Annotated in this window: 203 protein-coding genes, 6 tRNA genes, 4 pseudogenes, 3 riboswitches and 2 other annotated features (2 of these 218 cut by a window edge); of the genes and pseudogenes, 59 read left to right on the plus strand and 154 right to left on the minus strand. The window is 51.2% G+C overall.

The features are described 5' to 3' along the window. The 5 genes from AC2TF6_RS24945 to AC2TF6_RS24965 form a co-directional block, all read left to right on the plus strand. Positions 1–380 carry the 3' portion of a DUF2179 domain-containing protein gene (locus AC2TF6_RS24945; RefSeq protein WP_009675179.1) on the plus strand. 142 nt of this gene lie to the left of the window's left edge, so only the last 380 of its 522 coding nucleotides appear in the window; its start codon lies off the left edge, out of view; its stop codon occupies positions 378–380. A 97-nt stretch (positions 381–477) separates the two neighbouring features. After that, positions 478–1,701, plus strand: coding sequence for an ABC transporter ATP-binding protein (locus AC2TF6_RS24950; protein ID WP_491308959.1), 1,224 nt, complete (start codon positions 478–480; stop codon positions 1,699–1,701). Then, positions 1,702–2,370: an ABC transporter permease gene (locus AC2TF6_RS24955; RefSeq protein ID WP_009675169.1), complete on the plus strand. Its 669-nt coding sequence runs from the start codon at positions 1,702–1,704 to the stop codon at positions 2,368–2,370. 92 nt (positions 2,371–2,462) lie between these two features. Then, on the plus strand, positions 2,463–3,362 hold the full coding sequence (locus AC2TF6_RS24960) for a glycine betaine ABC transporter substrate-binding protein (RefSeq protein ID WP_491308960.1): 900 nt from the start codon (positions 2,463–2,465) through the stop codon (positions 3,360–3,362). A gap of 32 nt (positions 3,363–3,394) precedes the next feature. Beyond that, positions 3,395–4,024: an ABC transporter permease gene (locus tag AC2TF6_RS24965; RefSeq protein ID WP_009675182.1), complete on the plus strand. Its 630-nt coding sequence runs from the start codon at positions 3,395–3,397 to the stop codon at positions 4,022–4,024. Between the two features lie 301 nt (positions 4,025–4,325). Here AC2TF6_RS24965 and AC2TF6_RS24970 read toward each other — a convergent pair whose 3' ends face one another. The 8 genes from AC2TF6_RS24970 to AC2TF6_RS25005 form a co-directional block, all read right to left on the minus strand. Then, complete coding sequence (locus AC2TF6_RS24970; RefSeq protein WP_491308961.1) at positions 4,326–4,745, minus strand: pyridoxamine 5'-phosphate oxidase family protein; 420 nt, start codon at positions 4,743–4,745, stop codon at positions 4,326–4,328. 104 nt (positions 4,746–4,849) lie between these two features. Beyond that, on the minus strand, positions 4,850–6,463 hold the full coding sequence (locus tag AC2TF6_RS24975) for an alpha/beta hydrolase (protein ID WP_491308962.1): 1,614 nt from the start codon (positions 6,461–6,463) through the stop codon (positions 4,850–4,852). 430 nt (positions 6,464–6,893) lie between these two features. Next, positions 6,894–6,975 (minus strand) — tRNA-Leu (locus tag AC2TF6_RS24980). 17 nt (positions 6,976–6,992) lie between these two features. Beyond that, a tRNA-Lys gene (locus AC2TF6_RS24985) sits at positions 6,993–7,065 on the minus strand. Positions 7,066–7,068: 3 nt separating this feature from the next. Further along, positions 7,069–7,143 (minus strand) — tRNA-Glu (locus AC2TF6_RS24990). A gap of 196 nt (positions 7,144–7,339) precedes the next feature. Continuing rightward, positions 7,340–7,430, minus strand: a tRNA-Ser gene (locus AC2TF6_RS24995). A gap of 5 nt (positions 7,431–7,435) precedes the next feature. Continuing rightward, positions 7,436–7,511 (minus strand) — tRNA-Asn (locus AC2TF6_RS25000). Positions 7,512–7,529: 18 nt separating this feature from the next. After that, positions 7,530–8,003, minus strand: a complete 474-nt coding sequence (locus tag AC2TF6_RS25005; RefSeq protein ID WP_491308963.1) for a SprT family protein — start codon at positions 8,001–8,003, stop codon at positions 7,530–7,532. A 142-nt stretch (positions 8,004–8,145) separates the two neighbouring features. Here AC2TF6_RS25005 and AC2TF6_RS25010 point away from each other — a divergent pair, with 142 nt between their 5' ends. Together AC2TF6_RS25010 and cmpA are read left to right on the plus strand one after the other, a co-directional pair. Then, complete coding sequence (locus AC2TF6_RS25010) at positions 8,146–8,511, plus strand: hydrolase/acyltransferase (protein ID WP_491308964.1); 366 nt, start codon at positions 8,146–8,148, stop codon at positions 8,509–8,511. Between the two features lie 96 nt (positions 8,512–8,607). Beyond that, positions 8,608–8,754: a cortex morphogenetic protein CmpA gene (gene cmpA / locus AC2TF6_RS25015; RefSeq protein ID WP_491308965.1), complete on the plus strand. Its 147-nt coding sequence runs from the start codon at positions 8,608–8,610 to the stop codon at positions 8,752–8,754. A 48-nt stretch (positions 8,755–8,802) separates the two neighbouring features. Here the strand turns inward: cmpA and nagZ are convergent, their stop codons facing one another. The 7 genes from nagZ to AC2TF6_RS25050 form a co-directional block, all read right to left on the minus strand. Continuing rightward, entirely contained in the window at positions 8,803–10,056 is a 1,254-nt protein-coding gene (nagZ, locus tag AC2TF6_RS25020; protein ID WP_491308966.1) for a beta-N-acetylhexosaminidase, read from the minus strand. Between the two features lie 194 nt (positions 10,057–10,250). Then, positions 10,251–12,482, minus strand: coding sequence for a Tex family protein (locus tag AC2TF6_RS25025; protein WP_491308967.1), 2,232 nt, complete (start codon positions 12,480–12,482; stop codon positions 10,251–10,253). A gap of 181 nt (positions 12,483–12,663) precedes the next feature. After that, positions 12,664–13,014, minus strand: a complete 351-nt coding sequence (locus AC2TF6_RS25030; RefSeq protein ID WP_009675190.1) for a type II toxin-antitoxin system PemK/MazF family toxin — start codon at positions 13,012–13,014, stop codon at positions 12,664–12,666. 4 nt (positions 13,015–13,018) lie between these two features. After that, entirely contained in the window at positions 13,019–13,300 is a 282-nt protein-coding gene (locus AC2TF6_RS25035; RefSeq protein WP_036740450.1) for a CopG family ribbon-helix-helix protein, read from the minus strand. A gap of 215 nt (positions 13,301–13,515) precedes the next feature. Continuing rightward, the gene (alr, locus tag AC2TF6_RS25040; RefSeq protein ID WP_491308968.1) at positions 13,516–14,715 is read right to left on the minus strand and encodes an alanine racemase; all 1,200 of its coding nucleotides are present in this window, start codon (positions 14,713–14,715) and stop codon (positions 13,516–13,518) included. A gap of 182 nt (positions 14,716–14,897) precedes the next feature. Beyond that, positions 14,898–16,304 carry a DUF4367 domain-containing protein gene (locus AC2TF6_RS25045; RefSeq protein ID WP_491308969.1) on the minus strand — a complete coding sequence of 469 codons (1,407 nt, stop codon included), beginning with the start codon at positions 16,302–16,304 and terminating at the stop codon, positions 14,898–14,900. Between the two features lie 280 nt (positions 16,305–16,584). Beyond that, positions 16,585–16,755, minus strand: coding sequence for a hypothetical protein (locus AC2TF6_RS25050; protein ID WP_491311740.1), 171 nt, complete (start codon positions 16,753–16,755; stop codon positions 16,585–16,587). 21 nt (positions 16,756–16,776) lie between these two features. On the opposite strand from AC2TF6_RS25050, the pseudogene AC2TF6_RS25055 reads away from it, so the two are divergent. Further along, a pseudogene (locus AC2TF6_RS25055) lies at positions 16,777–17,048 on the plus strand (SDR family oxidoreductase); the annotation flags it as partial. 93 nt (positions 17,049–17,141) lie between these two features. On the opposite strand, the gene AC2TF6_RS25060 reads toward AC2TF6_RS25055, so the two are convergent. From AC2TF6_RS25060 to AC2TF6_RS25140, 17 genes are all read right to left on the minus strand, one after another. Next, positions 17,142–17,270 carry a hypothetical protein gene (locus tag AC2TF6_RS25060; protein ID WP_009675220.1) on the minus strand — a complete coding sequence of 43 codons (129 nt, stop codon included), beginning with the start codon at positions 17,268–17,270 and terminating at the stop codon, positions 17,142–17,144. Positions 17,271–17,332: 62 nt separating this feature from the next. Beyond that, positions 17,333–18,748, minus strand: a complete 1,416-nt coding sequence (locus AC2TF6_RS25065) for an undecaprenyl-phosphate glucose phosphotransferase (RefSeq protein WP_491308970.1) — start codon at positions 18,746–18,748, stop codon at positions 17,333–17,335. A gap of 68 nt (positions 18,749–18,816) precedes the next feature. Beyond that, the gene (locus tag AC2TF6_RS25070) at positions 18,817–19,713 is read right to left on the minus strand and encodes a glycosyltransferase family 2 protein (RefSeq protein WP_491308971.1); all 897 of its coding nucleotides are present in this window, start codon (positions 19,711–19,713) and stop codon (positions 18,817–18,819) included. 97 nt (positions 19,714–19,810) lie between these two features. Continuing rightward, on the minus strand, positions 19,811–20,752 hold the full coding sequence (locus tag AC2TF6_RS25075) for a glycosyltransferase family 2 protein (protein WP_491308972.1): 942 nt from the start codon (positions 20,750–20,752) through the stop codon (positions 19,811–19,813). Further along, the gene (rfbD, locus tag AC2TF6_RS25080) at positions 20,742–21,593 is read right to left on the minus strand and encodes a dTDP-4-dehydrorhamnose reductase (RefSeq protein WP_491308973.1); all 852 of its coding nucleotides are present in this window, start codon (positions 21,591–21,593) and stop codon (positions 20,742–20,744) included. The genes AC2TF6_RS25075 and rfbD overlap by 11 nt, the downstream gene beginning before the upstream one ends. A 17-nt stretch (positions 21,594–21,610) precedes the next feature. Then, positions 21,611–22,615: a dTDP-glucose 4,6-dehydratase gene (rfbB, locus tag AC2TF6_RS25085; protein WP_491308974.1), complete on the minus strand. Its 1,005-nt coding sequence runs from the start codon at positions 22,613–22,615 to the stop codon at positions 21,611–21,613. Beyond that, positions 22,612–23,175: a dTDP-4-dehydrorhamnose 3,5-epimerase gene (gene rfbC, locus AC2TF6_RS25090; RefSeq protein WP_491308975.1), complete on the minus strand. Its 564-nt coding sequence runs from the start codon at positions 23,173–23,175 to the stop codon at positions 22,612–22,614. The genes rfbB and rfbC overlap by 4 nt, the downstream gene beginning before the upstream one ends. Before the next feature lie 16 nt (positions 23,176–23,191). Beyond that, positions 23,192–23,935, minus strand: a complete 744-nt coding sequence (locus AC2TF6_RS25095; RefSeq protein ID WP_491308976.1) for a sugar phosphate nucleotidyltransferase — start codon at positions 23,933–23,935, stop codon at positions 23,192–23,194. Positions 23,936–23,962: 27 nt separating this feature from the next. Beyond that, on the minus strand, positions 23,963–26,179 hold the full coding sequence (locus AC2TF6_RS25100; protein ID WP_491308977.1) for a hypothetical protein: 2,217 nt from the start codon (positions 26,177–26,179) through the stop codon (positions 23,963–23,965). Beyond that, on the minus strand, positions 26,176–27,171 hold the full coding sequence (locus AC2TF6_RS25105; RefSeq protein WP_491308978.1) for an acyltransferase family protein: 996 nt from the start codon (positions 27,169–27,171) through the stop codon (positions 26,176–26,178). Before AC2TF6_RS25105 ends, AC2TF6_RS25100 begins: the two co-directional genes overlap by 4 nt. Before the next feature lie 11 nt (positions 27,172–27,182). Further along, positions 27,183–28,556, minus strand: a complete 1,374-nt coding sequence (locus AC2TF6_RS25110; RefSeq protein WP_491308979.1) for a sugar phosphate nucleotidyltransferase — start codon at positions 28,554–28,556, stop codon at positions 27,183–27,185. Beyond that, the gene (locus AC2TF6_RS25115; protein ID WP_491308980.1) at positions 28,556–29,764 is read right to left on the minus strand and encodes a glycosyltransferase family 2 protein; all 1,209 of its coding nucleotides are present in this window, start codon (positions 29,762–29,764) and stop codon (positions 28,556–28,558) included. Before AC2TF6_RS25115 ends, AC2TF6_RS25110 begins: the two co-directional genes overlap by 1 nt. Beyond that, positions 29,754–30,926 carry a glycosyltransferase family 4 protein gene (locus AC2TF6_RS25120; RefSeq protein WP_491308981.1) on the minus strand — a complete coding sequence of 391 codons (1,173 nt, stop codon included), beginning with the start codon at positions 30,924–30,926 and terminating at the stop codon, positions 29,754–29,756. The genes AC2TF6_RS25115 and AC2TF6_RS25120 overlap by 11 nt, the downstream gene beginning before the upstream one ends. A 21-nt stretch (positions 30,927–30,947) precedes the next feature. Beyond that, entirely contained in the window at positions 30,948–32,375 is a 1,428-nt protein-coding gene (locus AC2TF6_RS25125; RefSeq protein WP_491308982.1) for a hypothetical protein, read from the minus strand. 17 nt (positions 32,376–32,392) lie between these two features. Beyond that, a complete protein-coding gene (locus AC2TF6_RS25130) occupies positions 32,393–33,295 on the minus strand; it encodes a class I SAM-dependent methyltransferase (protein ID WP_491308983.1) in 903 nt (300 codons plus the stop codon). A gap of 16 nt (positions 33,296–33,311) precedes the next feature. Beyond that, positions 33,312–34,592, minus strand: coding sequence for an ABC transporter ATP-binding protein (locus AC2TF6_RS25135; protein WP_491308984.1), 1,281 nt, complete (start codon positions 34,590–34,592; stop codon positions 33,312–33,314). A 15-nt stretch (positions 34,593–34,607) separates the two neighbouring features. After that, the gene (locus AC2TF6_RS25140) at positions 34,608–35,417 is read right to left on the minus strand and encodes an ABC transporter permease (protein WP_491308985.1); all 810 of its coding nucleotides are present in this window, start codon (positions 35,415–35,417) and stop codon (positions 34,608–34,610) included. An 89-nt stretch (positions 35,418–35,506) separates the two neighbouring features. On the opposite strand from AC2TF6_RS25140, the gene AC2TF6_RS25145 reads away from it, so the two are divergent. Both AC2TF6_RS25145 and AC2TF6_RS25150 read left to right on the plus strand, forming a co-directional pair. Continuing rightward, positions 35,507–38,029: an O-antigen ligase family protein gene (locus tag AC2TF6_RS25145; protein ID WP_491308986.1), complete on the plus strand. Its 2,523-nt coding sequence runs from the start codon at positions 35,507–35,509 to the stop codon at positions 38,027–38,029. A gap of 319 nt (positions 38,030–38,348) precedes the next feature. After that, the gene (locus AC2TF6_RS25150; protein ID WP_491308987.1) at positions 38,349–39,980 is read left to right on the plus strand and encodes an S-layer homology domain-containing protein; all 1,632 of its coding nucleotides are present in this window, start codon (positions 38,349–38,351) and stop codon (positions 39,978–39,980) included. 78 nt (positions 39,981–40,058) lie between these two features. Here the strand turns inward: AC2TF6_RS25150 and AC2TF6_RS25155 are convergent, their stop codons facing one another. From AC2TF6_RS25155 to AC2TF6_RS25185, 7 genes and pseudogenes are all read right to left on the minus strand, one after another. Continuing rightward, a complete protein-coding gene (locus tag AC2TF6_RS25155) occupies positions 40,059–40,703 on the minus strand; it encodes a DUF4352 domain-containing protein (protein WP_491308988.1) in 645 nt (214 codons plus the stop codon). Positions 40,704–40,870: 167 nt separating this feature from the next. Further along, positions 40,871–41,002, minus strand: a complete 132-nt coding sequence (locus AC2TF6_RS25160) for a hypothetical protein (protein ID WP_491308989.1) — start codon at positions 41,000–41,002, stop codon at positions 40,871–40,873. Between the two features lie 281 nt (positions 41,003–41,283). After that, positions 41,284–42,477, minus strand: coding sequence for a metal-dependent hydrolase family protein (locus AC2TF6_RS25165; protein ID WP_491308990.1), 1,194 nt, complete (start codon positions 42,475–42,477; stop codon positions 41,284–41,286). A gap of 1 nt (position 42,478) precedes the next feature. Further along, positions 42,479–43,960, minus strand: a complete 1,482-nt coding sequence (locus tag AC2TF6_RS25170) for a sodium:solute symporter family protein (protein ID WP_491308991.1) — start codon at positions 43,958–43,960, stop codon at positions 42,479–42,481. Then, the gene (locus AC2TF6_RS25175; protein ID WP_491308992.1) at positions 43,960–44,169 is read right to left on the minus strand and encodes a DUF3311 domain-containing protein; all 210 of its coding nucleotides are present in this window, start codon (positions 44,167–44,169) and stop codon (positions 43,960–43,962) included. Before AC2TF6_RS25175 ends, AC2TF6_RS25170 begins: the two co-directional genes overlap by 1 nt. A gap of 37 nt (positions 44,170–44,206) precedes the next feature. Beyond that, positions 44,207–45,448, minus strand: a pseudogene (locus AC2TF6_RS25180) (metal-dependent hydrolase family protein). Between the two features lie 110 nt (positions 45,449–45,558). Further along, on the minus strand, positions 45,559–46,692 hold the full coding sequence (locus tag AC2TF6_RS25185; RefSeq protein ID WP_491308993.1) for an aminotransferase class V-fold PLP-dependent enzyme: 1,134 nt from the start codon (positions 46,690–46,692) through the stop codon (positions 45,559–45,561). 41 nt (positions 46,693–46,733) lie between these two features. Here AC2TF6_RS25185 and AC2TF6_RS25190 point away from each other — a divergent pair, with 41 nt between their 5' ends. Continuing rightward, positions 46,734–47,432: a Crp/Fnr family transcriptional regulator gene (locus AC2TF6_RS25190; protein WP_491308994.1), complete on the plus strand. Its 699-nt coding sequence runs from the start codon at positions 46,734–46,736 to the stop codon at positions 47,430–47,432. A gap of 442 nt (positions 47,433–47,874) precedes the next feature. On the opposite strand, the gene AC2TF6_RS25195 is transcribed toward AC2TF6_RS25190, so the two are convergent. Further along, positions 47,875–49,269, minus strand: a complete 1,395-nt coding sequence (locus AC2TF6_RS25195; protein ID WP_491311714.1) for an MDR family MFS transporter — start codon at positions 49,267–49,269, stop codon at positions 47,875–47,877. A gap of 14 nt (positions 49,270–49,283) precedes the next feature. Beyond that, the gene (locus AC2TF6_RS25200; RefSeq protein ID WP_491308995.1) at positions 49,284–50,024 is read right to left on the minus strand and encodes a glucose 1-dehydrogenase; all 741 of its coding nucleotides are present in this window, start codon (positions 50,022–50,024) and stop codon (positions 49,284–49,286) included. Positions 50,025–50,244: 220 nt separating this feature from the next. Here AC2TF6_RS25200 and AC2TF6_RS25205 point away from each other — a divergent pair, with 220 nt between their 5' ends. Then, the gene (locus AC2TF6_RS25205; protein ID WP_491308996.1) at positions 50,245–50,673 is read left to right on the plus strand and encodes a MarR family winged helix-turn-helix transcriptional regulator; all 429 of its coding nucleotides are present in this window, start codon (positions 50,245–50,247) and stop codon (positions 50,671–50,673) included. A 151-nt stretch (positions 50,674–50,824) separates the two neighbouring features. On the opposite strand, the gene AC2TF6_RS25210 is transcribed toward AC2TF6_RS25205, so the two are convergent. Beyond that, positions 50,825–51,103 (minus strand): hypothetical protein, encoded by a 279-nt coding sequence (locus AC2TF6_RS25210; protein ID WP_491308997.1) that lies wholly within the window; start codon positions 51,101–51,103, stop codon positions 50,825–50,827. Between the two features lie 214 nt (positions 51,104–51,317). Between AC2TF6_RS25210 and AC2TF6_RS25215 the strand changes: the two genes are divergently transcribed. From AC2TF6_RS25215 to AC2TF6_RS25225, 3 genes are all read left to right on the plus strand, one after another. After that, positions 51,318–52,658 carry an S-layer homology domain-containing protein gene (locus AC2TF6_RS25215; protein ID WP_491308998.1) on the plus strand — a complete coding sequence of 447 codons (1,341 nt, stop codon included), beginning with the start codon at positions 51,318–51,320 and terminating at the stop codon, positions 52,656–52,658. Positions 52,659–52,804: 146 nt separating this feature from the next. Further along, complete coding sequence (locus AC2TF6_RS25220) at positions 52,805–52,987, plus strand: hypothetical protein (protein ID WP_370002048.1); 183 nt, start codon at positions 52,805–52,807, stop codon at positions 52,985–52,987. A gap of 326 nt (positions 52,988–53,313) precedes the next feature. After that, entirely contained in the window at positions 53,314–53,775 is a 462-nt protein-coding gene (locus AC2TF6_RS25225; protein ID WP_491308999.1) for a hypothetical protein, read from the plus strand. A gap of 487 nt (positions 53,776–54,262) precedes the next feature. On the opposite strand, the gene AC2TF6_RS25230 is transcribed toward AC2TF6_RS25225, so the two are convergent. After that, the gene (locus tag AC2TF6_RS25230; RefSeq protein ID WP_491309000.1) at positions 54,263–54,532 is read right to left on the minus strand and encodes a hypothetical protein; all 270 of its coding nucleotides are present in this window, start codon (positions 54,530–54,532) and stop codon (positions 54,263–54,265) included. Positions 54,533–54,670: 138 nt separating this feature from the next. Here AC2TF6_RS25230 and AC2TF6_RS25235 point away from each other — a divergent pair, with 138 nt between their 5' ends. After that, the gene (locus AC2TF6_RS25235) at positions 54,671–54,898 is read left to right on the plus strand and encodes a helix-turn-helix domain-containing protein (RefSeq protein ID WP_491309001.1); all 228 of its coding nucleotides are present in this window, start codon (positions 54,671–54,673) and stop codon (positions 54,896–54,898) included. Positions 54,899–55,297: 399 nt separating this feature from the next. Here the strand turns inward: AC2TF6_RS25235 and AC2TF6_RS25240 are convergent, their stop codons facing one another. Next, positions 55,298–55,996 (minus strand): hypothetical protein, encoded by a 699-nt coding sequence (locus tag AC2TF6_RS25240; RefSeq protein ID WP_491309002.1) that lies wholly within the window; start codon positions 55,994–55,996, stop codon positions 55,298–55,300. A 109-nt stretch (positions 55,997–56,105) separates the two neighbouring features. On the opposite strand from AC2TF6_RS25240, the gene AC2TF6_RS25245 reads away from it, so the two are divergent. Continuing rightward, a complete protein-coding gene (locus AC2TF6_RS25245) occupies positions 56,106–56,411 on the plus strand; it encodes a DUF3139 domain-containing protein (RefSeq protein ID WP_491309003.1) in 306 nt (101 codons plus the stop codon). A 110-nt stretch (positions 56,412–56,521) separates the two neighbouring features. Here AC2TF6_RS25245 and AC2TF6_RS25250 read toward each other — a convergent pair whose 3' ends face one another. The 12 genes from AC2TF6_RS25250 to AC2TF6_RS25305 form a co-directional block, all read right to left on the minus strand. Then, the gene (locus tag AC2TF6_RS25250; protein ID WP_491309004.1) at positions 56,522–56,743 is read right to left on the minus strand and encodes a hypothetical protein; all 222 of its coding nucleotides are present in this window, start codon (positions 56,741–56,743) and stop codon (positions 56,522–56,524) included. A gap of 825 nt (positions 56,744–57,568) precedes the next feature. Then, a complete protein-coding gene (locus AC2TF6_RS25255; protein WP_491309005.1) occupies positions 57,569–58,204 on the minus strand; it encodes a hypothetical protein in 636 nt (211 codons plus the stop codon). Positions 58,205–58,326: 122 nt separating this feature from the next. After that, positions 58,327–58,938, minus strand: a complete 612-nt coding sequence (locus tag AC2TF6_RS25260) for a suppressor of fused domain protein (RefSeq protein ID WP_491309006.1) — start codon at positions 58,936–58,938, stop codon at positions 58,327–58,329. Between the two features lie 112 nt (positions 58,939–59,050). Next, positions 59,051–59,632, minus strand: a complete 582-nt coding sequence (locus AC2TF6_RS25265) for a hypothetical protein (RefSeq protein ID WP_491309007.1) — start codon at positions 59,630–59,632, stop codon at positions 59,051–59,053. 330 nt (positions 59,633–59,962) lie between these two features. Further along, complete coding sequence (gene groL / locus AC2TF6_RS25270; RefSeq protein WP_009675226.1) at positions 59,963–61,591, minus strand: chaperonin GroEL; 1,629 nt, start codon at positions 61,589–61,591, stop codon at positions 59,963–59,965. Positions 61,592–61,728: 137 nt separating this feature from the next. After that, the gene (gene groES, locus AC2TF6_RS25275; RefSeq protein WP_009675186.1) at positions 61,729–62,010 is read right to left on the minus strand and encodes a co-chaperone GroES; all 282 of its coding nucleotides are present in this window, start codon (positions 62,008–62,010) and stop codon (positions 61,729–61,731) included. A gap of 409 nt (positions 62,011–62,419) precedes the next feature. Beyond that, on the minus strand, positions 62,420–63,175 hold the full coding sequence (gene tatC / locus AC2TF6_RS25280) for a twin-arginine translocase subunit TatC (RefSeq protein WP_491309008.1): 756 nt from the start codon (positions 63,173–63,175) through the stop codon (positions 62,420–62,422). Positions 63,176–63,218: 43 nt separating this feature from the next. Further along, positions 63,219–63,524, minus strand: coding sequence for a twin-arginine translocase TatA/TatE family subunit (locus tag AC2TF6_RS25285; protein WP_491309009.1), 306 nt, complete (start codon positions 63,522–63,524; stop codon positions 63,219–63,221). Positions 63,525–63,554: 30 nt separating this feature from the next. Beyond that, on the minus strand, positions 63,555–64,682 hold the full coding sequence (locus AC2TF6_RS25290) for a molybdopterin-binding protein (protein WP_491311715.1): 1,128 nt from the start codon (positions 64,680–64,682) through the stop codon (positions 63,555–63,557). Continuing rightward, on the minus strand, positions 64,672–65,172 hold the full coding sequence (mog, locus tag AC2TF6_RS25295; RefSeq protein ID WP_009675197.1) for a molybdopterin adenylyltransferase: 501 nt from the start codon (positions 65,170–65,172) through the stop codon (positions 64,672–64,674). The genes AC2TF6_RS25290 and mog overlap by 11 nt, the downstream gene beginning before the upstream one ends. 36 nt (positions 65,173–65,208) lie before the next feature. Further along, positions 65,209–65,703: a cyclic pyranopterin monophosphate synthase MoaC gene (gene moaC / locus AC2TF6_RS25300; RefSeq protein WP_491309010.1), complete on the minus strand. Its 495-nt coding sequence runs from the start codon at positions 65,701–65,703 to the stop codon at positions 65,209–65,211. After that, positions 65,687–66,511 (minus strand): 5-formyltetrahydrofolate cyclo-ligase, encoded by an 825-nt coding sequence (locus AC2TF6_RS25305; protein ID WP_491309011.1) that lies wholly within the window; start codon positions 66,509–66,511, stop codon positions 65,687–65,689. The genes moaC and AC2TF6_RS25305 overlap by 17 nt, the downstream gene beginning before the upstream one ends. A 330-nt stretch (positions 66,512–66,841) precedes the next feature. On the opposite strand from AC2TF6_RS25305, the gene abc-f reads away from it, so the two are divergent. Continuing rightward, positions 66,842–68,797 carry a ribosomal protection-like ABC-F family protein gene (gene abc-f / locus AC2TF6_RS25310; RefSeq protein WP_491309012.1) on the plus strand — a complete coding sequence of 652 codons (1,956 nt, stop codon included), beginning with the start codon at positions 66,842–66,844 and terminating at the stop codon, positions 68,795–68,797. A 191-nt stretch (positions 68,798–68,988) separates the two neighbouring features. Here the strand turns inward: abc-f and AC2TF6_RS25315 are convergent, their stop codons facing one another. The 3 genes from AC2TF6_RS25315 to AC2TF6_RS25325 all read right to left on the minus strand — a co-directional run bounded on the left by AC2TF6_RS25315 (position 68,989) and on the right by AC2TF6_RS25325 (position 74,394). Next, positions 68,989–70,740: a methyl-accepting chemotaxis protein gene (locus AC2TF6_RS25315; RefSeq protein ID WP_491309013.1), complete on the minus strand. Its 1,752-nt coding sequence runs from the start codon at positions 70,738–70,740 to the stop codon at positions 68,989–68,991. Between the two features lie 46 nt (positions 70,741–70,786). Beyond that, positions 70,787–72,538 carry an alpha-glycosidase gene (locus tag AC2TF6_RS25320; protein ID WP_491309014.1) on the minus strand — a complete coding sequence of 584 codons (1,752 nt, stop codon included), beginning with the start codon at positions 72,536–72,538 and terminating at the stop codon, positions 70,787–70,789. Between the two features lie 305 nt (positions 72,539–72,843). Next, on the minus strand, positions 72,844–74,394 hold the full coding sequence (locus AC2TF6_RS25325; protein WP_491309015.1) for a 2-isopropylmalate synthase: 1,551 nt from the start codon (positions 74,392–74,394) through the stop codon (positions 72,844–72,846). A gap of 114 nt (positions 74,395–74,508) precedes the next feature. Further along, positions 74,509–74,794 (minus strand) — a binding site (T-box leader). A 241-nt stretch (positions 74,795–75,035) separates the two neighbouring features. Then, positions 75,036–75,382: a binding site (T-box leader), on the minus strand. 348 nt (positions 75,383–75,730) lie between these two features. On the opposite strand from AC2TF6_RS25325, the gene AC2TF6_RS25330 reads away from it, so the two are divergent. After that, the gene (locus AC2TF6_RS25330; RefSeq protein ID WP_491311716.1) at positions 75,731–76,687 is read left to right on the plus strand and encodes a macrolide 2'-phosphotransferase; all 957 of its coding nucleotides are present in this window, start codon (positions 75,731–75,733) and stop codon (positions 76,685–76,687) included. 165 nt (positions 76,688–76,852) lie between these two features. Here the strand turns inward: AC2TF6_RS25330 and rplD are convergent, their stop codons facing one another. The 10 genes from rplD to AC2TF6_RS25380 form a co-directional block, all read right to left on the minus strand. Continuing rightward, the gene (rplD, locus tag AC2TF6_RS25335) at positions 76,853–77,476 is read right to left on the minus strand and encodes a 50S ribosomal protein L4 (RefSeq protein WP_491309016.1); all 624 of its coding nucleotides are present in this window, start codon (positions 77,474–77,476) and stop codon (positions 76,853–76,855) included. A 483-nt stretch (positions 77,477–77,959) separates the two neighbouring features. Continuing rightward, positions 77,960–78,223: a CD3324 family protein gene (locus tag AC2TF6_RS25340; RefSeq protein ID WP_491309017.1), complete on the minus strand. Its 264-nt coding sequence runs from the start codon at positions 78,221–78,223 to the stop codon at positions 77,960–77,962. 214 nt (positions 78,224–78,437) lie between these two features. Beyond that, positions 78,438–79,478, minus strand: a complete 1,041-nt coding sequence (locus AC2TF6_RS25345; protein ID WP_491309018.1) for a Cfr family 23S rRNA (adenine(2503)-C(8))-methyltransferase — start codon at positions 79,476–79,478, stop codon at positions 78,438–78,440. Between the two features lie 902 nt (positions 79,479–80,380). Continuing rightward, positions 80,381–80,560 carry a hypothetical protein gene (locus AC2TF6_RS25350; protein WP_491309019.1) on the minus strand — a complete coding sequence of 60 codons (180 nt, stop codon included), beginning with the start codon at positions 80,558–80,560 and terminating at the stop codon, positions 80,381–80,383. Positions 80,561–80,712: 152 nt separating this feature from the next. Beyond that, the gene (gene tsaD / locus AC2TF6_RS25355) at positions 80,713–81,738 is read right to left on the minus strand and encodes a tRNA (adenosine(37)-N6)-threonylcarbamoyltransferase complex transferase subunit TsaD (RefSeq protein ID WP_491309020.1); all 1,026 of its coding nucleotides are present in this window, start codon (positions 81,736–81,738) and stop codon (positions 80,713–80,715) included. Between the two features lie 51 nt (positions 81,739–81,789). Beyond that, positions 81,790–82,233 carry a ribosomal protein S18-alanine N-acetyltransferase gene (gene rimI / locus AC2TF6_RS25360; RefSeq protein WP_491311717.1) on the minus strand — a complete coding sequence of 148 codons (444 nt, stop codon included), beginning with the start codon at positions 82,231–82,233 and terminating at the stop codon, positions 81,790–81,792. Positions 82,234–82,303: 70 nt separating this feature from the next. Then, entirely contained in the window at positions 82,304–83,311 is a 1,008-nt protein-coding gene (gene tsaB, locus AC2TF6_RS25365; protein WP_491309021.1) for a tRNA (adenosine(37)-N6)-threonylcarbamoyltransferase complex dimerization subunit type 1 TsaB, read from the minus strand. Further along, positions 83,308–83,781, minus strand: a complete 474-nt coding sequence (gene tsaE, locus AC2TF6_RS25370) for a tRNA (adenosine(37)-N6)-threonylcarbamoyltransferase complex ATPase subunit type 1 TsaE (protein ID WP_491309022.1) — start codon at positions 83,779–83,781, stop codon at positions 83,308–83,310. The genes tsaB and tsaE overlap by 4 nt, the downstream gene beginning before the upstream one ends. A 15-nt stretch (positions 83,782–83,796) precedes the next feature. Further along, positions 83,797–84,828, minus strand: a complete 1,032-nt coding sequence (gene thiL / locus AC2TF6_RS25375) for a thiamine-phosphate kinase (RefSeq protein ID WP_491309023.1) — start codon at positions 84,826–84,828, stop codon at positions 83,797–83,799. Positions 84,829–84,993: 165 nt separating this feature from the next. Continuing rightward, positions 84,994–85,191 carry a hypothetical protein gene (locus tag AC2TF6_RS25380; protein WP_491309024.1) on the minus strand — a complete coding sequence of 66 codons (198 nt, stop codon included), beginning with the start codon at positions 85,189–85,191 and terminating at the stop codon, positions 84,994–84,996. A gap of 190 nt (positions 85,192–85,381) precedes the next feature. Between AC2TF6_RS25380 and ku the strand changes: the two genes are divergently transcribed. Further along, complete coding sequence (gene ku, locus AC2TF6_RS25385; RefSeq protein WP_491309025.1) at positions 85,382–86,248, plus strand: non-homologous end joining protein Ku; 867 nt, start codon at positions 85,382–85,384, stop codon at positions 86,246–86,248. An 84-nt stretch (positions 86,249–86,332) separates the two neighbouring features. On the opposite strand, the gene AC2TF6_RS25390 is transcribed toward ku, so the two are convergent. The 3 genes from AC2TF6_RS25390 to AC2TF6_RS25400 form a co-directional block, all read right to left on the minus strand. Beyond that, positions 86,333–86,758, minus strand: a complete 426-nt coding sequence (locus AC2TF6_RS25390; protein ID WP_491309026.1) for an ATP dependent DNA ligase — start codon at positions 86,756–86,758, stop codon at positions 86,333–86,335. Positions 86,759–86,895: 137 nt separating this feature from the next. Beyond that, complete coding sequence (locus tag AC2TF6_RS25395; protein ID WP_491309027.1) at positions 86,896–87,846, minus strand: ATP-dependent DNA ligase; 951 nt, start codon at positions 87,844–87,846, stop codon at positions 86,896–86,898. A gap of 160 nt (positions 87,847–88,006) precedes the next feature. Further along, entirely contained in the window at positions 88,007–89,005 is a 999-nt protein-coding gene (locus AC2TF6_RS25400) for a DGQHR domain-containing protein (protein WP_491309028.1), read from the minus strand. A gap of 138 nt (positions 89,006–89,143) precedes the next feature. Here AC2TF6_RS25400 and AC2TF6_RS25405 point away from each other — a divergent pair, with 138 nt between their 5' ends. After that, entirely contained in the window at positions 89,144–89,482 is a 339-nt protein-coding gene (locus AC2TF6_RS25405) for a helix-turn-helix domain-containing protein (RefSeq protein WP_491309029.1), read from the plus strand. A gap of 35 nt (positions 89,483–89,517) precedes the next feature. Here AC2TF6_RS25405 and AC2TF6_RS25410 read toward each other — a convergent pair. The 17 genes and pseudogenes from AC2TF6_RS25410 to arsD form a co-directional block, all read right to left on the minus strand. Next, a pseudogene (locus AC2TF6_RS25410) lies at positions 89,518–89,722 on the minus strand (NAD(P)/FAD-dependent oxidoreductase); the annotation flags it as partial. A 163-nt stretch (positions 89,723–89,885) separates the two neighbouring features. Continuing rightward, on the minus strand, positions 89,886–90,845 hold the full coding sequence (locus tag AC2TF6_RS25415; protein ID WP_491309030.1) for an alpha/beta hydrolase: 960 nt from the start codon (positions 90,843–90,845) through the stop codon (positions 89,886–89,888). Between the two features lie 149 nt (positions 90,846–90,994). Continuing rightward, on the minus strand, positions 90,995–91,831 hold the full coding sequence (locus tag AC2TF6_RS25420; protein WP_491309031.1) for a tyrosine-protein phosphatase: 837 nt from the start codon (positions 91,829–91,831) through the stop codon (positions 90,995–90,997). An 86-nt stretch (positions 91,832–91,917) separates the two neighbouring features. Beyond that, entirely contained in the window at positions 91,918–92,127 is a 210-nt protein-coding gene (locus AC2TF6_RS25425; protein WP_491309032.1) for a sulfatase/phosphatase domain-containing protein, read from the minus strand. Between the two features lie 566 nt (positions 92,128–92,693). Further along, positions 92,694–94,976, minus strand: a complete 2,283-nt coding sequence (locus tag AC2TF6_RS25430) for a beta-glucosidase (protein ID WP_491309033.1) — start codon at positions 94,974–94,976, stop codon at positions 92,694–92,696. 137 nt (positions 94,977–95,113) lie between these two features. After that, positions 95,114–95,275: a hypothetical protein gene (locus AC2TF6_RS25435; RefSeq protein ID WP_491309034.1), complete on the minus strand. Its 162-nt coding sequence runs from the start codon at positions 95,273–95,275 to the stop codon at positions 95,114–95,116. A gap of 14 nt (positions 95,276–95,289) precedes the next feature. Next, positions 95,290–96,126, minus strand: a complete 837-nt coding sequence (locus AC2TF6_RS25440; RefSeq protein ID WP_042226132.1) for a tyrosine-protein phosphatase — start codon at positions 96,124–96,126, stop codon at positions 95,290–95,292. Positions 96,127–96,245: 119 nt separating this feature from the next. Continuing rightward, positions 96,246–98,726, minus strand: coding sequence for a beta-galactosidase GalA (galA, locus tag AC2TF6_RS25445; RefSeq protein WP_491309035.1), 2,481 nt, complete (start codon positions 98,724–98,726; stop codon positions 96,246–96,248). Positions 98,727–98,789: 63 nt separating this feature from the next. Beyond that, positions 98,790–99,569 (minus strand): MgtC/SapB family protein, encoded by a 780-nt coding sequence (locus AC2TF6_RS25450; RefSeq protein WP_491309036.1) that lies wholly within the window; start codon positions 99,567–99,569, stop codon positions 98,790–98,792. 91 nt (positions 99,570–99,660) lie between these two features. Then, entirely contained in the window at positions 99,661–100,674 is a 1,014-nt protein-coding gene (locus AC2TF6_RS25455; protein WP_491309037.1) for an alpha/beta hydrolase, read from the minus strand. Between the two features lie 2 nt (positions 100,675–100,676). Beyond that, a complete protein-coding gene (locus tag AC2TF6_RS25460) occupies positions 100,677–101,324 on the minus strand; it encodes an SGNH/GDSL hydrolase family protein (RefSeq protein ID WP_491309038.1) in 648 nt (215 codons plus the stop codon). 26 nt (positions 101,325–101,350) lie between these two features. Next, positions 101,351–102,226, minus strand: a complete 876-nt coding sequence (locus AC2TF6_RS25465) for a carbohydrate ABC transporter permease (RefSeq protein ID WP_491309039.1) — start codon at positions 102,224–102,226, stop codon at positions 101,351–101,353. 14 nt (positions 102,227–102,240) lie between these two features. After that, on the minus strand, positions 102,241–103,182 hold the full coding sequence (locus AC2TF6_RS25470; protein WP_491309040.1) for an ABC transporter permease: 942 nt from the start codon (positions 103,180–103,182) through the stop codon (positions 102,241–102,243). A gap of 188 nt (positions 103,183–103,370) precedes the next feature. Further along, the gene (locus tag AC2TF6_RS25475; RefSeq protein WP_491309041.1) at positions 103,371–104,909 is read right to left on the minus strand and encodes an ABC transporter substrate-binding protein; all 1,539 of its coding nucleotides are present in this window, start codon (positions 104,907–104,909) and stop codon (positions 103,371–103,373) included. Positions 104,910–105,066: 157 nt separating this feature from the next. Next, positions 105,067–106,641, minus strand: coding sequence for a response regulator (locus AC2TF6_RS25480; protein WP_491309042.1), 1,575 nt, complete (start codon positions 106,639–106,641; stop codon positions 105,067–105,069). Between the two features lie 10 nt (positions 106,642–106,651). Continuing rightward, positions 106,652–108,388, minus strand: coding sequence for a sensor histidine kinase (locus AC2TF6_RS25485; protein WP_491309043.1), 1,737 nt, complete (start codon positions 108,386–108,388; stop codon positions 106,652–106,654). 395 nt (positions 108,389–108,783) lie between these two features. After that, positions 108,784–109,122 (minus strand): annotated as a pseudogene (gene arsD / locus AC2TF6_RS25490) (arsenite efflux transporter metallochaperone ArsD); the annotation flags it as partial. 277 nt (positions 109,123–109,399) lie between these two features. On the opposite strand from arsD, the gene AC2TF6_RS25495 reads away from it, so the two are divergent. From AC2TF6_RS25495 to AC2TF6_RS25515, 5 genes are all read left to right on the plus strand, one after another. Next, positions 109,400–110,326 carry a hypothetical protein gene (locus AC2TF6_RS25495; protein ID WP_491309044.1) on the plus strand — a complete coding sequence of 309 codons (927 nt, stop codon included), beginning with the start codon at positions 109,400–109,402 and terminating at the stop codon, positions 110,324–110,326. Positions 110,327–110,463: 137 nt separating this feature from the next. After that, positions 110,464–110,820 carry a DUF3888 domain-containing protein gene (locus AC2TF6_RS25500; RefSeq protein WP_491311718.1) on the plus strand — a complete coding sequence of 119 codons (357 nt, stop codon included), beginning with the start codon at positions 110,464–110,466 and terminating at the stop codon, positions 110,818–110,820. A 577-nt stretch (positions 110,821–111,397) separates the two neighbouring features. Further along, a complete protein-coding gene (locus AC2TF6_RS25505) occupies positions 111,398–112,768 on the plus strand; it encodes a DUF8370 family protein (protein WP_491309045.1) in 1,371 nt (456 codons plus the stop codon). A gap of 21 nt (positions 112,769–112,789) precedes the next feature. Further along, positions 112,790–113,164, plus strand: a complete 375-nt coding sequence (locus tag AC2TF6_RS25510) for a hypothetical protein (RefSeq protein WP_491309046.1) — start codon at positions 112,790–112,792, stop codon at positions 113,162–113,164. Between the two features lie 25 nt (positions 113,165–113,189). Beyond that, a complete protein-coding gene (locus AC2TF6_RS25515; RefSeq protein WP_491309047.1) occupies positions 113,190–113,558 on the plus strand; it encodes a hypothetical protein in 369 nt (122 codons plus the stop codon). A 331-nt stretch (positions 113,559–113,889) separates the two neighbouring features. Here the strand turns inward: AC2TF6_RS25515 and AC2TF6_RS25520 are convergent, their stop codons facing one another. From AC2TF6_RS25520 to AC2TF6_RS25545, 6 genes are all read right to left on the minus strand, one after another. Beyond that, the gene (locus AC2TF6_RS25520) at positions 113,890–114,537 is read right to left on the minus strand and encodes a hypothetical protein (RefSeq protein WP_491309048.1); all 648 of its coding nucleotides are present in this window, start codon (positions 114,535–114,537) and stop codon (positions 113,890–113,892) included. Beyond that, the gene (locus AC2TF6_RS25525; RefSeq protein WP_491309049.1) at positions 114,527–116,092 is read right to left on the minus strand and encodes a site-specific integrase; all 1,566 of its coding nucleotides are present in this window, start codon (positions 116,090–116,092) and stop codon (positions 114,527–114,529) included. Before AC2TF6_RS25525 ends, AC2TF6_RS25520 begins: the two co-directional genes overlap by 11 nt. A gap of 94 nt (positions 116,093–116,186) precedes the next feature. Continuing rightward, a complete protein-coding gene (locus AC2TF6_RS25530; RefSeq protein ID WP_491309050.1) occupies positions 116,187–117,950 on the minus strand; it encodes a hypothetical protein in 1,764 nt (587 codons plus the stop codon). Beyond that, complete coding sequence (locus AC2TF6_RS25535; RefSeq protein WP_491309051.1) at positions 117,947–119,593, minus strand: helix-turn-helix domain-containing protein; 1,647 nt, start codon at positions 119,591–119,593, stop codon at positions 117,947–117,949. The genes AC2TF6_RS25530 and AC2TF6_RS25535 overlap by 4 nt, the downstream gene beginning before the upstream one ends. Before the next feature lie 5 nt (positions 119,594–119,598). After that, positions 119,599–120,813, minus strand: a complete 1,215-nt coding sequence (locus AC2TF6_RS25540; RefSeq protein WP_491309052.1) for a site-specific integrase — start codon at positions 120,811–120,813, stop codon at positions 119,599–119,601. A gap of 237 nt (positions 120,814–121,050) precedes the next feature. Further along, positions 121,051–121,605 (minus strand): ATP-dependent DNA ligase, encoded by a 555-nt coding sequence (locus tag AC2TF6_RS25545; protein WP_491309053.1) that lies wholly within the window; start codon positions 121,603–121,605, stop codon positions 121,051–121,053. A gap of 183 nt (positions 121,606–121,788) precedes the next feature. Between AC2TF6_RS25545 and ligD the strand changes: the two genes are divergently transcribed. Both ligD and AC2TF6_RS25555 read left to right on the plus strand, forming a co-directional pair. After that, positions 121,789–122,682, plus strand: a complete 894-nt coding sequence (gene ligD / locus AC2TF6_RS25550; RefSeq protein ID WP_491309054.1) for a non-homologous end-joining DNA ligase — start codon at positions 121,789–121,791, stop codon at positions 122,680–122,682. Positions 122,683–122,890: 208 nt separating this feature from the next. After that, positions 122,891–123,292 carry a hypothetical protein gene (locus AC2TF6_RS25555; protein WP_491309055.1) on the plus strand — a complete coding sequence of 134 codons (402 nt, stop codon included), beginning with the start codon at positions 122,891–122,893 and terminating at the stop codon, positions 123,290–123,292. A gap of 79 nt (positions 123,293–123,371) precedes the next feature. Here AC2TF6_RS25555 and cls read toward each other — a convergent pair whose 3' ends face one another. Continuing rightward, a complete protein-coding gene (gene cls, locus AC2TF6_RS25560) occupies positions 123,372–124,802 on the minus strand; it encodes a cardiolipin synthase (protein ID WP_491309056.1) in 1,431 nt (476 codons plus the stop codon). A gap of 204 nt (positions 124,803–125,006) precedes the next feature. On the opposite strand from cls, the gene AC2TF6_RS25565 reads away from it, so the two are divergent. Next, complete coding sequence (locus AC2TF6_RS25565; RefSeq protein WP_491309057.1) at positions 125,007–125,753, plus strand: HAD family hydrolase; 747 nt, start codon at positions 125,007–125,009, stop codon at positions 125,751–125,753. 257 nt (positions 125,754–126,010) lie between these two features. Here the strand turns inward: AC2TF6_RS25565 and AC2TF6_RS25570 are convergent, their stop codons facing one another. The 3 genes from AC2TF6_RS25570 to AC2TF6_RS25580 all read right to left on the minus strand — a co-directional run bounded on the left by AC2TF6_RS25570 (position 126,011) and on the right by AC2TF6_RS25580 (position 133,140). Further along, entirely contained in the window at positions 126,011–127,495 is a 1,485-nt protein-coding gene (locus AC2TF6_RS25570; RefSeq protein WP_491309058.1) for a glutamate synthase subunit beta, read from the minus strand. Between the two features lie 43 nt (positions 127,496–127,538). Beyond that, positions 127,539–132,128, minus strand: a complete 4,590-nt coding sequence (gltB, locus tag AC2TF6_RS25575; RefSeq protein ID WP_491309059.1) for a glutamate synthase large subunit — start codon at positions 132,126–132,128, stop codon at positions 127,539–127,541. Positions 132,129–132,510: 382 nt separating this feature from the next. Then, entirely contained in the window at positions 132,511–133,140 is a 630-nt protein-coding gene (locus AC2TF6_RS25580) for a YdcF family protein (protein WP_491309060.1), read from the minus strand. A 246-nt stretch (positions 133,141–133,386) separates the two neighbouring features. Between AC2TF6_RS25580 and AC2TF6_RS25585 the strand changes: the two genes are divergently transcribed. The 6 genes from AC2TF6_RS25585 to AC2TF6_RS25610 all read left to right on the plus strand — a co-directional run bounded on the left by AC2TF6_RS25585 (position 133,387) and on the right by AC2TF6_RS25610 (position 139,249). Then, positions 133,387–133,965: a thymidine kinase gene (locus tag AC2TF6_RS25585; protein WP_009674701.1), complete on the plus strand. Its 579-nt coding sequence runs from the start codon at positions 133,387–133,389 to the stop codon at positions 133,963–133,965. Positions 133,966–134,071: 106 nt separating this feature from the next. Then, a complete protein-coding gene (locus AC2TF6_RS25590; RefSeq protein WP_491309061.1) occupies positions 134,072–135,178 on the plus strand; it encodes an MGDG synthase family glycosyltransferase in 1,107 nt (368 codons plus the stop codon). Between the two features lie 248 nt (positions 135,179–135,426). Then, positions 135,427–136,410: a peptidoglycan DD-metalloendopeptidase family protein gene (locus AC2TF6_RS25595; RefSeq protein WP_491309062.1), complete on the plus strand. Its 984-nt coding sequence runs from the start codon at positions 135,427–135,429 to the stop codon at positions 136,408–136,410. Between the two features lies 1 nt (position 136,411). After that, positions 136,412–136,852, plus strand: a complete 441-nt coding sequence (locus AC2TF6_RS25600; RefSeq protein WP_491309063.1) for a bactofilin family protein — start codon at positions 136,412–136,414, stop codon at positions 136,850–136,852. Positions 136,853–136,936: 84 nt separating this feature from the next. Further along, positions 136,937–137,815 carry a DUF2935 domain-containing protein gene (locus tag AC2TF6_RS25605; protein WP_491309064.1) on the plus strand — a complete coding sequence of 293 codons (879 nt, stop codon included), beginning with the start codon at positions 136,937–136,939 and terminating at the stop codon, positions 137,813–137,815. An 84-nt stretch (positions 137,816–137,899) separates the two neighbouring features. Beyond that, complete coding sequence (locus AC2TF6_RS25610) at positions 137,900–139,249, plus strand: hydroxysqualene dehydroxylase (protein ID WP_491309065.1); 1,350 nt, start codon at positions 137,900–137,902, stop codon at positions 139,247–139,249. A gap of 432 nt (positions 139,250–139,681) precedes the next feature. Here AC2TF6_RS25610 and AC2TF6_RS25615 read toward each other — a convergent pair whose 3' ends face one another. From AC2TF6_RS25615 to AC2TF6_RS25655, 9 genes are all read right to left on the minus strand, one after another. After that, entirely contained in the window at positions 139,682–140,731 is a 1,050-nt protein-coding gene (locus AC2TF6_RS25615; RefSeq protein ID WP_218230804.1) for an ABC transporter substrate-binding protein, read from the minus strand. A gap of 36 nt (positions 140,732–140,767) precedes the next feature. Next, entirely contained in the window at positions 140,768–141,532 is a 765-nt protein-coding gene (locus AC2TF6_RS25620; protein WP_231392098.1) for an ABC transporter permease, read from the minus strand. Continuing rightward, positions 141,465–142,304 carry an ABC transporter ATP-binding protein gene (locus AC2TF6_RS25625; RefSeq protein ID WP_009674680.1) on the minus strand — a complete coding sequence of 280 codons (840 nt, stop codon included), beginning with the start codon at positions 142,302–142,304 and terminating at the stop codon, positions 141,465–141,467. The genes AC2TF6_RS25620 and AC2TF6_RS25625 overlap by 68 nt, the downstream gene beginning before the upstream one ends. A 312-nt stretch (positions 142,305–142,616) precedes the next feature. Then, the gene (locus AC2TF6_RS25630) at positions 142,617–144,971 is read right to left on the minus strand and encodes a histidine kinase (protein ID WP_491309066.1); all 2,355 of its coding nucleotides are present in this window, start codon (positions 144,969–144,971) and stop codon (positions 142,617–142,619) included. 329 nt (positions 144,972–145,300) lie between these two features. Further along, a complete protein-coding gene (gene kdpC / locus AC2TF6_RS25635; protein WP_491309067.1) occupies positions 145,301–145,918 on the minus strand; it encodes a potassium-transporting ATPase subunit KdpC in 618 nt (205 codons plus the stop codon). A gap of 135 nt (positions 145,919–146,053) precedes the next feature. Further along, on the minus strand, positions 146,054–148,099 hold the full coding sequence (gene kdpB / locus AC2TF6_RS25640) for a potassium-transporting ATPase subunit KdpB (RefSeq protein ID WP_491309068.1): 2,046 nt from the start codon (positions 148,097–148,099) through the stop codon (positions 146,054–146,056). 20 nt (positions 148,100–148,119) lie between these two features. Beyond that, positions 148,120–149,799 (minus strand): potassium-transporting ATPase subunit KdpA, encoded by a 1,680-nt coding sequence (gene kdpA / locus AC2TF6_RS25645; RefSeq protein ID WP_491309069.1) that lies wholly within the window; start codon positions 149,797–149,799, stop codon positions 148,120–148,122. A gap of 60 nt (positions 149,800–149,859) precedes the next feature. After that, the gene (gene kdpF, locus AC2TF6_RS25650; RefSeq protein ID WP_103997486.1) at positions 149,860–149,937 is read right to left on the minus strand and encodes a K(+)-transporting ATPase subunit F; all 78 of its coding nucleotides are present in this window, start codon (positions 149,935–149,937) and stop codon (positions 149,860–149,862) included. Between the two features lie 187 nt (positions 149,938–150,124). Further along, complete coding sequence (locus AC2TF6_RS25655) at positions 150,125–150,565, minus strand: hypothetical protein (protein WP_009674676.1); 441 nt, start codon at positions 150,563–150,565, stop codon at positions 150,125–150,127. A 117-nt stretch (positions 150,566–150,682) separates the two neighbouring features. Next, positions 150,683–150,861: riboswitch (cyclic di-AMP (ydaO/yuaA leader) on the minus strand. A 108-nt stretch (positions 150,862–150,969) separates the two neighbouring features. Next, a riboswitch (cyclic di-AMP (ydaO/yuaA leader) is annotated at positions 150,970–151,164 on the minus strand. Positions 151,165–151,426: 262 nt separating this feature from the next. On the opposite strand from AC2TF6_RS25655, the gene AC2TF6_RS25660 reads away from it, so the two are divergent. Both AC2TF6_RS25660 and AC2TF6_RS25665 read left to right on the plus strand, forming a co-directional pair. Beyond that, positions 151,427–153,517 (plus strand): carbon starvation CstA family protein, encoded by a 2,091-nt coding sequence (locus AC2TF6_RS25660; RefSeq protein WP_491309070.1) that lies wholly within the window; start codon positions 151,427–151,429, stop codon positions 153,515–153,517. After that, the gene (locus AC2TF6_RS25665) at positions 153,510–153,713 is read left to right on the plus strand and encodes a YbdD/YjiX family protein (RefSeq protein ID WP_491309071.1); all 204 of its coding nucleotides are present in this window, start codon (positions 153,510–153,512) and stop codon (positions 153,711–153,713) included. The genes AC2TF6_RS25660 and AC2TF6_RS25665 overlap by 8 nt, the downstream gene beginning before the upstream one ends. 183 nt (positions 153,714–153,896) lie before the next feature. Here AC2TF6_RS25665 and AC2TF6_RS25670 read toward each other — a convergent pair whose 3' ends face one another. From AC2TF6_RS25670 to AC2TF6_RS25750, 17 genes are all read right to left on the minus strand, one after another. Next, positions 153,897–154,793, minus strand: coding sequence for a YitT family protein (locus tag AC2TF6_RS25670; protein WP_491309072.1), 897 nt, complete (start codon positions 154,791–154,793; stop codon positions 153,897–153,899). A 323-nt stretch (positions 154,794–155,116) separates the two neighbouring features. Beyond that, positions 155,117–155,506: an MmcQ/YjbR family DNA-binding protein gene (locus tag AC2TF6_RS25675; protein ID WP_369999605.1), complete on the minus strand. Its 390-nt coding sequence runs from the start codon at positions 155,504–155,506 to the stop codon at positions 155,117–155,119. A gap of 222 nt (positions 155,507–155,728) precedes the next feature. Then, positions 155,729–157,447, minus strand: a complete 1,719-nt coding sequence (gene ptsP / locus AC2TF6_RS25680; protein ID WP_491309073.1) for a phosphoenolpyruvate--protein phosphotransferase — start codon at positions 157,445–157,447, stop codon at positions 155,729–155,731. After that, positions 157,440–157,712 carry a phosphocarrier protein HPr gene (locus AC2TF6_RS25685; RefSeq protein ID WP_009674656.1) on the minus strand — a complete coding sequence of 91 codons (273 nt, stop codon included), beginning with the start codon at positions 157,710–157,712 and terminating at the stop codon, positions 157,440–157,442. The genes ptsP and AC2TF6_RS25685 overlap by 8 nt, the downstream gene beginning before the upstream one ends. Positions 157,713–157,807: 95 nt before the next feature. Next, positions 157,808–159,868, minus strand: coding sequence for a glucose-specific PTS transporter subunit IIBC (gene ptsG / locus AC2TF6_RS25690; RefSeq protein ID WP_491309074.1), 2,061 nt, complete (start codon positions 159,866–159,868; stop codon positions 157,808–157,810). A gap of 533 nt (positions 159,869–160,401) precedes the next feature. Continuing rightward, positions 160,402–160,803, minus strand: coding sequence for a 4Fe-4S binding protein (locus AC2TF6_RS25695; protein ID WP_491309075.1), 402 nt, complete (start codon positions 160,801–160,803; stop codon positions 160,402–160,404). Continuing rightward, positions 160,800–162,497 carry an FAD-dependent oxidoreductase gene (locus tag AC2TF6_RS25700; protein WP_491309076.1) on the minus strand — a complete coding sequence of 566 codons (1,698 nt, stop codon included), beginning with the start codon at positions 162,495–162,497 and terminating at the stop codon, positions 160,800–160,802. The genes AC2TF6_RS25695 and AC2TF6_RS25700 overlap by 4 nt, the downstream gene beginning before the upstream one ends. 56 nt (positions 162,498–162,553) lie before the next feature. Then, positions 162,554–163,570 carry an ABC transporter substrate-binding protein gene (locus tag AC2TF6_RS25705; RefSeq protein ID WP_491309077.1) on the minus strand — a complete coding sequence of 339 codons (1,017 nt, stop codon included), beginning with the start codon at positions 163,568–163,570 and terminating at the stop codon, positions 162,554–162,556. Between the two features lie 78 nt (positions 163,571–163,648). Then, positions 163,649–164,500, minus strand: a complete 852-nt coding sequence (locus AC2TF6_RS25710; RefSeq protein WP_218230813.1) for an ABC transporter permease — start codon at positions 164,498–164,500, stop codon at positions 163,649–163,651. A gap of 15 nt (positions 164,501–164,515) precedes the next feature. Then, the gene (locus AC2TF6_RS25715) at positions 164,516–165,388 is read right to left on the minus strand and encodes an ABC transporter permease (RefSeq protein ID WP_491309078.1); all 873 of its coding nucleotides are present in this window, start codon (positions 165,386–165,388) and stop codon (positions 164,516–164,518) included. Positions 165,389–165,406: 18 nt separating this feature from the next. Next, on the minus strand, positions 165,407–166,183 hold the full coding sequence (locus AC2TF6_RS25720) for an ABC transporter ATP-binding protein (protein ID WP_009674667.1): 777 nt from the start codon (positions 166,181–166,183) through the stop codon (positions 165,407–165,409). A 305-nt stretch (positions 166,184–166,488) separates the two neighbouring features. Further along, positions 166,489–167,391, minus strand: a complete 903-nt coding sequence (gene glcT, locus AC2TF6_RS25725; protein ID WP_491309079.1) for a glucose PTS transporter transcription antiterminator GlcT — start codon at positions 167,389–167,391, stop codon at positions 166,489–166,491. A gap of 88 nt (positions 167,392–167,479) precedes the next feature. After that, on the minus strand, positions 167,480–169,171 hold the full coding sequence (locus AC2TF6_RS25730; protein ID WP_491309080.1) for a polysaccharide deacetylase family protein: 1,692 nt from the start codon (positions 169,169–169,171) through the stop codon (positions 167,480–167,482). After that, complete coding sequence (locus tag AC2TF6_RS25735; RefSeq protein WP_491309081.1) at positions 169,164–170,378, minus strand: MFS transporter; 1,215 nt, start codon at positions 170,376–170,378, stop codon at positions 169,164–169,166. The genes AC2TF6_RS25730 and AC2TF6_RS25735 overlap by 8 nt, the downstream gene beginning before the upstream one ends. Positions 170,379–170,383: 5 nt before the next feature. Continuing rightward, positions 170,384–171,532, minus strand: a complete 1,149-nt coding sequence (locus tag AC2TF6_RS25740) for an MGDG synthase family glycosyltransferase (protein WP_491309082.1) — start codon at positions 171,530–171,532, stop codon at positions 170,384–170,386. Positions 171,533–171,596: 64 nt separating this feature from the next. After that, complete coding sequence (locus AC2TF6_RS25745) at positions 171,597–172,766, minus strand: MGDG synthase family glycosyltransferase (RefSeq protein WP_491309083.1); 1,170 nt, start codon at positions 172,764–172,766, stop codon at positions 171,597–171,599. Positions 172,767–173,060: 294 nt separating this feature from the next. After that, positions 173,061–173,918, minus strand: coding sequence for a glycosyltransferase family 2 protein (locus AC2TF6_RS25750; RefSeq protein ID WP_491309084.1), 858 nt, complete (start codon positions 173,916–173,918; stop codon positions 173,061–173,063). A 338-nt stretch (positions 173,919–174,256) separates the two neighbouring features. Between AC2TF6_RS25750 and AC2TF6_RS25755 the strand changes: the two genes are divergently transcribed. Then, positions 174,257–174,955: a response regulator gene (locus AC2TF6_RS25755; protein ID WP_491309085.1), complete on the plus strand. Its 699-nt coding sequence runs from the start codon at positions 174,257–174,259 to the stop codon at positions 174,953–174,955. 112 nt (positions 174,956–175,067) lie between these two features. Here AC2TF6_RS25755 and AC2TF6_RS25760 read toward each other — a convergent pair whose 3' ends face one another. Next, a complete protein-coding gene (locus tag AC2TF6_RS25760) occupies positions 175,068–176,918 on the minus strand; it encodes an ATP-binding protein (protein ID WP_491309086.1) in 1,851 nt (616 codons plus the stop codon). A gap of 234 nt (positions 176,919–177,152) precedes the next feature. Here AC2TF6_RS25760 and AC2TF6_RS25765 point away from each other — a divergent pair, with 234 nt between their 5' ends. Next, positions 177,153–177,392, plus strand: a complete 240-nt coding sequence (locus tag AC2TF6_RS25765) for a hypothetical protein (protein ID WP_009674659.1) — start codon at positions 177,153–177,155, stop codon at positions 177,390–177,392. A 346-nt stretch (positions 177,393–177,738) separates the two neighbouring features. Further along, positions 177,739–178,398, plus strand: coding sequence for a thiamine diphosphokinase (locus tag AC2TF6_RS25770; protein ID WP_491309087.1), 660 nt, complete (start codon positions 177,739–177,741; stop codon positions 178,396–178,398). 323 nt (positions 178,399–178,721) lie between these two features. On the opposite strand, the gene AC2TF6_RS25775 is transcribed toward AC2TF6_RS25770, so the two are convergent. Next, complete coding sequence (locus AC2TF6_RS25775) at positions 178,722–179,252, minus strand: YfiT family bacillithiol transferase (protein ID WP_491309088.1); 531 nt, start codon at positions 179,250–179,252, stop codon at positions 178,722–178,724. A 233-nt stretch (positions 179,253–179,485) separates the two neighbouring features. Then, positions 179,486–179,586: riboswitch (purine riboswitch) on the plus strand. Between the two features lie 186 nt (positions 179,587–179,772). Here AC2TF6_RS25775 and AC2TF6_RS25780 point away from each other — a divergent pair. The 3 genes from AC2TF6_RS25780 to AC2TF6_RS25790 all read left to right on the plus strand — a co-directional run bounded on the left by AC2TF6_RS25780 (position 179,773) and on the right by AC2TF6_RS25790 (position 183,640). After that, positions 179,773–180,384, plus strand: a complete 612-nt coding sequence (locus AC2TF6_RS25780; protein WP_491309089.1) for a xanthine phosphoribosyltransferase — start codon at positions 179,773–179,775, stop codon at positions 180,382–180,384. Next, positions 180,368–181,702 carry a nucleobase:cation symporter-2 family protein gene (locus AC2TF6_RS25785; RefSeq protein ID WP_491309090.1) on the plus strand — a complete coding sequence of 445 codons (1,335 nt, stop codon included), beginning with the start codon at positions 180,368–180,370 and terminating at the stop codon, positions 181,700–181,702. The genes AC2TF6_RS25780 and AC2TF6_RS25785 overlap by 17 nt, the downstream gene beginning before the upstream one ends. Before the next feature lie 348 nt (positions 181,703–182,050). Then, on the plus strand, positions 182,051–183,640 hold the full coding sequence (locus AC2TF6_RS25790; protein WP_491309091.1) for an S-layer homology domain-containing protein: 1,590 nt from the start codon (positions 182,051–182,053) through the stop codon (positions 183,638–183,640). Positions 183,641–183,894: 254 nt separating this feature from the next. Here AC2TF6_RS25790 and AC2TF6_RS25795 read toward each other — a convergent pair whose 3' ends face one another. From AC2TF6_RS25795 to AC2TF6_RS25810, 4 genes are all read right to left on the minus strand, one after another. After that, positions 183,895–184,350: a MarR family winged helix-turn-helix transcriptional regulator gene (locus tag AC2TF6_RS25795; protein ID WP_491309092.1), complete on the minus strand. Its 456-nt coding sequence runs from the start codon at positions 184,348–184,350 to the stop codon at positions 183,895–183,897. Between the two features lie 22 nt (positions 184,351–184,372). Continuing rightward, entirely contained in the window at positions 184,373–184,852 is a 480-nt protein-coding gene (locus tag AC2TF6_RS25800; protein WP_491309093.1) for a glutathione peroxidase, read from the minus strand. 252 nt (positions 184,853–185,104) lie between these two features. Continuing rightward, complete coding sequence (pyrH, locus tag AC2TF6_RS25805; RefSeq protein ID WP_491309094.1) at positions 185,105–185,842, minus strand: UMP kinase; 738 nt, start codon at positions 185,840–185,842, stop codon at positions 185,105–185,107. A gap of 209 nt (positions 185,843–186,051) precedes the next feature. Next, the gene (locus tag AC2TF6_RS25810; protein WP_009674688.1) at positions 186,052–186,495 is read right to left on the minus strand and encodes an Lrp/AsnC family transcriptional regulator; all 444 of its coding nucleotides are present in this window, start codon (positions 186,493–186,495) and stop codon (positions 186,052–186,054) included. Positions 186,496–186,648: 153 nt separating this feature from the next. Here AC2TF6_RS25810 and AC2TF6_RS25815 point away from each other — a divergent pair, with 153 nt between their 5' ends. Continuing rightward, positions 186,649–187,209 (plus strand): cysteine hydrolase family protein, encoded by a 561-nt coding sequence (locus AC2TF6_RS25815; protein ID WP_491309095.1) that lies wholly within the window; start codon positions 186,649–186,651, stop codon positions 187,207–187,209. A 210-nt stretch (positions 187,210–187,419) separates the two neighbouring features. Then, a complete protein-coding gene (locus AC2TF6_RS25820) occupies positions 187,420–187,887 on the plus strand; it encodes a DUF2691 family protein (RefSeq protein ID WP_491309096.1) in 468 nt (155 codons plus the stop codon). Between the two features lie 130 nt (positions 187,888–188,017). On the opposite strand, the gene AC2TF6_RS25825 is transcribed toward AC2TF6_RS25820, so the two are convergent. Together AC2TF6_RS25825 and AC2TF6_RS25830 are read right to left on the minus strand one after the other, a co-directional pair. Then, complete coding sequence (locus AC2TF6_RS25825) at positions 188,018–189,214, minus strand: MFS transporter (RefSeq protein WP_491309097.1); 1,197 nt, start codon at positions 189,212–189,214, stop codon at positions 188,018–188,020. Between the two features lie 144 nt (positions 189,215–189,358). Beyond that, positions 189,359–189,430 (minus strand) — tRNA-Thr (locus AC2TF6_RS25830). Positions 189,431–189,679: 249 nt separating this feature from the next. Here AC2TF6_RS25830 and AC2TF6_RS25835 point away from each other — a divergent pair. From AC2TF6_RS25835 to AC2TF6_RS25850, 4 genes are all read left to right on the plus strand, one after another. Continuing rightward, positions 189,680–190,906: an SPL family radical SAM protein gene (locus AC2TF6_RS25835; RefSeq protein WP_491309098.1), complete on the plus strand. Its 1,227-nt coding sequence runs from the start codon at positions 189,680–189,682 to the stop codon at positions 190,904–190,906. A gap of 148 nt (positions 190,907–191,054) precedes the next feature. After that, positions 191,055–191,717, plus strand: a complete 663-nt coding sequence (locus AC2TF6_RS25840; protein WP_491309099.1) for an NUDIX hydrolase — start codon at positions 191,055–191,057, stop codon at positions 191,715–191,717. A gap of 72 nt (positions 191,718–191,789) precedes the next feature. Beyond that, positions 191,790–192,689: an SDR family oxidoreductase gene (locus tag AC2TF6_RS25845; protein WP_491309100.1), complete on the plus strand. Its 900-nt coding sequence runs from the start codon at positions 191,790–191,792 to the stop codon at positions 192,687–192,689. Between the two features lie 146 nt (positions 192,690–192,835). Next, positions 192,836–194,308: a basic amino acid/polyamine antiporter gene (locus tag AC2TF6_RS25850; protein WP_491309101.1), complete on the plus strand. Its 1,473-nt coding sequence runs from the start codon at positions 192,836–192,838 to the stop codon at positions 194,306–194,308. A gap of 273 nt (positions 194,309–194,581) precedes the next feature. Here AC2TF6_RS25850 and AC2TF6_RS25855 read toward each other — a convergent pair whose 3' ends face one another. The 3 genes from AC2TF6_RS25855 to AC2TF6_RS25865 all read right to left on the minus strand — a co-directional run bounded on the left by AC2TF6_RS25855 (position 194,582) and on the right by AC2TF6_RS25865 (position 198,252). After that, entirely contained in the window at positions 194,582–196,585 is a 2,004-nt protein-coding gene (locus tag AC2TF6_RS25855) for a methyl-accepting chemotaxis protein (protein WP_491309102.1), read from the minus strand. Between the two features lie 202 nt (positions 196,586–196,787). Next, entirely contained in the window at positions 196,788–197,114 is a 327-nt protein-coding gene (locus tag AC2TF6_RS25860; RefSeq protein WP_217560384.1) for a DMT family transporter, read from the minus strand. A 142-nt stretch (positions 197,115–197,256) separates the two neighbouring features. Next, positions 197,257–198,252 (minus strand): metallophosphoesterase family protein, encoded by a 996-nt coding sequence (locus AC2TF6_RS25865; RefSeq protein ID WP_491309103.1) that lies wholly within the window; start codon positions 198,250–198,252, stop codon positions 197,257–197,259. 883 nt (positions 198,253–199,135) lie between these two features. Between AC2TF6_RS25865 and AC2TF6_RS25870 the strand changes: the two genes are divergently transcribed. After that, a complete protein-coding gene (locus tag AC2TF6_RS25870) occupies positions 199,136–199,336 on the plus strand; it encodes a cold-shock protein (RefSeq protein WP_016423801.1) in 201 nt (66 codons plus the stop codon). A 128-nt stretch (positions 199,337–199,464) separates the two neighbouring features. After that, on the plus strand, positions 199,465–199,671 hold the full coding sequence (locus tag AC2TF6_RS25875; protein WP_009674668.1) for a cold-shock protein: 207 nt from the start codon (positions 199,465–199,467) through the stop codon (positions 199,669–199,671). Between the two features lie 129 nt (positions 199,672–199,800). Here AC2TF6_RS25875 and AC2TF6_RS25880 read toward each other — a convergent pair whose 3' ends face one another. From AC2TF6_RS25880 to AC2TF6_RS25895, 4 genes are all read right to left on the minus strand, one after another. Next, positions 199,801–200,994, minus strand: coding sequence for a cytochrome P450 (locus AC2TF6_RS25880; RefSeq protein ID WP_491309104.1), 1,194 nt, complete (start codon positions 200,992–200,994; stop codon positions 199,801–199,803). A gap of 124 nt (positions 200,995–201,118) precedes the next feature. Next, positions 201,119–202,060, minus strand: coding sequence for a LipP1 family hormone-sensitive lipase (lipP1, locus tag AC2TF6_RS25885; RefSeq protein WP_491309105.1), 942 nt, complete (start codon positions 202,058–202,060; stop codon positions 201,119–201,121). A 389-nt stretch (positions 202,061–202,449) separates the two neighbouring features. Continuing rightward, positions 202,450–202,944 (minus strand): DNA-3-methyladenine glycosylase, encoded by a 495-nt coding sequence (locus AC2TF6_RS25890; RefSeq protein WP_491309106.1) that lies wholly within the window; start codon positions 202,942–202,944, stop codon positions 202,450–202,452. A 15-nt stretch (positions 202,945–202,959) separates the two neighbouring features. Continuing rightward, positions 202,960–203,436 (minus strand): hypothetical protein, encoded by a 477-nt coding sequence (locus AC2TF6_RS25895; protein WP_491309107.1) that lies wholly within the window; start codon positions 203,434–203,436, stop codon positions 202,960–202,962. Between the two features lie 176 nt (positions 203,437–203,612). Here AC2TF6_RS25895 and AC2TF6_RS25900 point away from each other — a divergent pair, with 176 nt between their 5' ends. Both AC2TF6_RS25900 and AC2TF6_RS25905 read left to right on the plus strand, forming a co-directional pair. Next, entirely contained in the window at positions 203,613–203,999 is a 387-nt protein-coding gene (locus AC2TF6_RS25900; RefSeq protein ID WP_491309108.1) for a DUF4183 domain-containing protein, read from the plus strand. 22 nt (positions 204,000–204,021) lie between these two features. Further along, entirely contained in the window at positions 204,022–204,450 is a 429-nt protein-coding gene (locus tag AC2TF6_RS25905; RefSeq protein WP_491309109.1) for a DUF4183 domain-containing protein, read from the plus strand. A 72-nt stretch (positions 204,451–204,522) separates the two neighbouring features. On the opposite strand, the gene AC2TF6_RS25910 is transcribed toward AC2TF6_RS25905, so the two are convergent. After that, complete coding sequence (locus AC2TF6_RS25910) at positions 204,523–205,428, minus strand: polysaccharide deacetylase family protein (RefSeq protein WP_491309110.1); 906 nt, start codon at positions 205,426–205,428, stop codon at positions 204,523–204,525. Between the two features lie 64 nt (positions 205,429–205,492). Here AC2TF6_RS25910 and AC2TF6_RS25915 point away from each other — a divergent pair, with 64 nt between their 5' ends. Both AC2TF6_RS25915 and AC2TF6_RS25920 read left to right on the plus strand, forming a co-directional pair. Beyond that, positions 205,493–206,074, plus strand: a complete 582-nt coding sequence (locus AC2TF6_RS25915) for a TetR/AcrR family transcriptional regulator (RefSeq protein WP_491309111.1) — start codon at positions 205,493–205,495, stop codon at positions 206,072–206,074. A 62-nt stretch (positions 206,075–206,136) separates the two neighbouring features. After that, positions 206,137–208,008, plus strand: coding sequence for an alpha/beta fold hydrolase (locus AC2TF6_RS25920; protein ID WP_491309112.1), 1,872 nt, complete (start codon positions 206,137–206,139; stop codon positions 208,006–208,008). A gap of 126 nt (positions 208,009–208,134) precedes the next feature. Here the strand turns inward: AC2TF6_RS25920 and AC2TF6_RS25925 are convergent, their stop codons facing one another. The 13 genes from AC2TF6_RS25925 to AC2TF6_RS25985 form a co-directional block, all read right to left on the minus strand. Then, positions 208,135–211,083 carry a hypothetical protein gene (locus AC2TF6_RS25925; RefSeq protein WP_491309113.1) on the minus strand — a complete coding sequence of 983 codons (2,949 nt, stop codon included), beginning with the start codon at positions 211,081–211,083 and terminating at the stop codon, positions 208,135–208,137. 396 nt (positions 211,084–211,479) lie between these two features. Continuing rightward, complete coding sequence (locus AC2TF6_RS25930; RefSeq protein WP_491309114.1) at positions 211,480–212,964, minus strand: arylsulfatase; 1,485 nt, start codon at positions 212,962–212,964, stop codon at positions 211,480–211,482. Positions 212,965–213,120: 156 nt separating this feature from the next. Then, positions 213,121–214,926 (minus strand): glycoside hydrolase family 35 protein, encoded by a 1,806-nt coding sequence (locus AC2TF6_RS25935; RefSeq protein WP_491309115.1) that lies wholly within the window; start codon positions 214,924–214,926, stop codon positions 213,121–213,123. A gap of 9 nt (positions 214,927–214,935) precedes the next feature. Continuing rightward, positions 214,936–215,349: a carbohydrate ABC transporter permease gene (locus AC2TF6_RS25940; RefSeq protein ID WP_491309116.1), complete on the minus strand. Its 414-nt coding sequence runs from the start codon at positions 215,347–215,349 to the stop codon at positions 214,936–214,938. Continuing rightward, positions 215,304–215,771, minus strand: a complete 468-nt coding sequence (locus AC2TF6_RS25945; protein WP_491309117.1) for a carbohydrate ABC transporter permease — start codon at positions 215,769–215,771, stop codon at positions 215,304–215,306. The genes AC2TF6_RS25940 and AC2TF6_RS25945 overlap by 46 nt, the downstream gene beginning before the upstream one ends. A gap of 663 nt (positions 215,772–216,434) precedes the next feature. After that, positions 216,435–216,740, minus strand: a complete 306-nt coding sequence (locus tag AC2TF6_RS25950; RefSeq protein WP_491309118.1) for a hypothetical protein — start codon at positions 216,738–216,740, stop codon at positions 216,435–216,437. Between the two features lie 148 nt (positions 216,741–216,888). Next, on the minus strand, positions 216,889–217,650 hold the full coding sequence (locus tag AC2TF6_RS25955; protein WP_491309119.1) for a MerR family transcriptional regulator: 762 nt from the start codon (positions 217,648–217,650) through the stop codon (positions 216,889–216,891). Between the two features lie 119 nt (positions 217,651–217,769). Beyond that, positions 217,770–218,360 carry a DedA family protein gene (locus AC2TF6_RS25960; protein ID WP_491309120.1) on the minus strand — a complete coding sequence of 197 codons (591 nt, stop codon included), beginning with the start codon at positions 218,358–218,360 and terminating at the stop codon, positions 217,770–217,772. A gap of 383 nt (positions 218,361–218,743) precedes the next feature. Continuing rightward, positions 218,744–219,742 carry a zinc-dependent alcohol dehydrogenase gene (locus AC2TF6_RS25965; RefSeq protein ID WP_491309121.1) on the minus strand — a complete coding sequence of 333 codons (999 nt, stop codon included), beginning with the start codon at positions 219,740–219,742 and terminating at the stop codon, positions 218,744–218,746. Positions 219,743–220,242: 500 nt separating this feature from the next. Beyond that, positions 220,243–222,522 carry a helix-turn-helix transcriptional regulator gene (locus tag AC2TF6_RS25970; RefSeq protein ID WP_491309122.1) on the minus strand — a complete coding sequence of 760 codons (2,280 nt, stop codon included), beginning with the start codon at positions 222,520–222,522 and terminating at the stop codon, positions 220,243–220,245. 77 nt (positions 222,523–222,599) lie between these two features. After that, positions 222,600–223,478 (minus strand): carbohydrate ABC transporter permease, encoded by an 879-nt coding sequence (locus AC2TF6_RS25975; RefSeq protein WP_491309123.1) that lies wholly within the window; start codon positions 223,476–223,478, stop codon positions 222,600–222,602. After that, complete coding sequence (locus AC2TF6_RS25980) at positions 223,472–224,437, minus strand: ABC transporter permease (RefSeq protein WP_491309124.1); 966 nt, start codon at positions 224,435–224,437, stop codon at positions 223,472–223,474. Before AC2TF6_RS25980 ends, AC2TF6_RS25975 begins: the two co-directional genes overlap by 7 nt. Before the next feature lie 87 nt (positions 224,438–224,524). Next, positions 224,525–226,117, minus strand: a complete 1,593-nt coding sequence (locus AC2TF6_RS25985; protein ID WP_491309125.1) for an extracellular solute-binding protein — start codon at positions 226,115–226,117, stop codon at positions 224,525–224,527. A gap of 651 nt (positions 226,118–226,768) precedes the next feature. Here AC2TF6_RS25985 and AC2TF6_RS25990 point away from each other — a divergent pair. The 4 genes from AC2TF6_RS25990 to AC2TF6_RS26005 all read left to right on the plus strand — a co-directional run. Further along, complete coding sequence (locus tag AC2TF6_RS25990) at positions 226,769–228,523, plus strand: ABC transporter ATP-binding protein (protein WP_491309126.1); 1,755 nt, start codon at positions 226,769–226,771, stop codon at positions 228,521–228,523. A gap of 50 nt (positions 228,524–228,573) precedes the next feature. Beyond that, positions 228,574–229,251, plus strand: a complete 678-nt coding sequence (locus AC2TF6_RS25995) for a response regulator transcription factor (RefSeq protein WP_491309127.1) — start codon at positions 228,574–228,576, stop codon at positions 229,249–229,251. Beyond that, the gene (locus AC2TF6_RS26000; RefSeq protein WP_491309128.1) at positions 229,248–230,321 is read left to right on the plus strand and encodes a HAMP domain-containing sensor histidine kinase; all 1,074 of its coding nucleotides are present in this window, start codon (positions 229,248–229,250) and stop codon (positions 230,319–230,321) included. Before AC2TF6_RS25995 ends, AC2TF6_RS26000 begins: the two co-directional genes overlap by 4 nt. A gap of 226 nt (positions 230,322–230,547) precedes the next feature. Beyond that, positions 230,548–230,686 carry the beginning of a helix-turn-helix transcriptional regulator gene (locus AC2TF6_RS26005; RefSeq protein WP_491309129.1) on the plus strand. The gene runs 821 nt beyond the window's last position, so only the first 139 of its 960 coding nucleotides appear in the window; its start codon is at positions 230,548–230,550; its stop codon lies off the right edge, out of view.

The following is a 230,686-nucleotide window of genomic DNA, read 5'->3' on the forward strand; positions in this document are numbered from 1 at the left end:
TAATGGGTCTTAATATTGTGCTCAAGAACATCGACGATCCTGTCAATATTATCGCTTACTGCGTAGGCTGGGGGGCTGGCGTCTGGCTGGGGATTCGCATTGAAGGCTGGCTTGCGCTCGGATACACCACTCTGCAGATTGTCGTCGATTATACGGAAACGACTCTGCCGGATACCCTGCGGAACAAAGGCTACGGTGTCACCCACTGGGTGGCGGAAGGACGCGACGGTCCCCGTCTGGTCATGCAGGTGCTCGCCAAGCGTTCTCTGGAAAAAAAGCTTCTGAGCACTCTTCATGAACTTGCTCCGAAAGCTTTTGTAATCTCTTATGAACCGCGTTTTTTCCGCGGCGGTTTCTGGACGAGGAGACTGAACCCTTAACCGGTTGGTGATTCACTTTGTCTTATTCTGTTTATATAAAAGGTTACATAAGTAAATTTCACGCTGTTACTTAGAGAAAAAAGGGGTGCTGCATAGAATGATTCGTCTGGAAGGTGTTATCAAAAGGTACGACGATGGATTCGTCGCACTGAAAAATCTTAATTTAGAGTTCGCCGAAGGCCAGCTCCATGTCCTGATCGGACCAAGCGGATGCGGTAAATCCACCACGATGAAACTGATCAACCGCTTGATCAATCCCTCCGAAGGGAAGGTTACCATTAAAGGGAAGGATATTTCCCAAATGGATCCGGTCGAGCTGAGACGCAACATCGGCTATGTGATACAAAATATCGGCCTGTTCCCCCACATGACGATCGCCAAAAATGTAGCGGTTGTTCCCAAGCTTCTGAAATGGGACCAGCAGCGCATAGATACACGGGTCGATGAACTGCTTCGCTTGGTATCCCTTGACCCGGACACGTTCCGCAACCGCTATCCATCCGAGCTTAGCGGAGGACAGCAGCAGCGTATCGGCGTTATCCGCGCTCTGGCCGCGGAACCCGATGTCATTTTGATGGATGAGCCTTTCAGCGCGCTCGACCCCATCTCCCGGGAACAGCTGCAGGATGAGCTGGTACGGCTTCAACAGGATCTGAAGAAGACGATTATTTTCGTTACCCACGACATGGACGAGGCCGTGAAAATCGCGGACAACATCGTGCTTATGAAGGACGGCGAAATCGTTCAGCACGGCAGTCCGGAGCATATCCTCCGTTATCCGGCCAATGAGTTTGTCAAGTCTTTCGTCGGTAAAAAGAGGCTGCAGGCGGATACCGGATTCGAGGAAATCCCTACCGTCGATGAGGTTATGGCCGAACATCCGATCACAGCCTATCCTACACGCGGTCTTGCCGAAGCCATTAAAATCATGGAGAAAAACCGGGTCGATTCCCTCTTGATCGTGGACAGGCAGAACCGTCTGATCGGTACGACGTCCATCTTCCAGGTGCTCGACAAGTATAGGCAGGAAAATATCACACTCGCCGATATCGCCAAACCTTTTCATCATACGGTCGAGACAGGCACTTCCTTATCCGTGGCCATCCAGCTTATGAACGAGCATAACCTTCCTTATATTCCGGTTGTCCGCGAGAACAACACGTTCGCCGGGCTCGTTACAAAGGGGAGTGTAGTCCGTCATATCGCGGATGTATATACGCCGGCCGAGTCTGACGAATTTGCCGAAACGGCCGAAGCGGCGCTCCAAGCTTCAGCGGAAGACGGGACGCAAGTACCGGTCGGCGGCAGCGGAGGTGCTTAAATGGACTTCCTGAACAGCTACGGTCAATTTCTTAGCGACCGGTTGCCGGATATCCTGGTCGCTTTCCGGGAGCATCTGATCATTTCGTTCCTGTCTATCCTTTTCGGCTGTATTGTCGCCATCCCTATAGGCGTCTATTTGGCCGGAAACCGGATTAAATGGATCAATTCGCTTGTTTTCGCTTTATCGAATCTGCTCCAGACCATTCCCAGCCTGGCGCTGCTCGCTATCCTGATCCCGCTGATCGGGGTCGGTATGAAGCCGGCTATCATCGCCCTGTTCCTGTATTCCCTGATGCCTATCATGCGGAATACGTTCACGGGTTTCCAGGCGGTCAATCCGCATCTGATCGAGGCCGCAAGAGGCATGGGCTACAGCTCCATCCAGCGGTTAGTGCGCATCCAGCTTCCGCTGGCTCTTCCCTACATCATGTCCGGCGTCCGCGTGACAACGGTCTATATTATCAGCTGGGCTACACTGGCGACGCTTATCGGAGCCGGCGGTCTGGGCCAGTTGATTGTAGCGGGGATGGGCGTGAACAAGAAGGAGCTTATTTTTACGGGCGCCATTCTGGCCGTCATCTTGGCTCTGATCGCCGATTTCGTGCTGGGAGCTTTGGAAAAATGGCTCACCTCACGCACCAAAACATCAAGCGCTAAAGCAGCTTAACTTTTTTGAAGACTATCATTAAACGAGCTGAATAAAAGCTTTTCACTATAAAAAACGGCCGCGCTGTGAAGGTCGTCTAAAGGGGATTTCGAATGAAACGTGTGAGAAGACGCTTACTGGCAGCAAGCCTTCTCGCTGCGGTTGTTGTGTCAGCAAGCGGCTGCGGACGGGGAGATACCATTCTGATCGGGACGCAGACATATTCGGAGCCGAAAATTTTGGCCCAAATGTACAAGTTGCTGATCGAAGACCGCACCGACCTGAAGGTGGATGTACTCCCGGACCTTGCGTCAAGCGGAGTGATCATCGATGCCATGAAGAAGGGCGACATCCAGATGTCCACCCTTTATTCCGGCGAACTGCTCAACAAGCATTTCCCGATGGAAGACAAGAAAAGAAACCGGGAAGAAGTGCTTGCGGAAGCGCAGGCCGGTTTCGATAAATATTTTAACTTTAAATGGTTTAATCCTTACGGATTTGAAAATACGTATGCCTTTACGGTGCGCAAAGAATTGGCGGACGAGAAGGGCTGGAAGAAGATCTCGGACATTATTCCGGATGCCGGCTCTGTCAAGCTTGGCGTGGATACGACCTGGCTAGAAAGAGAAAGCGACGGGTACAAGGCATTTGCCAAACATTACGGGCTTCAATTCGGGGATACGCTTCCCATGGAGGTCGCGCTCGTTTACAGCGCCGTAGCCAGCAAAAAGGTGGATATCGTATTGGCTTATTCAACGGACGCCCGGTTAAAAGAATACAATCTGGTGACATTGGAGGACGACAAACAGTTCTTCCCTCCTTACGACGCCTCACCGGTTGTGAAAAAAGAGCTGCTGGCTGCCCATCCGGAGCTGAACGATATCATCGGACTGCTTATCGGGAAAATCGATGCCAAAACCATGATTGATTTGAACTATGAAGTTGACGTGAAAAAACGCAATGAAAAAAAAGTTGCGGAAGACTATTTAAAACAAATCGGACTGCTGAAATAAAGGTCCTGCAGGCCTTCTAAGGGGACATGAATATGGAGCTTTTCTTTCAATATGTTAGTGAAAACTGGCTGGATTTGCTGGGACTGACTTACGATCATATCGTAATGGTTCTCCTTGCCATTCTCATGGCGCTTATCGTCGGGGTGCCGCTGGGCATTTTGGCCGCGCGTTACCGCCGCCTCGGTTCCGTCATTCTTACGGCCGCGAACATCATTCAGGTGTTTCCGAGTCTGGCGCTGCTCGTGCTGCTGATGATCGTGTTCGGGCTCGGCTTCAAGACTGTCGTTATCGGCCTCTTCCTCTATTCCCTGATGCCGATCATCCGCAACACCTTTGTCGGGCTCACCCAGGTAAATCCGGCGATTACGGAAGCCGGACGTGGAGTCGGCATGAGCCAGCTTCAGCTTATGTGGAAGGTACAGCTTCCGCTGTCGCTGCCTTTCATCGCGACAGGCGTCCGGGTGGCCGCAGTCATCGCCATCGGCGTGGCTACCATCGCTCCGCTGATCGGGGGCGGAGGTCTGGGCCGGGAGATTTATTCCGGCATCAACATGGACAACTCCGCCCGTTTGTATGCGGGAGCTATCCCAGCGGCGCTTCTCGCGCTGCTGACGGATTTTGTCCTCGGTCAAGTGCAGAAGCGTATGCACATCAGCCGGTAGTGTAAATAAAAAGAACGCGGAAGACTGCCTGTGCAGCCGCCGCGTTCTTTTTATTTGTCGGAGGGGCGCGGTCGCCGCCCCATAAATCGGCTGTACCGCACCCCGCTTTGGGGGAGCAGCAACCGCCTATCGTCGTACTCACAATGCGCATCGCGTTGGAACACCGGTTGCGACGCCGAGCACCGCGCGCCGGGAGCTTCGCGCGGTACGCGCTCGTATTCACGTAACGAACGAGAAGGTTCTGCGCTGAAAACAAAAAAGCCGAAAGGGCCCATTCGGGCTTCTTTCGGCTTCGCGCTTGTTATTTCGCCTGCCATACCTGCGGCTCGGATTTACCGCTGTAGTACTCGATACGGCCGGGGACAATCTTCAGAATAACATACTCCGGATCGTGCGGACCGTCAAACCATTCCTTGAAGTCGTCGCGCCATACTTTTTCCCGCAAGCTTTCATCCGTACTCACGCTGCCTGTCGCTTCGATTTGAAGAATATCGGAAGAAGATTTGCCGTCAAAGCCCACAAGAATATGTACATGGGGATTGTCCCGCAGCTCTTCCACCTTATCGGTTTTACGGTTTGTCGCCAGATAAATCGTCAGCTCATCGTGAAATAAAGCCATGTAGCGTACACGCGGTTTCCCGTTCTCAACAGTACCGAACGAGCAGAACTCGTTTTTATCCAGAACGCTTACGATCTGCTGTTCCAAAGACAGATTCGACATGCTCTCTCCAGCTCCTTTCGGGTAAACACGTTTCTCTTTCTATTTTTAGATTACCCGAAATGATGAAGCTCCAAACGAAGGAGAGCCGCTTTGGACAAGCGTGCCTATTCGACTTTTCCCGCCTCATCGGTCACGGCGAAATTGTAGTTCACGGAACGTGTAAAAGGTTCCTGCCGCTCGTTCACTCCGTTGATGTCGAATGAGATATTATAGACCCCGGGCTCCGTCGGCGCTTTGAAGTTCAAGAGGACTTCATTCTTCGCGGTTTGCAGATTAACTTCTCCCGCTTGCTGGAGGCTTTTCACCTTTCCTTTGCCTCCGGAACGGGTCAGCTTCGCCTTCTTCGCTTGAGTGTCTTCCAGCTTACCCGCTCCGTCGAACGAAACGGCAATTTGCGCATTCTCACCTTGTTTATATTGTTTGCGGGCGTTCTTGATTTGTCCTTTTACACGGCCTTCCGGTTGAGCCAGCATAAAGTATGCGTCCCCTTCTCCCGACAGCTCCAGGGTCCAGTTCCCCTTCTCCGGGTTCTCGAGCGTCAGCGTATGATGAACGGCATCGGAGAACAGAACGGCATCGTCTTTCTCCGCACTTTTGGCCGGGTTAAGCGGGATCTTTTTGCCGGATGGGCTTGTCAATGTGACTTGCGTCGTTTCTTTAGCCGTCAACACATCCAGTGAGATCGTGCCGAGACCGCTTTCAAGCGGGAACACCTCTTTTGCGGATCCTTTGGTGAGACTGCCCCCTTTCATAATGAAAGAAGAATTCTCGGAAACCGCAGGAGCTTCTTGGGGGGCCGCGGAGAGGTTCTCTTCTTGAAGCGCCGCCGCTGCAGCCTTCGTTTTGCCGAGTGCCAGTTTAGGCTGAACCAGGCTCCAAGTCTGGGAAGCCGTCGTCATCGCGCTGTGAGAGATGTTTTTTGTAAAGCTTTTAATGCCGTAAGGCAATCCGAGCGCGGAGTCTACGCTGACCGCACCGTCATCCTCACCCGGAAGAACCGCATGAGCGAACCAGTAGGCAGTGAACCAGCCGTCATCGCCTTCTCCGCCGGACATGTAGGTCTTAGTAGCGGAGACTCCGGGCTTGCTGTCTGTCTGTGTCCGGAAATTGGCCATGTAGGAAGTTTGCAGCGAATAGACCGCATCATCTTTCTTGCCGAGAATGTCGGCCAGCCAGCTTGTCCAGTCGCTGTAAGCCATGTCAGCCAGCTCGGAGCCCTTATTCGGCGTAGAAAGCTGATGAACGACGTTCACGTACGGCGCGGCGCCGTAATGCAGGAGAGCGGCTTGCGTGTCGATTCCGCCCTTGGAGTGAGCGATGATGTTAATTTGGGAGACACCATAATAGTTGGCGACCTTCTTGATGACCTCGGCCAGCTTCGGACCGTTGGTCCACATGTCTCCGCCCGTACCGTCCGCATCTTTCAGTTGTACGAAAGCCGTGCGGTACCCGGCCTTATAAGCCGCTTCGTAGTATCCGTCCGTTTTGAGCCAGGTGTTATAATTCGAATGAAGACCTTGAACGAAAAGAATCACGGGCTTGTCATTGGAAGCCTGCGGCGGCACCGCTCCCGTGTACCAGTCCCCGAAATTACCGGACGGGTTGTCGTCATGCAGAGCCGGAGCCGGAGGCTGAGCGGCTTGGACCACCGAAGAACACGCAAGAACGGCGGAAAGACCTAACAAGGGGATCATACGGGTACGAACTTTTTGAATCATTTAATTCCCTCCTCTGAATGGATAATAGCTTACTCCACCATTATATGGAAGAAATTACAATTCAGCATTAGCTGGATGTTAATTTTAGGAAAATAAAATAAAAAACCGGAACTATTTCCGGACTAAAGTGATTCTAACCCACCTATTTGACCGTTCGCCAACACAAATCTCCTTTTTCAGACTTCCTCTCCTATTTAAAAAGGAACTGTTCATCGACATTGGCTCCTTACTGCGCCCGGCCGGCGGTATATCTGTCTTTATTTCCGAAGCTTCCGGCCTTTCGACATCCGCATGATGCACTTGATCCTTTGTCGATGAATCATCCGGCACAAATAGACACCCGTCTCACGGTTCGATATTTCTCGGGAAATATTTCTAAAAAAATAAGAGACCCCGCTGTATTCAGCAAGGTCTCTTATTTAATGAGGTATGCGGTCGGAGGGATTTGAACCCTCACGCCCATTGGGCACTACCCCCTCAAGATAGCGTGTCTGCCGTTCCACCACGACCGCATGTGAGGTAAAGAATGTGAGCCATGAAGGACTCGAACCTTCGACACCCTGATTAAAAGTCAGGTGCTCTACCAACTGAGCTAATGGCTCTCATGGTGACCCGTAGGGGATTCGAACCCCTGTTACCTCCGTGAAAGGGAGGTGTCTTAACCCCTTGACCAACGGGCCATGTCAACTCTTAGAACATGATGTCGTTTTTGACGACAAGTGTTATTATAGCTTAACCTTTTCAAAATGACAAGCCTAATTTGCAATGAATTTTCTGGCACAAAATCGTTTTGCCCGGCACCCGTGCCGCTTGCGCAAAGGCCCTTAAAAAGCAAAAAAGCCGCTGTATCTAAGCGACTTTCTTCACAATACTTAATGGCGGAGAGAGAGGGATTCGAACCCTCGCACCACTTACGCAGTCTAACCCCTTAGCAGAGGGTCCCCTTGAGCCACTTGGGTATCTCTCCAGATATGGCTCCCCGAACAGGACTCGAACCTGTGACAACTCGATTAACAGTCGAGTGCTCTACCAACTGAGCTATCAGGGAAAGACAATAATTAATTTATCATGAACGTTTGGGAAAGTCAAGCGTGTAAAGTTCCAGCTTTCCCCGGCATTTTCCGCACGAGTATTTACGAACATCCATCTTTCTTTTCCGGTAGTATTCGGTGCCGCAGGCCACGCACTGGAGCTTGTACTTGTAAGGCGCCGGTTCCTTGCGCTGAGGCAAAGCCCGGCAAAATCGCGTCCCGCCCACTTGCTTGAGCAGAAGTTTAAAGTCGGCATCCCGGTGCTGATAGCCTCTTCTCTGCAAATGGAGATGATAGTGGCACAGCTCGTGCTTAATGATTTTTTCGACATCATCCCTGCCGTAAGTCTCCCATTGGTGCCAACTGATCTCGATATCGTGTGACTTCGTAAAATACCGGCCGCCCGTGGCACGAAGCCTGCGGTTAAACCGCGCACGGTGACGAAACGGCCATCCGAACGCCTGCAGAGAAATCTGCTCCACCCACTCCTGAAGCTGCCCGTCGTCCATAGCAAGCGACTCCTTTCCCCGCTTCGGCACGGGATTTCCCGTATGCTCCCGCGGATAAGTCTCTCTTGAATTTGTACCTAATGAAGGGCTATACTGTCAAGTAGAAAACGAGAACGTGATGCGCGAGAGGAGCACCGCCGCTATGCCGACCAGCGTTATGAAATATGCCATATTGAAACTGAAAGACCAGCTCGAATTTGTCGAAATGCCCGCTACGCACATGTACCAGCTTACGGCCCTGAACGGCCGGCTGCACAAAGAAATCGAGAAGCTGACCGCACATAATGTGCCAGAACTGCCGGTCGTCATCGCCGAATGCGACAACCTGGAGCCGGTAGGTACCGCGTATGCGGTAACAGGAGGTCTCCATTACATCAATAAGCTGGAAGCATCCTTTGCTTCCATTCAGGAATCCGCCTACCCGCTCGTATCGCTGCTCACCGAAATCCGGGCGCTGCAGGCCCAACTGGAGCAATGGTACGAAGAGTACGAGGAAGATCAGCAGTAAATCTCCGCTTTTCCGATAAAAAAAGGTGCAGGACCTGCACGCCGGCCGCCACTTCCCCATATGCTGTAAGTAGTCAGTCAGGAAGGGGATGGCGTTATGCCGCAATGGCTCTGCAACCAGCTGATGCGAGCGTTTCAGAACAAAAACCCTCGGCAGATTCGTTTACTTAACGACAGTTGGTTTTTTTACCGGACACGGAGATCACCCGACGAGCTGTCGGAATCCTTTGAAAAAAGCAGGTAGCTCCGCATAGGCGGAATTACCTGCTTTTTTTGTGACGACTCCAGGCCGTTAAGGCAGACGGGCGTCCAGGACCCGGCCGATCTGCTCGTTGATTTTGCCGACATCCGGCTGCGGAGCCGGGCGATCGGCTAACGTGTACTTGTATTTCAGCTTCAGAATCCGGTAAACGCTCTCGTCGATTCTCCGCTCCGAGAGAACACCGGTTTCGGCGGCCTGCTTCAGCGCTTTTACGACACGGACCGTGTTGTCGAATTCATGACAGACGAGGGCTACGTCCGTGCCTGCTCTCACCGCTTGAACGGCCGCCTCTCCGATTCCGTAGCTTTTGACGATGGCACCCATCGTCAGATCGTCCGTGAACACGACACCGCCGAAATTCAGCTCTTTGCGCAGCAAATCGGTGATGACCGCCGGGGATAAGGAAGCCGGATAGGTGGAATCCAGCTTCGGAAGCAGAATGTGCGCAACCATGACCGCATCCGCCCCGCTTTGGAAGGCTTTGATGAAAGGGACGAGCTCAAAAGAACGCAAACGGCTCGCATCGTGCTCCACGACAGGCAGCCCGATATGGGAATCTACCGCGGTATCGCCATGTCCCGGGAAATGTTTCACGACGGGAATCACCTTCTGCGCGGCGATGGCTTTCATCATCTCGACGCCGAGATTGCCTACAAGCTCGGGCGTCGACCCGAAAGAACGGTCCCCGATGACCGGATTATTCGGGTTGCTGTTGATGTCGAGCACCGGAGCGAAATTCGTGTTAAATCCCAGGGTGGCCACTTCCCGGGCCAGAATATCCCCGATCTCCGCAGCGAAACGCAGGTTCTTCGTACTGCCGATCACCTGGCTCGCGGGTACGTTCATATACTCGTCCGGCATGCGGCTGACGCGTCCGCCTTCCTCGTCCACGCTCAGCATAAGCGGTATTTTGCTGCCCGTACGGGCATTCTCTTCTTTCAGCGAATTCAGGAGGGCTGACGCCTGCGCCGCGCTTTTTACGTTCGGCTTGAATAAAATGAAGCCTCCGACCTTATAGGTATCTATCAGCTGCCGCGCGTGCTCGTCCATCTCCAATCCGTCGACTCCGCTGATGACCATCTGCCCGATTTTCTGATCCAGCGTCATCCTCGCAATCTGATCCTTCAGCGGGTCCTCGACCGTAGGCATCGGACTCGGCTCCTTGCTGCCGCTGTGACTTTTGCCCGGACCTGCTTGCGGTCCCGATGTGCTGCAGCCGGCCAAAATGAACAGCAGTACGGCAAGCGCCAGCGTTCCTCCCTTACGTAACCATGTGTGAAGCATGGACCTTCCCTCCGCTCTGATTGCCTGCCGGATTCCAGCGGCAGCTATCTTTTCTGTTTTTGCCCATTCGGATAAGAGTTATTCCTGCCCTGCCTGATCGAGATGCCAGGACTCCGCTGAGGTGCGGAATTCAGAGTAAAAAAGAAAACCTCAAGCTCTTTTGGGATCTTGAGGTTCTTTATGGCCGATTCCTTTTATTGCGGCTGTTTCATCGTCAGGCCGACACGGCCCTTCTTCACATCTACGTTCAATACCCAGACCGTTACGTTGTCACCGACGGATACCACATCCATCGGATGTTTCACGAACTTGTCGCTGAGCTGGGAAATATGGACAAGACCGTCGCTTTTGATGCCGATATCGACAAAAGCGCCGAAATCGATCACGTTGCGCACGGTACCCTGAAGCTCCATCTCCGGCTTCAGATCTTCGATCTGCAGGACATCGGTCCGGAAGATCGGCGTCCCGAGTTCCTCGCGGGGATCGCGGCCCGGACGCTGCAGGCTGTCCAGGATGTCGCGCAGCGTAGGAACGCCGATGCCGAGCTTGGGTGCAAGCTCTTCGGGCTCCTGGCGCTGAAGCAGTTCCTTGAGCTGCTGGGAGCCGATCCCGGCAAGCTCGACTCTCAGCTCGGCCAGCAGCTTGTCCACCACGTCGTATGTCTCGGGGTGGATCGGCGTGTTGTCGAGCGGGTTGCCGCTTCCGGGTACCCGGAGGAAGCCGATGCACTGCTCGAACGTTTTCGCGCCGAGGCGGGGAACCTTCTGCAGCTCTTTGCGGCTGCCGAACTTCCCGTTCTCCTCGCGGAACTTCACGATATTCTTCGCGATCGTGCTGTTGATTCCGGAGACGTAAGAAAGCAGGGACGGCGATGCCGTGTTCACGTCGACACCGACATGGTTAACGGCGGATTCGACAACCGCTTTGAGGCTCTCGTCGAGATGCTTCTGCGAGACGTCGTGCTGGTATTGGCCGACGCCGATCGCCTTCGGCTCGATTTTGACAAGCTCCGCGAGGGGGTCCTGCAGGCGGCGCGCAATCGAGATGGCGCTACGCTCCGCCACGTCGAGATTCGGGAACTCCGTCTGAGCAAGCTTCGATGCGGAGTACACGCTTGCGCCAGCCTCGTTCACGATGAGGTACTGGAGCTTGCGCGCTTTAAGTTCGGCGATCAGATCCGCCACGAACTGCTCGGTTTCGCGCGAAGCGGTACCGTTGCCGATGACGATGAGGCTGACATTGTACGTGTCGATCAGGCGCTTGAAAGCGGCCTTCGCTTCCGCGACTTTGTTGTTCGGCGGCGTCGGGTACGTCACCGTGACCTCCAGCATCTTGCCCGTCTCATCCACGACGGCCAGCTTGCAGCCGGTCCGGTAAGCCGGGTCGACGCCGAGCACGGTTTGGCCCTTAACGGGCGCCTGGAGAAGCAGATTCCGCAGATTGCCGGCGAAAATCTGGATCGCGTGCGTCTCCGCCCGTTCCGTCAGCTCTCCGCGGACTTCGCGCTCGATGGATGGCGCGATCAGACGCTTGTAGGCATCTTCCACAGCCGATTGCAGCGCGTCGCGCGTCACGGACGGCCCCTGGATGACCTGGCGGCCGATGAATTCGTGGATCCGCTCAACGGGAACGTCGAGCGCCACTTTCAGCACGTCCTCGCGCTCACCGCGGTTAATCGCCAGCGTGCGGTGCGGCGGCATTTTTTTCAGCGGTTCCTGGTAGCTGTAGTACATCTCGTAAACGGACTCTTCTTCCTGCTTCTTCGCTTCCGTACGCAGAATCCCGTTGTCGTGCGTAAATTTGCGGACCCAAGCCCGGATTTTCGCATCGTCCGCGAGCTGCTCGGCGACGATATCCCGCGCGCCTTGAAGAGCTTCTTCGGCGGTGGCGACGCCTTTGTCTTCACGGACATACTTCTCGGCTTCTTCCTGAAGAGAACCTTTCTGAGGCTGTTTCAGTATAAATTTCGCCAGCGGCTCCAGCCCTTTTTCCTTCGCGACGCTCGCGCGTGTTTTGCGTTTCTGACGGTATGGACGGTACAAGTCCTCCAGCTCCTGGAGCTTTACCGCTTTTTCAATGGAAGCCTGGAGCTCGCCAGTGAGCTTGTCCTGCTCGTCGATAAGACGCAGTACTTCCAGCTTGCGGTCTTCCAGGTTACGGAGGTAATTCAGCCGCTCCTCGATATCCCGCAGGAAATTCTCGTCGAGTTCTCCCGTCATTTCCTTCCGGTACCGCGCGATAAACGGGATGGTGTTGCCTTCATCCAAGAGATTTACGGTCGTTTGAACCTGGGAAGCCTTGAGCTGAAGCTCGCCGGCGATTTGTTTGACGATCCGGGCAGCCGTAGCCGCCGTTTTTTCCTCGGTCCGTTCGTAGCTCTTAGGTGCTTGCTGCTTGTCTGCGTGCTGGACATCCGTGTTTGCCATCGTTATTCCCCCATGCGTTTTGTAGCTTTCTTCCGGGCAGATTGTGCTCGACCCGATCCTTCCCCCGAAAACATCTCGATCTCCGCCGCATTCGCGTGCCCGGACCTTGTTTCCGTGCCGACCTTTGTAAAAGAAACGAAAAAACGAGGGCTGTTAGGGCCCCTCGCTCCTCATTTCATCGCTAAAAATCAATCAGTCCCACGCTGACCTGCAGCGCTTCGTCCACCTTGCGCATTGATTCTTCATCCAGATGCGTAATTTTGTCGGTCAGCCGCTGTTTGTCGATCGTACGGATCTGTTCCAGCAAAATGACGGAGTCCCGGTCAAAACCGTGCGTTTCCGCATCGATTTCCACGTGCGTCGGTAGCTTCGCTTTCTGAATCTGCGCCGTAATTGCGGCGACGATGACCGTCGGGCTGAAGCGATTGCCGATGTCGTTCTGGATAATCAGCACCGGACGGACGCCGCCCTGTTCGGAACCGACAACCGGTGAAAGATCTGCGAAGTACACATCGCCACGTTTTACAATCAAATTATTACACCCCGCTTACTAAGCGTACCAGCGTATTGTCCGCCTCTTCCTCCGCTTGAAAAGCTTCGTCCGCTATCGTTAGGTTGATTTTAGCCATCTCCATGTAGCCTTTCTGCATGGACTCGCGAAGGCTGCGTTTTTTGCGTTCAAGCAAGTACAGCTTCATGGCCTGGCGAATAAACTCGCTTCGGTTGGAGTTCTCCTTCTCCACAATGCCGTCGACCTCCTGTAATAGGTTGTCTGGCAAACTGATCATGATCCTCTTCGTGTTATGAGCATTATTCACCGATTTCGCACCCCCAAGAAACATCCGAAAACACTTTACTACCATTATGTCGATGCAGTAGTAAATTTATACTACTTCAGTATATATGCGTGTGGTATATCATTTATGCCATACGCATCGTCAAGCTCCCTTGTAATCTATTCGAGGGCATACCCTGAAATCCTGTTTTTCCTTCGTGAAAAATTGTGGAATTTTGATTAAGTCCTGTCGATCCGTTAAAAAAGATGTCTGAACAGGGAGTTGACCGCCTTCACTCTGCGGCCGCCGCTTACGTAAACGCGGGGAACCCGGTGAGAGATCATGCAGGTTATTTCGTAATTAATCGTGCCCAGCTTAGCGGCGATTTCCTCCGCGGTTATGCGTTCTCCGCCCTGCTCGCCGAGCAGAACGACCTCGTCACCGAATGCCGCTTCCGGAATATCGCTCGTACTCAGCATACATTGATCCATACAGATCCGGCCTACGACCGGAGCTCTTCTGCCGCGGACCAGTCCTTCCGCTTTCCCCGTCAGCAGACGCGAGAAGCCGTCGGCATAGCCGATCGGCAGTGTGGCGATCCGTTCATCGCCTTGCGTGTGATAAATGGTGCCGTAGCTGACGCCCGATCCGGGTGGAAGAGTCTTCAGATGGACGATCCCCGTTTTGAGGCTCAGTACGGGTTTCAGTCTGATCTGCTCTTTGTTTACCTCTTCGGAAGGATACAGGCCGTACATTGCAATGCCCAGACGTACCATGTTGTAAGTAAGTTCGGGCAGATCAATGGCAGTCGCGCTGTTGCCGGCGTGAACAAAAGGAAAACGGGCTCCAGGCAGCTCACCGGCCTTCCGGACGATCCCGGCGAATTTCGCGTGCTGTTCGTACGTATAAGCTTTGTCGCTTTCATCCGCATTGGCATAGTGGGTAAACAGCCCCTCGACCCGGATTCCCCGAGTCTGCAGCGCTCTCGCGATAAACGCGACGGCTTCGTCCTCGTCGTGCAGGCCGATCCGTCCCATGCCGCTGTCGATTTTGATATGAATGTTAAGCGGCGGTTTGTTCCCGCCCGCTGCGGCGTCACGCTGCGCGTACCCGGAAGCCGCTTCAAGCAGTTCTTCCGTATAAACGGTCAGCGTAATGTCGTGTTCCAGCGCAAGTCCGATCCCTTCCGGCGGCGTGTAGCCCAGAACCAGGATAGGCGCCGTGATGCCGGCGTTCCTCAGCTCCATCGCTTCGTCGAGAAAAGCTACAGCCAGATAGGTCGCGCCGCATTCCATTGCCACTTTCGAAACCTCTACGGCACCATGGCCGTAGGCATCGGCTTTCAGAACCGTCATCATGTGTACGCTTCCCGGCAGCATGCGCCTGAAAGTTTCCAGGTTGCTGCGGAGCGCATCCAATGAAATTTCCACGTAAGTCGGACGGTAAAAAGCATCCACGTCAAAGTTCACCTTCTTCAAGACTGTACACGGGACAAGGGAGATCCCGAATAAACAGGGTCTCCCTTCCCTAATTGGCCGGCACTTCCGCCGTCCTCCGATACACCCATGTTAAAGGCTCCGCTGGATGAAGTCAATGCATTGTTCCGGGCAAAATTCCCCAATCCATGGGGCTTTGCGGGTTATTTGCCCGCTTCTTCGGCAACGGACTGGGCGATTTTGACAAGCTCGTCGTGCGGCAGGTCGGCGGTCGCCAGCCGGAATTCGATGCCGTCGTACGTCCACGTCAGCGTCTTCTTCTCGTCGCCGGTGACCACGCCGAGCGTGTAGCCCAGGTCGACGATATCGCCGGGCAGCACGGATACGGTCTGCGTCTGCGGCGCTACCTCGAGCAGCGTGTAGTTGTAGGTCCCCTGGTAGCGGACCATGATGCCCGTGTTCTCGCCGAGCTTCACATCCCGGATGTCCTGCTGCGCGACACCCTTGGGCATGTAGGACGGCTCGATGAGGCCGAAGCCCGCGCTGCTGTTGGCCGCGGCGGTTTTGTCCGCGCCGGCCGCACCGGTCGCGGCAGTGCCCGCCGCTGCGGGCGCCGGCTGCTTGGCGCCGGTGCCGCCGGCGGAGGCTGCGCCGCCCGCAGGGACGCCTGGCGCAGCGGGCGTCTTGCCCGCGTCAGCCGCTGCGCCGCCGGAACCCGCCGCCGCGGCCGGAGGCTTCGCGGAGCCGTCCGCGGCTTTGCCCGGCGACGCGGCCGGGGCTTTGCCGCCGTCGGCGGTCGCGGTGGCGCTTGCGCCGCTCGCTGGAGCGCCGGCAGCCGCGTCCTTGCCGGCGGCGCCTGCCGCGTTCGGCGCTTTCCCGGCTGCGGCCGATTTGCCGTCCGGGGATGCTGCGCCCGCGGCCGGCTGGGTTACCGCGCCGGAGACAGGCGCGTCCTTATCCAGCGATTTCAGATCCCAGCTGGTCATGTTGCGCTGCATGTCGAAGCTGTCTTTTTCCAGCTTTTTTCCAAACTCAAACTGGGTGAAATCAAGCTTAACGAGTACGTTCGAGCTGCTGTCGGAAACTTCGACCTTCTGCGGCGCGAGGCTTTTTTGATCCAGCCATATCTTCTGTCTCGCCATCTGCCCGCTGTTGGCATAATTCGCCGCCACGTCGAAGACATACGAATTGCCGTCTTTCGTAAACTGACGCTCCGTGTCCAGCAGAATGCTTTGAGCCAAGGACTGGAACAGGTAGACCTGACCCTGATTCTCCGGCCAGTCGCTCTGGAACCGGAAGCTTTTATGCAGATGAGGCGTCAAAACAAAAACCCCGTCATCGTTTCGCAGCACAACCTGCGTGATGTCTTTTTTCTCATTGGTCAAGGAAATGCGGTAATAATGCGGCTGCTGGTACCACACTTCCACCTGGTATTCCTGCGGTTCCTGCCCGGTTTGAAGAACCATGCGTCCCGTGCCCTGATAACTTTCGAGCTTGCCGATCACATGATCCAAATCTTTTACTACCGATCCTGCATCCTTTTTTCCACAACCGGCCAGAAGCAATGCTGCACTCATCACGATGGCGAGTATCCATGTGACCCGACGCATGTCATCATCCCCTCATCCTTAAGTAAAATGTACTGATACATGTCTATGAAGGGACTTGGCCGATTATGCGGACTAGTTTGACAAGCCGTGATCCTGTCCTTGGCCGGTCTTGGTTTTTTTTGGGGGGAATCCTGCACCGGAACGGGGGAAGTTTGCATGCGGAAAAGGAGGCCTTCTGTTAAGAAGACCTCCTTTTGTTACCCGGCTGCGACCGCCATGTGTGTCAGGCTGAACATATTCTAATCCGAAGAGGAGTAACTGTGTCCGTTTGCCGCTTCGATCACTTGTTGAACCGGGAACCCGGTTCGAATTCGATCGGCTTTCCACGGAGTAAAGCGATAAGCTCATCCACGTTCCGGCGGGCCTTCGCCTGCTCCGCAAACGAGGGCTGTCCGTGAGATTCGGGATTCCGGCGCAGCGTGATCCGGTCCCCCGACGGAAATCCGGGCACGTATTCCGCCACGGGGTCGCCGGTGCGGAGCGCTCCTTATCGAAAGCATCGGCTATCGAGCTGCCCCGGATAAAATCCGCGTGAACTCCGTTCACCCGGGCATTATCGTGACGCCGATGATCCAGGAAGCCCTCGATCAGGGCGCGGGACACATGTTCGAAGCGGGTACTCCGCTGCCCCGCCTGGGCATGCCCGAGGACATCGCGTACGGGGTCCTTTATCTGGCTTCGGACGAGTCTTCGTTCGTTACCGGCACGGAGCTGATCATTGACGGCGGCTGGACGGCGAGATAAGAAGGTTTCCCGGATGCCCCTCCGGCAAACCGACCAAATTGAAAACCGCCGAAACCGGGAAGTCCGGTTCGGCGGCTTTTATTTTTCCCCTCATTAGTTCACCAGGTAAAGAAACCCGCCGATAATGACCGCCCACATGACGGCTCCCATCAGCACTCCGATGATCAGGCCGCGCCCCATTGGCATTTGATCGTCCCGGTAAGCGTCTTCATGATCGATCATAAAAAAACCTCCCCGTTACCAAGATATGATCCTAGTATCGGGAAGATTCGGGCGGAATATACTTAATAAGCATTTTTGTTCGTAAAGCCGTTTACGATCGTTTTCCAGATAATCTTGATGTCGAAGAGGAACGACCAATTTTCGATATAGAAAATATCGTGCTGAATCCGGTCCGAAATCGAGGTGTCCCCACGGAGACCGTTGCTCTGCGCCCAGCCTGTAATCCCCGGACGAATATGATGCTTCACCATATATTTCGGAATCTCTTCTTTAAACTGCTCCACGAAAAACGGCCGTTCCGGACGCGGTCCGACTACACTCATATGCCCGAAAAGCACATTGAAAAACTGAGGCAGCTCATCGAGGCTCGTTTTGCGGAGAAAGGCGCCCAGCTTCGTTTTGCGCGGATCGTCGGCCGTCGTCCAGCCGGTGTCGGACGTGTTCGCCGTCTCCTGGCGCATCGAGCGGAATTTGTACATATAAAATTTTCGCCGGTTTAACCCTACCCGCTCCTGCTTGAAAATCACCGGGCCGGGCGACGTCAGTTTGATTGCCGCGGCAATCACGATCATCACCGGTAGGGTGATAAGGATAGCCGTGAGCGAAAATGCGAGGTCGAAAGCCCGTTTGATCACGCGGTTGCTGATCATATCGAGCGGAATATCGCGCACATTGATGAGCGGCATGCCCGCGAAATTATCGAAAAACGGCCGCGCCGGCAAATAATCGAAGAAGTCGGGAATGATCAGCGTCCGCACGCCCGCCTTCTCGCAAGCCGCGATAATACGCGGGAATTTGTGATGGACGTCCAGCGGCAGCGCGATGATGACTTCATCGATCAATTTGTCCTGGAGGATTTCGTCCAGATCGTCCAGACTGCCGATGACCGGCTTGTAGGGAGCCGCAGGAAGCTCCTTGTGCTCCGAATGCTCTCCATGATCATCGAGAAACCCGATAATTTCATAACCGAGCTCCGGGTGCTGCAGCAGTTTATCGTGAAAGCGCCTGCCCAGCGTACCCGCTCCCAGAATGAGCACAAACTGTTTGTTGTACCCTTTCTCGCGAAGACGCTTGAGGCTTTCTTTCAAAACGTAGCGGTATACGGTGATGAGCACAATATCCAGCACGATATACATCGCCAGAAATTCACGTGAAATATGCACTTCTTTGAAGAAAAAGAGCAAGCTGAGCTGGATGAACAAGCTGATCAGATGCGTCTGCACGATTTTGATCAGCGTATCGGCAAACCGTTTCTTGCGGTTTGGCCCGTACAGCCCGACGAAAAAGCCGACCGCAACGGCGACCGCACCGTAAACCGCACTCCAAACGGCATATACGGAGATGGGAATCGGCTGGTTGGCATCCAGCCAACCGCTCTCGAATTTAACCCACCAGGCGATCAGGAAGGCGGTCTGAATCACAGCGAAATCAAAAATCGCATAGACCTGAGTTAGAAATTGTTGATTTCTGCGAAGCATGGAAGATTCACCTCAAAAATCGTTGGTAGGAGACAACGCAATCGTTGCCGCATGATGAATACGATACGTTACGCTCCGACATCCGTTTGGTTCAAAGACTTCTTGACCGGCAGCGCCTTATTTTTCAGCAGTGCAAGCCCGAACTTGACCGCCACTCCCATATAAACGGCGGCATTCGTCACGAACGAGTAATTACGCTTGTAATGTTTACGGTGAAACAAGATCATGGCCCTGTGAAATTCATAGATGATTTTATACGGCTTGCGCCTGCTGCTGGCGCCTTTGTAATGGATAATCTTGGTGCGAGGGTAATAATAAATTTGCCAGCCCGCTTCCTTGATCCGGTAGCACCAGTCCACGTCTTCCCCATACATGAAAAACTCTTCGTCGAGCATTCCGACTTCCTCGATCGTTTTCCTGCGGACCATCATAAAAGCTCCGACCAAACAATCGACGTCGTATTCCTCGTCGGGATCCAAATACCCCAGCTGGTATTGATTGAACCGGGGACGATCCGGAAACAGCTTCGAAAACCCGAACGCATAATAAAAAGACGCCGACGGCGTCGGAAACCCGCGTTTGCACGCTTTATCGAGAGAACCGTCGGGCAATACAACCTTGCAGCCGGCTGCGCCGACCTTCGGATGTCGGTTCATATAATCCAGCATGATTTGGAACGTATCCGGCTCCACAATCGTATCCGAGTTCAACAATAGAATATATTGGCCCTGCGCTATTCTTATGCCCTGATTGTTCGCTCGGGAAAAACCGACGTTTTCCTGATTCGCGATCAAATCTACCTGCGGAAACTCGCTTCGAATGGACGAAACCGAATCATCCGAGGAGTTGTTATCAATCAAAAGTACTTCGTATGTATACCCCGTAACGGAAGCATATACCGAATGCAGACAATCGAGCGTCAGCCGGCGGGTATTGTAATTGACGATGATAATGCTTAAGTCCATCTGAATCTCCATCCGAATTTTACTAGATATTCCTAGTATAACATGCAAGATTGGGAATAGGCTAAAACCGCCTCAAATAAAAAAGACCTTTGGTAATTCAAGGCCTCCTGGATTTCCAATTGAGAAATAACCCCATATTCCGTGCAAATCCTATTTTATAAAACCCGCTCTTAAGGAGAGAAAACCGGCCCCTTACAAAAGAGCTATTCTCCAGCTCGATAAACTTCTTCAAGAGCGCGCGCTTTTCTTCCGGGAGCCTCTCGGAAAACTGTTCTTCAAAAGCCCTCGCTTGACGTATATTCTTTTCCAGATAAACCGGTTCTAAAAGCTTAGTCTTGATGTAGGACATCCCGAACCGCTTGGCCCCTACGCTGTTTTCACCGTGCTGCCGGTACAAAATCGTCGGCTCCGGCAAATAGCCGATGCTGCCGAACGCGCTGGCGGCCAAACCGATCCACCAATCATGCATAATAGCGTCCGCATGTACGGGAAGACTGAGCTCGGCCAATCGGCGGTTTATCATCATGGTGCAGCCCGTAATGACATTCTGCATGAGCAGGCGCGGAAACGAATCCTTAGCGGGATCCAGCTTCTGATAGTTCCAGAAAGACGGGTTAAGCTCCCGCTGCTGCTCGTTGACTACTTTTAAATCCGTGTGAATCAATAAGGGCCGCTGCTCATGTGTCTTTTCCAGCTGCTTCATTTTAGCCAAAGTCTTTTCGATCTTGTCCGGAAGCCAGACATCGTCCTGGTCCGCGAACATAAAATAATTCGCACTTGACCCTGATAGGCCTTCCTGAAGCAGCCGGCCGAAGCTTAATTTCGGCCCTTTGTTATCTTCTTGCGGCATCAATTGGATACAATCGTACTGCATTTCGTACTGCGTTAAAATATGCAAAGTCTTATCGCTGGATCCGTCATCTCTCACAAGGATGCTCGTATTTGAATGAGACTGGGCTAATATCGAATTCAGCTGACTTTCGAGATAGTTAGCTCCGTTATATGTAGATAAAAGCACAACGACCCGTTCATTCCCCATTCCGGTATTCCTTAAGAAAATCCCTCAGCCCTTCCTTCCAGCCTCTTAAATCCTGAAAGCCGTTGGAGCGAATGCCCATGTGGTCCATTACCGAAAATGGCGGCCGTTCCGCGGGACGCGGAAATTCATCCGTGGTACAGGGGTTTATTGCCACTTTCATATCCGATTGCTCGAATATCTCTTTAGCAAATTCGTACCATGTACACGTTCCGGCGTTGGAAGCATGGTAAATTCCGTACTTCTCCGTTTGTACAAGTTCCAGAAGAAAGGAAGCCAAATCAGCCGCATAAGTCGGGGAGCCCGTTTGGTCATGAACTACATTTAATGAGGTTTTCTCTCCGCCCAACTTCAGCATAGTCTTCACAAAATTCTGCCCGACCCGGCCGTAGACCCACGATGTCCGCACGATAAAATACCGGCTGCTTAACGTCTGAGTAAGAATTTCGCCGGCCCTCTTAGACTTTCCGTAAATACTTTGGGGATTGGTATTGTCATATTCGTTGTACGGTGTACTCCCTCTGCCGTCGAATACGTAATCCGTGCTGATATAACAAAACTTCACGTTATGTTTTTCCGCTTCCACAGCCAAGTTACGCGTTCCGCTTGCATTGACGCGGTAAGCCGCGTCGGGCTCGCTTTCCGCCTTGTCTACGGCCGTATAGGCGCCGCAATGAACCAGAACGTCCGGCCTGATTTCGTGAATGATCCGCCCGCACGCCGTCTGATCCGTAAAATCCAGCTTTTCACGTCCGTATCCGTAGACTTCGTGCCCCTCAGCTTCAAACAGCTTGCAAACTTCGCTTCCAAGTTGTCCTTTTGCTCCGGTAACTAAGATTTTCATAGGAACCTCCGTGTTTCTTAAGAACCGTATTGCTGTTCATAATAGGATTGATAGGCCCCGGAACGTATCCGTTCCCACCACTCTTTATTGTCCAGATACCATCGTATGGTCTCCTGGATACCGGACTCGAAGTTATGCTTGGGCTGCCAGCCCAGCTCCGACGTTATTTTGCTTGCATCAATTCCATATCTGCGGTCATGTCCGGGACGATCCTGAATAAACGTAATTAATTGTTCGGATTTGCCGAGTGCGGCCAAGATCGTTTGGATGATAACAAGATTGGTGCGCTCATTGTTCCCTCCGATATTGTACACTTCCCCATTTCGCCCGCTGTGCAGAACCAGATCGATCGCCGAACAATGATCTTCCACGTAGAGCCAGTCTCGTATGTTGAGGCCGTCTCCATAAACGGGAAGAGATTTCCCATCCAGGGCATTGGCAATCATAAGAGGTATTAGCTTCTCCGGAAACTGATACGGCCCATAATTGTTGGAACAGCGTGTAATATTAACCGGCAGTCCGAATGTTTCGTGATAAGCGCGAACCAGCATGTCGCCACCGGCTTTACTAGCCGAATAAGGACTGTTGGGAGCCAGCGGAGTTGTTTCCGAGAATAGTCCCGTCTCGCCAAGAGAGCCGTACACTTCATCTGTGGAAACCTGTACAAATTTAGTAATTCCACGGGCTTTTGCGGCATCAAGCAGCACTTGAGTCCCCATAACATTGGCTTGAACGAAAATGCCGGGATCCAGAATACTGCGATCCACATGAGACTCGGCCGCAAAGTTCACGACGACGTCAACGCCAAAATCGAAAGCCCGCTCAACAGCATCCCGGTCGGAAATATCTCCTTTTAAGAACCGGTAGTTGGGATGGTTCTCCACCGTTTTTAGATTCTCGAGATTTCCGGCATAGGTTAAAGCATCCAAATTGATGATCTGGTAATCCGGGTATTTCTTAAGCATATACAGAACGAAGTTACTTCCGATAAAACCCGCTCCACCTGTTACGAGAAGTTTCATGATTGAACCTCCTCATCAAAGTTGTTATCCGCATCTGCCAAGCGAGGGTGTTTTTCATCTTTTGCCGAAAGAATAGGGCTGGATGTGGGCCAATCGATAGCAAGCGCGGGATCGTTCCACATGATCCCCCTATCATTTTTGGGAGAATAATACTCGTCTACCTTATACAGTACTTCCGTGTTGGGCACCAGCGTGCAAAAACCGTGAGCGAAGCCTCTCGGCACCAGAAGCTGACGCTTATTCTCCGAGCTGAGGATAAATCCCTGCCACTGGCCGTACGTCGGCGATTTTTTGCGTATGTCCACGATAACATCGTAAATGGCGCCGGCAAGGACACGGATAAGCTTGGTTTGCGCTTTGGGATTGAGCTGATAATGAAGGCCGCGAAGAACCCCTGTTTCGGCAGACAACGAGTGATTATCTTGGACGAAGCTGTAGACGATACCCAGTTCTTCAAATCTTTTTTGGTTATAGCTTTCCATGAAAAAGCCACGGCTGTCGCCATGGACTGTAGGTTCGATAAGCAAAGCTTCAGAAAATTTGGTCTCGGTTACTTTCATTGTCAATGCCCCTTTCTTACAGTTTTAATTTCCCGAATTCATCACCGAAGGTAATTTCCTTAGCCAATTCGTTAGCCAACGCAAGAGATGAATGAGTTCCCGCATCCGTCCACCATCCCTGAAGGACATCATACGTCAGCTGCTTTTTAGCAATATACGCATTGTTCACATCCGTTATTTCCAACTCACCGCGTTTAGAAGGTTTTAGACTTTTGATGATGTCGAAAACTTGGCTGTCATACATATAGATTCCCGTAACAGCATAGTCGCTTTTGGGGACCAAAGGTTTTTCTTCAATGGAAACAATCCGGTCGCCATCCAGCTCGGGCACCCCGTATCTTTGGGGATCATGGACTTTTTGAATTAAAATTTTAGCGCCATCGGATTGCTCCTTAAAATTACTAACATATGCTGAGATATCGTCTTGAAATACGTTATCTCCCAAAATGACGGCAATTCGTTCCCCGGCAGCAAATTGCTCCGCTAGTCCCAATGCTTGAGCGATACCGCCTGCGTCATCCTGAACTTTATACGTAAAAGAAACTTCCAAGTCAGAACCGCTGCCGAGCAAATTGACTACATCTCCCATATGATCCTTACCCGTTACAACTAAAATATCTGAAATTCCCGCTTTTTTGAGCCTCTGTACGGAATAAAAAATCATGGGATATTTACCTACAGGCAGTAAATGTTTATTGGTAACTTTGGTCAACGGATACAGTCTTGATCCTGTGCCGCCGGCTAGAATAACACCTTTCATTCTGTGTTCCTCCCTAATACTTATCTGCTAATACTCATTCATTACAACGTTATCAAATTCGATATTGTATTTCTCATGAGAATTGATCATAACGACTCCACTGGTTGCTCCTTCCGGCGCAACATCATACATCTCATAATTATTCCATTGGGGTGTGCTTTGCACAAGCTTTATCGAAGTAGATACTAATTGGTTAGAATCATTAAACCAGTTAATTTGCAGCCTGGTCGCAGAATTATTCTGCACCTCTGTTCGGCTGTAAAACGAAAGCTTGTAGATTTTTAAAGCCTCGATTTTTACTCTTTGCATGATAGGGGTTTCAGCAGCTGCTCTAACATATATATTACCATCTTGTGCATCTTCATGAACGACAGCACTTTTACGAAGGTTCTGCGATTCCCATGGGGTTTTATCTAAAACGGATTCGAAAGACCCGTCCTTGATTAAATTTTCCCCATTATCAGGCGCAACCTTTTTGGGTTCTATCCGCATCAGATAAATGTTTTGACCCTTTAATAGATAAGGATGCTTAATAGGGGTACTGCTGGTAATATACAAGTTATATTGGTTAAGTTTTTTTACAATTTCCGTAAGATTTCCGTTATGCGGGTTATAGACAGTGTACATCTTTTTTGATTGATTTTTAGCAAAAAACTCATTGGTTTTACTAACAATGGCTTCGTTTGCAGTAGCTCTCCACCACTCAAATTGAAGATTGATGGTAGGTATATTCGGTTTTAAAGAAATTGCATAACCGGACGGTCCGGTTAGCACCCAAGCCTCAACTTCCTGGATTTTATCTTCTTTGACTTTGTCGTTAAAAACGAGAGAGAGATTATCCTTAAAAGCCTGCTTGTTGGTTCGGAAAGAAGGCTTATCTCCCAGATTAAAATCTTTGGTTAAAATCAAATGATAACTTGAAAGCACTTGTCCAATAAGCAAGATACCAAAAATGTAACCCACCATATTTAAAGTGATTTTTTTTGAAAGGACACTCTTGAATATGACCGTAATCACGAGAATCCCCGACAAAACTTCTAAATACAATCCATACCTTATGTAGCCTGTACTTATCGTCCATATATAAAGACAGCTTATAAAAAGAATACTTAAAAACAGTTCAGAAAGTTTTCTTTGTTTTTTGAATCTAACCAGTTCATATATAAACAGGAAGATTGCCGCTATAAATCCTAAACTGATTCTTCCTGTATACACTGCTTTTTCAGATAGTATTTCAGGATGAAAATACATATAAACGGGCCAAAACAAAATCTGGAAAAAGGAATGAGGTCCCCACCGATCATCTTTAAAATTGCTATCCATATAGAAATATTCGGATTTAAAGATTTGATTGTAAAAGGGGAATAGCGGGTTGCCTGTATTCAAATATGTATATAAGAAATATGGAATACAAGGTAAACAGGCTAAAATTACAGAGACAACGAACTGTTTACCCGTAATATTTTTTATGTATTTTATAACGTATATAAACAGAAGCACAAATGAAAATATCGCAAAAGTTAATTTTAAAGCTACACAAAAGCCAAACAACACCGCAAAATAAAATGACGTATGCTTGTTATATGTTTTCTCATTTGTTAAAAGCTTTAACTGCTCAAGCAGTATGGGAATAGCGATCAAGTCAATCATATATACGCCAATATTGGCAAGAATAAATTCTGTAGAAACCAAAAATGCGGCTAATAAACTAAATAGGGCTGCATTCACTTTATAGTGACCCAAGGCCGTTTTTAGAAATCCTTTTAATTGATAAAAAATCACAACAATTAACAAAGTATTTAGCAGGGTACCCGCTCGATATCCGAATAAACTGCGAAATACTTTATATAGTCCGTCCGGGAAGAACGGAAAAAAAGTTACATAGGAGGATGGGAGGAAATTTGCATTAATATTATCCATGAATCTTAAGTCTTGCATAGGTAAATGAAAGTTAACGGTATCTCCGCCGTAATCGGGAAAAGGAAGCGCCAAACAAGTGAAAACAACTAATATTCCCATAAAAATAAGATCGGTATGTGCATACAAAAATGGTTCCATGCTAAAAAATCTTTTTAATAACCAAACAATGCCGATCATGAAAATAGGGCTCAACACCACAAAATTAAATGAGCTGTTCACTTTTAATAAGAAAGCCATAAAATTAAGGAAATCTCCCAAAAAAACCGCAGCAAGAAACGAAAAAAACAAAAAAGAGAGAATGTGAGTATTTATTTGTTTATTCATAGGGAAGTCTCTCCTCTGCCCAGTAACTGTTTTTTTGAATTTCCCATTCTATTTTTGATAAAATAAAATATCTCCTGAAGGACCAGAGGCAGACAAACACCTATCAAAACAAATACATATACGCTCTTGTAGAAACCTAATCTATATAATTCGATTGCGGCAATCAAATGAAGATACATAACTATTTGAGAATTTCTCCCTATGTAGCTCATCAGATTTTTAAATGGAGAATTCACAAACATTCGTCCAATTGTAAAAATTACAATTGTGCCTAAAAGAGGGATTAGAATATCTAATAAGATATTCCCGTACTTATGCTGTTTCATATCAAGGAAATACTCGAAATATCCTTTTCTTACCAGATACACAACGAGCAATAGAAGGGGAAAAGCGGCGAATTGAACGCTTTCTTTCTTAATAAGATTTTTTGTATAAAAACCCATTGCATAAAAAAACAAAGCAAAAAAGGCAACATCTATATTCAATGGTATCTTCAAACCGGGAAATAAGTAGGACTCTAAATGGGCAGCAGTAAAGAACAACATAATAATAATCATTTGAAGAACTCTGGTTTTTATAAACGTCGAAATCAGACTGAAAATCAGTTGGCTAAAGAAGAGACAAGTTATAAACCAAATCGGCGCGTAATAACCGTCAATGTACCTTCCGCCAGCTAAAATATGAAGAAGTTCATTTCCGAACTGCTGCTGGTTAACAGGAGTAAACAGATATCGATAAATCGTTATTAAAGAGATTATAAAAAGATATGGGATAAAAAATCGGGTTGCAGTTTTCCTTATCCAAGCCCCTAAATGTTCTTTTTCAATCGGTTTAAAAAAGTAGCCGCTCATATAAATAAAAGCCGGCATATGAAACCAATAAATAAGGGTGTGCCAATTAGAGTAATACTGGATAAATGCCGAATGCCCAAATACAACTAGAATAATTAATAAACCTTTCGTTACATCAGCTATATCATCTCTGTTTTTCAATGTTCTTCTCCTTATAGCTTGCTTACCTGAATATTGTTTATAATTTCTTCCCACTCCATCAGCAATCGATACACATCATCTTCTCCAATAGTTTGGCCCTTCTGTATCTCTATAAACTCTAACTCTTCCTCACTGTATATACTATGCACGGCTCCAGCCGGAATATTAATCACATCCCCGGACTGTATCGTTTTATATCCCCCATCCAGAACAAGATGCCCTTTGCCGGAAAGAACACTCCAAACCTCTGTTCTGTACTTGTGGTAATGGTACGACAAGTTTTTCCCTTTGTTTATATGGACTCTTTTGGTAATCACTTCTGTTTCATCCGGATAACTCACGTAATCCAAAACACGGTACCATCCCCATCGTCTCTCTACAAACATGGGTCTTCCGTCTATTTCTTTAATAATTTCCTTTAGTTTTGGACTCGCTGACTTCTCTGTTACAAGCACCCCGTCCGGACTGGCTGCAACCACCAGATTACTACAGCCTAACACAACTACTGGAATTTCTAGTTCATTTACAATATGAGTGTTTATAGACTCGTCATCCAACAGACCTTGGCCTAGTATAGAGTTCCCCATTTCTTCCGATAAAGTATTCCAAGTACCCAGGTCCTTCCAGGTACCTTTATATTCTGTCACGATAATCTGACTTAATTTTTCCACTACTTCATAATCTAAAGATATTTTAGGCAAGGCAGAATAGTTTTTTCTCATTAAATCAAAATTCGTTTCTATTCCTTTTTCTTGCAATATTTTTATAAAAGTTCCGAGTTTAAATGAAAATATGCCGCAGTTCCAAAGTGCTTTTTGCGAAATCAGCTGCTCGGCTTTTGATACATTCGGTTTTTCGACGAATGAATCCACCCATGAGAAAGAGTCTTCCTGACAAGGGCTAGGCACAATATAACCGTATTTCTCAGACGGAAAGGTAGGTGTTACCCCAATCAAAGCAAGATGAGATTTTGTTCGTTCCAGCAAAGAATCTAGTTCTTTTATCTTTTGATAGAATTCATTTTCTACATAGGGATCAACCGGCAAGATAACGATTGTTTCATCATCGGGAACTCTAAGCTCACTATATAAGTAGGTCACCGCAAGTGAAACCGCAGGGAAAGTATCCCTGGAGGAAGGCTCAATAATAACCGGTACCTCCGGCCCGAGTTGGGAGACAATACTTTCATATTGACCACGGTTAGTGGTTATAAAGGCCTCCTCACTTAGACCGGCAGCCGAAAGCTGCTTCCACACTCGTTGAACCATAGATTCCGCATGACCCTCTTTATTTTTAAGAACTTTAAGAAATTGTTTGGATCTTGAATCATTTGACAGTGGCCAGAGCCGTTTACCCGACCCGCCTGACAGGAGAATAATTTTCATTAAACTCTTCCTTTAGAAGCCATTTTTTTATAACGTGCAATATTTTGTCTTAAGGAACGTAAAGAATTCCACTTTGCTTCTTTAACTTCCTTTTGCTCATGGGAAACGGCTGACTTAAGAATGGAAGCTATGAATCTGATATATTCTTTTACAAATACACTTTTCGGAAAATTTTTAAGTATAAATAACATTCTATTGCGATAAACGTGGAAAATAAAAAAGGGGGACCATTCTTTGCTGCTTCCAGTATGAATATGTCTGACTACGGCAGAAGGACAATAAATCAATCTTTTGCCCATTTTTTTTATTCTGAAAGCAAGGTCTGTGTCCTCATAATACATAAAAAACACTTCGTCAAACATGCCTGCACTTATGAAATCATCCTTCTTCATCATCATAGCTGCGCCGCAAGTTGTCTCTACTTCCCTAATCTGTTCATACTGGCCTTTATCCTCTTCGCAAAATCCGATATCGTAACCGTTGAACCCTTGATCGATACCCGAACCGACATTTTGAATTAATCTAATCGAAGAATGAACAGCTTCACTCGCTGATAGGTGAATAACATTTCCAAGTTCATGTTCCAAACCGTTATCCGTGAGTAAATTTCCGTGTGTTTCCGGATCTTTCTTTCTTATTAAAATGTCATAAGAGTCGTTTCCGTCTAGTAATGGTAAATAAAAATAAGAATGTCCGAAGCAAACCGAATGATCCTCGTAGACGAGCATATTCTTGCAGAACTTAGGATCCAGTTTATAGGTTTTGTTATTAATGATAACCTCGTTATCAATGATAAGCTTATCATTCGTACTTACACCTATTTTTATAAAATCATAGAAGAAAAGAAGTTTGGATGTTACGATCCCGGCTTTCTCTTCTACCATACAAGTATATAAATTAGACAACCATTCAGGATCCACTTTAGTATCATTGTTTAAAAATACGATGTAGTCTCCGGAAGCATGTTGGACACCAAGATTATTCCCGCCTGCGAAGCCTAAATTTTTGTCCGATTCTACGATTTTTAAAGAATTATGCGCATAGTTTTCCTTTAAATAAGTAATAGAATCATCAGATGAATGATTATCTACAAATATAATTTCAAAACTAAAATGTTCTGCCCGTAAAGATTCAAAAGACTGGAAAAGCTGGTCTATATATTTTAAGCCGTTATAATTAACGATAATTATGGAGATATTATAGTGCATCGAATACCTCCTTTGTTTGTTTATAAAAATTATCAATCGAAAACTTCTGGGAACGTTCAAATGCTTTTTCAGTAAGCTGAATTCTTAAGTTATCATCGAACAGATCTATCGTCTTTCGAATACATTCTTCTTTAGAATCCCAAAGGTAGCCGCTTACCCCCTCTTTTACAATCTCAGGCTGCCCGCCTTTACGAATGACGACAGGAATGACTCCGTAACTCATTGCTTCAACTGTTGTAATTCCGAAATGTTCCATTTTTTCAGGGAACAGGTCATCTTTTTCGTTATATCCAGTTGCATGCCAAAAAATCTTTGCTTCTCTGTAAAGAGTTTCAAGTTCACTTAACGGTGCATTTAAATGAAGATAAATTGGATATCCTTCTATTTTCGATTTTATTTTCTCTACATACTCTAAATCTTCAGGATAATTAGATAGAGCCCCGACTAAATGAAATTCCCATCCTTTTAACCGGCTGCTATTTTCAATATAAAAATCGACAAGCTCATCTTGTTTTTTGTTGTGGGCTCCAACGAAGAATCTCCCTACCGATAGGATAATATTTTTCTTTCGATTGAATTCCCGATCCCTAAGTGCTTCCGTGAAGAATACGGGAGGATATATAATCTTATTTTTATGCTGTGTATGCCAGATGCTCTCCTGCCAGTGATTAGTGAACTCGGAGTTTGTCATAAAATAATCGTAACTGTTTTTGAATCTGAAATCTAAATACCGTCCCATGATTGTTTTAGAAAGCTCATCAAACTGGAATCGTTTAGCTGGAAACATACACGAATAAAGATTCTTTTTTGCTTTACCGATATGTTTGCTCTGGTACATAAAATTGATAAATAAATCATATTTGGAGGTCATATTTTCAATGAACCGTTTATTTTGAAAGTGTTCTCTCAGATTTCCAGGTTTCGTTAGATTTACTTTTAATAAATTAGTCTTTTCCAATTTAAGATCAAATCTAGCCTCCAGTTCGCTTAATTCCGGATAATCTGCCGAATGGACATCGATATTATTATAATTATGAACAAGTATATCGATCTCAACTGCATCATAATATTCCTCAATGAACTTACATAAATAACCCATATGTTTTTCCCCGCCACCCAATGTAGGAAGATAAGGGTTTAGGATTAAGACCTTTTTTTTCATTTTGCCACCTCGATGAACCGTTCATTTATATTTTTGAAGTTCTTGAAAAGCCTCATGATAAGATTTTTTTAACTCCTCATAAAGAGTTTTTACGTGTAACTGTTCTTCATAAAGATTTTGAAAATGTTGCATGCCGACGAAGTGAACGTGATTTTGCTGTAGAATTTTTTCATATTCACTTTGCTGCTGAATATTACGACGGGTTAAATCATCCATTTTCTCCGAATTCTCATGAAGCAGAACCGAAAGATGGTTCAATTTCGCACTAATTTCCTTTTCATAAGTTTCGTTCTTTAGTTGGTATTCATCGAATAACCGCTGCAAGTCAGCTACAATATTTGATACGGCCGACCTTTCACTCCCGTTTTTGTTTAATTGCAATAATTTCAAAAACCGCTTTTCAGTTAACTGCCGCCATAATCTTTCTAATAAATCTTTCATCTCATGCCAATCTTGACTTTGTTCCGTCATTTGGTTTAACAAGATTAATTTCGCTTCTTGGTTTTCTAAACGAATTAAAAGCTCTTCGGTTTTCTTTTTTTCTTCATGAAGAGAAAGCTCCAACTTATTCTGAACAAGAAGCGACTGGTCTACTTGCTTGGAAAGCTCCCTGTTAAGAACTTTCACTTTCTCTAGCTCGGTCTCCTGTAAAATCAATTCATTTTCTAATTTGATATTCGCTAATTCCGAGTTATTCAATTTACTCTTGAGCGTCACCAAATTCTGAGCTGGCTGTAAATATTGTTTTGAGTAAGCATATTCATAGGCATCGCCCATCACATATCTTTGAAAAGCCTTCTCCATTGAATCAAACACGGTGATTTGTGACGGATTTATTTGCCAAACTTCCATTAGTTCTTCAAGGGATATGAAGTGACCAAGCTCTTCTCGGTGCTTATGATAAAACAGAAGAAAGCTTCGATAGAGCAAGTAATTTAAAGGTATGGTACATTCAAAAACCCACTCGTAATCAATCATTGTAAAAGTGTTTTGATGCATGATTAGGTTTTCAAAGATCAAATCTATATTTGCAATTTGGATAAGTTCGACCGGCTCTAAAAAAGAGATTTCAAAAAATGGAGCTCTGATTGTCGCTTTAGATTCTCTTGTTACACCAAACTGTCTCACGTAAGCTAAATAGCTGTTTATAAGTTCATTAAATAAGCCAACATCATTTTTTCTTACCGCATCCAAAAGCAAGGCATCCAAACTTTCGCCTTCCAGAAATTTAAACGACACCTGTCTGTCCATTAAGTTGCATTCAACGAGGCTGATGGAATCAAACTCTGTTCTCAACCAGTTATAGGTCTCAAACATTTTTATTACATGTGCTTCCGCCTCTTCTCTAAGAGGCTTCTTTAACACGATTTTTTTTCCCTGATCCATAGCAAAGTAAGTGGCAATTTGATAGTTCGGTAAACGCTCACGAGTATATTTAGCGAAAATCACGTTCAATAAACTCACCTCTAATTTCGACATATCACAAGAAAAGAGTTAGAGAATTCTTCTGCTAACCCGCTGCTAACCAATCCTTCGAACACTTTTTTTTCATTGAATAATACAAATCTTTCTGAATCATAGTTGGGAGTATGCTCAAAAAATACACTTGGATCGGGTTTACAGGCATCCGAATATATATACGTAGGCAATTTATAATCTGGATATGGATAATAAAAAGTACTCTCAGTGAAATCCGCCGCGGATATAAGATCTTTCAATTCTTTTTTAGAGAATGTCCGTACTTTCTTGTCTTCCGGATAATTATGTAGACTATCAAAAAGTTCATTCGTATGATCTTCGTTTGCACCAGCCCAGTATTTCAAACCTAATCTATTTTCGATTGCTATAATCAATTTACCGTCTGGTTTTAAGAGTTCCTTTATTTGTTTCAAAAAAAACTCATATGGATTGTTATGTTTAGTAAAGCGCGCGGCGTATTCGAAAACCCCTATAAGCGTAATGTAATCAAACTTCTCTTTAAACTGGATGTCATTTAAATTGCCTACGACTAATTCCAAATTCCCTTGATCTTTGTTCCGGTAAGCATTGATTTCTGCCCGTTTTTTAGAAAGTTCTACGGCCACTACCTTCTTCGCCTTTTTACACATCAAACCGGTAAGGGCCCCGCATCCCGCTCCGATTTCAAGCACATTTGCATGTTTTTCAATGGGAACCCACTCTAACAAATTTTCCCGTGCTGGAGATAAATGATACAAAATAGGCCACCGGGAATCTTTTTCAAGAACTCTCTCAACCTCATTTTGTTTTACGACTTCTAATAATTCATCCTCAATCGGACCGTCGCTATACGTATTTGTGTCATCATAAAATTCGTAATTCAGGATGACATTCCCAATTTGCTCAATCATAAAAGAACCCTCCTTCTCATGTTTCAAGTTCAATAGCTGAAAGAAGATCATATATTCCAACGATTTTATTTACACTATGGACCTCAAAAGAGAGAACGTCATACAGACGATGATAGACAACAAGGTCATCTAGCTGATGACCCGTACACCCGAGGGATAATGTATACACCCCGTTCTGAAGTAAAAGCTTTTGCTTAAATCTTATGGTTGCGGTATCACCAGGAGCAAACGAACCGGTTGGTACGTCTTGAAACCACGTATTCGTTCCTGCTAATTCGTGTCCTTTCAGATCTTTAATAGTAAAGGCAAAAATCGGCTCATCGATCTTTTCTTGAAAATGTAACTTCATTCGGAACTCCATCAATTCATCGCTTAAAATTTTAGAGGTCGGTTGTCCTTTCTCGTCGAAAATACCGAAATCAATAATTTCCGCCTCTTTATTTCCATATTCAAGAACCTCTTTATTAACTAGAAAGTATTGTTTCCATTTTCCTTGAACAGATTCTTCATAGGTCTCCTTGTTGACCTTCAAATCATCCTCTATATCGTATAAGTTTACTAGTATTCTCTTGAAAACATCTACCATCTCGCGGGTCTTTCCTTCGGCAACCATCTCTCCATCATGTATAACAACTGCACGAGAACAATACTTCAAAATACTATCCAGAGAATGAGAAACGAATATGATAGTTTTTCCGGCACTCTGAAATTCTGAAAACTTGCGAAAACATTTGGTTTGGAAAGCAACGTCTCCGACAGAAAGAGCCTCATCTACAATCAAGATATCCGGCTCCACATTAACTGCTACAGCAAAGGCAAGCCTTGCGAACATCCCGCTTGAATAATTCTTCACAGGTTGATTTATAAAATCTCCTATATCCGCAAAGTTTATGATACTCTGGACTTTACTATCCATCTCTTCTTTCGAGTATCCCATTATGGCCCCGTTGAAATACACATTTTCTAAACCGGATAGATCCGGATTGAAGCCCGCGCCTAATTCCAATAAGGCCGAAATCTTGCCATCAACTTCTATAGTTCCTGATGTAGGAGTCAATACACCCGTAATCATCTTAAGCAACGTAGACTTGCCTGCCCCATTTTTACCTAAGATTCCGATTGTTTCTCCCTTATATATATCAAAACTTATATTCTTTACAGCATGAAATATCTTGTGTCTTGTTTTACCGGAAGGATGGAAGGTTTCTATTACCCGATCAACAGGTTTATTATAGAGCCTATACGATTTCGAAAGATTCCTTATTTTTATGGAAACTTGTTGTTCACTACCAGCCATTATTTATTCTCCCTCTTATAGAACATCGGCAAAATGTGGCCGCAATTTTTTAAATAAGATATATGCGATAATTAAAAGTATGAACGTCTCCGTCCAGAAAACAATCGTCAGTTTCGGATGTTCCCAAAACCAATGTTTATAAATAAAAGAGTCCCTATACCCTTCTACGATGTAAAACATAGGATTTAATTTCATGAATGGTTGGTATTTTTCAGGAATTTGGGCAAAAGAATAAAATACCGGGGTCAACCAGAATCCAAATTGCAGAATCATGGAGACCACTTGTCCAACATCTTTAAAAAATACGGTCAAAGATGACGTAATCCACGAAATTGCCAAAAGTAACATGAATAGTGCAAATAAATAATAAAAAGTCTGCAAAACATAGAGGGTTGGATAGATACCATATACAATAAAAATAATGAAAAGAACCAAAATAAAAAATAAATGAACGACAAAAGATGAGTATATTTTAATTACGGGCAACACACTGACTTTAAAAACAATTTTTTTTACAAGGTAGCTGTTTTCGATGATACTTTGCGTTCCCCCATTAACACTATCCGCAAAAAAGTTCCATACGATCATCCCTGTTGCCAACCAGAGAATGAATGGGAAATTATCTATTGGAGTAGCTTTAAAGCCTACTTGAAAAACAAACCAAAATATTAATAGACTTATAAGAGGCTGCAAAAATGCCCAAGCAATGCCTAAAACAGAACCTAGATGTTTATTTTTGAAGTCCTTTTTCGCAAGCATAATAATCATCTTCTGTGACTTAAAAAAATCTTTCAAACTACCTTGCATCTTTTTTAACAAAATCATACTCTTATAACCCCTCGGTCATGATCATCTGAATATATCATTCTTTTAAATTTGCCTGCCCTATATCAAACCTAACTGTACCCCATCCAATGATAAATTGGAATATTTTCTCCGCTATGATAAAATATTGTCGAGATTTATCGGAGAGGGAGACTGTGATGTACGCGTATAAAAAGCCAAAGCTAGACGAAAGAGAACAGGCTGAAAAGAGTTCTATCATCTTTTGGCTGTTGATCGGGTTCGTAACCCTGTTTTTATTCTGGGCCCCTTTTCAGAAGGCCTTGTTTAACGGAAGTTCGCTGAATTTCGAAAGACCTATTTACTCGGCCGTGATATGGGCTTCCATTTTTCTGTTCCTGACGGGAATCTACTTCTTCTACTTCTGGAAGCTGCGGGAACGTAAAGATTTGTTGAGTTTATTTATCTTTTTAATTCCGCTCAGTTATCTGATTTCCTTGCTGCCGGCCGCTTCCAAATATTCGGCGGTAAACCTCCTGCTTATTCAGATCGTGCTCGTAACGCTGTTCCTGATCGGAGCCTATCTGACCAAATCGGCATTAGGCAACAAAATTATTCATATCGGGCTCCTGACCAGCGGTTATGTCATTGTAATCTTCGGCCTCATGAACTGGCTTGGAAACGGCAAGCTGGCGGGCGCGATCGTGGGATGGTTCTCCACTATTGACGCTACCGGCATTTACAAAGACGCTGTCATGACCGATTCCAACGGGTTGCGTCTGACGTCCGTATTCCAGTACGCCAATACTTACGCGGGCTTCTTGATCGCTCTATGGGGGACAGGATTGTTCCTGGTATCGAAGAACCGCAGCTGGTCCAAGGTTCTGGTACACGCACTGTTCCTCGTACCGGTCCTGGTGTCCTTTATGCTCACCCTGTCACGCGGCGCGATTATCTTTCTGCCCATTATTTTCTTTCTTATTCTAATCTTTCAGAAGCCAACTAGGCAAATCCTCCTGCTTGTTCATGCGATATTGTCAACTCTAGCCTCCTTCGCCGTTTTAAGCAAGATTACAGCGATCGGTATCGATGTGAACAAAGAGTTTTCGGCCTCTCTTTCAGGAAAAGGCTGGATGCTGCTTATCGGAGCTAGCGTGATTTACGGACTCCTTGCCTTACTGGTTCAGCGTTTTATTGCTCCGCCATTGGAAAGTAAGCTGGGGAACTTCTCCGCCAAGAAGTGGGCTCTCTTTGCTATTCCGGCTGGTTCCATTGCACTGGGGATTCTGGGTGTCCTGGTTGTTATGGCCACTCCGCTCAAAAACCTGCTTCCCGAAAATGTGCGGATCCGCCTAGAGACGATCAACTTCACCCAGCACAGCGTACTTGAGAGGATCACTTTTTACAAAGACGCCTCCAAGCTTTTTGCGGATTACCCGCTATTCGGCGCAGGCGGCGGCGCTTGGTCGAGCTTGTACGAGCAATACCAGAACAACCCATATACAGTCCGTCAAGCTCATAACTTTTTCATGCAGTATCTGGTCGAAGTCGGTGCTTTCGGCATCCTGATTCTGGCTGTACTGCTGGTTGCGATCTTTGCGATCTACATTCGTAACTATATCCGCAGCACAGAACAGGAACGCGACAAAGATTTTGTTTATTTCATCTTTGTCATTGCTATCCTGGGGCATAGCGTGCTCGACTTTGATATGAGCTATGTGTACATTGGAGCGCTTGTGTTCCTTTGCCTGGGTGCCATGATTGCAGACGTCAAAACAAAAGAATTTACCAAACAAGCCGTACCGGTAAGGTACGCGTATCCTTCGATTATACTTGTTCTTTCAATCGTTACCCTTTTTGTTTCCGCACGCTATCTGAGTGCAAATAGTTCTTATAATAAAGCGCTGGAAGTGGCGAAAACTTCGCAAAATTATACGGAAATTGTAACGCCGTTAAATAATGCGCTGAGTTTACGCGGCAATCATCCTGAATATGTCTTATTAAAAGTGGACCTTTTGGCGCAAATTTATAAACAGACTCAGGATGAGAAATACTTAAACGAAGAAATAGCATTAATCAATACCGCACGAGATAAAGAGCCCTACAATAAATCTCTTCTGGATCGTGAACTAAACACCCTTCAGATTAAGGGAGAGCGTGAGCAAGTTGAGAAGCTTATTCAAAATGGCCTTAACTACTATCCATGGGATATTACCTTCTATGAAAGAAGTATTCAATACCATGTTACTGCCGGTTTTGAAGGGTATGCAGCCAAGGATAAGGCTGCGGCAGATAAGGAGTGGAACCAGGCTCTCCAAGTTTACCAGCAAGTTCTCGATCGAATGAAGGAACTGGCCAAACTTCCCGAAGGACAGCTGCAGGGCCGTGAATTTGATGTAACGGAACCCATTAGACTGTATCTGGGTCAAATGTACTTTGCTCAAGGCAAGTACGCCGATGCGGAAGCCTTATTGAAACCTTTCACTGCCGGTGAACTTAAAGACGAAAATGCGCAGACGGGCATTCGCTATTATCTGGCTGCTCTGAAAAAGCAAAATAAAACCGATCAACCGGCTCTGGACAAAGTAAAAGCGTTAACTCCGACTGTCGAGCAAGAGATTGATCAGATTATCACAAACACACCTCCGCTGTAAGATGAAAGATAAAAGCCTGTTCTCCCTTTAACGTGGAGGACAGGCTTTTTATTTTAAAATCAACTAGGCTGTTTGGGTAGTTTTAGAATCAAATTATCCTCATTTTCCATCACACGTTACAAAGAATCCCAGCTTGTGAATAGTATTCTGGTTCTTTTAGCACAATTTTTTGTTTCATATTTCCAATGTTCGGATAATTATTCTTGTTAAATACTTACATGTATGAACTATCATCGCGAGGGAGGTGAATCGACAAAAGATGAAACTTAAGATCAAGAGTACAGACAGAAAACAAAAGAGAGAATGGAGCGTTGCCCCGATGAATCAATGGTTCACCAAAACAGCTCAAATGCTGTGCTTGACGCTGATGCTTTCAGCTCTAATGCCGATTCTTGCTTCTGCACAAACAAGTTATTCCGGTGTCTCCTTCAACAACGGAACGGTGAAAGGTTCTGTATACTTAGACCACAAAAATGGCGATGAAACAGAATTGCTCCTCTACGGCCCGAGCGGTCAATACGCGGGAGTAGTCAAAGCTACTTATGCAAATTATTTCGATGAAGCAAAACAGCAGTATAAATACGATTTCCAAACGGTTGTCGACTCCGCTTACCGTTATGTTAAATTATACTCGGTAGTGGACTCCGTGTACGAAACCGTTGACAACGCAGCTTATAACGACGGTAACGACAATGATTCCGATAACGGTTCCACTACTCCGGGCGGAAGCACAGGCGGCGGTAGCGGCAATGGTGGAGGCGTGACCACTCCCGGTGACGGAAGCACAGCCGTGAATTCCATTAAAGCAGGCTCTGACGGCTCCCTAGATGCGCAGGCGTTGAAAGAAGCTCTTGCCAAAGGCGATACGCTGGAGATTGTCCTTAACGGGGATATGGTAAATATTCCGGCGTGGGTGCTGAAAGACAGCGGCGACAATAAGCAGATTACGGTCAGAAACGGCAGCGCCGTTTACTATGTACCGCTTGCGACGATTAACTACGACTCCCTTGCCTCCTCTCTAAGCGTTGGAGCAAGTGACCTTTACATCCGTGTTACCGTGAAGTTCGTATCGGAAAGCATGCGCAGCACGATGCAGACGGAAGCGGCCGCAATGGGCGGTAAAATCATCGGTACTCCGGCTGATTTTAACCTGGAAGCAGCTACTTCCGCCGGTAAGACAACCATGATCAACACCGGTAATGTGTACGTGCCTCGCAGCCTGAACTTTGACACCGTTCTTAACCAGGCAAAAACGACGGCTTTCCTGTATAACGAAACGACTAAAACCATGACGTTCGTTCCCGCTTTCTACACGTTTAGCGACGGTAAAACAGACATAATGGTGAAGCGTCAAGGCAACAGCATTTACGGTGTACTGGAGCTTAACAAGACCTTCTCGGACATCAAGGGACACTGGGCGGAGTCCAACATTATGATGCTCGCCAACAAGCTCGTTGTCGACGGCGTAACTAACACAACCTTCCAGCCGGATCGCAGCGTAACCCGCGCGGAATTCGCAGCTATGCTCGTCCGTTCTCTGGGCATTCAGAACACCGGCGGAACTTCCACGTTTAAAGACGTTGCTTCCAACCAGTGGTATGCCGATGTAGTTGCTACGGCAGCTAAACTGAAGCTGGTAGACGGTTATGAAGACGGTACGTTCCGTCCGAACAACCAGATTACCCGTGAAGAGCTTTCGGCCATGGTCGTTCGCGCTCTTAGCTACGCCGGGGTAAACACCAGCACGGAAATCACTAAGGGACAAGCCATGCTGACTAAGTTCAAAGATTCCCATACGATTATCTGGGCTAAAGATGAAATTGCCGCGGCGCTCAGCCTCGGTATCATCGATGGCATGACTTCGACTACGATTGAGCCCCTTCAGCAGGCTACACGCGCACAAAGCGCAACGATGCTGAAGCGTTTCCTGACGGCGGCTAAATTTATTTAAATAACCCCAACAAAAGAGGCTGTCCCTTAGTCACCTTCGTGACTTTTGGGACAGCCTCTTTCTCGCTTAGTCTTCCGACTACTCCACTTTCAACTTGATTTTCTTGCCGGTAAACCCGCCGCTTGCTTCCAGAACAAAGCCTTTAGCGTCTGCAGGTACGTCAAACACTACATAACCGGTAGCGGAAAGACCCGGGTTCAGCTTTTTCAAAAAGAAAGAGTCTTTTTTATCTTTAACGGAAGATTCCATAGCAATTAGTGCTTCTGTGGAGTAAGTAAACTCACGTTTTTGATCATCTATCAGTTTAAAACTGTTGCCATCGATCGTAATGGCGTCTTTTTGATTGTTTGTAAGGGTAACTTTCACAATTTTAAAAGCACCTTGCGCTTTAACTTTACTGAATTGGTTATCGCCAACTTCAGCTTTCGATTCGAAACCGTCTACTACGATTTTGACGTCAGAAGAAACGCCCTCTTTAGACAATTCCTGCTGAACCGGTGCAGCATCCTTTTTAGTTTCTGTGCCCGCTTTCGTAGAGGCTTCCGTAGTCGGCTTATCCTTACCCATATTTGCAATGATCGCTATGACGATAATAAAACCTACTACACCAAGAATAGCTTTCTTAAAAAAGCCGGCCTTTAACTTTGCGCCACATCCCGGACAAACTTTCGCCGACGTTGCAACCTCTTTCGAACATGTCTTGCAAGTAACCATCTTTGCCATTTCATTGCTCCCCTTTTTTGCAGTTAAAATTTACCTCCTCCATTATAACACTTACATAATATTACACAATTCTTTTTTTAACGACTTTAAGGCACAAAACAGGTCCTGAAAATTCATTTTTTATAGGTCTATAGTCACAAAAAAAGACCACCTCTGTATCCGGTAGTCTAATTCGTATTTGCTTCCCGCTGGGGCACTTTCCAGTTGGTCTTGTCAATCTTCTTCTGCAAAAAGAAATGGCCTACGGCCAGCAGCAGATTGCTGATCAAGGGAATTATTCCTTTGATGATTTCCGTCATCCCTAAGCGCCTCCTCTACTTCCTTACTGCTTTTATTATACCAGAAAAACCCATATGAGATTCAATGAAACCCGCCTCGTTACTTTATCTCTTTTATTCCTTACGCTAAATTTCCCGTTATCGTTCCACTTTTGCGACGAAGAATAAAGAGTTCAACTCAACAAAAAAGCAGACTTCCCGATCTCTCGGAAAGTCTGCTCCGGACCTTAATCCGTAATTCAGCGGAAGGCCGAATTACAGCATACCGTGCTAAACGAGCAACACCGCGGCAGCCTCTATCCCTAAACTTCCAAAACAAGCGTGTGCATGCTTTCCCCGCTTTTGAATACATGGGTTACTCGACGAAAAGCAGAGAAATCCGCTTCGGGATCACCTTCGAGGAGAATGACATCGGCCCATTTCCCGATCTCCAAGCTGCCGGTCTCCTGTTCGATGCCGAGCGCTTCGGCAGCCATGTAGGTAGCGGCGTGTATGACTTCTTGCAGGGACATGCCTTCTTCTTTCATGAGCTCAAGCTCCGTTGCAAAATCTCCATGCAGGTTAAACGGGGTACCCGCATCTGTACCGGCTGCAATTTTTATTTTCTCTTTATGTGCCTTGCGAAAGCTCTCACGATGGGGAATCATGGCTTCCTCATTTTTTCTTACCGCAAACTCCGGTATGCCGGCAGCCGTTCCATTCTTTACAATCTGATAGGGAGCTGCCAGTGTCGGGACGAGATACGTGTTTCGGTCTTTCATTAATTGGATCGCTTCATCATCCAGCTCGACTCCGTGCTCAATCGTTGTCACGCCTGCACGAATCGCATTTTTGATACCCTCGTTGCCTTGGGCATGTGCGGCTGTTCGTTTTCCGGCCTCTTTGGCAACTTGGCAAGCGACAGCTAATTCTTCTTCAGTTAGTTGGGAAGCTCCTGCCTTTACCCCGGGTGTTAATCCACCGCCTGTAGCCATGAGTTTAAGAAAGTCGGCACCTTCTTTTATCTTGCTCCTCGCTGTTTTTCGAACTTCCTCGATACCATCTACCTCTGTACCGAACATATGGCAGTGGCCGCCTGTCATCGTAATCGGTTGACCGCAAGCAAAGATCCTCGGGCCTTTTACAATCCCTTCTGCAATCGCTTTTCGCAGTTCAATATCTATATTGTATTTCGAACCACAATTTCTAACGGTGACTACGCCTGATCGAATCTGTTTCCCTGCACTAACAAGTGCGCGATAGGCAGCAACACCAGCCGAATCCGCGATTGTTTTGCCCATGGAATCGGGACTGCCATCCATTGTCAAATGAACATGCAAGTCAATGAGACCAGGTAGTGCGGTTAATCCCGTGCCATCAATGACCAGATCAGCTTGACTCGTCAGATCATAGGTACCTAATCCAAGAATTCCGGTTTCATCAAAAAGGATATTGGCACCTTCCGTTTTGTTGCCTCGTCCGTTATATAAAGTGACATTCTGAATGTAGGTTTTCATGTTAAGCCCCCTTCTCTAATCCAACGTTATTCATATGAATAGCTTGTTTGCGTGTAAGCATGCTGACGAGGATTAACGCTGCAGTATTTAGAAGTACGGCGATGAACCCGATATTTAATTCTTGAATGGCTTGCGGCAGACCTGGGAACAGCTGAGCTATCGTAAGGTCGTTCAGTGTAATAATGATGACAGTGAGAACACCGACGAGCATTCCGGCTGCAGCGCCTTGCTTGGTGAAGAATCTCTTGTTGACCAGAGAAGCGAGTAAGGGCGGGAATAATTGGGTTACAAAATTATAGCCCATCAGGAGCAGGGTCATGATCGTGCTGCTGTTGAAAATGGCGTAAAACATGCAAACGAGAGCGATAATCGGAACGATCAGCTTGGCAACCCTGCTAAGCCCCGCATCTGTGGTTGCAGGAAAGATTACTTGGTAGATGTTTTTCGCGATAGCTGTAGAAGCGGCCATGAGCAGCAAGGAGCCAGGAACGACCCCTGTTAATAATCCTGCAGCTCCGATTAATCCAACGAGCCAAGGGTCGAAAGTTTGGATCGATATTTTTAACAACGCCAAATCTCCATTGGGACCGGTTAATCCAGGGACCTGTAAGATAGCCGTGAACCCAACGATTAATACGAATGGCAGCATCAGTGTATAAAGGGGCATTATGATCGTATTTTTCTTAAATACATTCGTGCTTTTGGCGGAAAAATAGGCTGCGAAAGTATGGGGCCACATGCTGAAGCCGATCACAGTGAGCAAGGTTGTCGAAATGAACCAAGAGAAAGATAACCCCTTTTCAGGAATGAGCAGAAAGTTCGGTTTCGCTTCATTCACTGCCTCAAACATCGATTGAATACCGCCATAATAATGGTAGGGGAGATAAATACCCAAAAAGAGAACGATTATAAAGATTAATATATCTTTCATGACTGCCGTCCAAGCCGATCCATGAATTCCGGAAACGCTTACATAAACCGTGATGACGATGGTTGAGATGACAATGGCAAGAGAGGGCGAGATCGAACCATATGAAGCTGCGGATACGATAATCCCCAATCCTTTAAATTGCAAGATCAGATACGGTATGAGTGCCAAGACACCTACAATCGCTACCAATACACCTAAACCTTTGCTTTTGTATTTGATGGCAAAGAAATCAGATTGTGAAACGAGTTTGTGCTCTTTTGCAAATCTCCAAATCGGCGGCAGCAGCCAATACCCCAGTAAATAGCTTAAGGAAGAGGTACATAGGATATAAAATGCGGGGCCGCCTTTGGAGTAGGACCAACCACTTGTCCCAAGGAAAGTAGAAGTGGTGTAAATCTCCCCGGCGAGTAATAGAAAAACGAATACGGTGCCAAATCCCCGTCCCCCTACAGCCCACTGTTCCATATTCATATCTTTTCCTCTTCTCGCCATTAACCCGAGAAAGAGAGACAGCAAAAGAAACCCAAGCATAATGAACAGAGCCGTATTCATTATTCATCGCCCTCCTTATCGAGCAACCCGTTTGATTTATCTAGCTGATAAATAACCAGCATCGTAAGCGAAGAGAGAACAATCCACAGCAAGATCCAAAAGAGCAGGAAAGGCAATCCTAATACGTAAGGAGTAACTTGATTAAAGACAACGGTACCTCCGAGCATTCCAATAAACGGAATGATAACCAGCCAATAATAATTTCTCATTCTAGTTAACCCCCTCAAGCTTTTTCCATGATCAGAATCAGCATTCCTCAGAATTGGTATGAACGAGTTGCCCTCCTTTATAGACCCGCTTGATTCTCGCTTTATCTTGAAGGATTTTGATATCATGCAGCGGATTCCCGTCGACGACGATCATATCTGCGATTTTCCCCGTCTCAATGACCCCTAGCTCCGTTAAACGAAGTGCTTCTGCGGCTACTTGCGTAGCACTTTTAATCGCATCCATTTCAGACAAACCGTTTCTCACGAGACATTCCAGTTCATACGCATTTTCCCCGTGATAATTAAAAGGAGTTCCCGCATCCGTGCCAGCGACAATCTTGACGCCTGCCGCAATCGCCTTTTGTAAATTGGCTTCATGGGCAGTTTGGTAGTATTCCACTTTTTTAATATGGTGTTCGGGGACTCCACCCGCTTTGCCGTATTTAATCGTTTTAAAAGCAGACAGAGTAGGAACGAGATAAGCGTTTTTCTCCAAAAAGAGTTCAATCCCTTGATCGTCTAAGAACGTCCCATGCTCAATGGTTCGAACGCCAGCTTTCAAAGCATTATGAATCCCCTCTACACCAATGGCATGGGCGGCTGTGACTTTCTAGAATTTCACCGCTTCTTCTACGGCAGCTTGCATTTCCTGAATCGTTAATTGGGCGATCGTTCCCGGACCAGGTGACATTCCTCCGCCTGTAGCCATCATTTTAATGTTGTCGGCACCCAGCTTTAACTGCTCTCGGGCAGCTCTTCTTGCTTGGTCGACACCGTCCAATACGATGCCGATTCCATCCACACTTACTCCTTCAGGAAACATATCTCCGTGCCCGCCTGTTATGGTCAAGGCTTTTCCGCTGGCAAAAATGGTTGGTCCGACGATGATTCCTTGTTCAACTGCCTTTTTAATGGCGATATCAATATGTCCCTTTTCGCCCATGGTGCGAAGTGTCGTAAATCCTGCTTCGAGCGAGCGTTTGGCTCTTTCTACCCCTTTAATTGCGGCGAACGCCGGTGTATCCATGACCATGTCGGTGAAGGTGCTCGGCTCACCTGCCATACACAGATGGACGTGTGTATCAATCATTCCCGGCATCAAGGTCATGCCTTTTAGATCGAACAGCTCCGCATCACTGGCTTGCTGCACGATGGTTTCATCGTATAAGCCAACATACGTGATTCTCTCGTTTTCCACCATTACTAGGACTTCTTTTCGTACAGTGTTGCTTATTCCATCTATGAGCAATGCGTTCTTAAAAATTTTCTGGTTAGCCATCTGGCAATTCTCCCTTTTTCTTGATAATTAAGATTGGATTGCACCACAAAAGTAAGCGCATACAATTTGAAAATAGCTGCATTTAAACCATGCCGATCGTGCTAAGCAAATTACGATTTCAGTTCATACAGCATATCAATTGCAATGGCCACTTCTTCTTTTTTATTATAAAAATGGGGTGCAATCCGAATGACGTCATTGCGCGCCGACACAATAACTCCTCTTTCCCTCATTTTCATTTCGATCAGGGATGCGTTCGGGCATTGAAATGCCGTATTAGCTGCTTTTCGCTTGAGATCTAGCGGGCTCGCGATGGTTAATCCCTTTTCTTGTCCATAAGAAATGGCAAAGCTCGATAATTCGTTAAGATAGGACTCAATTCGATTTACACCTATCCGATTAATCAGTTCCAGCGCTGCATGAGCGGCGTAAGCGTTGATCATTGGAGGAGTTCCCGTATCAAAACGCCTCGTTCCTTCCGCATAATCCAGTGATTTAACATCAAACGAGAAAGGATCTATTCGGCCGAACCAGCCGGTAACGGAAGGCTGCAATTCATTGGCAAGTTCTTTCTTCACATATAGGAAGGCGATGCCCGGTATCCCCAGCAAATACTTTTGAGCTCCTGCCGTAAGAAAATCTACGTCCATCTCCTTAACATCTATAGCAACACAACCCGCTGACTGATACGCATCAACAAATAGCCGTGCCCCTTTATCGTGAACAATGGAGGAAATTTGTTTTAAATCTTGTTTAAGTCCATTATAATAAGCAGCATGCGACATGGAGACGATCAACGTTTGTTCATCCACACATTGATCATAAAATTCAATAGGAATCTCGTTGTTTTCACTTGGAACAAATGCGACTTGGGCCCCCCGAGATTGTTGAGCCAACCAGACGTGCCCGATTGAAGGGAAATCCATTTCGGTGGTCACGACTTTATTCCTGCGTGTTGTAAATTGCAGCGCCGATGCTACTGCTGACGCCGCTAATGAAACGGACGGAAGCACCGCAATTTCATCGGGTGACGCATTAATCAGTGTGGCAAAAGACTGTTTAGCCATCTCTACCCGATGCACCCAGCCCGTCCAGTCCATGCCTTCTGCTAACCAAGCGTCGGTATACTCTTTCATGGCCGCTTCCACTTGAAGGCTCATCGCGCTTTGCGAACAACTGGACAGCTGAATCTTGTTTTTCAATATCGGAAAATATTGTCTTTCCTTACCAAAAGGATATTCCACAGAAATCGCTCGCTTTCAATTTATATTTGAGGAGATTGACTATGACCGAGATAGAAAGCGCTATCAATTCTTCGGTAACATCTTGGCTGGAGAGCTTGGCTTTTCATTGGCATCCGCTCCCTCAACTTGGACAAAAGCTGGTTTTACAGAAGCATGCTTTTATCTTTTTTGAAAATCAACCTAATGATTTTGTCTATCTAGTTCTGAACGGACGTATTCGATTATATGTGACCTCCCTTAACGGCGTCGAAAAAACGATCGCAATCATTGGAAAAAACGGGATGATTGGTGAAAATGGCATTTTTGATAACGCTGCCTCTTACAACCATAGCGCTATTGCCGCTAGTAAAGCCACTTTAATTAAAATCGATCGAAAAAAATTCGAAGAAACGTTGAAAGGCAATTTTGAACTTACGCGACAAGTTTTGCTTTTGGTCAACTTAAAAATGAGAATCATGTCATCCCAATTACTGCAATTAAGCTCTTATTCTGCGATCCAGCGAATTTGTCACACGCTCTTACAGTTAGTTGATACGTATGGGTTAAAAAGCGGCGAAAAAGAGTTCATTGGAATCGGCTTTACACACCAAGAATTAGCCAATCTAGTGAGCACATCGAGGGTGACAGCGGCAAACACCCTGAAAAACTTGGAACTAACCGGCGTCATTTCCAAACAAAACGGCAAGTACGTGATTGAAGACAAGGCGCGCCTGATTTCATTAGGAACCAATCACAATTAATTGGGTATGCCTTCATTTTATTAATTACTTACTAAATATTCTGTAAAGTAGTTTACAAGATATAAAATTTCTCACATCTAATAAACATTTTTTAAAACCTTATCCATACAGGATGAAAAAGACGCACGCAAAAGGCCTCTCAGATATGAACTCTGAGAGGCCTTATTAACAGATCTAGTCAAGCGGTCTTCCCCTTGCGGGAAACCTTAATGCATAAGGCTTTGAAGTATTAGATTTTTGGTATGTCGAGACATAATCGTAGTCCTGCTAACTGGCCAGGCATACAGATTTCGCCATACGCAAGTATCCGAGCTACGAGGGGACTTGGCCCCTCCCGCGACAGGACTTTCACCGGCTAGAAGATGCATGCCTCTGGGCACGCCAAAAAGAAAAGAGGATGAACTATCTTCATCCCCTTGCTGGCGTCAAATGCTTGAATGACTTATCCCGCGCGCTTAACGACAACCCGCCGGATGAAGGTGGCGATAATCAAACCTATAATCGAGACGATTAGCGAAAAGAAGAACGCGTTCCGGGAGCCGAATGCTATCGCGTCGGCCATTTTATCGAGAGAATTCGACAACATGGGATCCTGCAAGCGCGTACCCGTCCCTCGTGATAGGAGACTGACGGCAATGGCCGTTCCGATCGCGCCTGTCACCTGTTGAAGCGTACTCATGACGGCTGTGCCGTGCGGATGCAGAGCAGGAGGCAACTGGTTCAGCGCGTTCGTCTGCGCTGGCATCATCACCATCGAGATTCCAACCATCAGTCCGATATGAAGGGCGACGATCCATCCCGCTAAGGAAGAAGCCGTTATCCAGCAGTAGAACCCTAACGTTGACGCAATAACCAAGAAGCCCGGGATAACCAGCCGCTTCGGACCGTGCTTATCGAATAAGCGCCCCATCGACGGGGAGAGGATTCCGTTCAATGCGCTGCCCGGCAGTAGCAGGAGGCCGGTCGTGAACGCGGAGAACTTCAAGCTGTTCTGCAGATATATGGGCAAAATAATCATGCTGGACACAATAATCAACATGCCGATCAAAATGATTGATTGCCCCACTGTGAACATCGGGTACCGGAAGACGCTTAAGTTCAGCAATGGCTGAGGTATGGTTAGTTGCCGAAGCACGAACAACGCAAGGAATACGATTCCGATCAGAAGGAATACCGTAACCGCCATGCTGGTCCACCCCGCCTCCGCTTCGCCGGCCTTAGAAAAACCGAATACGACAGAGCCGAAACCGACAGTGGATAATGCGATAGACAACAAATCGATCGGCGGCTTCGTACGCTTCGTTACATTTTCCAAACACCTCAGTCCTATTAACAGGCCTATCCCTAATAACGGCAAGGAAAACCAAAATATGTAACGCCAGGACAAGTATTCAATCAGCAGCCCGGATAAGGATGGGGCGATGGCAGGCGCGAACATGATGACGAGGCCGACGGAGCCCATCGCCGCGCCTCGCTTCTCTGGCGGATAAGCGACAAGGATCATATTGAATATGAGCGGAAGAAGCAGGCTCATGCCGATTGCCTGCAGAACACGGGCTGCCAATAACATCTCGAAACCGAACGCCATCGCCGCGATCAAAGTGCCGGTTATCGAACTCACAAGCGAGATGATGAACAACTGCCTGGAGGTGAACCACTGCAGCAACAATCCGGTCATCGGCATAAGGATGCCGAGCGTCAGAAGGTAGCCTGTCGTTAGCCATTGCGCGGCAGAAGCCGATATGTGGAAGACCTCCATCAGATGGCTGATGGCGATATTCAGCGCCGTCTCACTGAACATGCCGACGAAGCCGCAGACGAGCAAGGACGTCATCATAAGGTTTCGATGATTCAATTCATTCCTCCGTTAACATGGATGGTCTGACCGGTTATCCAATCGGCTTTATCGCTCACTAGGTATTCAATGGCATTGGCGATATCCACAGGAGTACCCATGCGGCCAAGGGAGTTCATGCCCTTCATGAACTCAATTTCTTCTTCTGACTTGCCAACGAAGAATTGCTCGGTTTGTATCGGGCCAGGTGCTACTGCATTGACGGTAATTTGTTTGGAACCGAATTCCTTGGCTAACTGACGAGTAAGGTGTTCAACCGTACCCTTGGTGCTCGCATAGACACTCATATCAGGGAAGGTTAGTTTCGTCCCTGCTGTAGAGATATTCACAATTCTCCCGTTGCTCTCCATATGCTTCCATGCTTGCTGACAAGCAAAGAAGACCCCTTTGACGTTAACCGAGAATTGATGTTCGAACTCCCTCTCGGTCACCTCGGACAGAGGGTTGTTCGTGATCACCGCCGCATTGTTGATCAGAATATCCACTTGGCCGAACTCAGCCATCGTCTTGGCGAACATCTCCTCAATCTCATTTATTCTGCTGAGATCGGCGCGAACCGCCACCGCTTTTCTTCCATTGCTCAAGATCGTATCCACCAAAGCTAACGCATCCTCTGCGCTATTCGAATAATTAATGACCACCTTGGCCCCCAATTCCGATAACCGCTCAGCAATGCCGCGTCCAATTCCTCTAGAAGATCCGGTGATCAACGCTACTTTTCCATTCAACGAATTCATGTCTAATTCCTCCAGCTTTCTTGTGTATTGGTGTGTAATTAAGTTGGGAAATTAATTGTTCAAACTTTAACACTCAGATTTCTAACAGTCAATATATTTTTTATTCGACTTCTATCATTATTCTAACTAACCACCGGTTCCGTTGACACTATTCATTCATTCTTATATAGTTTTATTACTTACAATTAGAAATTTAATCATTAGACAGGAGGAGTCCAGCATGGATACCAACCCCGACACCCCGTTTCTGGAAATGCTGCAGCTTATCGGACTTAAATTAAAGAAACAAGCCGATGAGAGCATTAAAGAACTGGGCTTGAATTCTCAGCAGGGAAAATTAATAGCCTTCATCCATGAACATCAGGAGCAAGGCCTTATTCAGAAAGATCTTTCCGAACGTTTCCATGTGCGCGGAGCAAGCATCACAAGCATGCTTCAGGGACTTGAGAAGAAGGGATATATCGAACGGAAGATCCCCGCTCATAACGAACGGCAGAAGAACATCTACGTTCTGCCCAAGGGCCTTGCCTTGATCAATGACTTCGAACTATCCTTCCAACGGGTAGAAGAGAAGATCGTTCAGAATCTCAACGAAGAAGAACAGCAAGTTCTTCAACAACTTTTGACGAAGATCAATCAAAATCTGTAGTCAATGTTGAGATTATCCCCAGACAAATGCAACTTGAATACAAATTCCGCTGGGAGATGACGCACCCGAAAGCCATCACCTATTTTTCCCACTATATGCCTGTGCTTTCCATGGCTGCCCAACTCCCTTGGATTCCATCTAACGCAGCATTTCATAACAAGTGCTTCGTTGTGGTCGGGAAAGAGCGGGTTTCGGCGGTTGGCGTTTCATCGGGTAAACCGATCATGACACAAACCACAATGTTTTTTTGATGCACGTCCATACCTGCACAATGGGTAACAATCGCTTCCCAAATCAATCTTCCTCTCAAATGGTTGTACCAAAGATAGGTGGATTTGCTTAAAGAGAACCATTTTTCCGTGCGTGATCTTCGCTGTCCTCTCGGACAGGAGTCAACATGGAGGGCTTTGGACCCGTAGCGTACTTCCATCGTACAGAGGCGCTCCTTTTTTTACAAAGCTGAAATTTATCCATCTACAGGAATCTAACGCAGAACGATAGTTAAACAGTGAAGGGCTGCCGCGTGGCAGCCCTTCGCCCCGCTAACGGGCAGGTTAGTTGAGTCGGAATTCCTAACTAAACTTGAATCATTAACTTGTCGATACATTCGTAGATACCTAAATTTACCGGATGGGGTGGCAGAATTGAAGGCAAAAATTATTATCACTTTTTTATTTATTTTTTCACTAGCATCTATGCCCAATGTAGGAGCAGCGAACACAGGAAACTTAAAAGACATTTCCGGGCATTGGGCTGAAGCGCAAATCAAATCAGCAGTCGTTAAAGGTTATGTAAATGGTTATCAAGATGGAACTTTCAAGCCTGAAGCTCCTGTGAGTGGAGAAGAGTTTTTGGCTATGATGGTGCGAGCGTTAAAAATCCCCACCGAATCCCAGCTCTCGGAGGAATCTTGGTTTTCCCCAATTTACAAATCGGCAGGTAAAAGCGGTATTTATCAGGGGGATTATCAGAAAGGATGGGATCAACCACTCACCCGTGGTGACATGGCATTGACTTTAGAGAGGGCTACTCGACAAAGAAGTTTTAAGCAATTGGTTGAATCGTCCCCACAAAGTAGGATACAGGACATCGATTCGATGCACAAAAATATGGAATCCAAACAAATGGTGTATGAATCGGTAAGGCGAGGGCTGATGACGGGCACAAGCTCTACCGAATTATCACTTGATTCCGCCACAACTCGTGCTCAGGCTGTAGTAGTTATTGAACGAGTCATTTCTTATAATGCGGGAGAAAGTTTACCGATTGACCGACATACTTTGGAAGTCGCAGAAGTATTCTGGCATTCAACTAATCTGTTCACTGTTTGGTCGAATTTTCTCGGCATAGAAAATGCCAATAAATTTGATACGACAAAGTTACATATAGAGACCGATTTTTTCGTCGGTGACATTACCGGACTTTATATCATCGACGCTAATGACCCAGACTCACCATATTGGGATAAAATACAATATCCATTAAGTGAATTGTATAGAAATTCGTACAAAGAAGCTTATCCGGTAGAAGATATTAAAGATGCTTATTATATTGTTCACAGTATTTCTGAAAATGAAATAGAAAATTCTCAACATCGTGCACCTATAAATATCAACATACATGGGGTAGGAGAGGATCCTGTAACTTATTTCAATGCTGGGGACGTATCTGCCATGCGGGAAAGACTTGAGAATGGGTCATTTGAAGTAAAGGAAGTGCTCCTTTTAAGAAAGCATACTGTACCCAAGGTTGGCGAAGCGCAGCATCACATAAACGGCAAATATTTTGATTCAAAGGTAGCTGTTCGCATCTTCATAGTGCCCAAATACAACGTTCTTGTAGACAAAATAACGATCGATGTTTCTTCAACTATGATTGGCGATCGTAAAAATCAACGAGTCTTGAATATATGGCCTACTGGCATTCGTACTTTGAAACCAAATGCTAGTGATGTTGAGCTATACATGTTGGAGGAATTAAATTAAATAGAATGATTTATTTAATAAAGAAAAGAAAACCCTCTGTACAATGCTAGGCAGAAATATTAAGCTCACGGGAAACGATAGTGCAATTATCAGAACTGGAGCAGGCGCCGCGGCGACCTGCTCCTGATCATTACAGGAGGTAACATATGAGTTCCATTCTAAAAGTTATAGAAAAGTTAAAGTTGAACGTCTTGAATGTTGAAGATGTTCCAGAGTCATTTAGTTCTGATGTATACAAACTTACTCTTGCCAGTGGAGAAAACGTGTTTGTAAAAATTCCATTTAACAAGGATAAACTATTCCGTGAATTTCAGATGCTTGAAACATAAAGGGTTGCGCGGCGGTATCTCCTGTTTGTGCTTATATTATGTGGTATGCGCGTGGAAGCGGATTGTTTTCTAATATTGTTTCGTCCCTTCCAATCACAGTATTGCTGTCAGAAGGGTTTGAATTACGTAACGCTTACTTACCCTTTCACACTCATTACTATTTAATACCATGGCTTATGGGAATATATCTAATAATGATAGTTGTTTTGTTACTTACAATGCCGAAAAACAAAAAGAAACTATTGGCCATACTAGAAAATGGGCAATTCCGAAGTGACTTTGCTTGAAGCTTTGAAAGAGTGGATCAAGTTTAGGAGGTGATTTTTTTGTTAAGAAAAATCTGTATCATTTTCGTATTAGTTTTAAGCACCTTGACTCTCGGGTGTTCACAAGAGGAATCAAAACCATTAGTTATACCAAGCGAATATCAACATGCTAAGGAGATGCTCGATCATTTATACAATGAGGGGCTCAACATTCAAGAAATTCATAACTCTAAGTACACTGCATTCTTTAATACAAATCCTAATAACTCGATGTACATCAAAACAGATATGGGAATATTCGAACTTGTACATCTTGAACGTAAGAACGGCAAGGAAATAGATATTGTAGTACAGGAAGCTACTGATAATGGGGAATATAAATATGTAGTTTCAGAAAAGGGTGTAGACCGACTATTAATCCTAGGCGCAGAAAACTATTTTAATAAATCGGACGAATACATTACTATTGCGAGAAATAAAGATTTAAATGATAAAATTAAACAAGCTCTAAAAGCTCAATAAACCTAATTGTATATTCGGGAATCGTGTGCATTGGCTCAATCCAAGCAAGTCTGTGCTACCCCTCTCCATGATTAAAGTTTGTTACGCTAACGGGAACGATAGTGCAATCACCGCCCGTATAAGAGGCGGTTTTCTTTTGCTCGAAAATCAACATTTAACAATAACAGAGCCTAAATAATAGAAGACACCTTAGAGCGATTTCCATCACTCTAAGGTGTCTTCGTTTTACACAATGTGGGCAAACCAGGTTTCTCCAAGGAGAAACCCTTGCCACTACAGGCTTTGCAGCCTATCTTACATCATGCCGCCCATTTAACCATCAGTCTCACCTGAGCTCGTTGATGACCGTTTTCTTACTAAAATCAGCTATTTTTTTATATTCATGCTGAATTTGTATCGTATGATTTCATATTCAATCGGAAAAACCGTGATTTTTTTGATTGCTCTACCTCGTATATATAATAGAAGAAACATGTTCATTATGCAATCAATTTTGCCCATATAATCCGGTCGTTTGGTTGTTTCCTCTTTCTTCTTTAGACTCGTTTCTTTTCTCCCACGCATATAAAATTACTATTTCTGATAATTTTTCACCAAAAATATATCCTTTTTCTTTAAGCCCTCCTAATACCTTTTGTATGTCGTCCGCTGTATACCCCGACTTACGTCCCAGCTCAACGCGGCTTGGCATCCGTTTATTTATGGATGAGAAATTATACAGAATACGGAGAATTTTTCTTTCCATATCGGTTAGCATTTGGCCCTCTAAAACAAATATTTGTTCCCATTATATATGTAGATTTTTTTTCTTTCAATAGGCGATTACCTTATGTGAGTTACGCGTGATACAATTTACCCAACACCATGAATTTGTCTGCGAAGGAGGTACGTTTCTTTGGCGCTCCGTATTGGGAGAAGTCGCTTACCCGATCTCCTAGAAAGTAAAGGTATGACACAAGCACAATTGGCCCAACGATTAAACCTTTCAGATTCCTTCGTGTCCAAGGTCGCTAGAGGTGAAAAGCGCCTGTCCCTGCTCAAGTCCAGGGAAGCCGCAATAATCCTCAACTGCTATATGGACGATCTCTATGAATGGATTGACACCGAAGAAGGTAAGCGGTAGTGAGCAGAATTTCGCTCACTCCTACAAGCGTCATTGTACCTATAGGTCCATATAAATTACAATATATGTAATTTATATGATCGGCGGTTGGATATGAAAATGAAAAAGAGATTTGATGAAGGCGAACTTGGCGGCCATATAATCGCCTTGTGCCTGTTGTTCTACGTATTTGGTCTACTGCTCTTATTGTTAATGGGTTGGAACGAATAATTTAGATAGAGGTGTGTAACTTGCCGTACATTATTATTCGGTCAAATCGAGTAGTAGCCGAATGTCTGACCGAATTTGAAGCACAAGAATATATAAGGAAAACCAGTGAACCGGAGAAATACTCAATCTTTCGATTCGTCCCTCGGAAGTGATGCAAAAAAGCTCCCGGCGTTGGCGGGAGCCTTATCTTTAATCAGTAACTGCTTCAAATTCTTTTTCGTCTTTTACATCTTTGTTGAGCATAGCCTTACTGTAGTCTGATGCCTTAAATGATGCGACCTTTCTTGTGTATGGAGAGTTGGAAATTTCACCAGGTGGAATATAAAGGCCACCTGGCGTGCTAGGGTACGGTAAGTATGAGACAGATTTATTAGCCCCGTAGTAGTATGCTTGCCATACAAACTTGGAACAATAATTATTTTTAATATCAGACCATCCAAATGGATCGATTACATATGTCCACATTTTGTATAGGTTGGCATCTGCCCATTTAGCGGCTTCAGCTCCCCCGCCCTCTGTATGTCGGTAGACAGTTATCATATCGTCTGGTTTATGTCTAACACCTGTGTAATAGGTTAGGGTATCCATTTGCGGCCCTGTTGTATGGGCATTATATACCTTATTATAAGGACCTGCAATAATTCCAACGTGGCCAACAATGGGTTGAGCGCCACCAAGTGTTTTGCTTGAATATAGAATATCTCCTGGTTGAACAGTAACAGTTGTGCCCGGATAGGTTTCATCTGGTATTCCATTCGGGGTTACCTCGGCTTTAGTAGAAAGGGGGGCTGACAAAAGCATAGTACTTGCTAAAACAGCAGATAAAAAATTAAATTTTGAAGCAATTTTTACTGGAACATTTATCCTTTTATGTAAAATAAAGTACAATAGATAGAATATACCCTAGGTTAACTTTTTTCAATAGATTTCTATTTTTGATTAATATATTAAATGTGTCAATGGAGGTGATTTTATAAAAAAAAGGGTTTTGTTGTATTTGCTGTTACCTATCCTCATTATCATTGCTGTTATATACATTAGAGCTCAAATAGTTGCTAGGGTAATGGAAAATGATGTGATTGCATACCTCAAAACAAAAGGATATAGCGCTAATGACATCCTAAAGACTAAAGGGTTGGTTGGAAAATCACCCGTATATTCTGTGTTGGTTGAATTCCAGGATGAGCCTGGAAAGAAATACTACTACGTCAAAAATAAAAACGGAGTGTTCCAAATACAACATCCAATGAGAGGCAAGCATAATGAAGAATTAGATATAGAAAAATATCAACAAGGCTGGTAAAGTCTATCAGAAAGTTTCCTGAACATAAAAAAGCCCCCGGCCATTAGGCGCGGGGGTATCTTCGCTATGCACAGAATATTCACAAGCGCTTGGCGATTTTATCACGTAGATTAAAGCCTGTCGGCCATACGTTTAACTAGCAGTGCCACATACTCGCCTTTAGCCGTTCCGCCGTCCCGCGCATTGGCCGCCCAGTAATCCGGCGAGTCAATCACCTCGGCCGCGTGCAGCTTTGCCAGCGCTCTCTCCATGTCATCCTCCGGTCCGGTCGCCTCGGGAGCTGCTGACAGGCCGAGGGCTTCCGCCAGGCCATCTGCTGTAGCTCTGGACACACACACGTTTCTCTACTGGCTGAAGCCGATACCAAGTTACATGAAATTATGGACCGACTTGGACATAAAGACGATGACACTACCCAACAGATTTATCTTCACGTTACCAAGCATAAAAAGAAAGAAGCTTCCCACAAGTTCGCAGAACTCATGAGAAGCTTTTAAACTATGGACTAAAGTTACCCTTATTAAGTCGTTCCAGGTAAAACCCTTAATGCACAAGGCTTTTCAGCCTATCTTACATCATGCCGCCCATGATACATGGCGACTTTTATAGTTTTTTTGCCTCAATTTCAGACTTTTACGTCCACTTCTCCTGCAAATTCAGTCCATTTTGCCCCGATGCAGGCCATATTTGCTGGCCTCGCCCGAGGTGTTACCTGCACGAATACGTCGAGGTCGCAACAGCGCGTGAGGCGCGCCGCCTCAATCTGGTGTTCGGCGCTGTAGCGGCAGTGTTGCGGCCGATAAACCACTCCACAGTGTTGCCGTGCCACTCCTAATAGATTGTGAAGAACTAGGCGGGAGCGCAAACCGGACTTAATCAGCATACAGGCTCGTTGATTGTAGCTTTGCTAAATATAGATAGCCACTTTAGATATTCAGATCAGGGTGCTTTGGAATCTTATATTTTGGGTATGTCGAGACATAATCGTAGACCTGCTAACTGGCCAGGCATATTTTTTAGAGGTAATTGCAGCTCGGTCAATAGCATTGCCCATTGCGAAGGATGTTGAAACGGGTAAAATCCGGCAGCGCCTCCACGAACGATTATTTCATCGCTCGCTCCTCCAATGCGGGTGAATGCCGCAATGGCGAGACCTGCTATGCCAAAAATATTGGAAGCTGCATTATTGAGCCTGCTATCACCAAATTGTGTAAGGCAGATGTCATCGGATAAATCTCGTGATGGAATTTCTTCTCCACAAATGAACAAATTATTCTTGAACTCCTTGGAGACATACTCCCACTCGAAATCCCATGGCATTCTATACCCTGTTTTTTCCAAAAAAACTTTGCTTCTTGTAAGTTAACATAGGCGGGGAATGGGCCATCTTCGCTATAAAAATCAGGCCGTTCTTCATCATTTGATAGATTAATATTCTCCTCTAATACCCACTCGTAAACAGGGAAAAGGCTCATAAGGAATGGGTTTATACGAGTATTTTCATTATCCTCAGATTGATGGATAAGTTGAGAAATCATTGACCAATCGTTAGGTGTGCCTATATTTCTGATGCTCTCAATATGTTGAGAGGATGCACCATAAATAAAGTCTCCTCCAAATATTAAATTTAAAGGTGTTTCGTAAAGCTCATCATAAAAACATGGTATTTCTATTTCTTTACCATTTTGAGGATTTTTTATTATATATGGTTTAGCGAGTTTGAATCTTCCCGGTAATTTATTGATTATCGAATTGCAAATATCTTCGCGGCGTTCACGTGAAGCATTTGCCAATTTTCTAGGCTATTGATTTCCGTAATGTTGGTCATTGGGTGCACCATCCTCTTCAGCTTATTTTCCTCGGCCCCTTATTGCCGTTCACTGGCGCTGGAGACCGAAATATATTGAACTGCTTATTAATAAGGACGAGTGGGATCTATTATTGAATACTGAGACTTTTCTATGTAAATATCAAAAGCATCTATACCTTCTTGTAAAATTATACGTGCTTCTTTATGAGTAATTGGTACAACCCACAAGACACTAATTATTTCTTCACCTATTTTTATTTCTTCTAAATCCTCACTTTCTCCTCTTAGTTCATCAATCAAAAGGGCTTTTGTAGTCCAGTTCTCTGGTGCGATTGCGCTCTCAGTCATTACTCGTGGTGCTTCCGAAGATTTTATATTTTCAATATTATGGGCAATCAGGTCGCAGAAATAGGAGAATATACGATCAATGCTTTCTTGTCCCAAATCAGGTTTTAAAGCTAGCATCCATTCAGTCTCAGTAGGTTTTCCAGTTTTTCGAATGGAATTAGATAGGCCGACTGTTGCGAATCTTGCAGGAATTTTATCATTAATTGATGGGAAATAATAGATCTCAATATATACGCCAATCTCCGGTTTTGTCATTATGACTCTATATTCTGGCATAGACCATTCTTTAATATATAAATTAAGAATGATTGTTCTTCTGATGTCGAAGTTCAGAATTTTTTCTTTGCTTGACTCTCTATTAATTTGCACATTCATCACCTTTTTTATTGGTTTTCTCGGTTTAAAGATGACCTCAAGGAATTATGGAGCCGAATAGTAGATGCATGGTTCGGTTTGTCAATGTGTTTATATACGAAGTTACTTAGTTTCCTTTCGATGATTGGTGCTTCATGACAGCTTCTTTTGCTCTAAGGACAATATCATCCACATCGGAAAACTGACGTTCAATAGATGCTAGCGCCTTCAGTAAAAAAAGGCCAAGATTTTTATCTCCTAAGCATAATTCCGTTTCGGCGAAAAATTCGATGTCTTCGAGTTTTTCTATATTTTTTTTATTATTGATGTTTTCAGGGAATTCGATGTATTTATGGAGGGTTAAGACTGCATCCTCGCCCTTGGTTTTAAAATCGTGAACCATTCCATTGAATATGGTGTCTTTGAATCCTTCCTTGAGCCTGCCTTTTTCATTCAATGCATCCGGATGAAATGTCGCCAAATATTTTTCGTTACTTATGGCTTGATCATTAACGATGTAGGATATTTTTTCTTCGTCAAGAATCTTTATTATTTCATCAATTGACTTAAACTTTAGTCTTGCAAATCTTGCCGGAGAAAATTGCTTGCGCAAAGAATCTTCATTTTTTGAAAGATATGCCCTAAAAGAAATTTGAGAGTTTCCTTCCAAGAGTTCTTTGAAATAAACAAGATGCCTTTCATCTACCATATCTGCCTCCTGCACTTCTTGAGCTTTTGGGTAATATTATGGTCACGCATCATTTTTTTGATCTGGGATTGGAGATCTGATTGAAAAAATCGGGGGTCCCACTTAGTTAATAAAATAGGCTTTTCACGAAGTTCGATTTGAACTCGTGAGAAGCCTATTTTTATTTCTATGTGGTCAAAATGTGGTCTAACGGCGTTTCCGCAAGCGGAAACCCTTGATGTTACAAGCTTTCACTTGATTACCGCACTGGACGCTTTCCGTCCAGTCGGCAACGAAATCTACCGTTTAAGCGCGGTTGTTCATCATCGAATTACTTCGACAATGATTTCATTACATCATGCCGCCCATACCGCCCATGCCGCCCATGTCAGGCATAGCAGGTTTGTCTTTTTCAGGCTTGTCGGCGATAACCGCTTCGGTTGTCAGGAACATAGCCGCAACGGATGCCGCGTTTTGCAGGGCGGAACGCGTTACTTTCGCCGGGTCAACGATACCGGCTTCGATCATGTTCACCCACTCGCCAGTAGCGGCGTTGTAGCCGATACCGATCGTTTCTTTCTTCAGACGCTCAACGATTACGGAGCCCTCTTGGCCGGCGTTCGCGGCGATTGTGCGAACCGGCTCTTCCAGAGCGCGCAGAACGATGTTCACGCCTGTTTTCTCGTCGCCATCGGAACCTACAGCGGCAACAGCATGGTACACGCTCACGAGAGCTGTACCGCCGCCTGCTACGATACCTTCTTCAACCGCAGCGCGAGTAGCGTTCAGTGCGTCTTCGATACGCAGTTTGCGCTCTTTCAGCTCGGTTTCGGTAGCAGCGCCGACTTTGATTACGGCAACGCCGCCGGCAAGTTTAGCCAGACGCTCTTGCAGTTTTTCTTTATCGAACTCGGAAGTGGTTTCTTCCAGCTGCGCTTTGATTTGGGAAACACGCGCATCGATGTCTTCTTTAGCGCCGGCGCCATCGACAACGATCGTGTTTTCTTTGGTTACACGGATTTGACGAGCTGTACCCAGCTGTTGCACCGTAGCGGATTTCAGCTCGAGGCCGAGTTCCTCGGTGATCACTTGGCCGCCGGTCAGGGCAGCGATGTCCTGCAGCATAGCTTTGCGGCGGTCGCCGAAGCCAGGAGCTTTGACAGCCACGCAAGTGAACGTACCGCGCAGACGGTTAACGACCAGCGTAGCCAGTGCTTCGCCTTCTACGTCTTCGGCGATGATCAGGAGCTGCTTGCCTTGTTGAACCACTTTTTCAAGGACCGGAAGGATTTCTTGGATGTTCGTGATCTTTTTGTCGGTGATCAGAACGTAAGGGTTCTCCAGAACGGCTTCCATTTTGTCCGTGTCCGTGATCATGTACGGGGAGATGTATCCGCGGTCGAACTGCATGCCTTCAACCACTTCAAGCTCAGTCGCGAATCCTTTGGATTCTTCAACGGTGATAACGCCGTCTTTGCCGACTTTCTCCATCGCTTCGGCAATCAGCTCGCCAACTTCGTCGTCAGCAGCGGAGATAGCCGCTACTTGAGCGATGCTTTGCTTGCCTTCGATAGGCTTCGCAATGCTTGCAAGCTCTTCGACAGCCGCGCGAACGGCTTTGTCGATGCCTTTGCGGATAACCATCGGGTTAGCGCCCGCGGTTACGTTTTTCAGACCTTCGCGAATCATCGCTTGAGCCAGAACCGTAGCCGTAGTCGTACCGTCACCGGCAACATCGTTAGTTTTGGTCGCGACTTCTTTGACAAGCTGTGCGCCCATGTTCTCGAAAGCGTCTTCGAGTTCGATTTCTTTCGCGATCGTCACACCGTCATTGGTGATGAGCGGGCTTCCGAATTTTTTCTCAAGTACTACGTTGCGGCCTTTAGGTCCGAGTGTTACTTTAACTGCGTTCGCCAGAGCGTCCACACCACGAAGCATTGCGCGGCGCGCGTCTTCACTAAACATAATGTCTTTTGCCATCGTTAAAACCCTCCCTGAAATGTTTGATTCTGCTTACAGGTTCATGCGCATCTATATCGATTCCGATAACCGGCCTTGGCCGAGGCGTCAGGCGGTAAGTATTCAAATGAGTGGCTTAAGTATGTGAATCCGCTAAATTAGGCTAAGATAGCGAGGATATCGCTCTCACGCATAATCAACAGCTCGCGGCCCTCGTATTTCACTTCAGTCCCTGCGTATTTGGAGAAAATAACGCGGTCGCCTTCTTTAACTTCCAGCTCAACGCGCTCGCCGTCTTTCAGCGTGCCGCTTCCAACTGCTACAACTTTGCCTTCCTGCGGCTTTTCTTTAGCTGTGTCCGGAAGCACGATGCCACTAGCAGTCGTCTCCTCTTTCGCAATGGCTTCAATGATAACGCGATCACCCAACGGTTTGATCATGGATAAATAGCCTCCTTCAGTTTAGTTTGTAGTCAATGGATTTTAAGATTTTAGCACTCAAACATCTTAAGTGCTAACAACACTTTTAATGATAATGATTTTGCCATCGTTTTGCAAGTGGGTTTTGTTAAATTTTATTGTTTTTGCCGCAAAAAGCAGAATGGAAGTTGTTCCCAAGGAAACGCCTCACCCATTGTTCCCCGACTGCCGGAATTTCATTCGTCTTGTACACCGGTTTTACCGGCCCGGGTGAAAAAACGGTTCCAACTTCGTATCCTATGCGCTGCCGGCTCTCTTAAGACGAGGAATACGGCACTTTGCCGGCAGCATCGCGGTCATTCCAAGGAACGCCCAACCCTACCTCTTTGGCCCCGATCCGATAAAAAAGGGGCCGTCTTCCGACAGCCCGTTACTTTTGTTCCCCGTATTCCGCTTCCCAGGCCGCATCCTGGACAAGCTGTTTGCGATAAATAAAGCCCGAAAGCAGGACGCTGAACTCATACAGCACAATCATCGGCAGCGCCACAAGAATAGCGGAGATCGCATCCGGCGGCGTGATGATAGTCGAGAGGATGACCAGAACCATATAAGCGTAACGGCGCATTTTGGCCAGCCGCTTGGGGTTCAGAATGCGCAGTTTAGTCAGAAACATCACCACGATCGGAAGCTCGAACAGAACCGAAAGCGGCAAAATAATGTTAAACATGAACGAAAAATACTGGGCTGCCCCGTAGAGCTCGGTAATTCCCATAGAATGGCTGATCGCCGTCGTAAAGTAAAAAGCCATCGGAAACACGACAAAATATCCGAAAGCAAGACCCCCCAGGAACAGGACAACCGCTCCCGGAATGTAGAGAATCGACGCTTTCTGCTCGCTTTCCCGGAGCCCCGGACTTACAAACGCCCAGATGTGGTAAAGGATCACCGGCAGTGTAATGAGCAGAGCCACGACAAAACCGAAGTTCATGTATAAACGGAGCGCATCCCACGGTGAAAATACATGCCACGCGATTTTATCGGCCGGAGGCACGGATTTCAGGAAAAGGATGACGTTCTTGGCGAAAACAAGGCCGATGACGAGGCCGATGATCAGGACTCCCAGCACCCAGAAGATCCGCTTGCGCAGCTCCGCCAGATGCTCGACCAAAGGTTGTTCTTTATCCATGCAGCACCAACCTATCTACGTATAGCTTCACTGAACCGGAACCTTAGTCGGGAAGCCGGCGGGGGTTGTCCGAAACCGCCCGTTCACTGCTCGCCGCCGGTGCGGGAGCGGCTTGCGTTAAAGAGGCAGACGCCGGAACTTCTTCGGGCGCTGCAGCGGCAGATTTGTCCCCGGCCGCTTTCTTGTCCGCCTGGTCATGCTCGGACATCATATCGCGCGCGCCCTTCTTGAACTCGCTCAAGGTACGTCCGAAAGCTCTCCCGAGCTCGGGAAGCTTGTTCGGCCCGAACAGCAGCAGACACACGACGGCAACCAGCAAAATTTCGGTAAAGCCTATATTTTGAAACATCCGGAATGTTTCCTCCTTCAAAATGTGTAATCAGCAGCCGAGCAGGCCGCCGTATCCCATCTCCGTAATATCTTCGCGGAAAATCTCTTCCCCGGCGCAGATACGCGGGAGAAGCACGTCGAAGGACGTGTACGGATCGTGCATCACGCAGCCCGGCAGCCCCATTACCGGGACGCTGCCGATATAGGCCATCATCAGCATCGAGCCGGGCAGCATCGGCGTCCCGTAGCTGACGATGCGGGCGCCCGCCCGGGATATGGCTCCGGGCGTGCGGTCGTCGGGATCGACCGACATGCCGCCGGTGACCAGGATGAGATCCGCACCGAGTCCGAGGAAATACCGGATCTCGGTTACGATCGCATCCATGTCGTCCGGTGTGAACCGCTGGTCGATCACGTTCGAGCCAAGCGCCTCGACTTTGGCTCGCACGACAGGGCCGAATTTGTCCCGGATTCGGCCCTTGAACACTTCGCTGCCGGTGGTGATCAGCCCCGCCCGCAGGCTGCGGAACGGCTTCACGGCGACAAGCCCCGCCGCTGCCGCCGGAGCTTCCTCCGGCGAAGCCGTGGAAGCTCCGGAAGGAGCCGCGCTCTTGCCGGCCGCATCCGCCGTGCCGTCGTTCTCCGGCTCCAAACTCCCGGCGTCCAAGGCTTGGCCGCTTCTTCGCTGCGCAGCCAGCCGTTCCACGCGGACGACAGGCTCCTCCTCGATGACGAGCGGAATGACCCGGGTTCCCGCGAGAGGCTGCCCGGGTTTAACGACCGTATTCGTGCGGATGGTCGACATCACGATGCGGCCTATGCCGTTGACTTGATCGACGAACGCTTTGTCGATCTTGGCAAGCCCGTGAATCGCCGATTTCAGCGTCACCTTGCCTTCGTGCGGTTCCGTCCGTTCGGTGTTCGCTCCCCGCACGGCGCTCGCCAGACGAAGAGCCGCCTCATCCTCGTGAAGGTAGCCTTCGGCAAGCTCCAGCACGTAAATATGCTCCTTGCCAATGCTTAGCAAAGCGGGAATATCTTCTTCCGAAATCTGGTGGCCTTTGCGGAACAAGCGCCCCTTGAACTCTCCCGGGATAATCTGGGTCAAGTCGTGAGCGAGGACCAGACCGACCGCATCCTCCACTTTTACTTCACGAAGCATGGAGTCAGCTTTCATCCGCATGTTCCTGCTCCCGGCCCGTTAGGATCGACAAGGCATGAGGGAGCACGTCAATAATGGCCATGAGACTTTCATGGACACCCTTGGGGCTTCCCGGCAGGTTAATGATCAGCGTAGAGCCCCGGATTCCGGTCACCGCTCGCGAAAGCATAGCCCGAGGAGACTTCTCGATCGATTTCATCCGCATGGCTTCGGCAAAACCGGGTGCCGAACGGTCGATGACGCTCAAGGTCGCTTCCGGGGTAACGTCCCGGGCCGCAAGACCCGTTCCGCCTGTCGTCAAGATGAGATCCGCCTGAAAGTAGTCGGTCATTTCTATAAGAGCCGCCATAATTTCGTCCATTTCATCCGGTACGACGCGGTATTCAATGATATCTCCTTGAATCTCTTCCTCTACCAGTTCGCGGATGACTTGGGCGCTCGTATCTTCCCGTTCTCCCCTCGATCCGCGGTCACTGGCAGTTAGAATCGCAACTTTCCAGCGCATTCCTCTCACCTCTTCCTCTACTGTAACAAAATTTGATTAAGAATGGGTATCAAATCTGTGAAAATCTCCATTTTTACCGCCGGTTTTGGTTACGAGCATCGTAGGCCCGATCACCATGTCCTTCTGGAGTGCTTTGCACATATCATACACGGTCAGGGCCGCAGCCGATACGGCCGTCAGCGCCTCCATTTCCACGCCGGTCGGTCCTGTTGTGCGCACTTCGGCTTCGATGCCGAGTTTCGTCCCGCTTTCGTATACGAAGCGGATGTCCACCCCGGACAGCGCGAGCGGGTGGCACATCGGAATCCAGTCGGCCGTTTTCTTCGCCGCCATGATGCCGGCCACCTGGGCGACAGCAAGCACATCGCCTTTGGCAAGCCGCCCGTCACGGATGCGCAGCAGCGTTTCCGGCAGCATCGTAACGCTGCTGCGGGCAACGGCTGTCCGCTTGGTCTCCTTTTTATCGCTGATGTCGACCATTTTGGCGCGCCCTTGTTCATTAAAATGAGTCAGTTTATCCGGCTGCTCCATCCGATCCCTCTCCCCTCTTCCGGTCCGCTGCCGGATCCCGGGTATATGCGGCGCTCTCCGTAATCAGCACGTCCAGACGGATATCGTGCGGTTCCACGGGAAGGCGCTCCACAAGCTGCAAGTCAAAGGCCGCCGCCGCAAAAAGTGGCGCATCCCGTCCTTCCTCGCGAGCGGTTTGCAGCAGCTTTTCAAGAAAGCGGTCGTAATAACCGCCTCCATATCCGAGCCTTCCGCAAGCGGTATCAAAAGCAAGTCCGGGTACGAGAACAGCGAAAGCGGCGAGGGGATCCTGCAAAGCGGGGCTCAGGGGGTCTGGCTCCATTATGCCGTGCATCCCTTTCTGCAGGTCTTTCCACTGCCTGATTTCGTGAAAAAGAAGCTCTCTCGATGCATGCAGCGAACGAGGCACAAAAACACGGATGCCCGCTTCCCAGCAGGCTTCGATGGTCCTGTGAATCCCGCATTCCGTGCGGAAGGGGACATAAGCCAGAACGATCGGAATGTCCGGCAGACGGGAAGAGCCGCAGCTTCCGGCCGTTTCCCGGCCCGTGGACAATCTTGTGCCGGAGTACTCGTGACTCGGACAGTTTTCTTCTGAAAGAGCCGTTTCTTGCGGCTGTTTCAATGGCAGAGGCGCCGTACCGCCGGAGGTATCGGGCGAAAGTTCCCGGCTGGCGATTACGCCTTTCAACCAGGCGGTCAGCCTTTCGTTGACGCGGAGCTCACGGCTTGCTCTCTCCGTAGGCGCCAATCCCGCCCGGAGCGTTTCGACGTGCCGGCGGATTTCTTTTTTATCGGAACCGTTCATGTATAAAGCTGCAACCTCTTTTCGGCTGGGGCTGTTATTTTTGGACTGACTGGCAGGATTTCGTAGATGGTTGTCTTCCTGCGGGGCAAAGGACCTTATTTAGATAGAAGGCATATGCAGACAGTAGTATACATTATTTTATCACATTGCCGGGAAGTTTGAAAAAAATGTGTTCAGTTTTCCTCGAGGCGTTTTTCCTGTACACTAAAAAGAGTCATTCTTATCCGCGGCGGAGCCTGCTTGCAAATCTCGCCAGGTTAATTCCCGCGACTTTACGAAGCAGCCGTATTAATGAAGAAAATCGTGCAATCATGGAGGTAATAACGAAAGATGCTTCTCCAAGTAAACGGAATCGGTAAAAGCTACGGCACTTCGTCCGTGCTTTCTAACATATCCCTGCAAATCGAAGACCGCGAAAGAATCGGTCTGGTCGGTGTGAACGGAGCCGGCAAGTCGACTCTGCTGCAAATTATTGCAGGCGACCTTTCTTACGATGAAGGCGACATTTTTAAAGCCAAAGAAACCCGGATCGGCTATCTCCGCCAGAACGGCGGTCTGCAGACGGACAAAACGATCCTCGAGGAAATGCGCACGGTCTTTACGGCGCTTTATGCCGTCGAGAGAGAGCTGCGCGAGCTGGAACAACAGATGGCGGATCCGAAGCTGATCGATAACGCCAAGGCGTACGAGGACACGATGAACCGGTATTCCGCCAGATCCGAGTGGTTCCGTGAGCGGGGCGGTTACGAGATCGAAGCCAGAATACGCGGGATCCTGCACGGTATGGGGTTTGGGGAGTTCCCTCCCGATACGCTGATCCAGACGCTCAGCGGCGGACAGAAAACCCGTCTCGCGCTGGCCAAAATGCTCCTGGAAGAGCCGGACTTGCTTCTTCTCGACGAGCCGACCAACCATCTGGACATCCGCACGCTGACGTGGCTGGAGTCCTACCTGCGCGGGTATCCCGGCGCTATTCTGGTCGTATCCCACGACCGCTATTTCCTCGACTCGCTCGTTACGGCGATCTACGAAGTCGAGCGCACGTCGTCCAAGCGCTACACGGGCAACTATTCCCGTTTCGTCGAACTGAAGGAAGCGGACTATGAAATCCGCATGAAGCAGTTTGAGAAGCAGCAGGAAGAGATTGCCCGTATGGAGGACTTCGTGCAGAAAAATATCGTCCGCGCCACGACGACCAAACGCGCGCAGAGCCGCCGCAAAGCGCTGGAGCGCATGGAACGGATCGACAAGCCTCTCGGCGATCTCAAGCGCGCCAGCTTTTCCTTCCAGATCGATCAGACCTCCGGCAAGGAAGTTTTGCAGGTGAGGGATCTGGCGCTGTCCGTAGGCGAAGGCAAACGCCTTCTCGATTCCGTCTCGTTCGAGCTGAGGCGCGGCGAAACGGCCGCCCTGATCGGCCCGAACGGTATCGGCAAGACGACCCTGCTGAAAACCCTGATCGGCAAGCTGTCCCCCGATACCGGCGCCATCCGCTGGGGAACCAACGTCAAGATCGGCTACTACGATCAGGAACAAACGACCCTGAACCCGCAGAAGACGATCCTGGAAGAGGTCTGGGACACGTTCCCTACTATTGAAGAAGCGCGCATCCGCTCCGTGCTCGGCAATTTTCTTTTCAGCGGCGAGGATGTGTTCAAAAAGATCGCGTCCCTTAGCGGCGGTGAGAAGGCGCGCGTAGCGCTAGCCAAGCTTATGCTGCTTAATGCGAATATGCTTATACTCGATGAGCCGACCAACCATCTGGACTTGTACAGCAAGGAAGTGCTCGAATCGGCTCTGCTCGATTACGAAGGCACCCTGCTCTTCATTTCCCATGACCGTTATTTCCTGAACAAAATGGCGGAAAGCATGCTGGAACTGGAACGCCACGGCGTGACCCATTATCTCGGCAACTACGACGATTATCTCGAGAAAAAAGCGGAGCTCGCCGAAATGGAAGCCGAACGCGCCCGTGAACAGGCGGCCCGCGACAGCAAGGCCAAGGCCTCCTCGGCGTCTTCCGCGGCGCAGCAGACGGATAAACCTTCGTCTTACGAAGCGGACAAGCAGGCCAAGCGGGAAGAGCGCAACCGCCAGCGGCGGATCGAGCAGCTTGAGCAGGATATCGCCCGGCTGGAAGAGGAAGTGACCGCTCTTGAGGAGGAGCTGGCCGATCCGGCGGTCTACAACGATTATGTGCTTGTCCAGGAGAAGAATGCCCTCATCGAGCAGAAAAAAGAAAGCCTGCAAGCGTGCTACGAGGAGTGGGAGACTCTTGTGGGCTGAATTCAGCCCCCGCCCGACAAAATAAATGCAAAAAAGAGGCCTGACGGGCCTCTTTTTGTTATACCTGCGGTTATCCCGCTTTATGCGATAAGCCGAGGAACCGGAGCGGAAGAATCAGGTTAGGCTTGATTAGTCCGACGAACCGGACGACAGGCCCCTGTAGAGCCTCCTGCCGTTCGGACTTTCGCCAATTACAGCTTAAACCGGCTGATGCTCTGCTTAAGCTCCCGGGACATATCGCTCAGCGCACCGGCCGAAGCGGAAATATCCTCCATGGAAGCGAGCTGCTCTTCCGAAGAAGCGGCAACGGTCTGGGAGCTTTCCACGGTCTGCTGGTTCATATGGGACAGCTCCGAGATGGACGCGGCTACTTCTTCCGTTCCGGCGGACATCTGCTGGGAGGACGAAGAAACCTCCAGAATCTGCTTCGCAAGCTCGTCCATATGATTGACGATGCGCTGGAAGGCTTCCCCGCTCTCGGAAACGAGCTTGGTCATCTCCGTCACTTCTTCGGCCGTATGGCTCATCGTGCCCACGGCCTGACCCGTACCGGTGCGGATCGTGACGACCAGCTCGGCGATTTGGTCCGAGGACTGCCTGGACTGCTCGGCAAGCTTGCGGATTTCATCGGATACGACCGAGAAGCCGCGTCCGTGTTCCCCTGCGCGTGCAGCCTCGATTGCCGCATTCAGCGCCAGCAGATTCGTCTGGTTCGCGATATCCGAGATCAGCGCCGTAATGCCGCCGATTTCCTCGGACAACTGCGCAAGCTGGTTGATCGATTCCACGGAACGCTGCACCGTATCGTTCATCCGGCTCATCTGCCTCACATTGTGCTGAATCATCCCGTTGCCCCGAGCCGCCTCTTCGGAAGCGGATTCCGAGGATTGCGCCGCATAACCCGCGGATTCGGCAATCCGCTGAATGCCCGTCGCCATCTCTTCCATGGCGTTCGAGCTTTCCTGCGTGCTCTGCAGCTGGCGCTCCGCTCCGGACGCTACCTGCTCGATCGCCGTCGCGATTTGATGCGTGGCCTGCGTCGTCTGTTTCGCGTTGGTATCCAGCACCTCCGCGGCATGACTCACCTGGTCGGAAGACTCCCGGATGCCCAGAATGAGGCTGTGGATGCTCGCCGTCATCGCGTTGAAATTCCGGGCCAGAGTTCCGAACTCGTCTTCGCTGCGGACCGGAATGGACACGGCCAGATTTCCTTCCGCCACTTCCAGCGACAGGCGGGAAAGCTCCCCGATGGGCTTGAGAATTCTGCGGGTGAATACACCCAGAAGCAAGGCGAACAGCAGAGCAATGCCCACGTAAAAAGCCAAGCTCGTCAGCAGCCTTTTGTTCATATCCCAGGACAGCGTGCCATAGTCAAAGTCGATGCCGACATAAGCCATTGTTTTGCCGGCCTCGTCCGTAACCGGGCTCAGAATGGTCACCCATTCCCCCGCCTGATCGGTATATACCGGCGTTACGCCCTGGCCTCCGGTCTTTTTAACCGTTTCGAAAGCTTTCGTGTACTGCTCGGAGAAGGTGTAGTCCGTCAAAGGCTTGAGCCCCGCCTTATCCAGTGTCTCACTGGCCGCGACAACGGTCAGAGCCATCTTGCCGTCCGCCGTTTTTTCCTCCGGATAGTATAGGGCGACGTTGGACATATCTCCGTCTTTTACATAATGCTCCATCATCGTGCGAATCGCTTCCAGCTCGGCTGCCGCGGCGTCCGGTTTCCCCGTGCTTTTCATCCGATCCATTGCCTTTGTAAGGAAAGGAAGCTGCTGCTCCCATCCCAGTTCTACGACCCGCTCAATCGATTTGAGCCGGCTGTAGTAATCGCCTCTCTGCTGCAAATAAGTCAAGGTCATGATCAACGCGCAAAGGACCACCACCAGTGCTGCCATCATCGTGATCACTTTCGCCGTCACGCTTCGTTTTAAGTATTTCATAGTTCCCCCCAAATAGTTAGATAGGAACTATATCGACAACATTCGACTAATTTTTTAACGTTCTATATAAAATTCTGTAGCCCAGTTCCTCCAGCTCGATATGCATCACGCCGTCCGCCGGTTTGACTTCTTCCTGCGAAAGCGCATCGCGCCAATCTTCCGCCACCATAGGATGCTGCAGCGTAACCCGCTCCTCGGTATTGTTCATCCAGATCGTAAAATGCGTATGGGCGTCGATCCGCTCGTAAATGATGCAGGGATCGCCGTGGTCCGCTTTAAGAAACCGGAAACTCCCTTCACGCAGCGCCCGATTTTCCTTTCGCAGATGGATCAGAAGCTTATAGAAATCCAGCAGCTCGCGGTCCTGCATATCGGGATGCCATTCCATACACTGGCGGCAATCCGGGTCGCCTTCTCCTTGAAGCCCCACTTCGTCCCCGTAAAAAATACACGGCGTCCCCATGTACGTCATCAGGAAGACCACGCACAGCTTCAGTCTTCTTTTGTCGCCGCCTACTCTCGTCAATACACGCGGAGTATCGTGGCTGCACAGCAGGTTGAAGACGACCTCGTTGGCCTGTTTCGGATACCGCATGAGCAGGAAGCCCATACTGCTTGCGAAGGAATGGCCGTCCATGCCCGGACCCGAGAAGAATTCCAGTACTTTGTCCGAGAACGGATAGTTCATGACGGAATCGAACTGGTCGCCCAGCAGCCACATCAAGGAGTCGTTCCATACCTCCCCGACGATGTAAGCTTCCGGATTGGCTGCTTTGACCACCTGCCTGAATTCACGCCAGAAGCGGTGGTCGATTTCATCGGCGACATCCAGCCGCCAGCCGTCGATTCCGATCTCCTCGATCCAGTACTTGGCTACGTCGAGCAGATACTTTTTCACTTCGGGGTTGGCTGTATTGAATTTCGGCATGCCTTCGAAAAAACCGAATGTATCGTAAGTGGGAATTCCGTTTTTTACGGCAATCGGGTATTCGTTGATATGGAACCAGTCGGCAAAGACGGACTCCTTCCCTTTCTCCTTCACATCCTGAAAAGCCGGAAACTCCAGCGCGCTGTGGTTGAAAACCGCATCCAGCATGACCCGGATTCCGCGCTCGCGGCAGGTCGCGACCACTTTCTTCAGCAGAGCGTTATCGCCGAAGTGAGGGTCCACCTGCGTATAGTCCAGCGTATCGTACTTGTGGTTCGAAGGAGACTTGAACACCGGGGTGAAATAGATCGCATTGATGCCCAGATCCACGAGATAGTCGAGATGATCAAGCACCCCCTGCAGGTCTCCGCCGAAAAAGTTCTCGCGCTCCGGCTTTCCGCCCCACGGCTGTACGCCTTCGGGATCGTTCCCCGGATCTCCGTTGGCAAAGCGCTCCGGGAAGATCTGATAAAAGATCGCATCCTTGGCCCAGGCCGGGGGACTGAAAAGGTCGATTTCATGAATATACGGGAACGCGTAATAGCCGCCGGGCGGATGCGGCTGTTCGGAATGAATACCCGTTTCCGTCATCCACAGCTGCTCGCTTCCCGCACTAAGCCTGAAGCAGTAGGACAGGCGTTTGTAGCTGGGCACGACTTCCGCCTCCCAGTAATCGAACAGCGAATCCGAAGCGGTTTTCGCCATGGATATTTCCTGATAAAAGGTGTTCCAATCGTATTTGTCGCTGGCGATCACCGTAATTTCTTCCACGTCATCCCTTTGTGTACGGACTCTCAACTGAATCGTTTTGTGATCATACGCATAAGCCCAGTTGCTTCTCGTCCCGTGATAAAAGGCTTCTCTATTCATTCAGGCTCACTCCCTGCGAATCAGTTTTGCCTTTTATATACACATTTTTTTCCACGGCCGAACCACGTTTTTTATCCACATCTTCATCCACAGATAAAATATAAAAAAGCGCCGGATTTTCGGCGCTTTAAGCACTTATAAACAGATTTATCCACATTATCCACAGATTCTTCTGAAAATGTTATCCGAGAGTTATACGGAAAAGGAAGAAAAAGCGGAAGCCTGAAAAATACGGGGTTTTTCAAGTTATGCACATTATCCACAGGGGGTGTGAATAAGTTCTTCACACCCATCCTGTTAATAATTTAAGCCATTAAGGTTACACCTTGTGAAGCACTCGGGTTGGCCCGCACGGCCTGGTTGCAGGCCGACAGGAAAGCTTTGGCGGTCGCAAACAGAATATCGACATCCAAGCCGGAGCTTTTGTAGGTCTGCGTCCCGCAGGATACCGTCACGGTCGCTTCGCCGGTCGCCTTTTCGCTGGCGGACAAGGAGTACAGCTCCAGATCGGCGAACGTCACATCCATCGGAACCGCTTGACGGATGCAGTTGACGATCGCTTCGATCGGTCCGTCGCCGGTGCCCGACCAGGTTGCCTCTGCGCCGCTCTCGTTATCGCGGATGGTGGCCGATGCCACGCAGCTGCGGTCGCTGGAGCTGACGACTTGAAGCTGTACCAGCGAGAAGCGCTCTGCCGCGGAAGCCCCCGCGTCACCGACCAGACTCATCAGCTCGTCGTCCGTGACGTGCTTCTGCTCGTCGGCCATGTCCTTGAAGCGGGCGTATACTTCCTCTAAGGACTGGGCGTCCAGATCGACACCGTACTGGCCGATCCGGTGCTTCAGAGCGTGACGGCCGGAATGCTTGCCCAGAATGATCATCGAACGAGGAATTCCAAGCTTTTCAGGCTCCATGATTTCGTAAGTATTGCGGTTTTTCAGCAAACCGTCCTGATGGATGCCCGACTCGTGCTGGAAGGCATTGCGGCCGACGACCGGCTTGTTGAACGCGATCGGCATATTCATCATCCGGCTGACCATCGTCGACGTGTTGTAGATTTCCTCCAGAGCGATGCCGGTTTCCATGTTCAGCGTATCTTTGTGCGTCTCGATCGCCATAACGATCTCTTCCAGGGAGCAGTTGCCCGCCCGCTCTCCGATGCCGTTCACGGATACTTCCACATAGTTCGCCCCGTTGCGGATGGCCGCCAGGCTGTTCGCAACCGCAAGCCCCAGGTCGTTGTGGCAGTGGGTGCTGAATTCCACCTTGTCGGCGCCCCTCGCATGCTTCCGTACATCCGAGAACATTTTGCCGTAATCTTCCGGCATCGCGTAACCGACGGTATCCGGCAGGTTGATGATCGTCGCGCCCTCGGCGATGACCGCTTCCACCAGCTCATACAAATACTCCCGGCCCGTGCGGCTGGAATCCATGGCCGTGAATTCGATCCGCTCGCAGAACTGCTTCGCGTAGGCAACCATCTGCCGGGCTTCCGCCAGCACCTGCTCGCGCGATTTGCGCAGCTGGAAGTCGAGATGAATATCCGACGAGGAGATAAACATGTGGATGCGCCGCAAAGCCGCGTCCTGAGTCGCCTTCACCGCCGCGTCGATGTCGATCTTGACCGCACGCGCGAAGCCGCAGATTTCCACCCCTTGCAGCTCCCGGGAAATCTGCTGCACTGCGGCGAAATCGCCGGGACTCGAGATCGGGAAGCCCGGTTCGATCGTATCCACGCCCATTTTCACAAGTTGCCGCGCGATGCGGACCTTTTCTTCCGGATATAAGGAACATCCCGGCGCCTGCTCGCCGTCTCTCAAAGTCGTGTCAAAAATTTTAATTTGCCGTTTCGTCATTTTCGTTATCCTCCTGATTACCCGTTTCGGGTTTATTAAAAACTCCGGTTGGGAGTTTTTTTGTGACATCCCTTCCTTAGCCGCCCTGAGCATGCAAAAAAGCCGCCGTCTCCAGAAAGAGACGACGGCTGTGCCGGCGCGGTACCACTCTTGTTGACCTTCCCCACGGGAAAGTCCGCTTACGGCAGCGAATGCGAAAGGGATTGAAGCCTAACATTCGCTGCGCGCCCGTTAACGGAGGCCAACCGTTTGTAAGCTTGAGTACGGCCGCTCATGCGGCATTCGTAACATTCGGCTCCCGGCTCCCAAGCGAGTTCCGATCCCTTACGGACTGCGTCGCACCTCCCCGCAGCTCTCTGTACCGTTACCGGATCGTACTACTCTTGTTCATTGCCTTTTTGGATATACGTGTTGTTCGATGTTTCCCAGACACCGGCTCCTGCCTGAATGTCCGCTCGGTTATATTTGCGATGATCGCAGGCTGTGCCTGCCGCGTTCTTGCTTCGCTTGACGATCGACCGGTGGTCACCGTCGTCCCGCCTTGCTTAGCCTATGCCCATCTATCTCACTGCTGATTATCGATGCTGTCTGTTCATTTCCTTCTGCTGGAGAGGATGCAAAAAAGACCTGCCGTCTCTAACTTAAGAGACGACAGGCCGTTAGCCTTCCGCGTTACCACTCTCATTGATCCGCCGTAAGGCGAATCCACTCGATGCTTTTGGAAACAGGTCGGCCGGTATCCGGATACCGGGACGTTCCAATCGCTGCCCGATCACGGGGGCCAGCCGTTAAAACTTACTTCGCCGATGCTTCGAAGACTTCTGACCCGACCGATGGGACATCTGTCTCACGGGTTCAGGACGGCTTGCCGGCGTTGTTCAGTTTTACCGCTCCCGGGCGAGTTCAGGGTTCATCCGGCTGCGTTGCACCAACCCGCAGCTCTCTGTGCGACATGAATGACCTTACTTTTCCCGTTCGTTGCGTGTACGTTTTGAACTTGTTGTGATTATAATATGCGCGAAAACGCAAAGTCAATACAAAATGTAAAAATGTTCAAAATTTTAAGCGAGAGCGGAAAAAATCCGTTAAGGAAAACTCGCCCGTTGCCGGCGTTTTCTCTCCTAGGGTACGGTTAAAATAGGGGATTTCCCCTAAGATCGATAGGAGGGCGTTTAACATGGTTATCCACTTCATGCGGATCAGGTAATGCAGGCGGATTGACACCCTACACCTGTTCTTTTTTCAAAAAGAGAGATCAGGCTTATTTGTGCTGCCCCGTTAGGATGCTTTCATGAGATTCGATTACTTGATTAAAGATGAAGAGGTGCTATCCGATATGAACGACTCCGCAAAAAAATCAACACCGTTAACGGAACAAGAACAACTCAACCAATTCCGCCTGCTGGCGGCAAAATATAATCTGGAACCGGACCCGTCGAAGCCCCTGGAACTGAACGATTCCGGGCTGGACTTTCTGGCGGCGTCCGCCCGCTCGACAGACGGCACATCCTGGATCCTTCGTATTCCGAGGAGACCGGACGTCATACAATCGACCGCTTACGAAGCTAAAGTACTTGAGCTTGTCGGCCGTTCGCTGCCCGTTGCCGTTCCCGGCTGGCAAATCAACCGGCCCGACTTCATCGCCTACCGCAAGCTGCCCGGAACACCTGCGGCCACCGTGGATGCCGCCACTAAAACCTATGTGTGGCACATCGATCCCGAGGCTCCTTCCCACGAGTTCGTTCAGTCCCTTGCGGCAGCAATGGCCGCCCTGCACCGGATAGACGGCCGTGCCGCCGAACAAGCGGGCCTGTTGGCCGTAGAAGCCGGTGACCTGAGAGCAGCCGCTGCGGCACGCATGGAAGTCGTCCGGCAAGCCTACGGCGTTTCGGATGAACTTTGGGAGCGCTGGCAGGCTTGGCTCGCGGACGCTTCCTACTGGCCGGGGCATACGTCGCTGATCCACGGCGATCTGCATCCGGGCCATATTCTGGTCGACGGAAACCAGCGGGTTTGCGGGCTTCTGGACTGGACGGAGGCGGAGTGCGGAGACCCGGCTACAGACTTTGCCCTGTATTCCGCCGTTTTCGGCGAAGCAGCCTTGTCCGGTCTCCTGGAGGAATATGAAAAAGCCGGCGGACGCATCTGGCCGAGAATGAAGGAGCATATCGCCGAAGTGCTCGGGTCTTATGCCGTCACTATCGGCTTGTTCGCCCTTAAGTCCGGGCTTGAGGAATATTCCGTTATGGCACGGGAAGCTCTGGGAGTCACTGTTCATAAGTCGGTGGATTAAAAGCCAGTTGATGCAAGGTAAGTTAGGTCACGATATAGTTTTTTGAAAAAATCTCTCCTTGCATGTTTAAGGCAGGATTTAATGTAACTATTAAATTATGATTGACAAAAAAACAGGGCTCCCATTTTCGGAGCCCTGTTTTAGAATTAATTTTCTTTTATTTCACTAGGAGTGTATTTCTGTAATTATTGAGACAGCTTCTTTAGTAAGTATAAGTTTATCGCAATTCAGAATATTGTATACATTAAGAGAGTCAGCTACGGCGGTTTCTACACCAGGTATATTATTCGCACTTTTAAAAACAAAGTTATCTATCGAAGGTGTAACAATTAGTGCCTTTTTATCTGAACCAAGAGCTTTAAGCATAGCCACAATAGACTTTGTTCTATAAGTTTCTAACTTAATCTCCTCAACAACGATAAATTCTCTGTTCTGAACTTTGCTTGATAATGCAGATTTTATAGCAAGACGCTTAACCTTTTTATTAAGTTTGTAGCTATAGTCGCGAGGTTTAGGAGCGAACACAACTCCTCCGCCACGCCAATGTGGCATTCGAATCGAACCGGCTCTAGATTTATCGATTTTATTCTGCTTATATGGTTTTCTGCCACCACCTCTAACTTCACCACGTGTTAATGCTGATTGTGTTCCGCTGCGTTTATTTGCCAGATAATTGACAACTACATCATGCATGACTGATTCATTGGGAACAATACCAAAAATGGACTCATCAAGTTCCATTTCGCCAACACGATTACCTTCCATATTAAAAATAGTTATATTTAACATTATTTTCCTCCAAATTCAAAGCTTACACGATACTATAAAATATCATCGATTTCGAGGCATATTACCTTAATAATTAAGATTTAAAGTAAGATCTCGTTGTATAAGAGAAACTGTTAAATTAACTAATATAGTACATCTACAATAACATCCATCATAAAAACCCCCGTTTACCTTCTAATCCATATTTATAAGGCTAGCAGATAGAAATTACTTTAACTATACACAAAATGGTTCTGTATCATTTTGTATAACTATAAGCTCTAGGACGGTCTCACCACATATGTACACCAAATCAACTTTAATGGTACTGTTCTGCTACAAGAGCTATGACATACTAGTATATTCAAATGAGTTTGAGTTATGGCGAGGCAACAATTTCTGCACATACAAAACACCTTCAAATCTGTCTCTATGATTCTATAATTGAGACAATTTGAAGGTGTTTAGATTTTAATTATTCCTGTGGTGGGCGAAACCCTGTTTTTATTTGTTATATATTATTTTTCTTATAGCATAGACAGAAAGGCAGTAAAGTTCTGCTAGTTCTTGTATTGATGAACCAGAAGCATAAGCTGTCATGATTTCATTATTTCGCCTATCAATCTCTTCCCGAAAACCGGATAGTTCTCCCCAATTTTTATGATGGTCTTTTATTGCAGGAATATAGATGTATTCACCTTGTACGAAATCTTGTAACCTTGCAACCAATTCTTTTGGGAGAATTTCATTAGCGTTGATATACCTCATGTAGACTCACTCCTTGATTAAGAAATAATTTCAAGTAGCAAAGCCAGCATGATTGGTGATGATTTTATTCCATGCAAATATCACCAAATATCTGTCTTTGCATGGATTTAAACATGAGTTACTGTAAAGTTCTTATGAGACATTTTTCGTTCTCCTCTTTAGAAATGTTTATACTTAGTACAAATCCAAGAAACTAATAACTTTACTTTACAAATCAAGATTGGCTATTGTGCCCGTAGAGTTGACCGCATGCTGCATCAATGTCCGTTCCGAATTGAGTTCGCACAGTGACTTTGACTCCCTTTGACTTCAAGATATTGGTAAACCTCTGGACTCGTTCTTTGTCAGATTGACGAAAATTATCAGGTGTTACGTCGGTTGAATTGTAAGGAATCAAATTAACATGATATAAATGTTCCCAAGGACCTCTGTTCTTTAATAAAGCAGCAATGGCTTCTGCGTGCTCATTTGAATCGTTTTCTCCTCGAAGTAATATATACGCAATGTAAACTTTCCTACCTGTATCACGAATATGCTGATCTAATTTATTCAATACATCATTAAGCGGGAATCGATTATTTATAGGCATTAGTTCACTTCGCTGTTCGTCAAAAGGGGAGTGAAGTGAAAAGGTAAGGTTAACTTGTGGGAATTCTTTTGTCAGTCGATCGATTCCTGGTAAAATTCCAATGGTGGAAACTGTAATTCTTCGATGCCCCAAGCCAAAGGTTCGTGAGTCTGTTAGAATCTTAAGCGTATCAAAGATATAAGGATTGGCTAAAGCCTCCCCCATACCCATAAACGACACACTGTCTAAAGCCTGACCATTTAAATGAAAGTATAATAGTTGATCGGTAATTTCATCTGCTGTTAGATTTCGTTTTAGTCCGATTGTTCCTGTAGCACAAAAACGACAACCGTACCCACATCCGCATTGGCTTGAAATGCAGTATGATTTCCAGCCGCGCTCATAGCTTAGTTGAACTGCTTCTACACGTTCGCCGCCCTCAATGGCAAAAAGCACTTTATTGACTTGACTGGACGTCTTTTGGATGACAGGAGTTAAGTTTAAAACATGTTCGCCAAGGCTCTTTATTAATTCGTTCCTTATACCTTTGGGGAGTATGGTCATTCGGTCATATTCACCAATTCTTTGCTTGAAAATCGCATCTGCGATTTGGTGGAACCGATATGCCGGTTGTTTCAAATCTGACATTAAGTGTTGAATTATTTCGTATTTCGAAGTTGATTTCATGTTTTTTCTCCTCTTTAGCCGGAGAAAATGCCATTGGCACCATTGCGTGTGTTTATAGCATATGCATTAACCAACTTAGATTAAAACTCACGAAGCTTGTAGCTAGAGTCGCTACGTGCATCTATCGATAGATGGATAATGCCCCGGCATCCGTTTAATTTGATCGTGAACCATACCAACGGACAATGAACGATTCACATGAACATTTACAACTTCCAACATTTATTCCAACCTCCTGAGATAAAATGAGATATAAATTACATTACAACTTCACAATTTTAGTGGCGTTCCTTGTGTTCAACTTGAAAAGGAAAGTATTCAAAATTTACATTTGCTGAGATGGTTCCGCTGTAATGAGACACATTGATTAATGACATTGCGAATTCCTCCATCCAAAAAATAAAGAGCTACAAGAAAGTTACCTTTCTTGTAGCTCAAATAAACAATGTTAAAACCTAACCCAAATAATGGGGTAGATAAAATGTTATTTTATTTGAGTGAAAAGAATAAGTAACTTTCTTGCTCAACAAAGAATAAAACAAGTTGTGTTTTATCTTTTGCAATTTAAGCAAGAAATACTACATTATTCCCCTCAACTCCCGTGTCATATTTGACTGTATACTAGCATATTTAATTTGAAATTTCAACTTTGCAGTAAGAATCTCTATTTATAGATACTTAATTTCACAAACATCCTTTAACCTTCTCGCACCGGCTTCTGACAAGCTTGGCATACAAAAATATAGATTTTTTTCAGCTCGACTTGCAGCTACATAATAAACTCTGTGTTCTTCGTTATTTATATCAGGATTTAGCAGGAATCCCAAATCCTTTTTTTCGCTATAAGTTTGGTTTGGCTTAGGTTTAACGCGGGTGTTGTGCTACCGCTTTTCTTTTGAAACCTAGGTAATTGAATCCTGAGCTGTTTTTTCTTTACTTGAGGGTGTCGAAACGGTTTTAGGTGAATGTTGAGGTTGTTGGCCGGTATTCGGTTTTTCAGCTGTACAACCTGAAGTGATTACAGCGCCAATTGCAATCAACATGAAATACGCTTTCGGGCGGTTCAGCTTATTAAAAAGCATAATAATATCTGCCGTTTAAATTCAAAAAAACATCTCCTCTTCCTCTGCCTTTTATGAAATAAAATAGCTGTATTTTCTCACAAAAAAAACCAGTCCCAAAAACGTTTATCGTTTTTAAGACTGGTTTTTCAATCTTTTATTATTTTCAGCAATCAGTATCCCCACTTCTCCAGGCTCAGCACCGGCTCGGCCTTAAACTCCGGCCCCGTGATATCCCCACGGTTCCATTTGAGGAAAGCCGCGGCACCGATCATGGCGGCATTGTCGGAGCAGAGATCCATCGGCGGCAGCAGCAGGGGCACGCCAAGCTCTGCGCAGCGCTTCGTCAGCTCTTCGCGCAGTCCGCGGTTAGCCGCCACTCCTCCCGCGAGCAGAAGCTGCTTGGCGCCGTACTCCCGGACGGCCCGTGCGGCTTTCTCCACCAGCACGTCCACCACGGAGGATTGGAAGCCTTTGGCGACATGGGCCGCCACCGGCTCCTCTCCGCGCATACGCGACTGGTTAAGGACGTTAAGGACCGCCGATTTCAAGCCGCTGAAGCTGAAATCGTAGGAATCGTCCAGCCAGGCACGGGGCATCGGAATTTCTCCGTCCGCTTCCTGGGCGAGGCGGTCAATATGAGGACCGCCCGGATAAGGCAGTTTCAAGGCGCGCGCCACTTTGTCGTACGCCTCGCCGGCCGCGTCGTCACGCGTCTGTCCGATGATCTTGAAGCTTCCTTCGCTCTCCATATACACAAGTTCGGTGTGGCCGCCGGAGACGACAAGCGAAACCAGCGGATATTCCAGCTTGTGGACAAGCTGATTCGCATAAATATGCCCGGCGATATGATGCACGCCGATCAGAGGCAGGCCGAGCGAGAAAGCCAGCGCTTTGGCCGCCACTACGCCGACAAGCAGCGAGCCGACCAGACCCGGCCCTTGGGTGACCGCAATAGCGGACATGTCTTTCATCGCAAGCCCCGCTTGATCGAGCGCTTCCTGCAAAATCCAAGTAATGCTCTCGACATGCTGGCGGGATGCGATTTCGGGCACAACGCCGCCGAAGCGCCGGTGGGTTTCGATCTGGCTTGAAACCACGTTGGACCGGATAACGGTCCCGTTCTCTATCACGGCTGCGGACGTCTCGTCGCAGCTTGTTTCAATGGCCAGAATGTACACAGGCTTTGTAGTGTTCATGACGTTTTTTCATTCCCTTTTATCAAATGCGAACAGGACGCTGCCGCCGCTTTAGGCGGGTTGATTCGTGTCGGGCAAATCCGCCCACATAATGATCGCGTCTTCGTTATTGTCGGTGTAATAGCCTTTGCGGACGCCGACGTACCGGAAGCCCATTTTGTCGTAGAGGCGCTGAGCCACGTAATTCGACGCGCGGACCTCCAGGGTCATGCGGACCGCCCCCAGCGATCTTGCCTTGGATTGCAGCTGGTGGACGAGCGAAACGCCCAGCTTGCGGCCGCGGAACCGGCCGGATATCGCGATGTTGGTTACATGGGCCTCATCCATAATGAGCCACATGCCCCCGTACCCCGCAACGACCCCGTCTACCATCATTACCGTATAATGGGCAAAATGATTGCTCGTCAGCTCGTTGTGAAAAGCTCCCGCCGACCAGGGTGTCGTAAAGGCTTCCTGTTCGATTTCGCAAATGTGGGGGATGTCGTCCAGCCTCATCACACGGAAAATCGGGGTTGAAACAGGCTGCTCCCATCTTCGTTCGTCCAAAGAGCCCCTCCCCTTTCCGTCAGGATTTGGCCTTAGCCATCAGATTCACTTCAGCTTCCGTAAGCTGCGTATAGTTCGGAACGAACGTATACTTGTCGATCGTTTCTCCGCGTTTTAACCGGGGCAAGCCAAGCAGACCCACTTCGGCCGCCGTCAAATCGTACGGAAGAACACGCACAGGGATGTTCAGTTCAGCCGCGGCCTGTCCGATCGTTTCTTCGAAAAAAGAAGTCTCACCGACGAAAACGATCTCTTGGGGTTTGGCAAATCCGGAAGGCACGACAAAAGCTCCGCCGTCGCCCGCGGATTGCGCCCCGGTCGTCCCGGCGGCTTCCGCTCCCGCCACAGCGTCCCCAATGTGCCGCGTAAAATCCGCCACAAGGCGGATGCCGTCCGGCTGAAGCCGGGCCCATCTGCTGCCGGTGTTATCCGACGACGCCGCGCCGCTGATGTCTTCCGCGCCCAAAAGCTCAACGGCCGGTTCATTCCCGGCCGATGCATAAAGCGCGGTAAATGCCTGCCCCCGCCGGGCATTCATCAGGGGCACGAACCAGCGCACGGCGCCGTCCGAACCGGCATCCGCCGGTTCTGCGAGCAAAGCCGTCCGCGCACCCAGCGCCAGCGCCTCCAGACTGGAGACGGCCGCAGCCGGAATGCCGAGCGACCAGGCGAAAGTTTTCGCTGCGGTTACCGCAATCCGTACGCCGGTATAGGAACCCGGCCCCTGACCCGCCACGACCCCGGTAAGATCGTTCGGCCGGATGCCGCGGGAAGCAAGCAGCTCCTGCAAATGAGGCATGAGGTGAATGGAATGATTGCGCTCCACGATCGTGTGCTTTTCGGCGACTACGCGGCCGCCCTGAAGCAGGGCAACGGCCAGCGAAGCCGTGGACGTATCCAGTGCAAGCACATACCCGTTTCCGTCGAATCCGGACCGGCTGATTTCACGACCTTCACTATCCCCGGCAAGCGGAGAGTCCTTCACCTTTTCCCGCTCCTGCGTACTATTTCCGTTCCCGCTGCTCATACCAACCATCCGTTCTCTTTCAAATTTGCGCACCAGCTCTCGTAAGGCTGTCCGGCCGGATTCAAGCGGAACACCCGCTCGTCTCCCCCGCTGTGCTCGATATAAATTTCAAGCCGGTTCGGCGGCAAAAGCTCCTCCACCAGACTGGCCCATTCAATCAAAGTCAGACCTTCCCCGTAAAAATATTCGTCAAGCCCCAGATCCTCGGCTTCTTCCAAAGAAATCCGGTAAACATCCATATGATAGAGAGGGAACTCTCGTCCCTCGTATTCTTTAATCAGCGTAAAAGTCGGGGAGTTGACAACGCCCTGCACCCCGATCGATTTAGCCACCGCCTGCGAAAAACGCGTTTTGCCCGCGCCAAGATCGCCGTCCAGCGCGATTACGGCGCCGGGACCCGCAAGCATTGCAAGCTGGGCTGCCAATGCTTCCGTGTCCCGTTCGTCTGCGGCTTTATATTGGTAAGCCATCTCCGTCGCTTCCTCTCATTTCGCAGCAAAGTGATTGTAGCCCCGCTTCGGCAGCGGCTGCACCGTCCCGTCCGGACGCTGCAGCCGCACCCCTTCATCCGCGGCCGTCACACGTCCGATGACGTGCAAGGGCAGCCCCTCGCCCGCGAACGCCTCGCGCAGGGCTGCCAGATCCGCTTCTGCGGCCGTGCCCAGAAGCTGGTAGTCCTCGCCGCCGTACAGCACCCACTCCAGCGGGTCGACGGCCAGCTTCTCCGCGCAGGCGCGAAGCCCTTCCGCCAGCGGCAGCTTCTCCTCCGCGATGAGGAGCCCGACTCCCGAAGCCTCGGCGATTTCGCCGGCTTCGCTCGCGAGCCCGTCGCTGATGTCGTTCAGCGCCCGGCACAAGCCCGTACGCTGAAGCAGCTCCCCGGCCGCAGCCTGCGGCAGAGGCCGGGTGTGGGCGCGGACGAGCTCCGCGGCCTCTGCGGGCAGCTCGCCCCAAAGCGCCGCGTCCGTGCCGCGGTGTAGGAGGTAGCTCAGCCCCGCGGCCGAGCCGCCGAGCGGCCCCGTCACGAAGACGGCGTCGCCCGGCTTCGCGCCGCTGCGCAGCAGAGCCCGGCCTGCGGGGACTTCGCCCAGAATCGTGACGGTCAGCACGATTCCGCCGCGCGTGGACGTCGTGTCGCCGCCGATGACGGCCACACCGAACAAGTCCGCGCACTCATACAATCCGGCGTATATGCGCCGGATCTGTTCCGTGTCGGCATCCTTCGGCAAAGATAGCGCGACAAGCGCATAACGCGCCTTCGCGCCCATCGCGGCCATGTCGCTGATATTCGAAGCCATCGCCTTGAATCCGATGTCCTCGTCCCGCATCGTCACAGGCAGGAAATGAATCCCTTCGGTCATCGTATCGCAAGAGGCGACAAGCTGCATGCCGGGAGACAAAGCGGTAACGGCCGCATCGTCTCCGATGCCGACCACCACTCCTTGCGAACGCATTCCGTCCGCCTGTTGTCTGTCCCCCGTCAGCAGGCGGATCAGGCCGAATTCGTCATGCTGCATAGATGCCGCTCCTCCGGTTTGGTTTGCCTCCTATTATAGCCCTCTATCCTCCCTCTAGCAACCGGGATATGCGTGTTGCGGCAAGGCGCGGGCGCTCTTCCGGCTCCTTTCCCGCCCAGCAAAAAAAAGCGCCTGCATGTTCTTTCCTCCATGCAGGCGCCGTCCTCACGCTTCCTCATCCTCCGTTACGGAATCGGGATATCCCATCGTATCCGTAGTGGATTCCTCGATCAGACCGTTATGAACCGTAACCTGGCCGCCGCCGAGCCCTTCATTGATCATCCGGTCGATGTCCATGTAATAGTCGTCCCGGCCTTGATGGGTACCGTCTTTGACTTCTTTTTGCCGCTTGTCGTCTCCCATTTTATTCACCTCCACTCCCCGGAGTAAACCTGGCTCCGGTTAGCGTGGCACAAATCCGCCAAAAGCATTCATATCCGGCGAATTTTTTGGACATACTGATGCTAAAAAGAAGTTTGGTCACAGAGCGGCCGGTCCAATGCGGATCAATAAAATAAACCCGTTACGCGGGCTCCCCAGGAGGTTTTCCTTCATGCATACGGTCTGGAAAGGCGCCATCAGCTTCGGTCTGGTGCACGTTCCCGTCAAAATGTTCTCGGCTACGGAAGAGAAAGACATCTCCATGCGTTACATTCATAAACGCTGTACTACCCCGCTTTCTTACGTAAGAAAATGCACCACCTGCGACACGGAAGTCGAGTGGGCGGAAATCACGAAGGGCTATGAATACGAGCCTGGCCGCTTCGTTCTTTTTGAGAAAGAAGAACTGGAGAAAATCTCCGGCGAAGCGACTAAAGAGATTAAAATCTTGGATTTTGTCAACTTGACCGACATCGATCCCATTTATTTTCAGAAGACGTACTACCTCTCCCCCGGAGATACGGGTGCCAACGCCTATAACCTGCTGCTGGAATCCATTAAGCAGACCGGCAAAATCGGGATCGCCACCATTTCCATCCGTTCCAAAAGCAGTCTCGCCGCCGTCCGGGTTATCGATAACTGCATCGCTCTGGAGACGATTTTCTACCCGGACGAGATTCGCGCGATCAGTCAGGTTCCCAATCTTCCGGAAGCCTCGAACGTGAATGACAAAGAGCTTACGATGGCCAAAATGCTGATCGAACAGTTGTCTACGCCGTTCGAGCCGGAGAAATACCAGGACGATTACCGGACAGCGCTGATGGAAGCGATCCAGCAGAAAGTGGCCGGCGAAGAGGTCCAGGTCGCTCCGGAGCAGAAACGCACCAACGTGATCGACCTGATGTCCGCGCTGCAAGCGAGCCTCGAAGCCGTCAAGCCCGTCGCGGCGGACAAGTCGGACGCCAAGGCCAAAGCGAAGCCCAAAGCCGCGGCCAAACCGCGTAAGCCGAAGGAAAAGGCAAAGGAAACGGTATCCTGAGTGAGCCTTCCTCAAAAGAACGACAGCAGAAACGAGCCGCCGGCATCGGAGGCTCGTTTTTTTCGGGCTGTTTTCAGACTGTCTTCACTTTTCCCGCAGGAACGTACACTCCTCAGGCGCAACGGATAGAAAAGCCTGGATACTCGGCTGCCTCAGGGTCAGATACCGGGTCCATTCCATGAACCGGATCTTCACGGTAAGCCGCGGCTGCAGCCAGGCAGCCTCCCTGCTCCGTTCCGGTTCGTTGATAAACGGCCTCTCCGGTACGATAAGAGGTTTCGTTAAAGCTGTCAGGTCGATCCAATCCTGGCGGCTCAGCTTGCCTGTCCCTGCGTGTCCGATGTACACAAGCTGCCCCTCTTCGTTGTACAGACCGAGCAGGATCGCATTCACAACTCCCGAGCGATAAGTCACGCCCCCGATCACCGCATTCACGTCCAGATAGTTTTTATGCTTGCGCCAGCGGTGATCTTTGCCTTTGAGCGCGTAAGTGCTTCCCAAATCCTTCAAAAGTATCTACATAATATTTATGGACATTAATCATGGAAGTTTATATCTTTTCTTGTTTGATAAGGGTAACAAGGATTAATGAATACATGTACATAAATAATGCGTTGTACATTAAGGCATGAATTATGTACACTAACTTACTTGAGTAATTGATTTACTGTGCATTCATTTTTATCAACATCAATAATAGTTTGAATACTGGGATGTCTCATATTTCCACCGGAAGTAAACTCAAGATATTCAACCTTCACGGTTAACTCGGGTTTTACCCAGATAACATCTTTGGATTTCTCTGGGTCATTTGAGAATGGACGTTTTGCTGAAACAATCTTATTCGTTTTTTCAGTAATGAACGCCCAATCATGACGTGTTAATTTCCCTGTACCTACACTACCAATATAGATAAAGTCGCCTTGATCGGTATATAGACCTAATAAAAGTGAATTTACAATATGGTTACTTCGCGTTATTCCACCTACAACAGCAAAAAGATCATTCACAATTTTATGCTTTCTCCATCGAGCATCTTTACCATTTATTCTGTATTTACTGGATATATCCTTATAGACTATACCTTCCATTTGATATTGCCTCATAAGATTAAAAAGAGCTTTTCCATCACTAAAGTTTTGTACAATTTGTATATTATTTCTGGGTACGATAATTTGATCGAGCAGTTGTTGTCTATACTCTAATGATTTATCAGTAACCCAGGTACCGTTGTAAAACAAGATGTCAAAAATCATATAGGTCACAGGGGTTATGCTTAAGGAATGCTTTATACTTTGTTCTTGTTTCAAACGATCCCTTTTCATAACTTCATGAAAGGAAGGCTTAGTGTTGTCAAAGGCAATGACCTCTCCATCAAGAATGACAGAACCAGCTTTACAGAAGGAGTTAGTGTCAAGTAACTCAGGATACTGTACTGTACGTTCATTCAATCTTCGATTGAATAATCGAGATTCAATTCCATCACAGTAGTGTAAAATTCTTACCCCATCCCATTTTACTTGGGCCACCCAGTTGGTTCCTGATGGAGGATTCTGCATCCTGGTTGGTTCAAATGGAATGACTGGATCTAGTTCCATAACTTATCCCACCCCTTATATTCTTAAATTTCATTCTTTCCATTTCCAGAAATTTTATGGCATATGCGCGCTCACAGAAGTTTTTAAACATACAACCAACCCTCCATATTAAAAAAATCGGCCCGCAGATGCGAGTCGATCCCTTTGATGTACCAGTTAGCTATTCTGTCATGATGACTACCAGTTCGTCAGCCAAACTTTTTGAACTAGAAAGCCCTTTTAAAAACCTAAATGGTCCTTGTGAAGACCAATCTAATATTTTTAACTTACTAATCGCCTTAGACAATTTCGAATAATCAATAGCCTTTTTAGCTTCCGAAAAGTAACTTTTCATAACCTTCCCAGCCGCGATAGACAAGGCATCTAAGCAAACTATATGTGTAATTCGATGGCCCGAATAATCAAGCCATTCTACTGAAAAAACATCTTTGATCGTGCTGTAATAAAACAAAGCGATTTTCAATTTTTCTTCTCTAGGAAGTAAAGAAAGCTCGGAATCCTTCTTGAAAAGAAAATGAAGGGTTCGGTATAAATTCTGCAATGTGATATGTCGCCCTTTAACACGTTTGCCAATAATACTACCAATGTTGTGAAATGGACTTTCTTTTCGAGTTAACAGCTCGGTAGCCACCCAGCTTAAGTCGTCAGAATCCCTTCTAAGATACTTGCTAAGCGATGGTCCGATACCTTTTGCCTTGGTATTAATTGTGTCAAACAATTTGATCTCTTCATCTTCGTCCAAACTATGAAAAGCAAGAAAAGGAATGTTTATCTCAGAATTGGTTTCCTGGATGTAGCGTTTTATACCGCCCAATCTATGCTGCCCATCCATTAGGGAGGCCTTCCCCTTACATATGAGTCTGCCAAAATTCGGACGCAACCTGTCATAACTAGAGAATTCCCATTGAGAACAAGCATTTAATAAAATGGGAGTAAAAAGTGCATCCTCTCCTTTTGACAAATAAACAGCAAAATCATGACATCTCTTACTATCTACAGGACGTTGGTATCCTTTGCCCGATGGATCATCGTATGGTTTAACAAATGTAATATTAAGCGCTGTCGTAGCCGGCAAATGACTTTGATAAGCTACTTTTCCACGCATTTTGGTTTGAAGTACGTTTTCAATTACAACTTGATTTGGTAAACGTGTGTTCATCTGGTTGTCAACTCCTGTAAAGAATGTCTCATGTCCAATATAGAACTTATAAGTATCTTTTTCAATGGTATTTATAGTATGTGTGTCTGTATTTACAACTTTGACTTCACTAACCTGTTATCAAGGGTGGTGGTTAAAGTGGCTAATCTCTCAAATTTAGTTGGACTTAGAATTAGACAGATCAGGAAGAACCAGGCGTTAACACAGGAAGAGTTAGGAGAATTAGCAAAACTTCAAAGCTCATACATAGGCGGGATAGAACGAGGAGAACGAAATATATCCTTAGAGACTCTCGAAAAAATAATACATGCTTTTAAAATGGAACCTTCCGATTTTTTCAACTTTCAGAACCTTGATATAAATACGGATCTCAACAAACGTGATCTTATTGAGGTATTTAAAGCGAAACTTCTTGAAAAGGATATTAAAGAAATCAGAAAGATCTTCAATATATACAAAGAAATATATGAAGAGTAAACGAGAATGGTCATTGTCTCCTGCTGGTGTACCCTTTCGAGGAACTTCTCACAATCAATAGCAGCCATTCCCCCACTACCAGCTGCAGTAATAGCCTGTCGATATCTGGAGTCCTGAACATCTCCACAAGCAAACACACCTGGGATATTAGTTTCGGTCGTCCCTGGAACAACTTGAATATATCCGGTATGGTCAGTCCTAATTTGTCCATGTATTCGGCGTATGTCCAGTGGCTATAAAATAATCCTTACTGACCCCCAGATTACCCACCAATGAGCGCAACGGCTGTGTTTAGATGGTGAATCAAGTGGAAAATACCGTATCGGTTATTCGCGGGTAAACGGAAAGAAAGGCCACCTGGCGTCATTGACGCCAAGTGGCCTATTGGTTTGCGATGCACAGGCTACGTCCGAATATACTTCGCGATAAATGCGGTGACGCGGCTTTCGTATCCGGTCGGATCCGTTTGGTACGCTTTGCCGTGGCGGGCCTTCGGGACGACGAACAGCTCCTTCTCGCCGCCGGCGGCATCGTACAGCTCGCCGGCCATCTCGAACGGCACGAACGTGTCGGCATCTCCGTGAATGAACAGCACGGGCAGCTTCGTTCGCCGTACCTGTTCAAGCGCCGACGCTTCCGCGAAGCCGTAACCGGCGCGCATTTTCGTCAGCAGGCTCGTGCTCTGCACGATCGGGAAGCTCGGCAGATGGTACATGCGGTCGAGCTGGTAGCTTAATTGGTCTTCGACCGACGTGTAGGCACAGTCGGCAACGACCGCCTTGACATTTGCGGGCAGCCGTTCTCCGCTCGTCATCAGCACCGTGGCGCCGCCCATCGACACGCCATGCAGGACGATTTCGGCATCGGTGCCGACTTTGCCGATCATCAGGTCAATCCACTTCACGTAATCTTTGCGGTCCGGCCATCCGAACCCGATATAATCGCCTTCGCTCTCGCCGTGTCCGCGGTCGTCCGGCATGAGCACGTTATATCCGAGCTTATCGTGGTAAAAGGCGGCATAAATGCCCATATCTTTGCCTTTTCCGGCGTATCCATGGGCGATGATGACCGTTTTCTTCGTCGGCGCAGGCGCATGCCAGTAGTAGCCGCGAAGCTTCAATCCATCGTCTGACGTCTGCTCCATCTCTTCGTATGGATGCGAGTCGATCCACGCTTTGCCGTCCACGTTAAAGCCAGCTGCGGCAGGCCTCGATCCCAAATCGGGGCTGCTCAACAAGAAATATTTCGGCGCCCTTTCAATCGCCACATGATAAAAGTAAAAGCTCCCCCCAACATCGACGCTCACCAGCAAGGCGACGACGATTCCCGCGGCGGCGAGCCATTTCTTCGTTCTTTTCTTCAATTGCTTACTCCCCCTCATGCAACGTGTGGTAATTCGGTTGTTCCGTAATACTATCACACGTGTAGCACGAATAGCACATTACCTGTTTTACTAATGACTGGAAAAGCTTTGTGATCATCCAGTGGATGCGTTTTACTACGCTTGTCCCCCTACTCCAAATACATGCTTTGCAAGGCTTCCCGTCTTTGACTGGTCAAGCCGAATTCTTCAGAAAAATAAGTGTCAACATTGCCATACGTCTTCTTGATCGACCCGAAGGCGGCTTCCATGAATTGTTCTTTCACTCCAAGCAGGTGTTCGATATTGCGCAATTCCACCTCATTCACATGTTCGGCAAGCTGACTCAGCAATTTCCCGTTGAAACCTTTCATCGTTTCGTTGGTGAGCAGGTAGTCTTTCATTACACTTTCCTCCGGGACGCCGAGCGCCAGTAAGATCAAGGCGGCACCGACTCCCGTACGGTCCTTGCCCGCCGTGCAATGATGCAGAAGCCCAAGGTTGTACGAATGCTGGATCATTTCCATTAACCGTTTATATGACGGATTGCCGAGCGGGAGCTTCGTATACAGTTCCATCATCATAGTATCTGCGCGAAATTGTTTGAAAAAGCCGTTTTTGACCATATCGACGATAAAGTGTTGGTTTCGATCGGCGTTCTCAGCATTTCCCGATATGTTGATTCGAGATGCTTGATCTGCTTGAATAGCAGCAATGCGAATATTTTGTACGCCGGCAAAAACCGGATCCGGTTTCTTTTGCGCTTCATAGTCATCGCGGTAATCGAAAATCGTTTTGATATTCAAGGCTTGAACAGCCGCTAAATCTTGCTCCGTCAAACCGGTCAATTCATCGGAACGAAAGAAAATACCATATTTGACTTTCCTTCCATCGGCAGTTTGATAGCCTCCCATATCGCGGAAATTATGTGTTCCTTCGAGAAGGATTATTCTCTGCCCCTGATACGCCCCATCACGTGTTGTTGACATAAGTATCACCTCATAGTGTTCAATTCGCAAACTCTTTCCGGGTCTGAAGAGTCAATACCGCCGGCACCAACCCTTCCGAAGACGCTTCAATGCGGATTTCCCCAGCCTCGTCCAGCAAGCGCGTAATCCCGTATTTTTGTTTCGCTTCCTTGAATAAGCGGCAGTAGGGACCTCCCTCTAACCGTCTGAGGAATATCGATGCCAAAATAGCCAAGGATCGTCGGCATCAAGTCGATGTTTTGCGTGATGGCCGAAATCCATTTGGAGACGGGATCAGTCCCCGGCAGATGGGTCATGAGCGGAAGATGGTCAATTTCTTTCGATGAATTCGATTCCTCTCATTACCGTGACTGCGAGAGGCATGTCATCCTCTTCCTTCAAAAATTGACGGTTTACCCAGTCCTGCCGACACAGATCGCCCGGCTTCGGATTGCTTAATGTTTCCGGAATAGGCGGCGCTTCCACCTGCCCTTTTCACGCATCGCCTTCTTGTCCTCTTACAAACTCCCATGAGTTGTATTTCGTATGGTAGGTGGCTCCGCCATCCTTGAATAAGGGGTACGGTCCGTCGTCAGATGGGTGTATACCTTGTTCTTTTTCAACAATTCGATCACCGATATGTCATACGGTTCCAAAGGTCCCCAACTTCTGTGCAAAAAGTTGTATCGTCCAGTATGCAGCTCTCTGCGTGCGGGCATGCAAGGCAAGCTGCCTGCATAACACATTTCGAACGTGACCATTCATTCCGAGAGCCTCTCAAAGTTGGGAGCCTTGATCCAATCGCATCCGTAATTCGGAAGCATATGTTTATTCAACGAATCGAACATAAGCATGACTGCTCTCATACCTGTCAACACTCCTTTTACATATCTGATCCGGTTCCATTCAGCCGTTCAACCATATGATTCAGCATTTCTTCCGTAAATGCTCCCTGGCTAAAGGCAGCGGCGGCACGCAAAGGCATGAATTTCAGTATGGCTGCGAACATTTCCGATGTTCCTTCGTCGTTCGCAGCACTGAACAAAGGATTTCCTTTGAATCCCCGCAAAAATTGTTTTACGATATCTGCAGTATAAGGATCCGCCATTAAATCTCCGATCGTTGTATTTCGCGTGTAAGTTCTTCGAATGAGAACGGTGGATTGTATTTGTACGGGTTCTTTCAAACGAATTTCGGTTGCTGATTGCCCGATCATTATTTCGTAATCTCCGCTTTCTACGTGCCAATCTCTGATGTCCGTGTTGTAATACGCGAATGCCCGCTTATCGAGGATAAAACGTACCGTCTTCTCTTCACCGGGCTGCAAAGCGATTTTGCTAAAGCCTTTAAGCTCTTTAAATGCTTTGCTGACCGTGCTTTCAACGTCCCTCACATAGAGCTGCACGATTTCTTTACCGGCTACGTCACCTGCATTTTTCACCTTCAAACTCACCTGAAGCTGATCCGTATCCAGCATAGCTTGGCGATTCAGTTTTAAATCAGTGTACTCGAACGTTGTATAGCTAAGCCCGTGACCGAACGGAAACAACGGTTCGATCTCTTTTTTATCGTAATACCGATAGCCTACAAACAAGCCCTCGCTATATTCAACCGTATCTCCTTCACCCGGGAAGTTCAGGTAGGACGGGTTATGCGACAACTTTTGCGGAAATGTTTCGGCAAGCTTGCCACAAGGATTCGCATCTCCGAACAGCAAATCGGCGATCGCTCCGCCCAGCGCTTGACCTCCCAAATAACCTTCCAGCACGCCCTGCACCTTATCGATCCACGGCATTTCAATGGGAGCTCCGTTGCTCAATACGACGACAATATGCTGTTGAACCTCGGCGATCGCATCAATCAACTGCATTTGATTGTCCGGAATTCTTAGATGTCCCCTATCATAGGCTTCGGATTCATAGCGATCGGGCAACCCTGCGAAAATAACGGTCACCTGTGACTTTCCGGCAGCTTCTACCGCTTCTTTTACAAGCTGTTCATCGATTTCGTCGTCTTCCAGGTTATACCCCTTTGCAAAGGACATTAGAGCCTGGCCGGATACTTTCTTAGCCAATTCTTCATAGATGTTATCCAGCTTCATCGGCTTGATGCGGGAGCTTCCTCCCCCTTGGTATCTAGGCTGCTGCGCAAAAGCTCCGATAACGCAGATAGTCGCGTCCTTGGACAAAGGCAGAATGCGTCGCTCATTCTTTAAAAGCACCATGCTTTCCCTGGCCGCTTCCCTGGCTAATTGATGATGCTCTTCTTGGTTGAATGTCACGGTCTTTTTATTTTCCGCTGCCCTAAAGACTATCGTCAGTATTCTTTCTACCGCTTGATCGACTATATCCTCGGACATGCTCCCGTTCCGTACAGCCTCGACTATTTTACGATCGCCCGCTCCGTTACTTGAAGGCATCTCCAATTCCAGACCGGCGAGCAAACCAGGAACCCTTTCATCCACGGCGCCCCAATCCGAAACGACGAACCCTTCCAATCCCCACTCTTCCTTCAAAATATCGTTCAACAAGTACTTGTTCTCGGAGCAATACTCTCCGTTCACCTTGTTGTATGCGCACATGACGGTCCAAGGCTGAGCCTGTTTAACAGCACCCTCAAAGCTGGACAAATAAATTTCACGAAGGGTTCGTTCGTCTACAACCGCATCCACGGACATTCTTCGGTGCTCTTGGTTATTGACGGCATAATGCTTGAGTGACGTTCCTACGCCTTGACTTTGAACGCCTGCGATATGATTCGCCGCCATCTCGGTTGACAAATAAGGGTCCTCTGAAAAGTATTCAAAATTTCTGCCACATAACGGGGAACGTTTGATATTGGCAGCCGGCCCAAGCAAAATCCCGACATCCTCCGCTTGGCATTCGACGCCAAGCGCCTCGCCGACCTTACGGATCAAATCCCGATCCCATGAACAGGCTAATCCTGCACCGGAAGGGAAGCATGTAGATGGCACGCTATCCATAATACCCAAATGATCGGAATCGCCTTTTTGTTTGCGAAGACCATGAGGTCCGTCGGTAAGCATAATGGACGGGATCCCCAGCCGTTCAACGCCTTTTGTATGCCAGAAATCCACGCCTGAGCATAATCCGGCTTTTTCCTCCAGAGTTAGTTGGCTGATCAATTGCTTGATTCGGTCTTTCATATCGAATCCCTCCACATATTCAATGTCGTTATCCCTTTACCGAGCTCGCGATTCCTTCCACAAAATAACGCTGGAATAGAATGAAGATTATGATAATCGGTACGATCGCGATTCCCGCCTCGGCCTCCCGGCTTTATCTATTCGACTAACGTTTTCAGTTGCTCGCGATCATCCGTCATCCCGATCGTACAAAGCAGTTGTCCGACTTTTTCCCTCACATCCATCGCAGCCAGCGTTTCTCGGACCCACTGAATATCCTCTTCCTGCAAAAAAAACGGATTTGCCGCCAAATTTACCACGATTGTTTTCCCCTTTATTCCAAACACATGCTCTGCAAAGCTTCCCGTCTCGACTTTGTTAAGCCGAATTCCTCTGCAAAATAAGCATCATAACCTCCATACGTATTCTTGATAGATCCCAAAGCGGCTGACAAGAACGCTTCGTTAACCGTGAGGATATGGTTCAAATTTTGCAAAACTGCTTCGTCCGCATGTTCAGCCAACCGTTTCAGAAGATTCCTGTTGAACGATTTCATCGTCTCATTGCTTAAGAGATAGTCTTCCATGACCGTTTGTTCGGAGACACCCAGCGCAAGCAAGATGAGAGCGGCTCCGACCCCGGTTCGGTCTTTGCCCGACGTACAATGATGCAGTAGCCCCAATTGATCCGGATCCTGGATCGTTTCCATTAATCGTTTGAACGAATGATTGTTAATCGGAAGTTTCGTATACAATTCCGTCATGTAGGTTTCCGCGCAGAAACTTTTGAAGAAGTCGTTTTTAACCAATTCTTTCAGAAGATGGCCTTGCTGTTCCTCCCCTTCAGGAGCGGCCGGCAAATTCATTTGCTCATGCTGATCCTCAGTGTTCGCCGGTATCCGTATATTTTTTGCATTAGGGAGAACCGGATCCGGCATTATGCGCGATTCATGATCGCCGCGGTAATCGAAAACCGTTTTGATATTCAACGTTTGCAAGAATGTTAAATCCTGCTCCGTTAAACCGGTCAAGTGATCGGAACGAAAGAAAAGGCCGTATTTTACTTTGCGGCCATCGGACGTTCGATAGCCCCCCATATCTCGGAAATTATGCACGCCTTCGAAGGGAATGACCCGATTGGCGGGATATGCGGCAAATTGGCTTGTTGACATAGCTGCACCTCTTTAGCGAAATATTTATTATTCAAATCTCATCACCATAAAAATCCCCCCCTCTTCTCGATATGGCTTAAGAACAGAGGGGGAAGGCTTTTTTAATAATCACTGATCGTTCAGTTCGTTAGGTCTTTCCGGGATTGAAGGGTCAATACGGCCGGTACTAACCCTTCCGAAGACGCCTCAATGCGTATCTCTCCTGCCTCATCTAGTGACTGAATCAATGCCAAGGCGTAGCCATTGAACACGCTTCTCGTATCTCCTTTGTCCGATTCGTGACAACCCGGGTCTCCGTTCCCTAGACCAAGCAGCTTGCCTTCACCTGCTACATGGAACCGGATCAGGTTGCCCGCAACCGGTACTACCCTTCCCGATTGATCCCTCACCGAAACCGTGACCATGGATACGTCCTGGCCGTCAGCGAGCAGTTCCGACCGGTTAGCCTCCAAATGAACAGAGTATGCTTCCATTGTGGTCTCTTTCCGCTCTGCTGCTACCATCACGCCATCCCGATAAGCGATGGCTTCGAGAAGACCGGGTTCATAGGCTACCTGCCACGATAATGTGATCTCGCCCGCTTCAGTCTCCGCTTGCTTCTTGCCCAAGCTTTGGCCGTTCAACACCAGCTCCACTTCACTGCAGTTGGTATACACGCGGACCTCCACCTGCTGTCCCAGCCGATCCGGCCAGTTCCAGTGCGGCATAAGATGGACGATAGGCTCGTCCTTCCAGATCGATTGATAGAAATAGTAAGAGTCCTTGGCAAATCCGCAATAATCCAGGATGCCGAAATGCGATAGCACAGACGGCCACTGGAACGGCGTCGTCTCCCCGCGATAATCGAAACCCGTCCATACGAACAAGCCGCCCGAAAAACGGTTATTTAAGAAATAACGCCAGCTTCGTTCAGGTGTTGACGTGCCTCCCGCTCCGCCCAGATTGCCTACATCCACCTCCTTACCGAGCATCGTATATCTCGAGCCGTAGCTGGAGCACCGCCCGCCCTCTGGATCATCCTCATAGACGCCTCTTGCCGAGAAGAAGGAGACATTCTCCGTATTCAGGACTTTGGCTTCAGGATGGGACTGGAACCATTCACCGATCGTTTGACTTCCTTTTATAGACTCGGCATAATTAACGCCATTGACCTCAATGTCCATTCCTTGCTGACTTAGATTGGCAGCCGTAACAGGACGGGTGGAATCAATTCGCTTCGTCAAATCCTGAAGGCGCTTCAGCATCCGATTCGCTTGATAGCTGCCGCTGATCTTCTCTTCATTGCCGAGACTCCACATAAAGATGCTTGGATGGTTGCGGTCACGGTACAGCATGGATTTCAGATCATCGAGCTTGATCTCTGTACTCTCCGAGATCCGGTTCTCGTTCATAACCAGCATCCCGAGTCTGTCGCATGCATCGAGCAGCTCCGGTGCCGGCGCATGATGGGCGCAGCGGTAAGCGTTACAGCCCATTTCCAGCAGGCGTTTGATTTTATATTCATGCACACTGTCCGGCAGCGCGATGCCCACGCCGGCGAAATCCTGGTGATTGCAAGTACCTTTCACTTGTATGTACTTACCATTAAGGTATAATCCATTCTGACGGTATTCCACCGTACGGATGCCGAAAACGGTCCGATACGTGTCGACAATTTGCCCATCGTGAATCAGTTCAGTTATAGCTTCATACAGATGCGGCATGTCCAGCGACCAGAGCAGCGGATTCGCCACTTGAACCGATTGAAGAACCGTTTGCTTGTCGATTCCCGGCGTTTCGCAGTCGGATTCCGTGACGGCGACGAGTTCCCCATCCGGATTCAAAATGCTTGTTCGAATGCCGTACTTCATCGGCTGCGGATATTCGTTGCTTACCGTCGTTTCTACCGTAATCGCGGCCCTTTCATTGTCCATTCGCTCGGTTCTGACGAAGGTTCCCCAGCGGTCCACATGCAGGTAATCATGTTTGGTTAACCAGACATGGCGGTAGATGCCTCCGCCTTCGTACCACCAGCCTTCGTCTCCGCCTGTCGTATCCGTTCGGACCAGGATGACATTATCCCCTTCCTCATCCCCATATTTCAGCAGGTCCGTGATGTCATAATGAAAGCTGGTATAACCGCTGAGATGGTCGCCGACGAAACATCCGTTCACCCAAACCGAGCTGTTCCGCATTACACCGTCAAATTCGATGATGATCTTCTTACCTTCATCCTCCTGCGGAATTTGAAATACCTTACGGTAATAACCCACTCCATTGGGCAGATAACCTTGAAACGCGCCCCCGCGTTCCGGGTTGTACGGCTGTTCTAACCTCCAATCATGCGGTAGATTAACACCCACCCAGCCTGTAATCTTATCCTTTGGCGTATCCGAGCCGTAAATTTGGGCAATTTCGAAGTTCGGATCTCCCAGTAATTCTCGAGCGACATTCTGGGTGATACGTGCAGCTTCGCCGATTGCAAAGGGCTCATGTCTCTCCTCACCCAGCGCATTCGTCAGGCCGGCGATCATGCCGGCTTTTTTTACCGTCTTGACAATTTTCCCTACCTCACCGACATGAAACATCCAGTTCCGATCAAAATTTTCTCTGGTTCTCATAAACAACGGCTCCTTTTGCGTCTTAATCTTATTTTCGAAAGAGTATCTCCATAGCAATCAATCTTACTCGGCTGTATCTATTTTTAATTCTTTCGATTCGGCAGCCGGTTTCAAAGCAGGCAAATAACTGGATTCCGTCCACAGCACTATGTCCAGCGCCGTAATTTCTTCCAGCGCTTGGACGATATTTTCTTCTTGATGATTTTTGACCGTGAAGCAGAGTTGCATCGTAGGCATACCACCGGCCTCAGGCGGCGCGTGTTCATCCGGCATCATTTTGACGTTGGCGATTTGGATCCCTTGTTCGCCGAATTTGGAAGCAACCTTCCCAAGAACGCCTGGCATATCGATAATCGTACACTTGACCTCGTGCTTTTTGCGGTGGCGCATCAAATGTTTCTCCCACTTGTTCAGCACGAATAGACTGATAATGACGAAAAACGTACACAGAAATGCGACAAACAAAAACCCCGCTCCGACGCAAAGGCCGATTGCCGCCACAACCCAAACCGAGGCCGCGGTCGTGAGCCCTTTGATGACAGACCCGTTGCGCAGAATCGCACCCGCACCCAAAAAGCCGATCCCGCTGATCACCTGAGCGGCCAGACGGGCAGGGTCGATCCGGACGTTGGATTGGGCAACAAAGTCGGAGAATCCGTAAATCGAAAGCAGCATAATGGTGGTCGAGCCGAGACAGACGAGAATATGGGTGCGGAAGCCTGCCGCATGGTTGTTCCACTCCCGCTCGATGCCGACCAATCCGCCCAAAACTGCGGCGAGGACCATGCGTACGAACAAATCCCAATGACCAAGTTGCCAAACATTAGCAGCGGCGCCGGTCAATATCATCCCCCCCTTATTTCAAACATATATTTTGCAGAGTGTCCTGCCCTTGAAAAAGGAATTACGCGTTGCATGCCTATGCACTTCGTTGTTATTTTTTTGCGCCCGATTTCAACTCTTTTAAGATGGCTGCCATTTTCTCGTCCGTAAACATCGGATCGGAAAAATTGAAAAGCGACTTCAACGAAAACGCTTTGACATAGTCGATCTTCGGCAATGCCAAAAGATCCGGAAGATACCGCTCCAATACGCGACTGCTGCAATCATCGGCCAGCAACTGACCTACTGTTGTATACTCGTCAATCACTCGTTCTACAAGGAGAAAATTCCTGGATTTCAACCATGCTTCGCACAGCTTTGTCCATGCTTGCGCTTCCCGATGGCCGCCGGCCAGTCCGAGTCCATGAGGACCGCTTTCAAAAAGATGCATTTCGAAAGGAACCCTAAACTTCCTGAGCGCTGCCGCGAACATTAAACAATTCTCCGCCTGAACGACCGGATCGTCTGCCGTGATCCACATAAAAGTCGGCGGTGTTTCCTCCGTTACTTGCTTTTCACTTGATAACAGCTCGATCAGAGCACGGTCGTTCTGCCGCTCCCCCATCAATACCGACTTGCACGATGCATTTGTAAATTCGCCCATCGTAATGAGAGGATAACAGAGCACGAGCGCATCGGGACGGCTGCTGTATCGTTCGATCGGATCATTGGCTTGCGGATTGCCGTTGTCAAAGCTCGTACCTGCCATCGAAGCAAGATGGCCTCCGGCTGAAAATCCCAACATGCCGATTCGCTTGGGATCAATATTCCATTCAGTCCCTCTATGCCTGATCGTTCGTATGGCCCGCTGAGCATCATGAAGCTGGCTCGGATATTGTACCGGAGTAACCCTATAATGAAGGACAAAAGCCGAAATGCCGATCGCGTTCAACCACTTGGCGACAGGCTCGCCTTCATGATCGGCCCGATGTCTATAGCCTCCGCCAGGACAAACGATGACGGCAGGAAACGGTCCTTCCCCTTCCAGCAAGTACGGTGTTAAGCTGGGACAACCTTCGTTGAATCCCTGCAATGCGGGCTGGTCGTGCCACAAAGGAATGTTCATTGTTATGACTCCACCAACATACTTTTTATTTTTTCCGCAACGGCACTTCCGAGCTTCCGGTGTTGTTCCGCTTCGAAATGAATGCCGTCTGCATCACTGGAAACGATCACGGTCGAAGCATCCATGATAGAAGCTTCGGTATACGGACTAAGCATTGCGAATGCCTCGCTCAATTGTTTGGACTTCTCTTCCCCGCCCTTGAACATGCCTGCGAATAATCCAGTTTCCTTGACTGGCGGCGGAACTAGAATCAGAACCTGAGGGACTATCGTAATCCCCGGCCTTGAAAAAGTCGTTTTTACGAGTCCGGCAAGCGACAGGGTGCTCATCGCGATATCCAGCGCTGAGACGGAAAACCGCTCTTTCAAATCATTCGTTCCGAGCATGATCACGACAAGATCAAGCGGCCTGTGGGACAGCAGGCAGGTCGGCAAGTACTCTTTTCCGCTCATGATTCCATCGATCGGATCCGCCCACACTGTCGTCCTCCCAGGCAAACCTTCCTCGACAATGTCGTAGCCGTCTCCCAGTTCCTTACGCAGTACGCCCGTCCACCGAACATCCGCCGGAAACCGAACTCCTCGATTCTGCGGATCGGCTCCCCATGTATTTGAATCTCCGAAGCATAAGATCGTTCTCGTGCCGGTCATCTGTAAACACCTCCAAAATAATAGTGTCAACCTTTGACGGCGCCAACCGTCAGGCCTTTCACGAAATACTTCTGAAAGAATGGGTATACGACCAGCAGCGGAACGACCCCGATCGCGGCTATGGCCATGCGCATGGAGGTGAGCGGAAGATGACTTGTCGCGACGATCTCCGTAGATGACTGCAAAAATTGCGCATCGAGTAAAATCCGGTTGAGCATGTTTTGAAGGCTAAAGTACTGGCTGTCGGTAATGTAAATCAGCCCGTTAAACCAATCGTTCCAGTACATAATCGTATAAAACAACCCGACCGTAGCCAATACCGGCGTCGATAACGGCAATATGATTTTCAAGAAAATTTTCCATTCCTTCGCCCCGTCGATATAGGCGGATTCGATGATCGGCTTCGGAATCGAGGTTGCAAAGAACGTTCGCATCAGGATGACGAAAAAACCGTTCATCAACAGGTTCGGAATGATCAGCGCCAGTATCGTATTTTTCAAATTGAAGAAATTGGTGTATAGCAGGTAGGTCGGCACAAGGCCTCCGTTAAACAGCATCGTGAAAAATACGTAGAAGGACAGTATCTTGCGAAATGGCATCTCGGTCCGTGACAGCGGATAGGCAAGCAACGCCGTTAGCGTCAATCCTGCAGCTGTTCCGACCACCGTCACGAGAATCGTAATTCCATAAGCGCGCAGTATATTAGCTGAGTTCGTCCATAAATATTCGTATGCCGAAAAACTGACGGCTTTCGGGAAGAAAGCATATCCATCGCGAATGATTTCCATGTCGTCCGTAAGAGAAGCGGAGATCAGCAACCAGAATGGCATGATGCAGAAACATGTAAATGCCAGCATGACGATGTTGATCGTCCATTGATAAAGTTTACCGGATGATGGCATGGGAACGCCCCTTTCTAGAACAGTGCACTGTCTTTGTTGAATTTTCTCACGACCGCATTGGAAACCAGCACCAGAACAAATCCGACGAGCGCTTGATACAAGCCTGCGGCCGACGACATCCCGATATCGCCCATATTGATCAGCGCGCGGTACACATACGTATCGATCGTGTTCGTGACCGGCATTAAGGCGCCCGTGTTAAGCGGCACTTGGAAGAACAGGCCGAAGTCGGAATAGAAAATGCGCCCGATCGCAAGCAGCGTCATAATCGTAATAACCGGCGCAATGAGCGGAATCGTAATCGTTTTGATTTGCTGCCACCGGTTCGCGCCGTCAATTTTAGCCGCCTCATAGTACTCTTGATCGATGCCGATAATCGCTGCCAAGTAGATGATGCAAAGATGCCCTACGCCTTTCCAGGCGTGTACGATTGTCAGGATCCACGGCCAGTATTTCGTTTCGCTATACCAAGAGATAGGCTCTAGGCCGAACAAGGGGAGCAGAGTCTTGTTCATGAAGCCTTTTTCGACGTCCAGGAAACCGAGCACGAGGTAACCGACGATCACCATGGAGATCAAGTGCGGAAGCAGGATCATCGTTTGGTACGCTCTCGATAAAATGCGCTTGCGGATTTCATTCAGCAGGATCGCAAGCGAAATCGCGATTGCCGTATTCAAGACAATGAAGGAGAGATTATACAATAACGTGTTGCGGGTGATGATGTATGCATCCTTCGTCTTGAACAAATACTCGAAGTTCTTGAAGCCGACCCACTCGCTCCCCCATATGCCCTTCGCGAAATTGACGTCTTTGAACGCAATGGCGATGCCGAACATCGGCAAATAATTGTTAACGAGAAAGTAGAGTAGCCCCGGCAGCGTCATGAGCACGAGCATCCGGTATTTTTTTGCCTTCCTCATCTCAAGCCGCAATACCGACATTTTGCTTGCCTTCATACGTTACTACCACCTTTTGCTGTCATTGTTTTGTGCATGTTTTCATCTTATAGCAATTTGTCCGCCCCTACTTCCATGATCCCGACATCATATTTTTGAGTTTCCGACATCGGCTTGACTGTATCCGCGATGGCGTAAAAAATCCCCCCGTTCGAGACATTCCGTCTTTTACAGGAGGATCCGTCGGATTATTTATTGGCCGCTACCCAAGCGTCAAGCTGCTTTTGCTTCTCGGCAATGACCTTGTCGATGCCTGCCGCTTTCATTTGCTTGATATACTCGGGCAATACCTTAGCGGGATCCACCGTACCGGTCTCCAAAGCGAGAGCGTACTGGTCCCTCACATTCGTAAGAGCCGCGATTTCCGTCTTAACAGGCTCCGGATTGTAAGTGAAACCGAGCGCTTTCGATTTTTTCGAATTCTTAATGAATTCCGCCAGCTTCTGGTTACGGTCCGGATCTTCCCCGTTGAACACATAGGAGAGGAACATATTTCCGAATAGCCAGTTTTGGTAAGGGTAATAGCCGCTGTTCGAAGCGTTCACGCCCTGTGGGAAATCGATGATATCATCTGATTTTTTTACGTAATGCTGCCCTTCGATTCCCCAGTCGAGCAAATTGATAAAATCTTTGTCTGTATACATCAAATTAAGCAGCATCATAGACCTTTCCGGGTTCTGCGCGTTTCTGGGAATGCTCCACATATACGAGGTGATGTTGGTAGTGGTCGTGACGGCCGGCAACAGGCGCACCTCGATCAAATCTTGTCCTACACTTAAGGAATTTGCCGCTTGGCTAAATGGACTCATATGGTGGAACGTCGAGAAGGCTTTTCCTGCCTTCATCAAATTTTGCCAAACTTCATTACTGGTTGCCGCATCTTTAGCAATATATCCGGCCAAATACCATCTTCTTGTCGTATCCAGCAGCTTGGCATATTCTGGAGTTTCAACCCAATTGGCTACCCTCATCCCGTTATCGTGCGCCGGCAGCACACCGAAGCCGTCTCCCAAAGGATCCAGCATGCCACCGACGAAAGGGCTGCCGAGAATCGAGTTGGCAAACTTGATCACCGGAGTCACATCAGGCTCATTCTCCTTGATCACCTTGAATACGGCGTCAAGATCGTCCAGCGATCTGATCGCTTTCGTATCGATTTTGTACTTGTCCACAAGATCCTTGCGCATCGAGATGCCGTAGTCGTTCGCAAAGTCCCGAACAGTCGTTATCCCGTAAGATTTCCCGTTGATCCTGGTCGCTTTTAAGTAAGCCGGATCCAGATCGTCCAGCGCTTTTTGGGCGCCTTGACCGTATTTGGCAATGTAGTCGTCAAGCGCAAGATAGTTGCCCTTGGCCACTTGCTGCTCGTACGTGCCTCGGCCGCTTACGATGAGGTCCATTTTCTCGTTGCCGGACAGCATCAGTGTGGTTTGCTGCGCCCAGGCGCCTTTAGTGATCTGAACGAGCTTCACGGTCGCATTGATTTTTTCCTTCGTAATCTTGTTGATTTTTTCTTGTACGGCTTTCAAGTCTTTCTGCTCGCTGGCAACCGGAAACACCATCGTCAGTTCAACGGGCTTCAGGTCCGGATTCGCGCTGCCTGACAGTTCAGGAGCTCCGCTCGCATTCGGTTGGTTGCTCGAGCCCGAGCTGCAGGCCGTGACCAGAGTAGACGTTGCCAGCACGGAAATCAGAAGCATTGCAGCGCTCTTCATGCTTTTCTTCATGTATGAACCCCCTATTTTGATTGGTCTTGCCGCTTGCTATTATTATTTTATTGAAGTTCCCGTTTACCCGCTTTCAAGAATCCGTTCTCTCGGTTTCGAGATTCCGTCCACATAAAGAGAAAAACGCCAGTTGGCGTCCTTGATGTACATATTTCGTTTACATGCCTGAAGAGAATCTTTTCCGATATTCTTGAGGCGTCATCAAGACTTCCTTCTTGAAGAGGGTGGAGAAATAAGAGAAATTAGCGAAGCCAACCGCCAAAGCGACGTTGCTTATCGAAGTTTCCGATTTGGCCAGTAGTTCTTTCGCAAGATCGATCCTTTCTTTCAGAATATACTCCGATATCGAGAGACCTGTTTCCTTTTTGAAAAGCTTGACAATGTGGTCGGGACTGAGTCCAATGTAGTCGGCAATGTACTGTCTGGACATCTCCTGATCGATATTCGCCGATATATACCGCTTGATCTTTTCCACCACTGTCTCGTTCGAACCAAGCGCTTCGATGGAAGTCATTGCAAATTCAAGGACGTCCGTTACCCAGTCTTGCAGATTCTTGACGCTCTCGGCGGCAGACGAAATACGTTCCGGCGCGAAATGATCCGCTAAAATATCGTCCGTATACAACCCTTTCTGCTGAAGCGTATGCAGAACCATCTGTAGGAAGCTTAAATAAAACTGCTGCAGGCTTTTCGAGTTCAGCCCTTCGATCCGCTTAAGCGACTCCAGAAAATCTTGTGACTCAGCCATCAGCTTCTTCTTGTCCCCCTGCTTGATCAGCTCGGACCATATTCTCATCGGAGGCATGGGAGAAGGCGTTTCATTTGCCATTTTCTCGTCGATAAGCACGACCCGGTCGACGGCGTTCACTTGATTCTTTCTAAGCGCTACCAAATTTTCAACCATATCGCGCACGCCGTGTATCTCCGACGGTTGACCGATATAGCAGGACAAATGGCAATAAAAATATCGGTTACACGTCTCGATGAACAAATCGCAGCGTTTTATGAGCTCTTCGCGGAACTTCTCTCCGCTCGCCTCTATCGCATGTTCCGTAGAAAACACCGCCAATAACTGATTGGCCTTGACGCGAACGATGTGAGCCGTTGCAACTTGATGGATGACCAATTCCTCCAAGGCGTTCGTTAGCGCGTACTCCATAATTTGGGCATCACGAGCGCTCAGTTCTTTTTTCCAGTGTTGAATGCCGATCAAAATGGGTAAAAACTTCATCCTGCTCGTATACGGTATATTGTGCTTCCCGATAGCCTCCATGATTTTATCCGGCTGGGATGGAACGACCTGCTGCAGCACATCCTGCCAGAACCGCTCGATGACGATCGATGACGATTTCCGGTCTTTGCTTATTTTCTTGATCATCTCCGTCATGACTTGCTCCAGCTCTTCAGGTGGCGCAGGCTTGAGCAAATACTCGAAGCTCCCTAGCTGGATCGCTTTTTTCGCGTATTGAAAGTCGGCATGGCAAGTCAGAAAGACGCACTCCGTCCAAGGATGCTCTTCCCGTACCCACTCATAGAGCTCGAGTCCGCTTCCTTGCGGCATCTCGATATCGCATATCATCATGTCGAATGGATGTTCGCTAAACTTTTCCTTCGCTTGACGTGCATTGTTCGCTACAGATACGTGAATGATGCCGAATTTTGACCAGTTCACGCTTGCCTTGATGCCGTTCGCGGTAAATTCTTCGTCGTCCACGATCAATAACCGGTACATACTCTCGCCCCTATCCTTTCATGATCGGCAAAAAAATATCGACAATGGCGCCGTTATCGTTTGAAAACCCGATGCTCGCCTGACCCCCGTACAACAGCCGCAGTCTTTGCCGGGCATTCCAAATCCCGATATGCTCACCTTCTTCAGTCGCCAGCTTGATCTCTTGTCTCAGCTTCTCGAGCACCTCGTTCTCATAACCCATGCCCGTATCGCGAATGCGGATATGAAGCCGTTCCTCATCATTCCGGCTATCCCGTTCGATTGAAATCTCGATATGGGTAGGCTCGTCCGTGTTGACCGCATGCTTGATCGTGTTTTCTGCAAAGCTTTGAATGATCAGCGGGGGAATACAACAATCGAGCAGGTCATCCGGGACGGTAATGGCGTACGTCAAGCTTCCCGGAAACCGGATCTTCTGGATGTTCAAATAATTTTTCGTATGACCCAGCTCGTCCCGAATTAGAACATGATCCGTATGGCTGCGGAACATGAAACGGAAATATCTGATTAATGAGAGAGAAAGCTCTTGAATCAACCCGAATTTCCTCTCCTGGGCCAAATAATAAACGACATTCAGACTGTTCAAAAAGAAGTGCGGGTTGACTTGCAGCTGCAAATGCTTCAGCTCCGCTTTCTGATTAATCAATTGCTCCTCATAGACATCGATTTTCAGCTTCTGAATGTCGGTCACCATGCTGTTGAACATCTCGTTCATCAGTTCGAATTCGTTAGAGGTCGGTTTCTTCGCTATTCGCATCTCCAAGTGACCCTCTTTGATCCTGCGCATGGCCAGTACGATTCGGTTAATCGGACGGAGTACGACTCTCCTCATGTAATAGAAGGCAAGCAGTAAGATCAAGACGGTCCCTGCCGCGATTAGTGAAATAATCCTCTGCAAATAAGGCAGCTTCTGGAGAATGCCTTGATCGGGAACCACAGCGACCAGTCCGAAATCCCCTTTGCCGGAATGCTCTCCGATCACCAGATACCCTTCATCGAAACCGCTTAAACGGTACGACTTAGGCGTATAGGAAAGATCGATTCCCTGTTCTCTAAAAAATGATTCGTCCTTTAGCGGCTTGTGGTTGCCATCGACCAGCAGTGCTCTCCCATCGGCGCCGAGATCCAAAAGATTGAGCGGCCCCGTCACATCCTGCGTATTTACGCCAGCCCCGATATATAAACCACCAACCTTTATGATATATAACAAATAATCCTTTTTATTAGCGCGAAATACGGACCACTTCCCTGTCTGAAAACTCTCTGCCGATTGCCCGTCATCAATAAGCCAGACGATGGCATCCTTTATAGGCTGATTGTCGGCGTCAGCCGAGCCTGCCTGCTTGGGGGCAAATACCAAATCGTTGTTAATGGGCGAATATATGAAAAAATAGTCGAGTCCCTCGTAGTAAGTCGCATTATTCACCAATTGTTTGAATTGCCAAATGCGTTCCATTTTATACAAATCGATATCGATCTCAGGAGACCGATCGAGAACGTGCAGTCCTGTTTCCTCCGAGGCATACTTCAGCAAATAGCTGTCAATGTCGGCTAACGACTTGTCGATCAACCCCATATAGAGGCTGATCATGTTGCTGTTAGATTGCGCGACCTGGTTGCGAACAACCTGGATCGAATAGAAGTTTGTATAAATCAGGAAGAGAACAATCGGCAGCATAATAAGCATGAGTCCCGTGATCAGCTTAAATCGGAGCGAATTGAATATTGTAGAAGGTGGTTTTCTCATGTTGTCCATGTTCCCTTCGTCCCTTTAATGATAATTATTTTACCACATAGACGGCATGACTTTTACGGCTCGTTTCCCCTGATCGTCTTGACAATGATACCTGTTTGCCAAAAATGTTCCTTGTGTCTTGCAATCTATTCGTTTCTAGTCAGTTTATAGCGCCTATAGTCATTTGTGGTAATCTTACCCTTCATAATAAATGTATAGATGGGTTGCCTGCTTTCAAGATTCCGTCATACTCTTTTTGAGTTTCCGAATCATCAGACCTCTCCCATTCATCTCAAACAGCATTTCTAAACCCAACTCCTCAAGAAGGGTTTAGAAACAAAGAAAACGCCCGTTCCATCCAGGCACGGACCAATGACATGAGATGACGTTTTATCGTTCAAACAAGGCAACCGCAAGATGTCCTTAGGTTTCTTGGTTAATTCCTCTTCAGGAATTCCAGTCCATAGGGATAGCTCTCCATTGGTGGGATACCCTTTCTCTTGCACAATTTTGTCATCTACAATGACTACGAGCAATACATCCGGTCCCTTTTCAGCAAGGAGTTTATTAATTACTTGGTTAGAAACAAAAGCATCCGGCTCGCTAGCCAAGTTAAACCGGGAGATATCAATCCCTTTGGTTTTTAAATGATGAACCGCGGATGAAAATCCGGATTAATTCACGCTTGGTCCACATACATCGGTTGAACAACACATTGCCGGATCATAAATTTGAATCTTTTTCATGGCTTTGACCAGTAATTTGAAAGTCTGAGCGATAATACTTATGTCATCTACATGCGTCTGTTCCATTACTTTATCCACCACCTTTATTTTATATCCTTAAATCATTATATAACTATGTGATTATATATCATGCTTTACTAATGATCTATTCACAAATCAACCCTTCACGGAACTGCTTCTTTTATTTCAAAATTTATTTGCTTCTCATATCAGAAATGCTGGAAGATTTGTTGTATATTAGTTGGGAAAGATCCTATCCTTGAAAGGATGTAATAATTTGAAAGAGAACAGTAGTATTCGTGAAGTTACACGTTTATCTGATGCCATATTTCATGAAGAATATGGTATAAACCCACAAATGGATCTTGACAACATATTAAAAACCAAAGAATACGAAAGTAAGGAACTGATTCATCAACATGTAGATGATCAGATGGTACTCTATGATAGAGGTTTGCAGGCAATTATTAATGTCCATGAAATCCTTGAAGATTTACATCAAACGACTCACCAACATTTTACCTTCTTAGTACTCTCCGGGAAAATATGCACCACTTTGATAGCTATCCGCAAAATGCTTGAAACCGGATTATTAGATGCAGCAAAGTGCTTAAACCGATCATTAATTGAAAGCATCGATTTATTTTATACCAGCCTGATTAATCCTGATTTTAATGCTAACTACGGAAATACCAAAGAGCTATACGATAACAACGAATTTTGGTACGAAAATATAAATCGCGGAAAATTAAAAAAGGAAATAAAGAAATTATTTGAGACTCTAGGCAGTGCGCCAGAATTAATCGAACATTTCAATCAAAGGAGGAAGGATCAACAGGATTTTCTATCCAACTCTATTCACAGCTCCTTTAATTCCACGATGTCTAATTATGTCATGATGAAAATAGATTTCTCGGGATTTTCCAGCGATATATTCGGTAAGGTTACAACCGGCTATCCAAACATTTTAAATAAACTCTTAGATGAAATGTACTTATACTTACAGATTTTTGGATCCTCTATCATAAATAAGCTACCTTCATTAGGTTTGAGTGATATTTCACAATATCCCGTATTTCTTTATAACGCTCAAACTTTTGAAGGATTTTATACCGAATACTTTGAGGTGTTTGAAAAACAGGTAGAAGATATTAGGGGAATTTTTGAAGAGTTACAAAAGCATTTTTCGAATAATCCTCAATAACTGACATAAAAAAGAAGGCCTTAAAGGCCTTCTTTTTTGTTAGCGTAGTTTTTTGACAATCCTTATATAAGCTTAATAAACCGGGAATAATTTATAGTAGGGATCTTAAGGAAGGGAATGATTAGTGCGTGAAAAAAATGCATAAGCTTCTATTGATGTGCTTTCTCAGTGTTTTGTTTTTTTCTTCACCGGTTTCTGCGGAGCCGCAAAAGGTTTCAGAACATAATATTACCGATGCATTTTTAGCAACTATTGCACCCGCAATTGGGAATGCTCTGACTGGTTATTATGGAGAACTTAAACAGTTCGGACTTTACGATGCAAAGATTGTTAGTCTGGAAAGAAAAACACAAGGGGGGTTCGACTTCATTTGTAAAGTTACAGTGACTACCTTTGAAGAAGCTCACAACCCTCCATATGGAGACGACATTCTTACACTGGATATTTCGGCAGGGAATATATATGTAATAAAATTCGAACATAAAGATAAGTGAACCAACGTGCAATTAAATAGAGTACATAAAAAACTGCCAATAAATCATTGAGTTTGTTAAAGTGGTTAAAAAATAGTTTTATATACAAAAAAGAAGGCCTTTAATGGCCTTCTTTTTTGGAAGCATAATTTTGCCGCGGGTTATTGGAAGCATATCCTTGCCGCAGCGGCAAAATTATGGTTCATGTCACAGCAGCACACAATGGTTAGACTGATCGCCCCGTCCGTTCATTAAAACAGTGGTGCAGTTGGCGGAACGGGTGGTGCTTGAAAGTGGAGTTGAGGTAACATTCACTTTTGTCATCGGATTGCAGAGCTGAGCAAATACCACGAGCTACTCCACCCCACCCTCGCAAAAAGCATCGAGAAGACATACTACACCAGGAACATAACGAAAATGATCTCCGTCTTCGGATACAAATCAAGCTGTTACCTCATGATACTTCTGAAGTTGGCTATTGCATGAAATATAAACTTATCTGTTGCCTGTTCTACATTGAAATGGTTATTGTTACAAAGTACGAGTTATGGTACGATTTTCCTATTGAAAATGACGATATTAAAATAGGTGAACCGACATGTTGATTAGACCGAGACTTAACGATTTTCATGATCTGCCATTTACGCAAGAAGAAGTGGATTTCGCAATTCCATTTCTTGATGAAGATATTCCGCTATATTTAGATCCATTTTTATTGTGGAAATCACCATCAATGCAAGACAACGCTTTACACGCCATCATTTCGAATTCATTCAATTATTTAGGTCATCTAATTAAGAAGAATAATGAAAAAGAAGCGGCGGAGATTTTGATTCGAGCGTCGGAATGTACTGAAGTTGGATTAGGCACTTCGACTAATAAAAGTGGAATGAGAATCGGAGAGAAAACAGCAACTTCGATTTTATCGCTCTTCAAGTCTGTTCCTCAGGTCACAGAAGGCGGATTCACTCATTTTGAAGAAATTCAGCTTTATGTCGATCAGATTTCAAAAGATCGTGTGAGTGACATTTCCTGCAACTTTTTGAAATCGTTTTTAATTGATTTCACGATCCAACAGTGTGATAAGCATAAAATACCAATGGTAAAGACAAGAATCCACGATTTGTACGATCATAAAAAATATCAGATTGTTGAAGAGGATGCATACTTACCTATTAATCCTGAAACTAAAAAGCCGGTGTTGCTTGTTCCAAAGCGATGGCTTCGCTATATTCCGTGGATTAACTATGAAGACTACTTTGATGGTTATTTCGTAAAAGAGGTTTGGCAAGACAAAGATAACGTACCTTCTAGAGTTGAAATTTTGGAATACAACCGAAAAAACTATGATGTGGTTCAAAACTTTATCAAGATGAAAGAAAGAACATCTGAAGATTGCAAAAATGATCCACTGTTTAAATCAATACCGATTACATCAGCCAAAAGAAAGTTAAATGAAATTATAAAATTGCCATCCGGTAAAACCGATAATGCAGATAAAAAATATGAAGATCATGTTTGCCAGCTCATGGCTTCTGCGCTTTATCCTCATTTGGATTTTGCTCAAGCACAAAGCAGAACGGATTCTGGAGCTTTAATACGAGATCTGATTTTTTATAATAATCGTTCATTCGATTTTTTAAAAGATATATATGACGATTACAAAAGCAGACAAATCGTGATGGAATTAAAAAATGTCGCCAAGGTTGAAAGAGATCATGTCAATCAGCTCAATCGTTATCTTACGGACTCATTTGGCAGCTTTGGTATTTTAATAACAAGAAACCCTTTGCCAAAGCCAATCTTTAAAAATACGATTGATCTCTGGTCAGGTCAACGAAAATGTATAATTGCACTGACCGATGAGGATATAAAATTGATGGTTTCCGTGTATGAAAGTAAACAACGACATCCAATAGAGGTTATCAAAAAGAAATACTTAGAATTTAGACGAAGTTGTCCGTCTTAATCTTTTTTAGGAGGATAAATCATGAGCATTAATGTTAACGCATTTGAGAAAGTTCAAGCTCAACTTCAAGGGCTGTTTGATGAAGTCGGCACGCTTTCCAAGAAAAAGCCCGATGATGCCATTAATAAGTTCAAATTGAAAATTATTAATCCTATATTGGCGGAAGCAAACAAACTATTAACGGGAGATTATAAACCGTTTTCAGATTTTGGACAGTTTGATGAGGATAGTCTTCCGACCAATAGTGATACTGTTTTAATTTTGTCCCAGTACCTTAACTGCTTAGAAAAGCTTAGAGCGGATAACATCAAAGTATATGTCGGACACTGGTATTGGGTGGAAAACGGAAACCAAACTGATATTCGAACGGCCCCACCAAAGAAAATAACCTGGTAGCTTGTTAAGGGAGGATTAATTGACTATGTCAAAAGCAAGAAATACAGACTTGCCTACTGAAGCAATTGCTGCTAAGTATGATATGCTGTCTCCGATGTTAGATTCTGCATTATTGGAAATGCGTGAATTTTCGAAGAAGAAGCAAGATGGTGTTTTAAATCCATTAAAGGTAAAAGTGTTAAACCGATTACTGTCTGATATTAAAGAAATATTAAGTGCCGACCCAAGCACTGAATATTTAGATATACTGGACGACGAGTCACTGCCGCAGAACAGTGATGCTGTTCTAATTCTTGGTCAATTTAGAGCAGCTATGAACCAATTTAGAGAAAAATACTATGGTTACTATGGTGGGACCCGTCGATGGTTAACGGTAGAGAAACCCAAAAATTAGCAACGTATGCTTTCTGTATGGATGGAGAAATTGCTTAGCTTTTAAAAATCACATAATTTATTCAAAGAAGCGAGAGCACCTTGCTGTCGCAAGACAAGGACATTGTTCCATCCAAAGTCGCTATAATAGCGACTTTTTTGTTCTAAGAAACCAAGTTCTGGTCCCAAGCTAATAACAAGAACAGTGTTTTATCCAGGGTTGCGTTCTAGGAGGGCTATACAGCCGCTAATACATCGCAACCTAGACACCAACCCCTTACTTCCAATGACTCAACAAGGGATTGCTAGCACCTTAAAATGGGCAAAATCAAAACCTGGCGAGAAACACCCTCTTATGTGAAAAGGTTAGGGAACATTTCCTTGAGTTTATCTTCTTTCTGAGCTTCGCTTCGAGGGTCTGAAAATGCTTTTTTCAAATGTTGTTGCTCAACATTTGTATTTATATATATTTCTTTGTTGAAATCAAGAAGATTGCTTTGTATGGCTTTCTCTTCTCTCAAGTGTGGGAAAGCACTCGATACAACCAAGGTCTTGTACAAATTTTCATAATGAAGAACTTGATGTTTTAACTTATCTAATTGGAACTTTTGTTTTTGAACCGTTGTCTCTAGCTTACTTATGTCTTTAGCATTTCTTTTCAATTCCTTGTTTTCTAAGTAGAAACTACGCAATGTTTCTATGATAGCGTGTAGTTCCTGTACAATCTTCTCTTTACTGTTATTTTTGTTGCTGAAAAGCTCCTCGATATCCGGGAAGTAAATGTCCATATCTGCTTGTTCGGTTGATTGCATGATGGGTGCATTCAATTCTTGAATATAATCAGCAATTCTCCTCTTCCAGGTATTCCGGCTAATCCCTGTTTCTTTTTCTAACATGAGAAACGATAATTTCTGCCCCTTATATTTAGTTTTAATTTGAAGTGCCATTTCTTTTAGCTTTTGATCTTCAACAGCCTTAGGTCTTCCTTTATTATTTTTCATAGTGATTCTCCAATAATGTAGAATTAACGACTGAAAGATGGTCCATCATTTGCACCAATCTTTGAGACGCAGCATTTAATTGTTCTTGCCCTGTTTTTTGATGGGATAAGTTCTTCAAGTCATAGTACATATGCTTGCTGATCGTCAGCATGAATTCTGTTGTTTCTCTAACTTTCTGAGTTAATAGGTCAGAGTAATCTTTGAGCCAGCGAATTCCCATTTCGATTTCATTTACTGGCGGTTTGAAAATATAGTTAGGGCAAACTCTGCAATCTTCAGCACAACCTTCGGGGAAATCAATTTCTTGATAACTACAGAAGCCATAAGTCGTCGAACGGAAGCTGATTAAATCTTCATATTCGTAGATTTTCCCTCTATCAATTAACTCCCTTGTTTTGCCCAGTAAGGGATCGCCGATGTTTTTTTTGAATGTTACCTTCGATTTTTCCTGAGCCATTAAATAAACCTGAGACTGAATGTAATGGTCGATATGGGAGTAGTAGTTTTGCTGTACCCCAAGAGTATCGTGACCAGCCATGCGAGCGATGGATAGCATATTGAAACCTTGTAAGAACAAATTCATGATGGCAAAATGTCGTGTATCGCCACAGGTGACCCTATCTACTGGCTCATCATGTAGGATTTCATCGTAAAAATCATCAATAAGACGCTGAAGATACTTATCAATTAATCGATTTTGCTTACCCTTGCGTTGTTGTATAGTTTGATACGGTCTAATCAAATATCTGACATATGCATCAAACGGAATCAGGTATTCTGAATGAATGTTTAAGCTTTCGAGAGTATCGATGTATTTATTAATTATTGAATACATCTCGTAGTTAATCTCTAGTGTATCTGTCACATCAACTTTAAAGGGTGAATCCGCTTGTTTCTTTTCACGAGGAATGTTAATCCAGTACGTTCCATCATTCCTCTGTTCAATACAATTCTTCCGCAATGTTAGAAATTCGATGACACGCATTGGTATAACATTGGTTAGTTTCCACCATATATAAACTGGGAAGAAACGAACATGTTCTTCTCCATAAGAAGTATAACTGAAGAAATCTATGATATGTTCATCAAATATTAGAATATCTCTATAATCAGGCAGATCCCGGTTTCTTCTATTAGGCTTAGGGATCGAGTCGCAGACATTGTTAATTTCTGAAGCCTTGTTGTGATTATAAAATAAAAAGAAATTCTTGATGATTGATGCATTTCCATATGCAACCAACGGAGTTTGTTGAAGTAAGTAAGTCTCCAAATTTGCGATATGTTTGAACCCGTTCGAAGCCAAAGCCGAATATTTCAAAGCTTGAAGCATGTTATGACAAGAAGAAACTGCCCTGCCACTTGCTCTCTTAAGCAGAACATAACCTTTTAATGCAAGGTTTAGTTCTTTAAATACCTCTAAATTAAAGTGGAAAGTAACATCTCTGTCTTTGTGAGGGTCAGGAAAAAACCATACACTATCTTCAAATGATGCTGCGTTAATAATCTTATGTTCCTTTAGGTATTCGTAGTGCTCTTCAAAATCATGCTTAGACATACTTTGAAAAAACACATTTTCAATTGCACTTAATGTATTTGTTTGAGTTAAATCTCCCAGTCTCCTACGGATTAACAGATTAATTCTCCTTTCTTTATTTTTCTACAAATAGACGATCTTTAATTTCAAATACATTATTGCGAACTTCATGAAGGTCAATAAAACTATTTACATACGATTCTCCATAAAATGAAACTGCTTCGTTTAAAATCGTTAGTAGCTTTTTCAGGAAGTTTGAATCACGAAGGATAACTGTGAGATGATCAGTTTTCTTTATTGACTGATACAGGCGAATGATCTCATGCTTCAGTTGGAATAATAGATATAGTTGAGGGATGAAATTTTCACAATAAAAACAAGACTGTAAATGTGTTTTGTGGCAGCTAGGGAAAGTGAAGCATTGACCTTGAGCATCTTTGGACGTGCATTCACCTCGTATTATTTTTCTGAATATATCAATCAGTTCACTGTGAGAAAGAGACAGCAATTTTGTTGTTAAAGTATCTCTACTTTCATTGTTTTTTCTTATAAAGGCTGCCCAATTCTCTAATTGAATAGGAGTAAGATCTTGACGGATACTTGAGATTAGCATTGTTCTTTCTTCTAAGGTGGGGTGAAGTTCTTGAGTGGTTAGGATCTGTCTAACCATAAAGTTAAATAGCCAACCAAAGTGCCCACGATTTAACAAATTGACGGATACATGGTTTATTGAACCATCCCGGTTTGTTGATTGGACATAAGCTGCAGTGGAATCCGGCCTTTGATGTGAACGCAGGGACATTGTGTATGATAGCGCCAATTCTGGATCTGGGGCACTGTCAATAATGCTGTTAAATAAATAGGTCATGGTAGAACGAATCATGGTTATGCTTTGGAAGTTTTTAAGCTTCTCATTAAACTTAAAAAAGGCGAGATGCTTGTGTGTTGGCTTCTTTGCATTTAGTGCATTGGTTAGTAAGCTTTGCATCAAAAAAGAATCTTGATTTTCGCGTCTATGCAACTCACTGATGAGAAAGGCTGTTCCTGCTGCTAATGTCATGTCTAGAGGAACAAGGAATGTGAGAAGTGCTTTTGTTTTGGAGGCAGAAGAATGTCTGGTCTTAACATATACTTGGTTTAATATTTGCTGAGCTTGCTCAACACCCAACTCGTTGGAAATAAACCACCCCAAATGATAAATTCCTAATTCATCTAAGTCTAAAGCGGGGAGCTCGTTAACAATATCTGAGGGACGCCAGGCATCCATTAAATGCATGATCGTAAACAGCCACATATTTGAGTAGTACTTGCTCTTAATGGCTTCTTGGGTATGGAGTGGGACCTTTTTGACATAATGAATATATTCGAGATAAATTTCTGGTTCGTAAATATCTTTGTCCTCGGAATTCTTCCCTTTTGGAGTGATAACAAACATTTTTTTTCTTTTTATACCTATGCTCTGAAAAGAATAGTGGAAAAACCGGTTTACGAAAGCTCTATGCGAGATGGGTAGTGAATCATCTTGTAATATGTGTCTGATCTCTTCTTCGGATAGATCAAGACACTCTTTAGGTAATTTAGAAATAATCAAATCATACACCATAAAAAGTTTACTACACTCAACTTTGATGTTTTTTGGCCTGCCGCCTACCGATGCAATGCGCAACTCAGCGTAACTTTTATATATTTTTTTAGTCTGTGAAAGATAATCCGGAGTAGGAAAAAGATCTATTTTTTTCAATATTTCAGACATTAATTTATGTTTAGACAGATTTTCAACAATCTCTTCTTTGTTTTGTATCGTGGCTGTTCTTCTTTTCGGTACTATGTTTAAACCCTGTAGCCGTAAGTACTCTTCCAAATCTGATTGTGGAATCAAATATTGCCTATTCTCAATGAATACATTTGGGAAATACCCTTTTTTAACGAGTCCAGCCACGGTATTATAATGTTTTTTTTTAGAAACTCTGCTGCTTGTGCTGTTGTATAAACCTTCTCAATAGAATCGTTTTTCTTAAAATATTCTTCTGCTGCAAATTCCGGAATTATGATATAGTCATGCCCATCCACTGTATGTCGTTTTAGATCTTTAATTTCACCATGTTGTATTAATTGTTTGATCGTGTTGCTACTTGCGTTTACTAATCTACTGAAATTATGAATGGATAGAAATCCTTCAGGTATGCGAGGAGGTTTCTTTTTTGGATTCTTAATCGTTTTTGATGTGCAATGGTTTGTTTTCTTATTTTTTCTTTCTAAAGCAGCAGACAAATCATCACGGTTAATGAGTTTTATATTTCCTTTCATTGTTGTGAACGGTACTTCACCATTATTGATTAATGTTGTTACTTGGTTTCTAGAAATCTGAAATTCATGACAAGCCTGAGATATATTTATTGAGTTTTTTTGCCTATCCATTTCCGCAACGATTGTTTTAATGCTTGATTTTTGGATATACCATTTTTTAAGCCAGAGAATCGATCCCGGAATTTTGCTCTGAGAGATCCAGTTGTGCATCGTAGAACTAGAAATGTTCAGTTCCTTCATTGCTTCTTCGCAATTAATGAAGTTTTCATTTAAGTTGTTAACGAAATTCTCATATTCATATACAGAACTTTCAGGGATGATAAAAAAGCTAGAAGTAGTGGTTAAAGCCCCGATTTTTTGTACCCCCCTGAATCGCTCCTGTCTAATCCAGCGAGCAATTTCCATTTGCGGTACTTTAAATCGTTCTGCTAGCATTTTTGTATTAAAAAAATCTTTTGGAATACCTGATTTATGGTAAGTAATTAGGTCAGCATGTTCTATTTTCATCTTTTCAAAATCTGATTTTGATAACAGATGCACTTTTCCGATCATTGATGGGATTCGGTACTTTGATGAAATATCCGAAACTATCTCATATGGTATTTCTAGCATTTTTACCGCCTCTGATAATGGAATCATCTCTCTTTCTCGTTCTAATTCGTTCTGTAGCCAATTAAGTTCATCTAAGGATATGTAACGCACACCATACCATGTTATAACCTTCTGAATCTTCTTCTGCCTCAACCAGCGAAAAATCAAACTTTTCGTTATTCCTAACATTTTCTGGGCTTCTTCTACCTCTAAATAGGAATCCTTAAGTTGTTTTACGATGTTCTCATATTCGATTATGGAGTGAAGGGGAACAATGGTAAGATTACCACAGGGTAACCCGGTTATTTTTTCTACATCTTTGAATCTGCCTTGTTTTATCCAAAGACCTGCAAGTGAAATTTTGATATTAAACCTTGTGGCAATCATTCTAAGAGATAAGTACCCCTCGGGAGCACCTAAATGATAATAATCCAATAAAACCTTATTATTATCCCTAAACCGAATTAAAGCGTTTTTACTAATTAAGATACTACGTCTGATCCCAGGTCCTCTTTTGATTCCAGACAATTTTTTTTGATTAATCAAATATGTTAAAGTGTTGGCTGTTAATCCAAGAAACTTCGATGCCTGTGATATTGTTAACATTTCTGTCGTGGACTGCATAATATTTAATCCTCCTGTCTTTGTTCTATAAGGCGCGGAATATAGTTACCGTGCATATGGTTCATTCGCTCTTCAAGCTTTAGTCTGAACCGAGAAGTCTTTTTTAGGTATGAAAGTGCAGAGAGTATTGAACTGTCACCTCTAGGCACAGAGATGTCATATGGATTTTGTGCAATCTCAGCAAGAAGATTACTAAATATTCCTCTACCGATGTGAGTCGACCACTTTGATATGTTCAAATGATGTGCCAGGAGTTTGTCTTGAATATTGGGACTTTGCTGTAGTAATCTGATAAATTGTTTTTTCAATTTATTAAAGTATTGTCTGTAACTTTTTGCTGACATCGCTTTTCCATCACGATTAACGAATAGGGCACCTGAACCATCTGTGCTCTTGAATAACTCAAGGTGATCGTTATAAATACTATCGAACCACTCTTTATAGATGAACACTTGTTGCTTCCGTTCCTTTTTAACAAAGTTAGCTCCATCAGAATCTTTAATATCCGTTCGCAATTGCCTCTCTCGAATGTTCAATAAAACAACCTCCCCATCTAATCGATATCTCACACCTAATCTTGTGATATTGACCACTTCACCAACCCGTAGTCCTCCAAATATTTGGAAGTATAAGCCAAGAACAATGGGTTTAGCTACTACAATGGCTGTTTCAAATAACAACGGGATGTAGCGTGAAGGAAAGGTGTGCTCTAAAGGAGAACTTGCTGTTGATGGTAAGATTACATTCTTGAATAAAGAGATATGAACTTCCTCACCGAATTGATTCTGATATGATTCAAATGCATTCGGGGAGACATGGGGAAGGCAACTATTCTTGCTTAAATAACGGTAGAAAGTATTAAGAGTACGGTCCACACTTTTAATGCTTGTTCTGGTGTTTCCTCGCTTGCTTAATTCATTTAAGTAACTATCACCATGAATGATTTTAAGATCTGTGAGTGATTTAAATTCAGTGTCTCGGTTTTCCTCTAATAGATAATTTAAGAAAGCAACTACATTAATAGCATGTTTTCGTTGAGTGTTATACGAATTATATCTCCAGTTTTTATTAATAAAATCTGTCAATGGATGAACCATATCCGTGTTGTGCTTGAAATCAGAGACACAAATCATAGCAAGTTGTTTTTTATTGTTACGATCCCACTCAATCCAAATTGAATCAGCACGAAATCGATATCTAATCTCCTTCTTAAATAGCATGAGCTCAGCGATAACATCCCCCCCTTTTTTATGTTCTTCATCTTCGACATTACCTTAAATTATATACCATATATTAACATCAAACCATATATTTATGCACAATTATAGGCAAGTTCCAATATGAAGTTCCCGACTTTTGACATAAAGAGTAGAGTGAACAGGTGTACATATAGAATGATAAAAAAATAAGAGAGTGCCTTGTTCCATAGGCATTCTCTTGGATTAATTATGTACATTTTATTTATATAACAAAATTATATAGATACTGTACACGACTCCTTCCAGACCGTGCGCCTGGGCAATGCCGAACAGTTCTTCCGTCTGCGTAAAGCTCTGGACGATTTGGACCCGGTCATCCGGGATGATCAGCTCTTCGAGAAGCGCCTGCCTTTCCGAAAGCGGCTTGTCGATGACCCATTCGTCGTTACAATACAAAATGTCAAACAGCATGTAGACGACCGGAACTTTCTGCACCGAGCCCGCCAGGGATTTGCCGCTTCGCAGGCCGTCCCTTTTCATGACTTGATGAAAGGAAGGCTTCCCGTTTTCCAGCGCGATGATTTCCCCGTCCAGGATGACGTTCCTCGCTTGGCAATAATCCGTGACGGCCTGATATTCCGGGTACTGGAGCGTTCTTTCGTTGAGCTTCCGGTTAAACAGCTGCACGCCCGTTCCGTCATAGTAGGTTAGCACGCGGACCCCGTCCCATTTGAACTGGGCAATCCATTCCTCGCCCGAAGGCGCCCGATCCGTGGAAACCGGCTCGAATGGAACAACCGGTGGTAGATTCATGTAAGGTGCCTCGCTTCCGGTACTTTTTATGTTCCATTATTGCCAAAAGCTCCACGCGGAATCCCGCTTAGGGCCTTGTTCTTTGGCCTCCTCCGGAAAGACGCCGCTGCCGCAAAGAATAGCCCGCCTCTTTTTCGTCCACAATGGGGATAAATGCTTGTACGTCCGGAAGGAGTGCACAGGATGCCCGCAGGGTACAAAAAAACGCAAGGCACGATCATGGTCGAAGGGCAGGAACTGACCATTACCAACCCCGAGAAGCCTCTCTGGCCTGAGGCGGGAATTACGAAACTTGATTTCCTCCAAAAGCTGATTGAGCTGTCCCCCTATTTGCTGCGCTACTGCCGGGACCGGCATTTGACGACGATCCGTTTCCCCCACGGCATTCACGACAAATCGTTTTACCAGAAAAATACCCCGGAGCCCGTTCCGGATTTCGTGAATCTCGCTCCGCTGGACGGCATCCGGTATGTCAATCTGGATTCGCTTCCGACGCTGATCTGGCTCGGCAACCTGGCCTGCCTGGAATTTCATCCCTCGTTCCACCGCATCGGGGAGACACTGCCGGCCGAGTGGCTCATTGATATCGACCCCAGCCTGGAAGTCGAACCGCGGATTATGGAAGCGGCTCACCTGATCGGAGAGGTGCTCGATTCCCTTCATATCCAGTCCGTGCCCAAAACGTCCGGAGCGACCGGCGTACAAATTTACGTGCCCATCCAGCACGGGTACACCTTCGAGCAGCTTCGTAAAATCGGCTATTTTATCGGCTCCTTCGTCGTTAAAAAATATCCGAAGCTGTTTACGATTGAGCGCCTGAAAAAGAACCGCGGCGATCTGATTTACTTCGACTACCTGCAGCACTGGTACGGCAAAACGCTTTCCGCTCCCTACACGCCGAGGGCCAAAATCCACGGCACCGTCTCCACTCCGCTGCTTTGGAAAGAAGTCGAGCAGCGCTGTGATCCGAGGGACTTTACGCTGCACGTCATCGTGGAGCGGATCAAAAAGATGGGCGATCTGATCGAGAAGGTGCCTCCTCAGAACCTCGATGCTGTTTTGTCTCATCTGGAGTAGCATGGCGGGCCGCTTGGCCCCCAGTAAGATCTTTCACTTTTCAGTGGGAGATCTTTTTAGCATGGATTCTGTAAAATTCTAAAATTAATTTATTTTCCAATGACTGCATATATGAGGTAAAATAATAACATACATTAAATGACAATTATGGATATCGAATAGGACGGTTTATTGATTTATAAAATTTTATATGGAGGCGATGGCTGCCATGAACTATAAAGGGGTATGGAGGGGCAGAACGTTCATGCTGCTCGGTTTGCTGTTTCTACTGTTCATTTTATTTAAAATCGTTCCGCTGCTGGATGCCGGTCAGCCTACCTTTTGGCCCACCCTAATCTTCGTTGTATGCATTCTAATGAACATGTCAGGCGACATTTATTTATCTCCATTCCTTAAAAACCCGGATGAACGGATGAAGGCGATTCGGTCTAAAGCTTATTTCTATTTTGCCACTCTGATTTATATTGCGGGGGCTGCGATTCTTGTTCTAATGGAAATGACACCAATTCCCCTTCCCCTGATTTTCTTGGATCTGATCGCTTTTGCGGGCCTGACTCCCAACCTGCTCCTGATTCTGTTTTTCAAACGATCCGCAAAGCTCTCATCGTGATGCTTCCGGATCTATTCACCAAAAAGCCCCGCTTCACTTTTTCAAGCGAAACAGGGCTTTTTTACATTTGCCTTGCCTCTTAAAACAAAGGCGACAGCAGTCTTCCCAGCACTTCTTTGCCGCGCTGGAAGCGGGAGCGTTTTTCGAACTCCGACAGGATGATCCGCTTGCTGTTTTTCAGATCCTCCAGGAAATCATGCTCCAGCCGCTCGATCGATTCTTTGTCGTACAGGATGGCGTTCAGCTCGAAGTTGCTGTAGAAGCTGCGCATGTCCATATTGGCCGTCCCCACGGTAGCGAACAAATCGTCAATGATGGTCACCTTCGCATGCACGAATCCGGGCTGGTACTGATAGAACCTCACCCCCGTCTGCATGAGTTCATGAATATAGGACAGCGAAGCGTAATGGACGATCCACGAATCGGGAATTTGCGGAAAAATGATTTTCACATCGACGCCGCTTATGGCTGCCGTTTTGAGCCCCATGATCAGACTCGCGTCGGGGATAAAGTACGGGGTCGTGATATAGATCCGCTTCTTTGCCGTCGTAATGCCGCCGAAATAGGATTCTAAAATCGAGTCCCAATGGGCGTCGGGTCCGCTCGCCACGATTTGAACGGGTTTGTGGCCCTCACACGCGTGCTCGGGAAAAAAGTTCGTGTCCACCAGCTTCTGCCGGCATACGAATTCCCAATCGGACAGGAACGTACTCTGCAAATAGTACACGGAATCCCCTACCAGCTTCAGGTGGGTATCCCTCCAAAACCCGAGGACCGGATGCTTCCCGAGGTATTCGTCTCCTATGTTGATGCCGCCTACGAAACCGACCGTCCCGTCGACCACAATAATTTTGCGGTGATTGCGGTAGTTCATCCGCTTATCGAAAAAAGCGATAAATGCCGGAAGAAAACAGTAGGTATCTATCCCGGCTTCGATCAATTCGCGTATGTAAGAAGAGGCAAGCTTGTAACTGCCGATTCCGTCATAAATGACGCGGACTTTAACGCCTTCGCGCGCTTTCCGAATAAGCAGTTCCTGGAACTTTTTACCGGTATCGTCGTGCCGAACGATATAAAACTCAAAATGAATATGGTGCTTCGCATTCTCCATCGCCTCGAACATAGCCTCGTAAGCCGCCTCGGCGTTGGTCAGCACTTCCACCTCGTTGTTACGGGTGATCGGCGAGCTGGGGATGTTGCTCAGCAGCCCGAACAGACGCGGTTCTTTGACAATGCTGGGGACGGGATAATCCCGGCCTTTTTTCGTGTTCTCCAGCTCGCGGCGCATTTCCCGCTGCATTTCACCGAGCACCCGCCGGTTTTTACGCTTCACGTGGCGCCGCTGCGAGTATTCTTTGGCCAGAAAATAATACATAATAAATCCGATAACCGGCAGGATAAACAATATCATAAGCCAGGCGACCGTCTTGTTCGGGTTCCGGAATTCCACCACAACGATCGTGACGATTTGAAAAATAAATAACAGCAGCGCAATGACAAGCCACAGCATCGGCCGGTTCTCCCCCCTTCTCTACTCCATGGCCGGCCCTTGCCGGCCGGGATTGCCGTATCTTTAGGTTTTACGTACTTTTAATCCACTATTCGGATCCTATAAACATAAGCCGATCACGTTGTCTTGTAAAGCTGGGTTATCTACACCGGACATGGTATAATAATCGTTAAACCTATCTACAGAGACCAGGAGAGAAAGCACATGAGACAAACCATTTTGTTCGATCTGGACGACACCCTCATTCACTGCAACAAATATTTTAATGTCGTGATTCAGCAGTTCGTGGATACGATGCTGACCTGGTTCGCGGGTCACCGTCTTACGGATGAAGACATTAAACACAAACAGCTTGAAATAGATTTGGCGGGTGTGGAAATCCACGGTTTCAAAGCGGAGCGTTTTCCGCAGTCGTTTATCGAAACGTATCATTTTTATTCCGATTTTTATAACAGAACTCCTCAGAAAGAAGAGGAAAAGTGGCTTTATCAGCTCGGCAACAGCGTCTACAAACATTCGATTGAACCGTATCCGATGATGGACACGACTCTTCAGTCCCTGACGGACCAGGGGCATGAGCTGTACCTGTACACGGGCGGCGACGCAACGATCCAGATGCGTAAAATCCAGGAAGCCGGGCTTCACCGCTACTTCGGCGAACGGATTTTCGTCGCGCTGCACAAAACCCGCGAATTTATGGAAACTCTTATCCATACCCAACAGTTCGAGCGCGCCCGCACCTGGATGATCGGCAACTCTGTACGGACCGACGTCCTCCCGGCCATCGAGGCGGGAATCAATGCGATCCACATTCCGGCTCAGTTGGAGTGGAAATACAACATCGTCGATATTACCGCTACGCCGAAAGGCGCCTTCTTCACGCTGCCTTCCCTGACGGAAGTTCCGAAGGTTATATCCGACTACAGCGGCAAACAGGCCGTTAGCCTGTAAAAAAGCAAACGCCCGCAAAGCAGCCTGACCAGGCTGCCTTGCGGGCGTTTTTGCCGCTTAGGGGATGTGGGGCTTTTGGGTTGACCACCGTCATGTGACGCCGAGCACCGCGCGCTGGGAGCTTCGCGCGAGACGGAAGGAACTTTCCGTCAGGTAAGATAACGGAAACGGGTATTGACGGTTCCCGGACCGTTTCACGCCTATCCGCTTTTCTTGCACGCAAAAAAGGAGCCATTCGGCTCCTTTTTTATTTTTCCTTACGGAAGGTTCGAACTGCCCATCAGGAAACGGTCCACTTCACGTGCCGCTTCCCGTCCTTCGTTAATGGCCCAGACGACCAGGCTCTGTCCGCGGCGTACGTCACCGGCGGCGAAGATACCTTCCACGTTCGTCTTGTACTTGCCGTACTGTGCTTTCGCATTCGAACGCACGTCTCTTTCAATGCCAAGCTGGTCGAGCAGGTTCTGCTCGGGACCTGCAAAGCCCATGGCCAGGAAGACCAGCTGAGCCGGATAAACCTTCTCGCTGCCTTCCACTTCCTCAGGCACAAGACGGCCTTGGTCGTCGCTTCTCCAGCGGACTTTGACGGTTTTGAGCCCCGTCAGGTTGCCGTTCTCGTCGCCGACAAAGTTTTCGCTCAGCGTCAGGTACTCGCGCGGATCTTTGCTGTGGACGGCTTTCGCTTCCTCGTGACCATACTCCAGCTTGTAAACCTTCGGCCATTCCGGCCAAGGGTTGCTCACCGCACGGGTTTCCGGCGGCTTCTCGCGGTATTGGAACTGCACGACGCTTTTCGCTTTGTGGCGCACAGCGGTCGCCACGCAGTCGGTACCGGTATCGCCGCCGCCGATGACGATGACGTCTTTGCCTTCGGCGTTGATATACTCGCCGTCGGCCAGGTTGGAATCGAGTAGGCTCTTGGTATTCTTGTGCAAGAACTCCATCGCCGGATAGATCCCTTTAAGCTCGCGCCCTTTAATGTCCAGTTCACGCGGACGCGTAGCGCCGATAGCCAGAATAACGGCATCGAACTCGTCCTTCAACTGATCGACCGGCACATTTTTGCCGATTTCCGCATTTGTAACGAAGTTAACGCCTTCCGCCGCCAGCAGGTCAACCCGGCGCTGCACGAGATGCTTCTCGAGCTTCATGTTCGGGATGCCGTAGGTCAGCAGTCCGCCGATCCGGTCGTCACGCTCGTAAACGGTCACGGTGTGACCCACTTTGTTGAGCTGTGCCGCCGCCGCGAGTCCGGTCGGGCCGGAGCCGATGACGGCGACTTTCTTGCCCGTACGCGTTTTCGGCGGTTCTGGTACGATCCAGCCTTCTTCGAAACCGCGGTCAACGATCGTTTTTTCGATGTCCTTGATAGTAACCGGAGAATCGATCAGCCCCACCGTACAAGAGCCTTCGCATGGAGCGGGACAGACCCGGCCGGTGAATTCCGGGAAGTTGTTCGTCTTGTGAAGCCGGTCAAGGGCTTCGCGCCATTGACCGCGGTAGACGAGGTCATTCCATTCCGGAATGAGATTGTTTACCGGACAACCAGTCGTTGATCCGGCAATAATTTTGCCTGTATGACAATACGGAATGCCGCAGTCCATACAGCGTGCTCCCTGAACCTGCAGTTTCTCTTCGGAATTTTTATTGTAAAATTCCTTCCAGTCCTGAATCCGCTGCAGAGGGGCGCGCTCGGTGGGCAGCTCGCGTTGAAACTCAATAAATCCGGTAGGTTTTCCCATTGCGCTTCCTCCATCGTATAGAATCTGTCCTGCTCGTTATGAATTAGTTGCCGCCGACACGGGCCAGATCGCGCGTGTTTTCCTCGAACGCCTTCATAACGGCATCCTGCTGGCTCAGTCCGGATCTCTTCATCCGCTCGATTGCATCGAACATCCGTTTATAATCCTTCGGAATGACTTTCACGAATTTCCAGATATATTCATCCCAGCGGCCCAGCACGCGGTGTGCGATCGAGCTGTCGGTAAAGGTTGCATGATGCTGAATCATCAGCTTCAGTTCGTTGATTTCATAGATTTCTTCCACCTGCTCCAGCGACACCATTTCGGTGTTGCAGCGGCTGGCCATCGTACCGTCCTCGTCGAGGACGTAAGCTACGCCGCCGGACATGCCCGCCGCGAAGTTGCGGCCGGTCTTGCCAAGGATGACGACGCGTCCGCCCGTCATGTACTCGCAGCCGTGGTCGCCCACGCCTTCGACAACGACGCGCACGCCGGAGTTGCGGACAGCGAAGCGTTCGCCCGCGATACCGCGGATATACGCTTCCCCGTCGGTAGCGCCGTAGAAGCCCACGTTGCCGATGACGATGTTGTCTTCCGGCACGAACGTCGATTCGCTCGGCGGGAAGATGACGACTTTACCGCCGGACAATCCCTTGCCGACGTAATCGTTGGCATCGCCTTCCAGCGACAGCGTCACGCCCTTCGGCACGAATGCGCCGAAGCTTTGACCGGCGGAGCCGGTGAAATGCAGGCGGATCGTGTCGTGCGGGAGCCCTTTCGCGCCGTAACGGCGGGTCACTTCGCTGCCGAGAATCGTGCCGACAACCCGGTTCGTGTTGTTGATCGGCAGTTCGATGCGGACGTGATCCTGGTACTCCAGCGCAGGTTTGCAGAGCGGAAGAATCTCGCGCATGTCGAGCGATTTCTCCAGCCCGTGATCCTGCTGCATCTGGTTGTAGCGGCCAACCTCTTCCGGCATCTCCGGCTGGTGAAGCAGCGGGCTCAGGTCGAGGCCTTCGAGCTTCCAGTGGCCCGCCTCTTCTTCCTGGGCCAGGAATTCGGTGCGGCCGATCATCTCTTCCAGCGTGCGGAATCCGAGCTCCGCCATCGTTTCGCGAACATCCTGCGCGATGAAGTGCATGAAGTTCACGACATGCTCCGGCTCGCCCATGAAATGCTTGCGAAGCTCCGGATTCTGCGTCGCCACGCCGACCGGACACGTGTCAAGGTGACACACCCGCATCATGATGCAGCCCAGCGAGATGAGCGGAGCCGTGGAGAAGCCGTATTCCTCGGCTCCCAGCAGCGCTGCGACGATCACGTCGCGGCCGGTCATCATTTTGCCGTCGGATTCCAGCACGACGCGGCTTCTCAGGTTGTTCAGGATGAGCGTCTGGTGAGCTTCGGCCAGGCCCAGCTCCCAAGGAAGTCCCGCGTGGCGGATACTCGTCTGCGGCGAAGCGCCCGTACCGCCGTCGTAGCCGCTGATCAGGATGACGTCCGCCTTGCCCTTGGCCACGCCGGCCGCGATCGTGCCGACACCGACTTCGGAGACGAGCTTCACGCTGATGCGGGCCTGAGGGTTCGCATTCTTGAGATCGTGGATCAGTTCCGCCAGATCCTCGATGGAATAGATGTCATGGTGCGGAGGCGGGGAGATCAGGCCGACGCCGGCCGTCGTACCGCGCACTTCCGCTACCCAAGGATATACTTTTTTGCCCGGTAGCTGCCCGCCTTCTCCCGGCTTGGCGCCTTGGGCCATCTTGATCTGAATCTCGTCGGCATTGACGAGGTAATTGCTCGTTACGCCGAACCGGCCGGAAGCTACCTGCTTGATGGAGCTTCTGCGCAGATCGCCGTTCTCATCCGGCGTGAAGCGGTTCGGATGCTCCCCGCCCTCGCCGGTGTTGCTGCGGCCGCCGATACGGTTCATGGCGATGGCAAGCGCTTCGTGAGCTTCCTTGCTGATGGAACCGAAAGACATGGCGCCGGTCTTGAACCGCTTGAAGATCGCTTCGATCGGCTCGACTTCCGACACCGGAACCGGCGAGCGGTCCGATTTCAGCTTAAGAAGGCCGCGCAGCGAAGCCGCTTTCTTGGACTCTCGATTGATGAGCTCGGCGAATTTCTTGTACATGGAATAGTCATTGTTCCGTACCGCGGTCTGCAGCGAGTGGATCGTCTCCGGCGTGAACGCGTGATCCTCGCCGTCCTGACGCCATTGCAGTTCGCCGCCGGCATCCAGAACGCGGTCACGTCCGTCGCGCGGAGAATAAGCCCGCTGATGGCGCTGCAGCGTCTCCTGTGCCACTCCGTCGAGGCCGATGCCTTCGACAGGCGTGTAGGTCCAGGTGAAGTAACGGTCCACGAATTCCTGGCTGAGGCCGACCGCTTCGAAAATCTGCGCGCCCCGGTAACTCTGGATGGTCGAAATCCCCATTTTCGCCAGGACTTTGACAACCCCTTTGGTTGATGCCTTGATGTAGTTATAGGAAGCTTTCTCTTCCGTGATGTCTCTAATTTGACCGTTGCCGATCATATCTTTAAGCGTCTCGAAAGCGAGATACGGATTGATCGCACCCGCTCCATAGCCAAGCAGCAGAGCAAAATGATGCACTTCGCGCGGTTCCCCAGACTCGACGATCAGGCTCGCTTTAGTTCTTGTTCCCTGACGGATCAAATGATGATGCAGGCCGGCAACGGCCAGCAGGGCCGGAATAGCCGCCTGTTCCCCGTCCATGTCTCTATCGGAGAGGATCAGGAAGGTAGCTCCGTCTGCAATCGCTTCATCGGCAGCCGTATAGAGCTCCTCCATCGCCTGCTCAAGCCCTTGGCTTCCCGACGATGCCTGGAAGAGAGTCTTGAGCGTGACGGATTTAAAACCTTCACGCTTGATGTGGCGCAGCTTCGCCAGTTCCTCGTTGGAAATAACCGGAGTCGGAATACGGACCTGACGACAGCTTTCCGCTTCCGGACGAATCAGGTTGCGTTCCGGTCCGATCGTCGTTTCCTGCGCCGTGACGATCTCCTCGAAGTTGGAGTCGATCGGCGGGTTTGTTACTTGAGCGAACAACTGCTTGAAGTAGCTGTAAAGAAGCTGCGGGCGTTCCGAAAGAACGGCCAGAGGCGCGTCATAGCCCATGGAACCGATCGGATCGACGCCGGTTTTGGCCATCGGCTCCAGGAATTTGCGGAGATACTCGAATGTGTATCCGAATGCCTGCTGGCGCTGAACGAGCAGATCGTGATCCGGCTGCGGCTCGGAAGCGGCTTCCGGCAGTTCCCCGATGGAAACAAGATGTTTCTTGAGCCATTCCTGGTAAGGCTGTTCGTTAATGATTTGTCCTTTGATCTCTTCATCGGTCAGAATGCGTCCCGCCACCGTATCGACGACAAGCATGCGTCCCGGCTGTAGACGTTCTTTGCGCGCAATGCGCTCCGGTTCGATGCTGAGCACGCCGACTTCGGATGAGAGGACGATGAGATCGTCATGCGTGACATAATAACGGGCCGGGCGAAGACCGTTGCGGTCAAGCAGAGCGCCGATAATGCGGCCGTCCGTGAACGAAATCGCGGCAGGACCGTCCCAAGGCTCCATCAGGGTGCTGTGGTATTCGTAAAAGGCGCGTTTGGCCGGATCCATCGTTTCGTGCTTGGACCACGGCTCCGGAACCATCATCATGGCCGCGTGCGGCAAAGAACGTCCGGAAAGCGTAAGGAATTCGAGCGTGTTATCAAGAATTTGAGAATCCGATCCGTCGGTATCGACAATCGGGAGCAGACTTTGGAAATTTTCACCGAATAAATCCGTTTGGATCATAGCTTGACGGGCGTGCATCCAGTTAACGTTGCCCCGCAGGGTATTGATTTCTCCGTTGTGGATGACGTAGCGGTAAGGGTGGGCGCGTTCCCAGCTTGGAAAAGTGTTGGTACTGAAACGGGAGTGAACGAGGGCCATAGCTGTCTCGAAGGACGGGTCTTGCAATTCCGTGTAATAAGCGTCTACCTGCTCGGGAGTGAGCATGCCTTTGTATACGATGGTACGGCTGGATAAGCTGGGGAAGTAAAGCGGCGCGTTATCCAGGGCGCGGGTTTCATTCTCGATCCGCTTGCGGATGACATACAGTTTGCGTTCGAAGTTCAGTTCGTCTTGAATATCTCCGCTGCGGGCGATGAACAACTGACGCACGAAAGGCTCGGAAGCTTTGGCCGATTCGCCGAGGGTGGCATTGTCGGTAGGCACCGTTCTCCAGCCCAGGAACTGCTGGCCTTCTTCCTTGATAATCCGCTCCGCGATGCGCTCGCACTGCTGTCTGGCTTCCAGCTCCTGCGGGAGGAAAGCCATGCCGACGCCGTAAGTGCCGGCTTCCGGCAGAGATATGTTTTCTTCGGCGCAAACCTTGCTGAGAAATCCGTGCGGAATCTGCAGCAGGATACCGGCGCCGTCACCCGTATTGGCTTCGCTGCCCTGGCCGCCCCGGTGGTCCAGATTGCAAAGCACATTCAACGCCTGCCCGACGATTTCATGGGAAGGCCTGCCTTTCATATTCGCAACAAAACCAATCCCGCAGGCATCATGCTCGAACCGCGGATCGTACAAACCTTGTTTGGAAGGGGAAGCGTTTCTGTTCATGATTGTGCAACCTTTCCTCTTGTTTATTTGGGTAGAGCAACGTTTCATGCCTGCATTAAAGGGGTGAAGTCCGGAAATACGCGCGTAACTTGCCAAATTCGCCTGTATTTGCCCAAAAACCGAATCTTTTAGCGATTCGCCTCGATATTTTTCTATTATATTAACATTAGACTTTCTAGAGTGCAATTTAAAAAAAGGTTATGGGTTGAAAAAAAATTTTAATGGGAAACCCTGGACAGGGCTTGAAACTCAGAGATTCCGGGGAAAAATATCGTTTTTTTTGAATCTACAAATCTACCATTTAATGTTAGTTTACAATATTTTCAAATCCGAAAGTTAACATGGACTTCCCCTTCAAATGTTTGTGTTTGGACAAGGAGATTTATCCGATTCCGATCGTCTTTAAAAGGCGTTCGCCCATAAAATATGTAATTCCGGCGCATTCGCGCAGCGTATAATAGTAAATCGCCACGGGTTTGACCCGGACCGGCTCAGCCGTTACGTTCATGTTTAGGCTCCTTGCCATAAGCAGGGAACGGTACGTATGAAAGCCGTGCGTTACGATAATCGCCGTCTCCCACTTCTGCCTCTCCATGATCTTACGACTGTTGTCCAGATTCTCTATCGTGGATGTAGACTCATCCTCCAGAAAGATCGCCGACTCCGGGATGCCTTTGCCGACGAGGTAGCTCCGCATCACACTGGCTTCCGTCGGTTCGCTTGTCGTCGTTCCTCCCGTTGCGATGATGTTCTTGGCCAGCCCGCTCCGGTAGGCCTCGACCGCGATATCCAGCCGCTCTTTCATCGCGTTGCTGGGCTTTCCGTTCCAGACGGCCGCGCCCAGAATAATGATCGTATCACTCTCGGTTCCGTGGGAATTCTCTCCCACATAATAAATCCATCCGCTCATTCCTACTATATATAATAGAATAGCTCCCATGCAGGACAAGAATCCGTGCAACCATCGTTTCCACCGTTTGTTCTTCCGTCTGCCTTCCCGTACGGCCTTCATTCCGCCTTCATCCTGCCTCTCTCCTCCGGTACCGCTCCACCGAACGGAGGCCCGTCCCGAGCGGTCCCGTCTTTATTCTTCTATCATAACTTGCCGTGAGGTAGTTAGCTACACAAAAAGGAAGGTTTTTCCACTTTCCTCCAGCGCTTGGTTTCCGCTTCCATCCATGCCCTTTTTTCCGACGCATAAAACATGCTATGATAGCATATACCTGATGGTTTATTGGTAACAGAGAGGACGACACCTGTGGCTAAATTATATTTCCGATACGGAACCATGAACAGCGGCAAATCCATTGAAGTGCTCCGCACTGTTCACAACTACGAAGAACAGGGTAAGAAAGTATTACTCTTCACCCCCTCGGTGGATGACCGGAGCGGAGTCGGTATCGTTGCCTCCCGCATCGGCATGCAGAAGAGCGCCATCGTCATTCAAGACGGGGTCAATATGAAAGAACTGGCGGCCAAAGAGCGGCCGAACTGCATTTTGATCGACGAAGCTCAATTTCTTAATGCCGGACAGATCGAGCAGCTTGCCGAAATCGCGGACGACCTTAATATACCGGTTATCGCCTACGGGCTGCGGGCGGATTTTATGGGACAGCTTTTCGAAGGAAGCGCCAGCTTGTTCGCCATCGCCGATAAAATCGAGGAAATCAAAACCGTGTGCTGGTATTGCGATAAAAAAGCTACGATGAACATGCGCTGTAAGGACGGCGTTCCTATTTTTCACGGGGAGCAGATCCAGATCGGCGGCAACGAGAGCTACATTCCCGTCTGCCGGAAATGCTACACAGATAAGAAAAGAGAGGCGGAGCAGCACTGACCGCCGAACACAGAATGCCCGATCCGGCGCCAGACCTCCATCCAGAATTCAGAGCCTGCACGCGCGCTTCCCGGCTATTTTGTCGATTAAGGAAAGGTGAGGTTTCTTGAGAAAAAAACGAATTCTGCTCCTTTCGGAGGGATTCGGATCCGGACATACCCAGGCGGCTCACGCATTAGCGTCCGCTCTGCGCAGGACGAATCCCGGGCTGATCATCCGCGTGCTGGAACTCGGTGCGTTTCTTCATCCGACGATAGCACCCTGGATCTTTACAGCTTATCGCAAAACAGTCGTTTCCCAGCCGAAGCTGTACGGGAAGCTTTACCGCTCCCAATCGAAAAAACCTCTGAACGGTTTTTTGCAGCATGCCCTGCACCAGATTTTCTACCGTAAGGCGGAAGCCGTGATCGAACAGCTGCGGCCGGACATTATTATCTGTACCCATCCTTTTCCGAACCTGATCGTGTCGCGCCTGAAAAAACAACATGGGCTTGATATCCCGCTCTGCACGCTGCTGACGGACTATGATGCCCACGGGTCGTGGATCAACGATGAAGTGGACAGGTATTTCGTCTCGGCCCCCGACGTCAAACGCAGACTTGTGGCGAAAGGCGTCTCTTCCCGCAGAATCAAAGTGACGGGCCTGCCCGTTCACCCCAGTATCAGCGAGCAGTACTCGGTCGATGAGATTTACCTGGAGTTCGGACTCCGGGATATGCCGACCGTGATGCTGATGGGCGGCGGCTGGGGGCTGCTCGACGAGAAGCTGCTGAAGCGCATCGTACAGTGGCGCGACCGCGTCCAGCTGCTCTTCTGCCTCGGCACGAACGAGAAGGCGCGCCAGCAGCTTCAGTCGAGCGAGCTGTACCGGCATCCGAACATTCATCTGTTCGGGTACACCCGGGAGATCGGCAAGCTCATGGAGGTGTCCGACCTCCTGATCACCAAGCCGGGCGGCATGACCTGCACGGAGGCCATGATCAAAGGCGTGCCGATGCTCTTCTATAATCCGATTCCGGGCCAGGAGGAAGAGAACTGCCAATACTTCACGGAGCACGGCTACGGGGAGGAATTGACTTCTTTGAGTGAGCTGGACGGCTATTTTACCCGCTTTATGGAAAATAGACGCGATAAAAATAAAAACACCCGTAAGGGCAGCAGCCGGCGCCTGTCCAGCCTGTTCGCCAAAAGTGTCATGCAGATGCTGCGCTGACGTACTTGTGTCTTGGAATTCACACTATACTCACATCATATGGAAGAGCTATGACCACTCCTTCAAAAGGGAGAAGTCAGGGCTCTTTTTCGTTTATCTTCCTTTTTTTCAAGTTCTGTTTCTAGCGTAAGAACAGGCATTTCAGCCTCTTTGCCCGTTATTTGTCCGAATTTATGCGGCATGTACGCCAAAAGTCCTGAATACAATTCGTTAGGGGTTCGGTTTCGCGCGAAAGGAAGGTTCATCGCATGAAGACCAAAGAGGACAAGAAAGAATTGACGCTTATGTTCATTCCCGGCGCCGACAAGCGGGTCGTCCGTTTCAGGATTCCCCGCATCAGCCTGTATGCCGTTCCATCCGCCGCCGCCCTTGTCATCCTCGGCTTCTCCCTGACCATCTACGTCCAGAACACCAGCCACCGGAGCACAACGGAGCAGCTTACCGAAACGTTTACCGGTCAGGAAAAGCAGCTTACCGAACAGTTGATGCTGAAAGATTCGGAGCTTGAAAAGCTTCAGATCGAACTGATCGATTTATCCAAACAGGCCGAGCAGTTCAAAAGCAAGCTGGAGGAAATCCGCAAGTTGGAGAATAAGATAAACCCGGGTACTGCGGTTTCTTCCGGAAAAAGCACCGTTCCCCCGCCTTCGCCCCTTCCCGATGTCGGCGGCACGGAAGCGCCGGCCGGTACCCGCGAAATGAACGAACTGGCGGCGCAAACGAGGTACAGCCTCTCCGGAATGATCGGCGATATCGACGGTCTGCTTGTCCAGTTGACGGAGAGCGAGCGAAAGCTGCAGGAAGCACGCCGGCTGAAACGAATCACCCCCACCATCTGGCCGTCGGATTCCCGCACGGTCACCTCGGGTTTCGGGGTGAGGCAGGATCCTTTCACCGGGAAGCCCAATGTGCACACCGGCCTCGACATCGACGGCGAGCTGAACGATCCCGTCTATGCCGCTGCCGACGGCACGGTCACTGCGGCCGGTTACGATTCCCAGCACGGGAATCATATCCGCATCGACCATACGAGAGGCATCGAAACCGAATACCTCCATCTGAACAAAATGGAGGTACAGACAGGCAGCGCCGTCCGCAAGGGCCAAATTATCGGACGCGTCGGAACGACCGGACGAAGCACGGGAACTCATCTGCATTACGAAGTCCACAAAAACGGCACGAAAATCAACCCCTCTCCTTACCTTATTTCCGATCGAAAGGATGATAACTGACATGGTATTCGATAAAAAACGGAATACGGACAACAAAACGACCGACACGATCATCGGAGAAAGCACAGTCTGCGAAGGAAAGATTGTTTCGGAAGCCAGTCTTCGTATCGAAGGACAGGTGCTGGGGGACATCGAATGCGCAGGCGATATCGTCATCGGGGAAAATGCGGTCGTTCACTCGTCCATCCAGGCGAGAGATATCACGATCGCGGGCAAAGTGAACGGTAATGTAACGACCAAAGGCAAGCTGACCGTGATGAGCACCGGAGTGCTGATCGGAAACATCCAGGTCCGGGCTTTCATCATGCAGGAAGGCGGCGTTTTCCAGGGAACGAGCACAATGACGGCTTCCGGTCAGGACGACAAGGCGCCGAGCCCGATCTCCAGCGCCCCTTCGGCCAAGAACCGCAAAGAAGAGCAGTCCCTCGCCAGCGTCAACTAATAGAAGAACTGCATCTCAAGCGCACCGTCGCGCGCGGACCCTGCAATTACCGATCAGGCATACCAAAGAACGGGAGGTTTTACGGTGGCCCCAACACCCCAGCTCAGCGTATGGACGGAGCACCGTTTCTGGCTAGGCATTCTTTATGATCATGCGACCTTCGTATGGCAGGCCCTCGCACCGAGCGAGCAGCCCCTTATTCAGACGGCATACGGATTCCGTCAGGCTTTCGCCGCCCTTGTCAAGCAAGTCGAGCTGACTCCGCAGGATCTGCCGGTATCTTCACCGGTGATGATCAAGCTTGCCCAGGATATCCTTCCGGCCGCAAGCGGCTACTATCAGTTCGAAGGACATATCCAAAGCCTGCGGATAAGCAACAAAATCGTACTGGAACTGACCCCCTCCTACTTTAACGGAACGTTAATCGAGAACGAGGAATATCTCCGGTTACTGTCGTTCTGGACCCGGGGCGTCGAGGCGGAAGAATTGACGCTGTACGGACTGCTGGATATGTGGCTGGAGGATCAGCTAGGCCATGCCGTTCTGCTCTGGGATCACCTGGACCCCGTAGAAATCGAATTGTCGGAGCAGGCCCGCCGATATTCCAATACCTTTCAGGCATACATGGTCAAAAATCGCGCCATGGGCGGCTATCTCCGCTTCACCCCTCCGGGTTTCCCGGCCCAGCGCCGTTTTGCGACGGATGTGGCGGTAGCCATCATCAATTTCTACGATTTTGTCGTCAAAGTCATTGACATGTATGTCGATGAAGAACTTCTCAGCCGACTGACGCTCCGGTTCCTGGACCATCATCTGCCGGAAAGCTGCTATTTCCTCAATAAACTGGCCGTCTATGAACCTAATCTGAAGATTCCGGGCAACTGCTTTCTCTACAAGCCGATAGCGCCCAACGAAAATATCCCGTATCCGGAGCTTACGCCTCCGCAGTCCCGGGAGGATTAATCCGCACTTCCCCGGGGTAAAGGGGTATAGATGCGGGTTTGGCAGGGTCCCCCGCTTACTTAGAGAAAAGAGGCGGTGGAGATCGTGAACGATTCACAATTCGATACGCTTATTGTCGGCTCGGGCCTGGCGGGCCTCAGCTGCGCGTTTGAGCTCGCCGAACAAGGACAACGCGTACATATTATAGAAGCGGCGCCTTTCGCCGGAGGCCGCACATCGAACTGGTCGGATGCCGGCATGGAAGTTGAATCGGGCTTTCATAAATTTATCGGATTTTATGAAGCCCTCCCGAATCTGCTGAAAAGAGCAAGGATTAAACCGAACAGCATGCTGACTTGGGAAAAAACGTTCGAAATCCGTCTCCCCGACGGGGAAACGGCCGGAGAATTCGGAATCGCCCCTTTGAAATCCCCCATTAAAACGATTGCGGGAGCTTTCACCAACAACGATATTATCTCTCCGGCCGACAAAGCTTCCCTGATGCCCTTTGTAGCAGAGGGCCTCAAGCTGCTGTCGGAGAACCGGATGGAGCTGGATACGTACAGCGTAGCCGAATTCGCCCGCAAGCACGGCGTCAAGGACGAGGCGCTGCGTCATGTGCTGGGGCCGCTTACGTCCGGCGTGCTGTTCCTCCCGCCGGAAGACTATTCCGCGCTCGTCTTCTTCGGGCTTTTTGCGCCGGGGGTGCCGAAGTTTTACAAGATGCAGATCGGCGGATTCAACGGCGGTATGACCGACGTGATGATCAACTCTCTGCTCGCGGCGCTTGAAAAAAGAGGCTGCCGGATCAGCCTGAGCACTCCGGCCGAAGGACTCCGCCTTGAAGACGGCCGGGTCACGGGCGTCTCCCTGCAGGAAGGCGGGACCCTGAGCGCCGCTCACGTCGTCATCGCCACGGAAATCTCGGCGGCCAAGCGGCTGCTCCAGCCGCCGTTCGGAGGAGAGGCATGGTATCCGCCTCTCCGGGAACTGCCGACGATGCCCGACGTGACGATTCAGCTGGAGCTCAGCGAGCCGCTTCTTCCGCAGGACCGGGTAACCTTCGGTCCCAGCACGTGCATCGGCAGCTTCAGCGAACAGTCGCGCACGACGTTTCCGCACGTACCCGGCCGCGTCTCCATGATCCTCTCACCCCCGGACGAATTCATCGACATGCCGGATGATCTCGTTTTCGAGCGGGTGTGCGCGGATGCGGACAAGCTCGGCCTCGACCTGCGCGCGAAGGCCAAGGATTACCGGGTGATCCGCAGACCGGATCACTTCTATTCCGTCCGACCCGGAAGCGAGAAGCTCCGCCCCGAGCAGCGCACGCCTGTGCCGGGCCTCGCCCTTGCCGGCGACTATACGCGCCAGCCGATGTTCGCGACGATGGAAGGCGCGGTCCTGTCGGGCCGCAAGGCGGCCGAGGCCGTGCTGGGCCGGGAGCTGGGCTGAGCCGACTTTATTGGGCTGAGCTTGGGTGCCGCCGATAGCTCGACTAATCGGCAAAGCGCTACGCTGCACCGCGCGCTTCACGGTTCCGCACTTCGTGATGCTGCGCTTGGCTGAGCTTCGCGACGCCGCACTTCATGTGCTGTGTTTGGCGGTGCTGCACTTCGCGGTGCTGTCATTAAGCTTTGCCAGGCCGAACTTTGCCGCAGTCATTTCCTGCATGTCCGTGATCGAACCCGGCTATCGTTGTCAGCTTTACTGTTCTGCGCAGAACTTGACTGGATCGTCTTATTCCGTGATGTACGGTACCCGTGCTGTGTTGAGCTTGGCCGAGCCAAAGGGCAGGCCCGACGTCACGGAGCGGACTCCGCCTTCTAACCAAAAAGGACAGCCGAATAACCGGCTGTCCTTTTTCCAAACTCATTTTCACAAGAATTATTTTTTCTCTTTTTTCACTTCATCCAGAAGCGACAGATCCAGGAACTTGCTCAGATCCAGCTCTTCTTTCTTCACGTTCTTGATGAAGCCGGCATCGATCGACACTTTTGCCATTTCTTCAATCGCTTCCTTGCTCACATCCGGCGTCAGATTGAGGCGGGAAAGCGCCGCTTTGATCAGTTCGTTATCCAGACCTTTGCCGCTCAGCTTTTTAAGCTGATTGTTGATCAGGTCGTATGACTTATCGGGACTGCTTTTGATGAAGTTAATGGCATCGATATTCGCCTGGATCGCGCCTTTGGCCATATCGCGGTGGTCCTTCAGGAATTTATCGCTCGCGACCAGGATCGTCAGCGGGTAGTTGCCGTTGTTCGGCGGGATTTTGTCCCAATCTACAAGAATTTGTCCGATGCCTTCCTTCTCCATCTGGGTTCCCCACGGTTCCGGGATAAGCGTAGCGTCGACTTCCTTCTGGCGCATCGCAACCAGTGTATCCGCCGGAGCGCGGGCGATAATCTCCACGCCGGATTTATCCGTCGTCACTTTCAGCCCTTCCTGCTGGAGAAGCAGGCGCAGCGAAATTTCGTTCGTGCTGCCGCGTGTCGGGATGGCGACGGTTTTGCCTACAAGATCTTTTACGCTTGAGATCCCCGCGTCTTTACGGACAGCCAGTACGGCGCCGCCGTTGTTGGAACCGGAAATCACTTTGAAGTTTTTGCTTTTCAGGTATTGGTTGGTGGATGGCCCGGGACCGACGAAGCCAAGGTCAATCTGATCCGTAGCCAGAGCGGTCGAAAAGTCCGAGCCGTTATCGAAAGCCGTGACTTCCACTTTGACGCCCTCGCCCCAATATTTCTCGAAATATTTATTTTCGAGCGCCACATAACCGGCGGCATGCGTAACGTTTTTGAAAATACCGACGCGGACTGTTTCCGGCTTCTTGCCGTCGCCGCTTCCGCCGGAGCTTTTGGAATCCCCGCCGCCGCATGCGGTGAGCACCGTACCGACCAGCAGAATGAGTGCAAGCAGCCAAGCTGTTTTTTTCATCGTAAACTCCCCTTTATCTGTTCTTCTGTTTCTTGCTTATTTACCGCTTGAGGCAAGGCCGTAGCGGAGCAGGATTTTATCCTCGAGCTTTTTGAAGCAAAGATGGTCGGAAATCGTGCCGAGCACCGCAATGATAATGACGATGCAAAGCATAAGCGCGGTATCCGCAATATCGCGGCCCTGCTGAAGCAATTGGCCCAAGCCGACGCCTTTGGCGATCAGTTCCCCGGCTACCAGCGCCCGCCAGGCGAACGCCCAGGCTACCCGCACCCCGTTGATGAGATGAGGGAAGGCCGCCGGAACCATGATCTGCCAGAACATCCGCAGCCCGTTGCCCGTGCCCATCGTCTGGGCCGCTTTCAGATAGATCGGCGGAATGTTCATAATGCCCGTGCGGCTCGACATGGCCATCGTCCAGGTGGCCCCGAGCGCCGTAATGAAAATAACGGAGGTGTCCGTCAATCCGAACCAGATGATCGCGAACGGCAGCCAGGCGATACTCGGAACCGTCTGCAGGGCAACGACGACAAAACCGAGCGTATCGTCCAGAAACCGGAAGCGGGCAAAAAGAAAACCCAGCAGAGTCCCTACAACGAGAGAGATACAGAAGCCGGTCAGCAGCCGTCCGAGCGATCTCAGCGTCGCTTCCACAAGCTGCCCGTCCGTAAGACCCAGGCGGAAAGCATCCAAGGTCTGGAACAGAGACGGGAATTTCCATCCCCAGTCGAAGATTCTATATCCCGCCTCCCACGCTATCAGCAGAATCACGAGAAAAATCGTTCTTCTTAAGGCTGTACTCATCGCCCATCTCCTCCTTTACCACTTTCTCGAGCTCCTCGGCAAGAACGTCCATGATCGCACTCTCGACATGATGGATAACGGAGTCGGCATTATCGCGCGGGCGCGCGGCTTGTACGGCGAATTCCTTTTTGATTGTTCCCGGACGGGTCGACATCACGACGACGCGGTCGGACAGGATAACGGCTTCACGGATGTTATGGGTAATAAACAAGATCGTTTTGCCGGTTTTCATCCAGATTTCTTCAAGTTCTTTATGCAAAATGAGACGAGTCTGCTCATCGAGCGCCGCGAAGGGCTCGTCCATGAGAAGAATTTCCGGGTCCATGGCAAGCGCACGTGCAATAGCGGCACGCTGCTTCATGCCTCCGGACAGCTCGTGCGGATAACGGTCCGCAAATTTGCTGAGGTGGACCGTCTTGATCTGCTCCATCGCTTTCTCGTACCGTTCTTTCTTCGGAATGCCCTTCTGCTTAAGGCCGAAGGCGACATTGTCGAGCACGGTCAGCCACGGAAACAGCGCATGCTCCTGAAAAACGACGACGCGGTCGGAGCCCGGTCCGGTCACTTTCGTCCCGTTCACTTCAATCGTACCTTCATCATAGCCTTCCAACCCGGCCACCATGTTCAGCACCGTCGACTTACCGCAGCCCGAGGGGCCGAGCAGAGATACGAACTCGCCTTTTCTGATGGTCAGCGAAACATCGTCAATAGCGGTAAATGATCCGCTGCTGCGCTGCTTGAAGGTTTTGCGAACATGCTTGATTTGTATCATCGCTTGATCTCTCCTTCAGGCTCGGACGAAAGCAGAAGCTTCGTATATTCCGTTCCTATTCTTATACCAACTTATTTTATCGGAATTATGTTATTTGTCAACCTTTAATTGCATAAAATTCTAATAAAAAAAGCCCTTGTAAAGGGCTTAAAGGACTGCTGTTAACAGGAATAGGCGGTTAACCCGCATGACGACGGGCGGCGCATCCGCAACTGTCCGGGCCACCCGCCCGATGCCGACGGGAGCCTACACGGCCGACACCGCCCGGCATCCTGAGCGCCGGACCTGCAGCCGCGGACGCGGAAGGCGCGCTTACCCGCGGGCTTGCCGCCCCCGCCGGGCTTTGGCGGACTCGGACTCCGCCACGACGAGCACGTCCATGCTGCGCGCCCCGCGCATGATCCGTTTCACGATGGACCCGTGAAACAGCCGCTCCCACAGCGACTCGCGCGCCTGGCCGATGATGAGCTGCGTAGCGCTCAGTTCCAAGGCCCGCGCGAGCAGCCCGTCCGCGGTGCGCCTCCGCCCCGCGGCGCCCAGCACTTCGAAGCGGCCGCCGAGCCGCTCCGTCAAGGTCTGCAGCGCGGCGATCCGCGCTTCCTCATCGCCGGCGGCCGAGTCGCTGCGGATGTAAGCGACGTGCCAGCGCGCTTTCAGCCGGTAAGCGATGCGGAAGCCGCGGCGGATGATGCGCTCCGCGTGCTGGTTCAGCTTCACGCAGACGAAGATCACTTCCTCGCGCCGCCAGGGGCCGCGCAGGGAGCCGACGCGTTCCCACGCCTCCAGGCGTTCGTCCACGTCGTCGGCGATTTCGCGCAGCGCAAGTTCCCGCAGGGCAATCAGATTAACGGTTTTGAAAAAGTGGCCGAGCGCCTGGTCCACTTTGTCCATCCCGTAAATCTTGCCCTCCTTCATGCGCTGCTGCAGAGTCTGCGGCGTGACGTCGATGAGCTCCACCTCATCGGCCAGCCGCAGGATGCTGTCCGGGACCGTTTCCCGGACCCGCACGCCCGTCAGCTGCTCGACGGAATCGTTCAAGCTCTCGAGATGCTGGACGTTCACGGTTGAGATGACGGAAATGCCCGCATTGAGGATCTCCAGGATATCTTCGTATCTCTTCTTGTTGACACTCTGCGGCACATTCGTGTGAGCCAGCTCATCCACAAGAACCAGATCCGGCATCCGGCGGATCACCGCCTCGGTATCCATTTCCTGCAGTTCGGTTCCCCGGTAGGTACTGATATTCCGTGGAATCAGCTCCAGATCGCCGACCTGATCCGCCGTTTCTTTACGGCCATGCAATTCGAGAAGTCCGATGACCACATCGATATTTTTACGCAGCAGATCGTTTCCTTCCCGCAGCATGCTGTAAGTTTTGCCCACGCCCGGCGCAGCCCCGATATAAACCTTGAAGCGTCCGCGCCGCGCTTTACGGATTTGACGTTCCATCTCCTGGGGACTCGGGCGCCGGTAAAGCTCGACCGGCGGCCGGGCATCGCTCTTTCGTTTGACCGGAAGAATCCGCTCTCCGTCCCGCTCCGCCCGGTCGGCAACCACGAACAGATCGATCCCTTGCAGACGGCTCACCGCATCGTTAAGCACCGAGCCCTGCCAAAACTCCTGCCAGCGGCTGTGCTTGGAGTGGCCCAGCACGATCCGGGTCACTTTGCGGTCGATTCCGTAACGGATGAGCGCCTGGGCAAGCTTTCGCCTCCCCGGGAAAGGAACCTCATCGAAAGTGCCGCCCACTTTCTCGACCAGTTTGATGATCGAACGGCGGAACGTAGCCGCATCCTTGGATAGAGCTTTCCCCGGGGCGGTAAAAGAGACGACGAACAAATCGCCGCTCAGCCGGTCCGCTATCTGCTGCCCCCGCCGGACATAAATCGACCCGTTCCAATGGTACTGGGCGGAAACCAAAATCCGCTCGTCGGCCCCCGAAGGTCCGGTCATCCCCATTTCTCCCCGGTGCTTCTCCAGAGATTCGTTGACTCCTTCCGCCACGAGCCGAAGGGCCAGCTCACGCAGCACGCCGATGTTCCCCCGTTCCAGCACCTTGCGCTCGTGCCACTGGCAGCCCCTCATCCCTCCCTCCTCAAGCCGGTTGAGGATCGTTTCGGGCGTGGCATCGATAAGCCTCACTTCATCGGCCAGCTCCAGGGTATCCGCCGGCACCGTATGTTCCACTACGATGCCCGTCATTTTACGGGCAAGCTCGCGCACTCCCTCCAATTCATACACGTTCACGGTTGCCAGCACACTGATCCCTTTGCTTAGCAGAAATTTGATATCCTCCAGCCTCGTCGGGTAGAGAGCCCCCGGCCTGTTGCGATGAGCCAGTCCATCGGTCAGCACCACTTCCGGATTGCGGGCAGCAAGGTCATCCAGCGGCAAATCCTGCTGCCTCACCCCGTCCTTCATCCATTCGATGCTTTCAACCCGTTCCAGCCCGCCGGCCTGTTCCATCGTCTCGGGACGTCCCTCCATAGAAACCGCGCACAGCACGACATCGATTCCCTGTTCTCGGAGTGTCTGCCCTTCCCGCAGCATGTGATACGTTTTCCCCGAACCGCTGACGGCCCCGATATAGATTTTCAGCCGGCCCCGGTGGATTTCCGAAATCGACAGCAAAATTTCTTCGGGGGTTTTTCTCCGGAAATTATCCATCCTCCGGCTCCTTTCCCGTTCCTTGTCCCTTATACCTCACATTGTTCTCCCACGGAATTCCCGTTGTCTTGTAAGCATCATGCAATCTTTTAGAGAGACAGAAACTTGATCCGGATCCTCTGCCCCAAAGAAGGTATATATAATAGTAGAAACACAATTTTTCATAAGAGTAAATCCCGCTTTTCCGCATTCCGAAAACCCGCAAAACGCATGCCCTCCTTACCGGAACGAGCATGCGTTTATGAGTGGCTGCCGGCTTCTGGAATCCTGCCCGGTCAGGCGTCTTTATCGTTACCGTATAAAATGGCTCCCGAACTGGCGGTTACCGGTTATTTTTCGGCTAATTTCTTCACATCCAGGTTCAATTCCAGCACATTCACGCGAGGTTCGCCGAATATGCCCAGATCGCGGCCGTCCGTGTTCTTCTTAACCAATTCCTGAAGCTGGGCGGTCGATATTCCCGTCACTTTGGCAATACGGGGAATCTGGACTTGAGCCGATTCCGGCGTAATATGAGGATCGAGACCCGAAGCGGAGTTCGTGAGCAAGGAAATCGGCACCTGATTGACGGGTACGCCCGGATTTTCCTTTTTCCATGACTCGATGGATTCCTGCGTGCGTTTTACCAGTTCCGGGTTGGACGGGGCATAGTTGTTAGAGCCCGAAGCTTCCGCTTTATATTCAATGGAAGAAACGCGGCCGTGGAAATACTTCGGATCCGCAAACAATTGCCCGATCAGCTCCGAGCCGACGACTTCACCCTGTTCGTTCTTGATGACGCTGCCGTTGGCCTGTTTGGGGAAAATGACCTGTGCGAGGCCTGTCGACACAAGCGGATAAATAATCCCGCACAGGACGATTAACAATACGCTGACACGGACGGCGATAGACAAGACGGATCCGTTCCACTCGCCGTTTTCTTTAGGTACCGAAGCGCCTGGATTCATCCTTTTTCAATCCTCTCTCTTATACCGGGGGAAGCCTGCGAGAGGCATTCCCGGCATGTGGTTGCTTGGTTCACAGGGTATTTTCAAGCCATTTACTTAAGCGTTTATGTGCTTCCGTTTCCACGAAACGGGTCCCTAGATCCAGACATGAACGACCAGATCAATCATTTTGATTCCGATAAAAGGAACGACGACCCCGCCCAGCCCGTAAACAAAAAGATTGCGGCTGAGCAGCTTTGTCGAGCTCATCGGGCGGTATTTGACGCCCTTCATCGCGAGAGGAATGAGCAGCGGAATGATGACCGCGTTGAAGATGAGAGCGGACAGCACCGCCGAAAGGGGCGATCCCAGCTTCATGATATTGAGGGCCTCCATTTGCGGGATCGCCAGCATGAACATCGCCGGAATGATCGCGAAATATTTGGCGATATCGTTGGCGATCGAGAAGGTCGTGAGCGCCCCGCGTGTCATCAGCAGCTGCTTACCGATGCCGACCACTTCAATGATCTTGGACGGATCGGAGTCCAGATCGACCATGTTGGCCGCCTCTTTGGCGGCGATGGTTCCGCTGTTCATCGCCAGACCCACGTCGGCCTGGGCAAGCGCCGGAGCGTCGTTCGTGCCGTCGCCGGTCATCGCGACCAGCTTGCCTTCCGCCTGCTCTTTGCGGATCACGGCAATCTTATCCTCCGGCTTGCTCTCGGCGATAAAGCCGTCCACACCGGCTTCCTTGGCGATAGTAGCCGCCGTCAGCGGGTTGTCGCCGGTACACATGATCGTTTTAATGCCCATTTGGCGCAAGGTATCGAACCGTTCCTTCATGCCAGGCTTCACGGTATCCTTCAAGTAAATCAGGCCGTAAACTCTTCCATCCACGGCCACGGCAAGCGGGGTCCCGCCTTCCGTGGCGATCGCGTCCCCGTTAGCCTTAAGATCGGCGGGAACCGTTCCGCCCTGCTCCTGCACCCAGCGGACGACGGCGTCTACGGCGCCTTTGCGCACTTTTCTGCCGTCTTTCAGGTCGATGCCGCTCATCCGGGTTTCCGCTTTAAAGTCGATGAACTCCCCGCCTTCCGCGAGAGAGGCCTCGTAAACCAGGTTCTGCTTCTTCATCAGCTCCAGCACGGAACGTCCTTCCGGCGTTTCGTCTTTGACCGAGCTGACGGCCGCCCAGGCAGCCGCTTCACCCGCGGAGGCGCCACCTACCGGGATAAATTCGCTGGCCATCCGGTTTCCGAACGTGATGGTCCCCGTTTTATCCAGAATGATCGTATTGATGTCACCGGCCGCTTCGACCGCCTTCCCCGACATCGCCAGGACGTTGAACTGGGTGACCCGGTCCATCCCCGCGATCCCGATTGCGGACAACAGGGCGCCGATCGTCGTCGGAATGAGGCAGACGAGCAGGGCGATCAGCACGGCCGTATCCAGCTCGACATTCACGAACCCCGCGATGGGCTTCAGCGTAACGACCACGATCAGAAAAATAAGTGTCAGCGTGATCAGCAGCGTGTTCAGCGCGATTTCGTTCGGCGTCTTCTGGCGGGACGCCCCCTCGACGAGGGAAATCATCCGGTCGATGAAAGATTCGCCGGGATCGCTCGTGATCCGTACCCGGATCGCGTCGCTTACGACCCGCGTGCCGCCAGTAACGGAGCTGAAATCGCCGCCCGCTTCTTTAATGACCGGCGCGGATTCCCCCGTGATCGCCGATTCATCGATAGAGGCCAGACCCTCAATCACTTCGCCGTCGCCGGGAATCATTTCTCCTTGGGCGACGGTAACGATATCGCCCTTGCGGAGTTCCGTGGACGGAACGACTTTAATGCCGCTGCCGACCACTTTGTTAGCCTGGATTTCTTGTTTGGACTTCTTAAGCGAATCCGCCTGGGCTTTCCCCCTGCCTTCCGCCAGCGCCTCGGCAAAGTTGGCGAACAGCACCGTGAAGAGCAGAATCAGAAACACTGTCAGGTTGAATCCGATCCGGTCCTGCGTTCCGAAGTAGCCCGGCAGTACCGTCATCAGAAGGACAATGAAGGTTCCGATTTCTACCACAAACATAACGGGATTTTTCATCATCGTAACCGGATTTAATTTAAGAAAGCTTTGCACGATCGCCTGTTTAACGATATCCCCGCTCAGCATCGATTTTCGTTTCGTTTGAGAAGCATTTGAGCTCATCCGTTTTCACCCCATCGTTTTTAACGCAATGTCAAATATTCGGCCACCGGACCGAGCGCGATTACCGGCAGGAAGGTGAGCGCCCCAATGATGACGACCGTACCTACCACGATTCCGGTAAACAAGGCATTGTCCGTACGGAACGTACCGATTGTTTCCGGGACCCACTGCTTACGGCCCAGTGAGCCGGCCACACCCAGCAGGGCGATGATCGACACGTAACGGCCAAGCAGCATCACAATTCCCGTGGAACTGTTCCAGAACGGCGTATTGTCTGCCAGCCCCTCGAAGCCGGAGCCGTTATTGGCCGCCGACGACGTGAACTCGTACAGCACCTGGGAGATTCCGTGGAATCCCGGATTGGTGACGGCTCCTTTGCCAAGCTCCGTCATGAAGGCGATCGCTGTCGGAGCCAGGATGATAAGCGGATGCGCCAGAATCGCAACGGCGATCAGTTTCATCTCACGGGACTCGATTTTGCGTCCCAGAAACTCCGGGGTCCGGCCGACCATGAGGCCCGCCAGAAAGACCGCCAAAATCGCGTACATGAGCATATTGACCAGCCCGACTCCGTCCCCGCCGAATACGCAGTTCAGCATCATTTGAGCGAGCGGAACCATTCCGCCCAGCGGGGTGAGCGTGTCGTGCATATTGTTGACGCTTCCCGTCGTCGCCGCCGTCGTTACCGTAGTGAACAGCGCGGACTGGGCAATGCCGAACCGCACCTCTTTACCTTCCATACTGCCGATGGACGAATCCGCGCCAAGGGCGTTCAAGGCAGGGTTACCGGCCTTTTCCGAGAAGAAAGCGACCGACAGAAAGACCAGGAACAAGGTCATCATCGCGGTGAAAATGACCCACCCCTGCTTCCGGTTCTTCGCAAACCGCCCGAAGGTATAGGTTAATGAGGCCGGAATGCACCACATGGACAACATTTCGATCACGTTAGTCAGCGGAGACGGATTTTCAAACGGATGGGAAGAGTTCACCCCGAAGAAACCGCCGCCGTTCGTACCCAGATGCTTGATGGACACAAGCGACGCTACCGGACCGATGGCGATTTGCTGCTCCCCGCCTTCAAGCGTCTTCGCGGCCACGGTCGGATCCAGCGTCTGCGGCACCTTCAGGCCGACAAGCACCAGCGTGACCACGATAGCCAGCGGCAGCAGCAGGCGGGTGTGTCCTTTTACAAAATCCGTAAAAAAGTTCCCGATGGTATTGCCTTTGGACGTCAGTCCGCGGATAAACGCAATCGCTACAACGATCCCCGTTACGGCGGACGTGAACATCATCATCATGATGACCGCCATCTGCGAGAAATAGGACAAGCCCGTTTCCCCGCTGTAGTGCTGCAGGTTGGTGTTCGTCATAAAGCTGATGATCGTATTAAACGACAGCGTCGCTTCCATATTGTCGATCCCGTTCGGGTTCAAAGGAAGAGCACGCTGCAGACGGAGGATCAGATACCCGACCGCCACAAGCACGATGTTGGTCAGCACAAGGCTGCCCGCATACTTCTTCCACGTCATGCCATTCTCGCTGCGGATACCCGCAAGCTTGTAAATGGGCCGTTCCAGCCAGCCGAACCATTTGTCCGTCCGGTTTCTCTCATTCGAAAAAACATGATAAATATAAGTCCCAAGCGGTTTCACCAGCAGGCAAAGCACCGCGATTACGATTACGATTTGCACAATCTCCATGGATTCCTATCCTCCTCAAGCAACTCCGCGCTAGTCGTTCACCGGCTGCCCGAAGGCGCCCTAAAATTTTTCGGGATGTATGAGCGCGTATATCAGATACAGGAAAAGCCCTGCCGTAAAAAGCGCGATGATCATCATGTACGGCCGCCTTCCGAGCCTTCCACGACATGGTCACACCAGGTCAGAAAACCGTAAAAGATGAGATAAATAAATGCCAGCAGCAGAATCATATAAAGGTCCGTCATGTGTGTCGGCTCCTTTCTTTCCTATTTATAGGTTCGTTTTATAGGTTCATTTATTATCCTTCGGACAGTGAATTTAAACGTTAGCGTAAAACTTCCTCGGGCACTTGGCCCGGTGCTGCTCCAAGCAGGAAAGAGACCTGACGGGTATTCGTATGCACCACATGGTCGGCGCCGAGCGCTTTATAAATCAACCGCGGTGTGGCATTCGTTTTCACCACAAAAATCGTTCCGGTTGTCCAGCTGCGGACCATCTGAAGATACCGGCAGCAGAGCGGCAGGCTGTCTTCGAAAAGATAAACGTCACCGATCGGAAGCTCGGGAACTTCCCAGGCTTCGTGGCGAACGGTGTCCACTTCCACGATGTGCCGGACTCCCAGCTTCTTCATCCGCTGTCCTTCTGCGGGGTTGTTCACAAGCGCCGCGAAGGGTCTGCGGTAAATATTCAGCAGTTTAATAAAGTTCTCGCCGGTGACATTCGGTGCGGAAACCAACGTATAGGTTTGGATCTTTCTCTCGTCCACTTTTTATCCCTCTTTCATGTTTTGGGCAGCAAAAAAAGAAGCCTGCGGAAGAGGAACTCTTCACGCGGCTTCTTGACGGTCACAGCCTAAAAAGACTATAGCCGAAGCGCGATAGCAGTCGCCTCTCTCGGTACGCTTACGAGGTTAGCTGTCGGATTCGGGCGTGAGAGTCGCCCTACCATGACGGCACGGATGCCGCTTCTGGATTCACCCCATGAGGACTGGCCGTCAGGCCTGCAAGTCCTCGTTGGTTCCCCCGTTTTCCGCTTCACACGGAAACTCAGCGATAAAAACGCATGTTCATTTGTTTGGCACATTTTTCATTTTCGGATGTTTTTGAACATAACAAAACCACAGCGAAACGAAGTCCCTGTGGTCGATGCCGATCACAAGCTTCTTCAACCCCTCCCGAACTCATGCGCTTACGAGGTTAGCTGTCGGATTCGGGCGGTGAGAGTCGCCCTACCTGATTGCCGGGTCCATGGGTTCCGGCGCTTCAGGATTCACCCCTGCAGACACGGCTCCGGCTCTCACACCGGATCAATGCTGCGATGGTTCCCCCGCTTCCCCCGGAGGGGGAAATTCAGCGAAAGCAAGAAACTGTTTTTTTCAATTGATGGAATGAATGTTACACCTCCGCACGTGCTTTGTAAAGATATGGGGAGATTGGTTTTAAACCGATTTAAGCCAAAGAAATCCCCTAATGCGCTTACATTTCTACTTTTTGTGCGCTAGCTTGTTAATACGTCGAAAATCTCACGTTTTTGAAAACGGTTTGGACATCCAGCCTCTTCCCGCACCGGAAAAACCTGCTATACTACTTGTAAATGTTCCCATATTAACCAGTAAGGAGGCATGTTTATGAAAATCGGATGGAAATCAATCTTGCTCTGGGGGGTGATTTCCATTGTCGGCGCGTTCGCTTTCGGGCTTGTCGCACTTAATCGCGGGGAAACGATCAATGCCGCCTGGCTCGTTATCGCAGCCGTCAGCTGCTATGCGGTCGCCTACCGGTTCTACAGCCGTTTTCTCGCCCGCAAAGTCTTCGTGCTCGACGACAACCGGAAAACACCCGCAGAGCTGAACAACGACGGCAAGGACTATGTGCCGACGAACAAATGGGTGCTGTTCGGGCACCATTTCGCGGCCATTGCCGGAGCGGGTCCTCTCGTAGGCCCCGTGCTTGCCGCCCAGATGGGCTATCTGCCCGGAACGCTGTGGATTATTCTCGGCGTTATTCTGGGAGGCGCCGTCCAGGATTTCGTGATTCTTTTCGCTTCAACTCGTAGAAACGGTAAATCGCTGGGCGATATGATCAAGGACGAAATCGGCAAGGTGACGGGCACGATTGCCATGCTTGGCATTCTGGGCATTATGATCATTCTTCTCGCCGTGCTCGGGCTCGTCGTCGTCAAAGCTCTGATCGGCAGCCCGTGGGGCATGTTCACGATTGCCGCCACCATTCCGATCGCCCTCCTTATGGGCGTGTATATGCGCTACATACGGCCCGGCCGGGTCGGGGAAGCATCGCTCATTGGCGTCGTGCTGCTCGTTCTGTCGCTGATCGGAGGCAAGTTCGTCGCCGAGAGCGCCGCTCTGGCCCCGCTTTTCTCCTTCAGCGGGGAAACCATCGCTCTGATGATGATCGCCTACGGCTTTTTCGCTTCGGTCATGCCGGTTTGGCTGCTTCTGGCGCCCCGCGACTATCTCAGCACGTTCCTGAAAGTCGGAACGATCATCGGCCTCGCGCTGGGTATTATTTTCGTTCTGCCGGATCTGTCCATGCCGGCCACGACCCGGTTCATCGACGGAACCGGTCCCGTCTTCGCCGGGAATTTGTTCCCGTTCCTGTTCATCACCATTGCCTGCGGCTCCGTATCGGGCTTCCATGCGCTGATCTCCTCCGGGACGACGCCCAAAATGCTGGAGCGCGAATCCCACGCGCGTCCGATCGGCTACGGCGCGATGCTGGTCGAATCGTTCGTCGCCATCATGGCGCTGATCGCCGCCTGCATCATCACGCCCGGCACCTACTTCGCGATTAACTCGTCGGCGGCGGCCCTGGGCGGTACCGATGTGGCGACCGCGGCGGCAACCATCACGAGCTGGGGCTTCACCATCACGCCCGAGCAGTTGACTACGCTGTCCAAGGATATCGGCGAGAGTACCATCCTCTCGCGGACGGGCGGCGCGCCGACCTTCGCCATCGGCATGGCGCAAATCTTGTCCGGCGTGATCGGCGGCAAAACGATGATGGCGTTCTGGTACCACTTCGCCATCCTGTTCGAAGCGTTGTTCATCCTGACGACGATCGACGCCGGTACCCGCGTGGGGCGTTTCCTCATCCAGGATCTGCTCGGCTATGCCAGCAAGTCGCTGGGGGATACCCGGTCCACGGTAGGCAATCTTATCGCTACGGCTCTCTGCGTGGCGGGCTGGGGTTATTTCCTCTACCAAGGCGTTGTGGACCCTCTGGGGGGCATCAACTCCTTGTGGGCGCTCTTCGGCATCGCCAACCAGATGCTGGCCGGCATCGCGCTTGTGCTGGGGACGACCATTTTGTTCAAAATGGGCAAGAAGGCGTACGCCTGGGTCACGCTCCTGCCCACAACGTGGCTGCTTATCGTGACCATGTCCGCCGGCTGGCAGAAGCTGTTCCACGAGAAAGCGAACATCGGCTTTCTTTCTCACGCCAAGCAGTTCCAGAACGCGCTGGACAGCGGCAAAATCGTCGCTCCGGCCAAAACGGCCGCGCAGATGAAGCAGATCGTGATGAACGATTACATCGACGCGGCCTTGTGCGGATTTTTCATGATCGTGGTGCTGATCGTGTTTATCTCGGCCATCCGCGTCTGGCTGAAGGCGATTTCGAACAAACCGCTGGACCTTTACGAAGCCCCGTATATCCCGCGCAGCGGGCAGGGCAGATCCGAGGCGACGAAATATGTTTAAGCGCCTGAAACTGATCTGGAGCTACCGCAATCAGTTTATCCATCTGATGGTGGGCGTCCCCCACTACGAGACATATGTGGCTCATATGAAAAGCACCCACCAAGACCAGCCTGTCCTGAGCCGTGCGGAGTTTTTCCGGCAGGCCCAGGACAACCGATATGACGCCAAGGACGGGAAAATCTCCCGCTGCTGCTAGGTGTTTGCGGCGGCACGCTACGGCGGCACGCTACGGCAGCACGCTACGGCGGCACGCTACGACAGCACGTTACGGCAGCACGTTACGGCAGCACGCTACGACAGCACAAAAAAACCAGCAGCCCTTTGGGCCGCTGGTTTTTTCCTTTATCCCTGTGTCTGCAGGGGAAGCTTTTTGCAAGGATCAGTGGATATCCTTCTTCTTGAATTGTCCGCCCTTCACATCGTGAATATTGCCGACGGCAATAAAGGCGTTTCCGTCCCATTCTTCGACGATGGATTTCAGCTTCGCTTCTTCCAGACGAGTAATAACGGTGAAAATCACCTTCTTGTCATCGCCGGTATAAGCGCCTTCCCCATGAAGGTAAGTCACGCCACGGCCCAGACGCTGAGTCAGCGCATCGCCGATTTCTTTATATTTTTCACTGATGATCCATACGGATTTCGACTGATCGAGACCTTCGATCGTCACATCAATCATTTTCATCGCAATGTAATACGCAATCAGGGAATACATCGCATGATCCCAACCGAACACGAACCCGGCGCTGCCGAGAATGAACAGGTTGATGAACAAGACGATTTCACCGACGGAAAACGGTGATTTTTTATTGATTAGAATAGCTACGATCTCCGTACCGTCAAGGGAACCGCCCGAACGGATAACGAGTCCGATCCCGACGCCGAGAATGACCCCACCGAAAACGGCGGCAAGCAGCGGATCGATGGTAAAAGCCGGAACCGGATGAAGCAGAGAAGTACCGACTGACATTGCGATAACACCGAACAACGTCGAAAAGGCGAACGTTTTACCGATTTGTTTGTAACCCAGAAACAGAAAAGGAAGATTCAGAAGGGTTAAGAAAATACCGAGAGGGAGATGGAAGAAGTGAGACAGCATAATCGAAATACCGGTGATACCGCCGTCGATAATGTTATTGGGAACGAGGAAAACTTCCAACCCGATCGAAAATAAAGCTGCACCTATCGAAATAAATACGATTCGTTGCAGAAGCTTTGCCGCAGTAGCCGTACGTTTACCTGATTTTTCGCCTTGAAAAGTCGATTTTTCCACACTCAATGGCCGACACCCCTTTTATTTGTAATGTATCTAAAGTCTGCCTTAATCCAAAAAAGGAGCCTGTTTGCAACAGACTCCAGAACAGCGGCCGGCAAACAAACATCGAATACATGTATTATACCATATTATTCGCCTAGGATCACTGAATTTACCGAAATACGGTCAAAAACGGAGATCGACATCCTTGACAAGCGTGCCAGACCTCTCCTAATCCGCTTTAATTCTTCCGAAAGGCAGGAAATACCGGGCAGGCGAATCATGCGTAACACCTGTTGTAGGCCGCATTTAAGCTTCCGCAAGCTGAGCTTAGTTTCCCCCCCGTTCTAACTTTCATTCCACTCGGCACTGCCGTATTGCAGAATGTGCTGCTGCATTTTCTTGCTTAGACTCCCTCGTACGAGCTGGTAGGAAACGTCCACCATATCCATGATTTCCTGCGGGTCCAAGCTTCCGTCCAGCCGGACGGTGTTCCAGTGGCGCTTGTTCATGTGATAACCGGGCTTTACGGCCTCCGGGTACTGCATGCGCAGCAGCTCCGCTTCCTCCGGCGGACATTTTAACGTTACACTTCCCTCACCCGGAGCCGCTCCCGAAGGCAGCAGAGCGAACATTTTGCCTCCTACGCGCAGCACATCGGTCTCATTGTCGAAGGGACGGTCTGCGACAGCCCCCGGTTTGGATAAAGCGTATTCCATAACCTCATTTGTATTCATAGCAGAAATGCCCCTTTCACGATAAAAGTTTTGTTCAACACCGGATTCGCTTCGTAAAGCGGAATTCCTTTTCGTCCAAACAAAAGAACACCCCTCGTCCGCCTTAGGCCTATGCCTTACGACTTGTCAGGGGTGTTCTTGCCGTTGACTTTCATCCTATCCTTGCGGATGTTATTTCAAATGCAGGCGCCTTTATAAGTTAGCCGTCTGCCGATCTTGGCATTACGCTTTCGGCTGATGCCCGTTTACGAGCGCCACGACTTCCTCCGCCGTCGAAAGCTCAATCGCGCGGGCGGCGAGCTGCCGCATCTCCGACAGGGAGAGCTTCACAATCTGGCTGCGTGCAGGCAGAATGGAAGTGGCGCTCATGCTGAACTCGTCGAGACCGAGTCCGAGCAGAAGCGGGATCGCGGTCGTATCTCCCGCCATTTCGCCGCACATGCCGGCCCATTTGCCTTCGCGATGTGCCGCGTCAATCACCATTTTAACCAGGCGCAGAATGGCCGGATTATACGGCTGATACAAATAAGAGACACGCTCGTTCATCCGGTCGGCCGCCATCGTATATTGAATGAGGTCATTAGTACCGATGCTGAAGAAGTCCACTTCTTTGGCAAACTGGTCGGCCATAACAGCCGTCGACGGGATTTCCACCATGATACCGAGCTGAATCTCGTCGGATGCCGGTGTTCCCTCCTCCGCAAGTTTCGCCTTCTCTTCCAGTAGAAGAGCTTTCGCTTGACGGAACTCATCCAGCGTAGCGATCATCGGGAACATGATCCGAAGCGAGCCGTGTACGCTGGCACGCAGCAGGGCGCGCAGCTGGGTGCGGAAGATATCCTCGCGCTCCAGACACAAGCGGATTGCCCGGAAGCCGAGGAACGGGTTCATCTCCTTCGGAAGCTGCAGGTAAGGCAGCTCCTTGTCGCCGCCGATGTCGAGCGTACGCACCACAACCGGCTTGCCCTCCATTTTCTCAAGGACCGCCTTGTAGGCCTTATACTGTTCTTCCTCCGTCGGCAGCTGATCGCGCCCCATGTACAGGAACTCGGTCCGGTACAGGCCGACAGCCTCGCCGCCATTCTCCAGCACGCCTGCCACGTCGGCAGGTGTGCCGATGTTCGCCGCAAGTTCGACATGGTGACCGTCCGGGGTCACCGTCGGCTCGTTGCGCAGCTTGGCCCATTCGGCGCGCTGCTCCGCGTAGCGCTGCCGCTTCGCGCGGTATTCTTCGACCACCGCGGGCTCCGGATTGATCAGAACGTCGCCGTCCAATCCGTCCACAATCAGCAGGTCGCCGTCCTTGACAAGATCCAGCACGTTCTTCGTCCCGACGACGGCCGGAATTTCAAGCGAGCGCGCCATGATCGCGGAATGGGACGTGCGTCCGCCGATGTTGGTCGTAAAGCCTTTCACGTACGTGCGGTTAAGCTGGGCCGTATCCGACGGAGTCAAATCCTCTGCCACGACAACAGTCTCCTCCGAGATCGACGACGGGCTCACGAATTTGACGCCGAGCAGATGAGCGAGCACCCGCTTCGTCACATCCCGCATATCCGACGCGCGTTCTTTCAGATAATCGCTGTTCATGTTCTCGAACATTTCGACGAACGTCATCGCAACTTCGTTCATCGCAAATTCCGCGTTGACCTTCTTGTCGCGGATTTTCGCTTTCACCGGATCGACCAGCTCGGGATCACCGAGCACAAGCAGGTGAGATTCGAAAATCTCCGCTTTCTCTTCTCCCATCTCCCGGAGCGTCTGTTCCTTGATAGCCTCGAGCTCGGCGCTGGATTTCTCCAGAGCCTGCTCGAATTTGGCAACCTCGGCTTCCGTATCCTCCACGGTTTTGCGGACGACGGTCAAGTCGGGGTGTTCCAGACGGAACGCCCGGGCGATGGCAATTCCCGCCGAAGCGGCAATGCCACGTATATTAGCCATGAAGCTCGCCCAGCCCTTCTTTAGTCATAATTGCTTCCAAAGCCGCGATCGCTTCCGCTGCATCTTCACCTTCTGCGGAGAAAGTAATTACATCGTTTTCTTCCAGCCCCAGAGAAAGCACGCCTAGAATCGATTTCATAGTCACTTTCTTGCCTTTGCTCTCGGCGAATACGTCCGCTTTGAATTTATTGGATGTGTTGACAAGTGCTGTAGCCGGACGTGCGTGAATTCCTGTATCGCTGGTCACTTTAAATGTTTTTTGCATAGTTGGTCATCTCCACTCAATAATTTAGTTGCATACGTCTATCTTAACCGAAAAAGAGGGGGTTAGAAAAATACCGCCCTTCTCCCTCAGTCCTTTTACTTAATCGTAATAATATGTTTGTCGCCTGATTTAACGTCGCCCTGTTTATTCAAACGAATTTCAGTGCCTTCCGGCAGGTTCGTAAAAATAACCGGTGAGATGATGGAAGGAGCATGCTCTTTCACATAATCGAGATCGACTTTCATGATCGGCTGGCCGGCTTCCACGATATCCCCTTCGGAAACGAGCACTTCAAAGCCTTGCCCTTTCAGTTTTACCGTGTTAACGCCGATATGAACCAGCAGTTCTTTACCCGCATCGGACTGGATGCCGATGGCATGCTTGCTCGGGAATACGTTGAAAATTTTGCCGTTTACCGGGGAAACGATCGTCCCGTTTTTCGGCAGGATAGCAAATCCGTCGCCCGTCATTTTCTGGGAAAAGACTTCGTCCGGAACGAGCGTGATATCCATCAGTTCGCCATCAGCCGGAGCTACGATCGTTTCTTCTTTCATCAGCTCCCTGCCGCCCGTATCGGGAGATTCCACCACCGGCACGCTCGCCGTGGAAGGAATGCGGCCCGCCATAACGTCTTGAATCTGATTTTTCAACGAATCGGAACGGGTTCCGAAAATGGCTTGTACATTGTTGCCGACTTCAAGAACGCCCGAAGCCCCCAGTTTTTTGAGACGCTCTTTATCCACGGCGCCTTTGTCTTTCACCTGAACACGCAGACGCGTGATACAAGCGTCAAGGTTCGAAATGTTCGGCGCTCCGCCCAATGCCGCGAGAATGCTGCTCGGCAGGTCGCCCGTGCCGCTGGCATTGCTTGCGCCGCTGACGGGAGCATCGTCCGTGTCGGCTTCCGTTTGAACTTCTTCGCGTCCAGGCGTTCTCAGATTGAACTTGGTAATCGCGAAGCGGAACACCACATAGTAGATGACCGCGAAGACAAGGCCGACCAGAATCGCGAGCCACCATGGCGTACGGTTCGGCAGGACACCGAGCAGCAGGAAGTCGATCGAGCCGCCGGAGAACGTAAAGCCGAGCTTAACCTGCAGCAGCGTCATAATCGCGAAGGAAAGACCTGCGAGCAGGGCATGGAAAACGTAGAGAAGCGGTGCTACGAACAAGAATGAGAACTCGATCGGCTCCGTAATCCCCGTAAGGAAAGCCGTCAAAGCGGCGGAGCCCATAATACCGGCAATCAGCTTTTTGTTCTCGGGACGCGCCGTGTGGTAAATGGCCAGACACGCGGCCGGCAGACCGAACATCATGAACGGGAAGTTCCCGCTCATAAACGTACCCGCCGTAAGCGGTACGCCGTCTTTCAGCTGAGCGAAGAAAATTTTCATATCCCCGCGCACCAGAACGCCCGATTTATCGATATATTCACCGAACTCGTACCAGAACGGCGCATTCCAGATGTGATGCAGACCGAACGGAATGAGAGAGCGGACACCGACCCCGAACAAGAAAGAAGCCAGAACCGGATTCGCGTCGAGCACGGAACGGGAGAAAGCGCTCAGTCCGTGCTGTACCGGAGGCCAGATAAAGATCAGGATAAGCCCGGTCAGCAGCGCGGCAAGGGAGGTAATGATCGGAACGAACCGCTTGCCCGCAAAAAAGCCGAGGTACGACGGAAGTTCGATTTTATGATACCTCTTGTAAAGGAGCGCCGCTATGACACCCATGATAATCCCGCCGAAAACGCCCGTTTGCAGAGTCGGTATACCCAGCACGCTCGCGTAAGAAGGATCTTTCAGCGTCAGCGAGAAAGGGGTTACACCCGCCAGAACGCCCATCGTCACGTTCATAATCAAGTAACCGATCGTGGCTGCTATACCGGCAACGCCGTCCCCGCCCGCCAGACCGATCGCTACCCCGATTGCGAAAAGCAATGCCAGGTTCGCGAAAATAATGTCGCCTGCGCTCGACATGAGGTGAGCCGCAACCTGAAACCCGTTTCCGCTGAGGAAAGGCATAAGCTCAATCGTATCCGGGTTTTGCATGGCCGAACCGAACGCCAGCAGAAGACCCGCGGCAGGAAGAATGGAAACCGGAAGCATGAGCGCCTTACCTACTTGCTGGAGCGCGCCGAAAACGCCTTTTAACATTTGCTTCACTTCCTTTATCTGGTCATAGTGTCTATGGATTATTCAACCCCACAGGCAAGGCCGAAACAGCAAAAAAGGCATAAGCAATCAAGGAATGCCGGAAATAGCTGCCGGATAAGGGTTAATATAACCCATATCGGACCATTTCCATTCATTCTCTTTCTTGCTCATGCCTGATCGTATCAGTCACACGCGCATATCGCCTGTTCAGTTGTATAATTCCTAAGCTCCGTCATTATAGCATGACGAATCTGAACAGACAATACCATTTTTCACACTTTCATCCCGTCAAAAAGGAGACCTCCCGAACGGGAAATCTCCAGTTATAAAACGGAAGTGGGTGCGTTCCGGGAAAGGAACGTCGCCCCTTCCAAAGGGGATATCGTTCTATTAAGATACCTGCAAGATATCTGAAAGGCAGCTATTTAAGTCGTCTGTGGAAGATAACTCCCGCAATTGCAAAAGCTTCGGTTCGGATAGGGCGATCCGGGCATCGGGCCTTAGACGGCTCGGCGGATTCGGGTGGCATGAGCCTACCCGGCCGGTTTACGAGGATAGTCCGGAGTCAGAATAAACGCCGTCTCCTCCGCATCCAGAGGGGGCTGCCGGGGAAGCACGCGGTCGATAAACGGGGTCGTATCCAGCTTGGCAAGCTTGACGCGCCCCGGTCCCCAGCCGATCTTCTCTCTCCAACTGCCGAGCACGCCGGATTCCGCAAGTTCCTGCTCATCGACGCCTACCGCCTCGTCGCCGTATGGAGACACGTAAAGCGCGTCAACCGGGCAGTAAACCTCGCAGATAAAGCAGGTCTGACAATCGTCCTGCCGGGCGATAACCGGTACCCGGTCGGGTCCTTCGTCGAACACGTTCGTGGGGCAGACCTTGACGCACATGCTGCAGCCTACGCAGCGGGTGGAACTGACCAGCTCGATCATGCCGGCGTCACCTCCTTCCGCACGACATCTCCGCCGGACGGTTGAAGCGGTTCATGTCCCCGCTGCCCCGAAGGCCCGGGATGCACCGCCGGGGCAGCGGCCGTCAGGGCCGGGACTTCCCCGCCGCCCTCGAACTTGACGCGGATGTCGTCCAGCCCCGACACGAGCAGACGGCGCTGGTAGGCCGGATCGGGATGCGGGTATTCCGCGAGCGTGTGCATGCCGCGGGTTTCCCGCCTCGCCAGTCCGGCGGTATGAATCCAGCGGGCCGCCGCCACCATGGCGGCCGCTTCCCTGGCACGGACGCGCTCCCTCGCATCGCTGCCGGGGATACCGCCCTGGACGAGGGGCCATAGTCCGTGCAGTCTTTGAAGAGACTCCCGGAGCACCGGCTCGCTCCGGAAGTAGTTGATCTCCAGCGGGAACACTTCCCGCTGGACGGCCCCGATAATCCCCGGGACATCCCTCATTGCGGATGTCCCCGGCGTCCCTGCGAGCCCGGCGCCGCCTGCCGGGCGGAGATGGCGCTGCCCGGCCCGGTTGCCCAGGGCCAGCGCATACCCCGCGGCGGCTCTGCCGGACCAGGTCCCGGACGAGATCGCCCACGAGGCGTTGAAAGCGCCGCCTCCGGATTGAGCGCCCGTGACTCTCTCCCGGGTGGCCGCATCGCCGGCGGCATAGAGCCCGGCCACGGTCGTCGAGCAGTCTTCGCCGACGAGCCGGATGCCGCCCGTTCCCCGCACGGTTCCCTCGTATCGGAGGGTCAGCGGGAACGGCTGCGTGAACGGGTCAATGCCGGCCCGGTCTAGCGGCAGGAAGAAGATCGCGTGCGAGCTGCGCAGGATCGCCCGCTTCTCCGGGGTGTCCGCCTTGTCCATGACGGCGTACACAGGCCCTTTGCTCAGCATCTTCGGCAGGAAATCGTGCGGCCGGGGCCCCTCGGAATGCAGAGGCGTGCCGTCCTCGGCATAGAAGGTCGCCCAGTTCAGCAGACGTCCGCGCGTGTTCGTGCCGAAGGCCGCGCTCGGTGCGTACTGACGGCTGAACTCCATGCCGGAGAGCTCCACGCCGAGCTCGGCGGCCATCAGCAGGCCGTCGCCGGTCAGGACGTTGCAGCCGAGACCCTTGCTCAGGAAGGCGCAGCCTCCCGTGGCGATCACGACGGCGCCCGCCCGCACTTCCCATTCCCGGCGATCGAGCCGGGATACGCCTCTGGCTCCGCCGACGCCATGCTCGTCGACGAGAAGCTCCAAGGCCGGAGACTGGTCCAGGATGCGGGCCCCCGCCTTGATGACGGCCCGGCGCATAAGCTTCATGTATTCCGGGCCCTGGAGGTGATCCCTCATAGGCACTCCGTTCTCGTCCCTGCGGAACGGGTAGCCCCAGGATTCCACCAGTTCCAGGCTTTCGTACACCTGATCGAGCACGCCGTGAATCCATGATGGTTCCGACAGGAAGCCGCCTCCCTTCATCCGCTTCCTGACCGCTTCTTCCCTCATAACGGGATCGGGCGGAAGATAGAGAAGATTGGTTCCTCCCGGCGCCGTTGCCCCGCTGGAACCGAGAAAGCCCTTGTCGGCCACGACTACCCTGGCACCGCGTGAAGCCGCGCTCCATGCGGCCCAGGCGCCTGCGGGTCCGCCGCCGATCACCAGGACATCGGCCGTTAATTGAAGCGGCTGTTTCTGACTCATGGTTCTCCCTCCCTGTTCTGCCGCTTATTTTGCTGCAACCGGTTTTGATGACCGGTTTATTTCACCAGCCATTCGTCGACGTTGAAATCCGTGTCGGCTAATTTATCCTGGACCAGAAAATCTTTGGTCGCCTTTAAAGCTTGAATGCCGCTGTCCGTAAACGACTCTCTCTGAATACGGGAGACGGCGCTCGTTTTTTTAACCAAATCCAGAGGAGTTCCGGTATTCTCGACGACAAACGCATAATAAGCGTCTTCCTGCGTTTTCAGATCGTCCAGCGCTTTAATCCTCAGGTCATTCCACACTTTCGCGATATCCGGTACTTTCTTCAAATAGCTCTCCGATACAACCGTTACCCCCGCGCCTACGAGACCGGGATGATCCTTGGCCGCTTCGTCCAGAACGGGAAAGCCTTGAGGAATCATCTTGAGCCCGCGCACTTCCGTGGTGGCTATAGCGTCCACTTCTCCTCTGACCAGAGCTGCATCCGCGTCTTCATCCAGCAGATGGATCAGCTGTACGTCTTTAATGCCCTGCTCTTTGAGCAGACCTGCCAGATAGCGGTGCATGTAGGAGCCTTTTTTCACGGAGACTTTCTTGCCTTTCAGTTCGGCCAACGTTGCGGGACCGTTCTTCTTCCCGAGAATAAACGCATTGCTCCCGGAGGAATTCAGGGTGATGACTTTGGACGGCGCTCCTGCGGAACGGGCCAATATGGCCGGCGTATCGCCCAGCGAGCCGATATCGATCCGTCCGCTGATCAGCGATTCGCTCAAATCCGGGCCGTTGGGAAAACCGACAAACTGCACGTCCGTGATCCCCCGTTTTTTCAGTTCCTCCTTCGCCTCGCCTTTGTAGAACCCCCAGCCTTCGGCGCCGCTCGGAAGGTTCAGCTTGTTCGCGCCGATATAGCCCACGCGCAGCACGGAAGGCGCCTTGCCTCCCGGGTCCGCTCCCCCGGACGGATCGGCTTCCGCCCGGCCGCAGGCCGAAGCCAGCAGGACCAGCGCTGTCAGAAGCAGAACAAAACCGATGAGATGCGTGTATTTTTTCGTGTATGCCGGATGTGTCATGTTTATCCCCCTCTGTATGTAGAAATCCTCTCCGTCATGCTTTTCGCCCCGCCCGGCTTTAAGCCCCAACGGCACTTATCAGCCTTCAAAACTGTCTCTCCACTGCAGCAGCTTCGCCTCCAGCAGCCGGACGAACGTATCCACAAGCTTGCCGACGACCGCAAACAGAATGACTCCGACGAAAATAATTTCCGTCGCCGAGTTCTGCTTCGCGAAGTTGATCAGGAAGCCGATGCCCGACTGGGAGCCGATCAGCTCCGCTACGACGAGCCCCAGCCACGAAACGGCCAGCGAAAGCCGCAGCCCGAGCAGGATGTTCGGCAGGGAAGCTGGAATGATCAGCCGGAGCAGCTGTTTGTACGGACTGAACCGCAGCACCTTGGCTACGTCGAACAGTTTGTTATCCACACTCCGGATGCCGAGGTAAGTGTGGACATAGAGCGGGAAGAAAGCTCCGTTCGCGATAATGAGCGTTTTGGACGTCTCTCCGAATCCGAACCAGAGGATAATAAGCGGAGCCGCCGCCAGATGCGGCACGAGACGAATCATCTGCAGCGTCGGATCGAGCAATTGCTCGGCTTTGCGGAAGTACCCGGTCAACAAGCCGAACAACAGCCCGAGACTGCCGCCGAGCAGGAAGCCCGTCATAGCCCTCCACAGCGAAATCCCCACATGTTCCGTCAACTCGCCGCTCACGGCCAGTTCTTTGAGTGCGGCGCCGATCATCAGCGGAGTCGGCAGAAAAAACGTCGAAATCCAGCCGAGATCACCTGCCGCCTGCCACACTATGAGCACAAGCACCGGAAGAACGGCACCCAGGGCAAAATCGCCCGTCTTGGCTTTCAGCAGCGTTTGCCCGTATTTGCGCAAGCTTCCGGGCTGTTCATGTGTTCCGGTGAGCCGTCGAAGCGCTTCCCCGCCACCGTTCATAGCTGTTCCCTCCTTTTACTTGCCTCCATAGCTGTCCTGCCATTGCAGAAGGCGCCTTTCCAGCAGCCGGACCCCTGAATCCGCCGCCTTGCCGATCACGGCAAACAGGATAATGCCCACATACACCACGGCGGTTTTGTTGAATTGCCGGGCTTCCGACATCAGATAACCGAGCCCGGACGATGCCCCCATCAATTCGGCGACGACCAGTCCGAGCCAGGCGATGCCGAGCGAAACTCTTATGCCGAGAAAAATATTCGGGAGCGCCGACGGCAGAATAAGACGCACCAGTTGTTGGTACGTGCTGAATCCCAGCACCCTCGTCACTTCAAACAATTTTTTGTCCGCGCCCCGTATCCCCAGAAAGGTATTGATATATAGCGGGAAAAAGGCCCCTTTGGCAATCAGCAGTACTTTCGAGGGCTCGCCGAATCCGAACCAGAGAATAAACAAGGGCGCAATCGCCAGATGGGGAATCATCCGGATCATCTGCACGGAGGGATCGAGCACTTTTTCCGTTCTGCGGAAAAAGCCGACCAGCATGCCCAGTAGAAGACCGAGTCCTCCTCCGAGCGCAAAGCCTGCGGCTGCCCGCAGCATACTTATGCCCACATTCTCCGCAAGCGCGCCGGACTCCAGCAGACTGCGAAGCGACTTGGCAATGGTCCAGGGTGTCGGAAAAAGCAGCCGGGAGATATAGCCCGCGTCACCCAGCACCTGCCACAAGATGAGCGCGGCCGCAGGCACGATCGCTCCCAGCAAGAACGATTCCAGCCGCCGTCTCCGCTTGGAAGAGCCGGTGGGAGCAGGTTCTGCCGGGACAGATTCAGGAGAAGCAGCCAATAAAGTCGAGCCTGTACCTTGCAGCAGATTTGAAGGCTTGCTCACGATGCCCCACCTCCTTCGTCAAATTCCTGCGCTTTCAACGAGCTCGAGTTCATCCAGTTTCTCGAATTCGTTTAAAATTTTGTAGCGGATTTCCTGAAACGACGTGCTCGTTTTCTTCCTTGGAAAAGGCAGATCCACCGGAACGATATTCCGGATCGCGCCGGGGCGCGGTTTGAGAATCACGACGCGGTTCGCAAGGAAAATCGCTTCATCAATGTCGTGCGTGACGAACACCATAGTCGTCCGGTTGGCCTGCCAGATATCGAGCAGCACCTCCTGCATATGCGCTCTTGTAAAAGCATCCAGCGCCCCGAAAGGTTCATCCAGCAGCAAAATTTTCGGATTTCGGAGCAGGGCCCGGGCAATGGAAACACGCTGGGCCATCCCGCCCGAAAGCTCCCTCGGATAAGACTTCTCGAAGCCCTGAAGCTTAACCAGCTCGATCAGATTATCCACCTTGGCGCGTACCTCCGGGTCTTTGAGCGAAAGATCGGCCGCAATATTCTTCTCGACCGTCAGCCACGGGAACAGGCGCGGTTCCTGAAAAATGAACCCTTTATCAATGCCGGGCCCCGTCACTTCCTCGCCTCCAAGCCGGACGTTCCCGTTGTGATCGGTATCCAGACCCGCCACGATTTTCAGCAATGTGCTTTTTCCGCATCCGCTCGGGCCGATGACCGTTATAAACTCGCCCTCTTTTATATCCAGATTGATATCGTGCAAGGCATGGACAAGCCCCTTCTTCGTCTCAAAAGCCTTGTTCAGCCTTCCGACTTCGAGCAGCAGATTTCCCATCGTGCATCCCCCTTCGTTTTAGGACAAAAATAAAAAAAGCGCATGCCGTACGGACGATATCTCGCATCCGGATCGCAGGCGCTTCTAGTTGACTAGTCAGCAGGTTTCAATTGCGGTTTTTTATTTCATACTATTCTTATAGGATTAGACAAATATTATCACTATAGCCCAGATCGGTCAAGACCGTTTTTCAAATAAAAATGACCGCAAAAAAACAGGCCGCACGCAGCCGCGCCAACCCGTTTTAATAACTCCGGTCTTTTAGGGAAAACAATTTTGCCCGAAAAATGCAGGCGCTCCGGGAATCAACTGTCTCCTGCAGGTTTTTCCTTCTCCAGGGAATCGTCTTTCTGCATCAGGCGGATCAGGTGCATGGTCAGGTAAACGGCCTCCGCTTCGTAAACCGGCTGCCGCAGCCGGCGCTGCATGACTTTCATCAAAGTCCAGGCGATAGTGTAAATCTCCGGGTACTGCTGCTTAAGCAGTTCGCCGAGCTTGTCCGGCTCGTGAACCGATTCTTTGCGCTTCACCCGTTCGATGGCAAAACGGAGATGACGCAGAAGCCGGGAGTACGCGATGGTCCTGCGGTCGATCGTAATATGCATTTGCCGTTCGATCAGGCTAATGAGCTCGCCGATCAGGCGGGAGTATTCATTGACCTCCGATACCGGCCGGTTCGTGATCGCGCCATGAATATGAAGCGTTACGAAACCGACCTCCGCCGGCGGCAGATGCACGTTCATTTTATCGTTAATCGTACGGATGACATAGTCGGCTATAGCGTATTCCCGGGGATAGAGCTCACGGGTTTCGAGCAGAAACGGATTCTGCAGCACAATGCCCTGCTCCAGCCGTTTAATCGCAAACGCAATATGGTCCGTCAGGGCAATATGAATATGTTCGTTCAGCGGCGCCCCGGCATGCTCCGAGATATACAAAATCACCTCGTTCATGACCTCGATCAGCTTCTCGTCGATTTGGGGAATCAACTGCTGGTATTGTTCTTTTTCTTTTTCATTGGTCAAAATGAACAGTTTCTCAACCGCTTCCGAAGGAATGAGATCTTTGGCCTTCCGGTTAAACCCGATGCCTTTGCCGATCACCACAACTTCTCGATAGACGGGATGCGCTGCAATGATCACATTGTTATTCAGCACTTTGACCACTTCTATGCTGCTGTTCTTCACTTCCGCACCTCTTCCGTGCACCCTGTTGATTCCTCCAGATTACTAGAAAAAGGCGCTTGCATCAAGTTGCCGGAACAAAAGCAGGCAGGCAATCCCCGGACTCCCGGAATTACCCGCCTTTTCCCGCCACTCCCTCCGGAAGCTCTTGAAGAACCGCACCGTAAGCTTCCTCCGGGTAATAGGCGCCGGAGGAAGGCTCTGCCGCGCTCAATCCGGGAGCATAACGTTTCTTCATCTGGCTGACCGACATCGCGATAATGCGCGGATTCAGCCGGGCCGTGTTCTCCTGCAGGCGTCCGAATCCTCCCGGATGAAGCATCCCGAGCAGAACACGCAGGTACAGCGTCGAGGACCAGCGCCACAGGCGGTTATGCAGCGGCAGGACGGTAAATCCGAACTGCCTGGTGCCGCGGTGGATCATGGAAATGCCGTACACGCCCTTAAGATCGGCAAGGGCCGGGTCCGTCAGCAGGCGGTGCGCCAGTCTGGGCATGGAATTACCCATGGCCCGGATCATCTGCACGGCCAGCTTCATCGTGGAGGAGCTTTGCGATCCGGCCCGGCGCAGCCATTCGTTGTCGAGATGAAGCTCCGCCACTTTGTCGCCCGGGCGGATAATCTCCCCGTCCTCGAGAATCAGCTCCTGCCCGTGGTACGCCCGGATGCGGTAGTGGAGGAAGCGGTGCTCGGGATCTCCGGGCTGTACCCGGTACAGCCGGTGGAACAGCCGCTCCCACAGCATCCAAGCGCGCAGGGCCAGGCCCCGGTGCTTCTCCGGCGGCGCAGGCGGCTGGCTTTGCGGCGTTTCAAGGGCGGGCGCCGCTTCCATCGCGGGCTGTGGGAGCTGCGCGCTCTCGGCCTCACCCGCGGCCCGCGAGCTGTGCATGGCCGCCGCTTCACCGGCAGCCTGCGGGCCCTGCACGGTCGCAGCCGCTTCGCCTGCGGTTGAGCCCTGCGCGGTAGCTGCCGCTCCGCCTGCAGCCTGCGCGCTCGTCGCTGCATCGCCTGCAGCCTGCGATGCCTGAGCGCCCAATGAGGACGCTGCCGGCAGAGCGGTCCGCTTCTCCGCGCCGCGGCGGACGAGCCGTTCCGGAAGCCTCCGGCCCGGGTGATGCTCGTCAATACGCGCAAAACAGATGCCCCGCCGACGGGCATCCTCCAGCACATCCGCGAGTGCCTCGATCATATAACCCGGCGCATCGGGGTTGGCGCCCAGTGTGTCCCCGCTGTCGTGCAGGAGAATGACGGCGCCGTCTTTCACTTTGCCGACCAGCTTCCGTTTGATCTTGTCGGTCCCCCCTCTGCTGCGCCAGTCAAAAGCCGCTATGGACCACAAGACGATACGGAATTTGCGGATCAGCAAAAAATCGAACACGTTGAAAACGCCCCACGGGGGACGGTAATGAACCGGCCGTATTCCGGTAATGCGTTCGATCACGTCTGCCGAATGTTCCAAGGTGCGGCGCACCTTCCAGGGGGTCATGAGAGCATTGGAATGGTGCATATAGTTATGCAGCCCGACGAGATGCCCTTCCTCGTGCATACGCCGGATCAGATCCGGGTAGTGCTCCGCCTTGGCGCCCAGCACGAAAAAAGTGGCTCTCGTGTCTTTCCGGGCAAGCAGATCCAGCAGCTGCGGCGTATACTGCGGGTCGGGGCCGTCGTCAAAAGTCAATGCGGCGCACGGGCTGTCGCTTCTGCTTTTAAACACGCCGTATCCGAGGCGCCGGATCAGGAAGGTAGGCACAAGTGTGTAGATCAGGTAAAAAATAAAGACCATCCAGATGATTCCTTCAACCACGGTAGGTCACCCCCTTTACGGCGGCTTTGCCGTCTGTCTTAACTGAAGGCTGAAGCGGTATTAGTATGTACCACAGGGCGATGGCTCCCAGCAGAATCGCGCTTGCCGCAATCACGAAAACCTCGCTGTACCGGTCGGCCAGCCAGCCCCCGAGAACCGGCCCTATAAAAGCGCCAAGTCCTTCGACACTGGAAAGCGTCCCCCAGCCCATCTCCTGGTGTCCTTTGGGAACGTAGAGAGCCATCAGGGCATTCCAGGCCGGCAGCACGCAGGCGTAGGAAACGCCAAGCAGCGCAGCCGTCAGCAGCGCAAACTCCAGTTCTTTTATAAACGTCATGACATACAAGGCCGCCGCCAGAAACGCAAACCCGAGGATCAGAAATCCGCGGAGCCCGAAGCGGTCGGAGAGCTTTCCCATCGGCATCAAACAAATGACCGTACACAGCCCGCCGGCCAGCAGAACCATGGAATATTGCGCATACTGCAGGCCCATGACTCCGGAGGCGAACCCCGGAAGAACAGGGACAAGCAGACCCGCGGCAAGAGTTTGCAGCATCATCGGAGGCAGGAGAGGTTTCGCTGCACCGAGCTGTTTTTTGAGTACGCCCGCCTGGACTCTCCACGTGACGGTTTTCCTCCGGGTCCCTTCGGCCCTGCCCCCCATTCCCATAGAAAGCAGGCAGCCCAGCCCCCACAGTCCGAGCAGGATAAAATACGTGACCGACAGACTGTAATCCAGCACAAAATTGATAACGACGGGGCCGGCACCGAGCCCGGTGAGCCAGACGGTATACAGGACCCCCATTTGAAAAGCGCGCTGTTCGGCCGTTATGCGGCTCAGACAAACGAGCCAGATCGGGGAAATTCCGACCCCGAATAAAGCCGCCGACAGGAGAAAAATAAACACGTTGTGCGGTCCCTGCAGCAGAATAAGCCCGATCAGAGAGAAGAACATCCCTCCGCCGACGATAACCCGGGCGGGAAACCGGTCGAGAAGAAGCCCCGCCAGCCCTTTTACAATCATATCGACTACATAGTGAATGGAAATCGCCAGTCCGACAACCGTCACGGGATAATGAAGAACATTCGCCGCATATACGGGCAAATAGGACAGCAGGTAAGCACCCCGGACGAATTCCACGACAAATAGAATGAATGCGTACCCGATTAATCGGGCGGAAAGCCGGCGCTGTTTGTTCTCATCCATCGTTCTCACCTCGCTTGTTCGCTGCTGCGGGCAGGATGATGCCCGATCTCTTCTAGAATATGCGAGACAATCGTCTGGCCCGCATTTTTTTTGTGCAGATTGCGGGCGGACGTGCGGGTCGACTCCGGCGGCCATTCTCCGCGCATAACCCGTCCGACCTGCCGGACAAGCTCATCCGGGTTAAAAGCGGCCAGCGCCGCGCCCTTTTTCACGAAATAATCGGCGTTTTCTTTCTCCTGGCCCAAAAACGGGCGGTAAACGATAACGGGAACATCCAGCGCAAGCGCCTCGGACAAAGTAACTCCGCCCGCTTTCGTAATCATGCAGGCGGAAGCCGCCATCAGCCGGTGGATGTCCTCCACAAAACCGTGCACGCACACGCGCTCCTGTCCGGCGAAAGCCGTTTCAAAATACCGCTTCAAGCGCTCATTGCGGCCGCATACGAGAACGATTCTCACGTCCGGAACGTCCCGGAGAAGTTTGGCGCAGAGCCCGCGCAGACCCCTCAGCACGCCGTACGCACCGGCCATCATAAGCACAAAGGGAGCCGCCTGTTTGGCCTCTCCTCTTGTTAACGCGGCGTTCCCGTCTCCGGCGGCCTGAAAGGAAGGCCGCAGCGGGATGCCGCTGACTTTGATGTTATCCGCCGGTACGCCCTTCGCGACCAGCAGCGTTTTCAGTTCCTCCGAAGGAACGAAATAATGCTGTACATCCGGGTGAATCCACCGGGAATGAAGATCGTAATCCGTCACGATCGAGAAAGTCGGAATCGTCTCCCCGCAGTGCGGTCCCGTATCCGGCATCCCCTTGAGGGGGAAAGTGTTCACCACCGCCGCCGGCTGATGTTCGCGGATCATTTGGCGGAGCTTGCGGTCTCCCAGGGAGTGAAGCCATCTGGAAAGCAGGGCGTCCGCCCGCATATCTTGCGTCAGGTAGTAGCTGAGGCCGTACAGGCCGATGGAAGATGTTTTCAGATACACGAAGCGGGTGAAGGAATTGAACCAGGGATGCGCCTGAGCGAACAAGTCCACAAGCTCTACGTTGCTGACGCCTTGAGTTTCAAAGCTCTGCCGCAGGGCCCGGGATACTTGCAGATGGCCGTCTCCGTAACTGGCATAGAGGATGAGTATTTTCGCATCGGGGTTCATGGGCATAACCACGCTTCCTGCTATGGAATAGGGTTATTATACGAAGTTTGCGTAAACATTATTGTCGCTTTTACCAAATTTCTTGTAAAGCCGCCGCATAGCGCCGTTCGCTGCGGGTTTCCAGCACGATTCGCACCGCTTCGGCCGATGCGTTGGACCGGCGCGTTCTGCCCAGGTTCTCCCGCATGGTATACAGCAGCGACGGACTTCTCAGCAGAATGCCCAACTGTCCGATCAAATCGTTCATGTTCTTCGCTTTTACGGCGATTCCCGCCTGCAGAAGGAAACGGGCATTGTCCTCTTCCTGTCCGGGAAGGGACTTGTAGATCACGATCGGCAGCTTCATGGCCATCGCTTCCGAGATGGTAAGGCCCCCCGGCTTCGTAACGAGTAAATCCGCCGCGGCCATCCATTCGTGTACGTTGTTCACGTAACCGGTAGCGAGAATCCGATGGCGGGAATGAACCGCCAGCTCCGTAATCTGAGCGCGGAGCTTCTCGTTGTTCCCGCACACGACGACCAGCTGCGTCCGGACCGGCAGCGACTCGAAGGCTTCGAGCCTGTTCGCCAGCTCGCCGCCCATCATCCCGCAGCCTCCTCCCATGAACAGGATCGTCGGCAGCTCGGGGTCGAGTCCGAGCAGGCGGCGTATCTGGGCGCTCTCGTAGGTGCCCTGGAATTCCGGCCGGATCGGAATGCCCGTTACTTCGATGCGCCCCGCGGGCACACCCGCCTGGATCAGGCCGTCCCGGACGGTGTCGGAACCGACCAGGTACTTGTCGGTCTCCGGGTAAACCCAATAGCTGTGGTCCGTATGGTCCGTAATGACCGTGGCCGTAGGCACATCGTACAGCCCGTAAGCCCGTACGGCGGACATCGCTCCGGCAGCCGGAGGGAAAGTGGACACGACCACCGTCGGCTCCACTTCACGGAGCAGCTTCATCATGCGGCCGAGGCCGAACCGGTTGAACTGTTTCAAAATGTACGAGAAAAAGTTGGCTTCTCTCGTTTTATTGTATACATATCCGTATGCCGACGGGAACGTCTGAAGTCCTTTCAAAAACATGTACCGCCCGATGGAGTTCATGAAGGGATGCGTCCACTCCATAAAATCGAGCAGGACCGTCTCCGCTCCCGGATACCTCTGAGCGATCTCGCGGCGGATCGCTTCCGCCGCCTGTTTATGCCCGTCTCCATAGCTTCCCGAGAGAATCAATACTTTATGTCCGTTCTTTTTCATGGTCCGCAACCCTTTCCGTTAACCTTGTTCTTGTCACTATTCTACTCGGTCGGGAGGGGGAATCAGAACCGACTCACGACGGTTTTTATACCTGGTCTTAGGTCCAGGTAGCCCAGGCAGCCCAATTCCCCTCGCGTCTCTTCGGACATCCGGCAAGGCCAGACAACAAAAAGCCTTCCGGGCAGCAGCGGCTGCAGAAGGCTTCTGTTCTAAGAGGTTGCGCCTGGTTGAGTAAGCTTCTGTGCCGTCCATCCCTTGTCCGTACCGTACGGGGATAAACACGGATGCTTCCGGTTAAACAGACTCGGTTTGTTCCGACAGACGCGAGATCACCGGCTCGCCGTCCCATATAATCGTGGATGGGGCTTCTCTTTGACGCATGTGCGGTTTGTCCAGCAGGGTGAAAAAGTTTTCCGAAGGCAGTTCACCCAGACCGTGCTTGGCACACAGCCTGCCGAGGTAGGGGTTTCCTTCCTGCCGGTTTCCCGAAACGTTATCTCCTTTCAGCGAAAAAGCGTAGAGTACGCTCGCGACGGGAACTCTGACGATTTTATAAGAACCGGCGGTTCGGAGGAAAAAGTCCCAGTCCCAATAATGATGCACATCGGGGTCATACTCGCCCAGGGTGTCGTGGATGGCCCTCCGGTACAGGGTGCCTGACGGTACATACGTCGAAAATTTCCTCATCTCCGCGAGATCGAACTCGTAAGCGAACAACCGGCGGCTGACCGGAATACGCGTGCGGCCTTCCACCCGGTAATCAAACAGCTCCGCATCGGAATAGGCAAAGTCCGCTCCGGTCTCTTCGAGAGCGGCAAGCATGCGCCTGATATGCCCCGGCGTCAGGAGATCGTCGTCGTCGCAAAGCAGAATCAGCTCGCCCCGGGCAATCCGGAGCGCTTCATTGCGGGCATGCACATGCTTTAAATTAACCAGCTGGTTAATAATCGTAACAGCCAGCTCCGGGTAAGCTTCCTTCACAAAATCCACGGACACGCCGGCATCGTTCACAACGAGTACTTCCAGGTTCGGGTAGTTCTGTGCCGCCAGCGTCTCCAGCAGCTCGCCCAATACGTAAGGGCGGTTATATGTAGGGACAATAGCCGATATAAGCGGCTCTTTGGGTGTTGTCGGTGATTGCGATTCTCTCACTTGGGAATCCGTTCCTTTCCGTTGCAGCAGGAGTCATCAAATCGTTTCCTCTTTACTATACATGATGAAGCCCGTCCGCGTCTGTATGTTCATAAGCCTGTTGATAAGTATGCCGTTCTATGTCATTATGAATAAAGATTTTCGAAAATAGGACTTAGTGCCTATATATAATACCTAGTCATTTACGAAACCAAGGATTTTTTCTTTCATTTCAGGCAAAAAAAGGATAGAATGTAGGGTATAAACCTTTTTTGTTAGGAAAAAAGTAACGGCTTGTCAAGTTACACTTGGAGTTTTTTTCCTTTTTTAAGCACGGGCAGCAGCTAGGAGGTTTCTTCATGCAGGCAAGTAAAATTCTTGTTGTCGACGATGATCACCATATTTTGGAGATCGTTTCCCTGTATTTACGGCGCGAAGGCTTCGAAGTCATTACCGCCGATCACGGGGATCATGTGCTTCAACTGGTCACGGAACAACGTCCCGACCTTATTCTTTTGGACATTCTGCTTCCCGGCATGGACGGTATAGAACTGTGCCGCCAACTGCGGAAAACAAGCGACATCCCGGTTATTTTCCTGTCGGCGAAGAGCGAAGACATCGACATCATTCTCGGTCTGAGCATAGGAGGAGACGACTACGTCACGAAGCCGTTCAGCCCCGCACAGCTTGTCGCACGCGTGAAAGCGCTGCTTCGGAGATGCTCTGCATCCCGCAATCCGGCGGACCAGCACGTGCTGAAATATCCCGATCTGGAGATTGATCTGCACAGTCATATCGTGAAAGTTCAGGAGCGGCCTATCGCCCTGTCCGCCAAAGAATTCGATCTGCTCAGCCTGCTGGCGCAAAATCCGAACCGCGTCTACCGGATCGAGCAGCTATTCGAACAGGTCTGGAGCCTGGAGAGCTTCGGCGATCCCCGGACTCTCATCGTTCATATCAGCAACCTCCGCAAAAAAATCGAACCGAACCCGTCGGACCCCCGGTATATCATTACCGTGCGCGGAGTCGGTTACAAATTCAACGGAAGTCCCGTCTGATCGGACGCCGGTACGTTAACGGAGGGCACGGCACGACGGAAAGGTGCTCACGGCGGTACGCCAAAGCGGTACGGCCTGGCACCGCGGCACAAAAAAACGGCGTAACCGGAGGTTACGCCGTTTTGATATGGACAGGCAGTATGATATCAATGGTCGTCCCGAGACCCAAACGGCTGGAAACCCGCAGGATGCCCGCATGGTTCTCGATAATTTTATTGCTGACCATGAGGCCCAGCCCCGTCCCGTTTTCTTTCGTCGTAAAGAACGGTTCGCCGATTCTCGTAAGGTGGCCGGGCTCGATTCCTTTTCCCTGATCGGCGAAACGGATACCCACCTTGTTCTTGGGCAGCGCGGACACCGTAATGTGCAGCAGCCCGCCCTCCGGCATCGCTTCGATCGCATTTTTCACCATATTAATAAAGACCTGCTTAAGCTGGTTCGGATCGCAGTCTATCTTCGGAATCGCGCCTTCTTCCTCAAGAATGGCGCTCACCCCCGCCTCTTTGCGCTGGTTATCGAAAAGCTGGAGCGTTTCCCTGAGCAGAGGCAGCACTTCGTGCCGGTCGAAACGGCTGTTTACAGGCTTGGACAGCAGCAGAAAATCGTCGATGATCTCGTTCATCCGGTTGACTTCGGAGCTCATCATGCCCAGATAAGGCGCATCCGGCGCCTGTTTCCGCGAAAGCTGTAGAAAGCCGGAGATAATCGTCAGCGGATTGCGGAGTTCGTGAGCCATTCCCGCGGCCATCTGACCGACGAGCGAAAGTTTCTCCGAGCGTTTGAGCTGGAGCATGATGTCCGCAAACTGGCGGAAGAGCAGCACGATCAGCAGAAGAATAAAGACCGAGACGCCCAGATACGTCATGGGCGAGAACCGGATCATGATGTTCAGCCGGTTCTGGAAAATATCGATCAGGCCGGTCAGGCAGATGACCCCGATTCCGACCAGAAGCAGTTTCGCCCCCCGGTTTCCCTTCATTGCGCAGACCGCCGCCCGGACGATCACAAGCGGCATGCTTAGAATCAGCAGCAGCTGGTACCAATCGACGATTTCCACGACGGAGACGACGCTGCATGCGTGCAAAAGCAGGACCCCCGCGCTGTATGCGAGATGCAGCTGCCAGGCTCTTCTTATGTATGCGCCCCTGCCGGAGCCGAGCAGATGCTCCACAAACATCAGGATGCCGATTACGCCTCCGAACAGGGCGATCAGCTCCGCATAAGTCAGTATGGCCGGGTGGTCGAAAACGAGATAGACGACCGACGAGCGGCAGATGCTGTAAATGCCGAAACAGAAGGAAAATAAGCTGAAATTGAGAAAAACTTTGTGACTCCGCAAACCGAGAGAAACACAAAAAGCCACGATTCCGGCCAGTATGTAGCTAACCCCCAGTACGGCCCGGAAAAATTCCTGCCGGACCATCCGCTTGATAAAAACGCTTTCGGATCCGTACATGGCCCCGTCCTCTATCCCGATATTCCGCGACTCCGACTGAAGATGAATATACAGCATCCCTTGCGAATTTTCCGGCAGCGGGACAATTCTTCTGGGCGTTCCGTAATAGCGGTATTTCCGCCCTTCCTGCCAATCCCCGAAGCGGTAGGCGAGCCCTTGTTCCGTATACACTTCGACGTTGTCGAAGGCGCGGATAAGCACGCTCGGATCAGCCGCTGTATGAGAAGGGAGCGGAACCCGCAGCCACAAATGGCTTCGGCCCATCCGGTCCTGCGGATTCAGCAGTTGACCGGCCGTTTTCCAGTCTCCGCTGCTGTGCGGTGGCCCTTCCGTTCGTCCGGTCCCCTCTTCCTCCGCCCAGCAGTACTCCCAGTTGTCCAGCAGGACGGGCGGGGCATTCACGCGCATAGGCGGAGAAGTTTCGGCCCGGACGTCTTTCACCCCGATGAATAAGAAAAGAGCCGCAAATACGAGCCCTAATGCAATAGCTTGAATGAACTTAGTCATGTTCTACCCTCTTGCCAACCTCAATTGCCGAATTTTCGACAATTCTTGGTTTTTCTGTAAGTAGATGTGGTTCTTTACCTACTTTTCGATTCGGAAGGACGGTTTCCTGTCCCTCTATCAAATTTTTATGATTTTCAACAATTATCGACATATTATTCGAAAAAGATTAGCGTTCTCCCGAATTTTTTTGTCGAAATAAGGACCATATTATATGAAGAGAAAGGAGGGTGAGTCATGTCCAAAGACAAAACCATGGACCCTATGAGCCACGAAACGGTTGAAACGGACGGCATTTATGCGGATGAAGCCGGCCGGGAAGTCACGTTGAAACGGGGCGACAAGTTCCCCGCCGATCTTGTACTGGGCGAAACGACCTGGGAGATGAAAGGCTTCTCCCTGAACGAAGCGGAAATCGATCACCAGCAGAAAGAAAATACGCCGCCGCGCCAACATGTCAAAACCGGCGACCGGTAATTGCCGAACAGCGGGCCTCCGGGCCCGTTTTTTTTACACGCATCTACCCAATACGGGCCACAGAAAAATAGGTCGCAAGCGTCGTCCGCATCCGCATTTCCTTACAGAATTAAGCTGGACCGAAAGATTCGGCTGCCGCTCCGTTTGAGCCTAGGGCTGTAGGCTGCCGCAGGCCGTCCCCTTCCGCCATGCTTTGCCGGTACATACGCGCCAGTGTGCGCGTCCCTGCGGAATTTGCCGCCACGCCGCTGTTTCCATCACGTGCTTCACGTTCGTTCCCGGTTATCGGCCGCTGTGGTATAATAAAACTTCCATTTCAAAGAACGGAAGGAGCCGTTGTGCCGTCATGACGCTTACGCAGCAGCGGATTTTCATTGTCACCGGGGGAGCTTTCGGCCCTTGGGCGGACGAGCATCTGAATATGCTGAATCCCGGGACGGATCTTCTCGTCGGAGCCGACCGCGGCGCTCTCCATCTGGTCCGCAGCGGTTACCGCCCCCGGCTGTCGCTCGGGGATTTCGACTCCGTCACACCGGAGGAACTCGCTGAAATCCGCCGCGGCAGCGAGGAATTAATGGCCTGCGACCCCGTGGACAAAAACTGGACGGATACAGAGCTGGCTTATACCTGGGCGCTTGACCGCAATCCGTCGGAAATCATTCTTCTCGGCGCGCTGGGCACCCGTCTCGATCATACCCTGGCGAATATCCACCTGCTACGCAAAGGAGCGGAGGCCGGAATCCGCTCCCGCATCATCGATGATCACAACGATATCGAGCTGGTACGGGACCGCATCGCGATTACTGCCGGGCCTTACGCGCAGGTTTCTCTTCTCCCCTTAACGACGGAAGTAACCGGCATTACGCTGACCGGCTTTCAGTATCCGCTGGAAAATGCGACTCTCCAGATCGGACAGTCGCTCGGAATCAGCAATGTGCTACAAGCCGGGCAAGGGTCGATCTCCATCCGCTCGGGGCTTCTCCTCGTAATCAGAAGCAGGGATTAAAGTCCCGACCGGACCGTCTCTGAACTCGCAGTCCCGCGATTGGAATCATATGTAATCTATTTGGAGACGATTCGTTCTCAAATACTTATATAACAAGCCTTCGGGCAGCATCCCAATTGGAACATTTTAGTACGTACCGGCTTAAAAATCAAACAAGCCCCGGAAGCGGCAGGGATTTTCCCGCCGCTTCCGGGGCTTGTTTATGCAGGCTGCGCCCGGGTTTGTACACTTTATTTGAAGAATGTGTCGTTTTCTTGAATGTGCAGGGGCCCGCAATTATTTCCTATTAAAAAGGAGCCGGCCTATGCCTGCCTGCCGCGCCGTCAGTGCCAGTTCATCCGCTCTCTGAGCGAGGTGATATGAGCGGTGTGATGCTTGCCGTGCCAGACATACAAGCCGAGACCGCGCGCCAATGTAGTCGGCCCGCTCGCCGGATGCAGGAACGTCCGGGCCCAGCCCGCTTCATCCAGAGTCCGGAGCCACCGCACCCAGCGGTCGTGCAGCGCGTCCAACAGCACCAGCGAAATCTCCGGCGGAGCCGTCTTCCCGTCTTCGAGTTCCGCCCACAGCTGCTCTTCATAGGGCTTAATGACAGGCTCATTCTCCGTCGCGCCCAGCTTGAAGCGGACATAGCTGTTCATATGGCTGTCCGCCACATGGTGGATAACCTGGCGAACGGTCCAGCCGCCGGGGCGGTACGGCGCATCGAGCTGCTCCTCGGTCAATCCAGAAACGGCCCCGCGCAGCTGAGAAGGAGCGGCCGCAAGTTCTTCGAGCCAGTCCCGAATTTGTTCCGGGGAAATCTCTCCCTCATAAGTATAAGTTCCGATCGGATAACGCAAATCTTCTCCCATGTCGTTAACGCCTCCTCCGCTTTTGAGCCATTATAGCACAGGCCTCTGCCGCCGCTGAACCACTCTTCCCTTTTCCCTGGACATTACAAGGGTCAATTCCCTCCTCATCTGCCATGAACTGGCATATAAACGAACAAAGAAATCCCGTTACCATCAAAAAGTTCGGCTTTTCGACATTTTCTTCTTTTCAACCCTCCGCTCTCTGGAGTATAATGAAGCCATCATTCAACAAGCCAACCGAAAATCAGCCAGCTCGTATAAAGGCAGGAATAGGCCTGCCAGTCTCTACCCGGTCACCGTAAATGACCGGACTACGGGTGATGACAAATTCCGGATCCACGGACGGTTTTTATCCGCAGGAAGGCCTTTGCGCCTTCTCTGGGAGACTACCCGCTTCCGCGGCATTTGCGGTTATTTGCCTTTCACTCGATGAACACGGCCCCTGGGGTCCGGTGCAGATTCGGGTTTTTTGCGCTTTTCGTTTCAACTCATTATTTTTTCATTTGTGGGGGATGCCAGCATGGAGCTTTTAAAAAGAAAAATCGAAGATGAAGGAACGGTTCTGTCCGGACAAGTTCTGAAAGTGGACGCTTTCCTGAATCACCAGATCGACCCGGTTCTGATGTTCGAAATCGGCAAAGAATTCAGCCGTCTCTTCGCCGGCGAAGGCGTAACCAAGGTTCTGACGCTGGAATCCTCCGGCATTGCCCCGTCCGTGATGGCGGCGCTCGAAATGAAGGTGCCCGTCGTGTTCGCCCGCAAGCAGAAATCGCTCACGCTGACCGACAACCTGTATGTGGAGCGCGTCTATTCCTTCACCAAACAGCAAACGAACGAAGTCACTGTCGCCAAAAAGTTCCTGTCCGCCGATGACCGCGTTCTCATTATCGACGACTTCCTCGCCAACGGCGAAGCCGCTCTCGGTCTGGCCAACATCGTCAAAGCGGCCGGCGCCGAAGTAGCGGGTATCGGCATCGTGATCGAAAAGTCGTTCCAGCCGGGCGCGGACAAGCTCAAGGCCGCCGGCTACCGCGTCGAGTCGCTCGCTCGCGTAGCTTCGCTGGATAACGGGAAAGTAACCTTTCTGAACAGCAGCGTCTCCGAGGAGGATACTCATGTTCAACTGGTTTAAGACCGGCTCTCTGGGACTCCAGCACGTTCTCGCCATGTACGCGGGCGCCGTGATCGTACCGATCATCGTGGCAGGCCAGCTTCATCTCCCGCCCGAGCAGCTCTCCTACCTGATCTCGATCGACCTGCTCACCTGCGGGATCGCGACTCTCCTCCAGGTGTGGGGCAACCGCATCTTCGGCATTAAGCTGCCCGTGATGCTCGGCTGCGCTTTCCAGGCCGTCGCTCCGATGATCGCCATAGGCGGCCAGCACGGCATGACGGCGATTTACGGCTCCATCATCGCATCGGGCCTGATCATCTTCGTGTTCGGCGGCCTGCTCGGCAAGCTCGCCCGCTTCTTCCCGCCGGTCGTTACCGGGTCCGTCGTCACGATCATCGGCCTGACGCTCATTCCCGTCGCCATTCAAGACATGGGCGGCGGCCAGAACAGCGCCGATTTCGGCAGCCTGCAAAATCTGGCCCTGTCTTTCGGGGTTCTACTCTTCATCCTGATCATGAACCGCTTCTTCGGCGGCTTCATCCGGGCCGTTTCCATTCTGCTCGGCCTGATCTTCGGCACGATTGCCGCCGCCTTCATGGGCAAAGTCAGCTTCCAGGGCGTGCTTGACGCTTCGTGGTTCCACATGGTCCAGCCGTTTTATTTCGGCGTCCCGACCTTCCATCTCACGTCCATTCTGACCATGACGCTTGTGGCCATCGTTTCCGTCATGGAATCGACCGGCGTGTTCATGGCGCTCAGCAAAATTTGCGACAAAGACCTGACGGACCGGGACCTCGCAAGAGGCTACCGCGCGGAAGGGCTCGCAAGCATTATCGGCGGCCTGTTCAACTCCTTCCCTTACACGACTTACTCGCAAAACGTCGGGCTTGTCCAGCTGACAAAAGTCAAAAAGAGAAGCGTGATCGCTGCCGCGGGCGTGATTCTGATCCTGCTCGGCTCCGTGCCTAAAATCGCGGCGCTCACCATGCTTATCCCGACCGCCGTACTCGGCGGGGCAACGATTGCCATGTTCGGCATGGTCGTGTCCTCCGGTATCAAACTGCTTAGCTCGGTAGACCTGAACCAGCATGAAAATCTGCTGATCGTCGCCTGCTCCGTAGGCATGGGCCTCGGCGTAACGGTAGCCCCGACGCTGTTCAGCCACCTTCCCGAGAGCGTGCAGATTCTGACCGGCAACGGCATCGTAGCCGGAAGCTTCACGGCGATTGTGCTGAACCTGATTTTTTCCATCGGCAAATCCGGTTCCAAAGCTCAGGCAGCCCACAGCGCTCCGGATCAGGAAAAGCATGAATTCAACTTGAAGGCGTCCAGCTGATTGGAATAAGTTTAACCCGATCCGGGGGTTCCGCGAACCTCAAGCGTGATCGGATCAGAAACCGCTTCGCTCCACAGAGCCGAAGCGGTTTTTTTGGCGTTTAATCCGACGTCCGCCCCTCTGCTGCGGCTTTAGCGCCCGGTCCCGGCTGCGTCCCTCTGCTGCGGTTTTTGGCGTCCGGTCCGGGCTCCGCCCCTCATCGGCGGAGATTGAGTCCAGCCTGCCTCGCCCTTTTCTAATAATTGCGGGTGCTGCAGCCGATATAAACGATAAGTGAAACGGACCGCCGTGTCCGACGCTTATACGTATTTATACGCACCCATCACTCGATATGAAGAGGAACCCGATATGAAAACGAAACTTTTATCTTTGAAAATCATCCTGGCGATTTTACTCATTCTGCCGCTGTTTCCGGCAGGGCCTGCGCGGGCGGGCTTGACCTCCACTCCGTTCCCGGACGTGGACAGTGCCAAATACAGCTGGGCCGTTCAGTCCATCACGTTCATGGCCCAAAGCGGGATTCTGCAGGGCTATCCGGACGGAACCTTCAAGCCGGGACGTTACGTAAACAAAGAGGAATGGGCGGTTATGGTCTACCGGCTATTCGACAAATACCGGCCGAGCCTCAGATCGGACGCATTGAATTACAGCCGGCCGTCGTACGTCGATGTCCCTTCTTCCCACTGGGCTTACCCGGAAATCAGCGATACGTTCGTCGCGGTAGGAGATATGACCGTAACCGCACGCAACGGCAAATCTCTGTTCAATCCCGAATATGCGTTTACGCGCTGGGATTTGGCCATGATGCTGTACGGACTTTACGGGATAGACGGGGGACCGGAATCCACCAACGTATGCGGCGACATGAACCGGTTCAAGGATATTACGACCCGGCTGTTTAATACCGAGAACGAGCTGGAATCTTTCCGCAAAACGGACAACCGCTACAATTCCGAGCTACCCCCGGGCGGGATTTATCCGATTCTTTTCCTGAAGGAAGCGGACGGCACGTGCGACGCCAATTACGACGACTACAGCGCACTCGCCGCCGGCGCGCTGATTGAGATGAACAAAACGGGCATCCTGACGGCCGACGCGGCCGGAAAGTTCTATCCGTCGGCCAAGCTGACCCGCGCCGAAGCGGTAACGGTACTCCATCGGATTCTCGACCACCTGAAGACGCGGGGAGTGCTCGGCAATTATTCCAGCATCAACCCGACCGGTATTCTCCGTCCGGTTCCGATGCCGGCCCCTAAGCCCGGCGAAGCGGCGGAAGGACCGGGACCGTTCGACCGCGATCTCCAGCGGGACGGCGAGTTCAACACGATCGTTTACCCGAACGGGAAAAAATATATGCGGCTCGAGCTGACATCCAAGGACGCTGCCGATCTGTATCTGTACATGAACGGAGACATTGCGTTCCTCCGTCAGGAAGAGCTGCCCCGGTACGTCCAGGTAGACCGCGTCAGCCAGATCGGGATCAAGTCCCAGAGCCGCAATCCGGAGAAACGGTCGCCGCTGGCCGCCTACCCGGCTACGCTTAAAGTGACGTTCCACGACGAGATTCCCTCGACGGGAACAGGAACAGGAACGGGCACCGGCAAGCCGGGCAAAGATAACGGCGGACAAACCGGCGGCGTAACGGCACCGCCCGGAGCGGCGGCCGTGCAGGACTTGAAGAGCCAGGGCGAGATCACTCAGACTTTTGCCCCGAATGGCTCGAAGTACATGAATGTTAACCTGATCTCTCAGGATAAAGTCGATCTTTATGTGCAGCTCGGGACAGGCACCGCTTTCCTTAAGCAGGAGGAACTGCCGACCAAGATCAATGTGCAAGGCATGTCATCCGTTACGGTCAGAACTCAGAGCCGCAATCCGGAGAAACGCACCAGCCAGCAGACGTACAACGCTTACCTGTATGTGACTTTTTCCAACTGATAGAAGGCCCCGTAGGAGCGTTTGCCGGAACGAAAAGGGCTCCCCTCTCCCCGGCCGGCAAGAGGCAGAGGCAGTCCTAAGGAAATTAGAAAAGCCGTAAAATCCAAAAAAACGCAAGGTTCTCAAGAAGAGAACCTTGCGTTTTTCATAGTGGATTCGGGTTTACGGCTGCCTCCAGAACCTACGCGCGTCAACCCGTTTGGCGAACGGATCGATAAGATCGTGGATTCCTGCCGGCGTTCAGCGTCATCCGCCTACTCCCCGCTGTTGCGGTTAGCGTGGTTCACCGCCGCCAGCAGCTGCTTCACCTGCTCCAGCAGCTCGTCGACCTGTTCTTCCGTTCCGCCCGCGCGGGTCATAAGCTGTGCCGGTATGCACGTGCTGGGCTGCTCCAGCGCGCGTCCTTTGTCCGTCAGCGTGATGACGACACTCCGCTCGTCGCGGCTGGAGCGGGTACGTTTCAGGAGGCCGGAAGCTTCCATTCTTTTGAGCATCGGAGTCAGGGTGCCCGAATCGAGGAAGAGCCGTTCGCCGAGCTCTTTTACGGTCGATTCGTCTTTTTCCCACAGCACGAGCATCACCAGATACTGAGGGTACGTCAAGCCCAGCTCTTCGAGCATGGGATGGTACATCCGCGTAATTTCACGCGAACAGGCATACAGCGCAAAGCAAAGCTGATTCTCAAGCCTAGGCTTAGATGGTGAATTCATAGGGCCTCAATCCTTATTCTGCTTATTCCGCCAGCAGCTTCTCGATATCTCCGGAAATTTTGGACGGTGCGGTCGTCGGCGCATACCGGCTGACCACGTCGCCCGAACGGTTAACGAGAAACTTGGAGAAATTCCATTTGACCTCTTTGGACAAAATTCCTGCCGTATGGCGGGTTAAATATTGGAACAGCGGATGCGCGCCGCTTCCTTTGACATCGATTTTAGAATACATCGGAAACGTAACGCCGTAATTGACCTGGCAGAACTGCTCGATCTCCTCATCGGTCCCCGGTTCCTGCTCCATAAACTGGTTGCTGGGAAAACCGAGTACGACAAGACCTTGGTCCTTGTAGGCGTCATACAGCTCCTGCAGTCCTTGATACTGCGGGGTAAAGCCGCACTTGCTCGCCGTGTTGACGATGAGCAGCACTTTGCCCTTATAGTCTTCAAGCGATTGTTCTTCTCCGTTAATCCGTTGAGCCGCAAACTCATACACACCCATCTTCATAACCTCCCGGGTTCATTCGACTGCTCCATCTATTAGATTGTGCAAAATTAAAACATCTAAAATTAATATACGTCTGCGGGTAGAAAAAGTCAAATCCCCTTGGGAATGGATGTACCTAGAGCGGGTGCCGGCTTTCCTTTCCTCGCGGGGTGCTGTTTCATTCAGGGACAGGAGACCGGGACCCCGACCTGTGCCGTTCATACAAGTCCGGCGTGCCCCCGCTGCCATGTTCCGGCGACGCGTCTGCTATACGCTGAAAGTCAGCTTCGCGGCTTCATGGATCGTGGTGCCCGAGTGAATGCCGGTCACGATCTTTTTCATGGAACCCGGGTTATCGAAGTTAAACACGTGAATGGGCATCCCATAATCCCTTGCGAGGATAAAAGCGGACTGGTCCATTACCCGCAGATCATTCTGAAGCACATCGTTGTAATGCAGCGATTCGTACATGCGGGCATCCCCGTATACGTTCGGGTCCTTGTCGTAAACGCCGTCCGCCCCCTGCTTCGCCACCAGAATGGCATCGCAGTTAACTTCGATGGCCCTCTGGACCGAGGGATAGTCCGTCGTAACGAAGGGCTGGCCGTTGCCGCCCGCGAAGATGACGATGTAACCTTTTTCCAGATGATGAATCGCTCTCAAACGTATATAAGGCTCCGCCACCGACGTAACGGGAATCGCGGTCATCACGCGCACTTCGGCATTCGTTCTCGCTTTCAGTACGCCGCGCAGCATAAGGCTGTTAATGACCGTAGCCAGCGTGCCGATGTTATCGGCCTCCGCCCGCTCGATGCCCCAGTTCTCTCCCATATTGCCGCGGAAAATATTCCCTCCGCCGATCACCAGCGATACTTCCACGCCGAGCTCCAGCACCGACAAAATTTCCCGGGCGATATGCTCCAGCCTCTCCGGGTCGAATCCGAAATCGCCGCTGCCGGCTACCGCTCCTCCGCTCAGCTTGATCAATACGCGTCTGTACTTCATCCCTTCACCTCCGGAAAAATAAAAAACACCAAAGCCTGAACGGCCTCAGTGTTCCAAATAGGAAATAGGAAACGATGCTTGCTTCTGAACATTCCGGTTCCACCGCTTCATATCCCCACACCTTTCCCAATGTCTCAACAAACTATTATAAACGTATGAGCAAAGATTGCAAACATGAACACGGCCCGCCGGATTTCTTCATGAACGATTTACAAAACCGACTCCTTCACAGGCAGAATCGGAGCCTGAGCGAGCGGCGAGGATAAGACCACGAGCGTGGACGGCTTGCCGAACTCCATAGACGCGTCGATAAAAGTCTCCAGCTCGCGGACGGAGCTTGTCACCAGCTTGGTCAAATAACTGTACGGTCCTGCGATGCGGTGGCATTCGGCAACCTCCGGAACCTGACGGACAAATTCCACATACCGGCGGCAGTGCTCCGTTTCCATCAGGATATAAGCGATGACCGCTTTACCTACGGCTTCCGGGGACACGACGGCGCGATACCCCGTCAAAACTCCCTTATCCTCCAAGCGCCGAACCCGTTCGGCGGCAGCCGGCGAAGTAAGACCCACCTGCTTGCCGAGCTCCGTCATGCTCATTCTCCCGTTCTCCTGAAGCAGCGCGAGTATGCTGCGGTCTGTCTGATCCAACTCTTTCTCCCCCAGATCTTTCTTTTTTAAAATGCGGCCGTTCAAAAGCTTTCAAAGTCAAGGCGAACGAACACTTTTCCTTTCAGTATAACCTGTAATCCGAGCGCACCGACAAGTAAAATAAATAGCAACTGCGAAAGGAGCTGTCAACCGATGCAACTAAACGATAAAGCGGTTCTGCTAGTTATTGATGTCCAGAAGGCGTTTGACGATCCGCGCTGGGGCAGGCGAAACAACCCCGAAGCGGAGAACAACATCGCCCTTCTGCTGGAAGCCTGGAGAGAGACCGGACGGCCGGTTATCCATGTGCAGCATATCGGAGTGACGCCGCAGTCCTTGTTCCGAGCCGGCAGCACTGCGGTAGAGCCTAAGCCCGAGGCGCTGCCTATGCCTGACGAGGCCGTTATCCGCAAGTCGGTGAACAGCGCCTTCATCGGAACGGACCTGGAGGCGCGTCTCCGCGTGCTCGGCTGCACCGAGGTGGTCGTCACCGGCCTCACGACCAACCACTGCGTGGAAACGACCGCCCGCATGTCCGGGAACCTCGGGTTCCGTACGATTCTCGCAGCCGACGCTGCGGCGACTTTCGATCGTACGGGCCCGGACGGACGCCTTCATGCGGCCGAGGACATCCACGCGATGACGCTGGCGAACCTGCACGGCGAGTTCGCCGAGATCGCGGACACACACACCTTGCTGGAAGCGGTGAAGTGAGCGGGACTGCGGCGGACGGACGGCGAAGCCTGTTCTTCTTTTAGGTGACAAAAAGTCAGCGGCGTGTATGATTAAAGCAGCAAACGTTTTGCGGGGCTGATGACTTGCATCTTCAACCATTTACACGGCGAGATATAAGCACGCGATTCCCAAGTAAGTACCGGCTTCTTACAGCCGACTGCATCTCTTTATTCCAAAGAAGGTGAACGTATGAAAAGAGGGATCAGCTTTCTGCTGCCCGATCCTTACGGGACTCCGCTTGCCGACTTGCTGTCTCCCGTTGAGCTTACCGCGTACAATTGGCTGGTTGATGGCGTAGAGTCCTATGTCCTGGAAGAAGACGGACTGGGGCCTCCCCTCTTCCAAAACCCCGACGAAATGACGGACGGCGGCCGTTTCAAGGAACGGATCGGCACCGGTAGGCATTACCTCATTTTCGTGGACATCAAAGCTTTCCCCGCAGGATCGACGGTGCAGGAGGTTACGAATTACGAGCAGTTTAAAGCTTGTTCCTGCGAGCTTGCCCTGATTATCGTGGATTCGGTTTATACCGCTCTCTACTGTAAGGATCAGGAGCTTCTGGCAAGGCTCGAGGCAAACGCCGTGGAGCGGGGCTATGAAAATGTCGTCTCTATAACGGACGATAACGATTTCCGGACCAGATTGGCGGTGTTTTAATTGGCAGGGCTGCTATTCGTCGAAGCGGAGGTGTGCCGGATATTTCTTCGCCGACGGCCGCCCCCTGCACAAAGAAAGAGGTTCCGGATAACCCGGAACCTCTTTTTCTTTTATATGAAGAGCACATGAACTATGCCGTATGGACGGTCTTGACCGTTTTGCCTCCCATTGCTTGAAGCGCCTGGAGGCTGATAAATCCGCACATCCCGATGAGCCCGTATATTACCCACGGCCAAACCGTGCCGCCATACTCCCCGATGAGCCACGTACCCAGGTAGTTGCCAATCGTCCCGCCGACCGCGTAAGAGAGCCCGAAAGCTCCGTAGAAGGCGCCCGTATCCTCGTTCATGCTGTACTCCGCAATTGCGATGTCCACCCCCGGCAGCACAAGCGTTTCGCCCGAGGTAAACAGCAGCACGCAAAGCAGGACCCAGAGTACCGAGGGAACCCACGGAACCGCGAGAAGGCCGAGCCCGATAATAAGCATCCCGTATTTGACGATCACGGCAGCGGAATTTCTCTGAAAAACGCCCCGCAGCAGAAACATAAACAGAACCGCATACAATCCGTTGAAAAACACGACGCTGCTGACCAGGCGCCCGTTTTCGCTCAGCCGGTAAACTTCGAGCGGCAGCGAGACGGATAACTGTGTGAACATGATCCAGAACATCACCATCGCACCGGAAAACGCGAGAAACGGTCGGTTTCGCAGCACCTTTTTGTAGCTGTCGAGCATTTTGGCCGAATGCCGGCCTTTCGGAAAGCTTTTGGCTTGGGTCAGAAGCAGCACCGAAACCAGGAGAAACAAAACGCTTCCGAAAAGCATCGGGTACGACGTATGAAAACTGACAAGAATCCCTCCCGTTACGGCTCCCAGAACCGCACCCGCGTTCAGCGCCTGATTGAAGTAAGTGAACGCGCGTCTTCTCAGAACATGCGGCAGGTTGCCGAACAGCGATTTGATAGACGGTTCGTACATGGCCGGGCCAATGCCGATGAAACAAGCGGCGAGCACAAGTCCGCCGAAGCTGTCCAGCGCGTAAATCCCCAGATACCCCAGCGCAGCCAGAAAAGTCCCGGCTACCAGCATCGTGCTGTAGCCGATCCGGTCCCCGATCATGCCGGAAAAGAGCGGGACCGCCTGGTTGATCAGCAGAGCGACCGTCAGGACGGTTCCGGACTGCCAGGCGGGGAATTGCAGCGTATGGGTCAAGTAGACGGCCAGAAACGTAAATACGGAAAACCGGCCCATATTAATGAAGACGGTGGCCGCTATGATTTTCCGGGCGAAACCGGGCAGGGTCATGTTGTTCTTGTCTTCTGGCATCGTGATCATGTCTCCTTCCGGCTGATCGTGGAAATCTGGCTGACTGAGGCCGTGCGGCCCGTGAAACCGGCAAGTATCCGGACAATATAAAAACGCGACCCCTCGAAAGCGAGAAACCGCGTTATTCCAATGGTTGTATAAAGATGCTGGTGAAGGGAATTGAACCCCCGGCCTACGCATTACGAGTGCGTTGCTCTACCCCTGAGCTACACCAGCATATTCCGAAGCGAATCGTGCCGGGCAAAACCGACATGTATAAGAATATACCCGCCCGCAAAAATTGTCAAGACTCTTTCCGACCTCTTTCGGCTGACAAAAACAAGATCCGACAAAGCTTGTCCCGCTCCGGTAAAACAAGGAAAAAACAGCTATGTTCCTCCCCGTATGAAGACCGGTTCAGGTATGCTATACTAAATACAAACATATGTTCTGTATTGCTATTCTAAAACGGGAAGGTAACCTGCTATGAACCCTGTCCGCTATGAAAAGATTACGGCCAAACAAGTGCTGAATCCGGTGAAAACTCCGGCGATGCCTTTCGAATATTCCATCAATCCGTACCGCGGCTGCCAGCACGGGTGCAGCTTCTGTTACGCACGGGCGATGCACGCCTTCCTCGGGCTGAACGGCGATGATACCTTCCAGACGAATATCCTGTTGAAAGAGAACGCGCCCGAGGCGCTGCGGGAGCAGCTCCGCAAAGCCGCGCGCTCCCGCAAAGGCCTGGCCGGGATCGGCCGCATCGCCATCGGAACGGCGACCGATCCGTACCAGCAGGCGGAAGGCCGCGCCAAGCTGACGCGCGGCTGCCTCGAGGCGCTCACGGAGTACCCCGTGCCGCTGACGATTACGACCCGATCTCCGCTGATTCTGCGGGATCTGGATCTGCTCCGGAAGCTGCCCGTTTACGCCGTGAACATCAGCCTGAACACGCTGAACCGGACGACCTGGCGCAACTTCGAGCCGGGCGCCCCTTCCCCGGCGAAGCGGCTGGAGACGGTGCGCGCATTGACTGATGCCGGGATACCGACCGGCATTTTCATGGCTCCCATACTCCCTTACATTACGGACGGCCGGGATGAGCTCGAAGAGCTTGTTGCGGCCGCGGCGGAGCATGGTGCGCAGTTTGTGATGGCGTCGTACCTGCGCCTGAGCGCCTCGGACGTCAAGGTGTGGTTTTTCGAGACGATCCGGCGGCACTACCCGCAGCTCGTCGGCAAGTACGCCGGGCTGTATGCGGCCTCCGCATACGCGCCTCGCGAGTACCGCGATCCCGTTCGCCGGTACGTCGACGAACTGCTGGAGCGGCACGGGCTGCGCGACATGGACGAGGAGGAAGAGACGCCTCGTCCGGGGGAGCCGGCTGCCGCCGGCGCCGCAGCCTCCGGCCGTTCAAGCGGGAAGCCGCTTGAAATCGCCTGGGAGCCGCCCGCGGGCAGTCCCGGCAGTGCCTGCGGCGGCTGCGCTGCGGCGGGCGCAGGCACTGCAGGGGACGGCGGATTCACCGGCCCTGCCGGAGACAGCGCAGGCCGCAGGGAATTCGCCGGCGGCTCAGGCACGGCGCGGCGCGGCGCCGGAACACCTGGCGCAGCCCAGGCAGGCGCGACTGCGACCGGCACGGCGGCCGAGGCGGAGACGCTCTTGCCGCTTGCGCCCGACTCGCCTCCGGCGCAGCTCGTCTTCTCCTTTTGAACGGCTGCGCTCACAAGGAGCGTCTCCTTTGTCGGCACTTCATTAAGAAGAGCCCGGGTTGCTCCGGGCTCTTTTTTCGTTTACGCTTCAAGATAAGACACCGGGTGGAGCCGCATTCCGGACCAACACAATAGAAAGAGGGAATTCCATGACTCCCGAAATGTTCGATATTTACGACGAAAACGCCAACCGGATCGGGACCGCTTCACGCGAGGAGGTCCATACGGCGGGATACTGGCATCAGACCTTTCACTGCTGGCTCGTCCGGCCCAAGGGAAACCGCCGCATGGTGCTGTTTCAGCTCCGCTCGTCTTCCAAGGATACGTTCCCGGACCGGTTCGATATTACGGCGGCGGGCCATTTGACCGCAGGTGAAACGATCCAGGGAGCGTCCCGCGAGCTTCAGGAAGAGCTGGGCCTCTGCGTTCCGTTCGACAGGCTTTCCCTTCTGTTTACCGTGCGCACCGATGAGCGGGGAACCGTGCGCGGCAGAACGTTTATCGACCGCGAAATCAGCCATGTATTCGGCTATGCAAGCGATTGGCCCCTGGATGCGTACACGCTTCAGGAGGAAGAAGTCTCCGGGCTGTACGAGGCCGAGCTCCACGAACTGGCCGCTCTTTTCGAAGGCACGGCCGACTCCCTGGAAGTCCGCGGCGTTCTCGCGCAGCATGAGGACGGGCACACGGACAGCAGCTCATCCCGCTCCGCTCTAACCCCCGAATCGGTCCGCACCGTCGCCAAGAAAGACTTCGTCCCCCATCCGGACGACTACTACCTGCGCGTGTTTGAGCTGCTCGGGAAGATCTAGGCACTCGAACGGGCACAGAGGAATACGATGGAGCATGATAAGCGCCTATCCTTATTATTCAGGAGGTTCAGCATGTATCCCATCTATCCTTATATAGGCAAAGAAACGAAATGCGAGGAACAGCCGATCCCGTTTCCCGCGCAGCATCAGCCCCGCCAGCCCGGCATCGAATCCGAAATGATTCCCCGGCCGATCGCGGAGAATCCTTATTACACCGGCAGCGGCAAGCTGCTGGACCGCGTGGCCCTCATTACGGGCGGAGACAGCGGCATCGGCCGTGCGACGGCCATTTCTTTCGCCAAAGAAGGCGCAGCCGTGGCTATCGTGTTTCTGTATGAATGGAGCGATGCCGAAGAGACGCGCGCCCGGATTGAGCAGTTGGGCGGCCGCTGTCTCCTGATACAAGCGGATCTGCGCGCGAAAGCGGCAAGCTGTGAGGTCGTCGCCAGAACGTTGTCGGCGTTCGGCAGATTGGATATCCTGGTGAACAATCATGCGGTTCAATTCCCACAGCAAAGCATCCTGGATATTTCCGAGGAGCAGCTTTACGATACGTACCGGACCAATATTTTCCCGTTCTTCTTCATGACCCAGGCGGCTCTGCCCCATCTGTGCTGCGGGTCTTCCATCATCAACACCGCCTCCATTACGGCTTACAAAGGCCAGAAGGACCTTATCGACTACTCTTCCACCAAAGGCGCCGTCGTCTCCTTCACGCGCTCCCTGGCCCTGTCGCTCGTGGACGAAGGCATTCGGGTGAACGCGGTCGCCCCGGGTCCTACCTGGACGCCCCTCATTCCTTCCAGCTTCTCGGCCGAAGAAGTCCGGACTTTCGGGACGGAAGTGCCGATGAAGCGGGCCGGGCAGCCTTTCGAACTGGCTCCCGCCTACGTGTATCTGGCCAGCGACGACTCCAGCTACGTGACCGGGCAGACCATTCACGTCAACGGCGGAGGCATGATCACATCGTAGGCCGGTAAAGCCGCCCGCACCCTATATGGCGACGCGACCGCTCCTGAATAATCCAGGCATCCTTCATTGCTTTATCAGAGTAAAAGATCTATAATACTTCCCTACACTAAATTTCATGCACATAAGCAATGAAGGAGTCCTCATTTATGTCTAACGAGCCGCGCAAACTCGGTTTGCTCCCTCTCATTTCCCTTGTCGTAGGTTCCATGATCGGCGGAGGGATTTTCAGCATGCCTGCCGATATGGCGCAGGATGCGGGAAGCGGCGCCGCCCTGATCGGCTGGGCGCTGACCGGCTTCGGAGTCATCATGCTCGCCCTGACCTTCCAGAGTCTCGCCAACCGGCTGCCAAGCCTGGACAACGGCATCGTCCGTTACGCCGAAACCGGCTTCGGCCGCTTCGTCGGTTTTATCAGCGCCTGGGGCTACTGGCTCGCCAATATGATTACGATCGTGGCAAGCTCGGTTCTGCTGTTCGGTGCCCTTGATTATTTCATTCCCGTATTCGACGGCGGCAATAATGTGCTTGCCATCGTATGCGCTTCGCTGCTCGTATGGCTCCTCCATAGTTTACAGCTCTCGGGAATCCGGGAAGCGACTCTCGTCCATATCGTAACGACGATGGCCAAGCTTATCCCGATCCTGGTCTTTATAGCGGCGCTGGCGACCGTCTTTCATTCGCCGACTTTTATTGCGGATCTGTGGAAAACCGCAACCGAAACGGCCGGGTCTCCCATCGGGCTATCGGATATAGGAAGCCAGGTCAAACAGGCCATGTTTATTACCGTCTGGGCGTTCCTCGGCGTAGAAGGCGCCGTCGTGCTTTCCGGCCGCGCCAAGCGCAAATCGGACGTCGGCAAAGCAACGGTCATCGGCCTCATCGGTACGCTTGTCCTGTATATGCTCGTGTCGCTGCTTTCTTACGGGGCGATGAGCAGGGCGGCTCTCGCCTCCCTTCCTACCCCGTCGGCCGCCTACGTACTGGAAGCGGCTGTCGGCAAGTGGGGCGCCGTCCTGATCAACGCCGGCCTCATCGTCTCTCTGCTCGGGCTTCTGCTCGGCATGTCTCTGCTTTCCGCGGAAACGCTCTACGTAGCCGGGAAGCAGAAGCTCATGCCGGCCTGGCTGTCCGGCGAAAACAAGAACGGCGCCCCCAAAGGCGCCCTCTGGATGACGACGGGGGCGGTGCAGCTTTTTCTGATCCTGGTCGTCACCGCCTCGTCCACCTACCATGCGCTTTACCTTGTCGCGACAACGGCGGCGCTTATGCCTTACCTGCTGTCTTCGCTCTTCCTCGTTAAAACGGCGATAGGCGGAAAAGCCTACGCTCCGCAGGATTCGACCGGCGAATCCCTCCTCTGGAACGGACCGCGCAAGCGCGAGCTGGCTTACGGGGCGGCAGCTACGCTCTACTCGCTGTTTCTGCTCTATGCGGCAGGGCTCACGAATCTGCTTTATGTGTGCATGCTGTACACGCTGGGTCTTGCCTTCTATTCCTTCTCCGGAAGGGAAAAAGGCATCCGGGCGATGTACGAGCCCGCCGAAGCTTTCGCCGCGGCGGCCATCGTAGTGCTGGGGCTCTACTCGGCTCTCCAGTTCATATCCGGAAATGCCGGATAAGCTCTTGCGGCACCTTGTGAACCTTGGCCTAATCATCGCGACAACCGGACAAACAACGCAGGCCCCTTAATCGGGGCCTTATTTTTTGAAGCGGCAGCTTATGGAAGGAAGAAACGGTGGAGCCCCGTTCTATAAAAGATCGCACAGCTCCCGGTGCGCGCTGTTTCGCGTCGCATGACGGCAGTCCAATACATGCAAATAACCGCCCGGCCTCCGTAGAAGCTCGCGCGGTTATTTCGGCAGGCCGCTTCAGCCTGCTTTTTTTGTAAGGGTCTATTTGATTGTAAAAGCGGAAGCCAGCTTCTGCATCTCTTCCGCCATGGAGCTTAACGATTCGGCCGACGAGGAAATGTCGTTCATCGAATGAAGCTGCCCGTTCATGCTCTGGGCGACCTGCCGCATCTGATTCAGCGTCTGCTTCGAAATATCGACCATTTCCTGCGAAGAAGCGGACACTTCTTCCGTGCCTGCCGAGATTTCCTGGGTGGCTGCGGACACTTCCTCGATCTGAGCGGACACATCCAGGATGGCCGTCTGAATGGAACGGAACGACTGCTCCATCGTGTTCATCAGGTCCTCGCCCTGGGCCACCTCTTCCAGACTGCTTTCGATGGACTGCGTGCTTTTGCCCGTTGCGGCGACGATTTCATCCAGAATCTCCTGGATCTCTACGGTAGAATGACTCGTTTGTTCCGCGAGCTTCTTGACCTCACCCGCCACGACCGCAAAACCCCGGCCATGTTCGCCGGCTCTGGCCGCTTCGATGGACGCGTTAAGGGCAAGCAAATTCGTCTGGCGGGCAATGTCGGAAATCGTGCTCGCAATCTTCTGGATTTCCGCGGATTTCTCCTGAAGCGAATAAATCGTCCCCGCCGAATCCCGCACGTTGCTGCCTACCACCTTCATCTGGTTCAGCGTCTGCTGAACCGTCTCGCTGCCCCGGTTTACCTCGGAGCGTACGCTGTCCGTCGTTTCGGCCACCTGCGTGGAGGAAGCCGCGATCTTCTGGATACCGATCGCCATCTCCTCCATCGCTTGTGCGGTCTGCTGCGCCGCGTCATGCTGAGTCTCGGCTCCCACGGCGGTGGAATTGGCCGTCTGGGACGTGCGGGATGCGACTCCCGCCGACTCGGCGGAAATGGCCGTCAGCTCTTCGCTGGACGACGCCATATGGTCGATCGCGTTTTTCATCCGGTCCAGGATGGAACTGAAGGAATCCATCATGCCGTTGATGTCCGCGTTGAGCAGGCCCATTTCGTCTTTCCCTTTCACGTCGAGCCTTCCGGTCAGATCGCCGGCAGCGGCTTTGCGCATCATCCCCGAAATATTCATCAGCGGGCGCAAGATGGTGCGGGAAGCGAGGATCGAAATCAGAATAACGAGAAGGACGGAAACCGCGATGATGATGCCCGCCAATGTTTTCGCCTTGGACACCGTGCTGTAAACCTCGGTTTTCGGAGCGCTTACGAACAGCTTCCAGCCGGTCTTCTGCACTTCGGAGTAAGCCACGGCCGCCTCTCCTACCGTCCCGTCGTCGGCGTATAAATAGCCCGTTTTGTCAGCGGAAGCTTCCAGCTTGCTGTCCAGTAACGGCGCGATATCCTTGGCGGGTTTTCCGATATCCGCCGCGTCCGGGTGCAGAAGAATATTCCGGTTGCCGGACAGCAGGAAGGCATAGCCTTTTTCCCCGAAATGAATCCGCGATACGAGCGAAACGATCTGCTTCGGACTCACAATCGCTTGAATAACCCCGGCATATTCTCCCGTCTTGTCCAGAATCGGCTGGTCGATAATGATAATATCTTCTTTGGAGCCGACATCTTTCAGAATATCCGTGACGGCCAGCTTTTTGGACGATTTCGCGTTTTTAATGTTCTGGAAAGCGGACACGTCCGTTACCCCGCCTTTCGTATCGTGGGAAACGTCTTTGCGGTCGATGTAGGCAAAAAAGAACATTTCCGGATCGCTGTCCTGCAAATATTTCAGATAAGGCAGCACTTCTTTCTCCGAAGACGCGGTCGCAAATTCAGGATGGGCCTTTACGAGCCCTTCCACGGCGTTTATTTTCTGTCCCATCCACAAATCGATATCGGCAGCCCCCATTTCCGCCCGTATTTTCATGTTTTCTTCCGTTTGCTTGGAGATGTAGCCATTGGAGTTCGACATCAGGATCAGGGTCGCCGCTATTAAGGGAACCGAGGTAATCACGAGCAAAAGCAGGGAAATCTTGATCCGCAAAGACAAATCGCGGAATTTTAAGGTTAAACCGGGTTTCATCAATTTCACTCCTTGACAGGTTTAATAATCTATGTCTCTCTATCCCCCATTTTCGACAGTATTCTACACGCCTCCTCTCCAATAAGTTCCATACATTAAATTTGGATAAAGTTTTCCGGCCGCATACGGCCCGCAGGCATACAAAAAAACGGAAAGCCGTACAGGCCTCCCGTTTCGTAATCCAACTACGATTCGCCCGGTTTCAGGCGTGCCCCTTGTTGGTCAAGTTAAGCAGCGCCACCCCGGCAATAATGAGAATAATGCCGATGACACCGGCCACGCTCAGTTTCTCTCTCCAGACCAGAAAACCGAGGATGGCGGTAAAAGCGGTCCCCACTCCCGACCATATCGCGTAGCTGAGGCCCAGCGGCAATGTTTTGAGCGCCAGGGACAAGCAATAAAACGCCGTTCCGTAGCCGAGAATGACACCCGCGCTCGGGAGCCATTTTGTAAAACCTTCTGAAGATTTCAGCAGGCTGGTCGCAAAAATCTCCCCAATGATGGCAATGGCCAAGTACACATATCCCATTCCAGTCAAACTCCCCTGTTAAATTTATCTAGCCGCTAATCCCCTTCATTATACCGTAAAATCACGTGAAAAATGAAAACCGGCACCCGCCGTATAGGCCGATGCCGGTGCAAACCGGAAAAATTCCGGTCCTCTCTTTCCTTTATTTCCGGACGGGTATTTTAAATTGCGCTTCCGGAATCCACTTCTTGGCGTAAAAATCCCGGCCTTGAATCGATACCCGGTCTTCATACACTTCTACGTACAAGCCTTCGCTTTCCTTGGCGTCCTTAAGCTTTTCTCCCCCTTGACCGTCGGAAGTCCACGGACGTTCCACGGAAGAGGAATTGACCATCGTAAACTTGTCCCTCACGAGGGTGTTCGGCTGCCTAAGATCCCAATGCGTGTGACCGCTGAAAAAGATCACTTGCGGATACTTCGACAAAATGCTTCTCAGCTCCTCATGCTGGACGACCGGACGCTTGTTGGAAGCCACCGACGTTCCGGCTACCGTTCCGGGAAGCGGCTGATGCAGGAAGACGAAAATCGGCTTCCCCGACTCTTGTCCATGCCTGGCGAGCGACTGCTCCAGCCAGTTCAGCTGCTCCTCGGAAAGATAAGCGTCCTCCATGTTGCCGGGATTGGTCTGCCGATACTGCTCCGAGCCCAGAAATATAAACGGGTATCCCTTGATTTCCTCTTCATAGTAAACCTTCTTCTCCCCGGTAAAGGACAAAAACCTGCCGATGGACGCCGCTTCGGTTTCTTTATTGGGGAAGCTGTTCGGACTCCAGTTTCCTTTAGCGTTCAGCCAGGCGGAATAAAATTCATGATTGCCGATGGTTGCGAATGTTTTTTGCGGATGCGGAGTGCTCTTCATCAGTTCTTTAAGCCGCGTATAATCGCGGGCGGAACCGCCGGTCAAATCCCCGTTGATCACCAGAGCGTCGGCACCCGGATTGATCCGGTTGAGATCCTCCAGAGCTTCCGTAAATTTACGCTGGGAATCTTGCTTGGCGGCGTCGACATGCACATCGCTGATCACCGGAAAAGTCAGCACCGGCTTGTCCGCTCTCTCCTGTATCGCACCCGCGGGAACGGTGGAAAGTACGAGCAAACTCGCCGACAACAGAAGCGTCAAACCTGCTTTATTCTTCATACACATTCCCTCCATTTCATCTCAGGACGGGGAGAAAAGGTCAAGTCAGGAGGGGCTGAAACGTTTTACGGCGGAAAAGAAAGAAGCACGTTCAAAAAAGACCGTGCCCCCATCCGGTTTTGTGCCGACGGCGTCTGAACAGCCTTGCAGGAACAGTCCTCGCCGTCTTCTATATCGTGAGGCAATCTTTCTCTCTGACTCTGGCCCTGGTTCGTTTCTCTCTATCATTCTCTCCAGCCGTCCGACTCGTCCATTCTGTTTAAGGTCTCTCTCCTACGAAACAACAGCGGCAGATCCGCTAACCTTGTGTCAGGCCTGACCTTTTCTCCCTTATAATTGGAAAATCATAACTTCAATTACCCGCTCGGAATGAAAGATAAACCCTTCTATTCCGCGGGATGCGATCTTTCCGAAATCCAAATTGTGCCTTTTATGATTATATAGATTCCGGACAAAAAAAGACACCCTTGCGGGGTGCCTTTCAGAAAAGAATCTTTCCAAAAACCGATTATTGGCGGTCATAATCACTATAAGAACCGTCCAGATTCAGGTTAAGAGCAAGACCCAAATTCAGGGAGCCGCTGCTTCCGCGGGTCTCTATAACGACATACGCAGCATACTAAATCCAGATCACCGTTTCGGGAAGGAAAACCAGCGCCGACAAGCCGTAAACCGCCAAATATCAGGTTGGTCACCCAGCATTTGGGTCCCCCTAAAGTTGCTATAGAGGAAAATATATGGTAAAATGAGTTATACGTATATTTTTAGTTCTTAGTTCACATATTACAAAGGATATCACGGAATGGGTGCACTTTGTAATGTGTGAACTTTTTTCCTAAAAGGATATGGGTAAATCTTTAAATTTCCGGGAGGTTTTACAAGCATGGAAACAGGAACAGTTAAGTGGTTTAACGCAGAGAAAGGCTTCGGCTTCATTGAGGTTGAAGGCGGCAAAGACGTTTTCGTCCATTTCTCCGCGATCCAAGGCGATGGCTTCAAGTCCCTTGACGAAGGCCAACGCGTCCAATTCGACATCGCTCAAGGCAACCGTGGTCCACAAGCCGAGAACGTTGTAAAACTGTAAGCAACTACACAAACTTATAGAAGGAACTGCCTTTCCTAGGATTAGGCAGTTCTTTTTCATGAACTTCTATAACCTATACGGTCTTGCGTAGACTATAGAGAAGGCCGACTATCTGAAGGAGGGTCACTATGCATTATTCCAAGAAGAACATGGAACCTGTTCCAGAAGAAGAGATCACCGTTTGGGCGTGCAGCCAAGAAAGCTGTGTATGCTGGATGCGGGAAAATTTCTCGTTTAATCAAGTCCCTCTCTGTCCGATTTGCAAATCCGAAATGGTTAAGCAAGTCAAGATGCTTCCTGTGCTTACAAACCACAACCATAACGCCCTGGGTTAACACCGTCCCGTTTCATTAAAATCAGCAAAAAAAGCCGAGCCCTCACGGTCTGGGCTTTTTTTGCGTTGTTGCGTTCATTCGGCTATCTGCAGGCCGGCTCCGCTAGCTGATGCGGCCCGCCCGGCTCAGCTAGCGGAGCCGCTTCGTCGGCGTAAACGTGAGCGGCAGGCTGCTCACGCCGTGGACGATAAACCCGCGGGCGGGCGTCAGCGGGTCTTGATCCGCCCGGGCCAGATCCGGCAGGCGCTCCAGGATAGCCTGAAGCGCTACACGCGCTTCCAGGCGGGCCAGCGGAGCGCCGAGGCAGAAGTGCATGCCGTGGCCGAAGGCGATGTGCGGGTTCGATTCGCGCGCGATATCGAACTTGTCGGCATCGGCGAATTTGCCGGCGTCGCGGTTCGCCGAGCCCATCCAGGCCACGACACGGCTGCCGGCCGGGATGACCTGGCCGCCGATCTCCACGTCCCGCGCGGCGGTGCGGGACATCGCCTGCAGCGGCGACCGGAAGCGCAGCGCCTCCTCGATCGCGGATGGCAGAAGCTCCGGCTGGGCGCGCAGCTTCGCCAGCTGGTCCGGGTTCTCCAGCAGCGACAGCACGGCGTTGCCGATCAGGTTCGTCGTCGTTTCGTTGCCGGCCACCAGCAGAAGCGCGCAGAAGGAGAGAATATCGCCTTCGGACAAATGCGTGTTGGACTCCTCGGCGGCAAGCAGCGCGCTGATCAGATCGTCCCGGGGCTCTTCGCGGCGGAGGGCGATGATTTTACGGAAATAAGCGTTCATTTCCTCATGCGCTTGCTGGGATTCGCTATTCGTCGCTCCGACGACGGAGTCAGCCGACGCCACAACCTCATCCGACCAGTGCTTGAACTGCTCGCGGTCCTCGCTCGGGATGCCGAGCATTTCCGCGATGACAATGACGGGAAGCGGGTATGAGAAATCGCGGATAAGATCGATGCGCCCCGTTTCCGACACCTCATCGAGCAGCTCGTGAGTAATCGCGGCAATACGCGATTCCAATGCCGCGACCGCCTTGGGCGTGAACGCCTTGCTCACCAGAGTCCGCAATTGAGTATGCCGGGGCGGGTCCATCGTAATGAGGCTGAATCCGCCTCCCCGGCTCTCCTGCTCCGTCCCTTCCTCAAACTTTGGGCGATGCTCGGAAGAAAATTGGGCATGGTCGAAAAGCACCTGCTTGACGTGTTCATAATCGAAAACGGACCAGATTCCGAGCGGTTCCATAAACATGACCGGCTGATTTTGACGAAGCTGGGCGTACAGAGGATAAGGATTTCTCAAAAAATCGGGCGAAAAGAGCGTACTCATGATTATACCGCCTCCAAATAAGGGTTAAAGAGAGCGGACTCGCTCTCCCGAACGGGAATAAGAACGAACCAGCCGGACTTTACCGGTCTGCTTGCACTTGTTGTCTTCCTATTTGACTATCTTGCTACCGTTTGTCCGTACCCAAGGCAAGCCGCAGCTGCGAGGCCATTTCATCCAGCGCTTCCTGCGCTGCGGGAACGAATTTATGAAAGTTGGCGAAGCCGTGAATCAGGGTCTCGTAATTCTTGTACACCACTTCGACTCCCGCCCCGATGAGCTTGTCCGCATAAGCCTTGCCGCTGTCCCGCAGCGGGTCGTACTGGGCAGTCACAATCATCGCGGGCGGAAGCCCGCTAAAATCTTTATAGTGAATGGGATAAGCATAAGGATTGCGGATTTCTTCCTCCGTGTTCAAATACTGCTTCGAAAACCATTCCATCATCCCCGCGGTCAGCAGGTACCCTTCCTTGTTCTCGCGCAGCGATGCCGGGTCCTCTTCGAGAAAGCCTGCGGCCGGATAACAAAGCAGTTGGTAAACGATCTCCGGTCCGCCCGCTTCCTTCGACTTGATGCAGCTTACGGCCGCGAGCGTTCCTCCGGCGCTGTCGCCGCCGACGGCGATTCGTGCGGGATCGATGCCGAACTCGTCCGAATGGGAAGCGATCCATTGAAGGGCATCGTAAGCGTCGTCCACAGCCGCCGGGAACTTGTTTTCCGGTGCTAGGCGGTAATCCACGGAAATCACCCGGGCATGAACCGAGTTCGCCAAGTTCCGGCAGATGGAGTCATGCGATTCCAAATCTCCGACTACAAAGCCGCCCCCGTGAAAAAAAACAAACGCCGGCCACGGGCCCTGACCTTCAGGCGTATAAATCCGGACGGGAATATCCCGCCCCTTGAGCGGAAGCTTCCGGTCCTCCACCTGTTTGACCTCCTCCACCCCGAAGGTGAAGGCCGCATTCCCCGTACCTTTGCGGAGATCCTCCGGCTTCAGGTCTTCCAAAGACGGCAGCGGGTGTGAATTCATCTGTTTAAGCATCATGGCAATACGCGGTTCCACCGGCATAACACGACTTCCTTTCGAATTAAGCGTTCCCCCTTGAAACGGAAGCTCTAGAGAGGGGGACAAAAAGGAACTAGGGTTCAATCGGATGCGAAGTATAAAATTGGTTTCACTATGAAATATTTAAACACGAAACATTTCACTTATCTAAATGGTAAATGGCGGGGAACCGAAAGTCAAATTTAGCCGGCTTTCCTAGTTTCTAAGGGGCTTTACATGTTTTGGCGCATACGAAAAACAACCCGCCTCAGCTTGTTCGAGACGGGCTTTTTATATTTCGGCGCGTATACGCGGAAATATGCTTGCCGGGTAGAGCGGGGGCTTGGCCGTAAGAATCCGTGTGGAGCAACCGTGCTTCCTCCGCTCCTGCATCCAAGTCTTCACCAGGTGCTTCACTCGGCGACAAAACGCCACGGATAGTCCACCGCCTTGGTGATGCCGATCCGCGGCGTGACGAGAATCGGGCCCGCAGGAGGGGCTCCGGGCTCCAGCGCCAGTCCTTGCGGCGGTTCCGCAAGCAAATCGCAGCCGTTCAGGTCCCGGGTGATCCCGCGGTTCCCGCGGATCAGCTCCAGCCCCTCGAAGGGCCTGGCCGCACGCAGCAGCACCGCGCCCACTCCGCCGGGCTCGTGGGCCACGACGTTGATGCACAGGTGCATCCCGTAGATGAGGTACACGTACAGCCGGCCGACCTCGCCGAACATAAGCCGGTTGCGCGGGGTGACGGCCCGGCAGGCATGGCTGGCCGGATCATCGGAGCCTTTGTAGGCTTCCGTTTCCGTAATCGCCACACGAATAAGCCCCGCCTCTGTCTGCCGGACGAGCTCGCATCCGAGCAGTTCTTTCGCTACCGTAACGGTATCGCGTTCCAGAAATGACGCGTCCAATTTTCCGCCCCCCTCTTAATTACCGTATTTCTCCCGCCATGCCTCACTCCAATCCGGATAAGAGACGGAATGGACTTCTTCCAGCGTTTTACCGTCCAGCGACCAGCCTCCGCCGTCCGCACCGTATTGATCCTGAGGAAGCGATGTCCCGCCGAACGGCTGCCCTTCCGTCTCGTACACATAAACGTCAACCTTTCCTTTGGAAAGCGGATGGCCTTTGACGACAAACTTCTGGACACGGATCGTTTTACCCAAATACTGTTCAGGATCTACGGTTTGAAGGCCCCAGTACATCATCCCGGGCAATTGACTGAGTATATTCCTCGTCAGTTCATAGCTTTGGACTTCGCCCTCGTAAGACAAAATGCGATAGCCTTTGTCCTCCAGATAGCTTTTGGCCAAACTGTGTTCCCTCGGGACTTGGACTTCCCTGCCGTCTTGGCATGCCGTCAGCACAAGGAGAATCAGGAGCGCGACCCATCCGGATTTCATCGAGTTTCCTCCTTTTAACGCTTTATGAACTTGACCGGCATTCTTTTAACGCTGCAAAAGTCAGGCCCGCTGCACGACTGCGGCTCGCGACCCGGCAGACGCCCGGTTTACGGCAGCCTCCCCTTTGCATATATAACAGGAAGAAGAGTTTTCCTCTGAGAAAGGAGGCAGGCGCGGTGCGGCTAAAACGGAAGAAACGAAACCGCAAAACGAAACATTCGGGCTCCCTGCGCGTTCTTCAGGCAAAAACGGCCGTTTTTGTCACGTTTTCCGACGGAATCCGGCGCATTTACAGAAACCGCGACCGGGACCCCTCCTACGGCCGGGTACGAATACCGGATCCCCGCACCGTGTCCTACATGAACCTGTTCGTAAACGCGGTCCTCCAGCCGTCCAGCGTCTACCGGGTAAGCCGAGGGAAACTGAGACTCCGCTCGCCTGAATTGCCGGAAAAAGGCGTGCCGATCATGCTGCAATTCGTCACGATTTTGGGAAAGCACTCCCGCGGATGCCGGGGGCGAAAGACCGCGACACCCTGCCGTTCACCGCATAAGGTAAGGTAAACAAGCAAAGAGGTGATCACGCATGCCCCCATCTTTAATCAAACTGTTCGTTGCAGCGAGCAGCGTCATTACGGGAACTGTCACCACGACGACCACAACGGCCGTGAACGACAGCGTCAGACGGTTCGATGCGGTCGTAACCGCTCCGATGATCGACGCGGGCGCAGGCACGACGACGATTCCGGACACAAGCTTCCGGGACGACTCCGGCACTGCCGTGGCCGCAGGCGCGCTCCCCGTCCCACCGGCGGGCGGTTACTATAACCTGTATGCGAACGGAATGCTGCAGGAAGGAGAGCTCTCTACACTATCCGCGACAAATCTTGTCATCACTACGGCCGCGCTGCTTCCCGGTACGCCCGTTATCGTGGAAATTCACGATTATACCGGCACGACGTCCGCTTCCGCTTCAACGCCGAACCTGACCGTAACGACGACGGTGAATACGTAAACGGTTCCCCCTCTCCAGCGGGAAACATCCGGCCAAGCAGTGCGGTCGCCCCCCGGATAGGGGGAATTTTTTTTAACGGGGCGCCCTCTGCAATCTTTGAAGCTCCGACCAGCCGATGAGACGGATTCCTTCGGCGGCAAGCAGTCCCTTTATTTCGGGATCGCGGAAAAGGCGGAATTCCCACTCGCGCTTTTGCCAATGAGGGTTGATCGCCTTCAATTCCTCGGCGGGCAGAGCCGGATGAAGAATGAACTCCGAGACCCCGGGCTTCAGTGCCCTCAGAAGCTGCATAACGCTTCCCCGGAAGCTCTCGTAGGTCTCCCCTTTTTCCGTATGAAAAGGTAGGCCCAGCAAATAATCCAGAATCACCACGCCTTTGGCATCGGCCTGAGCCGCGCGCAGCCCGGCCATCTTGGCCGCTTCGGCCGGCACCTCCAGTCCCATATCCACGTACCGGGGAATCCGGAAAGGCAGCCCGTAGGCCGCGCAAATGTCAAACACGATGCCGAGAAAATCCCGGCCGGTGCCGAGGCCGTACAAGCTTCCCATGTGATTGTCCAGATGAGTCGGCATAACGCCCATCCGCAGCGCCAGCTCGATCTGGCTCACGATTTCCGTCCGCACCTCTTCGGGGTCGGCTCTCCGCTCGAATGACGCGGAATCCGCCGGGAAGTAACCTTCCTGCGTAACGAGCGACGCCACGCTTCCATGCCGGGTAACCGGCCCCCATTTGTAAGGCGCCCATTCGCTCGTAAACGTCAGATGGACGCCCACATCCGTCTGGGGATGGGCCGCCGCCCAATCCGCGGCTTCTTTCGCCCAGCCGCACGGCATCATGACGGTCGCCGACGAGACCGCCCCTTCGGTCAGAAGCTGCGCGATTCCTTCGTTCGCGGCATGACACATGCCGTAATCGTCCGTGTTGACGATAAGCAGTTTTTCATCCGGGCGGTAGCCCAGCGCTTCCGCAAGACTCATCTTTTCCCCTTCTTTCCGAAAGTAAAGATTGACGAATCCACTTTTAGTACTATACAGTAGTAGTATGAAAACGACCAAACGAACTTCCAACCGGGACAAAGCCCTGAATACCGCCGAACACCTTTTTCTGACAAAAGGGTTTCTCCTTACCAGTATGGACGAAATCGTAGCCGAGAGCAAAGTATCCAAAACGAATATTTACTATCATTTTAAAAGCAAGGAGGAGCTTCTCGGGGCCGTTACGGAAAGACTCATCGGGCGTTACGAGGAGCTTATCCGCGAAGCCGGTTCCCGGAGCGGACTGACTATCCCGCAGAGAATTGCGGCGATCGGCGATTTGCTGATGCGGGGAGAGGACGATTTCCTCGGAGGCTGCCCGTTTCTGACGCTGTACGTCCAAACCTCCCGTGAGGCCGGATTCGTCAGGGAGCGGATCGGACGTTTTTTCCGGGAACAGACCCTGTACCTTGAAGCGCTTCTTGCGGAAGGCATCCGCAGCGGAGAGCTAAGAGCAAGTCTGGAGCCGGGTCCTGCGGCCGCACTGATCGTTTCCGGTATAGAGGGCGCGCTTTTCCTCCAGCATGCCAGCCCTGATTCTACTTATATGCAACAAGTGCTTCCCGCTTTAGCCCAGCTGCTAAAGTAATTTTTTTGAGGATTTTTAGTACTGATTAGTAGTATATTTTCAGAAAGCAGAGGTGTTCATGAATGGTACACATCTTTATTACCGGCGGAACCGGCTTTATCGGCCGTCACGTTCTCCGGGCTCTATCCCTTCCGGGGTCGTGGGCCCCCCACCAACTGACCGTCCTTGTCCGGTCTCTCACCCGGTTCCATTCTTTCCTGCAAAAAGAGGGACTGGAGCATTCCCCTTCTATCCGTCCCGTGAAAGGCGACCTGTCTCTGCCCTCCCTCGGTCTGGACGATGAGGGCCTGGAACTGGCCGGGCAGGCGGATATTCTCCTGCACATGGGCGGGCCCATGGACATCGGGCTCGGGCCGGAGGAGGCCGAGCGCGTGTTTTTCCGCTCCAGCGAAGAGATGGTGTTCCTGGCGAAACAGATCCATAAGAACCGAGGACTGAAGCATTTTATCCATCTGGTGGGCTTCAAGAGCCCTTACCACGAAAAAAACGCCGATCTCCCCGAGCACATCGGGCATCCCGGCGAGCCTCCTTACGAGAACCGCAAGCTGGCCGCAGACCTGTATATCCGCAGAGAGCTGTACCGCGAAGGAATTCCGCTCTCCGTCGTAAATCCCGGCGTCGTGATCGGGGATTCCGCCACCGGCGTCACCGAGCAGACGGGAGGCCTCGGCATTCTCGTCGACTCGGTCCGGCGCGGTCTGATGCCCCTCTCTCCCGGCGGTTCCGGGCACTGGCTGCCCATGGTGCACGCCGACCATTCCGCCGCATTCATCGCAGCGTTAGTCCGGGAAGAAAAGCCCGGGAACGGCACCTATTTTCTGCTGGACGAAAAAAGCGGCAGCCCCGATATGCGAGACTTGGCAGGAAGCATCGCCAAAGAAGTGCGTGTCCGGGGACCCTTCGGCGCGATGCCTCTTCCCCTGCTGACCAAGGCTCTGAGGACAAAATGGGGCCGTAAAACCGGCATTCCGGCGGAGTCCATGAATTTTATCGCGGACGGCGATTTCCCTCTTGCCTCCAAGCAAGCCGTGGAGCGGAAGTACAAGCTGGATACGGGGCTGAACAGGGATATCCTGCCCGGCACCATAGCCGATCTGGATTACCGGCTCGCTCACGGGGAAGCGGGACTCCCGGATGCGGGTTTTAAACCGGGCCGTCTGGGCAAGCTCGCCGTATGGTCCCGCCAGGAAGGCTCCGGCATCTCGGTGGTGCTCCTGCACGGGACCTTCAGCGGGGCGTTCCCGCTGCTCCCGGCCGCTTCACGGCTGACCGGCCACCCCGTATACGCCGCCGATTTGCCGGGCTTCGGGCGCTCGCCCTATCACCACGGCTGCGATGTAATCGCCGGTTATGTAGAGGCGGTCACGGGTGCATTGATGGAGCTTGGACAGCCCGTTGTGCTGGCCGGTCACTCCTTCGGAGGGCTTATCGCCGCCAAGGTGATGGAGCAGCTGCCCGGCTATGTCCGCGGAGCGGTGCTTCTGCAGCCGGCCCTTCATGCGGCTCATGCCGGCGTCCCCGCCTGGATCGCAGGGGCCTATATGAAGCAGATGACGGAGCGGAAGCTGGTCCGGAAGCTGCTGGAATCCGGAAGCTTTGCGGACGAAGAGGAAATCCCGCAGGAGTACGTGCGCTATGTGCTCCGTGATTTGGCTTCGCCCCGGGTCCGCAAAACGAACGCGGACGTATTCGCCGCCCTCGGTAACGCCGGAGCGTTCGGCCTGAGTCCCGGGAAGTGGGACACGGGCAAAGTCCGCCTCGTCTGGGGAGAGCTCGACCGGCAGTACCGCCTGCCGCAGGCTTTCCGGCATCTGCCCGTAACGGAAATCCTCGCCGGGCACCAGTTCCCGATTTCCCATCCGGACCGGACGGCCGAGTTGATTCTGGAGCATGCGGGAAATTGCGGATCTGAGCGGACGGTAATGGAACAGTAACCGCTTTTTAGACAATCTCCTGCTTGTCTGCTTTCCTCAAACGGCTTGCTGCTCCATGAAAGCACAGCGCCCTAAACACAAGGATCGTAACTTATCCATTCGTTATGATCCTTGTGTTGTTCCCTTCTATTTTGTGAGCTGCGGATTTGTCCGTATTCGAAATTGTGTCGCAGCTTCAACCTTCCCGAAATAGGGTGCGGCGGCGGCCGTGTAGATCCTATTCGTTCCCCCGCTCAATTCCCGCAGGGTAAGCGTACGCCGGAGCACAAGGCCCGGCGGCCTTCCTTGAATCCCTCCGTTATCGTTCCATATCGTTTGAAAGGTATTTAGCGGCAGCTGATAGTTGTCCAGAACGACTGAAATTTGAGGATAAGTCCCGATTATGCCGGGAATAGGCTTCCTTAAGCCGGAAAAGTGCACAAGAAGTTCAAAAACGGAAGGATTTCCCTGTCCCGAAAGAGGGCGCAGCAAAATCAGGGCATCCGTATAAACAATGCCAAGTGATCTCTCAGAAGAGCGGTTAATTTGAAAATCAGCGACAATACGCGGGATGGCAGCCTGGAATTCGGCCACCTGCTGCATTTTTTGAAGAGCGGGGGCCGCTTGCGAACGCAAACTCCTGTATTGACTCTGCAAAATTCTTACGGGTACGGCTTCCCGAATGGCACGAACAATGTGCTCCGGTGTCAGGATGATCCCGAGCGGAATTTGAGGATTACCGCCCGGGATCAGAATGAGATCCCCGAGACCGGCATTTTTCAGAATTTTATCCAGGGCTTCACCAAGGCTTTCGTCCCCTTTTAAGATTCCGCCTAAGTCGCCAATCGCATCGCCTAACCCTCCTATTGCATCCCCTAAGCCCCCTATGTTTCCTAAACCCCCGCCCAAATCGCCTATACCCCCGAATCCTGCCGGCCCTCCTCCCGAAAAAGCCGGACCGCTGAGCGGGCCAGGAAGTTTAATCGGCACTTTAATACTTAGGTTCAGGGTCAGATTCGAACGCTGGAGCTGCCGCAGAATCTCTTGATACAGATAATCCGTGAAAGCGGGGAAATTCCCTTGACCCGTCATCGTATTCAGTACCTTTTCAGGATCTAAGGTTACTTTACTGAGTCCGTTCATGATCGGATCTAATACCGCATCGGGAAGCAAACTATTGATGGCAGCGTCTACTCCGTCCGTTACAAGGGATTGGATGCGTGGAGGTAAATTGCTTATTGCTCGACCGACGAGTTCGCGGATAACACGTCTGAGGGGCTCTGTTAGTACGGTCCGAATATAATTTCGGAGGGCTTCCCAGGCTTCGTTGAGAATACGGCCAAATTTATCGATCAGGTCCCGGAGCTCCTGCAGGAGAACTTCAAGGAAAGCTTGAAGCACGACTGCGATAATTTTTGAAGTAAATGTCGTTGCTCTAGTCAAAAGGATGGTCAGCAATGTATTTGCGACATCCGACAGATTGTCGGCTCTCGGCGTCCAGTCCGTCTTCCGCAGATTCTGAACAAACGAAGCAGTAGATCCGGCATCTATCGGGGTAAAAATAACAAGCATCTGATCGAATGCCCGCTGCGGTATAAAATCCGCTAATTGAACAGCCGCCTCTCTGAATCCTGCCTGTAAAGGTCGGATGAGATAACGGTTAGCAGGCCCGGTCAGTTCAAGCAGCTTCACGACAGCAGGGTTGGACAATTGATTGGCCGCGCCATTGAGCAGTCCGCCGAGCTGCCCCTGGATATGCATGGTAATCCCGTTAAATATACGGACAAGACTTCTTCCTACAACGGCCAGCAGCGCGGAGGAAAGCGCCTCTCGGACGAATGTCCGGTCATAGCCGCCTTGATTCATGACATAAGGAAGCGCGACACTGGCCGCAATCTCCAGAGCGGGAATCAGACCGTTCTGTAAAATAACGCCCATTTCCCCGCTGCCCGAAGCGACTTGCTGAATAGCTTGTTTAAAAGCCGGTGTGGTCAGCTGCTGCCCTGCATAGGCTTGGAGTCCGGATGTTAGTCCCGCTAAGAGGCCCGACGGGTTCGTATTGCTGCCGGTGTAAGCAAAGATTGCTCCTGCGCTTGTTTGCGGATTGCCCGGAAAAGCGGTTTGGAAGATGTTTAGGATGAGACGCGTGTCTTCCGATCGGGAAAGCAGTGTTTGAAGCGGCTTGCCGGTTAAGTAGGCTATCAAATCTGTTTGGGAAAGCGGTGTGCCCGGGTTTCGGCCTAATTGAGTATTTACGTCATTAGCTATGTTTGACGGCACTTGAACTTCCAAGGGTCCGCTGAATGGATAGGGAGACACCTTACTCTCCATATGTTTGTTTAACGACGTTAATAGATTATTGGCGATCCATTGTACGGTGCTGTTCGAACCTGTCTCCAGAAATCGCTTCAGCAGCCACCGCTGCCCTTCCAGGATAATGATCGCGACACTCCGTTCACCGGCCTGTTCTCTTGGCAGCTCACCGATTTCATAAGCAAGCCGTGCTCCAATAATTACAGGCGCCTCTAGAGAACGAATCAGGGCTAATTGTTCCGGGGACGTACTCTGACCGGCCAAAGCAATCATTTTGATGATAGCGGTTTCTGCGTAACGATTAATAAGCCTGCGGGGATTATCAAAATTCACCTCTACTAAAGCACGGTACCCGCCGCCCACCTTAAAGCCGTAACCCGCTTCAAAAATATACTGGAACACGGGTTTGCCGAATCCGTCATTACCCAGAAAAGTTCCTGAGGCTATGAGATTGGCATAGGCCATGATTGCAGCAGCCGCTTGGGCATGCATCTCTCCTTGTATCGTAATTTCCTCCAGAAGAAGCTGGAACAGCTCCATCGGAGCTCCCTTCATATCGGGCAATCCTCCGACGGCGTCCGTAAGATCTCTGATAGACATCCTTGGCCGCAGTCCAATTCCCGCAGCAAGACGGGCAATGGCTTGAAGCCGTACCGCTAATCCGGCCTCTTCGAATAGATCCAGCGGTGCTTGCGCTTGCGCGCGGAAGGTTACTTCACCACCAGCTTGAGCAAACACGGGCACGTTCTTCATTTTGGCGACGAACGTTTCCGCAGCGCTCACGTTTAAGTTCACCCCCCTCCGACGGGTAGCGGAGTATTCGACTTTCTGGCTGCCTTTTACTTGGTCCCACCGAATAACGGAACCGGACTGATCGCTAAAGATTTGCCGGTTGGGCTGAGTCTCTGGCAATAGATGACCACTCCTTTCTACTTTCGTTCATTCCAGTATATGGTAATCGTAATCATTCATGTTTCTAAGTGAGTGCCGGGTTTGGCTGCAGGTTAAACGGACAAGAAGACGATTTGCCCGTCCAAAAATACAACCTTTACCCTCGAAGTGTTCCAGAACAACCTACTATGTAAATCATCCGTCCAGTAAATAATCAATCCGCTGACGATAAAACCCCTGCAGCCGCACGTCAGTGGGCTGCAGGGGTTAAAAAGAAGGATGACGACGTCATCCTTCCGCAGGGATCTGGCCGGACCCGGTCAAATGGTCCAGCACCGTCTTCGGCGTCCGGCCGTGGATCAGCCTGCCGCCTTCGCTGTAGCTTTCCTCCCGGCCTTCCAGTTCGGCGGCAAGCCGGGCCCGCCAGTGCTCCAGACGCCCGGCATACTCGGCGGCCCCCGCCAGGTCGGTGATCTCGCCGGGATCGGCGCAAAGATCAAACAGCTGCTCCCGGCCGCTTTGGGAGAACCAGATGTACTTCTCCCGCCCGTCGGTCATGTAATGCGTCGACAACGCGCCGTATTCATGCTCGCCGTGAATGGCATCCCGCCAGGGGACCTTGAGGCCCCGGCTCAGCGGAAGCAGACTGCAGCCGTCCACGCCCGGGGGAATCGGAGCTTCCGCCGCATGAAGCAAGGTCGGCATCAGATCGCGCAGCTCGACGACCTCGTCCACCCGGCTGCCCGGACGGATCCCGGTGAAGCCACCGGGATCTGAGACGATGAGCGGCACCTTCGCGCTTCCTTCGTACGGAAGTGCCTTCCGGAACAGGTGATGGTCTCCGAGCAGTTCCCCGTGGTCCGACGTAAATACGATCAGCGTATTGTTCAGCACGCCGTATTCGTCCATCGCGCCGAAAAACCGGCCGAGCTGATGATCGATATGCGTGATCAGCGCGTAGTAGGCGGCGCGTGCCCGTTTCAACCGGTTAGCGGGCACACGGCCCCGGGCCGTCACGGGATTCAGACCGCTCAGGTCTTCATCATCCCGTTCCGCCCATTCCCCTACGACGGGACCCGGCAAATCCATGCCGTCGTACAGATCCAGATACGCCTGCGGAGGGTCGAACGGCGGGTGAGGCCGCACGAACGACATCCACAGGAAGAAGGGCTTGCGCGGATCGCGCCTGCGTAGAAAATCGATCGACTGCGTCACGACCCAGTTGGTCGGATGCAGCGCCTCGGGCAGATGCCAGGGCCTCGCCACCGTCGAGGCGTTGCAGTCCAGCCCGAGATCGGTCAGGTCCGCATCGGCTCCCGCCCTTCGGCGCAGCCACGGCAAATAATCGTCGCAGTGGTCGAACGACTCCGTCACCAAATTCCGGTCCTTGTACCGGTTGTGGTGGAGGTAGCCGTCGTGCAGCACAATGTTGTGAAACCCGCACAAATTCCGGGCGGGATACACGTGCATCTTGCCGACGCACTGCGTGTGGTAACCGGCCTTGGCCAGCTCGCCCGCTGCGGTGTGCTCGTAGTCCCACGGCACGCAGTCCTCGTAGCCGACCCTTCCGTGGGAGGCCTGGCTTTTGCCCGTCATGATGGCGGCCCGGGCGGGAACGCAGCTCGGCGTCGCCGTGTAGGCGTTGCGGAACAACGCGCCGCCGCGCGCGAGCTGGTCCAGATTCGGCGTTTCGATCACGGGATGCCCGAGAATGCTTAGGCAGTCTGCCCGCATCTGGTCGACGGTGATGAACAAAATATTCGGCTGCTGCATAAGGAACACGCTCCTTCACCTGTTTGTGTGCAGGAGGCCGCCAAACCCCGTCTAAACGAGCAGCCTCCGTGCAAGCTATCTCGCGCCGCATGCACCGGGTAACGGCACGCACACGCCTAAAAACCAGAGCGCGGACTGTTCATCCGCGCCCCTCCTTTACTCTCCCGTGAAATTCAAGATGCTCTGATCCACGGCGGCCTCCGTTCCCAAATCCGGCTTGTCTTCCAGCCGGACGGAAAGCCGCTTCGTGCCATGAAGCTCGAACAGGACGATTTCGTTCGTCCCTTTGCGCAGCAATGGCCCCGGCACATACAGCGATTTCTGCGGGCCGCGCTCCCAGTAGCGTCCCAAGTTGAAGCCGTTGACGTACGCGACGCCCTTGGTCCATCCCTCCAGCCGGAGGAACGTGTCTGCCGCCTCCTCCGCTTCGAAGAAGCCCCGGTAGAACGCGGGCCTCTCACCTGCCGCGTTCCCGTCTTCCGGCCCTGCGGCCGTCCCGAACTCAAGCCCGTCCAGCGAATCCAGCGGAAGCGGATAAATGTCCCAGCCGTACTGGAACTGGTTATCGAGCCGCACGCCTTCCGTGATTCCCTTATGGTCGCGAAGCAGCGGGCCGTAGTTGACGCGCCCCATATTCTCGACAAGAATGTCGAGACGCACTCCTCCGGTCGGCACATCAAGCTTGAGCGGCCGGACGTCCCACCGCTCGACGGCGCCGACATAGCTGCCGTCCAAGAACACCTGGGCGCGGTCCCGCACGTCCTGGATATGCAGTTCCTGTCCCCGGCGCGGGCCGGTCACGTGCGTCGAGTACAGAATAAAGCCATAATTCTGGCCCAGCTTCTCCATCGGTTCCGGCGTTACCCGACGGACCGGCTGCGACAGTTTACCCAGCTGCGCAAACAATTCCGCGCTCCCGGTCATCTTAACCTCTCCGTAACTTCTCACCGGAAGCGGCTCAGGCAGCGCGCAGCCCGATTCGCCTTCGTGCTTGGAGATGACTTTACGGAACGCTTCGTACTTCGCAGTCAAATCTCCCCGCTCCGTCAAGGGCGCGTCATAGTCGTAGCTCGTCACCGTAGGCTCGTACGTCTTAATATGATTGGCTCCGCTGTAGAAGCCGAAGTTCGTCCCCCCGTGGAACATATAAAAGTTGACGGAAGCGCCGGCGCCGAGCATGTCGTCCAGCACCCGGGCGGCGTCTTCTCCGTCGCGCGTATGGTGTTCTTCCATCCAATGATCGAACCAGCCGTTCCAGAACTCCATGCACATGAGCGGTTCATCCGGCCGGTACTCCCTGAACTTGGCGAACGATTCTTCCGGTCTGGAGCCGAAATTCACCGTGGCGAGCACGTCCGGCAGCGTTCCGCCCTGCAGCATCTCGTCGGTCGGCCCGTCCGAGGTGAACAGAAGCACGTCGATGCCCCGGGCGATCATACCGTCTCGCATATAACGCAAATACGCCTTGTCATTGCCGTAGCTGCCGTATTCGTTCTCCACCTGCATGGCAATGATCGGGCCTCCGTTCGTGCACAGAAGCGGAACGAACTTCGGCAGCAGAACGTCATAGTAGGCGTCGACCTTCGCCAGAAACTTCGGATCGGAGCAGCGCAGCTGCATCTCCGAGTCCTTGAGAAGCCAGGCCGGCAGGCCCCCGAACTCCCATTCGGCGCAAATATACGGACTCGGCCGCACGATCACATGGAGGCCCAGTTCCCCGGCAAGCTCCACGAAAGCGATAACGTCCGCAATTCCGCCGAAATCGAATTTCCCTTCCTCCGGCTCGTGAACGTTCCACGCCACGTAAGTTTCGACCGTATTGCAGCCGCAGGCTTTCATCTTCAGCAGCCGGTCGCGCCAATATTCCGGCACGACCCGGAAATAGTGAAGAGCCCCGGAAATAATCCGGAGCGGTTTATCGTTTAAGAGAAATTGGCTGCCCTGCACTTTAAAGCTTGTCATAGGCTTTATCTATCCTTTCAGGCCGCCCACATTGATGCCGGCGGTTATTTTACGCTGCAGAAAAGCGTACAGCACGAGCGTCGGAATCATTACAATGACGAGGCCCGCGAACAAAGCGCCCCAGTCGGTCGCGTAACGCTGCACTTCCATCAGGTAAGCGATGCCGAGCGTGAGCGTTCTTTTGCTTTCCGTCGTAATAAACGAAAGCGCCATAATGTACTCGTTCCAATGGGACATGAAGTTGAAAATCGCTACCGTGATGAGACCCGAACGCGCCATCGGCGCAATAATGCGGAAAAGAACGCCGAACCGCGAGCAGCCGTCGATCATAGCCGCTTCCTCGTACTCTTTCGAGATACTCTCCAGGAAACCGCACATCAGGAAAATCGTGAACGGGATGGTCGTAGCCGAATAAGCGAGCACGAGTCCGAGCAGACTGCGAGCAGATGAATGTTGCCCAGCAGCATAAACAGCGGGACGATTTTAAACGCCACCGGGAAGAACAGGGCGACCATGTACAGCTTTTTCACCCAGCGGAACACTTTGAAGTCGTAGCGTGCGATCACATAAGCGGCCATAAAAGACAGCGTGATGCAGATCGCCATCGACAAAACGGTCACGATCACCGAATTGAGAAAATAGGAGCCGATACTCGCTTCTTTGAAGGCGTTCACATAATTGTCCCACTTAAAGCTTTTCGGCAAAGACCAGGGATTGTCGTAAAATTCGTTCGTCGATTTGAAAGAAGTGGTCCCCGTCCACACAAGCGGATACAGAACGATGACGCTGTAAATTAACAGTACCACCCGCGCAGGCACATTGGAAAGAAATGTTTTCAGTTTCATGTCAGCCCCCCCCTAATATTGGACCGAATCGCGGCTCATCAATTTATCGCTTGATAGCGTTTACTTTTTTTGTCGGCCGTTCTGTGTCTTCACCTCCGTTCCCTTTTACCATACTGAAATATCCCCCCGCTTGAACATGAACAGAAATGACCGATGCTTGCACTTTTTTTACTTGTTTTCGAGGCAGCAAAAAGAAGCTCTGCGGCAGAGCTTCTTTTTTACACGGTTCATGTACAGCGCGCACATTCCGTCCGGTTATTTATTTTTTTCGTGTAAAACCAGTTGCAACAGCCCGCATGTTTAATCTCGTCCGTCATAATTTCGAATATTCAATCTCCGTACGGTCAGGAACCCCGCCAACCCGTCCGATTTTGGAACACCTGCGCCTGAGGAACATACGCTATAAAATAATGGCTTGCGGGATAAGGATGAAAAAAATGGACAACGAAGACGGTAAACGTATTGTCACGTTGACTGCTTACGAATTCCCTCGACGTGTTATCCGTGCTGATAGACAAGGATCAGAGAATTGAAATCGTGCTGGAGGGCTCGATCCGGAAAAAAACCGAAGCGGACCGGGTTGCGGAGGAGCTTGAGAACATCAGTGTCGCAGAGCTCATAGAAGCGTTAATACGGAAAGGTTAAGACTGTGGATATGGCGCTTTAATCAAGGAGCCTAAACCGCTCCAACTGGTCGTGAATGCCTTCTTTCCGTAAGATTTCTTTCTGCTTGGGGCCGATCAGGTCAAAATGCGGAAACGGGGCCCGGTTATGAATATACCGGGGATTCAGCCCTTGGGAGATGCACCAGTCGGACAAGCGGTCGAGGTCGGAACAGCCGACTTTCGTGACCGTCGTGATTCCGGGAAAGCGCGGCTCCAGCCAGTAATGCGTCAGGTAAGCGATGTCTCCCCGGGAAACCGCCGCTTTCCAGCGCTGCAGTTCCTCTCTTTTCACTCCAAAAGCCACCGGTTCTCCTCCTTTACGGGTAGGATGATGTCATGCGTTTAAAGCGGCTATAAGCGCCGGTCGCGTGCCGCCAACCAAGAAACTAATTATACCGCAAAAAACCGTCGGGCAACATATGCCCGGCGGTTGTTCGCAATACGTTGCGCCGTTATTGCGCGGCTGCCCATGATTCGGCGGCGGCGCGCAAATAATAAGCCAAACCGATCTGCTGGCTCTCCAGCATCTGCCGGTGAAAATCGTCTTCCATAAAAAACTTCGCCTGGTTGACGTAGTCTTGAGGTCCGAATGCGTGACCCGCTTTGTTCAGAAAATCCAGATGGTCCCGGAGCAGCGTCCGCACGTCTTCGTGATCGAACTTCACTCCGTTTTTGAGGGCGTCGGCCATCCCGTCCGTAAACCGCTTTGCCTCCGCAGCCTGTTCGTTCAATGCCTCCACGTCGATCGTTTCTTTCTCCAGCAGATCGTACCCGTACGTTTCTTTCAAATACTCGTTCTGCTCCGTCAGCGCCTCTTTCCATTCCTCTTCTCTGCCGAATCCTTTGAACATGTCTGCCATTTCCATTCTTTCTCCCTCCGAGGCGTACCGGATGGACTGCCGCAGCGTCCGGAGAAGCTGTTCCAGCCGCACCTTCCGCGCCGTAAGCAGCTCCTCCTGCTCCGATAAAACAGCTGTCCGCTGCGGCTTTTCTTCCAGCGCCCTCCCGATTTTTTCCAGCGGCACATCCAGTTCCCGGTAAAACAAAATCTCCTGCAAGCGCTGAAGCTCCTCCATCCCGTACAGCCGGTAGCCCGCTTCACTGATCTCCCGGGGCGGAAGAAGACCGATTTTGTGGTAATGATGCAGGGTCTTTACCGTTACACCCGACACCCGCGCGGTTTCCTTGACGGTCAAGAGCTTGTCGCTGAGCATGGTATTCCTCCTTTCCTGTCAAAGTCTAAAGGCTCCTCCAAGAGGAGGGTCAAGACGAATCCGCAAAAAAATTTATATCTTTCACCGGCAACCGGGCATTAGCAGGGGATACGGCAGCTCTAGGTTTGCGACTTTTTGGCTCTATTTCTCCAGAAGAGGAATAAAACCGCCGCTGCGCAGCCGATAACCAGGACGAGACTCGTTTCCGGGATGACCAGAAGCTGGGACAAATTGTAGCCCCACTGCCGCCCGATTCCGTAAAAAATGAGCGTCCATACCCAGGCTCCGCTATATGCGTACAGAGCGAATTTGGCATAGCGTGTGCCGTATGCGCCCATAAAAATCGGCACGATATACCGGACACACGGGATAAAACAGCTGATGCAGAGCGCTGCCGTGCCGTACTTATCGAGAAGCTGCTCGGAAGACGCGAAATACCGGGCGAATCTTTCCTTTCCGCGCAGCCGGTTAATCAGTCGTTTGCCGAATACCCGGCCGATCGCAAACCCGATCGTAACTGCCGTGATCAGCCCCAGAAAAATACACAGATAAACGAGCCAGGGATTAAGCAGCCCTTCGGCTCCGATAGCGCCGCCTGTCATCACGGTCACTTCATTGGGCACCGGAATGCCGAAAGGCCCCAGCGCCAGGGCCGCATAAAAAAACGTATATCCGTACTGGTCCACCAGCTCCAGGATGAGATCCCCCATCGCCCTCCGACCCCCTTCGTGTATATATTAGGTACCTTTACGACTCCAATCTTAATCTAAAATTGTTACGTTTTTTTGATGGAGGACCTGAGAAATACCGGGAATACCGGTGCCCGCAAAAAAAGAGGATACAAATAAGCGAAACGTCACCTTAGGACAAGGATCGGTTTCGCTTTGTTGACGTTATGAATTAACTGGAAGCGGCCTGCTCCCGGAGATTCCATCCGAGGATGCCGCATTGGCCCTCTCATGCCGCCGCAGCCGTTCATTCCGCGTGTAAAAGCCTCAAGCTTCCGGTCAAGGGATCGCTCCACTTGAGCAGGCCCGGGCCGCCGGTCAAGGGGGCGGTTCGAACCGCTAGCGGCGGCTAAGGGGCCCCGCCCTTAGTCCGCTCCGTACCGGAGCAGCATACCGAGCGCCGGTTCGCTGCCGCGGAAGTTTTCGTACGCTTCCGCGGCCCGGCCGAACGGAAGCGAGGTCAGCAGCGGGGCCGCCGAGATGCGGCCTTCCGCGAGTAGACGGATGTACTCCGCGGTATTGCGGCCTTCCGTCCAACGGACGTAACCGACGGGGTAATCCCGGTTGTCGCGCTCGTACATCGGATCGTAGCGTCCGGGGCCTCCCGCCCGGGAGATCAGCACGCGGGCCTCCTTGCCGAACATCTGGCCGCGCGAGAAATTCGCGCTCACGTCGCCGACAAGGACGACCGAGCCGCGGTCCCGCAGCCAGCCGAACGCGCGGTTGATCAGCGGCTCGCCGTCGCCGCCCACGCAGAGCAGGACGCTGTCGGCGCCGAGGCCGCCGGTCACCCGCGCGAGCTGCGCTTCCAGCTCGTCGGCGTCGGCGAACGCCTCCACGCCGCGGGTGCGCAGCCGCTCCGCGCGTCCGGCGTCAAGGTCCAAGCCCGCCGTCCGGATAGCGGCGGCGGCGGCGATCTGCGCCGTCAGGTTGCCGAGGATGCCGAGCCCGACCACGACGACGGACTCGCCGAACCGCAGGTCGGCCGTACGCAGCGCGTGGATCGCGATGGCGCCCAGCCCGGCGAACGCCGCCTCCTCCGGCCGGACGTGATCCGGCACCGGGGCGGCCAGGTTCGCCGGAACGGCCAGCGTCTCGGCGTGCCGGACGTAAGGGGCGCCGTAGCAGGCGACGCGCTGTCCCGGCTCCAGGCCGCGGACGCCCTCGCCGGCCTGCGCGACGATGCCGACCGCGCTGTATCCAAGCTCGACCGGCGTCTCGCCGGACCGGCGGAGCATCGACAGCTCCGTTCCGGGGCTGATCGCGGAATACTCCGTCCGGATCAGAATATGCCCCGGAAGGAGCTGCGGTTCCTCCAGTTCACGCAGAACAATTTTTCCGTGTTGTGCCGCAACGCATTTCATTTGCTTTTTCCTCCATACCCTTCGTCAGCTTCCCGTATGTCCGCCCGATTGCAGCCTGCTTATGGAGAGAGTGGTATTCGGGCGGGGTATCCCGGGGACAAGCGCTGTGACGTTATTCGATGTCTCGTCATTCGTTTTCTCGCTATTCGATGTCTCGTCATTCGCAACACATGTAACTCCGTTATTCATGTTCTCGCTAATCTTTATGCCTTTAGTTAGGACGTTTTAATTACGCTTCATTAATTATTGCGCCGTGAGTCATTGTGCCGCGTTAATGTTTGGGTAGTTGTTCTATTCGGATGACGTAATTTTGGCCTCATTAAATTTCATGAGGAGGATAAGCTTACTGCCTTTAATCCGGACACCTCTATCTTCATTCAGCTATCTTACACTTTCATCATAAGGCCGTTCTTTATCGCCCCGGTCAACCTTTCTCCAGACAATCTTCGTTCCTCGCTTCAAGCGATCCTTGATCACCTGAATCTCTTTCCGCATCCCTGTCAGGAAATCGACTTCCTGCGGTATTCGCTGGGCGAAATGCCGTTGTATTTTTTAAACGTGCTCGTAAAGGTCGACGAATTGAGATACCCCGACTTCTCGCCGATTTCCGCAACCGACCAGTCGGTCGTTTTCAGCCATTCCTTGGCGTGCGCCATACGGACCTTGTTGAGATATTCCACGAAGTTGATGCCAAACGCTTTCTTGAAGTAGTTCGAGAAATATTTCGGGGTCGTGCCCAGCAGCTCGGCCATATGATCCAGGTGCAGATTTTCCTTGTAATGCATGTTGATATACTGGGCGATGAATTCCGCTTCCAGCTTCGTGTCTCCCGCCGGTTTCCGCCATTCCGCAAAGCGGCGCGCGGCATATTCCAGCGCGGTTTCGATCTCCCGGTAGTCCACCGCGTGATGAACCGACCGGATGAAGCCGTCCTGCATTCGGATCAGCTCCTGCTGGTCGACTTTGCCCGGCTCCACGTACTGCTGCATGTGATAGTACATGCACTCGGCGACGGGAACGAGCTGGTGATGGTGGACATGCCGTTCGGCGTTCTTCGCCAGGATGGCGCGGATCATCGCAAGGCATTCCTCCACGTTCCCACCCGCAAGATGGTTGGAGAGCTTCTCGATTTCATGCAGCGGGAAATACACCTTCCACGTATACCGGATCGCCTGCGTGTCCGTGACGGGGCTGGCCTCCGAGAGATCCCGGTACATCAGGCCCCGCTTAACCTCGCGGTAAGCGTCCTGGCAGTACTGGATCTTCGAGGCGTAGAGTCTGCTGACGGCCGCCATAACGGCGACGTCCTCCAGCGGTCCGCTCCCGGCCTGCTTCAGCATCTGCCCCATGCGCCGGATGACCGGCTCGCGGTCCGAAGGCCGGTCGAGGCCGATCAGCGCCAGGAACTGCAGGCTTCCCGCGTGGAAAACGGCGCAGTGGCCGCCGGCCTCTCCGGCCGCTTCACGCAGCACGGCCTGCAGCGCCTGCTCCAGGGAAGCGGCCCGCAGCGGCGCCGGCGGTTCGCTTCCGGCTTCCGGGCTTTCCTTCGGCCGCAGATGAATGGCGGCCATCATGAATTGGCCCGTCTGGAAGAAATCCGCGAAGATATGCTGCATCCGGTTCTCGAATTCGCGCGAATGCGAGAATTCGTCGAGGGCATGTAGGAACACGCCGCGCCGGATTTCGGAATGCACCGTCTCCATCTGGATTTTGACGGAGGCATTCTCCAGTTGGATCTGCTCGATGCCGCTGCGGATACGACTGTAATCCGCCTGCGGTTCCGAGTTTTTGCCGCCCAGCAGGCGCACCAGATCCCGGATCGGCCGGTACAGGTAGTGGCTGAGCAGGATGGAGAGGCCCACCGCCGCCAGAATGGCGATAATCATGATCATCCGGTTCCAGGCGACTACCGGCGCGGTGCCCGCCAGTTCCACCGGCATTTTATCAATATAAATAAAATCGTTATAGTCGGATTTATAAAACAGATACTCGTAATCCCGGCTTTTGACCGTCGCTTCCTGCCCCGGGTTAAAATACACCTCGTTCAGCATTTCCACGAGATCCCACTCCGGGTCCGTGCTCAGAATACGGTTGCGCTCGGAATCCATCACCATCAGGGAAGTGCCCTGCATCATCGCGGTCTGGTTGACATGCTTCAGCAGCTTATCCACGTCGATCAGCAGCATAATGTTGTACGTCGAAAGCTGATTGCTTCCCATCAGCACGATGAGATTGCGGTTCTGGACTAGCCGGTCCGCGACTTTCACCTTGAATACGCTTGCAGGAATTACTTTCTGAGTGCGGTTCGTCTCGGCAAAAGACTTCCAGTACTCCGCGTTGTACGTATCGTGCCGGTACTGCTCGTTGAAGAGCGCCTGCAGATTCGTCGTCCCTTGTGAAGTAATCGCAAAGGCGGACCCTTTCTCGAACAGAACGACTTCTTCCAGATAATCCATCGATGACACCAGGGTCGTCATGTTTTTCTGCATCAGATACACGTCGTTCATGTTGATCCGGTCATCCTCCATCACCTCCCAAGACTTGTAGGGCAGGGCGTGGATCGAATAGATGAGGTCGTTCATTTCTTTGAAAGCTTGATCGAACGACCGGATGACGTGCTTCACAACCAGTTTGTTATTCTCGCTGACTTGACGATAAATACCCGAAATCGAATTCTCGAAGACCAAGTAATTGGATGCGAACATGACAACGGCCACGAGCAGAAGCGAAAAGAAAATCTTCAGCAGCCCCATGTTCACTTTCCAGCGGATCCTCGGCATATTCCGTCCCCCTCGCTCTTTAACGGAAATGACGCTGTTAGTTCCCTTAATCTTCGACATCCGGCCGGGCATCCCTTCTAGCCTTTTTCGGAGCCGAGCATAATGCCCTTGGCGAAATATTTCTGGGAGAACGGATAAATCAGCAGCACCGGAATCATCGAAATGAAGATGGTGGCGTTTTTCATCGCTTCCGGTGTCAGTGCGGCCTGGTCCACCAGCCCCGATTCCTTGGCCTGATCGAAGATAAGCATATCCCGGAGCACCACCTGCAGCGGATAGAGGTTGGCGTCGTTGAGATAAATAAGCGGCAGGAAAAAGCTGTTCCAATGGCCCATGAAGTAGAACAGACCGATGGAAGCGAGCGCCGGCTTGGACAGCGGAATGATAATGCTGAACAGAATCCGGTACTCCGACGCGCCGTCGATCAGGGCGGATTCACGCAAGGACGAGGACATCGACTCGTAAAAGCTTTTGAGAATCAGCAGTTCGATCGTCCAGATCGCGTTGGGCAGCACGAGGGCCCAGACGGAATCCAGCAGGTGAAGCTTCTGCACGACGATGTAGGTCGGGATAATGCCGCCGTTCAGGAACATCGTGATCACAATGGCGATCATAAAATATTTCCGCCCGAAGAACGTCTTCCGGGAAAGCGGATAAGCGGCCACGGCCGTCATCAGCAGGTTGATGAAAGTGCCCACGCCCGTGTACAGAATCGTATTGAGGTAGGCGCGCGGAATACGCGGATTTTGCAAAATCTCCTTGTAAGCGTCCAGGTTGAATCCGCGGGGCCACAGGAACACTTTGTTCTGCACGATGTAAGCCGAATCGCTGAATGAAATCGCGATGATGTACAGCACCGGATAGACGGTTGCGGCCGCGACCAGACTGAGAATGATCACATTCATCAGATCGAAAAGACCGAATTTGCGGAGTTTGCTTCCCTTTGCGGTTACCATAAGCTGCTGCCTCCTGCTCTCCGGCTGATCATATTGCTGACCAGGAGCATCACGAGCGCGACTAGCGCCTCGAACAATCCTACGGCAGCGGCATAGCTGTAGTTCGTTTCAAGCAGACCTTTGCGGTAGACATACGTTGAGAACACGTCCGCCACGTCGTAGGTCATCGGGTTGTAGAGCAGAAGCACCTTCTCGTAGCCGATCCGGAACATCGCGCCCGTTTTCAGGATGAACATGATCGTAAGGGTCGGCAAAATACTCGGAATCGTGATATAGCGCATCATCTGGAATCGCGTACAGCCGTCCACCCGAGCGGCTTCATACAGGGTCGGACTGACGCCGGCGATTGCGGCCAGGTAAATAATGGCATCGTATCCGATCGTCGCCCAGATTTCCGAGGACACGTAAATGGTACGAAACCATTCCGGGTCGATCAGGAAATAGGTCCTGGTAAAGCCGAGCGCCTCGATAATCGTATTGAGCAGCCCCCGGGTCGGCGACAGGAAATCAATAATCATGGACGAGATAATGACGACGGACAGGAACGCAGGCAGATAGCTTAACGTCTGCACCGTCTTTTTGAAAAATTGCAGGCGCACTTCGTTGAGCAGCAGGGCGAACAGGATCGGAAACGGAAAGCCCCACAAGAGAGTAAACAAACCGAGCAGGATCGTGTTGCGGAACAGCATCCAGAAATCTTGGCTGGAGAAAAACGCTTTGAAATGCTCCAGTCCCACCCATTCGCTGCCCAGGATGCCTTCATAGACGTTGTAATTTTTAAACGCGATAATCAGCCCGTACAGGGGGCCGTAGCGAAACAGGATGAAGAAGACGATACAGGGAATGAACAAAAGCAGGAGCTGGCGGTCCCTCTTGATGTGCCGCAAAATTTCGGCTCCTCTGGAACGTTTCGGTTGGCTGACCGCCGTTTGGGCCAGCTCGGACTGTGCCGGTTGCATGCAGGGTACCTCCTTCAAGGCGGAAAGGGCACCCGACTGATTACGGATGCCGTCCGTCTTTGCTCTGTTTCTTTATGAAAGGCGCGCTTATTTGCTGTCGAACCGTTTCTGCGCGTTGTTGTAAGCTTCAATGTAGGCGGAAGCGCCCATTTTCTCGGCCGTTTGCAGCCATTCATTCCACTGCGCGTCCCCGTAGCTCTTGTTCAGAATGTACTTGGTGCTGAACTCGTTGGCGGATTTCTGCAGAGAGGTCAGGACATCGGCGATTTTCTTCGTTTCGGGATCGGTAAATTTCAGAACGGGGTCCAGCACGTCGATCTTGTTGTTTTTGACCATCTTGTCCTGGGCCTCTTGCTCCTTCTCCGTAAAGTTGTAGTACACGCTGCGGCTGTCCGCACGGACGTACAGCCCTTCCAGCCAGAGCCCGTAGCGGTCCTTGAGGACGCCGATGTCGACGTTCGGCACGTCTTTCAGCTCGGGATAGACGGCCTTGCCGCCTTCCATCTTGAAGGTCTCTCCTTCGACGCCCATCGTGACCAATGCCGCCCCGGACGGGCTGGACAAGTAATCGAGCAGCTTGAGCGCCACTTCCTTGTTCTTGTTGTTGGATACGACGATGCCGTAATTGTCGATCTTGGAGAGCTGCTTGATTTTGCCTGTCGGTCCTACCGGATTCCCGTAGCGCAAGTTGTAGTCCGGGTTCTGGGACTTGACCTGGTTATGGAACAGATCCAGGCGGCCGATCCAGTCGAACGTGACGAAAGACTTGTTGTTCGTCGTCATTTTGGCGGTCCAGGACGCATCGGTGTCGGTGACGAATTCGGGATCGAGAAGCCCCTCGTTGTACAGCTTCTTCATGAAATCGAGCATTTGCTTATATTCCGGCTGGATAAAAGCAAGCTTCCACGTCTTCGCATTCTCGTCGTAGGCGGCCGGATAACTCGCTCCGCCGATCCCCCAGCCCGGCGCCCAGTCCCGGAAAATATAATCTTTCGTTTTGGACGCGTACGGATAAGAAGTCGGGTACGCTTCTTTCAATTTTTTCAACGCCTGATAAAATTCCTCGGTGGTGTTCCATTCCGGGATGCCCAGCTTGTCGAAAATATCTTTGCGGTACAGGAAGCCGTGATTGACATCCCGGTTGATGTTGTAAATCGGCCACGTATAGAGGTTGTCTTTGTCGTCGGACCAGGACTTCATCACCCAGCTGCTGTCTTTGTTATCTACATAAAGGCTTTTGAAGTTAGGCAGCTTGTCGAGGTAGGAATTGATCGGAGTCAGAGCCCCTTGCGAACCTAATTTGTTGGCTTCCGCCGATGTAAGTCCGTGAAAAACGTCCGGCAGCTTGCCCGAGGCCATCACTACTTTTAATTTATCTTTGTAGTTGGCGGTGGAATAGGCCTGGATGTTCAGCTTGATGCCGGTCCTTTTCTCGATTTCCTTCACGATGAGCTTGTTGCTCAGATCCGGATTGTCGCTGACCAGCATCCAGTTCAAGGTAACGGGTTCGTCTACCAGCGGAAGCTTGAGCCCGCCCGTGTCCCCGTAGTCTGCCGCGGCGGCGCTACTCGGTTTCGTACTTGCAGAAGATGCCCCCTCCTGCTTGCCCCCGGCGCACGCCGATGCGATCGTTGCAAACAGCGTCAGGGATAAAAACGTCGATAGAAGCTTACGGGTCATACTTGTGCCTCCTTGACCTCAATGATGGATTTGCGCTTGAGGTGTTCCGGCTTTCCGGTGTTCGGCTTCTGACGCCCCTCAGCACATCCCCAGTATAGAAAGCCGGGAGAGATTCCGTAAATAAAGCGTTTTCATAAATCTGTGGATTTTTCTCGCCTCCTCCCCGGAAAATGATCAAAGTCCTTGACAGGCAAGGGATGGAGACGATGTGGAAAATGATAAAGCGGTAGAAAATAATAAAATTTCCGTTCTTTGCGCAAATGTCCGAGGACATAAAAAAGATCGGGGATTCCTCCCCAACCTTGCTTCTGCATCTTGTTCCTCATCGCGGTTCTCGACCGCTTTACTTCACTGCTTGAGCTGTTCTTACTGGGACAACCCGACCGCGCGGCCGTCCAGGTTCCAGCTGCTGCTGACCGGCACGCCGAGATGTTTAAGAGCCGTTACCATAACGTCGGCCTGTCGTCGAATTGAAGGAAAATAAAGTCCGGATTTCCCGTTTTCAGCAGATCGACCGTATTGGAGGAGTCTCCTATTTCAATTTCCAGTTAATATGGAGTTCATAAATGCATGATAAATTTACGGCATGGAATACAAACCGCAGAAAAAGATTGTGTGGCCACACAGTTTTGCGGGAGGAGAACATTTGAGATGAAAAAAACTATACAAGACAAGAAACAAATGGGGAATTGGCGGCTGTTTCTCCGCATGATTCAGGATACCCATCCTTCGAAGCTGCTTTTGATCGCCGCTCTCGTGATGAGCGTGGCAACGACCGGGGTCGGCTTTATCGTTCCCCTGTTTACGAAGAAGCTCGTGGACGGCTTCTCGATTCAATCGCTCGATCCGTGGCAGATCGGCCTGCTTGTGCTGGCATTCGTTCTGCAGGCGGTGGCCAGCGGCCTGTCCATTTACCTGCTTAACCGGGTCGGTCATCATGTGGTGGCGAATTTGCGCGACCGTTTGTGGAAGAAGCTGCTCCACCTGCCGATCTCGTTTTACGACACGAATGAATCCGGCGAAATGTTAAGCCGGGTAACGAACGATACCGCTGTCGTCAAAGAAGTCATCACGGAGCATCTCGCCAACTGTATCACCGGCATTTTATCCATTATCGGCTCGATTATCATCCTGCTTTTCCTCGATTGGAAAATGACGCTGGTCATGCTGCTCGCGGTGCCGCTGGCCATGGTCGTGCTCATGCTGCTCGGCAAAAAAATGTTCACCATTTCCCGCGGTATGCAGGAAGAAACCGCCAAGTTTACGGCGGTGCTCAACCAGGTTCTGCCCGAAACGCGTCTGGTCAAAGCGTCCAATGCCGAGGAAATCGAATACGAGCGGGGAAAAACGGGCATCACGAACCTGTTCCAGTTCGGCCTGCGTGAAGCGAAAATCCATGCGCTGATCAGTCCGCTCATTTCCTTCGTCCTGATGGCCGTGCTTGTCGCCATTATCGGATACGGCGGCGTCCGCGTATCGTCCGGAGCGCTGACAGCGGGTGATATGGTCGCCTTCATTCTGTATCTGATCCAGATCATTATTCCGGTCACCCAATTGACCATGTTCTTTACCCATCTTCAGAAAGCGATGGGCGCTACGGAGAGAATGATGTCCGTCCTGGAGCAGGACGAAGAGAAACTTTACGACGGAGCGGTTTTGAAGGACGTCTCCCGGCCGATTCATGTCAAGGACGTCGATTTCGCTTATGGAGACGAGCGCATTTTAACCGGGCTGAACTTTACGATCGAGCCGGGCAAAGTAACGGCCATCGTCGGACCGAGCGGCGGCGGCAAAACGACGACGTTCTCGCTGCTGGAGCGCTACTATAAGCCGACGGGCGGCGCCATTACGCTGGGAGACACGCCGATCGAGCAGTTCTCGCTGAACTCCTGGAGAAGCCATATCGGCTACGTCGCCCAAGAAAGCGCCTTGATCTCGGGAACGATCCGCGATAATATCTGCTACGGGGTCGAGCGGGAAGTGACCGACGCCGAGCTGAACAAGGTCGTGGAGATGGCGTATGCGAGCGAATTCATCGCCGAACTGCCGCAGAAATTCGACACCGAAGTCGGCGAACGGGGCATCAAGCTGTCCGGCGGCCAGCGCCAGCGGATCGCCATCGCCCGCGCCCTGCTCCGGGACCCGCAGATTCTGATGCTGGACGAAGCGACATCCAGCCTGGACAGCCAGTCCGAGATTTACGTCCAGAAAGCGCTGGACAATCTGATGAAGGGCCGGACGACACTCGTCATCGCCCACCGACTCTCCACCGTCGTGGACGCCGACAATATCCTTTTTATCGAAAAAGGACATATTACCGGAAGCGGCACGCATGAGCAGTTGTTCCAGACCCACTCGATGTACAAGGAGTTCGCTTCGCAGCAGCTGAGGCTTCAGGAAGCGTAAATTTCGCAAAGCTAAGACGATGATAGACTATTCAAAAGGAGGCACAGCCGATGGCGAACATTCTGGTTGTCGACGATGATGCGCATATCCGGGAGCTTGTGCTGATCTTTTTGCAGGCGGAGGGACTGCAGGTGTTCGAGGCTGTCGACGGGATCGACGCGCTCTCCCGGCTCGAAACTCACAAGATCGACATGGTCATTCTCGATATTATGATGCCGAAGATGGACGGATGGCAGCTCTGCCGCGAAATCCGCGCCCATCACGGCGACCTTCCCCTGCTTATGCTGACCGCCAAAGGCGAAACGAGCCAGAAGGTCAAAGGCTTCAATCTGGGGACCGACGATTATCTCGTCAAGCCGTTCGAGCCGGCCGAGCTGACAGTCCGGGTAAAATCACTGCTGAAGCGGTACCGGATTTCGGTCTCGCAGGCGGTGGAAGTCGGCTCGGTGACCATGAGGCGCAGCACCTACGAGCTTCTATGGAATAACGAGAGCCTGACGCTGCCCTTGAAAGAATTCGAGCTGCTGTTCAAACTGGGAAGCTATCCCGGCAAAACGTTCTCACGCGACCAGCTTATCGAGGAGATTTGGGGCTACGATTACGCGGGCGACGAGCGGACCGTCGATGTGCATATCCGGCGGCTCCGGGAGCGGTTTCCCGAGGAAGACTGCGGTTTTAGAATCCGCACGATACGGGGGCTGGGCTACCGCCTGGAAACGGCGGAATGAGGAGAAGCTTCGCGGCCCGGGTCCGTGGGACTGTCCTCGTTCTGCTTGCCACCGCAGCCATTATGCTGCTGTGCACCTACGTGGCGTACACCGGCTTGCCTTTCCTGTATTCCCTGCTCGGCGCGGAGCCGGGCCCGTACTGGAAGCAGGCGACTTTCGCCGCCGTCGTCTTCATTCTCTTCATCGGCTGTGTCGGAGCGATTTCTTCCTTAATGAGCAAAAGACACATGCTCGTCTGGGATATGATCCAGGACGCCATGCGGCGCATCGCCAAGGGCGATTTCTCCGTCAGCATCGATTTGCCGATGGACGAGAAGGATCGTCTCGGCACCATCGTATCCAACGTGAATCAGATGGCCGTAGAGCTCGGAGCGGTGGAAAAAATGCGCCAGGAATTTATTTCGAACGTCTCTCACGAAATTCAGTCTCCTCTGACTTCCATCCAGGGCTTCGCCAAGGCGATCAAACGGGAAGATCTGTCGCCCGAAGCGCGGCTGCGCTATATTACCATCATCGAGGCGGAGAGCGAGCGCTTATCCAAAATCAGCGACAATCTGCTCAAGCTGACTTCGCTGGAATCGAAGCATCACCCCTTCGAACAGGTTACGTACAGGCTGGATAAGCAGCTTCGCAACGTCGTGCTGGCCAATGAACCGAAATGGCTGGAAAAGAAGCTCGACATGGAGGTCGAGCTGGAGCCGGTAGTGTGCCGGGCCGACCGGGATCTGATGAGCCAGGTGTGGATCAACCTCCTGTCCAACGCCATCAAATTTACGCCGGAGGGCGGTACGATCCGTATCGGGCTTTCCGCCCGGGAAGGCCGTGCCCGCGTGAGCCTAGCCGACACCGGAATCGGGCTGACCGAGGAAGACCGCCAGCATGTGTTCGAGCGCTTTTACAAAGCGGACAAATCCAGAACTTCCTCCGGCGGAGGAAGCGGGCTGGGGCTGTCGATCGTGCAGAAGATCATCGAGATGCACGGCGGCGAAATCTCGGTCGAAAGCCGGCCGGGCGAAGGCACCGTCTTTTTAGTGGAGCTGCCATTGGAGGCTCAGGAACCGGACGCGTGAAAATCCCGTTTTCCGCTTGTCCGCCCTTGGAAGCACAGGGACCCGATGAAACATAAGCTCCTCTTTTTAAAAGCATACCTGTGCCGTGACAGAGCCTATGTCCGAAGCCGTGTGTGCCGTTTTTTCCGTGTTGCAGAAAGACTCCCGCCAAGAAAACCGTTGTTCAATTCTTCCGATTCCACTACAATGTTGATAATCATTCTCAACAAGTGGAGGCGTATCGGATATGAACAAGGTGACGAGGCCGGAGTCTTTTTCAATTTTTGACACCTACTTTGAAGCTATGATCCGTCATCACGGAACTAACGGGACTGAACGGACTGACGGCAAGTCCGGGCACACGTTGTCCCGGCTGGAAATCGTCC

The sequence above is a fragment of the Paenibacillus sp. JNUCC 35 genome (assembly GCF_058269095.1).

Excerpts from the sequence above, each read along its gene's own strand:
- AC2TF6_RS26000 (WP_491309128.1), top strand. The coding sequence starts at position 229,248 with ATGAGGAGAAGCTTCGCGGCCCGGGTCCGTGGGACTGTCCTCGTTCTG.
- rfbD (WP_491308973.1), bottom strand. The coding sequence starts at position 21,593 with ATGAAAATCTTAGTTACCGGAGCAAAAGGACAACTTGGAAGCGAAGTT.
- AC2TF6_RS25330 (WP_491311716.1), top strand. The coding sequence starts at position 75,731 with ATGAACGACTCCGCAAAAAAATCAACACCGTTAACGGAACAAGAACAA.
- AC2TF6_RS25230 (WP_491309000.1), bottom strand. The coding sequence starts at position 54,532 with ATGCTAACCGATATGGAAAGAAAAATTCTCCGTATTCTGTATAATTTC.
- AC2TF6_RS25675 (WP_369999605.1), bottom strand. The coding sequence starts at position 155,506 with ATGAATACAAATGAGGTTATGGAATACGCTTTATCCAAACCGGGGGCT.
- AC2TF6_RS25985 (WP_491309125.1), bottom strand. The coding sequence starts at position 226,117 with ATGACCCGTAAGCTTCTATCGACGTTTTTATCCCTGACGCTGTTTGCA.
- kdpC (WP_491309067.1), bottom strand. The coding sequence starts at position 145,918 with ATGAATCCAGGCGCTTCGGTACCTAAAGAAAACGGCGAGTGGAACGGA.
- AC2TF6_RS25070 (WP_491308971.1), bottom strand. The coding sequence starts at position 19,713 with ATGGACTTAAGCATTATCATCGTCAATTACAATACCCGCCGGCTGACG.
- AC2TF6_RS25920 (WP_491309112.1), top strand. The coding sequence starts at position 206,137 with ATGGTACACATCTTTATTACCGGCGGAACCGGCTTTATCGGCCGTCAC.
- lipP1 (WP_491309105.1), bottom strand. The coding sequence starts at position 202,060 with ATGCCGGTGGAACCGCGTATTGCCATGATGCTTAAACAGATGAATTCA.
- AC2TF6_RS25140 (WP_491308985.1), bottom strand. The coding sequence starts at position 35,417 with ATGATTTTGTTAAAAAAGATGCAAGGTAGTTTGAAAGATTTTTTTAAG.
- AC2TF6_RS25700 (WP_491309076.1), bottom strand. The coding sequence starts at position 162,497 with ATGAGTCAGAAACAGCCGCTTCAATTAACGGCCGATGTCCTGGTGATC.
- AC2TF6_RS25465 (WP_491309039.1), bottom strand. The coding sequence starts at position 102,226 with ATGCCATCATCCGGTAAACTTTATCAATGGACGATCAACATCGTCATG.
- AC2TF6_RS25695 (WP_491309075.1), bottom strand. The coding sequence starts at position 160,803 with ATGATCGAGCTGGTCAGTTCCACCCGCTGCGTAGGCTGCAGCATGTGC.
- AC2TF6_RS25785 (WP_491309090.1), top strand. The coding sequence starts at position 180,368 with ATGTTCAACTGGTTTAAGACCGGCTCTCTGGGACTCCAGCACGTTCTC.
- kdpF (WP_103997486.1), bottom strand. The coding sequence starts at position 149,937 with ATGATGATCATCGCGCTTTTTACGGCAGGGCTTTTCCTGTATCTGATA.
- AC2TF6_RS25265 (WP_491309007.1), bottom strand. The coding sequence starts at position 59,632 with ATGGTAGATGAAAGGCATCTTGTTTATTTCAAAGAACTCTTGGAAGGA.
- AC2TF6_RS24975 (WP_491308962.1), bottom strand. The coding sequence starts at position 6,463 with ATGATTCAAAAAGTTCGTACCCGTATGATCCCCTTGTTAGGTCTTTCC.
- AC2TF6_RS25025 (WP_491308967.1), bottom strand. The coding sequence starts at position 12,482 with ATGGCAAACACGGATGTCCAGCACGCAGACAAGCAGCAAGCACCTAAG.
- AC2TF6_RS25510 (WP_491309046.1), top strand. The coding sequence starts at position 112,790 with ATGAGCATTAATGTTAACGCATTTGAGAAAGTTCAAGCTCAACTTCAA.
- AC2TF6_RS25775 (WP_491309088.1), bottom strand. The coding sequence starts at position 179,252 with ATGGGAGAAGATTTGCGTTATCCGATCGGAACTTATACTTATGAGGGA.
- AC2TF6_RS25460 (WP_491309038.1), bottom strand. The coding sequence starts at position 101,324 with ATGACCGGCACGAGAACGATCTTATGCTTCGGAGATTCAAATACATGG.
- AC2TF6_RS25515 (WP_491309047.1), top strand. The coding sequence starts at position 113,190 with ATGTCAAAAGCAAGAAATACAGACTTGCCTACTGAAGCAATTGCTGCT.
- AC2TF6_RS25865 (WP_491309103.1), bottom strand. The coding sequence starts at position 198,252 with ATGAAGAATAAAGCAGGTTTGACGCTTCTGTTGTCGGCGAGTTTGCTC.
- AC2TF6_RS25545 (WP_491309053.1), bottom strand. The coding sequence starts at position 121,605 with ATGAATCTACCACCGGTTGTTCCATTCGAGCCGGTTTCCACGGATCGG.
- cmpA (WP_491308965.1), top strand. The coding sequence starts at position 8,608 with ATGCCGCAATGGCTCTGCAACCAGCTGATGCGAGCGTTTCAGAACAAA.
- AC2TF6_RS25425 (WP_491309032.1), bottom strand. The coding sequence starts at position 92,127 with ATGACCCATCTGCCGGGGACTGATCCCGTCTCCAAATGGATTTCGGCC.
- AC2TF6_RS25945 (WP_491309117.1), bottom strand. The coding sequence starts at position 215,771 with ATGAAACTGAAAACATTTCTTTCCAATGTGCCTGCGCGGGTGGTACTG.
- groES (WP_009675186.1), bottom strand. The coding sequence starts at position 62,010 with ATGATCAAACCGTTGGGTGATCGCGTTATCATTGAAGCCATTGCGAAA.
- AC2TF6_RS25305 (WP_491309011.1), bottom strand. The coding sequence starts at position 66,511 with ATGAACGGTTCCGATAAAAAAGAAATCCGCCGGCACGTCGAAACGCTC.
- AC2TF6_RS25990 (WP_491309126.1), top strand. The coding sequence starts at position 226,769 with ATGAAAAAAACTATACAAGACAAGAAACAAATGGGGAATTGGCGGCTG.
- ptsP (WP_491309073.1), bottom strand. The coding sequence starts at position 157,447 with ATGGCTAATATACGTGGCATTGCCGCTTCGGCGGGAATTGCCATCGCC.
- AC2TF6_RS25600 (WP_491309063.1), top strand. The coding sequence starts at position 136,412 with ATGGTATTCGATAAAAAACGGAATACGGACAACAAAACGACCGACACG.
- AC2TF6_RS25800 (WP_491309093.1), bottom strand. The coding sequence starts at position 184,852 with ATGGGTGTGTATGAGTTTGCGGCTCAACGGATTAACGGAGAAGAACAA.
- AC2TF6_RS25005 (WP_491308963.1), bottom strand. The coding sequence starts at position 8,003 with ATGGACGACGGGCAGCTTCAGGAGTGGGTGGAGCAGATTTCTCTGCAG.
- AC2TF6_RS25660 (WP_491309070.1), top strand. The coding sequence starts at position 151,427 with ATGAAAATCGGATGGAAATCAATCTTGCTCTGGGGGGTGATTTCCATT.
- rfbC (WP_491308975.1), bottom strand. The coding sequence starts at position 23,175 with ATGAAAGTAACCGAGACCAAATTTTCTGAAGCTTTGCTTATCGAACCT.
- AC2TF6_RS25210 (WP_491308997.1), bottom strand. The coding sequence starts at position 51,103 with ATGGAAGTACGCTACGGGTCCAAAGCCCTCCATGTTGACTCCTGTCCG.
- AC2TF6_RS25765 (WP_009674659.1), top strand. The coding sequence starts at position 177,153 with ATGTCCAAAGACAAAACCATGGACCCTATGAGCCACGAAACGGTTGAA.
- AC2TF6_RS25200 (WP_491308995.1), bottom strand. The coding sequence starts at position 50,024 with ATGAATTCGTTGAATGGAAAAGTAGCGTTGATCACCGGATCTTCTAGA.
- rfbB (WP_491308974.1), bottom strand. The coding sequence starts at position 22,615 with ATGAAACTTCTCGTAACAGGTGGAGCGGGTTTTATCGGAAGTAACTTC.
- AC2TF6_RS25135 (WP_491308984.1), bottom strand. The coding sequence starts at position 34,592 with ATGGCTGGTAGTGAACAACAAGTTTCCATAAAAATAAGGAATCTTTCG.
- AC2TF6_RS25010 (WP_491308964.1), top strand. The coding sequence starts at position 8,146 with ATGCCGACCAGCGTTATGAAATATGCCATATTGAAACTGAAAGACCAG.
- AC2TF6_RS25760 (WP_491309086.1), bottom strand. The coding sequence starts at position 176,918 with ATGACTAAGTTCATTCAAGCTATTGCATTAGGGCTCGTATTTGCGGCT.
- AC2TF6_RS25790 (WP_491309091.1), top strand. The coding sequence starts at position 182,051 with ATGAAAACGAAACTTTTATCTTTGAAAATCATCCTGGCGATTTTACTC.
- AC2TF6_RS25340 (WP_491309017.1), bottom strand. The coding sequence starts at position 78,223 with ATGAGGTATATCAACGCTAATGAAATTCTCCCAAAAGAATTGGTTGCA.
- AC2TF6_RS24955 (WP_009675169.1), top strand. The coding sequence starts at position 1,702 with ATGGACTTCCTGAACAGCTACGGTCAATTTCTTAGCGACCGGTTGCCG.
- AC2TF6_RS25970 (WP_491309122.1), bottom strand. The coding sequence starts at position 222,522 with ATGCCGAGGATCCGCTGGAAAGTGAACATGGGGCTGCTGAAGATTTTC.
- AC2TF6_RS25870 (WP_016423801.1), top strand. The coding sequence starts at position 199,136 with ATGGAAACAGGAACAGTTAAGTGGTTTAACGCAGAGAAAGGCTTCGGC.
- AC2TF6_RS25165 (WP_491308990.1), bottom strand. The coding sequence starts at position 42,477 with ATGAAAACCTACATTCAGAATGTCACTTTATATAACGGACGAGGCAAC.
- AC2TF6_RS25595 (WP_491309062.1), top strand. The coding sequence starts at position 135,427 with ATGAAGACCAAAGAGGACAAGAAAGAATTGACGCTTATGTTCATTCCC.
- AC2TF6_RS25615 (WP_218230804.1), bottom strand. The coding sequence starts at position 140,731 with ATGAAAAAAACAGCTTGGCTGCTTGCACTCATTCTGCTGGTCGGTACG.
- AC2TF6_RS25565 (WP_491309057.1), top strand. The coding sequence starts at position 125,007 with ATGAGACAAACCATTTTGTTCGATCTGGACGACACCCTCATTCACTGC.
- AC2TF6_RS25430 (WP_491309033.1), bottom strand. The coding sequence starts at position 94,976 with ATGAAAGACCGAATCAAGCAATTGATCAGCCAACTAACTCTGGAGGAA.
- AC2TF6_RS25195 (WP_491311714.1), bottom strand. The coding sequence starts at position 49,269 with ATGATGACGTCCTTGCTCGTCTGCGGCTTCGTCGGCATGTTCAGTGAG.
- gltB (WP_491309059.1), bottom strand. The coding sequence starts at position 132,128 with ATGAACAGAAACGCTTCCCCTTCCAAACAAGGTTTGTACGATCCGCGG.
- AC2TF6_RS25620 (WP_231392098.1), bottom strand. The coding sequence starts at position 141,532 with ATGAGTACAGCCTTAAGAAGAACGATTTTTCTCGTGATTCTGCTGATA.
- AC2TF6_RS25420 (WP_491309031.1), bottom strand. The coding sequence starts at position 91,831 with ATGTCAACAACACGTGATGGGGCGTATCAGGGGCAGAGAATAATCCTT.
- AC2TF6_RS25770 (WP_491309087.1), top strand. The coding sequence starts at position 177,739 with ATGACGCTTACGCAGCAGCGGATTTTCATTGTCACCGGGGGAGCTTTC.
- AC2TF6_RS25290 (WP_491311715.1), bottom strand. The coding sequence starts at position 64,682 with ATGAAAGCTGACTCCATGCTTCGTGAAGTAAAAGTGGAGGATGCGGTC.
- AC2TF6_RS25995 (WP_491309127.1), top strand. The coding sequence starts at position 228,574 with ATGGCGAACATTCTGGTTGTCGACGATGATGCGCATATCCGGGAGCTT.
- AC2TF6_RS25190 (WP_491308994.1), top strand. The coding sequence starts at position 46,734 with ATGACCGAGATAGAAAGCGCTATCAATTCTTCGGTAACATCTTGGCTG.
- ptsG (WP_491309074.1), bottom strand. The coding sequence starts at position 159,868 with ATGTTAAAAGGCGTTTTCGGCGCGCTCCAGCAAGTAGGTAAGGCGCTC.
- AC2TF6_RS25110 (WP_491308979.1), bottom strand. The coding sequence starts at position 28,556 with ATGAAAATTATTCTCCTGTCAGGCGGGTCGGGTAAACGGCTCTGGCCA.
- AC2TF6_RS25520 (WP_491309048.1), bottom strand. The coding sequence starts at position 114,537 with ATGAAAAATAATAAAGGAAGACCTAAGGCTGTTGAAGATCAAAAGCTA.
- AC2TF6_RS25155 (WP_491308988.1), bottom strand. The coding sequence starts at position 40,703 with ATGGCAAAGATGGTTACTTGCAAGACATGTTCGAAAGAGGTTGCAACG.
- AC2TF6_RS25150 (WP_491308987.1), top strand. The coding sequence starts at position 38,349 with ATGAATCAATGGTTCACCAAAACAGCTCAAATGCTGTGCTTGACGCTG.
- AC2TF6_RS25875 (WP_009674668.1), top strand. The coding sequence starts at position 199,465 with ATGCATTATTCCAAGAAGAACATGGAACCTGTTCCAGAAGAAGAGATC.
- AC2TF6_RS25505 (WP_491309045.1), top strand. The coding sequence starts at position 111,398 with ATGTTGATTAGACCGAGACTTAACGATTTTCATGATCTGCCATTTACG.
- AC2TF6_RS25955 (WP_491309119.1), bottom strand. The coding sequence starts at position 217,650 with ATGCTCAGCGACAAGCTCTTGACCGTCAAGGAAACCGCGCGGGTGTCG.
- AC2TF6_RS25665 (WP_491309071.1), top strand. The coding sequence starts at position 153,510 with ATGTTTAAGCGCCTGAAACTGATCTGGAGCTACCGCAATCAGTTTATC.
- galA (WP_491309035.1), bottom strand. The coding sequence starts at position 98,726 with ATGAGAACCAGAGAAAATTTTGATCGGAACTGGATGTTTCATGTCGGT.
- AC2TF6_RS25915 (WP_491309111.1), top strand. The coding sequence starts at position 205,493 with ATGAAAACGACCAAACGAACTTCCAACCGGGACAAAGCCCTGAATACC.
- AC2TF6_RS25625 (WP_009674680.1), bottom strand. The coding sequence starts at position 142,304 with ATGATACAAATCAAGCATGTTCGCAAAACCTTCAAGCAGCGCAGCAGC.
- AC2TF6_RS25780 (WP_491309089.1), top strand. The coding sequence starts at position 179,773 with ATGGAGCTTTTAAAAAGAAAAATCGAAGATGAAGGAACGGTTCTGTCC.
- AC2TF6_RS25500 (WP_491311718.1), top strand. The coding sequence starts at position 110,464 with ATGCATAAGCTTCTATTGATGTGCTTTCTCAGTGTTTTGTTTTTTTCT.
- AC2TF6_RS25845 (WP_491309100.1), top strand. The coding sequence starts at position 191,790 with ATGTATCCCATCTATCCTTATATAGGCAAAGAAACGAAATGCGAGGAA.
- AC2TF6_RS25120 (WP_491308981.1), bottom strand. The coding sequence starts at position 30,926 with ATGAAAAAAAAGGTCTTAATCCTAAACCCTTATCTTCCTACATTGGGT.
- ku (WP_491309025.1), top strand. The coding sequence starts at position 85,382 with ATGCATACGGTCTGGAAAGGCGCCATCAGCTTCGGTCTGGTGCACGTT.
- AC2TF6_RS25555 (WP_491309055.1), top strand. The coding sequence starts at position 122,891 with ATGAACTATAAAGGGGTATGGAGGGGCAGAACGTTCATGCTGCTCGGT.
- AC2TF6_RS25745 (WP_491309083.1), bottom strand. The coding sequence starts at position 172,766 with ATGAAAAAGAACGGACATAAAGTATTGATTCTCTCGGGAAGCTATGGA.
- AC2TF6_RS24965 (WP_009675182.1), top strand. The coding sequence starts at position 3,395 with ATGGAGCTTTTCTTTCAATATGTTAGTGAAAACTGGCTGGATTTGCTG.
- AC2TF6_RS25815 (WP_491309095.1), top strand. The coding sequence starts at position 186,649 with ATGCAACTAAACGATAAAGCGGTTCTGCTAGTTATTGATGTCCAGAAG.
- AC2TF6_RS25795 (WP_491309092.1), bottom strand. The coding sequence starts at position 184,350 with ATGAATTCACCATCTAAGCCTAGGCTTGAGAATCAGCTTTGCTTTGCG.
- AC2TF6_RS25685 (WP_009674656.1), bottom strand. The coding sequence starts at position 157,712 with ATGCAAAAAACATTTAAAGTGACCAGCGATACAGGAATTCACGCACGT.
- ligD (WP_491309054.1), top strand. The coding sequence starts at position 121,789 with ATGCCCGCAGGGTACAAAAAAACGCAAGGCACGATCATGGTCGAAGGG.
- AC2TF6_RS25735 (WP_491309081.1), bottom strand. The coding sequence starts at position 170,378 with ATGGATGAGAACAAACAGCGCCGGCTTTCCGCCCGATTAATCGGGTAC.
- AC2TF6_RS24970 (WP_491308961.1), bottom strand. The coding sequence starts at position 4,745 with ATGTCGAATCTGTCTTTGGAACAGCAGATCGTAAGCGTTCTGGATAAA.
- cls (WP_491309056.1), bottom strand. The coding sequence starts at position 124,802 with ATGCTGTGGCTTGTCATTGCGCTGCTGTTATTTATTTTTCAAATCGTC.
- AC2TF6_RS25820 (WP_491309096.1), top strand. The coding sequence starts at position 187,420 with ATGAAAAGAGGGATCAGCTTTCTGCTGCCCGATCCTTACGGGACTCCG.
- AC2TF6_RS25910 (WP_491309110.1), bottom strand. The coding sequence starts at position 205,428 with ATGAGTCTTGCGGAAGCGCTGGGCTACCGCCCGGATGAAAAACTGCTT.
- AC2TF6_RS25630 (WP_491309066.1), bottom strand. The coding sequence starts at position 144,971 with ATGGATAATTTCCGGAGAAAAACCCCCGAAGAAATTTTGCTGTCGATT.
- AC2TF6_RS25720 (WP_009674667.1), bottom strand. The coding sequence starts at position 166,183 with ATGGGAAATCTGCTGCTCGAAGTCGGAAGGCTGAACAAGGCTTTTGAG.
- AC2TF6_RS25840 (WP_491309099.1), top strand. The coding sequence starts at position 191,055 with ATGACTCCCGAAATGTTCGATATTTACGACGAAAACGCCAACCGGATC.
- AC2TF6_RS25400 (WP_491309028.1), bottom strand. The coding sequence starts at position 89,005 with ATGAACACACGTTTACCAAATCAAGTTGTAATTGAAAACGTACTTCAA.
- AC2TF6_RS25975 (WP_491309123.1), bottom strand. The coding sequence starts at position 223,478 with ATGGTAACCGCAAAGGGAAGCAAACTCCGCAAATTCGGTCTTTTCGAT.
- AC2TF6_RS25075 (WP_491308972.1), bottom strand. The coding sequence starts at position 20,752 with ATGGGGAATGAACGGGTCGTTGTGCTTTTATCTACATATAACGGAGCT.
- AC2TF6_RS25455 (WP_491309037.1), bottom strand. The coding sequence starts at position 100,674 with ATGAACATTCCTTTGTGGCACGACCAGCCCGCATTGCAGGGATTCAAC.
- AC2TF6_RS25905 (WP_491309109.1), top strand. The coding sequence starts at position 204,022 with ATGCCCCCATCTTTAATCAAACTGTTCGTTGCAGCGAGCAGCGTCATT.
- AC2TF6_RS25350 (WP_491309019.1), bottom strand. The coding sequence starts at position 80,560 with ATGCTTTTTAATAAGCTGAACCGCCCGAAAGCGTATTTCATGTTGATT.
- tsaD (WP_491309020.1), bottom strand. The coding sequence starts at position 81,738 with ATGAACACTACAAAGCCTGTGTACATTCTGGCCATTGAAACAAGCTGC.
- AC2TF6_RS25895 (WP_491309107.1), bottom strand. The coding sequence starts at position 203,436 with ATGAAATCCGGATGGGTCGCGCTCCTGATTCTCCTTGTGCTGACGGCA.
- AC2TF6_RS25130 (WP_491308983.1), bottom strand. The coding sequence starts at position 33,295 with ATGATTGAGCAAATTGGGAATGTCATCCTGAATTACGAATTTTATGAT.
- AC2TF6_RS25100 (WP_491308977.1), bottom strand. The coding sequence starts at position 26,179 with ATGAATAAACAAATAAATACTCACATTCTCTCTTTTTTGTTTTTTTCG.
- AC2TF6_RS25395 (WP_491309027.1), bottom strand. The coding sequence starts at position 87,846 with ATGGAACTAGATCCAGTCATTCCATTTGAACCAACCAGGATGCAGAAT.
- kdpB (WP_491309068.1), bottom strand. The coding sequence starts at position 148,099 with ATGAGCTCAAATGCTTCTCAAACGAAACGAAAATCGATGCTGAGCGGG.
- AC2TF6_RS25115 (WP_491308980.1), bottom strand. The coding sequence starts at position 29,764 with ATGCACTATAATATCTCCATAATTATCGTTAATTATAACGGCTTAAAA.
- AC2TF6_RS25710 (WP_218230813.1), bottom strand. The coding sequence starts at position 164,500 with ATGAACGGTGGCGGGGAAGCGCTTCGACGGCTCACCGGAACACATGAA.
- abc-f (WP_491309012.1), top strand. The coding sequence starts at position 66,842 with ATGCTTCTCCAAGTAAACGGAATCGGTAAAAGCTACGGCACTTCGTCC.
- AC2TF6_RS25320 (WP_491309014.1), bottom strand. The coding sequence starts at position 72,538 with ATGAATAGAGAAGCCTTTTATCACGGGACGAGAAGCAACTGGGCTTAT.
- AC2TF6_RS25175 (WP_491308992.1), bottom strand. The coding sequence starts at position 44,169 with ATGAGAAATTATTATTGGCTGGTTATCATTCCGTTTATTGGAATGCTC.
- AC2TF6_RS25470 (WP_491309040.1), bottom strand. The coding sequence starts at position 103,182 with ATGAAGGCAAGCAAAATGTCGGTATTGCGGCTTGAGATGAGGAAGGCA.
- AC2TF6_RS25485 (WP_491309043.1), bottom strand. The coding sequence starts at position 108,388 with ATGAGAAAACCACCTTCTACAATATTCAATTCGCTCCGATTTAAGCTG.
- AC2TF6_RS25860 (WP_217560384.1), bottom strand. The coding sequence starts at position 197,114 with ATGGGATATGTGTACTTGGCCATTGCCATCATTGGGGAGATTTTTGCG.
- AC2TF6_RS25065 (WP_491308970.1), bottom strand. The coding sequence starts at position 18,748 with ATGCTTCGCAGAAATCAACAATTTCTAACTCAGGTCTATGCGATTTTT.
- tsaB (WP_491309021.1), bottom strand. The coding sequence starts at position 83,311 with ATGAGCAGCGGGAACGGAAATAGTACGCAGGAGCGGGAAAAGGTGAAG.
- AC2TF6_RS25825 (WP_491309097.1), bottom strand. The coding sequence starts at position 189,214 with ATGCCAGAAGACAAGAACAACATGACCCTGCCCGGTTTCGCCCGGAAA.
- AC2TF6_RS25930 (WP_491309114.1), bottom strand. The coding sequence starts at position 212,964 with ATGCAGCAGCCGAATATTTTGTTCATCACCGTCGACCAGATGCGGGCA.
- mog (WP_009675197.1), bottom strand. The coding sequence starts at position 65,172 with ATGCGCTGGAAAGTTGCGATTCTAACTGCCAGTGACCGCGGATCGAGG.
- rimI (WP_491311717.1), bottom strand. The coding sequence starts at position 82,233 with ATGAGGCTGGACGACATCCCCCACATTTGCGAAATCGAACAGGAAGCC.
- AC2TF6_RS25345 (WP_491309018.1), bottom strand. The coding sequence starts at position 79,478 with ATGAAATCAACTTCGAAATACGAAATAATTCAACACTTAATGTCAGAT.
- AC2TF6_RS25880 (WP_491309104.1), bottom strand. The coding sequence starts at position 200,994 with ATGAGTACGCTCTTTTCGCCCGATTTTTTGAGAAATCCTTATCCTCTG.
- AC2TF6_RS25850 (WP_491309101.1), top strand. The coding sequence starts at position 192,836 with ATGTCTAACGAGCCGCGCAAACTCGGTTTGCTCCCTCTCATTTCCCTT.
- AC2TF6_RS25935 (WP_491309115.1), bottom strand. The coding sequence starts at position 214,926 with ATGACAAGCTTTAAAGTGCAGGGCAGCCAATTTCTCTTAAACGATAAA.
- AC2TF6_RS25380 (WP_491309024.1), bottom strand. The coding sequence starts at position 85,191 with ATGGGAGACGACAAGCGGCAAAAAGAAGTCAAAGACGGTACCCATCAA.
- tsaE (WP_491309022.1), bottom strand. The coding sequence starts at position 83,781 with ATGGCTTACCAATATAAAGCCGCAGACGAACGGGACACGGAAGCATTG.
- AC2TF6_RS25705 (WP_491309077.1), bottom strand. The coding sequence starts at position 163,570 with ATGACACATCCGGCATACACGAAAAAATACACGCATCTCATCGGTTTT.
- AC2TF6_RS25960 (WP_491309120.1), bottom strand. The coding sequence starts at position 218,360 with ATGGGGGATCTCATCCTGGAGCTGGTGGACCAGTACGGATATACGTTT.
- AC2TF6_RS25965 (WP_491309121.1), bottom strand. The coding sequence starts at position 219,742 with ATGAAATGCGTTGCGGCACAACACGGAAAAATTGTTCTGCGTGAACTG.
- AC2TF6_RS24950 (WP_491308959.1), top strand. The coding sequence starts at position 478 with ATGATTCGTCTGGAAGGTGTTATCAAAAGGTACGACGATGGATTCGTC.
- AC2TF6_RS25170 (WP_491308991.1), bottom strand. The coding sequence starts at position 43,960 with ATGAATACGGCTCTGTTCATTATGCTTGGGTTTCTTTTGCTGTCTCTC.
- AC2TF6_RS25740 (WP_491309082.1), bottom strand. The coding sequence starts at position 171,532 with ATGCCCATGAACCCCGATGCGAAAATACTCATCCTCTATGCCAGTTAC.
- AC2TF6_RS25755 (WP_491309085.1), top strand. The coding sequence starts at position 174,257 with ATGCAGGCAAGTAAAATTCTTGTTGTCGACGATGATCACCATATTTTG.
- AC2TF6_RS24960 (WP_491308960.1), top strand. The coding sequence starts at position 2,463 with ATGAAACGTGTGAGAAGACGCTTACTGGCAGCAAGCCTTCTCGCTGCG.
- AC2TF6_RS25475 (WP_491309041.1), bottom strand. The coding sequence starts at position 104,909 with ATGAAGAAAAGCATGAAGAGCGCTGCAATGCTTCTGATTTCCGTGCTG.
- AC2TF6_RS25060 (WP_009675220.1), bottom strand. The coding sequence starts at position 17,270 with ATGATCGATCATGAAGACGCTTACCGGGACGATCAAATGCCAATGGGG.
- pyrH (WP_491309094.1), bottom strand. The coding sequence starts at position 185,842 with ATGAAGTACAGACGCGTATTGATCAAGCTGAGCGGAGGAGCGGTAGCC.
- AC2TF6_RS25285 (WP_491309009.1), bottom strand. The coding sequence starts at position 63,524 with ATGTTTCAAAATATAGGCTTTACCGAAATTTTGCTGGTTGCCGTCGTG.
- AC2TF6_RS25315 (WP_491309013.1), bottom strand. The coding sequence starts at position 70,740 with ATGAAATACTTAAAACGAAGCGTGACGGCGAAAGTGATCACGATGATG.
- AC2TF6_RS25160 (WP_491308989.1), bottom strand. The coding sequence starts at position 41,002 with ATGACGGAAATCATCAAAGGAATAATTCCCTTGATCAGCAATCTGCTG.
- thiL (WP_491309023.1), bottom strand. The coding sequence starts at position 84,828 with ATGCAGCATGACGAATTCGGCCTGATCCGCCTGCTGACGGGGGACAGA.
- AC2TF6_RS25535 (WP_491309051.1), bottom strand. The coding sequence starts at position 119,593 with ATGCAGTCCACGACAGAAATGTTAACAATATCACAGGCATCGAAGTTT.
- AC2TF6_RS25205 (WP_491308996.1), top strand. The coding sequence starts at position 50,245 with ATGGATACCAACCCCGACACCCCGTTTCTGGAAATGCTGCAGCTTATC.
- moaC (WP_491309010.1), bottom strand. The coding sequence starts at position 65,703 with ATGGAGCAGCCGGATAAACTGACTCATTTTAATGAACAAGGGCGCGCC.
- AC2TF6_RS25570 (WP_491309058.1), bottom strand. The coding sequence starts at position 127,495 with ATGGGAAAACCTACCGGATTTATTGAGTTTCAACGCGAGCTGCCCACC.
- AC2TF6_RS25095 (WP_491308976.1), bottom strand. The coding sequence starts at position 23,935 with ATGAAAGGTGTTATTCTAGCCGGCGGCACAGGATCAAGACTGTATCCG.
- nagZ (WP_491308966.1), bottom strand. The coding sequence starts at position 10,056 with ATGCTTCACACATGGTTACGTAAGGGAGGAACGCTGGCGCTTGCCGTA.
- AC2TF6_RS25145 (WP_491308986.1), top strand. The coding sequence starts at position 35,507 with ATGATAAATTGGAATATTTTCTCCGCTATGATAAAATATTGTCGAGAT.
- AC2TF6_RS25440 (WP_042226132.1), bottom strand. The coding sequence starts at position 96,126 with ATGTCAACAAGCCAATTTGCCGCATATCCCGCCAATCGGGTCATTCCC.
- tatC (WP_491309008.1), bottom strand. The coding sequence starts at position 63,175 with ATGGATAAAGAACAACCTTTGGTCGAGCATCTGGCGGAGCTGCGCAAG.
- AC2TF6_RS25525 (WP_491309049.1), bottom strand. The coding sequence starts at position 116,092 with ATGTCTAAGCATGATTTTGAAGAGCACTACGAATACCTAAAGGAACAT.
- AC2TF6_RS25540 (WP_491309052.1), bottom strand. The coding sequence starts at position 120,813 with ATGCTATTTAAGAAGGAGATTAGATATCGATTTCGTGCTGATTCAATT.
- groL (WP_009675226.1), bottom strand. The coding sequence starts at position 61,591 with ATGGCAAAAGACATTATGTTTAGTGAAGACGCGCGCCGCGCAATGCTT.
- AC2TF6_RS25220 (WP_370002048.1), top strand. The coding sequence starts at position 52,805 with ATGAGTTCCATTCTAAAAGTTATAGAAAAGTTAAAGTTGAACGTCTTG.
- AC2TF6_RS25580 (WP_491309060.1), bottom strand. The coding sequence starts at position 133,140 with ATGAAGGCCGTACGGGAAGGCAGACGGAAGAACAAACGGTGGAAACGA.
- AC2TF6_RS25325 (WP_491309015.1), bottom strand. The coding sequence starts at position 74,394 with ATGACGAAACGGCAAATTAAAATTTTTGACACGACTTTGAGAGACGGC.
- AC2TF6_RS25835 (WP_491309098.1), top strand. The coding sequence starts at position 189,680 with ATGAACCCTGTCCGCTATGAAAAGATTACGGCCAAACAAGTGCTGAAT.
- kdpA (WP_491309069.1), bottom strand. The coding sequence starts at position 149,799 with ATGGAGATTGTGCAAATCGTAATCGTAATCGCGGTGCTTTGCCTGCTG.
- rplD (WP_491309016.1), bottom strand. The coding sequence starts at position 77,476 with ATGTTAAATATAACTATTTTTAATATGGAAGGTAATCGTGTTGGCGAA.
- AC2TF6_RS25855 (WP_491309102.1), bottom strand. The coding sequence starts at position 196,585 with ATGAAACCCGGTTTAACCTTAAAATTCCGCGATTTGTCTTTGCGGATC.
- AC2TF6_RS25980 (WP_491309124.1), bottom strand. The coding sequence starts at position 224,437 with ATGCAACCGGCACAGTCCGAGCTGGCCCAAACGGCGGTCAGCCAACCG.
- AC2TF6_RS25480 (WP_491309042.1), bottom strand. The coding sequence starts at position 106,641 with ATGTACCGGTTATTGATCGTGGACGACGAAGAATTTACCGCGAACGGC.
- AC2TF6_RS25045 (WP_491308969.1), bottom strand. The coding sequence starts at position 16,304 with ATGCGTCGGGTCACATGGATACTCGCCATCGTGATGAGTGCAGCATTG.